The sequence below is a fragment of the Salipaludibacillus sp. CUR1 genome (assembly GCF_021028955.1).
Taxonomy (GTDB): domain Bacteria; phylum Bacillota; class Bacilli; order Bacillales; family Salisediminibacteriaceae; genus Salipaludibacillus.
Map to the genome: position 1 here is coordinate 1 of NZ_JAIWPE010000096.1, position 230,686 is coordinate 230,686.

Annotated in this window: 232 protein-coding genes and 1 pseudogene (1 of these 233 cut by a window edge); 29 read left to right on the forward strand and 204 right to left on the reverse strand. The window is 42.6% G+C overall.

What is annotated here, in order from left to right; all coding sequences use genetic code 11:
- Positions 1-127: 127 nt before the first annotated feature.
- Positions 128-529: a YndM family protein gene (locus tag K8O68_RS18705; RefSeq protein ID WP_230898295.1), complete on the forward strand. Its 402-nt coding sequence runs from the start codon at positions 128-130 to the stop codon at positions 527-529.
- 470 nt (positions 530-999) lie between these two features.
- Here the strand turns inward: K8O68_RS18705 and K8O68_RS18710 are convergent, their stop codons facing one another.
- The gene (locus K8O68_RS18710) at positions 1,000-1,740 is read right to left on the reverse strand and encodes a YheC/YheD family protein (RefSeq protein ID WP_230898296.1); all 741 of its coding nucleotides are present in this window, start codon (positions 1,738-1,740) and stop codon (positions 1,000-1,002) included.
- 638 nt (positions 1,741-2,378) lie between these two features.
- Between K8O68_RS18710 and K8O68_RS18715 the strand changes: the two genes are divergently transcribed.
- From K8O68_RS18715 to K8O68_RS18730, 4 genes are all read left to right on the forward strand, one after another.
- Positions 2,379-3,557 (forward strand): pyridoxal phosphate-dependent aminotransferase, encoded by a 1,179-nt coding sequence (locus K8O68_RS18715; protein WP_370640556.1) that lies wholly within the window; start codon positions 2,379-2,381, stop codon positions 3,555-3,557.
- A gap of 396 nt (positions 3,558-3,953) precedes the next feature.
- Positions 3,954-5,441 (forward strand): S8 family serine peptidase, encoded by a 1,488-nt coding sequence (locus tag K8O68_RS18720; RefSeq protein WP_230898297.1) that lies wholly within the window; start codon positions 3,954-3,956, stop codon positions 5,439-5,441.
- A gap of 266 nt (positions 5,442-5,707) precedes the next feature.
- Positions 5,708-5,956, forward strand: a complete 249-nt coding sequence (locus tag K8O68_RS18725) for a hypothetical protein (protein ID WP_230898298.1) — start codon at positions 5,708-5,710, stop codon at positions 5,954-5,956.
- A 217-nt stretch (positions 5,957-6,173) separates the two neighbouring features.
- Positions 6,174-6,542 carry a hypothetical protein gene (locus tag K8O68_RS18730; RefSeq protein WP_230898299.1) on the forward strand — a complete coding sequence of 123 codons (369 nt, stop codon included), beginning with the start codon at positions 6,174-6,176 and terminating at the stop codon, positions 6,540-6,542.
- 150 nt (positions 6,543-6,692) lie between these two features.
- Here K8O68_RS18730 and K8O68_RS18735 read toward each other — a convergent pair whose 3' ends face one another.
- The 4 genes from K8O68_RS18735 to K8O68_RS18750 all read right to left on the reverse strand — a co-directional run bounded on the left by K8O68_RS18735 (position 6,693) and on the right by K8O68_RS18750 (position 9,343).
- Positions 6,693-7,040, reverse strand: coding sequence for a DUF4181 domain-containing protein (locus K8O68_RS18735; RefSeq protein WP_230898300.1), 348 nt, complete (start codon positions 7,038-7,040; stop codon positions 6,693-6,695).
- Between the two features lie 31 nt (positions 7,041-7,071).
- On the reverse strand, positions 7,072-7,587 hold the full coding sequence (locus tag K8O68_RS18740; RefSeq protein ID WP_230898301.1) for a hypothetical protein: 516 nt from the start codon (positions 7,585-7,587) through the stop codon (positions 7,072-7,074).
- Positions 7,588-8,092: 505 nt separating this feature from the next.
- Entirely contained in the window at positions 8,093-8,725 is a 633-nt protein-coding gene (locus K8O68_RS18745; protein WP_370640557.1) for a pyridoxine/pyridoxamine 5'-phosphate oxidase, read from the reverse strand.
- A gap of 87 nt (positions 8,726-8,812) precedes the next feature.
- Positions 8,813-9,343 carry a methyltransferase family protein gene (locus K8O68_RS18750; protein ID WP_230898302.1) on the reverse strand — a complete coding sequence of 177 codons (531 nt, stop codon included), beginning with the start codon at positions 9,341-9,343 and terminating at the stop codon, positions 8,813-8,815.
- A gap of 168 nt (positions 9,344-9,511) precedes the next feature.
- Between K8O68_RS18750 and K8O68_RS18755 the strand changes: the two genes are divergently transcribed.
- Together K8O68_RS18755 and K8O68_RS18760 are read left to right on the forward strand one after the other, a co-directional pair.
- Complete coding sequence (locus K8O68_RS18755) at positions 9,512-10,108, forward strand: TetR/AcrR family transcriptional regulator (protein ID WP_230898303.1); 597 nt, start codon at positions 9,512-9,514, stop codon at positions 10,106-10,108.
- Between the two features lie 81 nt (positions 10,109-10,189).
- Complete coding sequence (locus K8O68_RS18760) at positions 10,190-10,696, forward strand: DUF421 domain-containing protein (RefSeq protein WP_230898304.1); 507 nt, start codon at positions 10,190-10,192, stop codon at positions 10,694-10,696.
- Between the two features lie 409 nt (positions 10,697-11,105).
- Here K8O68_RS18760 and K8O68_RS18765 read toward each other — a convergent pair whose 3' ends face one another.
- The 7 genes from K8O68_RS18765 to K8O68_RS18795 form a co-directional block, all read right to left on the reverse strand.
- A complete protein-coding gene (locus K8O68_RS18765; RefSeq protein ID WP_230898305.1) occupies positions 11,106-11,561 on the reverse strand; it encodes a DinB family protein in 456 nt (151 codons plus the stop codon).
- A gap of 184 nt (positions 11,562-11,745) precedes the next feature.
- Positions 11,746-12,219 (reverse strand): DinB family protein, encoded by a 474-nt coding sequence (locus K8O68_RS18770; protein WP_230898306.1) that lies wholly within the window; start codon positions 12,217-12,219, stop codon positions 11,746-11,748.
- 145 nt (positions 12,220-12,364) lie between these two features.
- Positions 12,365-14,047, reverse strand: coding sequence for an outer membrane protein assembly factor BamB family protein (locus K8O68_RS18775; RefSeq protein ID WP_230898307.1), 1,683 nt, complete (start codon positions 14,045-14,047; stop codon positions 12,365-12,367).
- A gap of 241 nt (positions 14,048-14,288) precedes the next feature.
- Positions 14,289-15,548: an MFS transporter gene (locus tag K8O68_RS18780; protein ID WP_230898308.1), complete on the reverse strand. Its 1,260-nt coding sequence runs from the start codon at positions 15,546-15,548 to the stop codon at positions 14,289-14,291.
- Positions 15,549-15,796: 248 nt separating this feature from the next.
- Complete coding sequence (locus tag K8O68_RS18785) at positions 15,797-16,516, reverse strand: hypothetical protein (RefSeq protein WP_230898309.1); 720 nt, start codon at positions 16,514-16,516, stop codon at positions 15,797-15,799.
- A 180-nt stretch (positions 16,517-16,696) separates the two neighbouring features.
- Positions 16,697-16,996, reverse strand: a complete 300-nt coding sequence (locus K8O68_RS18790; RefSeq protein ID WP_230898310.1) for a 2Fe-2S iron-sulfur cluster-binding protein — start codon at positions 16,994-16,996, stop codon at positions 16,697-16,699.
- A 1-nt stretch (position 16,997) separates the two neighbouring features.
- Entirely contained in the window at positions 16,998-18,668 is a 1,671-nt protein-coding gene (locus tag K8O68_RS18795) for an L-aspartate oxidase (RefSeq protein ID WP_230898311.1), read from the reverse strand.
- A gap of 180 nt (positions 18,669-18,848) precedes the next feature.
- Between K8O68_RS18795 and K8O68_RS18800 the strand changes: the two genes are divergently transcribed.
- The gene (locus tag K8O68_RS18800; RefSeq protein ID WP_230898312.1) at positions 18,849-19,622 is read left to right on the forward strand and encodes a maleate cis-trans isomerase family protein; all 774 of its coding nucleotides are present in this window, start codon (positions 18,849-18,851) and stop codon (positions 19,620-19,622) included.
- A complete protein-coding gene (locus K8O68_RS18805) occupies positions 19,606-20,337 on the forward strand; it encodes an aspartate/glutamate racemase family protein (RefSeq protein WP_230898313.1) in 732 nt (243 codons plus the stop codon). The genes K8O68_RS18800 and K8O68_RS18805 overlap by 17 nt, the downstream gene beginning before the upstream one ends.
- A gap of 95 nt (positions 20,338-20,432) precedes the next feature.
- Here the strand turns inward: K8O68_RS18805 and K8O68_RS18810 are convergent, their stop codons facing one another.
- A complete protein-coding gene (locus K8O68_RS18810; protein ID WP_230898314.1) occupies positions 20,433-21,206 on the reverse strand; it encodes a 3-hydroxybutyrate dehydrogenase in 774 nt (257 codons plus the stop codon).
- A 60-nt stretch (positions 21,207-21,266) separates the two neighbouring features.
- Positions 21,267-21,548 (reverse strand): SDR family NAD(P)-dependent oxidoreductase, encoded by a 282-nt coding sequence (locus K8O68_RS18815; protein WP_370640558.1) that lies wholly within the window; start codon positions 21,546-21,548, stop codon positions 21,267-21,269.
- A gap of 478 nt (positions 21,549-22,026) precedes the next feature.
- Between K8O68_RS18815 and K8O68_RS18820 the strand changes: the two genes are divergently transcribed.
- Together K8O68_RS18820 and K8O68_RS18825 are read left to right on the forward strand one after the other, a co-directional pair.
- The gene (locus K8O68_RS18820; RefSeq protein ID WP_230898316.1) at positions 22,027-22,578 is read left to right on the forward strand and encodes an RNA polymerase sigma factor; all 552 of its coding nucleotides are present in this window, start codon (positions 22,027-22,029) and stop codon (positions 22,576-22,578) included.
- Positions 22,578-23,999, forward strand: coding sequence for a hypothetical protein (locus K8O68_RS18825; RefSeq protein ID WP_230898317.1), 1,422 nt, complete (start codon positions 22,578-22,580; stop codon positions 23,997-23,999). The genes K8O68_RS18820 and K8O68_RS18825 overlap by 1 nt, the downstream gene beginning before the upstream one ends.
- Before the next feature lie 421 nt (positions 24,000-24,420).
- Here K8O68_RS18825 and K8O68_RS18830 read toward each other — a convergent pair whose 3' ends face one another.
- The 5 genes from K8O68_RS18830 to K8O68_RS18850 form a co-directional block, all read right to left on the reverse strand.
- Positions 24,421-25,869 carry a phospholipase D-like domain-containing protein gene (locus tag K8O68_RS18830; protein ID WP_230898318.1) on the reverse strand — a complete coding sequence of 483 codons (1,449 nt, stop codon included), beginning with the start codon at positions 25,867-25,869 and terminating at the stop codon, positions 24,421-24,423.
- Positions 25,870-25,893: 24 nt separating this feature from the next.
- Positions 25,894-26,628 (reverse strand): GTP pyrophosphokinase, encoded by a 735-nt coding sequence (locus tag K8O68_RS18835; protein WP_230898319.1) that lies wholly within the window; start codon positions 26,626-26,628, stop codon positions 25,894-25,896.
- Positions 26,629-27,078: 450 nt separating this feature from the next.
- A complete protein-coding gene (locus K8O68_RS18840) occupies positions 27,079-28,425 on the reverse strand; it encodes a sensor histidine kinase (RefSeq protein WP_230898320.1) in 1,347 nt (448 codons plus the stop codon).
- Positions 28,425-29,093 carry a response regulator transcription factor gene (locus K8O68_RS18845; RefSeq protein WP_230898321.1) on the reverse strand — a complete coding sequence of 223 codons (669 nt, stop codon included), beginning with the start codon at positions 29,091-29,093 and terminating at the stop codon, positions 28,425-28,427. Before K8O68_RS18845 ends, K8O68_RS18840 begins: the two co-directional genes overlap by 1 nt.
- Before the next feature lie 166 nt (positions 29,094-29,259).
- Positions 29,260-31,938: a YhgE/Pip domain-containing protein gene (locus K8O68_RS18850; protein ID WP_230898322.1), complete on the reverse strand. Its 2,679-nt coding sequence runs from the start codon at positions 31,936-31,938 to the stop codon at positions 29,260-29,262.
- Between the two features lie 259 nt (positions 31,939-32,197).
- Here K8O68_RS18850 and K8O68_RS18855 point away from each other — a divergent pair, with 259 nt between their 5' ends.
- Positions 32,198-32,554 (forward strand): SpoIIAA family protein, encoded by a 357-nt coding sequence (locus K8O68_RS18855; protein ID WP_230898323.1) that lies wholly within the window; start codon positions 32,198-32,200, stop codon positions 32,552-32,554.
- Between the two features lie 125 nt (positions 32,555-32,679).
- On the opposite strand, the gene K8O68_RS18860 is transcribed toward K8O68_RS18855, so the two are convergent.
- The 5 genes from K8O68_RS18860 to K8O68_RS18880 form a co-directional block, all read right to left on the reverse strand.
- Positions 32,680-33,525, reverse strand: a complete 846-nt coding sequence (locus K8O68_RS18860) for an STAS domain-containing protein (protein ID WP_230898324.1) — start codon at positions 33,523-33,525, stop codon at positions 32,680-32,682.
- Between the two features lie 312 nt (positions 33,526-33,837).
- Positions 33,838-34,917 (reverse strand): Ger(x)C family spore germination protein, encoded by a 1,080-nt coding sequence (locus tag K8O68_RS18865; protein WP_230898325.1) that lies wholly within the window; start codon positions 34,915-34,917, stop codon positions 33,838-33,840.
- Positions 34,917-36,002 carry a GerAB/ArcD/ProY family transporter gene (locus K8O68_RS18870; RefSeq protein ID WP_230898326.1) on the reverse strand — a complete coding sequence of 362 codons (1,086 nt, stop codon included), beginning with the start codon at positions 36,000-36,002 and terminating at the stop codon, positions 34,917-34,919. Before K8O68_RS18870 ends, K8O68_RS18865 begins: the two co-directional genes overlap by 1 nt.
- Positions 36,003-36,023: 21 nt before the next feature.
- Complete coding sequence (locus K8O68_RS18875; RefSeq protein WP_230898327.1) at positions 36,024-37,502, reverse strand: spore germination protein; 1,479 nt, start codon at positions 37,500-37,502, stop codon at positions 36,024-36,026.
- Between the two features lie 193 nt (positions 37,503-37,695).
- A complete protein-coding gene (locus tag K8O68_RS18880) occupies positions 37,696-38,283 on the reverse strand; it encodes a class I SAM-dependent methyltransferase (RefSeq protein ID WP_230898328.1) in 588 nt (195 codons plus the stop codon).
- Positions 38,284-38,493: 210 nt separating this feature from the next.
- On the opposite strand from K8O68_RS18880, the gene K8O68_RS18885 reads away from it, so the two are divergent.
- Complete coding sequence (locus tag K8O68_RS18885; protein WP_230898329.1) at positions 38,494-39,189, forward strand: YetF domain-containing protein; 696 nt, start codon at positions 38,494-38,496, stop codon at positions 39,187-39,189.
- A 64-nt stretch (positions 39,190-39,253) separates the two neighbouring features.
- Here K8O68_RS18885 and K8O68_RS18890 read toward each other — a convergent pair whose 3' ends face one another.
- Positions 39,254-40,108, reverse strand: a complete 855-nt coding sequence (locus K8O68_RS18890) for a cytochrome c oxidase assembly protein (protein ID WP_230898330.1) — start codon at positions 40,106-40,108, stop codon at positions 39,254-39,256.
- Positions 40,105-40,611: a DUF2243 domain-containing protein gene (locus K8O68_RS18895; protein WP_230898331.1), complete on the reverse strand. Its 507-nt coding sequence runs from the start codon at positions 40,609-40,611 to the stop codon at positions 40,105-40,107. The genes K8O68_RS18890 and K8O68_RS18895 overlap by 4 nt, the downstream gene beginning before the upstream one ends.
- 249 nt (positions 40,612-40,860) lie before the next feature.
- Between K8O68_RS18895 and K8O68_RS18900 the strand changes: the two genes are divergently transcribed.
- Positions 40,861-41,118 carry a DUF4190 domain-containing protein gene (locus K8O68_RS18900; RefSeq protein ID WP_230898332.1) on the forward strand — a complete coding sequence of 86 codons (258 nt, stop codon included), beginning with the start codon at positions 40,861-40,863 and terminating at the stop codon, positions 41,116-41,118.
- 87 nt (positions 41,119-41,205) lie between these two features.
- Here the strand turns inward: K8O68_RS18900 and K8O68_RS18905 are convergent, their stop codons facing one another.
- Positions 41,206-41,880, reverse strand: coding sequence for a phosphatase PAP2 family protein (locus tag K8O68_RS18905; protein ID WP_230898333.1), 675 nt, complete (start codon positions 41,878-41,880; stop codon positions 41,206-41,208).
- A gap of 286 nt (positions 41,881-42,166) precedes the next feature.
- The gene (locus K8O68_RS18910; protein WP_230898334.1) at positions 42,167-42,835 is read right to left on the reverse strand and encodes a ribonuclease H family protein; all 669 of its coding nucleotides are present in this window, start codon (positions 42,833-42,835) and stop codon (positions 42,167-42,169) included.
- 289 nt (positions 42,836-43,124) lie between these two features.
- On the opposite strand from K8O68_RS18910, the gene K8O68_RS18915 reads away from it, so the two are divergent.
- Positions 43,125-43,403, forward strand: coding sequence for a hypothetical protein (locus K8O68_RS18915; RefSeq protein ID WP_230898335.1), 279 nt, complete (start codon positions 43,125-43,127; stop codon positions 43,401-43,403).
- 56 nt (positions 43,404-43,459) lie between these two features.
- Here the strand turns inward: K8O68_RS18915 and K8O68_RS18920 are convergent, their stop codons facing one another.
- Positions 43,460-43,912, reverse strand: a complete 453-nt coding sequence (locus tag K8O68_RS18920) for a GNAT family N-acetyltransferase (protein ID WP_230898336.1) — start codon at positions 43,910-43,912, stop codon at positions 43,460-43,462.
- A gap of 170 nt (positions 43,913-44,082) precedes the next feature.
- Between K8O68_RS18920 and K8O68_RS18925 the strand changes: the two genes are divergently transcribed.
- Complete coding sequence (locus K8O68_RS18925; RefSeq protein WP_230898337.1) at positions 44,083-45,003, forward strand: S66 peptidase family protein; 921 nt, start codon at positions 44,083-44,085, stop codon at positions 45,001-45,003.
- A 52-nt stretch (positions 45,004-45,055) separates the two neighbouring features.
- On the opposite strand, the gene K8O68_RS18930 is transcribed toward K8O68_RS18925, so the two are convergent.
- The 6 genes from K8O68_RS18930 to K8O68_RS18955 form a co-directional block, all read right to left on the reverse strand.
- Entirely contained in the window at positions 45,056-46,192 is a 1,137-nt protein-coding gene (locus tag K8O68_RS18930; protein ID WP_230898338.1) for a S8 family serine peptidase, read from the reverse strand.
- Between the two features lie 290 nt (positions 46,193-46,482).
- On the reverse strand, positions 46,483-47,094 hold the full coding sequence (locus K8O68_RS18935) for a GNAT family N-acetyltransferase (RefSeq protein WP_230898339.1): 612 nt from the start codon (positions 47,092-47,094) through the stop codon (positions 46,483-46,485).
- A 56-nt stretch (positions 47,095-47,150) separates the two neighbouring features.
- On the reverse strand, positions 47,151-47,684 hold the full coding sequence (locus tag K8O68_RS18940; RefSeq protein WP_230898340.1) for a GNAT family N-acetyltransferase: 534 nt from the start codon (positions 47,682-47,684) through the stop codon (positions 47,151-47,153).
- A 37-nt stretch (positions 47,685-47,721) separates the two neighbouring features.
- On the reverse strand, positions 47,722-48,021 hold the full coding sequence (locus K8O68_RS18945; protein WP_230898341.1) for a hypothetical protein: 300 nt from the start codon (positions 48,019-48,021) through the stop codon (positions 47,722-47,724).
- Between the two features lie 23 nt (positions 48,022-48,044).
- Positions 48,045-48,503 carry an SAM-dependent methyltransferase gene (locus K8O68_RS18950; protein WP_230898342.1) on the reverse strand — a complete coding sequence of 153 codons (459 nt, stop codon included), beginning with the start codon at positions 48,501-48,503 and terminating at the stop codon, positions 48,045-48,047.
- Positions 48,504-48,579: 76 nt separating this feature from the next.
- Entirely contained in the window at positions 48,580-48,978 is a 399-nt protein-coding gene (locus K8O68_RS18955) for a VOC family protein (RefSeq protein WP_230898343.1), read from the reverse strand.
- A gap of 168 nt (positions 48,979-49,146) precedes the next feature.
- On the opposite strand from K8O68_RS18955, the gene K8O68_RS18960 reads away from it, so the two are divergent.
- Entirely contained in the window at positions 49,147-49,857 is a 711-nt protein-coding gene (locus tag K8O68_RS18960; RefSeq protein ID WP_230898344.1) for a GntR family transcriptional regulator, read from the forward strand.
- A gap of 72 nt (positions 49,858-49,929) precedes the next feature.
- Positions 49,930-51,147 (forward strand): M24 family metallopeptidase, encoded by a 1,218-nt coding sequence (locus K8O68_RS18965; RefSeq protein ID WP_230898345.1) that lies wholly within the window; start codon positions 49,930-49,932, stop codon positions 51,145-51,147.
- Between the two features lie 383 nt (positions 51,148-51,530).
- Here K8O68_RS18965 and K8O68_RS18970 read toward each other — a convergent pair whose 3' ends face one another.
- Both K8O68_RS18970 and K8O68_RS18975 read right to left on the reverse strand, forming a co-directional pair.
- Complete coding sequence (locus K8O68_RS18970) at positions 51,531-52,046, reverse strand: GNAT family N-acetyltransferase (protein WP_230898346.1); 516 nt, start codon at positions 52,044-52,046, stop codon at positions 51,531-51,533.
- Between the two features lie 596 nt (positions 52,047-52,642).
- Positions 52,643-52,816 carry a hypothetical protein gene (locus K8O68_RS18975; RefSeq protein ID WP_230898347.1) on the reverse strand — a complete coding sequence of 58 codons (174 nt, stop codon included), beginning with the start codon at positions 52,814-52,816 and terminating at the stop codon, positions 52,643-52,645.
- Positions 52,817-53,019: 203 nt separating this feature from the next.
- Here K8O68_RS18975 and K8O68_RS18980 point away from each other — a divergent pair, with 203 nt between their 5' ends.
- A complete protein-coding gene (locus K8O68_RS18980; RefSeq protein ID WP_230898750.1) occupies positions 53,020-53,910 on the forward strand; it encodes an SDR family oxidoreductase in 891 nt (296 codons plus the stop codon).
- Positions 53,911-54,128: 218 nt separating this feature from the next.
- On the opposite strand, the gene K8O68_RS21675 is transcribed toward K8O68_RS18980, so the two are convergent.
- From K8O68_RS21675 to K8O68_RS18995, 4 genes are all read right to left on the reverse strand, one after another.
- Positions 54,129-54,497: a 4-hydroxyphenylacetate 3-hydroxylase C-terminal domain-containing protein gene (locus K8O68_RS21675; RefSeq protein ID WP_370640547.1), complete on the reverse strand. Its 369-nt coding sequence runs from the start codon at positions 54,495-54,497 to the stop codon at positions 54,129-54,131.
- Positions 54,431-54,865 (reverse strand): 4-hydroxyphenylacetate 3-hydroxylase N-terminal domain-containing protein, encoded by a 435-nt coding sequence (locus tag K8O68_RS21680; RefSeq protein WP_370640548.1) that lies wholly within the window; start codon positions 54,863-54,865, stop codon positions 54,431-54,433. The genes K8O68_RS21675 and K8O68_RS21680 overlap by 67 nt, the downstream gene beginning before the upstream one ends.
- Positions 54,866-54,943: 78 nt before the next feature.
- The gene (locus K8O68_RS18990; RefSeq protein WP_230898348.1) at positions 54,944-55,786 is read right to left on the reverse strand and encodes a manganese catalase; all 843 of its coding nucleotides are present in this window, start codon (positions 55,784-55,786) and stop codon (positions 54,944-54,946) included.
- A gap of 81 nt (positions 55,787-55,867) precedes the next feature.
- Positions 55,868-56,386 carry a GrpB family protein gene (locus K8O68_RS18995; RefSeq protein WP_230898349.1) on the reverse strand — a complete coding sequence of 173 codons (519 nt, stop codon included), beginning with the start codon at positions 56,384-56,386 and terminating at the stop codon, positions 55,868-55,870.
- Between the two features lie 306 nt (positions 56,387-56,692).
- Here K8O68_RS18995 and K8O68_RS19000 point away from each other — a divergent pair, with 306 nt between their 5' ends.
- Together K8O68_RS19000 and K8O68_RS19005 are read left to right on the forward strand one after the other, a co-directional pair.
- Positions 56,693-57,163 (forward strand): GNAT family N-acetyltransferase, encoded by a 471-nt coding sequence (locus K8O68_RS19000; RefSeq protein ID WP_230898350.1) that lies wholly within the window; start codon positions 56,693-56,695, stop codon positions 57,161-57,163.
- A gap of 120 nt (positions 57,164-57,283) precedes the next feature.
- Positions 57,284-58,165: an aminoglycoside 6-adenylyltransferase gene (locus K8O68_RS19005; RefSeq protein ID WP_230898351.1), complete on the forward strand. Its 882-nt coding sequence runs from the start codon at positions 57,284-57,286 to the stop codon at positions 58,163-58,165.
- 58 nt (positions 58,166-58,223) lie between these two features.
- On the opposite strand, the gene K8O68_RS19010 is transcribed toward K8O68_RS19005, so the two are convergent.
- The 7 genes from K8O68_RS19010 to K8O68_RS19040 form a co-directional block, all read right to left on the reverse strand.
- Complete coding sequence (locus K8O68_RS19010) at positions 58,224-58,562, reverse strand: avidin-fold protein (protein WP_230898352.1); 339 nt, start codon at positions 58,560-58,562, stop codon at positions 58,224-58,226.
- A 35-nt stretch (positions 58,563-58,597) separates the two neighbouring features.
- Entirely contained in the window at positions 58,598-59,053 is a 456-nt protein-coding gene (locus tag K8O68_RS19015; protein ID WP_230898353.1) for a DinB family protein, read from the reverse strand.
- A gap of 20 nt (positions 59,054-59,073) precedes the next feature.
- Positions 59,074-59,454: a VOC family protein gene (locus K8O68_RS19020; protein ID WP_230898354.1), complete on the reverse strand. Its 381-nt coding sequence runs from the start codon at positions 59,452-59,454 to the stop codon at positions 59,074-59,076.
- 187 nt (positions 59,455-59,641) lie between these two features.
- Positions 59,642-60,199, reverse strand: coding sequence for a class D sortase (locus K8O68_RS19025; protein WP_230898355.1), 558 nt, complete (start codon positions 60,197-60,199; stop codon positions 59,642-59,644).
- Between the two features lie 195 nt (positions 60,200-60,394).
- Entirely contained in the window at positions 60,395-61,546 is a 1,152-nt protein-coding gene (locus K8O68_RS19030) for a lactate 2-monooxygenase (RefSeq protein WP_230898356.1), read from the reverse strand.
- Positions 61,547-61,656: 110 nt separating this feature from the next.
- Positions 61,657-62,103, reverse strand: coding sequence for a hypothetical protein (locus K8O68_RS19035; RefSeq protein ID WP_230898357.1), 447 nt, complete (start codon positions 62,101-62,103; stop codon positions 61,657-61,659).
- Positions 62,104-62,450: 347 nt separating this feature from the next.
- Positions 62,451-63,302 carry an alpha/beta fold hydrolase gene (locus K8O68_RS19040; RefSeq protein ID WP_230898358.1) on the reverse strand — a complete coding sequence of 284 codons (852 nt, stop codon included), beginning with the start codon at positions 63,300-63,302 and terminating at the stop codon, positions 62,451-62,453.
- 380 nt (positions 63,303-63,682) lie between these two features.
- On the opposite strand from K8O68_RS19040, the gene K8O68_RS19045 reads away from it, so the two are divergent.
- Complete coding sequence (locus tag K8O68_RS19045) at positions 63,683-64,630, forward strand: DUF6612 family protein (RefSeq protein WP_230898359.1); 948 nt, start codon at positions 63,683-63,685, stop codon at positions 64,628-64,630.
- Between the two features lie 154 nt (positions 64,631-64,784).
- On the opposite strand, the pseudogene K8O68_RS19050 reads toward K8O68_RS19045, so the two are convergent.
- From K8O68_RS19050 to K8O68_RS19070, 5 genes and pseudogenes are all read right to left on the reverse strand, one after another.
- Positions 64,785-65,972: pseudogene (locus tag K8O68_RS19050) on the reverse strand (GTP-binding protein).
- Positions 65,973-65,983: 11 nt separating this feature from the next.
- Entirely contained in the window at positions 65,984-66,412 is a 429-nt protein-coding gene (sufU, locus tag K8O68_RS19055) for a Fe-S cluster assembly sulfur transfer protein SufU (RefSeq protein WP_230898751.1), read from the reverse strand.
- 629 nt (positions 66,413-67,041) lie between these two features.
- Entirely contained in the window at positions 67,042-68,220 is a 1,179-nt protein-coding gene (locus tag K8O68_RS19060; RefSeq protein WP_230898360.1) for a GTP-binding protein, read from the reverse strand.
- A gap of 121 nt (positions 68,221-68,341) precedes the next feature.
- Positions 68,342-68,611, reverse strand: a complete 270-nt coding sequence (gene rpsN / locus K8O68_RS19065) for a 30S ribosomal protein S14 (protein WP_093047480.1) — start codon at positions 68,609-68,611, stop codon at positions 68,342-68,344.
- Between the two features lie 22 nt (positions 68,612-68,633).
- Positions 68,634-69,623 carry a CobW family GTP-binding protein gene (locus K8O68_RS19070; RefSeq protein WP_230898361.1) on the reverse strand — a complete coding sequence of 330 codons (990 nt, stop codon included), beginning with the start codon at positions 69,621-69,623 and terminating at the stop codon, positions 68,634-68,636.
- A gap of 280 nt (positions 69,624-69,903) precedes the next feature.
- Between K8O68_RS19070 and K8O68_RS19075 the strand changes: the two genes are divergently transcribed.
- Entirely contained in the window at positions 69,904-70,269 is a 366-nt protein-coding gene (locus K8O68_RS19075; protein ID WP_230898362.1) for a hypothetical protein, read from the forward strand.
- A gap of 36 nt (positions 70,270-70,305) precedes the next feature.
- Here K8O68_RS19075 and K8O68_RS19080 read toward each other — a convergent pair whose 3' ends face one another.
- Together K8O68_RS19080 and dacB are read right to left on the reverse strand one after the other, a co-directional pair.
- Positions 70,306-71,625: a short-chain fatty acid transporter gene (locus K8O68_RS19080; protein WP_230898363.1), complete on the reverse strand. Its 1,320-nt coding sequence runs from the start codon at positions 71,623-71,625 to the stop codon at positions 70,306-70,308.
- Between the two features lie 303 nt (positions 71,626-71,928).
- The gene (gene dacB / locus K8O68_RS19085) at positions 71,929-73,362 is read right to left on the reverse strand and encodes a D-alanyl-D-alanine carboxypeptidase/D-alanyl-D-alanine endopeptidase (protein ID WP_230898364.1); all 1,434 of its coding nucleotides are present in this window, start codon (positions 73,360-73,362) and stop codon (positions 71,929-71,931) included.
- 311 nt (positions 73,363-73,673) lie between these two features.
- On the opposite strand from dacB, the gene K8O68_RS19090 reads away from it, so the two are divergent.
- Positions 73,674-74,105 (forward strand): DUF2621 domain-containing protein, encoded by a 432-nt coding sequence (locus K8O68_RS19090; RefSeq protein ID WP_230898365.1) that lies wholly within the window; start codon positions 73,674-73,676, stop codon positions 74,103-74,105.
- A 26-nt stretch (positions 74,106-74,131) separates the two neighbouring features.
- Here K8O68_RS19090 and K8O68_RS19095 read toward each other — a convergent pair whose 3' ends face one another.
- The 15 genes from K8O68_RS19095 to yneA all read right to left on the reverse strand — a co-directional run bounded on the left by K8O68_RS19095 (position 74,132) and on the right by yneA (position 87,471).
- On the reverse strand, positions 74,132-74,653 hold the full coding sequence (locus tag K8O68_RS19095) for a CcdC family protein (RefSeq protein ID WP_230898366.1): 522 nt from the start codon (positions 74,651-74,653) through the stop codon (positions 74,132-74,134).
- Positions 74,654-74,834: 181 nt separating this feature from the next.
- The gene (locus tag K8O68_RS19100; RefSeq protein WP_230898367.1) at positions 74,835-75,449 is read right to left on the reverse strand and encodes a hypothetical protein; all 615 of its coding nucleotides are present in this window, start codon (positions 75,447-75,449) and stop codon (positions 74,835-74,837) included.
- Position 75,450: 1 nt separating this feature from the next.
- Entirely contained in the window at positions 75,451-75,999 is a 549-nt protein-coding gene (locus K8O68_RS19105; protein ID WP_230898368.1) for a peroxiredoxin family protein, read from the reverse strand.
- 334 nt (positions 76,000-76,333) lie between these two features.
- Positions 76,334-76,540, reverse strand: a complete 207-nt coding sequence (copZ, locus tag K8O68_RS19110) for a copper chaperone CopZ (RefSeq protein ID WP_230898369.1) — start codon at positions 76,538-76,540, stop codon at positions 76,334-76,336.
- 125 nt (positions 76,541-76,665) lie between these two features.
- The gene (locus tag K8O68_RS19115) at positions 76,666-76,989 is read right to left on the reverse strand and encodes a metal-sensing transcriptional repressor (protein ID WP_230898370.1); all 324 of its coding nucleotides are present in this window, start codon (positions 76,987-76,989) and stop codon (positions 76,666-76,668) included.
- A 68-nt stretch (positions 76,990-77,057) separates the two neighbouring features.
- A complete protein-coding gene (locus tag K8O68_RS19120) occupies positions 77,058-77,501 on the reverse strand; it encodes a DUF3284 domain-containing protein (protein ID WP_230898371.1) in 444 nt (147 codons plus the stop codon).
- Between the two features lie 33 nt (positions 77,502-77,534).
- On the reverse strand, positions 77,535-79,328 hold the full coding sequence (locus tag K8O68_RS19125; RefSeq protein ID WP_230898372.1) for an ABC transporter ATP-binding protein: 1,794 nt from the start codon (positions 79,326-79,328) through the stop codon (positions 77,535-77,537).
- Positions 79,325-81,082 carry an ABC transporter transmembrane domain-containing protein gene (locus tag K8O68_RS19130; RefSeq protein ID WP_230898373.1) on the reverse strand — a complete coding sequence of 586 codons (1,758 nt, stop codon included), beginning with the start codon at positions 81,080-81,082 and terminating at the stop codon, positions 79,325-79,327. Before K8O68_RS19130 ends, K8O68_RS19125 begins: the two co-directional genes overlap by 4 nt.
- A 353-nt stretch (positions 81,083-81,435) precedes the next feature.
- Entirely contained in the window at positions 81,436-82,602 is a 1,167-nt protein-coding gene (gene mnmH / locus K8O68_RS19135; RefSeq protein WP_230898374.1) for a tRNA 2-selenouridine(34) synthase MnmH, read from the reverse strand.
- A 229-nt stretch (positions 82,603-82,831) separates the two neighbouring features.
- On the reverse strand, positions 82,832-83,041 hold the full coding sequence (locus K8O68_RS19140; RefSeq protein ID WP_093047495.1) for a YneF family protein: 210 nt from the start codon (positions 83,039-83,041) through the stop codon (positions 82,832-82,834).
- 125 nt (positions 83,042-83,166) lie between these two features.
- A complete protein-coding gene (sirA, locus tag K8O68_RS19145; protein ID WP_230898375.1) occupies positions 83,167-83,616 on the reverse strand; it encodes a sporulation inhibitor of replication protein SirA in 450 nt (149 codons plus the stop codon).
- A gap of 209 nt (positions 83,617-83,825) precedes the next feature.
- A complete protein-coding gene (gene tkt / locus K8O68_RS19150) occupies positions 83,826-85,826 on the reverse strand; it encodes a transketolase (protein ID WP_230898376.1) in 2,001 nt (666 codons plus the stop codon).
- A 235-nt stretch (positions 85,827-86,061) separates the two neighbouring features.
- The gene (locus K8O68_RS19155) at positions 86,062-86,307 is read right to left on the reverse strand and encodes a DUF896 domain-containing protein (RefSeq protein WP_093047498.1); all 246 of its coding nucleotides are present in this window, start codon (positions 86,305-86,307) and stop codon (positions 86,062-86,064) included.
- Positions 86,308-86,509: 202 nt separating this feature from the next.
- On the reverse strand, positions 86,510-87,163 hold the full coding sequence (locus K8O68_RS19160) for a YneB family resolvase-like protein (protein WP_230898377.1): 654 nt from the start codon (positions 87,161-87,163) through the stop codon (positions 86,510-86,512).
- The gene (yneA, locus tag K8O68_RS21510; RefSeq protein ID WP_230898378.1) at positions 87,160-87,471 is read right to left on the reverse strand and encodes a cell division suppressor protein YneA; all 312 of its coding nucleotides are present in this window, start codon (positions 87,469-87,471) and stop codon (positions 87,160-87,162) included. Before yneA ends, K8O68_RS19160 begins: the two co-directional genes overlap by 4 nt.
- Positions 87,472-87,673: 202 nt before the next feature.
- On the opposite strand from yneA, the gene lexA reads away from it, so the two are divergent.
- The 3 genes from lexA (at position 87,674) to K8O68_RS19180 (ending at position 89,958) form a co-directional block, all read left to right on the forward strand.
- A complete protein-coding gene (gene lexA, locus K8O68_RS19170; RefSeq protein ID WP_230898379.1) occupies positions 87,674-88,294 on the forward strand; it encodes a transcriptional repressor LexA in 621 nt (206 codons plus the stop codon).
- A 105-nt stretch (positions 88,295-88,399) separates the two neighbouring features.
- Positions 88,400-89,635: a DNA polymerase IV gene (locus K8O68_RS19175; RefSeq protein ID WP_230898752.1), complete on the forward strand. Its 1,236-nt coding sequence runs from the start codon at positions 88,400-88,402 to the stop codon at positions 89,633-89,635.
- Entirely contained in the window at positions 89,632-89,958 is a 327-nt protein-coding gene (locus tag K8O68_RS19180; protein WP_230898380.1) for a YolD-like family protein, read from the forward strand. The genes K8O68_RS19175 and K8O68_RS19180 overlap by 4 nt, the downstream gene beginning before the upstream one ends.
- Before the next feature lie 107 nt (positions 89,959-90,065).
- Here K8O68_RS19180 and K8O68_RS19185 read toward each other — a convergent pair whose 3' ends face one another.
- The 127 genes from K8O68_RS19185 to smc all read right to left on the reverse strand — a co-directional run bounded on the left by K8O68_RS19185 (position 90,066) and on the right by smc (position 224,712).
- Positions 90,066-90,923: a M14 family zinc carboxypeptidase gene (locus K8O68_RS19185; RefSeq protein ID WP_230898381.1), complete on the reverse strand. Its 858-nt coding sequence runs from the start codon at positions 90,921-90,923 to the stop codon at positions 90,066-90,068.
- A gap of 270 nt (positions 90,924-91,193) precedes the next feature.
- Complete coding sequence (locus tag K8O68_RS19190) at positions 91,194-92,150, reverse strand: sodium-dependent bicarbonate transport family permease (RefSeq protein WP_230898382.1); 957 nt, start codon at positions 92,148-92,150, stop codon at positions 91,194-91,196.
- Between the two features lie 263 nt (positions 92,151-92,413).
- Positions 92,414-92,782 carry a Na-translocating system protein MpsC family protein gene (locus K8O68_RS19195; protein WP_230898383.1) on the reverse strand — a complete coding sequence of 123 codons (369 nt, stop codon included), beginning with the start codon at positions 92,780-92,782 and terminating at the stop codon, positions 92,414-92,416.
- A gap of 223 nt (positions 92,783-93,005) precedes the next feature.
- A complete protein-coding gene (pdxR, locus tag K8O68_RS19200; protein ID WP_230898384.1) occupies positions 93,006-94,421 on the reverse strand; it encodes a MocR-like pyridoxine biosynthesis transcription factor PdxR in 1,416 nt (471 codons plus the stop codon).
- A gap of 20 nt (positions 94,422-94,441) precedes the next feature.
- On the reverse strand, positions 94,442-95,683 hold the full coding sequence (locus K8O68_RS19205; protein WP_230898385.1) for an MFS transporter: 1,242 nt from the start codon (positions 95,681-95,683) through the stop codon (positions 94,442-94,444).
- Between the two features lie 493 nt (positions 95,684-96,176).
- Positions 96,177-97,514 (reverse strand): type I glutamate--ammonia ligase, encoded by a 1,338-nt coding sequence (glnA, locus tag K8O68_RS19210; protein WP_093047509.1) that lies wholly within the window; start codon positions 97,512-97,514, stop codon positions 96,177-96,179.
- Between the two features lie 268 nt (positions 97,515-97,782).
- Positions 97,783-99,054: a methionine gamma-lyase family protein gene (locus tag K8O68_RS19215; RefSeq protein ID WP_370640549.1), complete on the reverse strand. Its 1,272-nt coding sequence runs from the start codon at positions 99,052-99,054 to the stop codon at positions 97,783-97,785.
- 8 nt (positions 99,055-99,062) lie between these two features.
- Positions 99,063-100,313 carry a GTPase HflX gene (gene hflX, locus K8O68_RS19220; protein ID WP_230898754.1) on the reverse strand — a complete coding sequence of 417 codons (1,251 nt, stop codon included), beginning with the start codon at positions 100,311-100,313 and terminating at the stop codon, positions 99,063-99,065.
- Positions 100,314-100,357: 44 nt separating this feature from the next.
- Positions 100,358-101,308: an AAA family ATPase gene (locus K8O68_RS19225; RefSeq protein WP_230898386.1), complete on the reverse strand. Its 951-nt coding sequence runs from the start codon at positions 101,306-101,308 to the stop codon at positions 100,358-100,360.
- A 206-nt stretch (positions 101,309-101,514) separates the two neighbouring features.
- The gene (gene hfq / locus K8O68_RS19230) at positions 101,515-101,751 is read right to left on the reverse strand and encodes an RNA chaperone Hfq (protein WP_230898387.1); all 237 of its coding nucleotides are present in this window, start codon (positions 101,749-101,751) and stop codon (positions 101,515-101,517) included.
- A gap of 51 nt (positions 101,752-101,802) precedes the next feature.
- Positions 101,803-102,732 carry a tRNA (adenosine(37)-N6)-dimethylallyltransferase MiaA gene (gene miaA / locus K8O68_RS19235; protein ID WP_230898388.1) on the reverse strand — a complete coding sequence of 310 codons (930 nt, stop codon included), beginning with the start codon at positions 102,730-102,732 and terminating at the stop codon, positions 101,803-101,805.
- Positions 102,729-103,532 carry a class I SAM-dependent methyltransferase gene (locus K8O68_RS19240; RefSeq protein ID WP_230898389.1) on the reverse strand — a complete coding sequence of 268 codons (804 nt, stop codon included), beginning with the start codon at positions 103,530-103,532 and terminating at the stop codon, positions 102,729-102,731. The genes miaA and K8O68_RS19240 overlap by 4 nt, the downstream gene beginning before the upstream one ends.
- 29 nt (positions 103,533-103,561) lie before the next feature.
- Positions 103,562-105,481, reverse strand: coding sequence for a DNA mismatch repair endonuclease MutL (gene mutL, locus K8O68_RS19245; protein ID WP_230898390.1), 1,920 nt, complete (start codon positions 105,479-105,481; stop codon positions 103,562-103,564).
- 18 nt (positions 105,482-105,499) lie between these two features.
- Positions 105,500-108,139, reverse strand: a complete 2,640-nt coding sequence (gene mutS, locus K8O68_RS19250) for a DNA mismatch repair protein MutS (protein ID WP_230898391.1) — start codon at positions 108,137-108,139, stop codon at positions 105,500-105,502.
- Between the two features lie 227 nt (positions 108,140-108,366).
- The gene (locus K8O68_RS19255) at positions 108,367-108,936 is read right to left on the reverse strand and encodes an outer spore coat protein CotE (protein ID WP_230898392.1); all 570 of its coding nucleotides are present in this window, start codon (positions 108,934-108,936) and stop codon (positions 108,367-108,369) included.
- A gap of 495 nt (positions 108,937-109,431) precedes the next feature.
- Positions 109,432-110,559 carry a M14 family metallopeptidase gene (locus K8O68_RS19260; protein ID WP_230898393.1) on the reverse strand — a complete coding sequence of 376 codons (1,128 nt, stop codon included), beginning with the start codon at positions 110,557-110,559 and terminating at the stop codon, positions 109,432-109,434.
- Positions 110,560-110,695: 136 nt separating this feature from the next.
- Positions 110,696-111,121 (reverse strand): YlbF/YmcA family competence regulator, encoded by a 426-nt coding sequence (locus K8O68_RS19265; RefSeq protein ID WP_230898394.1) that lies wholly within the window; start codon positions 111,119-111,121, stop codon positions 110,696-110,698.
- Between the two features lies 1 nt (position 111,122).
- Positions 111,123-112,667 carry a tRNA (N6-isopentenyl adenosine(37)-C2)-methylthiotransferase MiaB gene (gene miaB, locus K8O68_RS19270; RefSeq protein WP_230898395.1) on the reverse strand — a complete coding sequence of 515 codons (1,545 nt, stop codon included), beginning with the start codon at positions 112,665-112,667 and terminating at the stop codon, positions 111,123-111,125.
- A gap of 192 nt (positions 112,668-112,859) precedes the next feature.
- A complete protein-coding gene (locus tag K8O68_RS19275; protein ID WP_230898396.1) occupies positions 112,860-114,035 on the reverse strand; it encodes a glycine C-acetyltransferase in 1,176 nt (391 codons plus the stop codon).
- Between the two features lie 19 nt (positions 114,036-114,054).
- Complete coding sequence (gene tdh / locus K8O68_RS19280) at positions 114,055-115,095, reverse strand: L-threonine 3-dehydrogenase (protein ID WP_230898397.1); 1,041 nt, start codon at positions 115,093-115,095, stop codon at positions 114,055-114,057.
- Positions 115,096-115,788: 693 nt separating this feature from the next.
- The gene (locus tag K8O68_RS19285) at positions 115,789-116,655 is read right to left on the reverse strand and encodes a 2-oxoacid:ferredoxin oxidoreductase subunit beta (protein ID WP_230898398.1); all 867 of its coding nucleotides are present in this window, start codon (positions 116,653-116,655) and stop codon (positions 115,789-115,791) included.
- On the reverse strand, positions 116,642-118,399 hold the full coding sequence (locus tag K8O68_RS19290; protein WP_230898399.1) for a 2-oxoacid:acceptor oxidoreductase subunit alpha: 1,758 nt from the start codon (positions 118,397-118,399) through the stop codon (positions 116,642-116,644). Before K8O68_RS19290 ends, K8O68_RS19285 begins: the two co-directional genes overlap by 14 nt.
- 409 nt (positions 118,400-118,808) lie before the next feature.
- Positions 118,809-119,069, reverse strand: a complete 261-nt coding sequence (locus K8O68_RS19295) for a stage V sporulation protein S (protein WP_078576472.1) — start codon at positions 119,067-119,069, stop codon at positions 118,809-118,811.
- A 186-nt stretch (positions 119,070-119,255) separates the two neighbouring features.
- Positions 119,256-120,050 (reverse strand): TIGR00282 family metallophosphoesterase, encoded by a 795-nt coding sequence (locus K8O68_RS19300; RefSeq protein ID WP_230898400.1) that lies wholly within the window; start codon positions 120,048-120,050, stop codon positions 119,256-119,258.
- Positions 120,051-120,177: 127 nt separating this feature from the next.
- Positions 120,178-121,740 carry a ribonuclease Y gene (rny, locus tag K8O68_RS19305; RefSeq protein WP_230898401.1) on the reverse strand — a complete coding sequence of 521 codons (1,563 nt, stop codon included), beginning with the start codon at positions 121,738-121,740 and terminating at the stop codon, positions 120,178-120,180.
- 276 nt (positions 121,741-122,016) lie between these two features.
- Positions 122,017-123,072 (reverse strand): recombinase RecA, encoded by a 1,056-nt coding sequence (gene recA, locus K8O68_RS19310; RefSeq protein WP_230898402.1) that lies wholly within the window; start codon positions 123,070-123,072, stop codon positions 122,017-122,019.
- A gap of 205 nt (positions 123,073-123,277) precedes the next feature.
- Entirely contained in the window at positions 123,278-124,861 is a 1,584-nt protein-coding gene (locus K8O68_RS19315) for a DEAD/DEAH box helicase (protein ID WP_230898403.1), read from the reverse strand.
- A 1-nt stretch (position 124,862) separates the two neighbouring features.
- Positions 124,863-126,113: a competence/damage-inducible protein A gene (locus K8O68_RS19320; protein WP_230898404.1), complete on the reverse strand. Its 1,251-nt coding sequence runs from the start codon at positions 126,111-126,113 to the stop codon at positions 124,863-124,865.
- Positions 126,114-126,136: 23 nt separating this feature from the next.
- Positions 126,137-126,715: a CDP-diacylglycerol--glycerol-3-phosphate 3-phosphatidyltransferase gene (gene pgsA, locus K8O68_RS19325; RefSeq protein WP_230898405.1), complete on the reverse strand. Its 579-nt coding sequence runs from the start codon at positions 126,713-126,715 to the stop codon at positions 126,137-126,139.
- A 181-nt stretch (positions 126,716-126,896) separates the two neighbouring features.
- The gene (locus tag K8O68_RS19330) at positions 126,897-127,802 is read right to left on the reverse strand and encodes a helix-turn-helix domain-containing protein (RefSeq protein WP_230898406.1); all 906 of its coding nucleotides are present in this window, start codon (positions 127,800-127,802) and stop codon (positions 126,897-126,899) included.
- Between the two features lie 16 nt (positions 127,803-127,818).
- Positions 127,819-128,592, reverse strand: a complete 774-nt coding sequence (locus K8O68_RS19335; protein ID WP_230898407.1) for a DUF3388 domain-containing protein — start codon at positions 128,590-128,592, stop codon at positions 127,819-127,821.
- 267 nt (positions 128,593-128,859) lie between these two features.
- On the reverse strand, positions 128,860-129,108 hold the full coding sequence (locus tag K8O68_RS19340; RefSeq protein ID WP_093047533.1) for a DUF3243 domain-containing protein: 249 nt from the start codon (positions 129,106-129,108) through the stop codon (positions 128,860-128,862).
- Positions 129,109-129,179: 71 nt separating this feature from the next.
- Positions 129,180-129,917 carry an elongation factor P 5-aminopentanone reductase gene (gene ymfI / locus K8O68_RS19345; protein ID WP_370640550.1) on the reverse strand — a complete coding sequence of 246 codons (738 nt, stop codon included), beginning with the start codon at positions 129,915-129,917 and terminating at the stop codon, positions 129,180-129,182.
- The gene (gene yfmH / locus K8O68_RS19350; protein WP_230898408.1) at positions 129,910-131,214 is read right to left on the reverse strand and encodes an EF-P 5-aminopentanol modification-associated protein YfmH; all 1,305 of its coding nucleotides are present in this window, start codon (positions 131,212-131,214) and stop codon (positions 129,910-129,912) included. Before yfmH ends, ymfI begins: the two co-directional genes overlap by 8 nt.
- On the reverse strand, positions 131,207-132,496 hold the full coding sequence (gene yfmF / locus K8O68_RS19355) for an EF-P 5-aminopentanol modification-associated protein YfmF (protein WP_230898409.1): 1,290 nt from the start codon (positions 132,494-132,496) through the stop codon (positions 131,207-131,209). The genes yfmH and yfmF overlap by 8 nt, the downstream gene beginning before the upstream one ends.
- Before the next feature lie 306 nt (positions 132,497-132,802).
- Positions 132,803-133,525 (reverse strand): GntR family transcriptional regulator, encoded by a 723-nt coding sequence (locus K8O68_RS19360; protein WP_230898410.1) that lies wholly within the window; start codon positions 133,523-133,525, stop codon positions 132,803-132,805.
- A gap of 118 nt (positions 133,526-133,643) precedes the next feature.
- Positions 133,644-136,025, reverse strand: a complete 2,382-nt coding sequence (locus K8O68_RS19365) for a DNA translocase FtsK (protein WP_230898411.1) — start codon at positions 136,023-136,025, stop codon at positions 133,644-133,646.
- Positions 136,026-136,183: 158 nt separating this feature from the next.
- Complete coding sequence (locus K8O68_RS19370; RefSeq protein WP_230898412.1) at positions 136,184-136,390, reverse strand: YlzJ-like family protein; 207 nt, start codon at positions 136,388-136,390, stop codon at positions 136,184-136,186.
- Positions 136,387-137,118 (reverse strand): ClpP family protease, encoded by a 732-nt coding sequence (locus K8O68_RS19375; RefSeq protein ID WP_230898413.1) that lies wholly within the window; start codon positions 137,116-137,118, stop codon positions 136,387-136,389. Before K8O68_RS19375 ends, K8O68_RS19370 begins: the two co-directional genes overlap by 4 nt.
- 148 nt (positions 137,119-137,266) lie before the next feature.
- A complete protein-coding gene (locus K8O68_RS19380; RefSeq protein ID WP_230898414.1) occupies positions 137,267-138,937 on the reverse strand; it encodes a ribonuclease J in 1,671 nt (556 codons plus the stop codon).
- A 152-nt stretch (positions 138,938-139,089) separates the two neighbouring features.
- Positions 139,090-139,953 carry a 4-hydroxy-tetrahydrodipicolinate synthase gene (gene dapA, locus K8O68_RS19385; RefSeq protein ID WP_230898415.1) on the reverse strand — a complete coding sequence of 288 codons (864 nt, stop codon included), beginning with the start codon at positions 139,951-139,953 and terminating at the stop codon, positions 139,090-139,092.
- Positions 139,954-140,079: 126 nt separating this feature from the next.
- Positions 140,080-141,300, reverse strand: a complete 1,221-nt coding sequence (gene dapG, locus K8O68_RS19390; protein WP_230898416.1) for an aspartate kinase — start codon at positions 141,298-141,300, stop codon at positions 140,080-140,082.
- A gap of 34 nt (positions 141,301-141,334) precedes the next feature.
- A complete protein-coding gene (gene asd, locus K8O68_RS19395) occupies positions 141,335-142,381 on the reverse strand; it encodes an aspartate-semialdehyde dehydrogenase (protein ID WP_230898417.1) in 1,047 nt (348 codons plus the stop codon).
- Positions 142,382-142,611: 230 nt separating this feature from the next.
- Positions 142,612-143,205, reverse strand: a complete 594-nt coding sequence (locus K8O68_RS19400) for a dipicolinate synthase subunit B (RefSeq protein ID WP_230898418.1) — start codon at positions 143,203-143,205, stop codon at positions 142,612-142,614.
- Position 143,206: 1 nt separating this feature from the next.
- Positions 143,207-144,109 carry a dipicolinic acid synthetase subunit A gene (gene dpaA / locus K8O68_RS19405; RefSeq protein ID WP_230898419.1) on the reverse strand — a complete coding sequence of 301 codons (903 nt, stop codon included), beginning with the start codon at positions 144,107-144,109 and terminating at the stop codon, positions 143,207-143,209.
- 160 nt (positions 144,110-144,269) lie between these two features.
- On the reverse strand, positions 144,270-144,503 hold the full coding sequence (locus K8O68_RS19410; protein ID WP_230898420.1) for a YlmC/YmxH family sporulation protein: 234 nt from the start codon (positions 144,501-144,503) through the stop codon (positions 144,270-144,272).
- A 64-nt stretch (positions 144,504-144,567) separates the two neighbouring features.
- Positions 144,568-145,812, reverse strand: a complete 1,245-nt coding sequence (locus tag K8O68_RS19415; RefSeq protein WP_230898421.1) for a M16 family metallopeptidase — start codon at positions 145,810-145,812, stop codon at positions 144,568-144,570.
- 22 nt (positions 145,813-145,834) lie between these two features.
- Positions 145,835-146,797: a polysaccharide deacetylase family protein gene (locus K8O68_RS19420; RefSeq protein WP_230898422.1), complete on the reverse strand. Its 963-nt coding sequence runs from the start codon at positions 146,795-146,797 to the stop codon at positions 145,835-145,837.
- 132 nt (positions 146,798-146,929) lie between these two features.
- Positions 146,930-149,029: a polyribonucleotide nucleotidyltransferase gene (pnp, locus tag K8O68_RS19425; RefSeq protein WP_230898423.1), complete on the reverse strand. Its 2,100-nt coding sequence runs from the start codon at positions 149,027-149,029 to the stop codon at positions 146,930-146,932.
- Positions 149,030-149,297: 268 nt separating this feature from the next.
- Positions 149,298-149,567 (reverse strand): 30S ribosomal protein S15, encoded by a 270-nt coding sequence (gene rpsO / locus K8O68_RS19430; protein WP_093047550.1) that lies wholly within the window; start codon positions 149,565-149,567, stop codon positions 149,298-149,300.
- 225 nt (positions 149,568-149,792) lie between these two features.
- Complete coding sequence (locus tag K8O68_RS19435) at positions 149,793-150,722, reverse strand: bifunctional riboflavin kinase/FAD synthetase (RefSeq protein ID WP_230898424.1); 930 nt, start codon at positions 150,720-150,722, stop codon at positions 149,793-149,795.
- Positions 150,723-150,754: 32 nt separating this feature from the next.
- The gene (gene truB / locus K8O68_RS19440; protein WP_230898756.1) at positions 150,755-151,678 is read right to left on the reverse strand and encodes a tRNA pseudouridine(55) synthase TruB; all 924 of its coding nucleotides are present in this window, start codon (positions 151,676-151,678) and stop codon (positions 150,755-150,757) included.
- An 82-nt stretch (positions 151,679-151,760) separates the two neighbouring features.
- Complete coding sequence (gene rbfA, locus K8O68_RS19445) at positions 151,761-152,111, reverse strand: 30S ribosome-binding factor RbfA (protein ID WP_230898425.1); 351 nt, start codon at positions 152,109-152,111, stop codon at positions 151,761-151,763.
- 152 nt (positions 152,112-152,263) lie between these two features.
- Positions 152,264-152,545 (reverse strand): DUF503 domain-containing protein, encoded by a 282-nt coding sequence (locus K8O68_RS19450; protein WP_230898426.1) that lies wholly within the window; start codon positions 152,543-152,545, stop codon positions 152,264-152,266.
- On the reverse strand, positions 152,542-154,704 hold the full coding sequence (infB, locus tag K8O68_RS19455) for a translation initiation factor IF-2 (RefSeq protein WP_230898427.1): 2,163 nt from the start codon (positions 154,702-154,704) through the stop codon (positions 152,542-152,544). The genes K8O68_RS19450 and infB overlap by 4 nt, the downstream gene beginning before the upstream one ends.
- 62 nt (positions 154,705-154,766) lie before the next feature.
- The gene (locus K8O68_RS19460) at positions 154,767-155,069 is read right to left on the reverse strand and encodes a YlxQ family RNA-binding protein (RefSeq protein ID WP_230898428.1); all 303 of its coding nucleotides are present in this window, start codon (positions 155,067-155,069) and stop codon (positions 154,767-154,769) included.
- Positions 155,069-155,344 (reverse strand): RNase P modulator RnpM, encoded by a 276-nt coding sequence (gene rnpM / locus K8O68_RS19465; RefSeq protein ID WP_093047556.1) that lies wholly within the window; start codon positions 155,342-155,344, stop codon positions 155,069-155,071. The genes K8O68_RS19460 and rnpM overlap by 1 nt, the downstream gene beginning before the upstream one ends.
- 12 nt (positions 155,345-155,356) lie before the next feature.
- Positions 155,357-156,535 carry a transcription termination factor NusA gene (gene nusA / locus K8O68_RS19470; RefSeq protein WP_093047557.1) on the reverse strand — a complete coding sequence of 393 codons (1,179 nt, stop codon included), beginning with the start codon at positions 156,533-156,535 and terminating at the stop codon, positions 155,357-155,359.
- A 56-nt stretch (positions 156,536-156,591) separates the two neighbouring features.
- Positions 156,592-157,062 carry a ribosome maturation factor RimP gene (gene rimP / locus K8O68_RS19475; protein ID WP_230898429.1) on the reverse strand — a complete coding sequence of 157 codons (471 nt, stop codon included), beginning with the start codon at positions 157,060-157,062 and terminating at the stop codon, positions 156,592-156,594.
- Between the two features lie 246 nt (positions 157,063-157,308).
- Positions 157,309-161,610: a PolC-type DNA polymerase III gene (locus K8O68_RS19480; protein WP_230898430.1), complete on the reverse strand. Its 4,302-nt coding sequence runs from the start codon at positions 161,608-161,610 to the stop codon at positions 157,309-157,311.
- 88 nt (positions 161,611-161,698) lie between these two features.
- Positions 161,699-163,399, reverse strand: a complete 1,701-nt coding sequence (locus K8O68_RS19485; protein ID WP_230898431.1) for a proline--tRNA ligase — start codon at positions 163,397-163,399, stop codon at positions 161,699-161,701.
- Positions 163,400-163,456: 57 nt separating this feature from the next.
- Positions 163,457-164,716 carry an RIP metalloprotease RseP gene (gene rseP, locus K8O68_RS19490; protein WP_230898432.1) on the reverse strand — a complete coding sequence of 420 codons (1,260 nt, stop codon included), beginning with the start codon at positions 164,714-164,716 and terminating at the stop codon, positions 163,457-163,459.
- A gap of 16 nt (positions 164,717-164,732) precedes the next feature.
- Complete coding sequence (locus tag K8O68_RS19495) at positions 164,733-165,881, reverse strand: 1-deoxy-D-xylulose-5-phosphate reductoisomerase (RefSeq protein WP_230898433.1); 1,149 nt, start codon at positions 165,879-165,881, stop codon at positions 164,733-164,735.
- 33 nt (positions 165,882-165,914) lie between these two features.
- A complete protein-coding gene (locus K8O68_RS19500) occupies positions 165,915-166,706 on the reverse strand; it encodes a phosphatidate cytidylyltransferase (protein ID WP_230898434.1) in 792 nt (263 codons plus the stop codon).
- 16 nt (positions 166,707-166,722) lie between these two features.
- Positions 166,723-167,493: an undecaprenyl pyrophosphate synthase gene (locus K8O68_RS19505; RefSeq protein ID WP_230898435.1), complete on the reverse strand. Its 771-nt coding sequence runs from the start codon at positions 167,491-167,493 to the stop codon at positions 166,723-166,725.
- Positions 167,494-167,779: 286 nt separating this feature from the next.
- Positions 167,780-168,337 carry a ribosome recycling factor gene (gene frr, locus K8O68_RS19510; protein WP_230898436.1) on the reverse strand — a complete coding sequence of 186 codons (558 nt, stop codon included), beginning with the start codon at positions 168,335-168,337 and terminating at the stop codon, positions 167,780-167,782.
- Positions 168,337-169,062, reverse strand: a complete 726-nt coding sequence (pyrH, locus tag K8O68_RS19515; protein WP_093047565.1) for a UMP kinase — start codon at positions 169,060-169,062, stop codon at positions 168,337-168,339. Before pyrH ends, frr begins: the two co-directional genes overlap by 1 nt.
- Before the next feature lie 83 nt (positions 169,063-169,145).
- Positions 169,146-170,030 carry a translation elongation factor Ts gene (gene tsf / locus K8O68_RS19520; RefSeq protein WP_230898437.1) on the reverse strand — a complete coding sequence of 295 codons (885 nt, stop codon included), beginning with the start codon at positions 170,028-170,030 and terminating at the stop codon, positions 169,146-169,148.
- A gap of 105 nt (positions 170,031-170,135) precedes the next feature.
- Positions 170,136-170,834 carry a 30S ribosomal protein S2 gene (gene rpsB, locus K8O68_RS19525; protein WP_230898438.1) on the reverse strand — a complete coding sequence of 233 codons (699 nt, stop codon included), beginning with the start codon at positions 170,832-170,834 and terminating at the stop codon, positions 170,136-170,138.
- 156 nt (positions 170,835-170,990) lie between these two features.
- The gene (locus K8O68_RS19530; RefSeq protein ID WP_230898439.1) at positions 170,991-171,515 is read right to left on the reverse strand and encodes a DUF6115 domain-containing protein; all 525 of its coding nucleotides are present in this window, start codon (positions 171,513-171,515) and stop codon (positions 170,991-170,993) included.
- Between the two features lie 107 nt (positions 171,516-171,622).
- Entirely contained in the window at positions 171,623-172,999 is a 1,377-nt protein-coding gene (locus K8O68_RS19535) for a flagellar assembly protein A (RefSeq protein WP_230898440.1), read from the reverse strand.
- A gap of 95 nt (positions 173,000-173,094) precedes the next feature.
- Positions 173,095-173,853, reverse strand: a complete 759-nt coding sequence (locus K8O68_RS19540; protein ID WP_230898441.1) for a FliA/WhiG family RNA polymerase sigma factor — start codon at positions 173,851-173,853, stop codon at positions 173,095-173,097.
- A gap of 50 nt (positions 173,854-173,903) precedes the next feature.
- On the reverse strand, positions 173,904-174,392 hold the full coding sequence (locus K8O68_RS19545) for a chemotaxis protein CheD (RefSeq protein WP_230898442.1): 489 nt from the start codon (positions 174,390-174,392) through the stop codon (positions 173,904-173,906).
- On the reverse strand, positions 174,385-175,026 hold the full coding sequence (locus tag K8O68_RS19550; RefSeq protein WP_230898443.1) for a chemotaxis protein CheC: 642 nt from the start codon (positions 175,024-175,026) through the stop codon (positions 174,385-174,387). Before K8O68_RS19550 ends, K8O68_RS19545 begins: the two co-directional genes overlap by 8 nt.
- The gene (locus tag K8O68_RS19555; protein ID WP_230898444.1) at positions 175,026-175,502 is read right to left on the reverse strand and encodes a chemotaxis protein CheW; all 477 of its coding nucleotides are present in this window, start codon (positions 175,500-175,502) and stop codon (positions 175,026-175,028) included. The genes K8O68_RS19550 and K8O68_RS19555 overlap by 1 nt, the downstream gene beginning before the upstream one ends.
- Positions 175,503-175,613: 111 nt before the next feature.
- Positions 175,614-177,641, reverse strand: coding sequence for a chemotaxis protein CheA (locus K8O68_RS19560; RefSeq protein ID WP_230898445.1), 2,028 nt, complete (start codon positions 177,639-177,641; stop codon positions 175,614-175,616).
- Between the two features lie 15 nt (positions 177,642-177,656).
- Positions 177,657-178,679 carry a protein-glutamate methylesterase/protein-glutamine glutaminase gene (locus K8O68_RS19565; protein WP_230898757.1) on the reverse strand — a complete coding sequence of 341 codons (1,023 nt, stop codon included), beginning with the start codon at positions 178,677-178,679 and terminating at the stop codon, positions 177,657-177,659.
- Between the two features lie 40 nt (positions 178,680-178,719).
- Positions 178,720-179,607, reverse strand: a complete 888-nt coding sequence (locus tag K8O68_RS19570) for a MinD/ParA family protein (protein WP_230898446.1) — start codon at positions 179,605-179,607, stop codon at positions 178,720-178,722.
- A 7-nt stretch (positions 179,608-179,614) separates the two neighbouring features.
- Positions 179,615-180,727: a flagellar biosynthesis GTPase FlhF gene (gene flhF, locus K8O68_RS19575; RefSeq protein WP_230898447.1), complete on the reverse strand. Its 1,113-nt coding sequence runs from the start codon at positions 180,725-180,727 to the stop codon at positions 179,615-179,617.
- Positions 180,724-182,769 carry a flagellar biosynthesis protein FlhA gene (gene flhA, locus K8O68_RS19580; protein ID WP_230898448.1) on the reverse strand — a complete coding sequence of 682 codons (2,046 nt, stop codon included), beginning with the start codon at positions 182,767-182,769 and terminating at the stop codon, positions 180,724-180,726. Before flhA ends, flhF begins: the two co-directional genes overlap by 4 nt.
- Positions 182,770-182,808: 39 nt before the next feature.
- Positions 182,809-183,888: a flagellar biosynthesis protein FlhB gene (gene flhB, locus K8O68_RS19585; protein ID WP_230898449.1), complete on the reverse strand. Its 1,080-nt coding sequence runs from the start codon at positions 183,886-183,888 to the stop codon at positions 182,809-182,811.
- A gap of 3 nt (positions 183,889-183,891) precedes the next feature.
- Positions 183,892-184,668, reverse strand: a complete 777-nt coding sequence (gene fliR / locus K8O68_RS19590) for a flagellar biosynthetic protein FliR (RefSeq protein WP_093047579.1) — start codon at positions 184,666-184,668, stop codon at positions 183,892-183,894.
- Positions 184,669-184,672: 4 nt separating this feature from the next.
- The gene (gene fliQ, locus K8O68_RS19595) at positions 184,673-184,942 is read right to left on the reverse strand and encodes a flagellar biosynthesis protein FliQ (RefSeq protein WP_093047580.1); all 270 of its coding nucleotides are present in this window, start codon (positions 184,940-184,942) and stop codon (positions 184,673-184,675) included.
- A gap of 12 nt (positions 184,943-184,954) precedes the next feature.
- A complete protein-coding gene (gene fliP, locus K8O68_RS19600) occupies positions 184,955-185,623 on the reverse strand; it encodes a flagellar type III secretion system pore protein FliP (protein WP_370640559.1) in 669 nt (222 codons plus the stop codon).
- Between the two features lie 5 nt (positions 185,624-185,628).
- Entirely contained in the window at positions 185,629-186,303 is a 675-nt protein-coding gene (locus K8O68_RS19605) for a flagellar biosynthetic protein FliO (protein WP_230898451.1), read from the reverse strand.
- Positions 186,304-186,324: 21 nt separating this feature from the next.
- The gene (locus K8O68_RS19610) at positions 186,325-186,687 is read right to left on the reverse strand and encodes a response regulator (RefSeq protein ID WP_230898452.1); all 363 of its coding nucleotides are present in this window, start codon (positions 186,685-186,687) and stop codon (positions 186,325-186,327) included.
- Positions 186,688-186,720: 33 nt separating this feature from the next.
- A complete protein-coding gene (gene fliY / locus K8O68_RS19615; protein WP_230898453.1) occupies positions 186,721-187,950 on the reverse strand; it encodes a flagellar motor switch phosphatase FliY in 1,230 nt (409 codons plus the stop codon).
- Positions 187,943-188,938, reverse strand: coding sequence for a flagellar motor switch protein FliM (fliM, locus tag K8O68_RS19620; RefSeq protein WP_230898454.1), 996 nt, complete (start codon positions 188,936-188,938; stop codon positions 187,943-187,945). The genes fliY and fliM overlap by 8 nt, the downstream gene beginning before the upstream one ends.
- Positions 188,939-188,973: 35 nt before the next feature.
- Positions 188,974-189,405, reverse strand: coding sequence for a flagellar basal body-associated protein FliL (gene fliL, locus K8O68_RS19625; RefSeq protein WP_230898455.1), 432 nt, complete (start codon positions 189,403-189,405; stop codon positions 188,974-188,976).
- Positions 189,406-189,407: 2 nt separating this feature from the next.
- Positions 189,408-189,632, reverse strand: coding sequence for a flagellar FlbD family protein (locus K8O68_RS19630; RefSeq protein WP_230898456.1), 225 nt, complete (start codon positions 189,630-189,632; stop codon positions 189,408-189,410).
- 97 nt (positions 189,633-189,729) lie between these two features.
- The gene (gene flgG, locus K8O68_RS19635) at positions 189,730-190,536 is read right to left on the reverse strand and encodes a flagellar basal body rod protein FlgG (RefSeq protein WP_230898457.1); all 807 of its coding nucleotides are present in this window, start codon (positions 190,534-190,536) and stop codon (positions 189,730-189,732) included.
- Positions 190,537-190,619: 83 nt separating this feature from the next.
- Complete coding sequence (locus tag K8O68_RS19640; protein ID WP_230898458.1) at positions 190,620-191,009, reverse strand: TIGR02530 family flagellar biosynthesis protein; 390 nt, start codon at positions 191,007-191,009, stop codon at positions 190,620-190,622.
- Positions 191,010-191,029: 20 nt separating this feature from the next.
- Positions 191,030-191,500: a flagellar hook assembly protein FlgD gene (gene flgD, locus K8O68_RS19645; protein WP_230898459.1), complete on the reverse strand. Its 471-nt coding sequence runs from the start codon at positions 191,498-191,500 to the stop codon at positions 191,030-191,032.
- Between the two features lie 12 nt (positions 191,501-191,512).
- Positions 191,513-192,817 carry a flagellar hook-length control protein FliK gene (locus K8O68_RS19650; RefSeq protein WP_230898460.1) on the reverse strand — a complete coding sequence of 435 codons (1,305 nt, stop codon included), beginning with the start codon at positions 192,815-192,817 and terminating at the stop codon, positions 191,513-191,515.
- 22 nt (positions 192,818-192,839) lie between these two features.
- Positions 192,840-193,400, reverse strand: a complete 561-nt coding sequence (locus tag K8O68_RS19655) for a MotE family protein (RefSeq protein ID WP_230898461.1) — start codon at positions 193,398-193,400, stop codon at positions 192,840-192,842.
- A gap of 14 nt (positions 193,401-193,414) precedes the next feature.
- Positions 193,415-193,852, reverse strand: coding sequence for a flagellar export protein FliJ (gene fliJ / locus K8O68_RS19660; protein ID WP_230898462.1), 438 nt, complete (start codon positions 193,850-193,852; stop codon positions 193,415-193,417).
- Positions 193,852-195,171: a flagellar protein export ATPase FliI gene (gene fliI / locus K8O68_RS19665; RefSeq protein WP_230898463.1), complete on the reverse strand. Its 1,320-nt coding sequence runs from the start codon at positions 195,169-195,171 to the stop codon at positions 193,852-193,854. The genes fliJ and fliI overlap by 1 nt, the downstream gene beginning before the upstream one ends.
- Positions 195,161-195,964 carry a flagellar assembly protein FliH gene (fliH, locus tag K8O68_RS19670; protein WP_230898464.1) on the reverse strand — a complete coding sequence of 268 codons (804 nt, stop codon included), beginning with the start codon at positions 195,962-195,964 and terminating at the stop codon, positions 195,161-195,163. Before fliH ends, fliI begins: the two co-directional genes overlap by 11 nt.
- Positions 195,957-196,967, reverse strand: a complete 1,011-nt coding sequence (fliG, locus tag K8O68_RS19675; protein WP_230898465.1) for a flagellar motor switch protein FliG — start codon at positions 196,965-196,967, stop codon at positions 195,957-195,959. Before fliG ends, fliH begins: the two co-directional genes overlap by 8 nt.
- A 15-nt stretch (positions 196,968-196,982) precedes the next feature.
- Positions 196,983-198,569 (reverse strand): flagellar basal-body MS-ring/collar protein FliF, encoded by a 1,587-nt coding sequence (fliF, locus tag K8O68_RS19680; protein WP_230898466.1) that lies wholly within the window; start codon positions 198,567-198,569, stop codon positions 196,983-196,985.
- 212 nt (positions 198,570-198,781) lie between these two features.
- Entirely contained in the window at positions 198,782-199,054 is a 273-nt protein-coding gene (gene fliE / locus K8O68_RS19685; RefSeq protein WP_483314044.1) for a flagellar hook-basal body complex protein FliE, read from the reverse strand.
- Positions 199,055-199,111: 57 nt separating this feature from the next.
- Positions 199,112-199,561 carry a flagellar basal body rod protein FlgC gene (gene flgC / locus K8O68_RS19690; RefSeq protein WP_230898468.1) on the reverse strand — a complete coding sequence of 150 codons (450 nt, stop codon included), beginning with the start codon at positions 199,559-199,561 and terminating at the stop codon, positions 199,112-199,114.
- 6 nt (positions 199,562-199,567) lie between these two features.
- A complete protein-coding gene (gene flgB, locus K8O68_RS19695) occupies positions 199,568-199,969 on the reverse strand; it encodes a flagellar basal body rod protein FlgB (RefSeq protein ID WP_230898469.1) in 402 nt (133 codons plus the stop codon).
- A gap of 352 nt (positions 199,970-200,321) precedes the next feature.
- Complete coding sequence (gene codY / locus K8O68_RS19700) at positions 200,322-201,098, reverse strand: GTP-sensing pleiotropic transcriptional regulator CodY (RefSeq protein WP_093047599.1); 777 nt, start codon at positions 201,096-201,098, stop codon at positions 200,322-200,324.
- Between the two features lie 16 nt (positions 201,099-201,114).
- Positions 201,115-202,515 (reverse strand): ATP-dependent protease ATPase subunit HslU, encoded by a 1,401-nt coding sequence (hslU, locus tag K8O68_RS19705; RefSeq protein ID WP_230898470.1) that lies wholly within the window; start codon positions 202,513-202,515, stop codon positions 201,115-201,117.
- Between the two features lie 43 nt (positions 202,516-202,558).
- Positions 202,559-203,107: an ATP-dependent protease subunit HslV gene (gene hslV / locus K8O68_RS19710; RefSeq protein ID WP_230898471.1), complete on the reverse strand. Its 549-nt coding sequence runs from the start codon at positions 203,105-203,107 to the stop codon at positions 202,559-202,561.
- A 30-nt stretch (positions 203,108-203,137) separates the two neighbouring features.
- Entirely contained in the window at positions 203,138-204,034 is an 897-nt protein-coding gene (xerC, locus tag K8O68_RS19715) for a tyrosine recombinase XerC (protein ID WP_230898472.1), read from the reverse strand.
- 181 nt (positions 204,035-204,215) lie between these two features.
- Positions 204,216-206,288 (reverse strand): type I DNA topoisomerase, encoded by a 2,073-nt coding sequence (topA, locus tag K8O68_RS19720; protein WP_230898473.1) that lies wholly within the window; start codon positions 206,286-206,288, stop codon positions 204,216-204,218.
- Positions 206,289-206,559: 271 nt separating this feature from the next.
- Positions 206,560-207,441, reverse strand: coding sequence for a DNA-processing protein DprA (gene dprA / locus K8O68_RS19725; RefSeq protein ID WP_230898474.1), 882 nt, complete (start codon positions 207,439-207,441; stop codon positions 206,560-206,562).
- A 277-nt stretch (positions 207,442-207,718) separates the two neighbouring features.
- On the reverse strand, positions 207,719-208,627 hold the full coding sequence (gene sucD, locus K8O68_RS19730; RefSeq protein ID WP_230898475.1) for a succinate--CoA ligase subunit alpha: 909 nt from the start codon (positions 208,625-208,627) through the stop codon (positions 207,719-207,721).
- 16 nt (positions 208,628-208,643) lie between these two features.
- Positions 208,644-209,807, reverse strand: a complete 1,164-nt coding sequence (sucC, locus tag K8O68_RS19735; RefSeq protein WP_093047605.1) for an ADP-forming succinate--CoA ligase subunit beta — start codon at positions 209,805-209,807, stop codon at positions 208,644-208,646.
- A gap of 528 nt (positions 209,808-210,335) precedes the next feature.
- The gene (locus K8O68_RS19740) at positions 210,336-210,524 is read right to left on the reverse strand and encodes a hypothetical protein (RefSeq protein ID WP_230898476.1); all 189 of its coding nucleotides are present in this window, start codon (positions 210,522-210,524) and stop codon (positions 210,336-210,338) included.
- A gap of 62 nt (positions 210,525-210,586) precedes the next feature.
- Positions 210,587-210,889 (reverse strand): EscU/YscU/HrcU family type III secretion system export apparatus switch protein, encoded by a 303-nt coding sequence (locus K8O68_RS19745; protein WP_230898477.1) that lies wholly within the window; start codon positions 210,887-210,889, stop codon positions 210,587-210,589.
- Positions 210,886-212,631, reverse strand: coding sequence for a hypothetical protein (locus K8O68_RS19750; RefSeq protein ID WP_230898478.1), 1,746 nt, complete (start codon positions 212,629-212,631; stop codon positions 210,886-210,888). Before K8O68_RS19750 ends, K8O68_RS19745 begins: the two co-directional genes overlap by 4 nt.
- 175 nt (positions 212,632-212,806) lie before the next feature.
- A complete protein-coding gene (locus K8O68_RS19755; RefSeq protein WP_230898479.1) occupies positions 212,807-213,577 on the reverse strand; it encodes a ribonuclease HII in 771 nt (256 codons plus the stop codon).
- A 192-nt stretch (positions 213,578-213,769) separates the two neighbouring features.
- Positions 213,770-214,618: a ribosome biogenesis GTPase YlqF gene (gene ylqF, locus K8O68_RS19760; RefSeq protein ID WP_230898480.1), complete on the reverse strand. Its 849-nt coding sequence runs from the start codon at positions 214,616-214,618 to the stop codon at positions 213,770-213,772.
- A 15-nt stretch (positions 214,619-214,633) separates the two neighbouring features.
- Positions 214,634-215,185 carry a signal peptidase I gene (lepB, locus tag K8O68_RS19765; RefSeq protein ID WP_230898481.1) on the reverse strand — a complete coding sequence of 184 codons (552 nt, stop codon included), beginning with the start codon at positions 215,183-215,185 and terminating at the stop codon, positions 214,634-214,636.
- 206 nt (positions 215,186-215,391) lie between these two features.
- Entirely contained in the window at positions 215,392-215,739 is a 348-nt protein-coding gene (gene rplS, locus K8O68_RS19770) for a 50S ribosomal protein L19 (RefSeq protein WP_093047612.1), read from the reverse strand.
- Between the two features lie 123 nt (positions 215,740-215,862).
- Positions 215,863-216,603: a tRNA (guanosine(37)-N1)-methyltransferase TrmD gene (trmD, locus tag K8O68_RS19775; protein ID WP_230898482.1), complete on the reverse strand. Its 741-nt coding sequence runs from the start codon at positions 216,601-216,603 to the stop codon at positions 215,863-215,865.
- Positions 216,603-217,124, reverse strand: a complete 522-nt coding sequence (rimM, locus tag K8O68_RS19780) for a ribosome maturation factor RimM (RefSeq protein WP_230898483.1) — start codon at positions 217,122-217,124, stop codon at positions 216,603-216,605. Before rimM ends, trmD begins: the two co-directional genes overlap by 1 nt.
- On the reverse strand, positions 217,117-217,530 hold the full coding sequence (locus K8O68_RS19785; RefSeq protein ID WP_230898484.1) for a YlqD family protein: 414 nt from the start codon (positions 217,528-217,530) through the stop codon (positions 217,117-217,119). The genes rimM and K8O68_RS19785 overlap by 8 nt, the downstream gene beginning before the upstream one ends.
- A gap of 85 nt (positions 217,531-217,615) precedes the next feature.
- Complete coding sequence (locus K8O68_RS19790) at positions 217,616-217,843, reverse strand: KH domain-containing protein (protein ID WP_093047616.1); 228 nt, start codon at positions 217,841-217,843, stop codon at positions 217,616-217,618.
- 36 nt (positions 217,844-217,879) lie between these two features.
- Positions 217,880-218,152: a 30S ribosomal protein S16 gene (rpsP, locus tag K8O68_RS19795; RefSeq protein WP_230898485.1), complete on the reverse strand. Its 273-nt coding sequence runs from the start codon at positions 218,150-218,152 to the stop codon at positions 217,880-217,882.
- A gap of 157 nt (positions 218,153-218,309) precedes the next feature.
- A complete protein-coding gene (gene ffh / locus K8O68_RS19800) occupies positions 218,310-219,668 on the reverse strand; it encodes a signal recognition particle protein (protein ID WP_093047618.1) in 1,359 nt (452 codons plus the stop codon).
- Positions 219,669-219,680: 12 nt separating this feature from the next.
- On the reverse strand, positions 219,681-220,010 hold the full coding sequence (locus K8O68_RS19805) for a putative DNA-binding protein (protein WP_093047619.1): 330 nt from the start codon (positions 220,008-220,010) through the stop codon (positions 219,681-219,683).
- A gap of 107 nt (positions 220,011-220,117) precedes the next feature.
- The gene (gene ftsY / locus K8O68_RS19810; RefSeq protein ID WP_230898486.1) at positions 220,118-221,116 is read right to left on the reverse strand and encodes a signal recognition particle-docking protein FtsY; all 999 of its coding nucleotides are present in this window, start codon (positions 221,114-221,116) and stop codon (positions 220,118-220,120) included.
- Positions 221,117-221,148: 32 nt separating this feature from the next.
- Positions 221,149-224,712 carry a chromosome segregation protein SMC gene (gene smc / locus K8O68_RS19815; protein ID WP_230898758.1) on the reverse strand — a complete coding sequence of 1,188 codons (3,564 nt, stop codon included), beginning with the start codon at positions 224,710-224,712 and terminating at the stop codon, positions 221,149-221,151.
- A 105-nt stretch (positions 224,713-224,817) separates the two neighbouring features.
- Here smc and K8O68_RS19820 point away from each other — a divergent pair, with 105 nt between their 5' ends.
- Positions 224,818-225,114 (forward strand): DUF1128 domain-containing protein, encoded by a 297-nt coding sequence (locus K8O68_RS19820; RefSeq protein ID WP_370640551.1) that lies wholly within the window; start codon positions 224,818-224,820, stop codon positions 225,112-225,114.
- Positions 225,115-225,253: 139 nt separating this feature from the next.
- Positions 225,254-225,640, forward strand: a complete 387-nt coding sequence (gene kapB, locus K8O68_RS19825) for a kinase-associated lipoprotein KapB (protein ID WP_230898487.1) — start codon at positions 225,254-225,256, stop codon at positions 225,638-225,640.
- A 113-nt stretch (positions 225,641-225,753) separates the two neighbouring features.
- Here the strand turns inward: kapB and rnc are convergent, their stop codons facing one another.
- The 7 genes from rnc to recG form a co-directional block, all read right to left on the reverse strand.
- Positions 225,754-226,518 carry a ribonuclease III gene (gene rnc / locus K8O68_RS19830; protein ID WP_370640552.1) on the reverse strand — a complete coding sequence of 255 codons (765 nt, stop codon included), beginning with the start codon at positions 226,516-226,518 and terminating at the stop codon, positions 225,754-225,756.
- A gap of 142 nt (positions 226,519-226,660) precedes the next feature.
- Positions 226,661-226,894 carry an acyl carrier protein gene (gene acpP, locus K8O68_RS19835; RefSeq protein ID WP_093047624.1) on the reverse strand — a complete coding sequence of 78 codons (234 nt, stop codon included), beginning with the start codon at positions 226,892-226,894 and terminating at the stop codon, positions 226,661-226,663.
- Positions 226,895-226,967: 73 nt separating this feature from the next.
- The gene (gene fabG, locus K8O68_RS19840; RefSeq protein WP_230898488.1) at positions 226,968-227,708 is read right to left on the reverse strand and encodes a 3-oxoacyl-[acyl-carrier-protein] reductase; all 741 of its coding nucleotides are present in this window, start codon (positions 227,706-227,708) and stop codon (positions 226,968-226,970) included.
- Positions 227,709-227,712: 4 nt separating this feature from the next.
- Positions 227,713-228,660: an ACP S-malonyltransferase gene (gene fabD, locus K8O68_RS19845; RefSeq protein ID WP_230898761.1), complete on the reverse strand. Its 948-nt coding sequence runs from the start codon at positions 228,658-228,660 to the stop codon at positions 227,713-227,715.
- Positions 228,660-229,670: a phosphate acyltransferase PlsX gene (gene plsX / locus K8O68_RS19850; RefSeq protein ID WP_230898489.1), complete on the reverse strand. Its 1,011-nt coding sequence runs from the start codon at positions 229,668-229,670 to the stop codon at positions 228,660-228,662. The genes fabD and plsX overlap by 1 nt, the downstream gene beginning before the upstream one ends.
- Positions 229,670-230,245, reverse strand: a complete 576-nt coding sequence (gene fapR / locus K8O68_RS19855; RefSeq protein WP_230898490.1) for a transcription factor FapR — start codon at positions 230,243-230,245, stop codon at positions 229,670-229,672. Before fapR ends, plsX begins: the two co-directional genes overlap by 1 nt.
- 83 nt (positions 230,246-230,328) lie before the next feature.
- A protein-coding gene (recG, locus tag K8O68_RS19860) for an ATP-dependent DNA helicase RecG (protein ID WP_230898491.1) crosses the window boundary here: on the reverse strand, positions 230,329-230,686 show its 3' portion. 1,673 nt of this gene lie beyond the right edge of the window; only the last 358 of its 2,031 coding nucleotides appear in the window; the start codon falls outside the window, past its right edge — the gene reads right to left on this strand; the stop codon is at positions 230,329-230,331.

The window sequence follows — 230,686 nt, forward strand, 5'->3', positions numbered from 1 at the left end:
TAAAAATATATTCCAGTTTCAATATATATCCATATTTATGCGTGAGAATCTTATCTGGTGTTTGTGAAATTGTAAGTATCCGTTAGTATTTAGAAGAAAATTAAACTTTATAGAGGGAGGAGAAAAAATGGAACATGGCAAACCAATTGCAATTAAAGGAGTTACCACACTTGCTGTACTGTATGTGGTGCTTGGTCTTGGCTATCAGGTTTCCTTTGGAATAGTTCTGTTAATGACTGTCGTATTGGGCGCTGTCTCTTATATAGCAGGCGATTTGGCCTTACTTCCTAAAACAAACAATATTATTGCCACCGCATCAGACGCTGTCCTTTCCTTTCTTGTTATATGGCTGATCGGCATGGCGTTTGGCTTGCCTGGAGCTGCACTGGCAGTCCCAGCCCTTATTGCGACAGCAATTCTTGGAGCTTTTGAATTTTACTACCATCTGTATATTGCCAATAAAGAGATTGGAATGAACTCGCCAAGCAACAGCAGCTGGCCAAAAGCGAGCCACCACATAAAAGATTAGAACACCCCGCAATGGAGAGATCCATTGCTTTTTTTGCGGGTTTGAGGAACTGACTATTTCAGGAAGAGGCTTTCCATGGGGCTTGTCTTCATCTGATTCTTCCTTGGCGAAGGTTTGCCAAAATCTTAGGATAAAATATTAAAGGCAATGGAAAATATAAACAAGCAAAATTGACCTTGTGCTGAGCGGCTGAAAAAAATGGGCAATTACTCCATAAGCAAATAGAAACTGTTAATGCGAAGTTCCTTACATTCTTACTGTTTTCTCGGATTTCTTCTCAAAAGTCCTTTAATAGAAAAAACAGAAACTCTCGAGTAATGAGGGTTTTTGTTTTTTATTTTGTCTTTCATTAGGCAGAGAAATTAATTAAATCCTATTATTATCAATTTAGCCCCCGGTTAGTTTAAAAACCTGCCATGGATAGCATACGAAAAGATTGTTATTCCTATCAAATGCAAGGTATGAAGGTCTTATCCGTGGTCGTATTCCAGGACCCTTTCATACATTGCTTTATCTTTTAAAAATAAAAATATATTATTGCTTCCCCTGTAGTTCGCTTCTATAATCCATACTTTCCCACTGTAATCTATCCCCATATCAATACCGAAACGGCGATGGTGCGGATACTTTTTTTGAAGCACGCTGGCAGTCCTGAGTGCAATGGATTTCACTTCTTTCTCGAGGGCTTTTAAATCCTTACTATACAAGGATGATTGTCTAATTGCTTCTTCAAAGGTAAGAACTTTAGCAGCGACATTTGTAGTTACATAATGTCTTGCAGCTACTTTTGCCGCAATTGCGGTCACTGACCATGGACTATTAACATTTTTACGCTGAACCATCACTCTAAAATCAAAAGGGCAATTATTAATTTTTAGAAGGTTTACTTTTTGCTGTATAATATACCGTTTACCCTTCACTTTCAGATATCGGCAAAAATAATTGTATGCACGTTTAGTACCCAGAATCATAACTCTCCTGTTACCTGAATGAAATTCATAAATTCTCTTTCCTCCTCCACCCGCTCTCACATGCACGACTCCTGCTCCCATTTCTCCTACACTTGGCTTTAGGAATACCTCCCTATAACGATTAAGAAATAGCTGGAAAGTTTTATAAGTCAATAATTGTGTAGGCGGGACGGCTTGGGCAAGCCAAGGATCCTTTTTCATCACGTTATATTTAGTCCATTTACCTACTGATACAGCCATTGATTCACCCCCCTTATTAGTATTTATAAAGCTTGAAAAACCTTTCCTGTCAGTTTGAGTACTGGCAGCTAAAAGATATCTTCACCTTTAAGAGTAACCGGGTTGTACTATTAACATATGACTTTTTATTAAAGGAGGCACGGCATGACCACAAAAGAGACAGCAGCTATAATAATTATCCTGTTTTTACATCTGCAGCAACGCACTGCAGAAATCCTTTAATAGTTATATTCTTTAGTATTTTAATCATTAATTTTTTAGTTTAAAGAGAAGAAGCATGCTTACTTTACTCCACAGAACCCCTTGGCTGCCGCTTTTCTTATTATGCTGCAAGCGGGCTAATTACTTTATAATAAATATCTTAATATGGAGCGTGACTAAATGATTTAAAATTAGAATGTGAATTTGGAACATAGTTATTTCAGAACATATTTACAGGATTTTATCATCGAAAATGTTGCCGTTGGGTGGGTTAAATAGAGCTTTCCCATAAAAATCGCTCCTCTCTATCAGCAAAACCTTTTTGAATAAGGCCGTCTTTGTTGGAACTTTTGAAATCATCTGAAGATTACCTTTACAAATTTCCCGCTTATGTCTATTATTATGGACAGATTGCGATGGATCGGAGAGTGAATACAGTGACTCAATTTGAACAATCACAGACTTTAAAACGATTGCCTGAACAATTTTTTGCAAAGCTGGTGAAAAAGACGCAGCAGCTTGAAGCCGAGGGGCATGACGTCATTAACCTCGGTCAGGGAAATCCCGACCTGCCCACCCCGCCCCATATAGTGGATGCGCTGAAGATGGCCGCTTCCAATGGAAACTATCACAAATACTCTCCATTCAGGGGACAGCCTTTTCTGAAAAAGGCTGTGTGTGAGTTTTATAAACGCGAATATGATGTGGATCTTGAGGCGGAGTCAGAAGTCGCTGTTTTATTCGGGGCTAAAACGGGGCTTGTGGAGCTGAGTCAATGTCTCTTAAATCCCGGGGACACAGCGTTGCTGCCGGATCCCGGGTACCCGGATTACATGTCAGGCATTGCCTTAGCTGATGCCAACCCTGCGTTCATGCCGCTGAAACAGGAAAATAACTTCCTCCCTTCATATAAAGACCTGACTAGCAAAGTTTTGGAGCAAGCTAAACTGATGTTCCTGAATTACCCAAATAATCCGACAGCAGGTACAGCTACAAAAGATTTTTTTGATGAGACAGTTTCATTGGCTAAAAAACACCACATCTGTGTCTGCCATGATTTTGCGTACGGCGCACTTGGATTTGACGGTGAAAAGCCAAGAAGTTTTCTCGAGTCAGAAGGGGCTAAAGAGACCGGTATAGAAATTTATACGTTATCGAAAACGTATAATATGGCAGGCTGGCGTGTTGGGTTTGCGGTCGGTAACGCCTCAGTCATTGAAAGTATTAATTTGATTCAGGATCATATGTACGTCAGCCTGTTCGGTGCGGTGCAGGAGGCTGCCGCTACGGCGCTTAAGGGACCGCAGGACGAAGTAAGGAAACTCGCCGCTACTTATGAACGGAGGAGAAACACGCTAATTTCCGGTCTCAAAAAAGCGGGCTGCCGGGATATCCAGTCCCCTAAAGGGACATTTTTTGCCTGGATGCCCGTCCCGGAAGGATTCACTTCTGAAGAATTTGCGAACCTTCTCCTCGAAAAAGCTCATGTGGTAACCGCACCAGGCAATGGATTTGGCACCCATGGCGAAGGGTTTTTGCGCATTGGTCTCGTCCGGCCGGAAGACCGGATTCAGGAAGCATGTGAACGCATTGAAAAGCTTGGCGTGTTCAATTAAGGTCAGGTGGTCATTTATAAAAGCCAACACCCCCTGGGATTTCCTCAGGGGGTTGCTTATGCTTTTTTAATTAAACCATTTTACTTCTAAAGAAAGACACCTTGCCCTTTTTTTCTATTTACCTTTTAAAAAAGATCTCAGTGCTGACCCTTCTATCCCCTGTCTTTTTCTTCTCCTTTTTTAACTATATGGCCTATCTCCTTTTACCTTTTTCCAAAACTTTGTACTTAAAACTAAAATTACAATCCATATCTTTTGTCTTATTTTTCATAATTTTCACATTTTTAGAGGGTTTTTTCCTTAGTGTGACGAAATATTTGCTGTCAAAAGCCTGTGAGGCAGACAGAAAGGAGGATCAATTGAAGCAGTCAACTAAAAAAGAAAAGGGGTTATAAGATGAAGAAAACTTTTTTATGCGCTTTAATGGTACTTCTTTTTATGTCCAGCTTTAACCTGGGTGTTTTAGCAACCAGTGAAGCTGAAGTGACTGAGGACGGCAATCCGCTGTTTATGGTTGTATTTAATTCGCAAAACTTGCCTGAGAATGTGGAGGAAATCGTGGGGAACGCCGGGGGCGAGATTACATATCAAGTGCCTGAGGTTGGCGTAATTGAAGCCACTTCCGATACACCAGGTGAATTTATGAAAGCATTATTAAACCACCGGGCAGTTTTGAGTATTGGTCCGTCTCTTGAGGAACAGCTTGACTTGCCTGATTTTGAACTGGTTGAAAGTGATCTTCAGGAAGCTGGCGGAGAAGCTCCTGTAGAGAATATCTGGGAAGACGGCTGGCAATGGGATATTGAGCAAGTAACGAATAATGGCGCAAGTCATGATTTGGACCGGGAAGGCCGTGAAGATGTCGTCGTCGCGGTTATTGATTCCGGATTTGACTTCAATCACCCTGACCTTGCGGACTTCGTTGATGAAGAAGGCTCTCGTACCTTTGTTCCAGGTACAACTGATTCCTGGGATTTTAACAGCCATGGAACTCACGTAGCCGGAACCATTGGTGCAGAAGGACGAATGAAAGGTGTGGCTCCGGGTGTTACTCTCAGATCGTACAGAGTATTCGGAGCAACTGGCGGCGCGTCTCAAGTGTGGATCACTGACGCTATTATTTCAGCAGCTGATGATGGTGCAGATGTCATTAACATGAGCCTTGGCGGCACACGCCTCCGCGGCCAGTGGTTCTTCACTGATCCAGATACAGGTGAAAAAATCCGAGGCGGAAATTCCGCAGCTGATATTGTCGCTTATAACCGGGCGATCCGATATGCGATTAACAAAGGTGTAACCGTTGTTTCTTCTGCCGGTAACTCTGCACAGGATCTCAGTAACCCGTCCAAAGTGGCAGATTGGCAAAATTCAAGCCGGACTGATGGATGGGAAGCTAAAGGCGCTGTTGTCTTCGTTCCTGCCCAGATTCCTGGAGTGATCACCGTATCAGCGACAGGCGGCGGATTCGGCACAGAGGACCGTCTTGCTTTTTATTCAAACTACGGTAACGGAGCTATTAACCTTGGTGCACCTGGCGGTGACCTCGGACCTGAAGATGGTGAATCTGCCAGTAAATATCTTGTGTTAAGTGCGGTTCCGACATATATGAACTTCGATACAGGACGCGGGCCTGAAGCTGAAGCCTTGTTTGGCCCGGGTTACGGGTGGAAAGGCGGAACATCTATGGCCGCTCCTCAAGTGTCCGGTGCTGCTGCCGCTTATATTGCCCAGCAATATGAAAGAACAGGCGTCAAGCCAAACCCAAGGCAGGTACAGACGCATCTTCAGCAGACAGCTGTTGATACAGGCAAAAAAGGCTACGATGAATATTACGGACACGGTATTGTTAACTCTTACAATGCACTTACAGGTAAGAAAAGATAATTAAAAGGCACAAAAATTAAAGCAGCGCCCACTGGCAAAAATGTACAGCACATTTTTGGACATCCAGTTTACCCGGCGCTGCTTTTTATTTTTTAAAATTCCTGTCTCAAAGGCTATTGTCCTCTATCCTAGTGGACTTACCCATTTTCCCCACGTTCACCTAGTAAAAAATGCTGAATTTCCACATCTATCCTGATATATATACCCTAAGTATGTTTGGTTGTCTTACATATACTATTATATCTTTGAATGGGAGGAGAATTAACATGGGTACACAGAATTTCATAACGTCGTCGTTCGAACCTGAGAGCGAAGACAATCTGTTTAGGGACCAGAGGCTTTTAGATCTGGAAGCTTCTCAAGACGAGTTTAATTACCGTGATACTGCCCCTTCACAGGCAAGAGAAAATAACAGGCGGAACCTTTTTCAGCGAATGTCCACCTGGGTTCGACGCTTGTTTAAGCTGAACCCATCTGTAAAGTCTGCTGCTGAAAGTACACCCACCTACAAGTAAATTTATGAGGTTTTCTCATACCGGTTTTCCTGTATAAGAAGTGACCCAGGCTTAGAAATCATTCATTCTAAGCCGTTTTTTTATGCAGTTATACCTCTACGCATAAATTTTAGATGACCTTCTTTAAAACAGGCTTCTCTACCAGACTGTTTGTCCTCTACAATCTATTTCCTCTTTGCATACGATGTAATATCTAAAGAGAAAGGAGATGACACTTATGAGAACAAGAAGATACTATGTTTGCAGAAAAGCACGCAAAAAAAATAGAGATAAAAAATTTAAAAAAATAAACAAAAAGCTTAATAATATTCAAGGCCAGCTTCAATACCAAACTCAAATTCAGGAACAAATCCAGCAGCAGCTTCAGCAGCAGTTCCAGTGGCAGCAACAATTTCAGTTCCAGTTTCAGTCGCAATTCCAGGAACAAAATGTGACGGTTAATAAAAAGTCGTCCGATAACCTCGTATTAATTTTAATACTAATAATTTTCTTAGGCGGCGGAGGAGGCGACGGTTTTAACAGTGAAAACTCTTTTAAACCTGAAGATTTATCAAATATGCTTGCTTTAATTAATCAATTCAAATAAAACACAATTATAGATTTAAAATAGAGAAGGAACTGTTAAGCTTTCTTTCTCTATTTTTCTAAACTAAGAGAGTAACCAACCAGTTAACAGCTGGTTTAATAGTCCGCTTCACGCCCATCATCCAGGACATGTACACGGCGCTTTCAATCATTATAAAACCAATAAAAATACGAGCGGTGCACTCACATAGACATAAACACCGGCTGTTACGACATATTCCTTAGCGGCAGGCGCGAAATACCACTCTGCGAATGCCTGGCTTAGAAAAGCCAGTGTAAAGACCGGGAGTGCAAAAGCTGGCAGGTTTTCAGTAACGGGAAGTTCCGTTCCAAACACAAGCACCAGAATAATAAGTATAAAAAAAGCCATGCTTCCGTAAGAATAATATCTGCCTTTTGTGTCCTTCAGTTTCTTTTCGTTTGCCGGAACGAGCCATCTTGTCAGAAAAAATTGGACAAGGAGCGCTGACAAGACAACCAGTGAAACAACATTAACCATAGCAGCCTCCTTCTTATTCGCTTTTCTTCATTCAGTGTGCTATTTCCCAGCTGAACTCATAATTATCTTCAAGATCGCCGTCCGAATCAAATAACAAGTTCTGCACCTTTCCTCTACCAGTCACTATAATCAGCTGAGTATCAACAGATTCTCCTTCTTCAAGACCTCCTGTATAAACGTCAAATGGAAAGGCTTCTAAATCCATTCTGCTAATATAAAATTCGCCAGGCGTGGACTCTTCATTATGTAAAATACCAAATGAATGGTAATAAAAATCCCGGTCTATTTCTACCGGGCTCCCCCCTGTGTTTTCTATATTTAACTCTATTAAAGCCACTTGGCCTGTCGATGTTACCTGCGGCAGCCCCTCATTTTTATCTATCTGATTTTCTTCAGTGCCTATTTGGATATTTTCAGGGGTGATTTCAAGGTTTTCCGTAGCGGCTGTTTCTCCCCAGGTCAGCTCCCCTGTGTTTCCTGTAAGCTGACAGCCTGATAGTACCACTGAAAAAGATAATAAACTAACTAATCTTAGTAACTGTTTCATATATTCCCCGCCTTTTTAGTCATACTTGCTTTTTCTCATTTTCCGAATGGTCTAGATAGCCTGCCTACCATTCTCTCATATAAGTTTTTACGGGACAGGTCAGTCAAAGTTTCAGGAAAGTCTTAATATACTTTTTTACAAAAGCTTGGCAAAAGATTACTATTGAATGATCCGCCCCCTTTTCTGTACAGCTGTTGACCTGCTCAATATTTGACATGTCTCTTTCTTTTTAAGTGTTTTCAGTCTCAGCCTACAGTCTAACATTATTTTCCACTAAACAAAAAAACGACCTGCTCCTTCCAGATCGTCGTTAGCCAAAACCGGAAGCTCTTTATTCCGTCTGGCTTACAGATTTTTCATATAATTTTTTAAGACCGCCGCTAACTCCGTAGGCTAACCATTTATTCACACGTATTTTTTCATAGTAATTTTCCAAATTGGAAGTCAAATAAAGTTTTAAATACCCTTAATCAGCAGTGAGTTTCAACCCGTAATAGCATTAATTTTAAGGCCACAACAAACTTTTTATCCATTTACCGCCTTCTAATTTATACTTTAATCTAATATGTTTCCTGTCTTCCTGTGCTTGCCAAAATTCCACTTCTTTTGCTGCTGCTCTGTATAACGTCCAGGGCGGAAAGACTAAATCAGGGTGCTCATCTATTCTATTAAGCTGTTTTTCTACAGCCTCGTCAACTTCATGCAAGTCTTCTAAAATTGAACTTTGTTTGCCTATTAAAGCAATGGCCCGTGGTACCTTTCCTCTGTCTAAAAAGTCTCCAGCACTTAAATTTTTGCCCATATCACATGCTTTTCCCCGTATTCTCACCTGCCTGCCAACTAATGACCAATAAAAAGTTAAGGCAACATGAGGGTTAATCTCAAGATGTTCACCCTTATTGCTATTGGAACTTGAGGCGAAGTACCAGCCCTCTTCGTCAATATCCTTTAAGATAAGTACTCGCGCATCCGGAAAGCCGTTAGCATCTATTGTGGAAAGCGTCATGGTATGAGGTTCATTTACGCCCCGGTTAAGTGCTGAATCAAACCATTCTATGAAAAGGTCATGAGGATCTACCGGTGCTTCTGTAATATTAAACGTTGGAAGAGGCCCTGCAAGTGTTTTGCTTTCCTTAATTTTTTTCTGACTTCCTTCATCTCAAACCTCCTGTTCCATAAAATCCAGTTCTTCTTCAAAGTCCTTATTTTTCTTTTATTTAACTGATCACTTTTCTTCAGGATTCCATGGCGTTCGTCTCGGCACCATTCTCGGTACATTTCTTTTGTATTCAGCATAGTCCTCACCAAATTTTTTATGGAGATGAGGTTCTTCTCCAAAAATGAAATAAGAATAATTGACCACGGTGAAAGATACAAACCATAAAACTAGCGGCCATGAACCAAAAATGAGCACTTCACCGAGTAAAATTAAGACGACTCCGCTTATCATCGGGTTACGAGAATATTGATAAGGTCCGCTGACTACCAGTTTATTGGGAGGGTTCCAGGGTGCCAATGTTCCATTTCCCTTTTTGGCAAACTGAAAGACAGTAACTATAACCAGTAAAATTCCGGCAATCAGTACCAGGAAACCAGCTGAAAATACTAGAAAAAAGACAGGACTGATTAATCCCCAGCCCAAAGTATTGTTAAAGAAAAACAATACTAGTGAAGGAATAACGACCGTTACATTAAAAGGCAAAAGTAAGATTGATATGAGATGTGAAACCAATGACGCTGGTTGTTTATTTTCCACTAAAAATCACCTCCTTGTCAGATTAATCAACACCCTGTTGATTATCTTCCTGTTATTAATTATAATAAAGCTCCCTTCGATTTCAATAAACAATATGTTAAGGCATGTTGATTACTGAACAGACTGTATGAAAGTGTTGAGAAAATCCGAAACAGGAGGTTATTAAAAATGGAAATGAAAAAAGACCGCAGAGTGTTACGGACAAAAACAAAAATACGTGATACATTCGCAAAATTGATTGACCAGAAAGGGTTAGACCGAGTGACTGTAAAAGATGTAACAGACCATGCAGATATTAACCGCGGGACATTTTACTTGCATTACCAGGATAAATACGATTTGCTTGAGCAAAGCGAGGACGACCTTCTGGAAGGTATTAAACGTATTGCGAAGGAGCTTGATACGGTTAATATGAAAAAGTGGGACAGCCGGCGCGAGCCTCATCCGGCTGCTGAAAAATACTTTTCTTATTTAAAAGAACACTCAGTTTTTGTTAAAGCGGTGTTAGGGCCTAAAGGTGACCCCGGGTTCCAAAATAAGCTGAAGAACTTAATCGCAACCCAGATTAAAATGAGATTAACCGATCTCTCTAAGGAAAAACTGCCTATTCCATCAGATTATTTAATTGCATATGTGGTATCTGCTCATTTAGGTGTCGTACAGCATTGGTTTGAAGGCGGTTTGAAAGAATCTCCAGAAGAAATGGCAGACATGCTTTCTAATATGAATTTTTACGGACCATTAGCCGCTGGAGGATTAAAATAGTTTTGTTTCCTTTAACAGTTTTCACCCCTTCAATTTGTGGAAAGAAAACTTATAGGTACTGATTTAAGGAGGCAACGAGCTATGATGTTTGATGATTGGAGCGGAGTGATCAGGGTTATACTCATAGGTGTAATGGTTTACCCTGCTGTTATTATTATGTTAAGAATCTCAGGAAAACGGACACTTTCCACCATGAATATGTTCGATCTGGTTATCACGGTAGCCCTTGGTTCTACGGTAGCCACCATTATATTATCTCCTGATGTGGCCTTTGCGGAAGGCGCAGCCGCGCTTGCACTCCTCATATTACTGCAATTTCTGGTAACATGGTTTGAAGTGCGTTCAAAAGCGTTTACTTCTCTAATCAAAGGGGAACCGCAATTGCTTTTTTACGAAGGAAAGTACATGGACACAACGTTAAAAAAGGAACGGCTCAAAACAGACGAAGTGAGGCAGGCTGTCAGATCAGAAGGGATTCTTTCAATGGACGAGGTAGAAGCAGTTGTCCTTGAAACAAATGGTTCATTTTCAGTCATAAAGAAAGAAAATGCTGCCGGAGAAAGCTCCTTAAAAGATTTACGAGACTGAAATAATACGATGAGGTCCTTTTAAAGTGAGGAGGCTGTTTAGTTACCGGCAGCTAACTGCAAAAGTTAAAAGAATAGTAATCATAAAGAAAGCCGAACAAAATTTTCAAATTTTGTTCGGCTGTTCTTTTTGAGAAAAGGAGTGATTTCAGTCCGCCAGGCGGTGGCTTGCCAAGGGGCTTGTCTTCAGCTAAATTCAACTCAGCCTGGAGCTTCGTTGAATTGGATCTTCAGACTGCGCTTAATCCCTGTGGCGTCGCCGCCTTCTGTCCTTCAATCAAAAAAGCTGAGGGTATTTAAAAATTGGTAAAACTAAAAGTGACCCACCTTATAAAATGTTTGATCAATTACAAACTTGTCTTTATTTTTGTACCAGCTTCTTTTAATTAAGTTAAATCGATATAATTACCTTAAGTTTTTATAAATAATGGCAGGTCTGTATGCCCCATTTCACGGACATAAACAAACAAATTCCCTTTATGATGGATTTCATGCACAACTGCGATTTCCAGCACTTTTTCAGCCGGCAAGCTTGAGCCAATTATGTCGGTCAGATCGATCATGTCATTCAAACTGTCTTCAGATAACGACTCAATTAGTTTGACTGCTTCATCCGTATATTTATCTGCCAGTTTGCTTAAATCATCTTCTTCACTTTTCTCATGAATAGGTTCCGGAGCCTGCTTTGCAGCTGATGCGGCAAACATATGAAACGTCGTCAGCATATGAATGACAAGCTCTTTTGCGGACATCGATGTCGGGGCCGGTTTATAATCGAAATGCTCAGGCTCAATCTTATCAATCAATTCGTTCGTCACTTTCCGGTGAGACAAAAAATAATTTTTCAGGCTGGCGCTTTTACTCATGGAATCCCCCTTACTAAAAGTTAGTTTACTGACTTTTACGCTAAAGCAAAATCTTCCATGAGTCAAGCGGTGGGTTTTCGTGCATCAGCCGGAAGCTTCTGGTGTCACTGTAGCTCACAGGCTGGCGGCCGGTCTTAAATGAGAGCTTTAATCTATTTACAATAGTTCAAGCGCTCCCCTCCCTTTATTCTTTAAGAGAGGGAATCGTTTCAGTGATCTGAGCAAAGTGGTGCCGGTCATGCTCAGCCAATCCGTGTAAGTAGTCATATAGCGTAAGGGTCGTCTGACCAATTGAAAATGGCTGGTCCCATAAGCGGTCCGGCAGTTCTTTTACTGCATTTAAAAAATCTTTGCGAGTCGAGATAAACTTTTCGATAGTGGTTTGCTGAGGCTCTTGTCTGCTGAGAGCTGCTGACCGGCTGTTTGTTTCATTGCTGCCAGGTCCTTTCGGAAGCTTATCTTCGGAAAAAAGGTATGGCAAACGGTTAATCATGACAAACTCGTCCCAAGGCTTAAAGTGTCCTATTATTTCAGCAATAGTCCATTTGTCTTCGGCAATGGGCGTGCGCCACTCTTTTTCACTTAATTGGCTCAATGAGGAGACAAAACCGATCGCTTTTAAGTGGTGCTCGATAATTTCTTCTTTTCCCTTTTTCATTTAATCACCTCTTAACTATATTATTTTATTTTTTGAAAACTGGCCAGGGAAAGATTCGTATTATTTACTGTACAAATGATAGATAAAATTGACACTATGAAAGATGTTCTTTATGTATTTATTTATGGAACGTCGACAGGGACTGCTACTTAATTTTCACTTGATGGATCTTCCCGCTTCTGCTTGCAAACACTATCCTATCATTATAAACAGCTGGCGAAGCTTCGATATTACGGCCAAAGTTTTTTGAATCCAGTACTTCTCCTGTTAAACCATTAAGAATGTGAAGATTGCCTCCAAAGTCTGCCTGAATGAGGAAGCCATCCCCGTTCTCATTATAAACGTCTACAGGCGAGCTCCAGGCATAATCGTCCATCTCCCATCTCCATACTTCTTCCCCCGTTTCACTGTCAAGAGCAACCATAATTCCCTCGTATAACCCCTGATGACGTGCAACTGTGTAGATAATCAGCCCATCCATACTTTCCTTCCCCAGCACCGGAGTAGCTAACACTCCGCCTACCACTCCAGGATAATAATAAGCAAAATGACTTTTTTGCCATACCACTTCTCCTGTAATTCCGTTAATTTTACGAAGGTACGCATCTCCGTTTTCACCTTGTATATCCACTTCTGTTCCTGTGTAGAGAAACGGCACATCATCAATTATTTCCAAAACGATGGTAGAGTCTGTATCATCTAAGGGAGGAAGCGCCCATATAGGTTTATTATCTGCAAGGTTAACCGCCAGAATCGATCCTCCGTTATCCGCAAAATACGCAATATTTTTGTACACAGCTACAGAATTTTCAATACCCTGGTAGTCGTTCCCTTCAATTTCATACCGCATTTTTTGCTCCTCTGGGGATACCGAAATACTCCCTTCAACTTTGTCAAAGACTGTATTTAATTTAATGTTGTAAAAAATTCCGTTTTCCCCGCCAGTTATGAGCGTATCGGTTTCTCTGTTAATTAATGCTGAACCATCAAAAGCTCCCCATTCACGGTAAGCATACTCATCTCTTCCATCAATATGGTGGAGCAGTTCACCATCCAGAAGGCTGAAGATATTAAAGCCGAAATTATCCTCTCCTTTTTTATCATCAGACCGGGGGACGCCGTCCCCTTGGTATAAAAGCGGGTATCCTCTGCTGTCCACAGATACACTGCCTTTAATGGGATTCTGAACTCTGATCGGTTCTCTTGACTGCTTGCCTGATTCAAGATCAAAGAAATAAATATTCCCATCAAGAGAGCCTTGGATTATTTCAACGAAGTTTTCCTTCTCTTTGAATTCTTCTTTTATATTCATTACCTTTCTTATCTCTTCGTCCCATTTAATAATTGCAGGCTGGCCAGTCCAGCCTGCTCCTCCTCCCCAATCTTCATTATGTCCGGTAGTAAAGCTCCATTGCTCTTCAAGGACCATCTTTGAGGAGGAACTGATGCTTCCAAAAGAAGGACGATCACGCCAGTGCCCTCCCCTGAATGTTAGTACGCCTTCTAAATCAGTATAATTTTCAGGAAACATTACCTGATCTGGTTCTGCAAACACATTATCTTTTTCTAACTCAAATTCAATATGGTCTTGGAAATAGTTTTCGACCACAATTGGTTCATACTTATCACTTTGTCCCGTGGGTACACGCTCTGCTTTATCTTCGCTGGAATTGTTTCCGCTAAGTTCTTTTTCTTCTTTCTCAATCTCTTCTCCCATATTTCTTTGATTCTCTGTTTCCTCTTCAGAAATAGTAAGCTGGTTGACATTATTACAGGCAGAAAGGGATAAAATCACTGCACACGCTGCTGGAAGCCATAATTTTAACAAAAATATCATCCTTACTAATTAATTCCCCACCAATATATCACATAAAATTTGAAAAAATTGTCATAAATTCTGCTCCCATATGAAGTCTGCAAACCTAAAAAAAGATCCTCAACAATTTAATTGAGAATCTTAATTTTAAAAACCAGCTATTTAAAAATGTTTTCTGTACTATTAAGACAATATTGCAAGTTGAATAATTAGTTGTGGTCAAGTTTTCCCAGAGACTGGGGCCCCGCCAGTATCATCTGGTCTTTTCATATTCCTTTTCTTCTTTTTCACGTTCTTCACGTTCCCTGGCTTCTTCTTTTCTTTTCTGCTGGCGGTAGCCGTAGGTGGTATTTAATACGGTTTCTTCACTTTCCAGCCCCGCACCAAGTGCCCCTATAATTGTTGCAAAAGAAGCACCCAGCCATGCCAGTAAAACATAGTTGCCGAAGTTCACTGAAGTAATTAATTCCTCTTCCATTAAAGAAGGTGGAATTAACAGAGAGACGGCTGCTAAAAACATCACGAATAAACTGACATAATAAAAGATGACACCAACAAACAGCGTAAAAAAGGTCGCAATATTATATCGCCTGACAATAAATTTAGAATTTGCTTTATGAGGAGATTCCCATAAATCATGGGCGAGGATCACCCAGGTCACCATAGCAAGAATAGACGTTACCATGACCGCGAGAAATCGCCATATCACATACTCATCACTCAGCATCCAAAGAGTCGGAAAAATAAGAGCATAGGCCCCTGTGGCGAAAGCGACGGCCAGTACACTTTTAAAAGAAGGAAAAATCGTCCACGGCCGGTTAGCAAGCACCATGCCGGAAATTAACCTGATACTTCCGCTCACTTTTGAATTGACAAGGTATCGCACATCTATTTCCTCATCCGAATCATCAGAGAAGGTGACTCTTTTAATAGGAGAAAGAAGCTCGGTCAGGCGCCGGCTCATTAACTGGCGCGATCCTTTCTTATTAACCTCATCATCGTCCTTGCTCGTCTCTTCCGTTTTTCTTTCCTGCCGCTCCCGGGCTTCATCAGAACTCCCGTGATACATTTCATCAACCATCTGTATAATCGCTTCACGGACCCTTTTTTTCATAGGTGTAGAACCGAGTGATGGAAGTGATATTACCGCCATATTACTTTTTACGTTAACATCGGCTACAACCAGCAGCCTGTCCTGAAAGATAGGTAGGTCAGTTACACAAATCGCGAAATCCCAGCCTTGCTGTGTTTTACTTTCTTCAGTCTTTTCCAAAATTTGTTTCGATTCCCCCGCCACCCCGGTCAAAGGGTCGGTCACTGAATCGATTTTCCAATGGACACGGTCATCTACGAAACGGGACAGCAGGTCAGGGAGGTCATCACCCACTTTATGGACGATTTCTTCAGGCAGCTCAGGTGCCGGAACAAGCCCCACTACTTTCGTTTGTTTGCCACGCCCACTCTCATGGTCTTCATCGTACGTCTGGCGGTGACTATCTTGATTCGAACTCATAATTACCTCCTGCAGCCTATTATTGTTTAGCATATCTAAGTATTTAGTGGAAATCAGTGTTGTCATGACTAGCAAGCAAGAGTCTTCGACATTTTTCTTTACCCGGTTTCCAGCCCTTCCACTCCTTTTTTTGCTAAATTAATAAAGTTATATAAGCTTTCCTCTAAGGCTCGCAAACCTGGCATGTAAATGACCCTTTTTCTTATCTCCAATCAGTTAGTAAAGGTTCTGTAAATGAAACTGAAAATCTACCATTCCAGTAAAAATTTTAATAACAGCACAACGATAGAGTAACTCACAGAGCCGAACGCGAAAGATGGAAAATGCGTATTTTTGGCGAGCGGCACTTCAAACCTCATCACATTTAAAATCATCGCTCCCGAAATAAATGCGAAAACGATCGATAACGCCAATGGCGTCAATTGCAAAAACATGCCGAAAAGCCATCCTGCAATAATTCCTAAAACAAGGACAAACCGGCCGTATCTGTTGTACCGCTTATTATCTTTTAACCATAAATCGTGGGCCACCGCCACAAAGTGCATCCCTATAGCTACCGAGTAAAAAGCGGCCTGGACGCCTTCCACTTCAGAAGATATAACAATATAGGCGACCAGCATATTGTAAATACTGAAAAAAGAAAGCTGAACCCAGAAAAATGTCCCTTCCTTTTTTCCTTCTTCCGTCCTCCGGTAATAACTGGCTGCATTTTGAATAGCGAAAAAAATGAGCATGCCAATTAGCCCGAAAACGTAAAGTTCGGATTCCATGGTGAGCGCTTCTTCTCCAAAATCAGCCTGTTCTTCGTGCAGAGCGGGCAAAATATACATAAACACGTAAGAAGCAGCCACACCGGCAGAAAAGGAGAGCCATTTATTCCTTTTCATTCGTGAGCGAGGGAGAATTTTATTCGTCATTAAATGGATAATTATAAAAAGCAGTCCTGTTATAAATGCACCGGGTGTCACCGGGCTCCCCCCTTACTTACATCTTTTTTTCTCTCTGTTACCCCGTACCCTTAGTTATGCGTAAGTAACCTGGCAGTCGAGCGAACGGCCAAATCCCCCCCTGAAATATCTAAAACAAAAAAAGCCTCCTTGCTTACGCGAAGCAAGAGACATTTTTTTGGAATAAAAGACGCTTGAACTTCACACCTCTTTCACCAAATCTCTGATCGTATGGCCCTTCGGCAAAGGGGCGAGCGTTAAATAGCCCTCTTCACCTGGCTTGGCCCTTGCCATGCAGCTTAACCCGGGTTTTCCGTTAATCATCATCATACACGTCGCACATAACCCCGTCCGGCATGAAAAACGGTAGGCAATAGCGGGATCATGATGCCGGTAGATTTCCTCTATAATATTTAAAACCGTCATATCCGTTGAATAAGCGACTTCAAAGAATGACATTTCGCAGTTATCGCGCTCAATTTTCACTTGAATGACAGACATATTACCGATCTCCTTTAAAAGGCTGTCTTTGACAGACAAACCGGTCATCCAGATAAGTTACACTCGTATGATATGGCTTAGTCTCAAGCCCCGGATAGTCCTCATTATAATGGGCGCCTCTGCTTTCAGTTCTGTGCATTGCTGCTTCAACGATTGCTTTAGCGGTGCGGACCATATGGCGGCTCTCTATAAAATCAATGACTTCTCTCGAATAAGGTTTTAACGAAGGTGCCTTAGCCTCTTTTAATAGGACGTCTACTTTTTCGAGCTTTTCCCTGGCCTGATGAAGGCCTTTATCCGAACGAACCACTCCGGCTCCTTCGTCCATCACTGACTGTATCTTTCTTTTTATATCATAAGGACTTACGCCGTTTTTTCCCCTGACTGGAGAATCGCCCGTTAATTTCTGTAACCATTCGCTGACGTATCCGTTTAGGGACGTGGAAAAACGATTCTCCCTCTCAGCTGATTCATTTGCGGCAGCCTGCCCCGCCCGCGCTCCAAACACAAGGCACTCCGAAAGGGCATTGTTTCCGAGACGGTTGCCTCCGTGCAGCCCGCCTGCCGTTTCTCCTGTAACGTACAGACCCGGCACGGAAGAGGCGCCATTCCCATCGATTTGAACTCCTCCCATGATAAAGTGAGCCGCAGGACCGACTTCCGCACGATCCGTAGTTAAATCGACTCCCCTATCCATGCACATTTCATATTCGTGAGGAAAGTCGCTTTTAACTCTACTTGTTGTATGTGTCACGTCCATAAACACTGCCCCATTTTCTGTACCACGGCCCTGGCCCACTTCAGAAGCCATAGCAAGAGACAGTTTATCTCTCGTTGTATTTTCGAGCGTCCAAGGTTCATAATCTGCCATAAAGCGGTGCCCGTCCTTGTTATAGAGCCTGGAATAATGATAAAAGCTGATACAGAAGCCTGCAACAGACTGAGGGGCTTTTAAACTGACCGGATAAAACTGTACCTGTTCCATATCTTTAAGAGCGGCGCCTGCTCCCAGCCCGAGTGAAAACCCGTCTCCTGTCGCTTGGACAGGGTTACTCGTTACCGGATAAAGCTGGCCCATTCCGCCGGTAGCAAGAATAACCGTTTTAGCGTGAATGATAGACAGTTTATTCTCCGTTAAATCAAAGACGAGCGCTCCTGTGACTCTTTCAGACGACGTGAGCAGTTCCAGAGTAATAACATCGCTCCATGTTTTGAGGTTATCTTTAAGAGACCGTGCTTTTTTTAATAACGTCTGGAGGATCCCAAGTCCGGTTTTGCCTTTTCTCGCGCTGACCGAGCGTGAGATGGAATGTCCGGCAGTTGAAAAGACTGCCACTTCTTTCTTTTCATCGACATCCAGTTTTAACCCCCAGGCGATCAGCTCGTTAATTCTTTCAGAAATCTCCCCCGCTAAGATTTTTGCGAGTTCCGGATCACTGAGTCCCCTGCCGCTCTCTTCAATATCTTTTAAGTAAGTTTCCTCACTGTCTCCGTTAAGGGACCATTCACCTAAACTGGCAATCTGCACTGCCCCCACGGTCGAGCCGCTTTTCCCGACAGCCCCTTTATCAATCACGAGCACCTTTTGGCCTGACCGGGCGGCATAAACACTTGCTGAAAGGCCCGCGGCACCTGATCCTATGATTAAAACGTCAGTATTTATGATATCCATTGACGGACACTCATTTCTTTATAAATTTATTCCTATCTCCAAGAAAATTTTACGGTCTTATCTTGGCATGTTTTTAATAGAATGTAAAATCACCATGTGATTGGTGATAGAGCTAATGAGAGGCTGCGTTGTATATGAAAAGTAAGGAATGCTTAATTTTATTAAAGGAGAAATATGAGTATGTCTAAAAACCATCAATCTGTTAAAGTGGGGTTTCTTTATCCGGGCTTTGCCGCCGAAGATGACTTTCCGCAAATAGGGCAAATGGTCACTCCCCGAGTAGATGTGGAGCTTGTCCATACGACATTCATCGAAGACGCACACACAGTGGAAGCGTTAAGCGAAATGGGAAGCGTTAAGCGCATTAACGAAGGAACAAAAGAGTTAGCTGGTAAAAATTTAGATGCGGTGCTGTGGACTTCCACCAGTGCCAGCTTTGTTCTCGGTCTGGAAGGGATTAAAGAACAAGTCGCCGCCATGGAAAACGCTTTAAAGGTCCCTGCTTCAACGACCGCCTTAGCTTTTATCCATGCCGCACAAACTCTTAACGCGAAGCGGGTTGCCATCGCAGCCACCTACCCTGACGACATAGCAGTCATTTTTAAGAATTTCCTTGAAAATTTTCAGATTGAAGTCGTTCAGTACGCCAGCAAGAATATTATTACCGCGGCAGAGGTAGGCACGCTGCAAAAAGAAGAGGTGCTTCAATTCGCAGCAGACAACAGCCGGTCCGATATTGATGCTTTGTTAATTCCCGATACAGCTTTACATTCTGTTCAGTGGCTGGAAGATATTGAAACTGCCATTAAGAGACCGGTGATTACGGCAAACCAGGCCAGCTTCTGGGAAGCGCTCCGTCTCACAGGCAGGTTCACACCCCAGAAAGGAATAGGTACGTTATTTACACTAAAACCACTGGAACCAGGAGGACACACAGGTGATTTTAAGAGCTAACAAAGGCCAGGTCAGCTACGGTGTCTCAATCGGCATTATATTAATTGATACATTCACCCCCTTTATTCCGGGAGATGTTGGCAACGCTACGACTTACAGCTTTCCTGTCAGGTTTCAAACGGTGAAAGGCTTAACGTTCGATAAACTGTTAAATAAAGACCGGTCAATGCTGGAACCATTGATTGAAGCAGGGCAGGATCTCGTCAATGAAGGTGTTAAAGCTGTGACCGGGGACTGCGGCTATTTAGCGATGTATCAGGAAGCACTGGCTGACACACTAAAAGTCCCCGTCTTTATGTCCAGTCTGCTTCAGCTTCCCTTTATGTCCCATATGCTTAAAAAAGGCGAGAAAATCGGCATAATTTGCAGCAAAGCAGATTATTTTGACGAAAAGATACTGGAAGGGCTCGGAATAAACTCTCATGTTTCTCTCTGTGTCCGCGGCCTTGAAGGTCAGGAAAACTTCAGAAAAGCTGCACATGATGAAATCGGTATTATTGCACCTGACTTAATTGAACAGGAAGTAGTTTCGGTAGCCAGGCAACTCACTGAAGACGAACCCGCTGTAAAACTGCTTCTTTTGGAATGCAGCAGCCTTCCGCCATACGCCGCCGCAGTCCAGCAGGCCGTGCAGCTGCCTGTCTTCGATTACGTGACCATGATTAACTACGTCCATTCAACTCTTGTGCAGACACGGTTTAAGGGGTTTATGTGATTTCTTTACGAGTATTACACGCCCAGGAAGAGGTCGTCAACGACTAAGAGGAGTGGGAGGAGGCTGCCTTTTGGCAAGCCTCTTTATAAATATTCTTACTGGGCTGTATAACCGCCGTCAAGAACCACAGCCTGCCCTGTAATACCTTTTGCTTTATCGTCTGCAAGATAAAGGGCATAGTCAGCAATTTCCTGAACGGCCAGCAGACGTTTCTGAGGCACAAGCGGGTAGAGAACTTCTTCCTTCACTTTTTCTACCGGTACATTCCGGGTTTTTGCAAGATCTTCAAACTGTCCTCGCACGAGCGGCGTATCAACATAACCAGGGCAGATGGCGTTAACAGTGATATTGTGTTCTGCTGTCTCCAATGCCGCCACTTTTGTGAGACCGATGACACCGTGCTTCGCGCTGTTATACGCCGCTTTTCCGGCAAAGCCGATCACCCCGTTAATGGAAGCCATGTTAATAACACGGCCGCCGCCCTGTTTTTTCATGACCGGAAGTGCATGTTTCATCGCTATAAATGGTGCGACCTGCATAACTTTAATCATAAATTCAAATTTTTCAGTCGGGAATTCTTCAATCGGTGAAACGTGCTGAAGACCTGCATTGTTAAAAAGAACGTCCAGTCTTCCGTAAGTTTCAACCGTTTTAATGATTGCCTTCTTAATATCTTCTTCGCTCGTCACATCAACTTTAAGTCCGAGACAGTCGTAACCTTCTTTTTTCAGATTTTCAGTTACTTCGTTAATCTTTTCTTCGTTAATATCTGTGAAAACGACTTTTGAGCCTTCTTTCAGGAATGCTTCCCCTATTTGATAACCGATTCCGCTTGCTGCCCCTGTAATAAATGTTACTTTGTTATTCATATAAACCCCTCTTCTTATATAATTTATAGTTATACCTGATCTCTAAGACTTCAGAGATTTTCAGTTTTCCATTCCGACGATGCTGGATACACCCATGCCGCCGATGCATAAAGGGGCAAGGCCGTAGCGTGACTTTCTGCGCAGTGTCACAAGGCCCCTCGTTGGGAGTACTTTTCCTTCAATACCAGCCTTATTAAAGAGCACATCTACTTTACCAAAAGCTTCAACAGTTTTTTCTATGCAGTTTTTAACCTGAGCTTCATTTCCTGCATCCATGGCAACTGTTTTTAGTCTAATTCCGATCCTACCTGATCTAATGCTTCCTGATCTAGATCTACTAATCTAACCTTTGCTTCGTCATTTGAAAAAGTTTAACTGCTTCCTTGCCAATGCCTCCGGCAGCCCCAGTAATTACAACAACTTTTTTAAAAATTCCATGGAAAAAACCTCCTTAATTGATATAAGAAAACCATTTCACTAATATCATACCTTTGTTTTGAATATTCAAACTATTTTTAAAGTGGTTTCAGAGTTTATTTACCCAAAGTGAGAAAATAATCTTCCTTTCTTCAGCAGACATTTTGATTGAACTGATAGAATCCGAACACCTTTATAAGCAGCCTGTTCACTTGGCCTTTTAGACTGAAGACCCGAAGAAGCAGCTGCTTAGTGTGAGAGGCTGCAACTTAAGCTGACAGAAGGCCCATGTTTTTTCCTCTATCATTTCATTTACTATTAAATTTTAAAATTCTCTTTTTCGAGCACCTTTTTCTATTTTTGTCCGTCTATACTTATGAAAGAAGAACAGGAGGGTCAATTGATGACAGATGAGGAACTTATACATAAAATTCTTTCGGGAGATCAGCATGCAATCCATGAACTGCACGAACGTTATGTTGATCGTATATTTAACTACATTTACATCCAGACGAACAGCTATCATGATACCGAGGAATTATTGCAGGATGTATTTCTTAAAGCTGCAAATCGTCTCGACCGTTTTAAAGGACATGCCTCCTTTAAAACATGGATTTTTAAAATTTCAAGAAATGTAGTAATTGATTATTACCGAAAACGAAAAAAAGAGCAGAGATCACTTACGATGGATCAAGACACCATGGAAGGAATTGCAGGCGAGTATGAAGCTGCAGAAACAACCGTTCTACGCAATATACATATGAATGAAATTTTCGAGTCGATTGACAGGCTTCCCGAGACCTATCGAATGATTCTTCACCTGAGGTTTGTTGAAGATTTTTCTATAACAGAGACGGCAGAAATTATGGGTAAAACTGCTCTCTCAATCAAATCAGCACAACGCCGGGCACGCCTGGCTTTACATGAACAACTTAACCTGGAGGTGAGCAATTAATGACTAAGCGTCAAACCAGTAGAGATGAGCTCATTCAACTCATGAAAAAAAGGAACCAAATTAAACCGTCTGAAGAAGCCAGACAAAAAAGTCTGCAGGCTTTTCGAAATGGGTTAAACCAAAACATTTCAAAAGGTAAAAATAAACAAAAGCTGACTAACCGCCAGCGTATTATAGGATCAGCAATGACTGTATCGGCTGCAGGTATTGCCGCTCTTATCCTACTGAACTATGATTTTATGCCGGGAGAAATGCCTCTCGATTCAGGAAACGGAGAAAGTTCTGAACAAGAATCACGTACTCCCTTGAACAATGAAGAGAGAGAAGAAACTGGAAATCTTAATTTGGACGAGATAAAAGAAAACCCTCAAGTTTTAGAAAGGGTGCTAAACAGGAAGTCAATTGATATCGAAGATTTAAATGAGATGGATATATACTCTATCTATAACGGGAATTTATCGGTTTCACTGCCTGACGGGTGGTCTGTAAATGAAGATTATACAGAGGATGTGCATTCAATTATTTTCACTGGGCCTGATTCAGAAGAAATGTCCCTCTACTTATATGAGAACGACCTGAATGAAAATCTGTATGAGCAACAATTAGATGACATTCTATCTGACATGTCTATGACAGAGGCAACAACTGTTTCTCCTGATTATATCGAAAACTTTGAGATTCTAAGGTTTCATGAAGAGTTTCCGTTTGATTACGAAAAAACTGAAATGTACAGTTTTATAGATGAGGAAACTGGGCGTTTTAAAGAACTTTATCTGTCTGAATTATTTGGCCACCCGATGATCTACACGATGAACGTTCCTCTGAACGATGAAGAGAGCTGGCCTCTATCCTGGGTCTTCTTTTCTCAAATGTTCGTCTCAAAGCCTTTTACAGTGGATGGCTCTGAAGGGGAAATACAGTCAGAGTACGAGCGCCCAACAGAAAAAACAGTTATTTTATCTATAGGAGCTCGCATGTTTGAAGAATTTGAGATTGAACTTTATGACATCGGCGAATTAGGCCTGACCAGTTACCGCCCGATTGGAACAGAAGTTGAACGCGTTGAGCATGACCAGTTTGTTGAATGGCGTTTCACAGACACTGATGTCTCCAAAAACAGCTTTTATTCATTTGGCAAATTAAACGAAGGATTCCCGGTTGATCAAGGGAAGGAGATAATGTTTGAGGCTTTTGAAATTGATCTCGCTTATCATGAAGATCTTGGCGGCGGAAGTCAGTATCATTTTTCCTACTACAGTGGCAGGGGAAATGACTTTTACGATGGATATATAGAATTTTTGGAAATAGACAATGAATGGTATTATAAGCATGCTCATTCAGACAGAGAAGATAATAATGGGGTCCTGTTTAATGTTTGGTTGGATTTATTTATAGACCATCTTGAATGGGAGAAAAGATAAAGATAAAGATGAAAATCGATTTAACGGATAGCCAGGGATTAACCTTGCTATCCGTTATTTTATGGCTGAGTGGAAAAAGCTTTAGCAACATCGCTGCAGGGGGGCCGCTCCTTTTGACAAATTATGATAATATGAGGTTTGTATAAATTTATTTGGCTGGGCTGAGGAAAACTATGACACTATTTGAGAAATTATATACCCTTATTATTTTTTCAGCAGTCATTATAGGGATTAGTTTAGGGCAATCAGAAATTATGAGTGAGCATGCCGAAAGCTTCATTGTTCCCCTGTTAACCGCTATGCTTTACATTACTTTTTTACAAATTCCTATTGAAGAAATTAAGAGAGCTTTTAGAAATCTCAGTTTTACCTACACGTCGGTTTTTATAAACTTTCTTTGGATGAAGATTACTCTCACTTGTTAAAGCAAATACACGAAATATTTCGTAAAAAGCGACAAAATTCCTGTTAGTACTGATTTACCAAAAGAAGGCTCTTCTTTTTCCACATAAGAGTTATTAATGTAATCCCCTTTATCTGAAACCTGCAGGCTTTGATAAGTGATATAATTGTCGACTTTGTCTATGACTAAGTCAGCTAACTCACGGCTATCGACTACGAGCATAACCTCAGTGCTCAGGTATGTGCTTCTCGGGTCCAGATTAAACGACCCTACCGCAGTTATTCTTTCGTCAAAGATGAATGTTTTTGCGTGCAACGATTCTGATGTTTCCTGAAATTCAAAAACCGAAATACCCGCCTCTGTCATCTCTTCCCTAAAATGGGCATAACCTGAGTATGCCAGGATATTCGGAGTAGCCGCGAGAGAATTTGTCAACAGAGCAATATCAGAGGCCTCAATCTCCTCTTCATTTATATAAGTCATCATCCGGTCGTCAGGAATGAGATAAGGACTTTGGATAACGATGGATTCTGAGGCATTTTCCATTAAAGCGGCCAGGTCCCTCCATACCCTAGGGTCCTTATTAAGCCGTTCTATCGGATTGTGTATGAAGGTTACTTTATTAACGGGCAATGATTTTGCCAGCCAGTCGATCTCGCGGTTAAATTTCCAGTCATACGTTACCCGAAGCGAAGAAGCCTGCTTTCTTATTGCATTAACCGTCTCCTCTCCCGACTTTTTCTGCCGTTTAGAAAGGTCGGCAACAGGTTTTTTGGAAAAATGATGCTCCCAGAGTTCATTAAAATAAGCAGTCATTTCTGGAAGAACACTGCTGCTATCACTGTCACCAACTGTATTAATCACCAGGAGATCCCTGTCATTAGAAGCTCCTTCGTAACCTTCCGGGCTGAAATATTTATCTCCTATATTCCTCCCGCCAACCAGTCCTTTTTTGTTATCCACGATCATCATTTTATCGTGAAGCCTGTTATTCCAAGTCCAAGGGCGCACAGCATCAAATGGCTCATAAAATTTAAGCTTTATATTCGGATGAGCCGTTAAGGCATAAGTCATTTCTTTTAAATCGCCTCGTAAATTATGAAACAAGCCGTCCAGCAAAATACGGACCTCTACCCCACGGTCCGCAGCCTCCACTAGTGCGCTGAGTAAAAAATCTGCTGACAGGCCGTCGTGCAGCGTAAAATAAGACAGATCGATCGATTCATCAGCATTTTCAATAAGGTGGATACGTCCCAAACCTGATTCTTCTCTGTCTTCCAACAGCACTACTCTGTCATTTGCATGTCCATTTCCATAGAAGCGGTCAGGATCTGAGCTGCTAACATTGCCGTCAGCCGGCTCGTTGAACTGAAACAGGAGCGCCCCTGTGAGGAAGGCATACACCACGTACAAACCTGCCAGACCTGACAGCGCACCAGTAATTTTTTTACCTTTTTCAGGCCCCATCTCCCAATCTCCTTTCTGTATATACTATCTTGCTGCATTAATATAGGAAGACAGGAATTCTCTTGGAAGACGAAACCTTTCATTATTAGCTATAAGATCACTGTTGCTGTCGTTGTCTTTATACTCATTTATCTCTTTGTGAATCCTTTCCATCTTAATATCAAGATGGGCTGCCGTTTCTGCTGCTTCCTTTAATTCCTGAAGAATAGCAGGCGGCGCGTCTTTATTGTATTTATAATAAATTTTGTGTTCGAGGCTTGCCCAGAAATCCATGGCAATGGTGCGGATTTGGACTTCGACATATACGTCAAGCACTCTGTCTGACATAAAGACAGGAATCTCAAGAATTAAATGAAGGCTTTGATAACCATTAGGTTTAGGATGAGCGATATAATCTTTTTTTTCCACCACGTGAATATCTTTTTGCCGTTCGAGCATGTCGCTTATCTCATAAATATCTGACAGAAAGGCACACGATATTCTTACACCTGCAATATCCTGAATGTTTTCCCTGATTGATGGAATTGTCAGGTCACACCCTTTCCTCCAGACTTTGTTCATAATACTTTCCGGTGTCTTAATTCGTGATTTCACATGTTCTATCGGATTATAATCATGAATGTAATGAAACTCCTGCTGTAAAATATCTATTTTAGTATTTAACTCATCCAAAGCAAACTGGTACGTCATCATAAACCGCGTTAATTCCTTTTTAACAGCTTTCAGCTTCCTCATATTTATAGGGGCTGCTGTTTCCATATCCTTCTCCTCCTCAGTCATTCCTGCTTTATACTCGGGTTCAAATCTTCTATAAGTTTTCTTTATCCTCTTTACGCCGTACACAAAAGTCTGCGTGTATGCCCTGGCTCCTCAGCAAATTTACAATTTCCCTGACAGACTTTTTTCTTGGAGAGACCTCCGACTCAGAAGAACGAGGGTTTCCTGGCAATTCGCTTGTCCTCCTGTCCGTCTTCGATAGGCTCATTTGTGTTGACACCTCTTCCCGTCGATTTTGTATAATTTCTTTCTCCCTTTATATTTTATAAAAGGTTTATGAACTCACTGTGAACTGGTGAAAAGGCGTATACTGTAAAAAATCAGTCTGCCGACAAACCTGCAGAAGCTGTCATACGTCTTAATTTTTGATTCTAATAAGAATAATTTTTTAAAGAGAAAAACGTCCTGCCAGGCTGGGCAGGACGCATCTATTTACTCTCTATTAAACGGAATTTCCACCGAAAAAACAGACCCTTTTTCCTTTTCACTGGAGACATTAATTCCACAGTTATGAATGGTTAAAATCTTCTTCACAATTGATAAGCCTAATCCGTTTCCGTCAGTGGAACTGCTTCTTGCTTTATCCACTTTATAAAATTTGTCAAAAAGATGAGGGAAAGCTTCTTCAGGTATTCCTTTCCCGTTATCTTTAATACTTACCTGAATATGGCTGCTTTGTTTTCTAAGGGTGACAGTAATGATTTCTCCTTGAGGAGAGTATTTAATCGCATTAGTTAACAGGTTTACCCATACTTGGCTGAATAAATCTTCATCTGCTGTTACTTCCGCCGGTTCAAGATCCAATTCCACTGTCAGCTGCCGCTTTTTCCATAAAGGCTCTGTTGCCAGTACGGCGCGTCTCACCTGTTCGTCAAGCCGGTAATTAACAGGTTTAAACGGATACTGGTCTGATTCAAGCGACGCCAGCTGCAAAAGATTCTCGCTCAGCCGAGAAAGTCTTTCTGTTTCTTTATATATAATATCAAGATATTCTTTCTGGTTTTTTTCCGGCACAATATCGTCCCGGATTGCTTTCGTAAAACCTCTGATTGACGTAAGGGGCGACTGGAACTCGTGGGAGACACTGCTTACAAAATCATCTCTCATTTGATCTATTTGCTCCACTTCAGCGGCCATATGGTTAAAGCTCCTTATAAGCTCACCCACTTCGTCTTTGTTGTCTTTGTTCTTGACCCTGATGGAAAAGTTTCCTGTGGCCATTTCTTTAGCTGCTGCCGTTAACCTTTTTATTGGATCAACGACATACCGGGAAGCCAGAAAGATTAACAGACTTCCAACAATAAGAACAATTAGAAGAGCTATTAGAATGACGTTCCTGATCGCTTCGCCTTCCGCTTCATAATCCATATGAACAAAGAGGGCAAACGAGTCATCACCTATTTCTACCGGCATCCCCCCTACCCTGGCTTGGCTCTCATGGTATACGACCGGTGAAACCGCGCTCCCTGTGATTACTTCCTGGTAGGCCCCTTCACTGACAGGAAAAGAGGGCTCCTCAGAAAGCGGTTCCCCTTCTTCATTTACGATCATCACTTCAAAATGAAATTCTTTTAGTGTCTCTATCATGTCATCAATATTCTGAGCCTCAGTCATCTCCACGACCCCTGCAACTCCCCGGGTGACATTTGTAATTTCTTCTTCAAAAAGCACTTCCCGCTGAAAAAACAAGGATGTAATCATATATGAAACTAATAAACTTATTAAGACGACACTAATAAAGGTCGCAACTATCCGCAAATACAGGCTTTTTTTAATCATCAGTTTTCCTCCAGCCGGTATCCTAAGCCTCTGACGGTCGTTATCGTTAATTCAGGAAAAGGGGTCATCTGCTCCCTTAACCTTTTAATATGGACGTCTACTGTTCTTTCATCACCTTCATAGTCGTACCCCCATATTTTCTCGATCAGCTGGGCACGCGTGAAAATTTTTCCGGGAGAACCGGCGAGCGTAAAGAGCAGCTCACATTCTTTCCGTTTCAGCTGGACGGTCCCGTGCGCCGATGCCACGGTCAGGCGCTCTACATCTATAGTTACATCTCCTATTTTCACAAGGTTCTCCAGGTTAATATTATAGCGTTTCAAAAGGGCTTTCACACGCAGGTTCAACTCAACCGGATCAAACGGCTTAACTAAATAATCGTCCGTTCCAGCATTAAAGCCCTTTACTTTATCCTGGGATTCGCCTTTCGCTGTCACCATAAGGATAGGAATATTTAAGAACGATCGGATATCTTCGGTTAACTCAATACCATCTAAATGAGGCATCATTACGTCAATAATCGCCAGATCGATCTTTTCCGCAGAGACCAGATCCAGTGCCTCTTGCCCATCTTCCGCTTCAATCACATTAAACTGGCTGTTTTCAAGATACAACCTCATCAGTTTTCTGATATGCGGATCGTCATCAGCAATTAGTATAGTAGTCATTATTACGTCCCCTGCCTTTCTATTATCTCGTTTATGCGGTGGGTCGGCTGATTTTCTGTTCCTGAGACTGGGGTTGGTGCGACACCAGTTGCACCAACCATACCATCCCCATTACTTTTTATAATATCACCTGTAGTATTAAACGGGAATTGTCTTCCTGTCTGTTCTATTCTACGAGGCGGCTGGATTTGGATTTAGCGTATGTCCTTTCAATTCTGGAGGCAAGCACGGGTTTTAAAAGAAGTCCTACAGCGAGGGTTAATACCCAGAAGCCTGACAGAATGATAACGTTTTTCCATACGAGAGCCGGTATAATCCCTCCTGCTGCTTCTCTCAGCAGGTTAATAGCGTAAGTGAAGGGCAAATAAGGATTGATCTGCTGGAAGAATGGCGGAGCGACTTCAATTGGGAATGTCCCTCCTCCGCCGGACAGCTGCAGCACAAGAAGCACAATAGCCAAAGCCTTGCCAATGTTGCCCAAAATGGAGGCCAGTGTATAAACCATTGTCATAAAAACAACGGCTATGATAACTGAAAATAAAACAAATAAGTATGGGCTGTCTGCATACACGCCAAGAAGAGTGAGATTTCCTATGCTTACAATTAACCCTTGGAGAACGCCCATGATTAAAAACAAAATCATTCTTCCAAGATAAATTGAGCGAAGAGTAAATTCCGGACGGCGATCCACTGTGTGTAAATTGGTGCTGATCAAATTAGATAACAGCAAAGCGCCAACCCAAAGACTTAAGGTCGTGTAAAAAGGCGCATTGGCCGATCCGTAATTAGGTATTGGAAAAAGCTCTTCTTCCACTAAATTTACAGGGTTTGCGAAAAAATCAGTTTCTTCATCAAGATCATTCCGCAGAACTGAAATAATTTCATTCAGTCGGTCCTCTTCTTCTATGTCACGTATTTGATCCGCCACTTCTCCTAAATTTTCTTCCATTTCAGGTAGCTCGCTGCGGGAAAATTCAGCGAGCTCGTTTACTGCTTCCTCCACTTGCGGCATATTTTCTTCTAATAATTCGGCCAGCCTCCGGTAGTCTTCTTTTACTTTAGGCAAGTCATCCCGTATGAAATCGGCCGTCTCATATATTTTTGCTTCAATGCCTGGCAGATCCTCACGGACAAAGGCGGCTGCTGATTCAATTGCCTCTGTAATAAGCGGGAGTGTGTCCTGAATTTGCTGAGTTATATTCTTAATGCTTTCTTCCAATTCAGGAAGCCGTTCAATTTGTTCTTCAATACTTTCTTCTCCACTAACAGCTATTTTTTCTGCATTTTCAAGCGTTTCTTCTACTGTTTGTAAAGCTTTATAATTTTCTTCGAAAGAGTTGCCGGCGTTCACCAGACCGGATCTGAGGTTCTGGATGGCTTGATCTGTCTGATCGGCCCCTTCTCCCATTAAATAATCGTGAAGGCCGCCTGCCATTTGTTCAGTTTCTGAAGCGGTTGACTGCAGGGACTCTATTAGGTCCTTTCCTGGAGTTTGACCAGATTCAATCGTCGTTAACGCGCCCTGAAGTTCCTTTTGAAATGTTTGAAGCTGCTCTTTTACCTTCGTTAACTGGTTAATAACTTCAAGCAGTTCCTCATCCCCGGAATAGTCATGAATTGAGCTGTACATATCTATGGCGTTATCAAGAACGTCTATATGATTTGCAAGCTGTTCATCTAATTCTTTCAGCACGTCCTTTGCATTATCTTCCTCCTCATTGTCTATAAACATATTCAGAGTATTTTCTGCAGAAGCAGCTGTCTGACTCGCGAACAGCGCCTGCTGGGCGACTGTCTCACTGACTTTTTCAGACGAACCTTCAACTTCATCTATAAAAACCATGAGAGCTTCTGAATAGTCTTCAATTGAGTCAGCTCTTTCTTCGACTTCCGGCAGCATTTCCTGGGCATTCTCAATCGTTACTTGAGCTTCCCTGGCGCCGTCGAGAGCTTCTTCAAGCAGATCTGCAATGTCTGCAAACCGGTTGTTTAACTCGTCAACCTCCGCCACTGCTTTTTCAATGTCTGGAATGGTTTCTTCCAATTGAAGCACGCCTTCGCCCAGTTCATTGATTTCGGGCAGGCGGCTTTCAAGCAGGAGAATTTGTTCCGTTCCTTCATCAATCTGGGGACTAAGGCTCCTTAATTCCAGAAACTGATTTATATGGTTATCAATTTCCCCCCAATTTTCATCAAACGCCACCACTTGATCTGCAAATTCGTTTACAGCAGGAAAATGGGACTCAAGGTCATAAACTGTTTGTTTAATTCTGCGGAATGTAGGAAGTTCTTCTTCCAGTTTAAGCCCGAGCCTGTCAAACTCCTGAAATAAAGACTTTGAGGTTTCTTCAATAAATTGCTCATTAATCTCTTTTACGATCGCAGATGCGCCTGCGGACGTCATTTTAGGAGCTATGGCATTCACTTTTTCATTGACCTGGTAATGAACTTGCGCCGAGTCCGGTTCTCCTTTAACCACGCTTGAGAGATCTTCAGAAAATGAGCTGCTTATATAGATACTTGCGTAATAGTCTCCGTATTCCACCCCTTTTTCAGCTTCCTCCCTTTCAACAAAAGACCAGCCGAAGTTATCATTATTTTGAAGATTCTCTGTCAGTTCTTCCCCTACGTTGATGAATTCTCCATCAACATAAGCGCCTTTATCTTCATTGACCACCGCCACCTGAACTCCTTCCGTATTGGCATAAGGATCCCAGGAGGCACTTAAGTTGAACCAGGCGTATAAAGACGGCAGAATTGCCAGTCCTATAAGAAGAATGCCTACGAGAGGCACTCGTTTAATATTCAATAAATCCTGTTTAAATATCTTCCATACGTGTGTCATTGTCTTCCCCCATAATTGTCTTCTTTACATTACCGGTTGTAACTGGCGAACCGGTAATTGCCGGCTCTGTCATCAGCACTGTAAAAGACTAACATGGAAGTATGAACTGAAAATGAACTGAGAAAAATTTTATGGCGGTGTATTCAGCTTTTTTCGCTATTTTTCGACAAAAGGGAAATTTAGGGCTTTTAAAATTTTTTAATGGGGGTAATGGTACTCATATAATAGGGTTAAAAAACTACTAACCGGGGTGAAACTTATGATTAGAGAATTATCTGTCAGCGAGGGTAATTTTATTGCATTCGAAGTTACTGAGAATGTTTCAGAAGAAGAATTTGGAGATGCCTCTGATAAAATGAAAGAATTAATAGGGAAATACGGAAAGATCAGGTTAATGGTCCGGTTCCCTGAACTTCCTATTCAAGATGTCAGCAGTATAAACAACCGTTTTAAGTTTATAAAAAATAACTTTAATGATATTGAAAAATATGCGGTAGTGACTGATAAAAATATATTTAATATTGCAGCCGCTATCGTAGATACTGCAAGTGAGACCGATGTCCAGCGGTTTTCTGCAGATGATTTGGAAAAAGCTGTTAAGTGGGTCAAATCGTAAAATTTCAAGAATAAATTAAATAGCGGTGGTTTTTAAGCCGCTTTTATTTATTCTTTTACTTAATTAAGGGAAAAGAAAAAGACCAGCGAAAGCTGATCTAAAGGGAGATAAATATTTAAAAACGTCTATTTAAAAGTAAACTCTCTCAATTGGATGGCTTCAGCAAGGGAGGGTTTAATGGTCACCTCTTCAAACATTATACCTAACTGGACAGTAGATCTGGCTAATTCAGGCCTCATTCCGGAAAGAGTGGTTGTCACGCCGATTAGCTTAAGGGCCCGTATAAGGTGCATCAGTTCTTCTGCCACTATTTCGTCTATTGTTACTACACCGGATAAATCGAGCAGCAGGTAATTCACGCGCTGCTTCGAGCACTGGTCAATTGTTTTATCCAGAATAATTTTTGAGCGGAAGGAATCGATATTTCCGACTAAAGGAAGCAATGCGACCTGAGGGCTTAAAGAAATAACTGGTGAGCTCAGTTCCATAATGACTTCCTCTTGTGCTTCTATTCTTTGTTTAGCGTACCTAGTATGTTCCTCAACAAACCTTACCGCTATTTCTCTAAACCAATCGCCTATAACTCTATACCAGTTAATGACCTCTTTGACTGCATAGTCATTCTTTACCAAATCAACGTATTGATCCAGTAAATTAAAGTATTGTTCTTCTGTTCTGTTAAATTCATTAAGAATCAAATGCAAAGGCGTATTTAAATGTTCTTCATCTTTTGCTATTTCATCAATCCACTCTTTGAGGCTGTTTTCAAAAGTGTTTATTTCACTGTTGAATACGGCAAAAAAACGTCTGTGAAAATCATTATTCTGCCTTTTCAAGTTGTTAATTACTTCTGAATCCGGTGAGGAATAAATCCCTTCTGGCGCACTAATTTTAACAGAGTTATACCATTCTTCAGTTAACTGATCTGTATGTTCCATTAAATAATCATACAATTTCTCATTCTGATACATGAAAACCTCCCTCTGTAAATGCCAATATGTTTACCAATTTAATACATTTTTTTAAATATACTAATTTATTTACCTGATTTCTATATTTTGCAGTCTTTTTTTGAGTTTTCCCCTCCGCTCTAAAACCTCTTCCTTGTAAACTCAAAACCTATTACCACAAGTTTACCATAACATTCATACGGTCTAATGTTAAATATTTCTATCTTTTTTATGGGAAAAAATGAGTTTTCAAGTAATCAAACTTACATAACAGCAAAGTAAAGAGAATAAAAAAACTCATTAGTTTGATTCTTAAGAAAATGAAATTCTATTTTAATCACTGACTCCCCCGTGTGTAATTATCGTATCGACATTGACGTGCACCTTCACATTGGGGTACTGGTCTGTCCACTTTTGTTCATCCCAGCCTCTAGTCCGTGTTTTAACTTGAAAACCTAAACCGACCGGGTCTGTCTCTAAATCCTGGAACTTTTTAATCAACTTAGAAATTTCTACTGTGAGCTCTTCCTCCAACAGGTGGTTAATTTCATTAATTTTCTTCTGATCCAGCGGTATTCCGGAATATTCATTCACGTACCCTTTAGTACGGAGATTCAGTGTAATCTCCGGCATCCCTTTCCGCATCTCAACCTGGTAACTGGACTGGGCACTTAAATTTCTGATAGAGGCAAATTCCTTGTCAGGAAGGGCCACTTCGTAAGTACCCCCCTGAAAGTTTTCAATTAACATTTTAAATATTATTGACTCTTCCAGCGAAAGAGCAGAAACCATCTTGTCATTTTTAAAGATTGCAACCCCTGTCACTTGGACCTGATCATTAACTTTCTTCAAATAAGGCAGATAAGTTTCCATCCCTTCCTGATATAAACGATAAACAAATACATGCATATTGCTTTTTGGAATATTATGATTATTAATATTCTGTTCAATAAGCTCAGACAAGTACTTTGAGATTTCCGGCTGGAGGGAGGGCTGGTTTTCCAAAAGCTGATTTGTGGATCCTTCAAACACCCCTAAATAAAGACGTTGCCCCACTAATGGATCACGGTAAAACGTATCACCCTGCTCGATTATCCCTTTTTTTGCCATCTCATTATTAAACAGAACAACAGCCAATTTGCTGTTATTAATTAACTTCGGTGATTTACTGTCCATTTCAGCCCGTATGTTTTTAGCTGTTCGGCCAACTGCCGTAATTGTTTCACTGGTTACACCTTCACCTGAGTTATTTCCATTATCACCTTTATAGATCGGCACACTTACAGTAGCCCTAAAATTTAACTCGTCAACATAATCAATTCCTGTTGCATGTATCAGTAACAGTTCGTCCACTATTTCCTGCTGGACACAGGCACTGGTTAAAAACGTGAGCAGAATAACGAGTTTTTTCATTAGGAGCTTCCTTTCTTTCTAATAGATTGAATCAGCCAGAGAATTGGAATGTATATATAAGTAAAGTAAAAACCAATCTCAGCAGTGACAGTATTCATCCGGTCAATTGCTTCACGAGTTTGAAAAATGACACTTAAACTAAACACTATGAGAAGAAGGACGATTAACGTTTGCTTCTGATTAAAAGAGAATAATAAACGAAACCCTCTGCTGGATACCCATAGAGCTAAACAGACGCCTGATAATATAACTGCTCCCCATGCAGGTATAGCCAGATATTCAAAACGTTCAATAAAAGGAAGCTCAATGATTTGCCACATTGTGAAGAGAGGCCAGACCGTTTTTTGCAATTGACCCGGACTGTAAAATACAAATGCCGCCAATACTACAAACAAATAAACGACGAGAGTGAATACATTTCCTCCAATCGCCCACTTAACCGCTTTATCAGGTTTTTTAATAAACGGATAATAAATAAAAAGCATTTTAACTCCTAAAAATCCAAGAACCATAGTTTTAGCTGAAGTAAGATATTCCGAAATTGAGTGATCCAGAAGAGGAAGTAAATTTCGGACTTCTATATATTCCAATGGACCGATTAAGCTGCTGAAGGCAAGGAAAGAAATGATCACTGCAAAAATACTAAGCCCGGTCACCACCCTGAAACCTTTTATAACGGCATAATACGCTAAAATACAATAAGCCAAAGTAATAGACCAAGTTGAAAGATCCGGGAATATCCATATTTGGATGACTTCAGTATATGTACGAAGAATAACTAACGAAAACGAAAAAAGATACAGAAACATCAGGAAAGATATAAAACCTCCAATCCATTTCCCAAAAGTATTCCTGTGTATTTCTATAATATCTCCCCCCCCTCTTTTCAAAATAATAAAGACAAGCCAAATGATTACTGACGTAGAAATCCCGGTTATAATCACGGCAAGCCAGCTGTCAAACCCTGCTTCGTCAGCTAAGTAACGGGGAAAGCCAAACACCCCGACTCCTACCTGCATGCCTGGAATAAGAAAAAACAAAAAAAAGGGGGATACTTTTGATCGTTCCGGTATGAGATTAGCCACTACTGTCCCCCCTTTTCTTGACTAGTCATCAATATCGCGCGTTTTTCTCGCTTGCTGCTTATTAAAACGCTTAGGATTATCAGGACGCATGTGGACCGGCCGCTGGGATTGCCTACTAAAAGGCAGTCTGATTACTGAATCTTTCATGTCTTGTAAACGCAGAGGATAAAGCGGTTCAAGATAAGGCCTCCCAAGTGAAGTCAAACCCAGGAGGTGAACGAGCAGAAAACCAATACCGATAAATATGCCCACTAAACCCCATAGCTGGGCAGCAAATAAAAATGGAAAACGGAGCAGCCTGATCGTATTCCCTATCCGGTAGATAGGTGTTGTAAAAGAGGCTAAAGCAGAAAGAGCCACTATAATTAAAAGCACATTACTGGTTAATCCTGCTTCAACCGCTGCTGTTCCGATAACAATACCGCCTACAATCCCGATCGTCTGGCCAACTTTAGAAGGCAGGCGTGCTCCTGCTTCCCGTAAAAGCTCAATTGTTAATTCCAGAAATACCGCCTCAATGATTGGAGGAAACGGAATAGCGTCACGTGACTGAACGAGAGTATCCAGCAGATCTCTTGGTATCAGTGGTGTATGATAGGTTAGCACAGCTACATAAATGGCTGTTGCAAAAATGGAAAATGCCACACTAAACACTCTGATTACTCTTAATATTGATGAAATAATCCAGTTGGAAAAGTAATCGTCAAATGCAGAAAAAAATTCCAGAAAAGTAGTCGGACCTATAATTGCTGTGGGAGATCCGTCTACAAGTACGGCGACTTTGCCTTCGGTCAAAGAAGCAGCCGTCCTGTCTGGTCGTTCAGTATCAAGCAGTTGAGGAAACGGAGATTTGGAATTATCTTCGATTAACTGGTTAATATAAGAGCTGTCATCAATATGGTCAAACTCTATATCTTCAACTCTTTGTTTGATGGTATTTACATTTTCTTCGTCTGCAATCCCATCCAAATAAAGTACAGCCACCCGTGTCTTGGATAACGAACCAACCTCAATTTCACTATTTATCAGGTTTTTGACTGGAAGGCGTTTTCTAATAAGGTAAATATTTGTGTCAATATCTTCAATAAAACCTTCTTTTGGACCGATTACACTAAACTCCACTTCAGGAACAGTGACATCTCTATGTTTTTGTTCTTTCACTGGAATAAGCAAACATTCATCCGTCCCGCCTTGAAGATTGAGACCAAGAAAACCTGTAAGCAGCTTTTCTTCTACCTTCTTCACATCCTTAACGATTAATGCTTCTATAAAAGGGATGGCCTCTGTTATTTCTTTTAAACTAGAGTTTTCTGCTTTTCTCAAACAAGGGAGAAGTTCTTTTTTAAAGACTGTTTGGTCTGTGAGAGAACTATAGTAAAAAAGGTTAAAAGGTTTACCTGCTATAGTAAAGGCTTGCAAATGGAAGTCCCTGGAAGCTTTTAGGGTTTCTAAAAGAGAGGTAAGTGTGACAGGTGAATGGTTGAAATTATCCGGCTTCATATCAGTCCCTCATTTAGCAATAACTTGTAGAAGTATTATTTGTTAGGAGCCGTTGGAATATACTATTTTTAGCTATAAAAAAACTTGGCATACCGCCAAGTTTCAATTAGAAAATTTAACAAAAGGCTAATTAACCAGCCTTTAAATTATAGGTTACGGCCCGTTTTTCACATTATTAGCACAGTATATTTACTCAATTTTTAGCCTGAACAGCTAAAAACAGACCGCTGTTATATTTCTTAACCTGCTCAACAGTCATGCCTGATTTTTTTATGTTAGCAAGTGTATTACGGTCTAAATGGCAACCGTCACACATTCGTTTCCATACCGGAGTTACCCATTTCTGCATCTTTGCTGCTGTGGGCCGGTCGAGGCGGACATGTTCAAATACCAGCAGAGTTCCATCAGTTTTCAACACTCTGCGTAACTCTTTTAAAGCTATGTCAGGATGAGGGATGGTGCAAAAAACTAACGTTCCAACAATCATATCAAAGCTATCATCTGAGAAGGGCAATTTTTGAGCATCTGCCTGAATAGCTTCAATAGGCACCTGTGCAGCCTTTATTCGTTTTTTAGATTTACGGAGCATTACAGAATTAGGTTCAACTGCTGTGACAGCTTCTGCTTTTGTATAATAAGGAAAATTAAGTCCGGTACCCGAACCAATTTCAAGTACTTTCCCCTCTGCTTTTTGGATTAAAGATTGCCGAATAGAACGAAACTTTATTCTCTCCAGAGGAGCCATCAATGCATCATAAAGCTCAGGGATCACTTTACCCACATTCTCCCCCCTTTCATTGCCTGCTCTCTTATTGATTATTCTAACCTGCATTAGTTACTCTTTCATCGCCATTTATGGCCTCTGGCTATTACCTCCCCGCCCTGAATAAATATCACTAATACACGTTATACTAATAACCCGCTTCTGCTGTAAGTGAATATATATGGTAAATAATGGGGGGTCTGACCCCTTTTTGAGGTGGCTGCTTATATGGATACTTCTGAACTTATATTAAGGATAGCGTTCAGTTTTCTAGTTTTATTTGTGATGACCCGAATTACGGGAAGAAAAGAAATAAGCCAGATGACGTTTTTTAATTTTGCCTCTGCTATTGCTATTGGTTCTATCTCCGCAAACCTTGTCGTTAATGCTAACTTCAGTATTCAACACGGTTTTATAGCTTTGTTAGGCTGGACTATTTTAACACTTGTTATGGATCTTATTGATATAAAATCAAAAGAAGGAAGAAAAGTGGTCACAGGTGATCCTGTTATTGTGATTAAAGAAGGTAAAATAGTCGACAAAGAATTAAAGAATCAGAGGCTCGACTTGGACGCTTTAAACTCCATGCTGCGCCAGCAAAGAATTTTTTCTCTAGCTGAGGTGGATTATGCGATACTTGAACCTAACGGGAAATTATCAGTTCTGCCACGGGATTATAAATTGCCTTTAACAAAACAGGATATGAATATTACAGGCCCGCAGAAAGTCTTCCCTCTGCCAACCGAAGTGATTTCTGACGGACTGGTCATAAAGAAAAACTTAGAAAAACTGAAACTTGACATCGACTGGCTAAAACAACAGCTGGATCAAGCAGGCATTCATTCCTTTTCAGATGTTTTCTATGCTCAAGTTCAAACTGACGGCTCTTTATTTATAGATCCCCAGGATAAAAAAAATAAATAATATGGCAGACAAAAAGGCTGAGCAACAGCCTTTTTGTCTGGGAATAAATGGGGGGTCTGTCCCCTTAATCAGCCGCAGGGGTAAACTGGCCTGCGGATGTCTTTTGGGACATTTTGCCTCGGGGACGGGCGGCACGGTACCATTGGAGACAGAGCATGAAAATAATGAAGACGTCAACTGCATCACCGCCGTAAAACATCAGCTGCCCTCCTGCTTCTGCTTCTGGCCTGGGCACGCCTGCAGGCGGGTTAGCATAAATGAACTTGGATAGTATCTGATGCCCGGCGAGTGCGAGTACGAGCACAATTGCCCTATACAAATAAGCAGTCCTGTGAGGCATAGGATCAATTGAGATCATCGACGCTGTAAATACATACCCCGCTAAAAAGACGTGCATATGAATAAACAAGTGAAGCAGCACATCATCGTGCATGGCTGCATACAACTCAGTAGTGTAGAGGATCCAAAGACCCCCAATGTTAAGAAGTGAGGCGACGGCAGGGTCAGTGACGATACGTGCTGGCAAACTTTTTAATACTTTCGTCAGGCGCCGGCCCCACTTAACAGGCATTGCCCGCAATAACAGTCTTACTGGTGCAGCCAGCACCATTAATAATGGAGCAAGCATTCCCAGCAGCAAGTGTCCCAGCATATGAACAGTAAAATTGGCATGAGCCCATTCAGCGAGCGGACCAATTACGGCTGCAAGTGCGCACCCTGCTCCTATTGTAAATAATACCATCCTGTAACCCTGCCACGATTTCCCTTTCCTTTTTGCTGCGGCTGCAGCAAAGAGGTAAATGACTAAAGCAATCACAAACGGGAAAGCGAGAATAAGCTGGGGCCCAAGTCCGGCAACATCAAAAAAAGCCGTAGAATGAGAATGGCCATGCGGTTGAGAGTGGTTTAATACGATCATGATCTTCCCTCTTCCCGCTTAACACTTTTCTGTGCCCGTCTAAGTAAGTATATTCCAGCCAGAATCATAATGACTGCTGCTGTATTCCATATAATGTCATAAACGATTAAATTCTCAACATAACGAATTTGGTGGATTCTGAACACTTTATGCTGGATAAGCCCGTCGTACAGTTGAAAAATTCCGGCACCGAGAAGCACAGCGCCCCACCACCTTGTAAGCCACACGGCTCGCCGCCGGCGTAAATCGGCAAACATAAAGAGCCCGCCAATTGTCGCAAACCAGCTGAACGCATGGAAAAGGCCGTCGGAGATTAATCCAACATCCGTAGTTGCTCTGTCATAGAAATGATGCCACCGGAGCAGCTGATGGAAAACCATCTCATCAATAAACGCAATCATCCCAAGTCCGAACAGGAAACCGGACCAAAAGTTCCGCCGTGAATATTTGAGCCGGTTAGGCTCATTTGCGCTTCCCGCTTCCAGTTTTGTATCCGCCTCCATTTTATTCCTCCTTTTATATACCTGCATGAGTTTATTAACTAATAAGCACTTCCCGCTGTTCCTGTATTATAAACAGGCAATTCCACAAAAAGGATCAGTACCCAAACATAGGTATATCTAAGTCTTGCCAATCTTTAACCAAAAACACTTAAAACCATAAAATTCAATTGAAAACCTGTGCTTTATCTAATATTCCCCGGTTAAAAAACAAGTAGCAGTGGAAAGAGGTATATAGGAAAGAGGTGCCTCATGAAAGAATATAAGAACTTAAAAGCAGTCACATCGATGGTAACAGGGGTTTTATCCATTATTCTTTTTTTACTCCCGTTAGTGGGCCTGGTGCTGGCTGTTTCAGGAGTTGGACTTGGTATTTTAGGTTTAAAAGAAATTAAACAGACTGGAGAACCGGGAAGGGGTTTTGCAATTACGGGTATCATTTGCGGAGGAATAGGCTTACTGATTCCCGCTATATTAGGAGTGCTGGCTTTTTACATGCTGGCAGGGTAGAGCTGGAGAATTCCGGCTAGTTTGCTATAGGATTCATTCATAAAAAGACGAACTGTAAAACCACAGTTCGTCTTTTCTCTATATTATTTAAATACTACTTGTACTCTTTACAGGCAGTTTCTTCTCACCCCATACCCTGAAAGTGAATAGGCATACGTTCAGCCAGGCAATTGAAATAATTGCTGCGGCCAAAATATCCGATGGGAAATGAGCGCCTGTGATAATCCGGCTCAATGCCACTAAAATAATTAATCCCCCGAAAACAGCTGCCGCTGATACTTTTGCCGTGTTATTTTCCAACTGGCGGTATGCCAGATAAATTAAAAAAGAAAATAATATGACACTCCTCATCGCGTGGCCGCTCGGGAAACTGTAGGACGGTATTTCAAGGGAATAACCGAAAAACTCAATGACGCTGCTCTCACCAGGTCTTTCCCTTTGAAATAAAATCTTAAGTATAAAATTCAGCGCGACTCCGCCTCCGGTCAAGACGATTAAAAAGACAGCATGGTTCCACATTTTCTTATAAAGGAAATAAACACCGACAATGCCCGTCAAAATTAAAATGGCTTCTCCGGAGCCTATAACAGTAATTATTTCCATAAAAGACACGACTACGGACGGCACACCTTCCGTAAGCCATGAAATAAGTGTTTCATCTAAAAAAACGAGCTGATTAAATAAAGATAAAACTGAAATGACTGCAAATAAGATTAAACAGCTAAAAGCAATAGATATATTTTTCTTATTAATATCCTCCATGGTACGTCACTCTTCCTTTTGTAAAATACTCTCGTTGTGCATTTCCTTTTAGTAAATTTTTAATTTAACAACCTATAAAAAGAATTAAACCTTTAAGTTCAATCACAAATTTACACTGAAATTCCAGATTACTTAATTTTTTATCACCTTTCAATCAAACTTTTTACCTGACTTTGTCTCACTTGCCAGAGATTCCGGCTGAAGCGAATTCCGTCTTTTACCTAATTAAACCAAAAAAAGACAGGAGCATCAAACTGCTACTGCCCGGATGGCTGATTCTCTATCATTATTTTTCTACCTGAGGCCTTTCAGCGTTACTCGCAATTTCTATTTCCTGAAGGGCCTGTGATGCCAGATGGTCCGCTTCACGGTTTTTTTTACGTGAAATTAAACGATATTCCGGGGTAATGCCTAACTGCTCCATCTTATCCTCAATACGGTCTGCCCACTTATTCAGTTCCGGTTCCATGCAAGGCCATTCCCCGCTCAGCTGGTTCAGAACCACTCTTGAATCACCTTTAAATATGACCGGAAGATGATGGACCCCTAACTGCTCTAACTCTTGTAAGGAAAGATAAAGAGCTGCATATTCAGCCTCGTTATTAGTATCAAGTTCTCCGGCTAGCCGGTTTTTTCTAAGGCGGAATGATTTGCCGTTTTGTTCATAATAAATCGCACAGCCCAGTCCTGACTGCTTCGTTCCCTGATCAAACCCTCCGTCAAAATAAACCGTAAGATGGTGCGGTTCTGTTTCTATTTCTGCAAGAAATTTTCTGAGTTCTTTAAGTGACCACGTATGACCGCGCGTGTCTGAAAAGGCGATATTTCTTAACCTGCCTGTCCTTTCCAAATCATCAGCTATTATGAGGGCCTGCTCTGCTCTCATAGTATCTGAGAAAAAAACAGTTTGTACCCCTTTAGGTGTTTTATAAGTCATTTCTAATGTCACATTCATTTATAGACCTCCTCTGAAACAAGAAAGTTCCGTTTATCACTCTGTTAATTGTAACCCGGAGTCCTATTTCCATTGTTCCCTTTCTAATCTGTATCCACTCTCTTTTTTAATATTAGGCTTTCATAGCCTGGTTAACAGACCAGGGATAAATACCTGTAGTTTATGACTATAGCATGTGAAATAAGCAACACCTTACATACAAAAAAGTAAACAAAGTCCCGTTCTGCTCGATAAAAAGTTAAGGTAAAATAAAACTTCAGCAGATCACCTAATAAATGGAGGTATGTATATGAAAAAAATAGTGTCAGGTTTAATAGTTGTTGGATTGCTCTCTGTTGCAGGAGGGGTAAACGCTCACGAACATTACATCGAAACACCAAACGGGAAACATATTATAATCTCAGAAGAGCCGGAGCACGTTCATGAGGATCATCATCCGATTCACTATAAACTCCATATAGGTCCATCTTCAGAAAATAGAGCGATTAAAGTAGCTGCTGCGTTTCTAAACGAAGACGGCCAATATGTTGATGCTGACGGCAACTTGCTAAACGTCGTTAACAGGTAGCCCTCTTTGTATCTTCAACCTCCCCCTTGTTATGCCAAAATCCAAGGGGGGGTTCCTTACAACTTCATCGATAACCGGATCATATCTTTGCATACAATACCGTTTTCCACTATTTCTTCTGAATAATTCTCTGTAAAGAAACCTTTCTCTATTTTACTAATTCTAAAACCGCATTTCTGATAAAGGGCTAATTGTCCGATACTAGAATTCCCTGTGCCTATCTCGATGGTAGTGAATCCTCTTTTTCGAGCTTCCTCAATGGCGTGCTTGACTAGTTTTTTCCCTATTCCTTTGCCCTGATACTTTGGAGAGACAGCAATATTTTTAATTTCTGCACTATCATATTTTAAAGGAAGCAACACGTATACCCCAATCACCTCTCTGTTTTTCTCCGCCACAAAACAGGCCCCTTTCTCCAAATACTCCTCAACAAGCACCCTGGAAGGATCAGCCGTTAACAGCAGCGCCATGGGCGGATTTTCAACGCTGGCCAGTTTTCTCACTATCATTTGATTGATCTCCTTTATCTGTCTTATTTACTTCCGGCGCGTTCACTGGACTTCAATCCAACATAAAGTATTTTCATAATTGGCAAATAAAAAAAAATACCTTTCATATGATTTTAATTAAAACGTGCCCTTGTTTAACTAATTTAGAACCGTAAAAGGGGAGATATTTCATGGCAACAAGACCACCAATCCTCCAAGCCGGAGATACAATTGGATTAGTGACACCCGGAAGCCCGCTGGATGCGGATATTATTAACGCCAGAGTCCAGACATTGAATGAGCTCGGTTTTAATGTCGTTTTCGGAAGGCATGTCTATTCGTTTGAAGGAATAACCGCAGCGCCTGCCGAACAGAGAGCCGAAGATATGATGAGCATGTTTGCCGATCCAGACGTGAAACTGATCCTGCCGACAAGAGGAGGGACTGGCGTTCAAAGCCTCCTCCCTTTCCTCGACTATGACTTTATTAGAGCCAATCCTAAAATAGTAACGGGTTACAGCGATCTGACTGTTCTGCTTAATATTTTATACCAATTCAGCGATTTAATAACGTTTCACAGTCTCATGCTGATTGATTTCAGGCCAGATACACCTGCATATAACTTTGATCAGTTTTATGAAGCGGTTTCTACTATCTTGTCGCCGAGAGCTATACTCAATCCGCCTCCTTTACAGTTAAGCAGCCTTGTTCCGGGGAATGTGACAGGTCCAATAGTCGGTGGAAACTTGACCAGTTTTGTAAATACACTGGGGACCCCTTTGGAAATTGACACGAGGGATAAAATTCTATTCTTGGAAGAAATCAATTCTCCTACGACGACCATTTACCGCTATTTAACTCAATTATTAATGGCCGGCAAGTTCGAGGACTGTGAAGGGATTATAATGGGAGAATGTACAAATTGCCTTGTGTCTTACGGAACAACGTATGCAGATTTAATTAATGAACTGCTCGTTCCATTAGGAAAACCTCTCATGGTTAATCTGGCCACTGGACACGGTTTTTATAAAGCAGCTATTCCGATAGGGGCCTCAGTTAACCTGAACACGATCGACAATACGCTGACAGTTCTTGAACCAACTGTCTCCTGATAGTTATATGTATGGACCGGTGTATTGCCGGTCCTGTTCATCTGCGTGGGTTTTAAATCAGCCGTGCTGCATTGGAAGCATCTAATAATCCGAAAGAAGGAACCCTGTCAGACGTCGAATCAGTAATACTGCGGGCTGACTTCTGAATGGCCCGAATAATAGCTGCATTGGATGCGTTCGGATTAACAGCTTTCAGCATAACAGCAGTACCGCTTACTAATGGAGCAGCCATAGATGTCCCATGCATAGAATCATAGTGCCGTTTAATCCCTCGTATAGAATAAGTTGGTGTCGTTGATAAGATTGCCGTTCCCGGGGCGGAGATACCCGGGGATGAAGACTGGTTCGAAAACGATGCCAGACTGTTTCGTCTATCAGTCGCGCTTACGGATAATACATAATTATAGCCGGCCGGGTAATGGGGAGTGTCTAACCCGTCATTTCCAGTGGCCGCCACGAGTAAAATCCCTTTTTTATAAGCTCTTTCAACTGCCAGTTGCTCTGCTCTGTTAAATTCAGGCCCGCCGAAACTCATATTAATGACATCTGCTTTTTTATCAATAGCATAACAAATTCCTACAATCATAGACTCTGAAGTAAACCAGCCATCGCCCATTTTAACCGGGATAATCATAGCAGTGTTAAAGCTTGCTCCTGCTATACCAGTCTCGTTATCTGTCAGAGCTGCGGCAATTCCCGCAACATGTGTCCCATGGCCAGCTTTGTCAGTAATATCATCAGGTTGCCCGGGCCCCACGTTTACCCCATCCGTTATTTTAGATGCCAAATCAGGATGTTCAGGATCGATGCCGGTATCAAGGATCGCAATTTTCCTGTTCGGCCTTAAATGTTTTACCCTGTTGAAGGCCCCTCCCGGATTAATCCTCTGCAGCCCCCATTGATTAATGACACCATCATTTTTTGTGTTGACGCCCTTGGAATAATAAGGGTCGTTTGGAATGTATGTCGGTTTTCTTATATAATTATACTCAACGAAATCGACTTCCTCACGTTCTGAATACACCTGATTGAATTTTTCCTCTTCCCCTTCAGGAACATTGACGATATCGATACTTACTTCAGAGAGTGTTTTAAGGCAGTTAGTGCCAACCTGTTTATGAATATCCTCCTTTGATACGCCTTTTGCATTTTTCTTAAAGCATATTAATAGTTTCCCTGGTTCCCTCATTGCTTCATCCCACCCTTTTTCTTTTTTACAGCTTATTCAAAGGGAAGAAATGAAGAAACGGCGTATCTATCAGGTTATTAGCGTAAATAAAGAGAGTTTCCCTAAAAACACTCTACAGGTTAATTCATTTAATAGGGAACGCTCTATTGTAAAGAAAAAAGGGCATGTTAGAAAAGTATCTTCAGAAGAGGTGGTGTTTACATAATAATATTATTGAAAACAAAAAGGGCCCGATGAAATAAGTTTACATAATATTGTTATCGTAACTAAGGAATGAAACCAAACCATAGTTAATCCTTTTTCATCGCCCATATTTTAAGAGGATGGCTCTCTCCATTTTCGACTGTGACTGTTTCACACACTCGAAAGCCTAATTTCTTATATAGTGGTAACGTCTTATCATTCATCGTTTCCAAGTAATAGGCCGCTTGGCTGCCTTCTCTTTCTGCTTCTTTAAATTTCGCCTCAATCAGCTTGCTTCCTGTGCCTTTCCCCCTGGCTCCTGTATCTACTCCTATCATGAATAAATACCAGTGAGGCTCTGGCACGTGCTTAGCTTCCAATTGATCCAGCACTCTCATCACTTTCAGGAATCTTTTATAACCTCTGAACCCTAACAAAAATGGCACAGCTAGTGAACCTGACATGATCTTTTTTCCATATTTCAAACCTGTGCTGCCGGGAGGAAGCCAGCAGGCGACCCCATTAAAGTTATCATCTGTTTCAACTGTATGAAATGACCTGCAGTAACGGACAACCTTTAAAATTAATTTTGGGAGTTTTCTTTTGCGTTCTTTATTATCCGGAATAAGGTATATCATTAACGGGTCATTGTAAAAAGCTCTGCTCAACACCTCGGCAGCATGCTTCGTTTGATTTCGTTTAAGCCTGGTGGCTCCCATTTCCAAAAACCTCCTCCGTTATCTTTTTTAAAAATTTCAATTTAAATCACCGGGTTCTACTCTTCTCTTATTAACCCGAACACATAGCAGTCGACATGTTTGTCATACAATTTTTCCGCGCTTTTTAAGCAGCCTTCTTTTTTAAACCCGAGCCTCTCTGGAATCGCGGCACTTTTATAGTTTTCTACTGCCGTACGGATTTCAATTCTCTTTAGCTTTAAGTCAGTGAAACAATAATTGACGACTGCTCGACAAGCCTCCGTCATTAAACCTTTACCCTCATATTTTTCCCCTAGCCAGTACCCGACAGACGTCGACTGATTAGCCCAGTCAATCCGATGTAAACCTATGACTCCTGCCAACTCTCCTTTATACCAGATCCCTGCCTGAAAGACGTTAGTCTGGCTGAATTGCTTTAATGACACTTTAATAAATTCCCTTGAATCGTCTGCTGTTTTAATGAAATCCACCCAGGGAAGCCACTGACGAAGGGAATGTCTTGAGTGATCCGTCAAACGGTAAAGTTCTTCAGCATGCCTTGGCTCCAGCAAACGTAATTCTGTATTATTATTAAGCTCATATTTAAACATATGTATCTCCTTTATTTTTTACTGTAAAGTTCCTGGCTTAATCAAAGCGCTGGGTGTCAATGCCGTCAATAATCTCTTCCATTTCTATCATGAAATTTAACTGAAGAGGTCCAGGTAGCGCTTCCTGAATCTGTGACACTTCTTCCATACTTTCTAATTCATCCAAGGTTCGGGGCGGGTGATCAAGACTGTGGTACCAGCGTTTAAATTCCCGGGCAAACTCATAAAAATTAGCTTCAAACCTTTCAGCCGCTTCCTCTCCTTCATCCCCTTCTGTCTCCTGCATCCTTTGCCAGTCTTCAAGGATAACAGCTAACGCTTCGTTGACTTTTTTCATTGGTGGCCTCCTCAGCAAACTGCTTATTTCCAGTAATTTTTCATAATCTCGTTTGTCCATGCTGGTTGTTCTATTGGCCCTGCCGGCAAAAATTCTTTCATGACAGGCTTTATATCTAAAACCGGTGTGCCGTTAATACAGTCAAGACCGCTTACGACTAACTCCCTGCCTTCTTTTTTTAATAACTTAACTGATGCCAGCCCTAACTGATTCGGTCTGTTTTTCCCCCGCTGGGCAAAAATGCCTGCCTTCGGAAGAGTTATATCATTTCTTGGATGTCTGGCTCCTGTGATCAGTTTGTCTTTCTCTACCTTATGAAAGTAATAGATAATTTCCAAATGAGAGAATGATTCAATGTCATTTAAAGATTCTTCCGGAAGTGATTGATCAATGACTATTCTTGAAAGCACTTCTCCCCAAAAATCATCTTCCACCTGATGCCTTTTATTATAAGCAAAACCAACGGGGTTTAATGTAATCATTCCTACTCCCCTTCCTCTCCAGATAGTTTCACAATTTTCCGTGAGCGGCAATACCTCCGGAATAATTATTTTGGCTTTAATTATCAGGGTCAACCTGGGTTGCTACAGACCATATGTTTCCTGCAAAATCTTTAAAGGTTCCCCTTTTGTCAGGGTCCCCGTCTTTTTTAACAGGGGATTCTATAGCCTGGCATCCTGATGCAATGGCTTGATTGTATGTTTTATCAACATCACTTACATATACATGCAGCAAATGCGTATTAGGCGGGAACTGTTCAGAAGAATCGCCAAGCATAATAATCGAGTCATCAATAACTACCTCAGCATGCATCACTGAGCCATCTGGCATGTCAAACCTTCTTAAAGTTTCTGCTTTAAAAATATCCTCTAACAAATCGATTATTTCCTGCGCGCCATTCACCACTAAATAAGGTGAGACAGAATTATAGCCTTCAGGTTTATACAATTGTTTCATTACAATCTCCTTCCGCTAACCATTCTAAATTGGCCCGCTGGATATTTTTTAACCAGTATGTATTTCTACGCTCTTTCTCCTTATTCCTTTTTTACTTGCAGTCTTCTTTTCATTCCTCCCGCTCACGATTACAATGAGAAATAAAGAGTTAATAAGGGAGCAGTTCATATGTCCAAAAATCAAAGAAAGTTGCCTTTGTATGTGCAAATTAAAAATAAATTAGTGACTAACATTAAAGAAGAGGTTTGGAAACCGGGGGATCCAATTCCTTCAGAAAGCCAGCTTATGGAACAATTTAATGTCAGCCGTACGACTATAAGACAAGCTATTCGGGATCTCGCCCAAACGGGAATAGTGGAGACCAGGAGAGGGATGCCGGCACGAATTCGCCAGGCACCGGCAGAGGACTTCGCTAACCCCGGTGTCATCCATCATGAGTCAGGGAATGACATGGGCGTAACCGTTTTGAGGGCGGAGTTGACAAACACGCATTTTTTAGCCAAAGCAAACTTAGAGCTGGATGATTCAGAAGAAGTATATTATCTGGAAAGGATCAGGCTTGCTGATGGAAAGCCTATAGCCTACCAGCAGTTATTTGTACCGGAATATATCAGAGAGCTAATAAAACCTTCAGAGTCAGAGACCTTCGATATATTCCCCTCGTTAGGAAAGCACGGGGTCAATTTTTCAACGATTAAAGAAAACGTCTCTGCAGCAAACACTGGCAGATATGAAGCTGATCTTTTAGGAATCATCCCCGGGGAAGCACTGATAGATATATCCAGAACGACAATCGGTACAGATGGATGTCCGATTGAATACAGCCGGACACGATACAAACCTGAATCCTTTAATTACCGGGTGGAAATTGGCAGGTAACCCACGAAACTTATTGCAATAAGATTTAACTTATTGTAATATGTTCACCAAATAAACAGAGAGAGGAGAAAAATGTTGAGTAAACTTTCAAGTATCAGGCATGACAAAACTCAAATTGATCTTGTGCGCATGCGCCAGTACCGACTGGGAAGAGTCCGTGAGCAGCTGAAAAACTTAGGTTATGGAGGAATAGTCATTTTTGATCCTGTGAACCTCCGTTACGCTACCGGGAGCCGGAACATGCAAGTATTTATGCTGAGAAATCCGGCTCGCTATGCCTTTATCCCTGTTGAAGGTCCAATTACTTTATTTGACTTTCCTAACTGTGAACACTTGTCTGAAGGCCTTGAAACTATTGATGAAGTAAGACCGGCGATCACGTTGACTTATGTCGCTTCAGGAGACTCCCTGCAGGACAATGCTAAAGAATGGGCCCGTGAAATCGCTGACCTTATGAGGACACACGCCGGGGAAAACAACAGGCTTGCAGTTGATTACATTCCTGCTGCCGGGGCTATTGAACTGAGTAAAGAAGGCATCGAGTTATTTGATGGGCAAGAACCAATTGAACACGCTCGAAGTATTAAAAATAAGCAGGAATTAGAAGCAATGAAAATTTCTGTACGGACTGCCGAAGAAGGCATGATAAGAATGCAGCAGGCTTTAAAACCTGGAATTACTGAAAACGAGCTCTGGTCACATTTACACCAGACGAATATTATCCAAGGCGGAGACTATATTGAGACGCGGCTTCTCAGTTCAGGCAGCCGTACTAACCCTTGGTTTCAGGAATGCAGTGATAAAGTTATACAAGATGGGGAGTTAGTAGCGTTTGATACGGACATGAATGGGCCGTTTGGCTATTTCACTGATATAAGCCGGACGTTTTATTGCGGAGACGGCGAACCGTCGGATGAGCAGAAGCGCCTTTATCAAACAGCATATGAACAAATCCAATATAACATTGAACTCCTTAAGCCGGGAATGACGTTCCGGGAGTATTCAGAAAAAAGCTGGAAAATTCCCAGTGAATACTTTGCTAACCGCTATTTCACAGTCGCTCACGGAACAGGGCTTAGCGGAGAATACCCTTATATCGTCTACCCGCAAGACTTTGAAGAAAAAGGCTACGATGGCGTCATAGAGGAAAATATGGTTCTCTCTGTGGAAAGCTATATAGGCGCTTCAGGTGGTAAGGAAGGCGTTAAACTGGAAGAACAGCTTCTAGTGACAAAAGATGGGGTAGAAAATTTTTCTGACTTTCCGTTTGAATCAAAACTTCTGAAATAAAACGATGGACGTTTAACAAAGGAAAGGTGTGGGCTCTTAAACTGGGGGATGAACCAGAGTAGACGTTATTTTCGTTTTATCACCTACTCGGGAGCCTTAGCCGTGACTGAGTGGATCTTATATTCGTTTTATCGCCCTCTCGGTAATGGCTTATCTTGCTGAGTGGGTCATATCCGATTTTTATCGCCTGCTCACTTCCCGTGCTGCCTTCTGAGTGGACCTTATTTTCGGTTTATTACCCACTTACTTGTCTCCTTTGCATAAGTAAGTTGCTTTTCAATAAAGGCACTTCCCGAAAATAGTAATAATCGGTGCTTTCATTTTCCAGTACCTTATTAGCACCGGTAAGACCCTATTTAAAAATTACCTGAACCCCTTTTTTATTAATCGTCGCCGGGCCAAATATAGTGAATAAACTGCAACTTCTGTCCATTCATCTCAAATATCTTTTCATCTGTTGACATGAGCTTGAAACCGTTTCTTTCCAGAATCTTTTGAGATCCTATATTGTCAGTTGTCGTCTTTGCTTTAATTTTTTCAATCCCTTTGTCATTCATCATATTAAGAAATAACCCCAGTGCCTTAGTGGCAATTCCTTTTCCAGACTGTGCTTGTCCTATTCTGTAACCAAGATATCCAATAGTGGACTGTTCACTTATATCTGCAAGGTTTATTCGCCCTAAAATAGAACCACGGGCATCTTTAATAAGATAATAATAAGAAACACCTTTCGAATGTTCCTCTAGTAACGAGGTATGCCGCTTAATATATGTCTCAAATTCATAGTAATCGTCTCCCCTGCCTGGAATCATAGTTTCAAAATAAGCCCTGTTTACGCACTCAAATTCATATAATTTTTCAGCATCTGACTGTTTTAGTTTTTCAATCGCAATGTTCATACTGATAGCCTCACTTCAGTTTTTTCAGTGTTTAAAGTGCCTTAACTCCCCTGGTGCTCTGATTTACTCCAATATCAGTCTCTTACTACTTCTATGGCACGTAATATAAGCTTCTTACCATCCCCCCTGATTTTTTGCCGCTGAAAAAGTCAGTAAATTGTGATGATTTTAGTTTATCACACACGGTGAAAAAGATATTAAAGCATTCAGCTAAAAAAACGAGCCGCTATCAGCTCGTTTGATCCTGGGAAAGCAATGTGGTGGAGTATTTTAGGAGCAGGCCACCGTCTTCAAGGTTGGTAAGCTTCTCTTTTTACCTTTCACACCGAACACCTGTTATCTCGGGCATTTGTCTCTTTTTACCTTTCGGCCGCCTCAACCACTTCTTCTGGCATTTGCACCGCCTTCTTTTTACCTTTTACTCCTATCACCTTTCCGTTGGGGCATTTAAACCTTCCTGTCGCGCTAACCTCTCCGTATTTACCCGCCTTCTTTTTTCCTTCCCCACGCTCACACCTTTAGACTAATACCCTTGGTGTAACCCGCTCTTCTCCTTTTGGCCTCTCGCCGCAGTTGTACCTTTCCCCCTCAGCTCATTACAATACAGGATAGTACTGGTCATACCGGGGATTAGCATAATAAGGCGGGCGGGGTCCAATTAAAGGCATTTCCCAAGTAAAAGGATTATCATTATAAAGCATATCTACTGTTTCTTCTGATTCATTTAATAACAGCAGCCTGACTTCCGGACTGTAAGTCTCTTCTGGCAAATTAATCCTCTCCTTTTTTCAAATCATTCATTATACGTTATTCACTCTCTTTCTATTTGCGCCCGTCTCCCCTAGCCTTTTTACATCAGGCAGGCACAGACGTGAGCCTCAGCCCATAGGCTATGTAAGAGTTTGATAAGGAGGGACAGAACGTGAAGCAAGATGATAAACACAGCCAGCCGGATTCAGGCAGGCCTTATCCTATGTACCCTAACTATGGAAGAATTACGAAGTATGAAGATATTCCCCTCAGTGTTCCGGAACAGCGGCAGCTTCGCCAGCCGGGCTTCGAGCGTCTGATGGTTCCGCGCCCCATTATCGAAAACCCCCACTATAAAGGGAGCGGAAAACTGGCTGGCAAAACAGCGTTAATTACCGGTGGTGACAGCGGTATAGGGGCGGCAGCGGCCATTGCCTTCGCCAAGGAAGGCGCTGATGTCGCCATTGCCTACCTTGATGAGCATGAGGATGCGGAAAGAACGAAGAACCGGATCGAAGAACTTGGCCAGAAAGCTCTCCTGATGCCAGGTGATCTGCGGGAAAAAGAACAAGCTGTTGGAATTGTAAAAGAAACGGTAGACAAATTTGGCCAGCTGGACATTTTATGTAATCACGTCGGTATTCAGTTTCAGCAGTTGAGTCTGCTTGATATTACCGATGAGCAGTTTGATGATACGTTTAAAGTAAATATTTACTCGCACTTTTACACGACCCGGGCTGCTCTTCCACACATGGAAACCGGCAGTTCAATTATCAATACCGCGTCAGTCGTCCCTTATGCAGGCGAAAAACAAATGATCGATTACACTGCCACTAAAGCAGCAAACGTCGGTTTTACGCGGGCTCTCGCTAACAATGTTATCGACCAGGGGATTCGGGTAAATGCCATCGCTCCCGGCCGCACATGGACACCTCTAATTCCGGCAAGCTTTTCAGAAGATCAGGTAGCCGTTTTCGGAGCCTTTAATCCGATGGAACGGATGGCCCAGCCGTTTGAAATGGCACCTACTTTCGTTTATCTTGCTTCAGATGACTCCCGCTTTGTTACCGGTCAGACGCTCCACGTAAATGGCGGCGAATGGGTTTCATCTTAATATGAGCTTCAGAGGGGCCACTTATCAAGACACACAGTCTGGCACCCTCTTTTTCCTACAACAGCATTACTTTACATAATATTATTATTGTTAATAATTATGCATTTTTCTGATAAATTATGGTAATTAAGATTTATGAGATAAAAAATCACCTGAAAATGATTTTTTTACCATGGGAAAGCTTATCTTCCATAATAAAGCAAAGTTTTACTAATAGTTTAATCACGTAAAAAGTCTTTTTCTATACGATCCATCAGTTTTTTACGTTCATATATTCCGTACAAATCATCTGACAAACGAACAGGGTCTCCGAAAAAGTAGCGTTCATATAACACTTGTCTTGAACCGAAGGCGCTCATACACGTATCCCATGCCAGCCGGAAAAGCTTCACACGGTCTTTCGCATTTTTGGTAAAGGATTGTAAATATTGGGTTAACTCCTTGTTAATATCTGAATTAAAGTCTTTTTCCGTTGGAATAGAGATCAGGCCGCTTGCTCCGAGAAGCTGAAGAATTTCTATCATCCTCGGGTATACCCGCGGGAAGGTTTGAATAGCTGCCAATAAAGGTTCCTTTTTAGGCAGCATATATCCATGTTGTTTCTTACAAGGGAAATCAGCACTGTATTCATATAATCAGGACTTCTCCCCATCATGCCTGCATTTGTTTTAGCCCATTCCTGAATCATCATACGCCGTTTTTTAAGGTGCTTCTTTTTAGCAGGAAGTAAAAAGGACAGACCAATCTGTTCACCAGTCTCAGGAGAAGTGTAGGTCATTTTGTTCTTTAAAGACTGATCATGCTGGAGATCATAAAGTTTTGCCTGGCTGGCCATTACTCCTTTAAATGCAGGATGGACCGACAGAGGGCCTTCAACTTTTTCTCCATTTATCCAGATCTCATTGTTTAATCCATCAATTCTCTTTAAGTAGTGTTTTCCATCAATAGCACCCAAGGTTATTCACCTCTATAATAAATTTTAATTGCGGTTTGCCGTTAAAAAAACCCACTCAAGTGAATGGGTCTCTCTCGATTACTCTTCTTTTTTCTTCGGGCGGATCCACGGCGGGGTATTGAAAATATAGTCAGGTGCCGGGGACAGTTTTGGCTTATCCCCGTAAGCCACCCCCTGAGGATAATATTTGAATTCCCCAAGTCCATCTATACTCCTGCCTGATGCCCACCTTCCTCTTCTGCTTTCCTCTCCTTCTGATAAATTGTAAAAGTCATATGCGACTTCCTGTTTTTCAAGCTCTCTTGGGAATGTGCTCGGTACGACGATATTTTCCTGAGCCTCCAGTTCGGCTATTGCCGCCTTCCACATGTTCTGATGCATTGTGTCCCGTGCAATTAGAAATGAAAGCATATCTTTTACAGCGGGATCATTTGTCGCCTTATATAACCTTGTTACCTGAAGGCGGCCTTGTGATTCGGCATTCAGGTTCGCCCTGAAATCAGCAAGCAGATTTCCGCTCGCAATAATATAATCAGCTGTCCAGCTGTTGCCGTTAATATCTGCAGGCATCGCACCCAGCCCTGCCACTATCGCGTGCTGCGGATTCATTCCTCCAAGAACTGCACCAACAACAGGATCCTTAGCCGCTGTTTCCTGGTCGCCTACCGGTGCATTATCAAGGAGCCTCGCAATCATTGTTGCCAGCATTTCGACGTGTGCCAGTTCCTCTGTCCCCACATCCATTAATAAATCTCTATACTTTGCGTCTGCCCGGCTGTTCCACCCTTGAAATAAATATTGAAGAGAAACTGAGATTTCCCCGAACTGGCCACCTAACGCTTCCTGGAGCTGCCTGGCAAAAATCGGATCAGGCCTGCTTGGCTTCGCGTGATACTGAAGTTCTTTCATATGGAAAAACACCGGCTTATCCCTCCCCTGTTGAATCGCACTCCCTTAATCATTTTATAAATAGAGGAGGTTGGCCTATTCCGAAATCCGCATTTATTTTTTCACAGCCCACTCGTTTGCTTTCTCGGCTAACCCGGAAACAAACTCCTTCTTTCCTGCCTGATACTTATGATGGTCGTGAGGAAACTGCTTAGCTAATGTCACTTTTAAATCTCCGTATTTTTTTGCTTCCTCAGGATGTGCGGATAAATAGTCCCTGAAAGCGAGGTGGGAGTCTATTTGGTCATTTCCTTTCTTAAAAATGTGGACATGATGGCTTCGGTTATCATTTCCTTTTTGGAAAAATCTGCGTCCGGGAATACCATACTCTCCTTTCGGCTCATACCCCGCTTCACGCATTTGTTCATTATAAACGTCCACCTTTCTTAGATCCTTAACGCCAATTAAAATATCGATGACCGGTTTAGCATAACCGATGGCAGGGACGGAGGTGCTTCCAATGTGGTGAATCTCTTCTATTTCGTCTTTAAAAATCTTTTTCATCACTTTTGTCTCTTTTAAAAATAGCGTGTTCCATTCTTCTGACCACGCTTGGATATTGGTTTTTCTCACCTTGCGTCTCTCCTTTCAAGTAAAACAAACGGTTTATTACAGTTTCTAAAGGAAATTGCATTCCTTTGCAGAACACTATTACGAAGGGAACTAAACTAATTTTTGACCGGACAAAGGTTCAAACTTTTCATACTGCTTTTTAGCTGTCCTCTGTTCTTTTCAGTCTTATCAACTATCATGGTTAATTTTAGAAATTTAAAGTCGTACCAGCATGGTTTTTTTCAAAAATCGGCGAAAAGTACGCAGCTTCGGGAAAGGCGTTTTAATGCCCTGTCATCTGCAAACCCATTTAAGGAGGGAAAATAATTGCCTATCAGAATGGCCGAACCTAAAGATATCAAACAATTAGTGAAAATGAGGTGGGACTTTACACTTGAAACGTCTCACAGCCCTTCCGTGATTAAAGAAGCATCCTACTGTCAATTTGAAAATGAATGTGAAGACTTTCTAATAAAAGCGCTGGAAAGCCGCCAATGGGCCATCTGGGTAGCGGAGTCGGAGGGCCAAATCATTTCTCATATTTACATAGAATTAGTAGAAAAAGTGCCACGACCTGGAAGAATCACCCATCCTTTTGCTTTTATGACAAACGTGTATACGCTGCCTGATTATAGAGGAGAAGGTGTCGGAAGCCAGCTGCTTTCCTGTGTTAATGACTGGGCAAAGCAAAACCGTTACGAGTTTATTATCGTTTGGCCGAGTGAAGAGAGTATTCCTTATTATAAGAAAAATGGCTACAGTCATGCCGCAGAACCAATGGAATATGTTCCGCTTTAAAAATTGGAAAAGTAAGTTTAAATAGCAAATAATTAGGAGAAGAGCAGGCTACTCGTCTATTGCCTGCCTTTTCTTTATGATCCGCAATTTTATAAAAAATACTGTATACGGAGGTACCGTATGAGAACTGAAAAAGAAATGTATCACTTAATTTTAAGAACAGCTGAGGAAGATGACCGCATCCGTGCAGTTTACATGAATGGCTCACGGACAAATCCTGCTGCCCCCTCCGATATTTTCCAGGATTATGACATAGTGTATGTCGTGAAAGAAACTGACTCTTTTATTCAAAATAAAAAATGGCTAAACGTGTTCGGTGACCTGCTGATGCTCCAGGAACCTGACAGGAACGACCTACTTACAGGCCTTCAAAGGAATGTTGACCGGTCTTACGGCTATTTGATGCTTTTTAAAGATGGTAACAGGATAGATCTTCAGCTTCAGACGCTGGAAGTAATGAGGGAAGAATACGCGAAGGACAAACTGACTGTGCCATTACTGGACAAGGATAACTGCCTTCCGTCAATTCCTTCACCTTCTGACCGGGATTATCATGTGAAAATACCGGATGAAGCTCATTTTAACAGCTGCGCAAATAATTTCTGGTGGTGCCTGCAAAATGTGGCAAAAGGAATTTGGCGGGATGAATTACCCTATGCCAAAAATATGTTTGAAAATGTTATTAGGCCGTGCCTCGATGGCATGGTTTCCTGGTGGATAGGAATCACTAATGGCTTTAACATATCAACGGGTAAAATGGGAAAATATTTTAAGAATTATCTTCCTGCCGCTTATTGGAACAGATATATAGCTACTTATTCAGATGGTAATTATGAGCGGTTTTGGACCTCCATTTTTGAAGCTTGCGGCCTTTTCCGCCTGCTTGCACAGGATGTTGCTGATCATTTCGAATATACTTACCCGAGTGCCGATGACAGACACATGACAGCCTACCTGAAACAAGTCAGAAACTTACCTGAGGATTCACAACAGATATTTTAACATGGGGGGATTTAGTTAAAGGGATCGGTAAACTGCCTCCGATCCCCCTGACCTTTATCTAAATTTCCTCTACTATTGACTCGCCTTCCGTCTGTTCCTGGTCAAGCCATTTCCACTTTTCGTGCAACCTGACTCTACCATCACTTAAAATTTCGGGTACTGAATAACATTCCCCACCCCTCAACTCATTATCAGTATTCACGTGATTGTATCTGAACGTTATAGAACCATCCTTTTGGACAATCCCAATTAACCTGCCTTCTGTAATTTCTCCCCCTGAATATTCAGCAGTAAGAATATTTTTATTTTGTCTGTAATGGAAGTAAGTGGAGGACGAGACTTCTCCGTTTTCTGAGTTTGACTGCGAAACAAATGTCCTGCTGTTATAATTAATCATGGAATCACCTTTCTTGAAAGTTTAGAATGGATTACTTAATTATCTATTTTTAGTTTCTTTTGAATTTGTTTAAGATGGTGCGTGTCATGTTTAACAAAGATCTTTATAAAACTTTCCCCTGAAAACTGCCGCTTTCCTTTTCCGATCGTAAATTTTACGTCTTTTCCAAGTCGGGAAAGATTGTCAGCCAATTCTTTTCTCGTGTTAATAAATAAGTCAATAATAAAGTGCGGAGAGTAGTCTGTTACAGATAATATTGCTTGCTGGTTATGCTGATCGTGGTCAGGAAAGGGAGGCAACACAGCACCTGTCGACATTTCAGGGACCATTTCTTCCAGATTAAATTTATCCCAGTAATAGAGATGTGCCACAATGTCCCTGATTGACCACTTCCCTTCTTCAACAGGTTCCATAAGCAGTGAACTATGTATTTCTTTTAATTGTGACACCTTATCTATAGTTTTTTCGAAATCGAGCAGCGTTTTACTCATAGTTACCTCCTCAAAATAAGTTAAAGATTCTCATAAATTTCTATAAGGGCGCCATCAGGGTCTCTGAAATGGGCTACTTTGATTCCCCATGCAGCCTGTGCTACAGGTTTAGTGACGAACGTGACTTTTTCTTTAAGTTCGTTATATTTATCCTCCACACTTTTCACTTTAAAAATGAGGGCCGTCCTGTCTATGTGCGGGTCGTCGAGAGAAAAGCCGGTCCCCGCTGCTTCAGCCATTTGCTTCCGTTCAAATAACCCTAATGAGACAGTCCCTACTCTGAATTGACCATATAACGAATTTTCATCTCCCCACGACACTTCAAACCCTAAAACATCCCTGTAGAACAGAAAACATTCCTTATAATTATCTGTCAGAAGTCGCGTATGAGTCAGTTCCAAGACGATCAACTCTCCCTTCAACTAAGATACACTCATTATAACAGAACAGGCGTTCCGCATGAATGAAAATTCTAATAATTCTTTTATAAAAAAACAGCCCCCGCTAAGGAGCTTGTTTTTTATTTGTATTCTGATGAGCATCCTGTTTTACCTTTTTAATTACCCAGGTGCTTTTAGTGTGTTTGATTTATTCACTTGTCTCTACCAGTGAGCCCTGCATAATATATCTGTCAGGGGCGGGGCCAATAAAGTCGAAGGGGTAACAAGTAGTAAGAGTAAGGGTTGGTTCCTCTTTTTCGACAATAACGGTGCGGTCTTCCGCATCGGTAATCCAGATATCTTCAATTTCGTATGTGTACGCCACTCCTGAATAAGTCACTGTCATTGTGTCACCAATTTCAAGGTCTCCCATTTCCGTAAACACTGTATCACGGTGGCCGCTAAGTACTGTATGTCCGCCTTGATCGGGAGCCGTCGTCCACTGGCTGACATGCATCCCGACACCCTGGTCCAGACTTTCATCCTCTGTTCCCCAGTACGTCAGATACTTTTTCCCAGTTTCAGGTATCACCAGATCGGCGACATAGTCTCCTGCAGAAAGGTCCCCTTCTTTTACTTGGGAAGGAGGATCAGTCTCTGCATCAATCGCAACAACACCCTCCGTCCCGCTCCACCATTGATAGAAAAACCAGCCGGAAAAAGCAAGGGCAAGAACCATTGTCGTTTTTAACAGTAGATTAATCATTTTCCAAACACTCCTAAATAAGGACTAATCGTTTTATTTCGGCACTTAAGCGTTTCCAGATTAATAGCTTAATTCTATCATATGGAAAACGTGTTTGCCTATTTGTCTATCGGCAGGCTCCTCTTTTCCCAATATATTATTAAAGGGTGCCCACTGCGGCACCCTTTTTTCAGGAAGTTTTAAAGGAGTAGAGCATTACACTCTCTTAAGGGCTTTCGATCTGAGCTCCTGAATGGATGAGCGGCCTGAGAGACCCATCGTCAAATCAAAATCGGCAAGGAGATTTCTCAGCACCTGTTTAACCCCGTCCTCACCTGCAAGAGCCAGTCCATACATGTAAGGCCGCCCCACTAGAACTGCTGAAGCACCAAGAGCCAAAGCTTTAACCATATCGGATCCTCTTCGGATGCCGCTGTCCATTAGCACGGGGACTTTCCCATCCACCGCTTCAGCTATTTCAGGGAGGACATCAATTGCCGGCACAACACTTCCTACTTGTCTTGCTCCGTGGTTACTGACAATAATTCCGTCCATTCCATGCTCTAAAGCCTGTTTAGCGTCGTCAGGATGGAGAATTCCTTTTAACACGATCGGAAGTGTTGTCTGTGATTTTAGAAACTCCAGGTCCTCCCACGTTAAAGAAGGATCGCCGAAAATACCTGCCCACAGCTTTATAGCTTCTTTCATATCCTCTTCCGGCGGTTTTTCAAGACGGGAACGGAACACCGGATCGTGCAAATAGTTTCCTATTCCTTCTCCTTGCAGAAAAGGCAGGTAAGTATTTTCTATATCTTTTTCACGCCAGCCCAGCATCGTGGTGTCGAGGGTCACAACAATGGCCTTATACCCGGCAGCCTCCGCTCGTTTAACCATGCTTGCTGCAATTTCCCTGTCCTTGCTCCAATAAAGCTGGAACCAGTGATTATCCGTTTCTGCAGCTTCCATCGTTTTTTCCAGCGGAGAAGTTGCCGCTGTGCTGGAGATAAACGGAATACCCATTTCAGAAGCGGCTCTGATACTTGCAAGCTCTCCTTCAGGATGAATAATTGACTGGACGCCAATTGGGGCACACAGTAACGGGAAAGGAATCCTGCTTCCAAACAGCTCAACACTTAAATCTCTTTCAGAAGTATCCCGCAACATACGCGGCACAATCTCATACTTTTCAAAAGCGAAAGTGTTTCTCCGCGCATCAGTTGGAGAGCCGGCAGAGGCAGCTACATAATAATACGCTTTTTCCTCCAGCTTCTTTTTTGCTTCCAATTCCAGTTCTTCAAAAGACACAGGGATAATGTTCTCTTCCATATGCTGGTACACTTTTAACTGTACATCGTTTCCAAAACCCATTCGTTCACTTCCCCTCTTCCAAATAATAGAACTTTCTGTCAACTCTATCACCATATATTGGAATATTCAAGACTATTTTAAAAGATGGATTTTTTGAAAAGAGCGGGGAATTATAAGAACCTGAGCCTACGCAACAAGAATATATAGGACAGAGTCAATATTATGCCGGACAAATAGACCAGGGAAGTATATAATAAATTCCAGTTATTAAGATAAATGACTTTGCCTAATGTCAAAGCGGTAAACTCAAGTAATATAGCCCCGCTTACAGAAAAAATTAATAAGAGCCAGTCATTTACGAGATTATTTATCTTAAAATAAACAAATAAACAAGCCAGACAAGGAAAATATCCAATGTTAATTGGAAGTGTTGCCCATGAGGCATTTTCAAGAAAAGGAGTCACCATCCAAAAAACTTCCTGCCCCAAGTCATTGATTAAAAAGGCCAGCGCAATTCCAAAAGGGACAAACAATAAGACTATTTTCGGGGCTCGTTTATATAGATAAATGATTATGACCCAGGGGATTACAGTTCCTAAAATAATATTTACTAACATGTTTCGCCTCACTCCTTTAGGTTTAGCATAAACATAAAGAAGCGGAATTATTTATTAAAGCAGCGGGTTGAGGGAATAAATGAGATTGGAGCTTTGCTGGGGGGGAGGGCTCCTGAGCCGCCTTCGCTTGCTCACTCTGACTCTCGTTTACTCTCTTTTTCTTCCTGATACATCTGTTGGTGCTACACTCGTTGCACCTACCGGACTTTCAACACTCCCTTCCTCACTCATACTCTCGCTTACTCTCTTTTTCTTCCTGATACGTTTGTCGGTGCTACACGCGTTGCACCTACCAACTTGCCTGCACTCTTTCCTGCCAAACGAAAAAAGGCCCGTCTAACGGACCTTTACTTAAGAAAATCGAGTATGTGGCGGTTTACGATGTCTGGCTGTTCGTGGTTTACCCAGTGGGTGGCTTCTCCTACAAAGACGAGATCGCCGTCAGTTAGGAAATCGAGACTGGTCTTAGCGGTTTCCGTACTGAGGAACTGGTCGCCGATCCCCCATATGATCTTAGTCTTTACGCTTATTTTATCCTTTGGAATGTCGGCATACCAGATAGCCCGGTACCAGTTGAGCATAGCTTCGAGACTGCCTGTTTGCGACCATGCTTCCGTGTATCTTTCAAGATCGGTCGCTGAAAACGTCCCTGGCTGGCTTGAAGCCTTAAGAGCTTCGCACATTTGTTTATAGCCGTCTGTGGCAAAGAGGGATTCCGGTACTTTTGGAATCTGGAAAAATAACATATATGAACTTTTAAGCCACTGTGGCGGGTAGCGGCGCATTGTTTTCTCCATCGCTCCGGGATGGGGAATATTTATGGCAATCAGTTTATCGACGTATTCCGGTTTGGTGGCGGTCAAATACCAGGCGACCGCCCCGCCCCAGTCGTGCCCGGCAATGACGGCTTTGTTTTTTCCGAATGCTTCTATAATTCCGGTGATATCATCGCGAAGTTTGTCAATTGTATAATTCTTTACTCCTTTAGGTTTCTCACTCAAATTATAGCCTCGCTGATCCGGCACGACTACTCTGTAACCAGCATTTACAAGCGGTTCAATTTGATTTTTCCAGCCGTACCAGAATTCCGGAAATCCGTGCAGCAAGACTGCAAGCGGTCCGTCTTCAGGCCCTGCTACAGCGGTATGCAGGGTGATACCATTTGTGTCCACAAACTGAAAATCGATATCTACAGTCATTTGCAACCTCTCCTTATCCCTATTGTGCCTTTTTCTTCTTTAAAAATTAGAAAATGTCCTGTCAGAAAGCTCCTTCCCCTTTATGTTGGTTGTAAACCCCAGTTCCATTAGCGCTTTACCGCATACCATTTCCCCGAACATCCCATACCATCTCATTTGTTTATTTTCAGGCTCAGGACAAACTTCCACAGAAAAAATTTAATTTTCTTTTTAATGGCTCTTCACAAGTCTCCTGCTCGACATAAGAATTGGTAAAAACCATATTTTTTCCAAAAATATGTTTATTAAGCAACCAAGTAAGGAATATACTAGTAGATTTCCAAAAGGAGGGCCGCAAGTCTTTTTTTTCCAAAATTAAATCTTAGACAGGAGTGATCAGTTTGGTAAAGAAGAAGAAATTAACTGGAATGTCTGCATTATATTTATCAGTATTATTAATTGGTGCTAACAGTGTGGTGGCTGACGATGAGATGACAGCCGGGGATGTTCTGGACCGTTCGAACGAAGCGATGGACAGTCTAGAGAGCTTTTCAAGCACTACTGAACTTTATCAGCTTATCTCTGATGAGGTAACTGGAGAAATGGAATTCAATTCTGAAATAGAACAGGATGTCATTGTCGATCCTTTCAAAATGCGCCAGGTGACAACAACGATTATGCCGGATGGCGAGACTGAGACATTAACTTCCTATATGTCTGAAGAAGGTTATTTTATGGAAGATCACGATGGCGGCTGGATAAAAGTTGCGGATGGAACCGATATTATGGATGCCATGACCTATCATCCAAATGATCAGGTAGAAGAATTAGAAGGTTATTATGAGGATCTGACCCTTTCAAAAGAAGATAACTATTATGTCATTACATATGACGGAGACGGCGAGGAACTGACGGCAATCATGGAACAGGCAATGAGTGATTTAAGCGACGAAGATATGGATATGATGGAAGGAATGATGGGCGATATCCAAGTCAATGATTTCTCTTATGAGCTCTTCATAGATATGGACACCTATTATTTATCCAATATGAACCTTCATCTTGATATGGATATTGCGGCAGAAGGTGAGTCTGCCAGTATTGAACAGATGATGGAAATGTCCTTCCATAATTTTGACGGGGTAGAAGATTTCGATATTCCGGAAGAAGCTCTTGAAGACGCACAAGATGTAGAAGAAATTATTGAAGAAGAATTAGAAGAGGCAGAAGAAGGCGGAGAACTTCCTGAGACGGCAACAAATAATCCGATGATGGCTGCCGGTGCCCTGGCACTTGCTCTTGCAGCTGGCGGAATGTTAGTCGTACGCCGCCGCACACACAACGTCTAAAGTAATGAACGGGAGACAGCTGATGCTGTCTCCCTTGATTTTTTAATCTTGCTCTGTTACAAGTATACAGTTAACTATTCTTCTCTTACAAAGTAAGCAGAGGCCAGCAGGTGACTGGCAAACCCTCTTTTGAGAGTGATCCTTTTTACGAGTTTTAATTTTTAACTTTTTCTTCAACAAACGGGTTTGGAAGAGAGCTCCAGTCTGAATCAAATTCCTCAGGTGTCAGCAGACAATTATCAAGTTGAGCTTCAATTTCTTTAGGATCCATCCTTACTCCGATCAATGCAAATTCCGTTTTTCTGTCTCCGAATTCCAGATCCCACTCTTCCTTTAACTTGCTATTCGTTTTTAAGTACTGCATTTGTTCGTGTTCAGGCAGTTCAGCTACCCAATAAGCTACTGGGTTAATTGATATCGAAGGACCGGCTTGAGAAAACATCAATGCATAATGGTTATGAGTAGCGCACCAGATAATCCCTTTCGCTCTTACTATTTCTTTAGGCATATCATTTACCCATTGAGCCAGCCTTTCTGAACTGAACGGCAGCCTCCTTCTGTAGACAAAGCTTGATATTCCGTACTCTTCAGTCTCAGGTGTATGTTCTCCGGCTGCCAGCTCTTTAATTCATCCTGCGGAACTGCTTGCTTTTTCAAAATCAAACCTGCTGCGGTTTAGCAGATCAACTGTATCTATTTGGCCGTATGTGGTTTGAATGAACTCGGCATCTGGCTGGAGTTTTCTGAGAACTTTTTCTAATTCTATTAGTTTCTGTTTTGAAATCATATCTGTTTTGTTAATCACAAGCATATTGCAAAACTCAATCTGATCAATAAGCAAATCGACGACTTCACGGTTATCATCTTCTCCAGCTGCCTGGGCACGGTCGATCAGAGACTCTCCGGAAGAGTAATCTTTCCAGAATCTGTAAGCATCGACCACCGTCACCATATTATTCAAGTAGCAAAATTGGGTTAAATCGATGCCTGTCTCCTCATCAATGTAAGAAAATGTCTGAGCGACAGGCACAGGTTCACTAATTCCTGTCGATTCAATGACGATATGATCAATATTCCCTTTTTTCACAAGTGTTTCTACTTCTTGAAGCAAGTCTTCTCTTAGCGTACAGCAAATGCATCCATTTGACATTTCGACCAGCTTTTCATCAGTACGTTTAAAACCACCTTGTTCAACCAGATCCGCGTCTACATTGATTTCACTCATGTCATTAACAATGACCGCAACCCGATAGTCCTCTCTGTTCGCTAGTATATGATTTAAAATGGTTGTTTTACCCGCTCCTAAATAGCCGCTTAATACTGTCACAGGCACCTTTGTCATCTATCATTCTCCTAACTTTCAGTATCGTTTAGAATAGCTTTGTCCAAAGCTTGCCAAGGCATGAGCGCACAATTATGGCGGGCCCTCAATTTGTGGACACCTTCTAATGAAAGGGCGTCACCTAAATCGATGGAATCGTCAGGACGCTCTCCGCTTCGAATTAGTTTCTCCATTGCTTCCCGCTTTTCGTGAATTTCTTTTTTCGTTTTCCCGCGCACCAGTTCCGTCATGATAGAACAGGAAGCCATGCTGATGCTGCATCCTTCCCCTATAAAACTTATATCTTCAATTTTTCCGTACTCGTCAATTTTCCAGTACAGGGTCATCACATCTCCACAGGTGGGATTTTTATAATGGGTATGTTCGCCTTCCAGTTCACGGTTGTTCCGTTTATTCTTTGCATGCTCCATAATGAGCTGGCGGTAAAGGTCCTGAAGCATCATTTAACCTCCTTCTCATTTCTTTTTGTCAAAACAGTAATGAATAAATAGAGCTGAGTGCATGGAGAACACTCAGCTTCTATTTTCAACTTTAAGGGGACCAAACAAGGGGGATGGTACGCCCTTAATTCAGTTGGCAGACGGCTTTCATGTCAAATTTTTCAGGAGGTTCGAGGTATGAATCATTGACACCAAGCACTGGTGATGAGTAAGCCGTCAGTAAAACTCATATCAAATCGTAATTATTACGATTTATACTGTGATAATATCGTAATTATTACGATTTGTCAAAAAGAAAATTTAAAATTATAACGACCTTCACCTGCTGGCTAAGATAAGACCAATGGGAAGCGTCTATCTGGCGCCCTACAATCATTAGTTTTATAAAGAGGCCGGACAAAACTAAAGATATGCCTGTGGTGTAAGCCTTCGCCAAGAGTGAACCGGCAGATTAAAAGGACAAGCCCCTGGGCAAGCGTTCGTCTGGCGGGCTGAAATTACTGCTATTACTATTTACCAAAGCTAATTTTGTTAAGTACAAAAGCTAAAAACCGAACAAAAATCATAAGATTTGTTCGGCTTTCTTTATGATTACTATTCTTTTGTCTCAGCTTCGGAACATATGCCGTTTAGGCAAACTCTGGAAGCGGGTCATGGATTGCCTGCCAGTCTCCAGTCATTTCTTCCTCTGTTAACAGACATTTGTCCAGTTCTTCTTCAACTTTTTTTTGATTCAGCTTTATCCCTATGAATACAAGCTCGGTCATTCGGTCTCCAAATGAAGGGTCCCAGCGTTCTTTAAGGTCCGGGTCTTCATTCATAAGACGCAGCCTCTCCTCCTCCGGATATACGGCTACCCACTCGCCAGCAGCTTCAATCATCAGAGACGATCCGGCCTGTGACAGAAGCCCTGCCGTATTATTTCTCGAAGCAAGCCAGAAGAATCCTTTCGCACGCACAATTTCCGACGGCCAATTCTCCAGCCAGGCCATCCACCGTTCCGGATGGAAAGGCCTTTTTCTTTTATAAACAAAGGAGCTGATGCCGTATTCCTCTGTTTCTGGGATATGTTCTTCGTTTAGTTCCTTAATCCATCCTGCACCCTGGCTTACTTTCTCAAAATTAAAGGCCTCTGTATTGATGACTTTATTTAATGGGACATGGGAGTATACTGTTTCTATAATTTGAGCATCTCCATTAAGTTTTCTTAAGAGGCCTCTTAACTTTTCCAATTCACCTGTTTTTACAAGGTCAGTTTTATTAAGAAGAATTACATTGGCAAACTCTATTTGATCAATTAATAAATCAACTACTTCTCTCAAGTCTTCTTCATCGTCTGTCTGTTTACGGTCCAAAAGGCTTTCGCCTGAGCCGTAATCATCCCAGAAACGATTCGCGTCTACTACGGTTACCATCGTATCCAGTTTACAAAGTTCAGGTAAGTTAATACCGAGTTCTTCATCCATGTATGTGAATGACTGGGCGACAGGGATAGGTTCAGAAATTCCTGTTGATTCAATCACTATATAATCAATGTCTCCAGCCTGCACGAGTTTTTCCACTTCAATTATAAGGTCTTCCCTCAATGTGCAGCAGATACACCCGTTTTGCATTTGAACCAGCTTTTCATCCGTCCGTGAAAAGCCTCCCTGTTTGATCATCGACGCATCGATATTCACTTCACTCATGTCGTTCACGATGACAGCAACTTTCATGTTCTCCCTGTTTTGGAGAATATGGTTTAATAACGTCGTTTTCCCTGAACCTAAGTAGCCGCTTAACACTGTAACGGGTATTTTTCTGTTCATTTGGACACTCCTTAGTTCTTTTTCTTTTCACTCATAAAGACAGCTGAGTGCAATTACACTCAGCTGTCTTTTATATTAAGGGGGGGGAACACACTTTAGCAGGTGATTCGTCTATCCGCTATTACCAGCTTGATTTTTTAACGCCCGGCAGCTGGCCATTATGTGCCAGTTCGCGGAATTTGATACGGGAAAGTTCAAATTTACGCATATAACCCCGCGGACGTCCGCTGACTTTACAGCGGTTATTTAATCGTGTAGGAGAAGAGTTGCGGGGAAGTTTTGCCAATGCAGCATAGTCCCCTTTCTCTTTAAGCTCGCGTCTTTTTTCAGCGTATTGTTCTACCATTCGTTCACGTTTAAGCTGGCGTGCCACCATTGATTTTTTTGCCATTAATTTATACCTCCTAATATTTTCATTCTGTTAAACAAGCTTCAAATTCTCTTTGAAACAAATCTTGATCAAGCCCTTTACCTATAATTACAAATTGGCTTTTACGCTCCTCGTCTGCCGTCCAAGGTGCTCCTGCTTTCCCGGCAAACAGCATATGAATGCCTTGAAAAATAATACGTTTATTAAATCCATCAACATTCAGAATGCCTTTATACCTGTACATTTGCTCACCTTTATTATCTACAAGATCCCCGAACCACTTTTCAAACTCTTTTATATCCACTGCCTTTTGGCTTTGCAGCACAATGGACGATATCTCATGGTCGTGGTGGTGATGGTGAGAATGATCCATAAATCCAGGTTCAATCCTCAGTTTTTCTTCAATATCAAATGTAAATTGATTGAGCAGTTCTGCTGCACTGACTTCCCCATCACTCGTAACGTGTACTGGGGCTGCAGGATTAAAACTCGCAAGCATGCCTTTTACTTTAGCGCGTCTCTCACTGTTTACTAAGCCAGCCTTATTTAAAACAAATTTATCAGCAAAAGCAGCCTGTTTACGGACTTCTTCATGCTCTTGTACCTGCTTTAAAAAATGGTAACTGTCAATGACTGTGACGACCGTATCGAGATGGTAAATCTCTGAAAGCTCAGGATCGACCAAAAAAGACTGTACAACAGGAGCAGGTTCCGCAAGCCCTGACGTTTCGATCAGGACCCGGTCAAAAGGCTCATGCCCCTGTTCTTCCACCGCCTGTATAAGTGCATACAGCGTATTTATTAAATCCGTTCTTATTTTACAGCACAAACAGCCGTTATTTAATTCGAAAATCTCTTCTTGTGCGCCAATGACCAGCTGCTGGTCGATGCCTGCATCCCCAAATTCATTGACAATCACTGCTATGCGTTCCTCTTGCTTATCAGCTAAAATGGCATTCAGCAGCGTAGTCTTACCGGAACCGAGAAACCCAGTTAATATAGAGACGGGTATGCGAGGTGCTTGAAAGCTCATATATACCACCTGCCAATTACATAAACCGTAATTTTTACGATTTGTATTGTGATCATATCGTAATAATTACGGTTTGTCAAAGGGTAAATTCAGACAAGGAAGCAGCTGTTTCCCTTAAGGTGAGAAAACTGGAAATAATTTTCCCTGATCTGCCTGGCTTCTTTTGTTTTTTTAAAAAAATAGTTATCTCACTCTTTACTTTTTTGTATCTAATATGATTAAATGATTAATAAATCGAAACGATTACGATTATTGCCTTTTTTTGAGAGGAGACATTAGTATGACCCATCAACGGTATGAATTTGCCCGCCGTAAATGCATTGCCAGCTTGCCGGAAAACGTTAAACGCCTGTTTCAATTTGTAGAATCTAAAGAGTTAACTCTGGCTGATGAGGCATTGTCTGAGAATCATTATATCCAGCTGCTTCAACAGCATTCACCGGTGCTGGAAGCTGCCGACAAATTTAAAATGGAGCCGGCTGAGGTTTATACAGCCGTTCAACGAATTGAACGGTATTTAGAAGACCATGCCGCTTCTTATGAAAAAAAGCTGAAATTCTTCGATATGACCGAAGAACTCCAGCTTCATGGTTTATGCCAGTGCAATGATAATGTTAAATATTATTATTTTTACGATAACAATTAAAGGCTCAGAGGCTTCTTCCCTCTGAGCCTTTAACAGTTAAAGAAGCATGAGCCCCAAGCCTATGACCACTCCGCTTAAGACGAGTACCCACACACAGAAGCCCATAATATCCCGCGCATTTAAACCGGCGATGGCTAAAGCCGGAAGCGCCCAGAACGGCTGAATCATATTTGTCCACGCGTCTCCCCACGCCACTGCCATGGCGGTTCTGGCTGCACTGACACCGAGCTCCTGTCCGGCAGAAAGCATAATTGGCGCCTGAACTGCCCACTGTCCGCCCCCTGAAGGCACAAAGAAATTGACGATTCCAGCGCTTATAAAAGCAAATAGAGGGAAGGTGAACTCGTTAGAGACCGAAACAAACCACTCTGAAAACTGGACGACTAATCCGGATGCGACCATCATTCCCATAATTCCCGCGTAAAAAGGAAATTGAATAATAATCCCCCCAGCATTCTTCACCGCCGCTGAAACACTTGCTAAGTAGTTTCTCGGTGTCATATGGAACAGAATTCCAAGGAAAAGGAAAATAAAGTTCACAATGTTCAGGTTTAAGTCAAACCCGTTGGTTATCAGATAATATAAAATAAATGCTAATCCGAGAAAGCCGGTAATCATGGATAAGATGACACTGTTTTCCATTCTTTCCGCAGGCGTCTGCCCGCTCTTCGGTTTTGTTTCGCCCATTTCAGCAGAATCAACAAGTAATTTTGGATCCACATGCACCGCGTCTTTCGAATTTATCATCAGCCAGTTCAGTATAGGCACAGAAACAAACAAGGCAGCTACGATAATTAAATTAAACGGAGCAAAAATTGTATCGCCTGTTGAAACGAGCCCAATAATATCTTCAGAGAAATGGCCATCTGTCGCTATTGTCAACGGAATTGAGCCTGCCAATCCGCCGTGCCAGACGATAAATCCACTGTAAGCGCTTGCAATCAGCAGCCGGTAATCCACATTAGTAACACGCTTAGCCAGTTCTTTAGCGAACAGGGCGCCAATGACGAGCCCGAATCCCCAGTTTATCCAGCTCGCAGTGAGCCCAACGAGAGTGACCAGGACAATCGCCTGACCGGGGGTTCCGGCAAGCGCCGCTATCTTTTGCAGCCCCTTTTTAAAGACAGCACTGCTTGCAAGCACATAGCCGGTTACCAGTACGAGGACCATTTGCATAGCAAACGCCAGTAAGTCCCAGAACCCTTCGCCCCAATAGGCCACCATTTCCACCGGGCTGCTCGGAGTGAGAGCCAGGCCCATTAGAAAGACAACAAGTGTGAGTATAATTACAAATAAAAACGGATCAGGCAAAAAACGCTGCATTAACTTTGTTGATAAATTTGTAAGCGTTTTCAAATAAGTTTCTCCCCTTTCTTTTTTTGAAAATCCAAAGGCCCGTATATCAATTTTACTTTCTTTAAAACTCAAAAAGACCATGGAATTTTCACATTTCTGAATATTCTATACAGAGATTATTATAATTTAATAACCTAAATGGTCAAGGGCGCTGTGGAGGGATGCTCCGGCAGCAGGGACGTATTTACTTTGATTTATAGCGAATACCTTCGAAAAATGTCGATTTGATCAAATCTAAACTCACCGCTTAAAAAACAACAACCTCCGGTAAGATTCCCCACCGGAGGCCATGACTGATTCTGGCTATTCTTCCTGTTCCCTGGAAAACTCAGCAAGTCTTTCGGCAATTTCATCTTCCAGGTGTTTCGGATGGCTGCCGGTATAGTTGTTTATAATGATAGAGAAGATCAGTTCTTCTTCATCTGCCGTAGTCACATACCCTGATAATGACGTTTTAGAAGTGACAGTTCCTGTCTTCGCCTGCACGTTCCCTTCTGCGGCAGTACCGCTCATGCGGTTTCTTAATGTTCCGCCTGTCATGCGGTCAGAGGCTCCCGCCACCGGAAGAGAGCTGTAATAAATGTCGTACCAGTCTTCCTGCTGCACGTGCCGGAGAAGTTTAGTCATCTCTTCTGTCGGTATTTTATTTAAATGGGACATTCCTGAACCGTCCCGCAGCTGTATAGCAGATGTGTTAAGCCCGGCTCCCTCAAGGTAATCTTCTATTACAGCAAGTCCGGCATTCCAGCTTCCTTCACCGTTGATTTCTTTCCCCATTGTTTTCGTTAAAATTTCAGCAATACTGTTGTTACTCAGCTTCATAAATGGGTCGAACAGCTCGGACAGCGGCAAGGATTCCCGCTCAGCAAGCGTCATCGCCCCCTCTGGTGTTTCACCTAGAGTGAGCTCCCCTTGGACTTTAACTCCGTGCTCCTCAAGGGACTGATGGAAAAGACTTTGCGCGAGCTCAGTCGGTTCCCAGATGGCTATCCAGTTCCGCCATCTATTTCCGTCTGTCGGAATCGTTCCTTCCACAAAAATATTGTTGTTGCCGTGTTCACGCCCCCAGTTTACCGTTCGCGGGCCGCCGGCTTCTATTGTATCTACATCGTTAAGAATAGTCACATAGTCAGTGTCAGGGTAAACGGTGGCTGTCGTCTCATCCCCTGCTTCATCACCGGGATGAACTTCCACTATCACTGAACCAGCGTCATAATCTTCATCAGGTGACACTGTCAGGGCAGAAACCTGGGCAGCCGTATGGCGGCGCTGGTTAAACCATGACATATCGAGAGACAGTCGCATATCATCAAAGAAAGTATCATCTGCTACGAGGTCGCCCTGAATCACTTTAATCCCCTGTCCAGCGATCTCCTGAGCCAGGTCATCATAATCTTCAGGAAGCATTGTCGGGTCGCCGGTTCCTTTCAAATAAAGATCACTATGTAACACTTTCCCGGAAAGCCTTCCGTCACTGTACACCCCTGTTGTAAACGTGTAATCCGGTCCCAATACATCGAGAGCCGCCGCACCGGTTAAAAGTTTTTGCCCTGAGGCTGGAACGACACTGGTATCACTGTTATAAGAGAACACATCGTCATCTGACTCCGCCGACCTGACGTGCACAGACGGCAAAGCGTGGTCAAGGTCATCGTTTTGAATAATTTCCAGCAGATCTGAGCGTAATTCCTGTTCAGCCGTTAACTCGGAATCTGCCCCGGCACCGAACTGGATCATGGCGGCCACGCCCATCACACTTAAAAGGCTGACCCCGCTTATGAATCTCTTTTTCTTTAAAATCTTAACCCACTCCTTTTTATTTTTCTAATAATTCTCACTACTTAATCATATTGGACTTTAGGTCTCTTTTCATGGGTCGAACGCTTACTGTTCTAAACGGTTCACAGGACTTATAGAGGGGTTTGAAATCCTACTTTTCTATAAACCGTACGTTTCCTTTCACCCCTGTTTACAAAAATAAGCTAAGTCTTTTCAGAACAGTGGAAATGTCGTAAAATAATAATCGGACAGAAAGAGGTGGTAAGGTTATGGGCAATGATATTTTTATGTGGTTTATATTTCTGTGGTCCGTGTTTATTTTTGTACTCATCGCCATTGGCGGTTATTTTATGTTCCGCAAGTTTTTGAAAAAGATGCCGAAAGAGGATGGAAAATCAATTTTGGACTGGCAGGATTATTATATTAATGAAACGCTCCATTTATGGACAGACGACCAGAAAAAGTTTTTAAATGAGCTGGTGGAGCCGGTTCCTGAAATTTTCCGTGATGTGGCAAAAGGGAAAATAGCCGGAAAGATCGGCGAGCTTGCACTCGAGGAAAAAGCCGGGGAAATGCATGAGGAACTGATTATTAAAGGATATATTCTCGCTACCCCGAAACGTGATCACAAATTTCTGAGAAAAAAGCTTGCAGAAAAAAACATTGATGCAGAACCTTATGAAGCCTATTTTAATCAATAAAAAAGCCCGGCACCTTCCGTAACGGATTAAGGTGCCGGGTTTTGCATCTGTAATGGCCATTTGGAGTCTGCTGACGCCTGGCGGGCTTTCAGCTGACGCTCCACTTCTTTAAACTTAATATACATGGCAATGCGCCATGGCAAAATCATGCCGAATGCGAGGATAAAGAACATACCGGCAAGTACTTCGTATTCGAAATAAATCCCGAAAGTCATTTTAAAAGCGATTCTCAGTCCCAGCAGTCCAAGCAGAATAAAAGGGAATGCTTTGGAGCGCTTCATATAAATTTCTCTGCCGCGTATTTCAAACGATGACGTTTTAATAAGAATAATAGAAAAAAGCAGGCCAACCGTAAAGGCTTCAATCACTTCAAGACCAGTGATTTCCCTGACCGGCGGATAGAGGAACATAAGAAAGCCGGTAGACATGGCGAGAGGCGGAATCAGTATTTTCCTTACTGAAGCCGGCCGTTTCATCGCTTTCATACGGACAAATATTGCAAACAAAGCCATACAGACAGCTAAAATTGTAAATAAGATGGCGTACATTGGAATTACCCCCTGACAATTACATGCCGTCTTAAATGAAGTGCGGCCCTTAAAAACCCCTTTAGATAGATGCAGCCTCACGCTTTCCTTCCGCAGACGTTGTGCAGACCTTCAAGCTGATCAGTACCCCCTCTATCAAACATATGACTAACAGAGCCTTTGAAAAATTAGTACAAGTTTATTATACATGAAATGGCATCATAAGTAAGTACACAGCCACAATAGAAATAATAAAATACACACTTTTTCCGGTAACCGCTTCTTTCTTAAAAAAGACAAGAGCGCCAAGAAAGGACAGGAAATAAAGCCATGCATAATAAAAATTTACCGGGTGGACCGTCACGCCTTCAAGACTGAAACCTGTATTAAACGGCGAAACTGCGCCGTACTGACGGACAAAAATGTTAAAAAATATGAGTGAAATGAGCACACCTCCCAGGAGCGCTTCCCATATATCTGCAGGCCACTGCTTGCGGAAAAAATAAATGATGATAATCAGGAAAGCTGCAGCCATTGCGGCAGGCACTGCCCACGGGCCTCCTGAAAAATAGATTATATTTCTTAAGTCCGACAGGAGTGACGGCTGAAGCACAAACGGCCAGAATTTAAATACAGCCACGCCTGCTATAACAGCGATCGTCATTTTATCCATTATTTCCTCCTGCTGCTCTGTCCCTTTCCACTTTAAATAGCGGGAGACAGCGAAAAAACCTGTCATAAGCGCAAGCAGCAGGAATAAAAGTTCCACTGATAAAGTTAACGGTCCAATCGACCATGTCGTTAGCGGATGAAACATATTATGAATCCTCCCCCTGTCTCAGTGCCTGAATTTCCCTCTCTAATTCAGCATAAGTCAAAGCCCCTGTTTTCCTGTACGTAATGACGCCGTCTTTATTAATAAAGACGGTGGCAGGCACCGGCGGTACGTAATACCTTTCTGAGACGCTTCCGTTTTCATCAATGATATTTGTAAAGGTCAGGCTGTTTCTCGAAATAAATTGTTCAGCTTCAGAAAGCCGATCCTGGTGGGACGCATTGATTCCGATCAGAGCCACTCCATCGCCGTACTCCTGATGGGCCTTTTCGATTGCTTCACTTGAAGCCTGGCAATAAGGGCACCATGAAGTCCAGAAATAGAGGACGACACCTTTCTCCCCCTTGGCCTCAGCAAGAGCAAAGGACTGATCATCAAATGTCTGCGCTTCAAAATCCGGGGCGTCATGGCCTGGCTGAGCATAAGATAAAGGCCCCTCTCTGCCTTCCTCAAATAGCTGCTGTTCCTGCCCCATCCATAAAAATAAGACGGCAGACACAGCCATTAAGCCAAAAACCACTCTTTTTACCACTAGCATATAATCACCTATTTTCAAAATTTACAGTATACACGTACAGGTATATTCCTTCCGTATCATACCACACATAGGTGTAAAGAATAAATTATTTTATCCTGTCCCCACACTCGACCGGTCCGTGCTCAAGGCGTGAGTTTACTGGCGCCGGTCATATAAAAAAAACTGCCCCTCAACGGGAGCAGCCTGCTTAACTGTAAAGGTTTCCTGAGACGAAGCAAGTACCTTGCTTGCTTGTCCAGGGCCAAGGCCGTTTGGTCTTCTTCTCCCAAGCTTTTAACAAGCCGGAGCCTCGGTCAACTGGCGCCTTGCCTTGGTATACAGATTTACTTTATACGACGTCGTACCCTTGATCTTCAATTTCTTCTTTAAGAGTGGCAAGGTTCACCTGGCTGTCCTCGTATTCAACGGTTACATTATTGGCATCCAGGTTCACTTCTGCTTTTGCCACCCCGTCCACTTTATTTAAAGCGCCTTCTACAGCCTGTTTGCAATGGTTGCATGTCATTCCTTCTACTTGGATGGTTTCTTTTTTCATAGTGACTCTCTCCTTTAAATTTAGTAATTAAGGTGATGCCTGGTGTCAGGCGAATAAACGGCAAGATACAGCTTTTTGAGCACCGTGGAGCGCCGCTGCTGCGGCGCTGGAGGCACTTCAGGCAGTCAGGATTTTGAAAACTGCTGGATCACTTTCATCAGTTCGTTGATGGTTTCTTCTCCCTCACCCTGTTTGACAGCATTCGTTACACAGCCCCGGGTATGGTCTTCAAGAAGCGTATACCCTACTTTTTTGAGAGCTGCGTTGACAGCCGATACCTGGACGAGAATATCGACGCAGTACCGGTCTTCCTCGATCATTTTCTGAATGCCTCTTACTTGGCCTTCAACACGCTTTAACCGCTGAATCAGCAGTTTTTTGTCTTCTTCAGACCGCATTTTAGCCGGAGATTTTTCGGGTGTCAGAGGAATCGTTAATTTTTCATCCATACATTTCACCTCTACCGTTTGTTACTTATACCGTACCCCTGGAGCGTATAGAAGTCAATAATGTTCACTCAATGTTCACCTTCTATAAATTTTTTGAGGTAGATTAAATGGTCTTTCTCTTCCCTGATCAGCATTCGCGTCACAATTGGTTTAGTCAGTTTCAGAATAAGCTTCTCCGGTATGACCGTCCCCTCAAAAGTAATTTCCGTCCATCCGTCCTGGACTTCCTTAAAACTGTACCGGTAGTTTACTTTCATGCCGTTTGCCTGGCTTGTTAAACCGTATATTTCAAAAGGCTGATACTCGGTGATTTCTACGTCCGTACCGACTTTACGGTTTGACAGCTGGCGGTATTCCCTGTACTTGGCCCCCGGCTCCTTTACTTTGTCATTAAGCCTCTCTACTTTTGTAACACTTACAAACATATCTTTTGCCTTTTCAGGATCGGCTACTTGCTCAAAAACTTCTTTTGCTGGTGCTTCTATTAATACTTTTTCAAAAATATCCGCCATGGCCAAAACCCCCTTTATCTAAATCGCTGGTCCTTACTCTGAAACGGCCAGTTTTTCTGCACCTTGCTGCAGAAGATACATTTTTTCATACAAGCCTTTTTGAGCTAATAGTTCTTCGTGTTTTCCTTGTTCAACAATTCTTCCCTGGTGAAGGACAAGGATATGGTCGGCATTTTTAATAGTTGACAGACGATGGGCAATCGCTATTGTCGTTCTGCCGCGCCTCATTTTTTCCAGTGCTTTCTGGATTTCTGTTTCTGTTTCTGTGTCCACGCTTGCGGTAGCTTCATCAAGGACAAGTATTTTCGGCTCTTTAGCCATCGTCCTGGCGAAAGACAGCAGCTGTCTCTGCCCGCTTGAAAATGTGGCTCCCCTCTCTCCTACCGGATGGCCGTAACCTTTCGGGAGCGCTCTGATAAACGGGTCAGCATGAACAAATTCAGCTGCTTCTTTGACCTTGCTGTCACTGATGTCCGAGTCAAAAAGACGGATGTTATGCGTAACGTCTCCTACGAAAAGAAAAGGATCCTGAAGCACGAGCCCCATTTTAGAGCGCAGTTCCTCATTGCTGAATTCTTCTACCGGTATGCCATCGATAAGTATTTCACCGTGTTCCACCGTATAAAAGCGCATCAATAAATTAATAATTGAACTTTTACCGCTGCCCGTGTGGCCGACAAGAGCCAGTGTGTCACCTTCATTTACTTTAAAGCTGATATTCTTTAATACATCCTGTCTGCCGTCGTAAGAAAACGTCACATTTCTAAACTCAATTTCGCCTTTTGTAATCTTCGGGTCCGCTGTCCCATTTTTAGCCGGTGCATATTCGTCGTGATCCATAAGACGGAACACTCTTCCCGCTGAAATCATCGCCTGCTGGAAAATTGAGAGCCGCTGCATAATCTGGTTTACCGGCTCAAAAAAACGGTCCAGGTAATTAACGAAGGCATAGAGCACACCGATTTCAACCGGACTGTTTAAGGACGTGATTCCGAAAAAAGTTAAGACGAGTACCAGCGCCATAATGGAAATAAAATCGACCGCAGGACGCAGCAGCAGGCCGTCAAGCTTCATGCTCTTATACCATGCATTATGATGGGCTTCATTAATTTTTTTGAATTCCCTGTTCATGCGCCGTTCCTGTCGAAACAGCTGTATTATTGCCATTCCCTGAATTGACTCATTTAAACGAGCGTTTAATTCACTCAGTTTTTCACTCATTTCGGCGTAATATGCCGAACTGAATTTCCTGTACAAATGCATAATAATATAAATCATCGGCAGTAACACGAGACAAAACAGGGCGAGCTGGACGTTCAAATAAAACATAGCTGCAAAGACACCGATAAGGAAAACAATATTCTGCAGGAAAGTTGCCAGTACACTGACATACAGCTCTTTCACCTGTTCCGTATCATTTGTAATTCTTGATACGAGCCCTCCTGTCGGGAACTGGTCAAAAAATGACAGGCCGAGCTGCTCTACCTTTTCAAATATATCAATCCTCAGTTTTTGTATAATCTTAAGAGCTGTCTTTTGAAACAACAGCGACTGGGTGTAATTCATTACCGCGGCAGACAAATGAAGAAGCACGTAGCCGGCTCCAAGAAAAATAAGCGGCTGGAGATCAAACACTCCAGGTGTTAAATAGTCATCGATAAATATTTTGATAAGAATCGGCCCTAATATTTCTGCCCCTGTCCCGCCTACGAGAAGAACCATAGCCACGCTCAGTATTTTCCAATGGCTTTTCGCATAAGCAAGCAGCCTTTTAAACACCGGCCTCTGCGGCAACGGGGTTAGTAAATGTTTGTGGCGCTCAATCAAGACGGTTCACCCCCTTTTTTGACTAAGGACTCAAGCTGCTGATGATCATACATTTTCCGGTACCAGCGGTTGTTCGCCATTAACTCCTCATGGGTGCCGTGTTCACTGATTGTCCCGTTGTCCATCACTATAATCTGGTCAGCATGTTTAATTGCACTCAGCCTGTGAGCGGTAATAAAAGTTGTTTTTCCGGCACGCAGTTCTCTTAAATGATGCAATATCTGTTCTTCCGTTTTCGCATCCACTGCTGACAACGAATCATCCAGCACAAGGACTTCCGGGTCAGCAAGCAGAGCGCGGGCAATAGAAATCCGCTGCTTTTGCCCTCCCGACAGGGTGACGCCCCGTTCTCCTACGACAGTTTCATATCCATCATCGAAGTGAAGAATATCATCGTGAATGGCAGCAAGCCGGGCCGCTTCCATAATTTCCGCATAAGACGCGTCGGGCTTTGCGAAACTGATATTATCAGCAATGGTAGCTGAAAAGAGAAAGTGGTCCTGCGGCACATACCCAACCGTCGTTCTGAGCGCATCGAGCGTATAACGGTGAATCGGCTTCTGTTCAAACAGAATCGTCCCTTCATCAATATCAAAGTCCCTCATTAAAGAACGGACAAGAGTTGTTTTACCGCTCCCCGTCCTGCCGGCAATTCCCAGTGTCTCTCCACGTGATATATGTAAATCGATATTTTGTAAAGCCGGGGCTTCTTCCTGCTCATATGAAAAACGGCCGATCCGGAAAGTGATCTCGCCTTCCGGGGGATTCTGGTCTGCATCCGGTTCATCGACGATCTCCTGTTTGACCGCCAGCAGACTGGAGATGCGGTCATAGGAAGCCCGCCCCCGTTCAACGATGTTAAACAGCCAGCCAAATGCCAGCATCGGCCAAATCAGCAGCCCTAAATACACCGTGAAACTCGTCAGCTGGCCGATTGTAATATCGCCTGCAACAACAAACATTGAGCCGAAAACGATGGATAAAAAGAAAGAAAATCCGACGATAAGTGAAATGGTCGGATCAAACAGCGCATCCACTTTAGCCACTTCAATGTTTTTATTGACCACATTGTCCGACTCTTTTCTGAATGAGTCCGCATCTTCTTTTTCATATCCGAACGTTTTAATTACTTTCACTCCGGACATGCTTTCCTGCACCTTATCGTTTAATGAGGAAAATGCTGCCTGGGCTTTTGAAAACCGTTTATGGAGCATCGATCCGTATTTGCTTGTGGCCAGAGCCATAAACGGCATTGGGATCAGCGCAATAAGTGTTAATTCCCAGCTGATCGTAACAGCCATGGTTAAAATAACAAATCCACCCATAGTCAATGAATCGACAAGCGTCAGGACTCCGGCTCCTGCTGTCTGCTCCACTGCGCGGATATCATTTGTCGCATGAGCCATTAAATCACCTGTCCGCCGTTTTTGAAAAAACGAGGACGTCATTTTTGAGAAATGTCCGTAAAGCTGGTTCCGCAGCAGCCGGGCCAGCCGAATCGCCGAGCCGAAGATTAAAATGCGCCAAATATAGCGGAACACATACACGGTAATCGCAAGGCCAAATAAAATGAGCATCCACTGCCACAGAATCTCCTCTGTTAATGTCGCCATAGAAATATGGTCAACAATGACCCCGACGATGTAAGGCGGGAGCAGGGAGAGGACCGATACGATCGCCAGGATAGCAATCCCTCCCCCGTAGCGCCATTTTTCCTGCTTGAAATACCACATTAAATCAATAAATACTTTCATAGAGTGGCACACCCCGTTTTTTCCATTTATATGTAATCTTGTTTTTATCTTGAATACGTGGCAATTAGGCTGATACGCCATCCATCTACTCGCTTTCCTCGGGCGAACCGCAAGCCTCCTCGTTCCTCCGTCTCTGCGGGGTCTTGCCAGGCTCGCTGTTCCCGCAGGAGTCTCGCAGATTCCTGTCATATCAACGGTATTATCATCTTATCAGATTTAAGTAATCGCCTGACCTTTGTTTAATTACCAGTCTTTAAGAAATAGTAATGAATGGTTTATTTTACCATATGCTCTAATCCATTTTACCATAGAGGCCGTAGCCACAGTGATAAGTTATTTAAATACGAAGCTAGTCACAGCAGACGGTCAATTTCATGCTCAATCGCCGGGAGGATACTTTCGTCATCCAATGGAGCAAGCTCGACAGTTCTTACTTCCTGCCTGTTTACATAGCCGTTTTGTTTGTGAGTGTAACGGCGGTCATAATAGTGCTGCAGCAACAGCTCAAACAGACGCTCGTAATTCCCGGTCTCCAAAGCCTCTTCCGCAGATGGTTTTATTTGGTCGGGAAGCCTGCGCCATATTTTATTAAGGGCCATACGAATGTCATTTTGATAAGTGAAGGGCTGGTAATCGGCCATCAGATGCCTGATTCGCCGGTCCATCCGGTCTCTAATTTCTATAAAACTCCCGTGTTCTTTTGCGCTAATAATAAAAGGCGGCACGGTAATGCGGCCGATCCGTTTGCTCTCCGCCTCAATGATAAAGGTATGGTTTTTTGCAGCGCACTGCTGGAGTTCCTGCACGAGTTCGAACTCAAATTGTTTCTGGGTTTTTGGCGTCAGGCCTATATGGCCGAAGACTGATCCGCGGTGGTCAGCCAGTCCTTCGAGATCCAGGACAGGATAGCCTTGTTCTTTCAGCTGCCTGAGCCATGCTGTTTTTCCTGTGCCGGTTAACCCGCCCAGCACAATTGTCTTCCACGTTAAGGCTGAAAAGCTGTCAAGGCGGCTCAAGACATGCTGGCGGACCGCTCTCATCCCGCCTTTTAACTGCCGGACAGGCATTTTCATGGACAGCATCGTTCCGACAAAAGCTCCGCTTCTCATGCCTCCTCTTGCACAAGTCACCACAGGCGTTTTCCCCTTATGCTGTTTGAGCAGGCTCGTCCACTCGTCATAAAATGCCGGAAGCTTTCGGGCATAAATCTCCATGCCTGTTTTTTTAGCTTTGGCCCGGCTTTCCTGCTTGTAAATAGTCCCTATCAGCTTTCGCTCTTCATTTGAGAATAACGGCAGACTGATACTGCCGGGTAGATGAAACTCTTTGTATTCTTCAGGGGATCTGACATCAATGATGAATTGTCTGCTCTCATCTATCTCTTCATATGTAATGGCTGGAAAGGAGTAGCTTTCCATAAGTATCACCTTTTTTCTTAATGTTCTGCCGAGCTTTGTAGAACTGCAGGCAGATGTGCCGGTGCGGACTTGACGCGCCTGCAGAGGTGCGCGTCCGTTCAAGCACCGCTATTCCCATTATACCTTTTTTAGCTGTATGATTTCAGGAAAATCAACTGGACGGCGAGAGATAGGAAAGACGAGAAGGATTTGGAGAGTTAACCGTGAAATTAAAGAAACCGGGTTTGCCGGCAAGCTCTGGCGAAAGCTGTGAAATTTATTTAACTTTAATTCTTTGAGAGAGTTCCTTTAAGTATAAAAAAACACTCCTTAAACCAGGAGTGTTTCGGTCTTATTTTTGGTTTTGCATGGCTTTCATCATTTGATTAATCTTCTTCTGCGATGGATTCATGCCCATTTGCATCATCATCACTCGCAGCATTTTTTCATTGATTGGCGGATTTTTCTTCATGTAATTCATCATGTACTGTCTAGCGATAAAGAACCCGATTGCGATCCCTGCTAACAGAGCGATGACACCGATTAAAATATTAACCCACATCGGCGTTGACCCTCCTTCTTTTATCTCTGGATTTCAGTTAGTAAAAACTTGTATTATGAACCCTATTTATTATACCTTAATGGTTTGTACAATAAAAGGGCTGAAGGAGAATTAGTCATAATTCGCTACTTGTCCTGCATGAAATTGACTACCCGGATCGGTTTGAGCCAGCCGTACTTATTTTCTTCGTAATTAATCGCCAAAAAATATGACTGGCAGCTTCTAAGCACTTCAAAGAAGCGTGTTTCCGCATCTATGGCACCTTCAGCCGTCAAAATCATTTTTTCCGGATGCATCTTTAATTTCGCATAGCTGTTTTCTCTGCGGTCATACAGTGTATGTTCATATTTACTATAACTGTAAGCTTTATTATGGAAAAAGAACTGGTGGATATAATGATCCAGGTTTTCCCGGGAGTAAGGTTTTGTAATGTATTCTATCTGATTCGTTGTAATGGCTTTTAGCACACCTTGTGAACAGTTGTTTTCTTTAAACAGATGAAAAAGCTTTTTTTCCATGCCATGATACATATGAGCAACTTCTTCTTCAATCAGTACAATTTCATAGTTTCTCATCCTGCTCACCTCTCCTCTGCTCCTTATTCCTTTTATTATAAAAGACAGTCAAGAGGAGAATTGTCAAAACCTGTCCCATAAAAGTGACTTATTTTGTCTAAAAAACTTCCAGCATATGGGGGGTCTGACCCCTTTGTGAATTTTCACAAATAAAAAGGCGCCGCAAAAGGGCGATCCTTTTGCGGCGCGGCGGCTTGTTACAGCCGGTTTTATTTTTGTTCCAACAGCTGTTTAAAGCGTGTTACGACGTTTTCAACTGTAAAGCCGTACTCTTTAATGATACGGTCTCCCGGTGCTGAGGCACCGAAGGTATCAATACCTAATACAGAGCCTTCGCTTCCTGTATAACGGTCCCATCCAAGAGTCGCAGCCATTTCAATTCCTAAGCGGTGCTTGAGGTGGCTTGGCAGGACAGACTCTTTATATTCTGCTGACTGTTGCTCGAAACGGTCCCAGCTAGGCATGCTGACAACTGATACGTAGATGCCTTCTTTCTCAAGCGCCTGCTGTGCGTCAACTGCAAGAGCCACTTCAGACCCTGTAGCAAGAAGAAGGCCGTTAGCTTCGCCATTTGCTTCTGACACAACGTAAGCCCCTTTTCTTACCCCTTCGTCTGCTTTTTCTTTTGTTGACGGCAGCGTCGGAAGGCCTTGACGTGTGAGCACAAGAACAGTCGGCTGATCTGTGCTTTCCACGGCTGTTTTCCAGGCAGCAGTTACTTCGTTGCCATCAGCAGGACGGACAACAGACAATCCAGGGATCGCTCTTAATCCCGCAAGCTGTTCAACAGGCTCGTGCGTCGGCCCGTCTTCACCTACAGCAATGCTGTCATGGGTAAACACATAAGTGACCGGCTGTTTCATCAGTGAAGACAACCTTAACGCCGGGCGTAAATAGTCTGAGAACACAAAGAATGTTGCCGCGTAAGGTTTTATACCGCCGTGGAGCGCCATTCCATTAACTGCTGCGGCCATAGCAAACTCACGTACGCCAAACCACACGTTTCGCCCTGCATAATTATCGCGGGAGAAATCTTCCTCGTCGTTAAGCATTGTTTTGTTGGAAGAAGCGAGGTCCGCTGAGCCCCCGAATAAACTTGGCACCTTCTGAGCAATCGCGTTTAGTACTTCACCGCCTGTAGCTCTTGTTGCCGCTTTGTCTCCTTCTTCATAAACAGGAAGCTCCTTATCCCAGCCTTCAGGAAGTTCGCCTTTAATAGCTGTTTCAAGCTGATTGCCAAGCTCCGGATAAGCTTTTTTATATTCTTCAAATTTCTTATTCCATTCGTCTTCTTTCTTTTGCCCTTCTTCGGCAAGCTTCTTGTAGTTTTCTCTTACTTCATCAGGGACATAGAAGTCTTCTTCGAAAGTCCACTTATAAGCTTCCTTCGTCAATTTTACTTCGTCTTCTCCAAGAGGCGCACCGTGGGAAGCTGATTTACCGCTTTTGTTTGGAGCACCATAGCCGATAACCGTTTTGACTTCCACAAGGGTCGGGCGGTCATCTGCTTTTGCTGATTCAATTGCATTTGTGATTTCATCAAGGTCGTTTCCGTCCTCTACTCTGATCACCTGCCAGCCGTAAGCTTTGAAACGGTCTTCTACACTTTCAGAGAAAGACTGGTGAAGATCGCCATCGAGTGAAATGTCGTTGGAATCATAAAAAACAATTAATTTGCCCAGCTTTAAATGTCCGGCAAGCGAAGCGGCTTCTGCGGAAACCCCTTCCATCAAGTCGCCGTCACCGCAAATGCTGTATGTATAATGATCTACTACATTAAAGTCATCGCGGTTAAAAGTCGCTCCTAAGCGGGCTTCAGCCATCGCAAAACCGACTGCCATAGCTACACCTTGTCCTAATGGCCCTGTTGTTGCTTCCACTCCAGGTGTATGCCCGAATTCAGGGTGCCCAGGTGTGCGGCTTCCCCACTGTCTGAAGCTTTTCAGATCTTCCATAGTCACGTCATAGCCGTGCAGGTGGAGCAAGCTGTATAACAGCATAGATCCGTGGCCGGCAGAAAGGATGAACCGGTCTCTGTTAAACCAGTCAGGATTAGAAGGGTTATGATCCATATACTGTGAAAACAGTTTATACGCCAAAGGCGCTGTTCCCATAACCATTCCCGGGTGGCCGGATTGTGCTTTTTCAATACTGTCAATCGCTAATGTTCTTATCGTATTAATCGATAAATTGTCAATATTTGTTGACATAAAAAATCAGCCTCTTTTCTCTTGGTTTGTGTTTACCCTTACTCTACTACATATAATATACCTTTTGAAGAGGTTAGACAACCTCCCCAAACAGAGAAAGTGATCTTCTGAACAAGCTATTTAATAAGTGGTAATTGCTGGGGGGGCTGCCCCCCCAGCAATTACCAAACTAAAAAGGCAGCAAAACGGGGGTCCGTTTTGCTGCCTTTCCAATCGCCTTCCACCCTGGGGCGCCTTAATGCAGGGGCCCCTGGGTGCCTCGGGTCTTTTTCTCATGCTTTAATTTATCCGGTGTGACGTCATTTCCTTCTTCATCGACAACTTTCACAGAGGTTAACTGGTTCTTAAATGACTGCCGCACGTTTTTCAAGTATTCCTGCCGCAAGTCCTTCTGTTCTTTTTGTTCCTTAAGACTGAGTCCTTCGCTTTTTGATTTTCTGGCAAGCTCATTAATCCTCTGAATTTTATCTTTACTAAGCAATTGAATTCCTCCAGTTGTTGCTTTTTGCTCCATACATCTTAATAAACTTTAAAGGAGGTTTCAAGTCATCTGCTTCTTATGTAAATATTTTTTGACTACACAGATATTTACCTGGCCGTTTTCCGCGTGCCCCAGACTGCCAGCCCCAATGATACCCTTCCGCTTTTCCAGTTTCATCCGCTCTCCCCCGCTAAAGGAAGCCTCACTCTGATCCGGCACTTTTCCGCTGGTGCTCCTGGTACCTCCGGTGAGCCGTTGCTTTTGAGATGGAATATCCGAATCCACGCAGCATGGCTGCCACTTCATGAAAAGTCAAGCCGCTTTCTTTCAGTTTAATAATCTCCTCAATTGGAACTTCTTTCCGTTTCCTGCCGCCGGCATTTTCGGCGTCCTTCAAGTTCTTATATGGCGAATACCCCTCTTCCACCGCCCGTTTCATGCCCCGTTTAATTTTGGCATTATGAAGTTTGCGCTGGTACTCTTCTACAATTGCGACGATATCAAGCACCATGGAATCTGTTTCGGAGAGGGCGAGTTCGCCGTCATCTTTTAATGAATAGATCGTTACATTCATCTTCTGCAGCTGGTGGATTAAAGCCATTTTAGCGTTACCTCTTCCCAGTCTTGTCTCATCCTGGATGAGGAGGGCATCTATTTGGCTGTTTTTGCATATATCCAATACAGTAAGTATACCGTCACGATCAGCCTCATACCCGCTTGCCTGCTCTTCAATAACAGCTTCGATAGTAATATTCCATTCTTTTGCTGCAGCAGTCAGTTCTGCTTTTTGCCGTTCAATTGACGTTTGCTGTGTTTCTTTCTCTGTGCTGACTCTTGTGTAAATTAACCCTCTCACTCTGTGGCAACACCTTTCAGTTCTCCAGGAACAGCCAGTTTCTGTCCAGGGAAAATCTCTTCATCTTCTAAATTATTGGCTGATTTAATCCAGACAATCGCTTCCTCAATAGTTAAATCCATTTCCTCAGTGGCGGATCTCGCAATTCCCCACAGTGATTCCCCTTCTGACACTGTCCACTGGGAATCAATATAAAAATCTTCTGCCTGCTTCTCGTCTTCTGAAAATAACGTCCAGGAAAATAATATAACAGATAATAACAAAATCAGAATCGATCCATCAACATAGTTTTTAAGAAGTTTGTACATTTTTTGAGCACCTCACATAAGAATGTTTGTTCTCTTTTTTACTGTAATCGGAACAGGCGTTCGTGTCAAGAGAAAAAAGAGAACGTTCGTTTGCGCAACTTGTGTTCTCATGGTATAATGTTCCTGTCACTACTTATATTGATTTAAACTATGTTGGACAAGCATGAAATAGAACAGTATTAACTTTAAAGAGGTGTTTCACATGTCAAAACTGTCTTCACGGCAGCAAGCGATCCTGGAATTTATAAGATCAGAAGTAAAAGATAAAGGTTATCCGCCGTCAGTCAGAGAAATTGGTGAAGCTGTAGGGCTTGCTTCCAGTTCCACGGTACACGGTCATTTATCACGGCTTGAGAAAAAAGGGTACATCCGCCGTGACCCTACTAAACCCCGTGCTATTGAAGTCATCGGCCTTGAAGAGTCTTCCTCGGTCTCTGAAACACCTTCTCTTCACATCCCTCTTATCGGGAAGGTTACAGCCGGACAGCCTATAACTGCCATTGAGAATGTGGAAGAATACCTGCCGATGCCTGCCAGCTTTGTGCAGGATGAGCATTCATTTATCCTCGAAATTTTGGGTGATTCGATGATTGAAGCGGGGATTTTTGATGGGGACTATGTTGTCGTCAGACAGCAGAATTATGCTAATAACGGCGATATTGTCGTAGCGATGACCGAAGATGATGAAGCGACGGTTAAACGGTTTTTCAAAGAAGAAAACCACATTCGCCTTCAACCGGAAAATGCCACGCTTGAACCGATCCTTTTAAATAATGTCCATATTCTGGGCAAAGTTATCGGGGTCTTCAGAACTATTCATTAATTAAACGGGTCCTGGACCCGTTTTTTCTTTTTTCTGGAAAACGAACAAACGTTCTTGTTTTTCCTTCCCTCTTTATGTATTCTTATTATTAAGGAGGGAGAACACATCATGAAGAAAGTCATTTTTTTAGTTGATATGCAATCCTTTTTTGCTTCAGTTGAAAAAGCAAAACACATGCGGAATTTAAACCGCCCCCTCGTTGTGTCAGGCGACCCGGAACGGCGCTCAGGCGTCATTTTAGCAGCCTGCCCATTAGCCAAACAAGCCGGTATTAAAAACGGTGAGAGGTTATGGGAAGCTGAACAGAAATGCCCGGGCCTGGTCACTGTTCCTCCGCACATGCAAGAGTACATCGACAATTCCATGGCTATTACTGAAATTCTGGAAAGTGTCACCGATTTAGTAGAACCGTACAGCATTGACGAACAGTTTATGGACGTCACCCATTCACAATCGCTTTTCGGTTCTCCGGAGGATATTGCAAAACATATTCAGCATGAAATTAACTCAAAGCTCCAGGTCCGTGCCAGAGTGGGCATTGGAGAAAACAAAGTCCTGGCAAAAATGGCGTGTGACAACTTCGCCAAAAAAAAGAAAGATGGTATTTTTCATTTAAAAAAAGAAGAAATTGAAACAGTTTTATGGCCGCGGCCGATTGAAGACCTCTTCCGGGCAGGCGGAAGAATGTCCAATCATTTGCGGCGACGGGCGATCCGCACCATAGGGGATCTCGCCCGCACAGATGTGAATAAAATTAAGAAAGAGTGGGGCATCCACGGCCAGGTGCTCTGGATGAACGCCCACGGGGTAGATTACTCCCCCGTCTCCCTGACATCCACAAACGGGCAGAAAGGGATTGGAAACGGTATGACCCTGCCGCGGGATTATCATAAGGAATCAGAAATAAAAGTAGTTCTGCTGGAACTTTGTGAAGAAGTCTGCCGCCGCACAAGGCACGCCCGGGTCATGGGCCAGACGGTGACTCTGGGGATTTCAGGGGCAAGTTATGAAATAAGAACAGGTTTTCACCGTCAATTGACCATGCCTGAACCGACCAATATTACGATGGAGGTTTACCGGTACGCCTGCCAGCTTCTGGATACCTTTTGGGACAGAGAACCGATCCGCCGACTGCACGTGTCGCTTACCGGCCTTGTCAGTGATGAAGCGGTTCAGCTGAACTTATTTGAGCCCGCCCGCGACTACACCATCCAGTTAGGCTACGAAACAGACAAGATCATCAGCAAATACGGTAAAACATCTCTCATCCGTGCGGCTTCCCTTCTGCCTGCGAGCCAGGTAAAAGAACGGGCTGCTAAAATAGGAGGGCATTACAAATGAGCGATTATTTAAAACGCGGCAACCTCATGTGGGAAGGCAGCCGGATGATGCTGCCCGAACATCTCCAGGCGCTGCGCGAACGGAAAAACAAAGTGAGAGAAGACCCGCCGCCTGCCCTCACTGAGGAGGAACTCACGGAATTTGGCCTTATTGCCCACGATTCGCTCCACCACACGCTCGAGGTCAAAATTATCTACTGGCGGGACGGATTTGACCATGAAACAGCAGGGATTATCGACCGGATAGACGGCTACGCCAGCCGTTTTAAAATCGAAAACAAGTGGATAGAAGTAAAAGAATTAAAACGTATTGAACGCCTTTAACCCTCCCGTATGAAATCACATACCCCCCCCTCAGCTTGAGGGGGGGTTATGTCCGATATTTACCCAGCCAGGTCCTCTCTTAAGCCCTGCTGCACGGCCGAACCTCTCTAAGAAGGGTTATGGGTGTAAAAATAATCGCTTGCCGCTTTAAAGAAAAAGTAAACCGTCGCCATGCCCGCCTTCATAATCTCCTCATCTGACAGGATGCGGACCACCCCGTCCCCGAAATCAACAGGACGGTACATTTCTGAAATAATAGATAAGGTTTCAGGGGTATAAGGATTTTCAGTGGCGCTCATATATCTTCTTGACAGCCCTTTACGTGCCTCATTAGTGGAGCTGTCCCACGTCCCAACAGACTGACCCGTATAGGAAGAAAGAGAGTCTGCAATAAAGTCTCTGACATGAAGGTTCGAATCGTGCATATTTCCGACTACAAGGTCAGGCTGGCTCTGGCCTCCGTCTTCTCTGGTGGCCATTAAATGACAGTCAAGGTAAGCAAATGGTTTTAATTTTTCAACCGCATTTTGTATATTCCGCGATTCCACCTGCGAAAAATCTTGAAAATCCCTGTTTACATCCACTCCGTTGGCATTTTTTCTTCCCTTTAATTCACTGTACGGCTCCGCCTCGTCATATCCCCACGGATTTCCGACGGGAAGATAGGCAATATGGAAATCAGTGAGAAGCTTGTCCCTGAATTCCTTATCCGGAAACGTATCGTCCCGCAGCTGTTCCATAAATCGAAGCGTATACTGGGCCGCCTGCCATTCTGTCCCGTGCAGGGACGCGGACACAAAAATAACCGGTTTTGTTTTATTTCCCATTTCCACCAGGTACATATTATATTTTCCGCTTGAATCTTCACCTATCACAGAGACGTCTTTAAAACGTGAGAGTCTCGCCTCTACTTCACTGTAAGGCTCGTATGCCAAGCTTCCTTCAAGCTCGTAGCGTAATGCCATTTAAAAACCTCCTCTCAGAATACAACTAAGCTCACTCGCAAACTAGAAGTCTCAAATGAGTAAGCTTACGGGCATAGTGCGAGGCACCAGTCCCTGCCAAGATCCTGCGACTTTTCTTATCACCATCTGTAAAATTAAAAATACCCTGAAACACAGTGTGAAAAACACTTCATTTCCATAATTACCACTATTACCCATATAGCGCAACACAGCCGCCAAATAAAAAAATGCGCCCCTATCAGAAACAAGTGCGCACTTTTTCTATAGTCTTTAACCCGCCACGAGCTGAATGAATAGCGGTATGCCAACAATCAGGTTAAAAGGGAAGGTGACGGCCAGAGCCATCGTTAAGTAAAAGGACGGCTTTACATCAGGTACTGAAGCCTGAAGCATGGCCGGTGCTGCAATGTAAGAGCCGCTTGCCGCAAGAGCCATAAACAACACGGTGCCTCCTTCAGAAAAACCGGCCGCTTGAGCCATCATATACCCGATGACGGCCCCGATGACAGGGAAGACAATCCCCGCAGCAATAAGGCCCCAGCCGTATTCTTTAATCACGCCGAGCTGCTGTCCAACCTTTAATCCTAATCCAAGCAAAAACAACAGCAGTACGCCCGGAAACAGATCAACAAAAAATGGCTTCAGCATGGCAGCATCAGGTGTAAAATATCCTGCCACTAACCCCGCAATCAGCAGCAAAATACTTTTTGACATCAAACTGTCGAGCATCACCTGGGTCGCCCCGGCTTTAGGCACAATGCCAAACACAGGGGATTTAAAGTGCTGATAAATCATTAAAGCTACTACAAGACCGGGAATTTCCAAAAGAACGACAAGCGTTGTCATATACGGCTCATAGCCAATCCCCATCTGATCAAGCTGGGCGGTAGCCGCGGCAAAAGTGACTAATGAGACTGACCCGAATGTCGCAGCCATAGCAACCCGTTCCTCAAACGTAAATTTAAACAGCACCCCAATAAAATACCCCACAATCGGCAAAATAAGCCCTAAAATAAGTACTGCGGCGAGCGGCGCCACCACTTCATCAATACGGACCTCTGCCAGGCCCATTCCCCCTTTTATACCGATTGCCAATAATAAATACATATTCAGTCCAATAGACAAACCATCAGGCATTTTCAGATTAGACTTTCCAACTGCCGCAAGAATCCCGACAATAAACAGAATGACCGGGGGACTTGTGAACACATACAACAAGCTTTCCATAGAGATAACCTCCTAAATGATAGTTTATTTGTAAAGGTTTTCACTCATCAAAAAAAGCGCACACTCAAAAGAGTGTACGCTGTGTGTGCATGGCTTACTTTTTGTAAAAAGTCTTCCATATCACCAACAATCGCATTGGATTATGATGAGAGGCTCCATTCATTCATCCGGCGGCTCAATCTCCAAAAATGGCTCTTGAACTGCCCTGAGCGAACGTTTCCTCTTTTATTATTATGCATGAAAGTGAGTAAGTCAACAAAAATTTAAGCGTTGTCTGTATAATCCCATGGTTTATTAAACTTCAGCACAATAAGCCGCTCCCCTGTTTTTGTGCTGATATCAGTGTGCAGCGAGATCAGTTCCAAACTAAACACCTCGTGAACCATCTCTTCAAGCTGTTTCCGCCCGGATTCCACAAGGTCGTTTCTGAATTTCTTAATCTGATCCCTTCCTGAAATTGATTCAGCCATATGATACTCTGCCGGTGTCAAAACACCTGCGAGTGTTATAAGAGCCATATCCCGGATCAACTCACATTTACATGACAGTGATCCCCTGCCCAAATACTCCTTCTCCCATTGAGTAATCTTCACACTTAACGCCATTTCCAGCTGGCCCTTCGTCTTCTTCACATCTCTCAGCTCGCTCTCTCTATAAGTATGTAATAAAATTACTCGATATTACGAAGTCCGTCAATCGGAATTTATGCCAGTTTCATCCTGCCTTCCAACAGTAAAAAATACTTATAAATTAACCGTGCCCATTAAAGTTCCCGTGTTATCTGGCACTGGCCTCGCTCACAAATAGAGGGACTACCCCTAATTGTTCAAATTATATGAGACAGAGATGAAATAATCAGTTAAACCACGCCTCGCTTAAAGCTTTAATGCCCGGATTAATCTCCTGTTCACGTAGACCGCCAAATCCAAGTATGAATGTCGGCTGTTCAAAAAGATTGTTTGCCGGATCATACCACATGTGAGAGGTGCCGGACACGTTAATGCTGTGGTTTGCGGCAATTCTCACCAGCTCATTTTCATCACGTGCGTCATTAATCTGAATAACGACATGCAGTCCTGTTTTTTCTCCCAACACCCTCGCCTTTGAACCCATGTAAGCCTGAATGGCCTCAACCATCCTGTCCCGTTTCTTACGGTACACTTTCCGCATACGAAGCAGGTGTCTGTCCCAATGCCCTTCCTTCATAAACAGTTCGATCGTTTTTTGATGAATTAATGATGCCGTTTGCTGATAAAGATAAAAAGACTCGTTGTATCTTTGAATAAGTGCCTTCGGAAGTACCATGTACCCGACTCGTAAGGATGGCAATAAAGATTTAAAAAATGTCCCCATATAAATCACTCGCCCTGCACGATCTAATCCTTGTAAAGAAGGGATAGTAGTCCCGCTGTACCGAAGTTCACTTAATATATCATCTTCAATAATATAGGCGCCTGATTGTCGGGCCCATTCCAGAAGACCAATCCTTTTTTGAATAGGTAATGTCATCCCGAGGGGATATTGATGAGACGGGGAGACAAACACCAGATCAGGATTCATGTCCTTTACCACGCTCACATTCAAACCGTCTGCTTCCAAAGGAACAGGCTCCAGGCTGTAACCAGCGTCTTCGAAAACTTTGGCCATCAGATGATAGCCAGGCTCCTCCATTCCAACAGTGCCCTTTTTCATGCCGATAATGTGTAATAACAGTATCATTAAATATTGTGAATTAGCCCCAATTATAATCTGATCTTCAGAGCAGTTAACGCCCCTGGAATGATGTAAATACGTTTTCAATTCATGCCGCAGTCCAGCATCTCCCTGAGTTGAACCGTGCTGAAACACATAATCCGGACAGTCGTTTAACACCTTGGCCGTTATTTTTCTCCAGACACTTAATGGAAAGTGGTCTTCATCAATTTTATTATCATTAAAATCTATATCATAATGCTGTGTTTCTAATCGTAGGAAATCGTCTTCGGGTGAATAAGCCTCTGTCAACCTTTTAAAAAAATGCGTATCAATGGCTTGAACAAAGTACCCGCTTTTAGGCCGGCTTTCCAGATAGCCTTCTGATATCAGCTGGTCGTAAGCTGATTCAATGGTAATTTTGTTGACACCGAGCTGTTTTGAAAGTGACCTGATGGAAGGCAGACGAGTATGTGAAGGGATATGGCCTGATTCAATCTCTTTCTTAATATAGTTATACAGCTGAATATATTTCGGAGTGTTTACCGTATCGTCGAATTGGTATGTGAGCTCCAGCATTATCCAGCACCTCCCTTTCTTTATACAGCTTTCTCACGAATTAAAGGTTCTCTTGTGAGTATAAAGCCTGCCAGACCAATCAGTACTAATGCGAACCACAGCACCACAAATGCCACATGCGGCCCTGCCATCCCTATGATCATACCAGCGAGCAAGCTTGACCCTGATTCCCCTACAAACGCTACCGTTGACCACACACTAAAGACTTTACCTAACCTGTTTTCAGGTGTGAAACGCTGAATCATCAAAACCATAGGCAAATCATTCATTGCCTCCGCGATTCCTGCGATTAGGGCAAAAATGAGGGCTAAAGCCAGCCACGGGGATAAACCGACCAAAGCAATAGCGCTTCCCCACAAGGCCCAGCCTGTATATATATATTGAGTATAAGACTTCATTTTAATTTTCCCTAGCCATACAGCTCCAATGATGTTCCCCACTCCGAAAGTCGCCAATATAATTCCGAACCCTTCAGGCCCCATCTCCCAAACAGTATCTGAAACAATAGGTAATCCTATCCGTTCGATCCCGGTTTGAAATAACAGAACAGCACCAAACAGCATGATTGTCCAAAACAGCGGCTTAATTGTTTTCATAAATATAAAGGTTTCTTTAATATCTTTATACACGCTGACTGGTTTATCCGGCTGAACAGCCACCCTGATTCTTAAAGGGAAAATTAACAGGGCTGACATAAGGACCAGCAGGAGAAAAACGACATACACGCTCATCGCAGAATACTGGGCTATTAGAACCCCGCCAAGAGCGGGTGAAATTGTTTTACTCAGCTGGGACAAAATCTGGAATACTGAGTTCCCCGCCGACCAGTATTCAGACGGCAGAACCTGTGGCACTAAAGACCGGATAGCAGGATTGTAAAAACACCTTAAACTTACCACTCCAAAAGCAGAGAAAGCCACATGCCAAACCGTCAGCAAATCACTCATATATAAAATAGGCACCCCTGTTAATATGAGTGCTGATACGAGATTACTGATAACGATTATTTTCTTTTTATTAAGATGATCGGCATAAACGCCGCCAATCAGGCCAAATATGAGATACGGTGACGAGGCTCCTAATATCATGCCCCCTGCTATGAATGCCGACTGTTCCAATCCTTTTGTCATATCGTAAACGAGCCAGAAAAACCCTACCTGGAACATCATAAACCCGAAATTCGCAAATGTATTTACCAGTAAGACGAGAAGATACCGTTTTTGGCTAAGTAAATCTTTGTATGCTATACGCGGCTCTTGCATATTTTTCACACCCCTTAAAATAGTCATCTTCATTGTAAAAAGATGCTGACATGTTTATAAGGGTTAAACCACGCATTTTTAACAGGGTCAGATAAGGAAGGGGGGCAATTAGGACCCAACTTATAAATATTTTAATTTTTGACACGGGAACAAAAAAGGGTCAGGGATAAAACTAAAGACAAGTTTATAAAAGACGAAGAATAATTTTATCAGACAGGTGGCGTACTTTTAGTTTTACCAGTTATTCAATTGCCTCAGCTTTTTTGATTGAAGGACAGAAGGCGGCGACGCCGCAGGGAGTAAGCGCAGTCTGAAGATCCAATTCAACGAAGCTCCAGGCTGAGTTGAATTTAGCTGAAGACAAGCCCCTGGGCAAGCGTCCGCCTGGCGGACTGAAATTACTGCTTTTCTCAAAAAAAACAGTAAGAACAAAGCTGTTCATAAAGATATACTATAACAAAACCCCCGCCAGCAATGACGGGGGTTAATCTTATTAATAAGTTTGCATGTACTGCTCGCGCTCCCATGGGTGCACTTGCGTACGGAACATATCCCACTCGATTTCTTTTGCTTCAATGAAGTGTTCGAGGGCGTGCTCGCCAAGGGATTGTGTAATGATTTCATTTTTAGCCAGTGCATCGATGGCTTCTTTAAGAGTTGCCGGTAAAGCTTCGATTCCTTCAGCTTTTCGCTCCTGAAGATCCATCGCATAAATGTTGCGGTCTGTTTCAGGCGGCGGTGTCATCTTGTTGCGGATACCGTCAAGGCCTGCGGCAAGCATCGCTGCCATCGCAAGGTACGGGTTCGCTGCCGGGTCCGGGCTTCGGACTTCGATACGCGTACTGATTCCGCGGGAAGACGGAATACGTACAAGCGGTGAACGGTTACGCATGGACCATGCAATATAACAAGGTGCTTCATAACCAGGCACAAGACGCTTATAAGAGTTGACAGTCGGGTTTGTTATAGCTGTGTAAGCATCCGCATGCTTTAATGTTCCGGCAAGGAACTGCATCGCTGTTTCACTCAGCTGGCTTTCAGTGTTTTCGTCATAGAACGCGTTATCTTTAGGGCTGCGGAACAATGACATGTTCGCGTGCATCCCGCTTCCGTTAACGCCGAATAATGGTTTAGGCATGAAAGTGGCGTGCAAGCCGTGTTTACGGGCGATTGTTTTAACAACCAGCTTAAACGTCTGGATGTTGTCACACGTCGTTACTGCGTCAGCATATTTAAAGTCAATTTCGTGCTGGCCTGGTGCCACCTCGTGGTGGGAAGCTTCAATTTCGAATCCCATATCCTCAAGCTCAAGCACGATATCGCGGCGGCAGTTTTCACCAAGGTCCGTTGGCGCAAGGTCAAAGTATCCGCCTTTATCATTTAATTCAAGTGTCGGCTCTCCCCGCTCGTCATTTTTAAACAGGAAGAATTCCGGTTCAGGGCCGATATTGAAGTCGGAGAACCCGAGGTCCTTTGCTTCTTGAAGAACTTTTTTCAACACGCCGCGCGGATCACCTTGGAAAGGTGTGCCGTCCGGATTGTATACATCACAGATCAATCTGGCAACCTTGCCTTTTTCAGGGGTCCAAGGGAAAATAACCCAAGTATCAAGGTCTGGATATAAGTACATGTCTGACTCTTCAATACGGACGAAGCCTTCAATTGAAGATCCGTCAAACATCATTAAGTTATCCAATGCTTTAGTTAACTGGTCGACAGGAATTTCCACGTTTTTAATGATTCCCATTAAGTCCGTAAACTGCAACCTGATAAACCTTACATTCTCTTCATCTGCCATGCGTAAAATGTCTTCTTTAGAATACTTACTCATTCGTATAGTCTCCTCCTTCAAATTATGTGCTGCTTCTACTGGAGCAACAAATCTGTTACCCGCCTCAGATCGTTATCCGAAGAATTAATCTTCTATGAAAATATTGAAGATTCGAATTCTTCGTTATTTAACGATAAACATATGATATCTAAGATTTAAACACTTATGTTCTATCTTGTCAGATTTTCTGACAGGGAAATTTTCTGACAAAGAAAAGAGAGCAGGCTATATAGCAACTACCCTCTTTGTTAAAAGTATAACCTGGAAATTAATCTTTTAGTAAATTTTCCTGGTAAATTTGAATCACTGCATCCGTTACAGCAATTTTAATATGCTCAAATGTCAGGCCGCCCTGCACGTAGGCGGTATATGGAGGCCTGATAGGCCCGTCCGCTGAGAGTTCAATGCTCGCCCCCTGAATGAACGTTCCGGCTGCCATAATGACATCATCTTCATAGCCGGGCATATAGCTTGGATGGGGTTTGACGTGTGCATCTACCGGCGAGGCCCCTTGAATTGCCTGGCAAAAAGAAATCATAGCCTCTTTGTTAGGGAACGAAACGGCTTGAATTAAGTCTGTTCTCTTCTCGTCCCAGCGAGGCTCAGTGACCATTCCTGCTTCACTTAAAAACCTCGAAGTAAACATCGCTCCTTTTAAAGCTTCATTAACAACATGAGGGGCCAGGAAGAATCCCTGATACATATCGAGCAGTGTATTTAAACTCGCTCCCCCTTCAAGCCCAATCCCGGGTGCGGTAAGCCTGCTGCCGCATTGGTCAATTAACTTCTTTCTGCCTGCAATGTAGCCTCCTGTCTTGGCGATCCCTCCTCCGGGATTTTTTATAAGCGACCCTGCAGCCAGGTCGGCGCCGGCGTCAGTCGGTTCTTTCACCTCGACAAATTCTCCGTAACAGTTATCTACAAAAACAATGACCTCAGGGGAAATACTTTTAACAAACTCAATCATTTCCTCAATTTGCTTTACTGTAAAAGAAGGCCGGTTTTCGTAGCCTTTTGATCTCTGGATGCCGATTACCTTCGTTTTTGCCGACAGTTGCTGACGAATGGCCTCCTTATCAATCTCGTTATCTTTTAAAGGAATTTCTTTGTAATCAACCCCGAAGTCGATCAAGGAACCAGAGCCTTTTTCGCCCCGCACGCCGATCACTTCTTCGAGCGTATCATACGGTTTGCCGGTGATGTACATCAGTTCGTCTCCCGGTCTCAGCACCCCGAAGAGAGCTGTACTGATCGCATGAGTCCCCGAGACGATCTGGGGCCGCACAATTGCTGCTTCCGTCCCGAAAACCTGGGCGTACACCTTTTCAAGCGTCTCTCTCCCCGTGTCGTCGTAGCCGTAGCCAGTTGAGGACTGAAAATGAAATTCAGAGACACCATGTTCTTTAAATGCTTTTAATACTTTACGCTGGTTTTCCTCACAGACTTGTCCTCTTTCAAAGAAGGCGTCCTGAAGATTTTTTAACGTCTGATCTGCTAAAACTTTTAACTCTTTTTCTGTCATTGTATGTGTGTGAGTCATAACTGGATTTACGTGTCCTTTCTTTTCTGTAATTCATGATAGATGGCTGAATCGGCAGGTGCATAGCCTCGTACAGCATACTGTTCGGTGCTTTCATTAAAGGTCTGCTCTGTGACTATCGTCTCGCCTTTCAGCCTGTGCAGCCATTTACCTTCATACGCATCCAGGTAAATGATATACGGGGAAAACTGCTCTTCCATCACTGTCTCAATTTTGTCTCTCAGTTTTTCAAGATCGCTGTCATTATACGCGCTGATCAGTGTGGAAGGCCCATGGCCGCTTGCAAAAAAGTCCCCTTTAATCTGGTCGCGTTTATTATAAACAGTCAAAGACGGAATCTGGTGGGCGTCTAAATCTTCCAGTAATTTAATAACCGTTTTTTCATGGTTTATAAAATCCGGATTCGCCGCGTCAACTACGTGGAGGATCAAATCTGCTTCTTTGACCTCTTCCAGAGTCGAACGGAAAGCAGCGATGAGAGTGGTAGGCAGCTGCTGGATAAAACCGACCGTATCAGTCATCAGCACTTCAATCCCAGAAGGCAGTTTTAACTTTTTAGTTGTCGGATCCAGAGTGGCAAACAGCTGGTCTTCCACGTAAACATCCGAATCGGATAATTTATGAAGCAGAGTGGATTTCCCCGCATTTGTATATCCTACGAGGGAAATCTGGAAAGCCTGGTTCTTCTTTCTCCTGTCCCTGTACCGTTCACGATGTGAAACGATCTGGGCAAGCTGATTCCTCAATTCATCCATTCGGGACCGGATATGACGCTGGTCAATTTCCAGTTGGGTTTCCCCGGGCCCCCTGGTGCCTATACCTCCTCCGAGCCGGGACAGAACATGCCCCTGCCCGCGAAGTCTGGGCAGAAGATAACTTAACTGCGCCAGTTCCACCTGCAATTTCCCTTCTCTTGAGCGCGCCCGCTTAGCGAATATGTCCAGTATAAGCTGAGTACGGTCAATAACAGGCATATCAAGCTGGTTCGTTAAATTACGCAGCTGCGACGGTGACAATTCATCGTTAAATACGACCAGGTCTATTTCTTTTTCTTCAATTAAACTTTTTAACTCGTCTACTTTTCCCCGGCCAATATAGGTAGCAGAGTGAGGGTGGTCAAGGCTTTGAAACATCTGGGCTTTCACGCTGCCGCCCGCCGTCTTCGTCAAAGCTTCCAATTCTTCCATTCTATATAAAAAATCTTCTTCTTTGGCCGTTTTAAGCCTCACCCCTACAAGTAAGACTGATTCCTGATTAATTTTCACCTGATTATCGATTAGTCTTCACCTTCCTTTACTCCCGATTATTCCAGCAGTATTTTTTTAAACGCTTTTGAGAAATCCGATTTAACAAGTGTCGTAAGCGCTTCTTTATGGTAGTCGCCCTGGTGAAGGAGACGGACCGCCTGCATCCGGACCGCCTTCTCCAGCAGGTTCCGGATAAACCGTCCATTGCTGAAACGGCCCTGTTCATAATCTTTTGCCACAACTAAAAGTTCATTCACATAGGACACCGAATCCTTATCAATCACGTAATCGCGCTGGGCAGCCATCGATTTTAACATCTCTATCAGTTCAGTTGTTGAGTAATTTGGAAAGGTCACGATCATTGGAAATCTCGACGGTAAACCTGGGTTCAGCTGAAGAAACCGGTCCATTTCATCCGGATATCCGGCAAGAATTAAAACAAAATTATGCTGTTTATCTTCCATTATTTTAACAAGTGTATCGATCGCTTCTTTTCCAAAATCCTTTTCGCCGCCTCGGGCCAGCGAATACGCTTCATCTACAAACAGAATGCCTCCCATCGCCTTGTTGACGAGTTCACGTGTTTTCTGGGCCGTGTGGCCGATATATTCCCCCACAAGATCAGCTCTGTCTACTTCAAGGAGATGACCTTTCTCAAGGACATTCATGTCTTTTAGCATTTTAGCAATCAGGCGTGCGACCGTCGTTTTCCCGGTTCCCGGATTCCCTTTGAAAACCATATGAAGTGCCTGTTTACCTGTTTTCAGACCTCTCTGCTCCCTGATTTTATTTAAATAAAGCCATGCATACATTTCATGAACAAAGGATTTCATCATATCCAGGCCGACATACTGGTCAAATTCTTTCATGATGTCACTGTATTCTTTATGCTGGACAAAAGGAGAGGTCTCCATTTGCTGATAGCCATACTCACTTTCGTCCTTATTATCCGATCTGATTACTACATTGATCTGGCCGCGTTTTTTCATTCTGGCTGACTGTGCCAACGAAGTCACCACCTTCAGTAATATAGTGGATCCATCTCTGCTACCACTACTATACGCAAAAACTGTGAATACGTGACAAAGGCCCAGCGCAGATGTCAGATACGGCATAAAAGAAGACGAAATGAAAGTGATGGGTGCTCCTGTATTATAAAGCTTTTTTAACTTTCTGAAAGTATAAAAGAGCCCGGCGGTTATGCCGGACCCGTTTATTGCTTATTTTCCTGATTAAGCTGGACATTTCTCTGAGGGGAAAAGGTTGAAATCGCATGTTTATAAACAAGCTGTTGTTTTCCATCTGTATCAAGAATAACGGTGAAATTATCAAAGCTTTTTACATACCCCCTAAGCTGAAAGCCATTAAGTAAAAAGACAGTTACAGGGATGCTTTCTTTTCTTAATTGGTTTAAAAACTGATCTTGCATGTTCACTGATTGTTGTTTCATTGTCAGCAGGCCTCCTCTTTCTCTTCTCGCATTATTACCTATATTCTATATTTATAACAACTTTCCCTCTAAAAAATGATCAATTTCTTTTAACTTTTCTTCCCTGTCTTCTGTCATATCAAACCAGTCAATAGCCATTTTATTACGGAACCACGTTAATTGCCTCTTTGCAAAACGTCTGGAATTTTTCTTTAAAAGTTCGATGGCATCCGCTTTAGAAAGGGTCCCTTCGATATATTGAACTATTTCTTTGTAGCCGATTGCCTGCATGGACTGGCACCTCGAATATCCTTTTTCTGCCAGTTCTCGCACTTCGTCAATCAGCCCGGCTTCAATCATCAGATCCACTCTCTGGTTGATCCGTTCATAAAGAAGCTCTCTATCCATTGTCAGCCCGATGACCACAGTGCCGTAAGGACTTGCAGCCTGTTCAGTCCCTTTTTCTCTTAACGGTTTACCGGTCAGCCTGTAAACTTCCAAAGCTCTGATGACCCGGCGGCGGTTGTTTGGGTGCAGTTCCCTGTAACTGACTGGATCAACTTCTTTCAGCCGGTTATGAAGCGCTTCGTTGCCGTTCTCTTCTGCAAAAGCTTCCAATTCACTGCGGAAAGCAGGATCCTCGCTTGCATCGGTAAACTGGTAATCATAAATGACCGCATTAACGTAAAGGCCGGTGCCGCCGACGAGAAACGGGACTTTTCTTTTTTTATGTATGGATGCTATGCAATTTTTGGCTTCGTTTTGAAAATCAGCCACAGAAAAAGTTTCATCAGGTTTTTTTATATTCACCATATGATGAGGGATGCTTCTCATTTCTTTTTCGGTTATTTTAGCTGTGCCGATATCCATTCCGCGGTACACCTGCATGGAATCACCGCTTATAATTTCACCGTTGAACGTTTCGGCCAGACGGATGCTTAAGTCTGTTTTTCCGACGGCAGTCGGGCCGACAATTACTACTAAAGGTTTCTTTTTAGTCATTTTATTTCACTCTTTTCTGTTTCTATCACACCAAAATGATAGGTGGCTGACGGGCGGATTTGAACGTTAAAACCGAACTCTTCAAACCTTTGGCTCCGGAAATGGTCTTTTAAAACAATCCGTTTTCGCGCCACCCGCATTGCTTCCTCTATGACAGAACCCGTCAGAGTTTCTTTGCTTGCAAATGAACGTACCGGCTGAAATCCGTTTGACTGTTTAACTGTTTCTTCAAACATCGGATCAAAATAAATGACGTCAGCACTGTTGTCCGGCTGGTTTCTCAGCCACTCCCCATGGTGGGCATTAACTGCTTCAATCCGTTTCATAGCCTCATTGAGAGGCTGAAAAGAGGACTGATAGGACAGCAGCCCTTCTTTAACTATAGTGGCGATTACAGAAGAAGATTCAAGGCCGGTGACTTTCCCTTTTTCACCGACAGCCAGACTTGCAAGCTGGGCATCTGAAGCAAGGCCAAGGGTGGCATCTACAACTGTGTCTCCGGGCTGGAGCCTGCACGCGTCTGTTAAAGGGTCTTCACCGTACCTGCAGAAGTGCTTCGCCCGGAACATTGCTCCGTTCGGATGAAAAAAGAAAGGAGGAGAGCCGGCGCCCTTATGCACTTCAATACGCTCCCTGGATACAATAAAGACAGGCGCGCCATATTCTTCAATCATTCTTTTTAATGACCGTTTGTTTCTTCTTGCAAAAGGGAGCCCCCACTTCCCTGCCAGCTGGTGAGCTTTCAATAGTGCAGGGGGCGAAGGACGGCCGGGAGTCGTCACGATTCCGTATTCAATCATGTGTCGTCCTCACCTTCTTATCATTTTTTCTAACTCATTACTCTTTTAAACATCCGTTCGATGTCATAAGTGGAGTAGTGAACGAGAATTGGGCGTCCGTGGGGACACGTAAACGGATCCTCGCACGTTCTGAGCGTCTCGAGAAGCTGAAACATTTCGTCTGTCGTTAAATGGCGGTTTGCTTTAATAGCCGCCTTGCATGACATGAGAATTGCTGCTTCTTCTCTGATTTTCCCTATGTTAATCGTCCGCTCGTTTTTTAATTGCTCAAGTATATCTGAAATTGTTTCCTCTTCATGCCCCTCCGGGAACCAGACAGGGCAGGAACGGACCATATAGGTGTTGGATCCAAAGGATTCCAGGAACAAGCCTGCTTGCTCCAGCGTCTTCCTATGCTCCGTTACAAGAGACGCCTCCTGTGCGGTAAAATCAAACGTGATAGGAACAATAAGATCCTGAAGACGCCGGTCCTCCGATGCCAGCTTATCCCGGAAATATTCATATTTAATGCGCTCCTGTGCGGCATGCTGGTCAATCATATATAATCCTTGTTCATTTTGTGCCAGAATATACGTCCCATGCAGCTGGCCAATCGGATAAAGAACAGGGACCCGCTCTCCTTGACCGCCGGACACGTCTTCCTCCGGTTCTTGCTGCCCGTCGGTTAAAGGCTGGTCCGCTTCCTCCTCTATCTTCTTCTCATCCGTTAACGGCGCCAACCCGGCTTTCAGACTGTTGTCCGCATCATCACCAGCTTGCTCTTTAACCTGGGGAACAGATTCACGGACGGAGGAAGGTTCACCTGAATCAACCGGCCTCTCTTTATAAACTTTGCCTGATGGTTCTTCCGTTCTGGCAGATGGCTTTTCCTCGGACGGAGCTGCTTCGTGTTCAAAGTTAAAAACCATCTGTTCCGGTTTCTCACGCTTAACAGGCGTTTTTTCTGAAACTTCCGGAATGAGCCGGACCTGCTTAAATGCGTCTTTTATCATTGCCGTGACAAGTTCCTGAAGTTTGCCTTCCTTACTGATCCTCACTTCCAGCTTGGAGGGGTGGACATTGACATCCACTAAGAGCGGATTCATCTCAATATGAAGGACGACAAGCGGGAACTTGCCAATCGGCAGGAGCGTATGGTACCCTTCCTGGATCGCTCTGACAAGGGCATAATTTTTAACGAAACGACCGTTGATGATCGTAGACATATACGACCGGTTCGAACGGGTAACTTCAGGCTTCGCAACATAGCCGGTAATTTTAAAATCAAGTGACTCAGATTCTGTTTTAATTATTTTACGGGCTACTGACGTTCCGTAAATAGACGCAATCACACGGGTCACATCACCATTTCCGGCAGTCTGTAAAACCGTTTTGCGGTTATGGGTGAGGATGAACGATTTTTCAGGGTGGGATAAAGCCATCCGGTTCATTACATCGGAAATATGCCCTAATTCCGTGTGAATCGTCTTTAAATACTTCAGCCTCGCCGGTGTATTGTAAAACAAATCAGTAATTCTGATTTCCGTACCTTTTCTCGGAGAAGCCGATTTCCTTTCTTTAATATGGCCGCCTTCCACGTACAGTTCATGCCCCTCATGGCTTCCTGAACTTGTCTTTAAGGTCAGCTTGGAGACAGAAGCGATACTCGGTAAAGCTTCTCCGCGGAAACCAAGCGTTTTAATGCGAAATAAATCCTGGTCATATTTAATTTTACTTGTGGCATGCCGGTCAAAGGCCGTTTCAAGATCATCTTCTTCAATACCGTCACCGTCATCAAGCACCCGGATTGAAGCAAGTCCGCCCTCTTCCACATCCACCCGGATCGTTGTGCTGTTTGCATCGATTGCGTTTTCTACTAATTCTTTTACAACGGAAGCGGGGCGCTCGACCACTTCTCCGGCAGCAATTTTATTCGAAAGATGTTCATTCAGCTGAAAGATCTTCGCCATTCTGCCACCTCCTTGCTGTTAATTATTCAGCTTCCTTTGCAGTTTATCCAGCAATTGTATCGCTTCAATCGGCGTAATGTGAAGCAGGTTTGCTGAGGAAAGCTGGGAAAGAACCTTCTCCTGGCTTTTATTTAACTGGCGGGATGCTCCCTGTGCCTCCGCCTCTTCCGGAAACAGGCTCAGCTGCTGCGGGCCCGCTTCTTCCTTCCCGAAAAAAGACGTCCGCTCCTGCCCGGATTGAAGGCTTTCTTCCGCCACTCTGTTTTTATGTTCTTTCAAATCGGATTGTTCCTGCTCAAATTCTTTTAAAATGGCCTTAGCCCTGCTGATCAGCTTATCAGGAAGTTCAGCCAGCTCAGCCACATAAATGCCGTAACTTCGGTCAGCTGCGCCGTCAATCACTTTATGGAGAAAAACAACCGATCCATCTTCTTCCTTTGCGGAGACATGGACATTTTTTAACCTGTCCAGTTTATTCTCAAGGCTCGTCAATTCATGGTAGTGTGTCGAAAACAGCGTTTTGGCGCCGATTTCATCATGAATATATTCAATAATTGCCTGAGCAAGCGACATTCCGTCGTAAGTGGACGTCCCCCTGCCAATCTCGTCAAGAAGAATAAGACTGTTCCTCGTAGACTTTGAAACAGCGTGTTTAGTTTCAAGCATTTCTACCATGAACGTACTTTGACCATGGGCGAGATCGTCAGCTGCCCCTATTCTGGTAAAAATCTGGTCAAAAACAGGCAGAACGGCTTCACTGGCAGGAACATAGCTTCCTGTCTGAGCCATAATGGAAATCAGCGCAAGCTGTCTCATATAAGTACTCTTACCTGCCATGTTCGGCCCTGTGATCAGCAGAAGTTCACGGTCGTCTTTTAATAGAATATCGTTTGACACGTAGTCTCCTTCATCAATCATTTTCTCAACTACAGGATGCCGCCCGTCACGGATGTCGACTTCCCCTTCCGCCTTCAGTTCCGGTTTAACGTAGCGGTTCCGTTCCGCTACTTCGGCGAAACTCTGCAGCACATCAAAGGCACTGATCACATTAGCTAGCTGCTGAAGCGGACGGATAAACGCTTTAACCTGCTCCCTTATTTTCATGAATAGCTCATACTCCAGCTTTTCGCTTTTCTCTTCTGCTTCCAGGATCAGCGCTTCTTTTTCCTTCAGTTCTTCAGTAATAAACCGTTCGGCATTTGTAAGGGTCTGCTTCCGTTCATATCTTCCTTCAGGAAGCTGCGGAAGATTAGGTTTGGTCACTTCAATATAATACCCGAATACTTTGTTGAAACCTACTTTTAGCGAGCGGATACCCGTTATTTCTTTTTCCTGCTTCTCAAGAGCAGCAATCCACGCTTTACCGTTTCTCATCGCATTCCGGTAGTCATCGAGCTGTTCTGAATAACCGTCTTTTATAAGACCGCCTTCCGTAATACTTACAGGACAATCTTCCTCAATGCTTTCTTCCAGCAGTCTTCTCAGTTCCTGGCAGTCCCCTGTGCCCTCCATAAGGGAATTTCCAAACGAGCTCTCAAGACTTTTTACCGTCTCAAAGATATCAGGCACTTTTTCAAGCGATTTTTTCAGCTGGATTAAATCGCGTCCGTTAACATTTCCAAACGCCACCCGGCCTGATAAACGCTCCAGATCATAAACGCCCTGAAGCTGTTCCTGCAGAGCCTCCCGTTCGAAAAAACGGTCGATCAGAGCACCGACAAGTTCGTGCCTTTTTTCAACAGTCTGTCTGTTTAAAAGAGGCCGTTCAATCCACTGCTTAAGCATTCTTCCTCCCATGGCCGTTTCTGTCCGGTCCAGCACCCAGAGGAGAGAGCCCTGTTTTTTCTTTTCTCTTAACGTTTCAACTAATTCCAGATTGCGCTTTGAATGGACATCCATCGACATATATTCCTGAGGAAGGTAAAAAACAGCTGGCCTCAGATGATCCAGCGAACGTTTCGTTGTTTGCTTAAGATACCGGATTAATTGGTAACAGGTTTCTTTTATTTTTCCATCTGATAACCCGTCCACTAAAGCGGCTGCTTCTTTCACAGGCTCTGTATGGTCTTCAAAAGACAACGTCACGTTGAGCCGCCTTTCAAGCAGCTGTTGCTTTTCTTCGGAAAAAGTTGACGGGACAATGACTTCCCGCGGCCTGTACCCGGCCATTTCGTTAATTAATTCTTCAAAATCAGCCAGCGTAGTGACCATCAATTCTCCTGTAGACATATCAGCGCCTGCAAGGCCGAATTCATTTCCTTCAAAAGGAGTAACAGACAGGAGGTAGTTATTTTCTTTTTCCTGCAGGGCATACCCTTCCATAACTGTCCCCGGCGTGATAATTTGCACGACTTCCCTCTTTACAACTCCTTTTGCTTGCGCAGGGTCTTCTGTCTGTTCACAAATGGCTACTTTGAAGCCTTTTTCTATAAGCTGTGAAATATATTGGTCTGAGGAATGATAAGGCACGCCGCACATCGGAATACGGTCATCGCCCTTTCCTCTGGCGGTTAAAGTAATTTCCAGTTCTTTAGCGGCTTTTTTCGCATCTTCATAAAACAATTCATAAAAATCTCCAAGCCGAAAAAATAAAAAGGCATCTTCATACTGTGCCTTAATTCTTAAGTATTGTTCCATCATTGGTGTGACTGCTGCCATATGTATCATCCTTAATTGATTAAGTTCTTTATAAATACGGATTAATTATAACATAACCGTTTAAAGGATTTAACGGAAGCATTCTGGAAAGGTGCGGTTAAAGTCATACGGTGTGGAGCCAGCCTCCACAAGGTTCCAATACCTTAAAATTCATGCTGAAAAAGTCTGCGAACACAGGAAAAGAGCCCCCATCAAATCGGGACTCTTTATCATCTCAGTTTTTTACACTACTCTTCTAATTCTCCCGCCAAGAAGTTGGTATCCAGATCTTCAAATTCCTCTTCATCGATCGTGTCATCCCAGGCTTCTTCGTCCCACTCATCTACGGAAGCGTTTGGATTTACCTGAACAGTCATTTTTGTCTCACCAATCACTTCTACTGCAAATTCTTTTTCTACCTGCACCTCAACATCCCTGTCATTAGACGCAATTAGTGCCTCTAATGTATTTGGCTGCTGGGTCGCCCTGGAAATAACTTCAAGATCTTCTGAAAGAACATCACTGTCCTGCATAACCAGAGGGACTACTTCCGTATAGGAAACGGTCTCTGTAGCTACATTGGTTTTCGTATTTCCTGAATACGAATACCAGATATTGCAGTCATAAGTGCCGTTTATTTCAACGGCGTCACCCTTTTTGGCAGAGGTGTATTTGTGGTTAATAAGCCAACAGCCTAAAATACTCGTCGGCTTTTCCGCAGGGGTAATTGTATGCTTTGTTTCTGAAAACTTCCGCCCTTTGCCACATACAGCCTTTGTTATAATCTGTCTGTAATGCACATCTTTCTCTGATGACATCTTTTTCCCTCCTCACACAATAATGAGCCACTAACTTTTCGTACTATGAATTAGATACAGTCCAATTACCACAGCATGCAGATAAATGGCTCATGTGCCATCGTGTATTTGCACACCTACTCGTATCATGAGTTCAATTATTTATATGTGGCTTATTCCAAAAACATGCTCAAATTTAAATGGTTTAAAATTAAAAGAGGGTGGGACAAAAGAATAGCGACCATAAAAAATCCTAAGAAATCTCTTATTAGATTTCTTAGGATTGCCGCTTTTGTACTTATAGAGGATTGAGTATGCGAAAATAAAAGCAGTGATTTCAGTCAGTAGGATGGTCTAAAAAGCTTTCCTTAATTTTCCGGTTCACTCCCGGCGAGGGCTTACCCCAGGGCTTGTCTTCAGCTAAATTCAACTCAGCTTGGAGCTTCGTTGAATTGGATCTTCAGACTGCGCCTGACCTCTGGGTGTCCTCGCCTTCCTAAAAAAATTTAGGGCTGGTCATTTGGACAGTTCTATATTTTCGCTGGACAGGATGGCTTCTATGCCTGTCCTCCCTTTATCTACGACCTTCTTCCGCCATTCTTTTCTATCAGGATAAAAAAGCCTCCTGAAATCTCTTTTAATTTCCTTTTCATCTTCTCTTTCTAAAATACCATTAAAATAAAGCTGATTTTCATTAATCATTGTCTGTGTACAAAAAACGAGGTCATTAAGAGTCTCCCCGATGGTACCGAATTCAAATAGGCATGCCACTGTTCTTTTTTGAGGAAAGTTTTCTCTGACAGACTCCTGCAAATATAAGTTTGACTCACCATAAACATTGCCATCATCGCTTTTTACTACTTGTTTATAAGAAAGCTCTTTTTGCAGCTCCTCTTCACTCCTTTTATCTGACTTTGTAAATATTAATGTCAGGTCATCTTTCGGGCCGCCTCCGGAATGGATATCAATATGAACAGGATGGCTGTACGCCTTTATCCAATCAAAATACCTGCTTTTAAACTTTTGTGCCGGTTCGTCAAAACCGTTTCCTCCGTAATAAATCCCTCTATTATACTTATACTGGCCAGGGGGGCCATCCTTCAGCATTGCCAGCTCTTCATGGGTAAAGGCTTCAGTTAAAGCGTCATTTAATTCCCTCTTATGTGTGCTTAAGTTTTCAATACGTGAATCCGGAAGAAAGATTTCTTTTTTACGGTCAAATGTTTCATCCACACTCCCTGCTGTTTTCTCCCAGTCTCTAATATAGTTCCTGTTTAAATCTATATTATTTTCAGTCACTCTTCTAAAATGCCTCATTCCCCACGGGTTTACCGCATGCACGAGCCGCAGCCCCTTAGTTTCAGGATTCATTAATGGCATATATTCTTGAATAAAAAGCTGTAAAAACGCGCTTCCTGTATATCCTTCAATGCCGTGCTCACCTGTCGTAATAATAATCAGTTCCTGCTTTTCCGACAAAGCATCAGCAACGATAATATCAGTTGTATTATCGTCTTCTTCACTTCCTGTGTAATATGTCTCAAGCCTGGCATTAGACCAGTATGTCTCAATTTCTTTCAGCGACTTACGGAACTTTGACCGCGCCTCTTCAAATGTGCTGCTAAAAAATTGCTCACTTCCCATTCAGTAACGCCCCTTTTCATATCTGTTTAAAAGAGGTATTTCACGTCAGTTTCCATTTAAAACATCTGCTGCGGACAGGAATCTGGAAAAATGATTAAAAAAATCGCACCGGCAATTGCGGTACGATTAATAATGATTATGAACAGCCGTTATTGAACGGGCTTTTTGTCGTTGTGCCCTGCAGCAAATCGCCGCCCGTTGATTCAATAATTTTATTTGTGACTGTATTTGAAATCGTGTTGCTGACCATCTGAAGGAGCTGGTTTACTTCAGTCTGCGATTGTTTAAATTCCCTTACTAAAGGAATCTCGTCCAATTCATCCTGAAGCGCGTCAATTTTAGCTTCTGTTGCTTTTAAAGCTTCTGACTTCTGGTAATGTTTCAAATTAACAGCTTCTTTTTGAAGCAATTTAATCTTGCCGATAATTTCCTGGACTCGCAAATTTTCATTTATTTGTCCTTCAGCTCTTTTAAAGAAGTCCACTTCTTCCGTTTCGGCAATCATAGACGCCAGTTCCCGAGCTTTATCTGTAATCTCTTTTTTAGTATACAACTCACTCATGTTATTTCACCTCTGCCGTTTCTGTAACTTCACCGTCTAAAGACCAGGTTTTTGCCTCTGTAATTTTAACATTAATTAATTCACCGATCGATGTTTTCGGCCCTCTGAAGTTAACAAGTTTATTTGTTCTGGTACGCCCCATTAATACATCAGGGTTTTTCTTACTTTCACCTTCAACTAATACTTCAACTACTTTTCCTTCATATGCCTTATTTTTTCTGGCTGAAATATCGTTCACAACAGCGTTCAGGCGCTGGAGACGGTCTTTTTTAACATCCATTGGGACATTGTCTTCCATCTTGGCGGCCGGAGTGCCTTCACGAGGCGAATAAATATACGTGTACGCGCTGTCGTAGTCCATTTCTTTCATGAGAGTAAGTGTGTCCTGGAACTGCTCTTCCGTTTCATTCGGGAAGCCGACAATAATATCAGTAGTAAATGACGCGTGTGGCATCGCCTTCTTAATTTTTTCTGCCAACTCAACGTACTGCTCTCTCGTATATTTACGAGCCATCAGTTTAAGCACCTCGCTGTTTCCGCTTTGGACGGGCAAATGAATATGCTCAACGAGGTTGCCTCCTTTAGCAAGCACTTCAATAAGATGATCATCAAAGTCGCGCGGATGGCTGGTCGTAAACCGGACACGAGGAATGTCAATTTTACGGATTTCGTCCATTAAGTCTCCCAGTCCGTAGTCCATATCGGCGAGATCCTTACCATAAGCGTTAACGTTCTGGCCAAGAAGTGTAATTTCTTTATATCCATTGCGTGCTAAATGGCGTACTTCTTCAATAATATCTTCAGGACGACGGCTCCGCTCTTTCCCTCTTGTATAAGGTACAATACAGTACGTGCAGAACTTATCGCAGCCGTACATAATATTAACCCACCCCTGGAAATGTCCTTTACGGGCGCGAGGCATATTTTCAATAATATCTCCCTCTTTAGACCACACTTCAACAACCATTTCCTTGTTAAAAATGGCATTTTTCAGCAGTTCAGGAAGACGGTGAATATTATGAGTACCGAAAATGAGATCGACATGCTGGTGCTTTTGAAGAATCCGGTTAACGACAGACTCTTCCTGTGACATACAACCACATACACCAACAATAAGACCCGGGTTATCACGTTTCATAGGCTTCAGGTTGCCGATCTCGCCAAACACTTTATTTTCAGCGTTTTCACGGATCGCACAGGTATTTAATAAAATAACATCTGCTTCCTCAGTGAGTGAAGTGGATTCAAAACCCATCTGGAGAAGAATGCCAGCCATATTTTCTGAATCGTGTTCGTTCATTTGGCAGCCGTAAGTCCTGATTAAGAACTTTTTACCTTTGCCGATGCCCTGCATATCTTCAGGGATCTCAAAGTCATAATGGACTGACACGTCTTCTTTTCCGCGTTTTTTAGCCTGCTTTAAGTCAGGCGGAATATAGGTGGTCTGGAAGTACTGGGAGTAGTCCTTTTTCTGGCCGGATTTTTTGTCCGCAGAAGAAGTTCCCTCCATCGCTTGCGTCTGCTCCTTGCGTTGTTCTTCATTCATATATTAATCAATCTCCTTTATATTATTTCTCACAACCTATAATTATAAATGGTTTAAGACCTTTATACAACTGTGATTACAGGATAAAAGAAAGAGGTCATCCTTAAAAAAACATCCGGACAATATTTTACGAATATTGTCCGGATGACTTTCAAGTGAGTATTTTTTAATTCAGCCACTTTTGTTCCCGTATTAAATAATACCAAGCTCTTTACCGGCTTTTTCAAATGCTTTCAATGCTTCGTCCAGCAGTGCTTTCGTATGGTCCGCAGTAACGATCGTTCTTACACGCGCTTTCCCCTTTGGCACTGTCGGGAAGGCTATACCTTGGGCAAAGACACCGTATTCCAGCAGCTTATCAGACAGCTGGTGAGCTTTTGCCCCGTCTCCAATGACAACCGGAGTAATAGGGGTGTCACTTTTTCCTGTATCAAAACCGAGTTTCTCCAACCCTGCCTTAAAGTATTTTGTATTATCCCATAAACGGTCAATACGCTCAGGTTCTTCAAGCAGCACATCAATTGCTTTGGAACAAGCCGCTGTGACTGCCGGCGGGTGGGAAGTACTGAATAAGAATGGACGTCCCTTATGAATGAGGTAATCCCTGACTGCCTGAGTACTGGCAATATAACCGCCCAGCACCCCGATCGCTTTACTTAATGTCCCTACCTGAATGTGCACACGGCCGTTCAAATCGAAGTGGTCAACGGTTCCGCGGCCATTTCGCCCTAGTACACCGCTTGCATGGGCATCATCCACCATTACGAGAGCATCATATTTTTCACACAGCTCCACAATTTCAGGAAGAGGCGCGATATTTCCATCCATAGAGAAAACGCCGTCAGTCACTACAAGACGTTTTCTGTAATCCTGAGTTTCTTTTAAAGCATCTTCCAGGCTTTTCATATCCACATGTTTGTAAATTTTCCGGCCGGCTTTAGTAAGCCTGATGCCGTCAATAATGGAAGCGTGGTTTAATTCGTCGGAGATAACGACATCTTCTTTCGTTAAAATAGAAGAGAGAATTGCCTGATTAGCAGTAAAACCGGACTGTAAAACAAGTGTAGCTTCAGTATGTTTAAATTCAGCTAATTTTTTTTCAAATTCCTCATGCATAGAAAACGTCCCGGCTATTGTTCTTACTGATCCGGTTCCTGCACCATACTGGTCAACTGCCCGGACAGCCTCAAGCTTCATTTTCGGATGGGTGGTCAAACCAAGATAGTTATTGGAAGAGAGCTGAATGACCTCTTTCCCGCCAATTTTAACTTTTGCCCCCTGATCAGACTGTAGCGGAACAAGTGACCTGAATACGCCGTCCTCTTTCATTCCTTGTAATTCTTCTTCTAAATATTCGAAACCTTTCATATAACTGATTCCTCCTTGTCTATGGATGTAGTACTACTTTCCCGCACTTACCTTCAATCATTAAATCAAAACCTTTTTCAAAGTCTTCCAATGGAAAATGATGGGTGATCATTGGTTTCAAATCAACCTGGCCCGAACCGAGAAGACCGGAAACCTGCTGCCACGTTTCATACATTTTTCTGCCTGTGATCCCTTGAACAGTAATACCTTTAAATACAATATCATTAGTGACATCGATTTCGACCGGTTTAACAGGAAGACTGAGTATTGAAACTCTGCCCCCGTTTGTAACCATTTTAAAACCCTGGTCCATAGCAATAGGATGTCCGCTCATTTCGCAGACGACATCCACGCCATTATTTTCCGTCAGTTTACGGACAACTTCAAGCGGATTTTCCACACCGGAATTAACTGTACGGGTGGCTCCCATTTTTTCTGCCAAGTCAAGCCGGTAATTATTCAAATCAAACGCAATGACCTGCGAAGCACCAGCTGCTTTTGCGACCCCTACTGCCATAATTCCTATTGGCCCGCATCCAATGACTGCCACAGTCTTTCCAGTAACATCGCCTTCTAAAACAGTATGGACAGCGTTTCCAAATGGCTCCTGGACGCTCGCTTCTTCGAAAGAAAGCTCCCTGTCATTCTTCCACAAGTTTTCAGCCGGCAGCGCCACATACTCAGCGAAGCATCCATCACGGTCCACCCCGATAATTTCTGTGTTAGCGCATATATGCGCCTGGCCGGTCAGACATTGCGGACAATGGCCGCATACGATATGAGTCTCCGCAGAAACATGGTCTCCTACTTCGACATTATTGACCAGTTTACCTTTCTCTACCACAATTCCTGCAAATTCGTGCCCAAAAACATACGGAGGTTTGACACGGCTCTCTGACCATTCATCCCACGTATAAATGTGAACATCTGTGCCGCAAATAGAAGTTGCTTTTACCTGGATAAGGACTTCCAGGTCACCGATTTCCGGGACAGGCACTTCTTTTAAAATAGCCCCCGGGGCCCTTTGTTCTTTTACAATCGCTTTCATTTTACCCCTCATTATTAATCCACCCCTTTATTACCTCTCATTTAGACCGTTAAAACTGTAAACGAAAATCATTTCGGCAAATCACTGTCTTTATTCTAGCATGATGCTATGTCCACGTAAATAAAACTGTCTACCTCACAAGGACAAATGATTCTTCAGGAAAATTTATTGTAAAAAAAATTATTTAGTGAAACCTGAAGCTGATGAGTGTACGATAAAAACGAAAAAAAAGCTTCCTGAGAAGCTTGCAAGAGAGGTAAGCTGGGATAAAACTAATTAAATCCAGGATACCCGAACAATGAATTCACAATAGACTATAAGATGAGATCCATTAATGCACTCGCTTGCCGCAGGTATCTCTTCAGCTTCTCGGTAAAATTCGCCTGGGGGATCCTGAACTTTCACACGGATGTGGGAACTTCAGCGTTTTTACAGGAGGAGAAGGGGTTAGCCGAAGATCCCTGCGATGATGTTGCACTTATGCCTGTGGTATAAGCCTTCGCCGGAAGTGAACCGGCAGATTAAAAGTACAAGCCCCTGGGCAAGCGTCCGCCTGGCGGACTGAAATCACTCCTTTTCTCAAAAAGAACAGCCGAACAAAATTCGAAAATTTTGTCCGGCTTTCTTTATAATTACTATTCTTTTGTCCGAGCTACGCTGTACAGTTAAAATACTCAATTAAAAGGGCTTCGTGATGCCTCCTGTTTACATGAATTCTGCAGTGAGTTTATCAAATTGCTCTTTTTCAAGATTAATATCCTGTGTCGAAAGAGCTTCTTCTTTAAATCCATTCACTAAAGCCTCATATGAAGGTTTATCTTTATCCTGATAAATCAGGCCTGTCACTAAACCGTCATGCTCCATGAGCGTATTCATTGCCTGCATGCGGCTGGATGGATTGTAATCCTCAATTGTTGAAAGGGAAGTAAGGTTCTCTTTAAACCAGTCATACGTATTGACTTTGTTAAACGTGACGCAAGGACTGAATACGTTAATTAATGAGAAACCTTTATGTTCAATACCTTTTTCAATAAGTGAAGTCAATTCTTTTAAATCACTTGAAAAACTTTGTGCTACGAAACTGGCACCTGCTGTGAGAGCCATTTCCATAACATTTAAGGAAGACTCGATTGAACCTGCCGGCGTACTCTTTGTTTTGAAGCCCATTTCACTTCGCGGGGATGTCTGCCCTTTAGTCAGGCCGTAAATCTGATTATCCATAACAATGTAAGTCACATCGATGTTTCGCCGGATTGCATGTACCGTATGGCCCATCCCGATTGCAAAGCCGTCTCCGTCACCACCTGAGGCAATAACAGTGAGTTCACGGTTTGCCATCTTGACTCCCTGCGCGATCGGCAGGGCACGACCATGAATGCCGTGCAAGCCATAAGAGTTAATATACCCGGAAATCCGCCCGGAACAGCCAATACCGGAAACGACTGCAAGCTCTTCAGGAACTACTCCTGCGTTGGCAGCTGCCCTCTGAATTGCTGCCTGTACAGAGAAGTCTCCGCAGCCTGGACACCAGTTTGGTTTAACATTATTTCTAAAATCTTTAAAGGTTGCCATATGCGAACAGCTCCTTGCATTCGTGATGGATTTCTGAAGGTAAAAACGGGTTTCCGTCATACTTGAGAATTGATTCAACTTTTTCTACATTTGTATTCATTTTCAGTAATTGGGCGATTTGACCAGTTGCGTTGTTTTCCACCACAACCACTTTTTTAGCTTTATTAATCATGGACTGAAGTTCTTCAGCCGGGAACGGGTGCAGAAGCCTGATATGGCCGTGGTTAACTTTCACACCGTCTTCCTCAAGGCGGGGCAATACTTCCTCAATAGTGCCTTTTGTTGAGTTAACCCCGATAATAAGCATATCTGCTTCCTCGTGCTGTTCATTCTTAAGCACAGGTTCAGGGAACCGGTCCACAAGGTTCTCAAGCTTTTTCATCCGTTTATCCATTTGAGCTTTTCGGTTTTCAGGACTTTCTGATGGTTTGCCCTGTTCATTATGTTCAACCCCGGTAACATGGTGCAGTCCGTGTTTCATGCCTGGAATAACACGCTTGGAAACGCCGTCCTCTGTCACTTCATACCGTTTGAAGTATGTTCCTTTGTCAAGCTCAGGCAGGTCTTCATTAATATCCAGCTTTCCTCTTCGAATTTTAACTCTGTCAAAGTCCAGCGGATTAACCGTCTGTTTTCCTAATGAGAGGGCCAAATCTGTTATGAGAATGACAGGCACCTGGTACTCTTCCGCAATGTTAAACGCCTCTACTGCGTCATAAAATGCTTCCTCTACACTTGAAGGAGCCATAACAACTTTAGGAATCTCACCGTGAGTACCATAAATCATAGCAAATATGTCTGATTGCTCCTGTTTTGTCGGCAGGCCGGTACTTGGTCCTCCCCGCTGGGTATCAACAATGACAAGCGGTGTTTCAGTAATGCCGCTCAGACCGATCGCTTCCATCATCAGTGAAAGACCAGGGCCGGCGGAAGCTGTCAGTGATCGCACTCCGGCATAATTGGCACCGATAGCCATCGTACACGCTGCAATTTCATCTTCTGTCTGTATAACAGTCCCACCGTACTCAGGAAGTTTTTTAATTAAATATTCCATTATTTCTGAAGCAGGGGTAATTGGATAAGCTGGCATAAATCTTGCTCCTCCTGCAAGAGCTCCAAGAGCAATAGCATCGTTTCCGATCATAAACAACCGGTGGTTTCCATCAGCTTTTTCGAGCTGGAAATCTCCAACACTGCCGGCTGATTCTTTCTCAAAATACTTCCTTCCCGCTTCAATGGCATCCATATTTTTTAAGACTACTGCTTCGCCTTTTTTAGAGAAAATCTGTTCGACGACAGATTTAAAGATATCTGACTGCAGACCTAAGAGTGAAGCTGAAGCTCCTACGGCTACCATGTTTTTCATAAGAGATGTCCCTAATTCCGTGGCAATTTCAGTGAACGGCACAGAAAATAATTTAGCCTGGGAACCTTCCGGCAATTTCGGGCCAAATTTGCTGTCGCCGATTACAACGCCTCCAGCAGAGAGCTCATGGTGATTGACGTCAATAGTTTCCTGGTCGAACGCGACTAATATATCTAAATCATCAGAGATCGAATTCGTTTGAAAGGTGCTCACACGTATTTTATTATTTGTGTGCCCCCCTTTAATTCGTGAAGAGAAGTGCCTGTACCCGTATAAGTAATAGCCTTGGCGATTCAAAGCCATTGAGAATATTTCCCCGGTACTTTCAATACCTTCACCTTGCTGTCCCCCAACTTTCCATGAAAGTTGTTTTATCATTATCGCTACACCCCTTTTTGATTTCACAATGCCACTTTCTTTACAACCTGACTGCAACTCTGCTGTGTGTGAATGTGAATACATTCATATAAGATTCTTTGTTTATGTAACTGCTAGTATGTCACTTGAATGGTTGAACGTGTATGAAACACCTCGACTTTCAAGACACTACCCGCATCTCTTATTTTAAAGGAAAAATCATGTGAAAAGGTCCTTCATAAGAACCGGAAGTGTTGCCCCGCAATTAAGTAAGCGTTTTCACTGCCTTTTTCCTATCCTCCTTTATATTGTAACATAACTTTCACATTTACTTAAAGCACGAAAATTCTTATATTTTCGGCTGGAGAGCTTCCGGGTAAATTGTTTACAAAAAAAACTGCTTAACAGCAGTCTGTTAAGCAGCCAATTATCATCTTGGTTCAATGATCAGTTTAATAGCAGTTCTTTCATCACCATCAATTTGAATATCTGTAAAGGCAGGAATGCAAATTAAGTCGATACCGCTTGGAGCCACGAAACCTCTCGCAATGGCAACAGCTTTGATAGACTGATTGAGAGCACCTGCTCCAATCGCCTGAATCTCGGCAGATCCTCTTTCTCGAATTACTCCCGCTAATGCTCCGGCTACAGAATTTGGATTGGATTTTGCTGAAACTTTTAATACTTCCATTTCAGTACCTCCTCAAGGTTGTAGGTTTAAAAGTGGATTGCTCTACCAGTTAGGAAATAACTACGCGGTGTTTGTCAGTTATTTATTATCTTTCATAATATAACTGATTAGGATAAAAATGACTTATATAATCCTTACCTCTTTTTGTATATATTCAAAACATGGAAATATATACTTTTTTTCAATTTAATCGAAAAAAGGTCTGTCTTCGTTAATTGAAATTCTTTTAATATCACTTGCACGGCCGGTTTGATTATCTGCTTTAATAAATACTCCGTTAAATTGTTCCCTTCCTTTAGTTACTTCAAACCTTGCGGGTAAACTTGTCAGAAATCTCTGAATAACGACATCGCGTTCGACACCGAGAATACCATCGTATGGCCCTGTCATCCCGGCATCGGTAATATAGGCTGTCCCATCCGGCAAAATACGTTCATCTGCTGTTTGAACATGAGTATGGGTCCCTACTACCGCCGAAACCTTTCCATCCAGGTACCAGCCCATAGCCAGTTTTTCACTGGTTGCTTCCGCGTGAAAATCCAGAAATATTAAAGATGTTTCTTTTTTCACTTCCGCTAAGATCTCGTCAATTTTTTTAAACGGACAATCGATGGCTGGCAAAAACGTCCTTCCCTGCGCGTTAATCACCGCTATTTTCTGATTGCCTGCTTTATGGATGACATAGCCTTTACCAGGGGTGCCTTCAGGAAAGTTAGCCGGCCGTATAAGACGGTGAGCATCATCAATAAATTCAAAAATTTCTTTTTTATCCCACGTGTGGTTCCCCATCGTTACGATATCTGCTCCTGCCTGAAGAATCTCATTATAAATTTTGTTCGTTAATCCTTTGCCTCCGGCTGCATTTTCTCCGTTTACAATCGTTATATCCGGACGGTATTTCCCTTTAAGCTTAGGTAAATATTCATTTAATGCCTGTCTTCCATTGGAACCGACAATATCCCCAATAAATAAAATATTCATTATTATAAACTCCTTCAATAGTGTTAATGCTGTAAGGTCTCAATTAAAAAGGCTCCCCTATCAGTATTTTGGTAACTGATAACGTTTAAACGTCATTAAAGAAAAATAAAGTGGTATAGTTACCACTTTATTTCGCATACTCGACTGCCCTTGTTTCACGAATGACTGTCACTTTAATGTGACCCGGGTAGTCAAGTTCATCTTCAATTTTTTTAGTAATATCCCTTGCAAGCCTGTAAGAATCTTCGTCTGTAATAAAATCAGGTTTAACCATGATACGAACTTCCCGTCCGGCCTGTATCGCGTATGTTTTCTCAACGCCTTCAAAGGATTCAGAGATTTCTTCAAGTTTCTCCAGACGTTTAATATATGTTTCCAATGTTTCCCGTCTGGCTCCTGGTCTGGCAGCAGATAAAGCGTCAGCTGCAGCCACCAAGGTAGCAATCACTGATGTTGCTTCTGTATCCCCATGATGTGATGCAATACTGTTTATGACAACTGGATGTTCTTTATACTTGGTTCCTAGTTCGACACCTATTTCCACGTGACTGCCTTCCACTTCATGGTCAATCGCTTTACCGATATCGTGAAGAAGACCGGCGCGGCGGGCAAGCTGAACATCTTCCCCTAATTCAGCAGCCATGATTCCGCTTAAGTGAGCCACTTCCATAGAATGTTTAAGCACATTCTGGCCGTAACTTGTACGGAATTTTAAACGTCCTAAAATTTTGATTAAATCAGGATGCAAATTGTGAATTCCCATTTCAAATGTCGTTTGTTCCCCGTATTCACGTATCAGTTCATCAACTTCTCTTCTCGACTTATCCACCGTTTCTTCAATACGTGCCGGGTGAATTCTCCCGTCCTGGACAAGTTTTTCAAGAGTTGTTTTAGCAATTTCCCTTCGAATAGGGTCAAACCCTGAAAGAATAACCGCTTCAGGCGTATCATCAATAATGAGATCAATACCGGTCAGCGTCTCCAACGCACGGATGTTCCGGCCTTCTCTCCCAATAATACGGCCTTTCATTTCATCATTAGGCAAGTTTACTACTGAAACAGTGGTTTCAGCTATGTGATCCGCTGCACACCTTTGGATAGACAATGAAAGAATTTCTTTTGCTTTCTTATCGGCTTCTTCTTTCGCTTTTGTGATAGCATCCTTTACGAGAACAGCCTTTTCATGGGTTAATTCATTTTCAACAGTCTTCATAATAATATCTTTCGCTTCATCTCTGGAAAACCCGGAAATTCTCTCTAACTCTTGCTGCTGCTGGTTCATTAATTCCTCGACTTTGCTATTCATCTCGTCGATTTCATGCTGACGTTTTGACAATTGCTCTTCACGCTTTTCAAGAGTCTCTTCCTTTTTGTCCAACGTTTCACTTTTTCGATCTAATATTTCTTCTTTTTGAACCAACCGGTTCTCCTGTTTCTGAATATCGTTTCGACGATCACGGACTTCTTTCTCAGCATCCATGCGCAATTTATGAGCTTCATCTTTTGCTTCAAGGATAGCTTCTTTCTTACTTGCTTCCGCTTCTCGCTTAGCATCTTCAACAGTTTGACGGGCAAGCGTCTCTGCACTTGAGATTTTCGCTTCAGCGATAGATTTTCGAACGAAGTATCCAATCAGGATACCGATTGCTACAGTGAATAGCAAAATGAGGATTTGTAAGATCAGATCCAAGACTGATTCACCTCCTCATGCTATTTCTTTGGTAAAACTGGTTTCAGTGTTCATAATTCTTAAGTAAATAAAGCATATTATACATCCAGCACGACGTAAAAATATACAGTCGTTTAATGCAGTATTCTCACTAATTGTATGACTCATCATTAATAATGTCAAGCATTGGCAAGGGAGTCTCCCCCCTTTTTTCACAAGCATTTAGGCCTGTATGCCAGAAAAAAATGCTTCCAGAAAGTAAAAAACCCAAAAGGATTCCTTTTGGGTTTTGGGACATTATTTTAAGTCGAGGGAAAGATTGTCGTCATCTTCCTCGGGAGCATCAGGCGCCGGAACATCCTGAGGTGTTACCAGGCCGTGGTATTCCCGGATACGAAGTTCAATCTCATTCATAACCTCTTCGTTTTCTTTAAGGTATTGCTTCGCATTTTCTCTTCCCTGACCCATACGTTCGCTATTGTATGAGTACCAGGCACCACTTTTCTGTACGACATCCAGGTCAGAACCAATATCAAGAATCGACCCTTCTTTAGAAATACCTTCACCGTACATAATATCCACTTCAGCTGTTCTGAACGGAGGAGCTACTTTGTTTTTCACTACTTTAAGTTTAGTTTTATTTCCGATCATATCGTTTCCTTGTTTCAATGTTTCAGCACGACGCACTTCAAGTCTTACTGAAGAGTAGAACTTAAGCGCACGGCCGCCCGGGGTAGTTTCAGGGTTACCGAACATCACCCCTACTTTTTCACGAATCTGGTTAATGAACACAGCTATAGTCTTAGATTTGCTCACAGCACCTGACAACTTACGCAGCGCCTGGGACATAAGACGAGCCTGAAGGCCGACGTGGCTGTCTCCCATTTCCCCTTCAATTTCCGCTTTAGGAACAAGAGCAGCTACTGAGTCAACGATTACTATATCGACTGCCCCGCTTCGTACAAGAGCTTCGGCAATTTCAAGCGCCTGCTCTCCTGTATCCGGCTGCGATAAAAGAAGTTCATCAATATTTACACCAAGTTTCTGTGCATACACCGGGTCAAGCGCGTGTTCTGCATCAATAAACGCTGCTTGTCCGCCATTGCGCTGGACTTCCGCAATAGCATGGAGTGCTACCGTTGTTTTACCTGAAGATTCAGGACCGTATATTTCAATGACCCGACCGCGTGGATAGCCACCCACTCCAAGTGCAATATCTAAAGCAAGCGCACCGCTTGAAACAGTAGAGACACGCTGCTCAGCCTGTTCACCCAACTTCATAATAGAACCTTTTCCAAATTGCTTCTCAATTTGTTTTAGAGCCATATCCAATGCTTGTTTCCGATCTGACATATTCCGCTCTCTCCTTTATATATATAATCAATCATTACAGTAAGCCAAAACTGTAATCTCTCTGTTTCTGTAATGACATTGCAAACATTCGTTCGCTTTTTATTATAAACGGAAAAATCCGCCTTGTCAAAAGAAATGTAGAAGGCGGATTTAAACACCGGCATGATAAGCATGTCCCACCTTTTCTATAAGAAAAGGGAATGGTTTATTTTCTTTTTGGACGAGGTTTCGCAGGCTCAAGGTTAATTCTCGCACCGCTCACTCTCGCGTATTTTAACCCTTCATATACGAACGGAGCCACTTCTTCAGGCACTTCCATAAACGTAAAGTTCTCAAAAATATCAATCTTCCCGATAGACTTTGGATTGACACCGATCAGTCTGGATACTTCATCGACTAGTTTCTTAGGTGTGAGGTCGACGTTCCGGCCCACATTAATGAAGAAACGTGTCATGCCTTTCTGAGCGCCTGTTTCTCCAAAGTCGTAGCCGTCATCATTTAAATCGTCTCTCGTATAGAAGGCAAGTTTCATTAAGGAGGTGACGACTTTCTCAGGAGAGTACTGATCAAGAAGGTCAGCTACAAGGGAATCATATAAACTTCCTTCTTCGTCATCATTTTCGATGAGATCAATTATCTGCCCTTTCCACACGTGCTGCTGTTTCTCAACTACTTCCTCGACGGAAGGCAGACTTTGAGCTGGGATTGTCATTTTAATCTCTGCCTCAATTGAACGCAGATGTTTCATTTCTCTCGGCGTTACCAGGGTTAAAGCAATACCGTCCCTGCCAGCACGGCCGGTCCGGCCAATTCTGTGGACGTAGCTTTCCGGGTCCTGAGGGATGTCATAGTTGATTACATGGCTGACATTTTGAACGTCAATACCCCTTGCAGCCACATCAGTAGCAATTAAAAATTCAACCGATGAATCACGGAATTTCTTCATTACCAAATCTCTCTGGGACTGAGTCAGGTCTCCATGGAGTCCATCAGCCATGTACCCGCGTGCCTGGAGTGCTTCTGTAAGTTCTGCCACTCCTTTTTTGGTCCGGCAAAAAATAATTCCGAGTTCAATCGTTTCACTGTCAATGACCCGGCATAAAGAATCAAGTTTGTTCTTTTCGAGTACTTTATAGTAAACCTGGTTGATAGAAGGGGCTGTGACTTCCCCTTTGCTGATCGTCACCTGTTTAGGCTGCTTCATATACTTATTTGACAGCTTCCGTATTGGAGGCGGCATGGTTGCAGAGAACAGTAAAGTCTGTCGCTCACGGTTGACCTGATGAAGAATCTTTTCTATGTCTTCAATAAAGCCCATATCGAGCATTTCATCTGCTTCATCCAGAATAAGTGTATGGACGTTTTGAAGCTTAAGAGTGCGGCGGTTCAAATGGTCAAGAATTCTTCCAGGCGTTCCGACTACAATATCGACCCCGCGCTTAAGTGACTTAATTTGCTGTCCTATGGATTGTCCGCCGTAAACAGGCAATGTTTTCACATTTTTAAACCTCGAAAGTTTTTGCAGTTCTCCGGCTACTTGAATAGCCAGCTCTCTCGTCGGAGTTAAGATAAGCGATTGAACATGTGAATCTTCTGTGATGTGCTCCAGCAAAGGAATACCGAAAGCGGCTGTTTTTCCTGTTCCTGTCTGTGCCTGCCCGATCACATCATGCCTTTGTAAAATTTCAGGAATGACTTTTTCCTGAATGGGAGAGGGCGCTTCAAACCCCATTTCTGTAATCGCCCGTTTTAATTGATCAGATATTTGAAAATCTTCAAATTTCATCATTCTATTCATCCACCTTTTCCTTGCTTAAATTGCGTAATAAATAGTACATTCCATATTTGACTGCTCGCTCACGAATATTTTCACGGCTTCCTGCCAATTGAATTTTATATGCTCTACTCCATTTCCCCGTCGCCAGACCGATAAACACCGTTCCCGGTTCATGGCCCTCCAGAGGGTCAGGTCCTGCAACGCCGGTAAAGCTTATACCTAATTCACTGTTCAATTTATTTCGTACATTCCCGGCAAGCTGCTCAGCACAAATCGCACTCACAGCCCCGTGCTGTTCGAGAACTTCACTTGACAGCCCAAGTTCTGCTTCCTTTACTGCATTACTATAACATATAATGGCTCCCCTAAAAACAGCGGATGAGCCAGGAAGGTCTGTGAGCGCAGAGGAAAACTGGCCGCCGGTCAGACTCTCAGCTGCTGCCACCGTTAACTTCCGTTTTCTAAGTTGATCGAGCAGAAGCCGGGCCAGATTACTTTCACCTTCCCCGTAATAAAAATCCTCTGTCCGTTCCAGAATCCTGGCTTTTAATTCCTCAAGCTTGTTTTCATTTTCACTAATATCCGACCCTTTAACTGTTAAACGGAGAGTCACTTCCCCTCCGGAAGCCAGGGGAGCGATTGTAGGATTAGTCTGCTTTTCGATCAAATCATCCACTTTTTCTGCCAGCTGGGATTCCCCAATATCGAAAAAGCGGAGTACTTTAGACTGGATTTGCTCTTTAATTTTAATTTCATTAAGTAAATATGGCTGGGTATAATTTTCAAACATAGGAATGAGTTCGTTTGGGGGGCCCGGAAGTAAAATAATTTTTCTTTTATTCTTCTCAAGAACCATGCCGCAAGCTAATCCATGGTCATTCGGCAATATAGTGGAGTCTTTAAGGACGAGTGCCTGTTTTCGGTTGTTTGCCGTCATTACCCGCTGCCTTCTGGCAAAAAATGCTTGAATGCGTTCTTCTGTTTCAGCATCATAAACAAGCCCAGTACCAGTGACCTTAGCAATCACTTCTTTTGTAAGGTCATCTTTTGTCGGTCCAAGCCCTCCTGTAAAAATTAATAAATCAGACCGTTTAATCCCTGCTTCCACGACATTAAACAAGCGGTCAGGGTTATCGCCTACAACGATATGGTGGTACACGTTAATCCCCATTTTAGACAGCTCTTTAGATAAATATGTCGCATTGGAGTTCTGGATCTGGCCCAGCAGCAGCTCAGACCCAACAGCAATAATTTCAGCATTCATGTTTTTTCACCCTTCCAGAACAGTTACATTGATTTGTTCAGGACGTGTTTATTTTTTATGAAATAATCTACCCCGGAAAAAATCGTTAAAATAACTGCCACATAAATCATAATAGTTGCAAAAGGAATTGAAAGAAGCTCGAAAAAGATATTGTGCAGCAAAATGGCTGAAGCAGCTACTATTTGGCTGACAGTTTTCCATTTACCCCAGATGCTTGCTGCAATCACTTCTCCATCTCCGGATGCCACAAGCCGCAGCCCTGTCACGGCAAATTCCCTGCTTAAAATGACCACAGCTGCCCAGGCAGGAAACATATCAAGCCCTGTAAGAGAAACGAAAGCCGCTGTAATTAACAGTTTATCCGCTAATGGATCCAGAAATTTCCCCATATTGGTAACAAGTTTATGTTTTCTTGCATAGTAGCCGTCAAGCCAGTCTGTCGCAGCAGCAACAATAAAGATAACAGCTGCTGCCAAATGGTGGACAGGTATATCAGCACCCAGGATGCTCCACTGTCCCCAGTTAAAAGGGATTAAAAGAAAAATCATAAATAATGGGATTAAAATTATACGGGAGATGGTGATTTGGTTTGGAATATTCACGATGATCCTCCTGTCTTATTCAGGTTTTCATTCCATATGTAAGAAACCTACTCAATTTTATCAAAAAGAAACGCACATTGCTAATACTAGCAGCAACAATCTTAATTTAATAACACTTATCAATGAAGACAACCATTAAAGAACGGCAGCCCTGTAAATTCAGAGCTGCCGGTTTGCGGCCTTATGATTCTTCATGCTGGATAATGACATACTGGCGGTGGTCATTACTTTCATACTCTAATAACTCTCCGTTCACGTAAATCTCTGCCGTCCGCGAGTTTCCCATATTAAACGTAATTTCGGATTCACCCGTCACATCTACTGAAAACTCATCCCCATCTGTATGGGACTGCTGATGCAGTTCTTCTCCATCAGAATCAGTAATCATAAGCCAGCTGTCACCTGAAAATTCCATGGAGATTTCAAAATCATCCGTCCCGCTCAGGGAATACGTATATGTATTACCTGAGCTTTCCTGGAAAGTCAGCGATTGTTCGTCTTCTTCATTTGCTTCTTGCTCATTTGCCTCTTCTTCATTGCCTTCGTTAGGCTCATCGTTATTATCCTCACCGTCAGTGTTATCCAGGTCAGCTTCATTATTGCCGTTGTTTTCATTATTCACATCATTATCTGTAATTTCTATTTGCGGGGAGCCTTGCTGGTCTTCTCTCGGAACGCCGGCTGAATTGTCAGTATCCCCCTGTCTGAATAGCCAGATTGCCAAACCAATTGCAATAATAAACAACACAGCAACAAGAGTTGGAAGGAGCGAACCGGCCTTTGATTTATTAGCCACCGCTTTTGTTTTGGACCGGTTCACCCGGGGCGGAAGTTCTACAGGCTCTCTTTTCGGTTGCGGAAGTTCATCTCTGTGTTCTTCGAAGATCATGTCAGGATTAAGCCCTACAGCTTCAGAATAGCTTTTTACGAACGCCCGGCCGTAAAATTCCCCCGGCAGTCTGGAAAAATCCCCTTCTTCAATTGCTGTTAAGTAACGTTTCTGTATTTTAGTCAATTTCTGCAGTTCGTCAAGGGAATAACCCTTTTCTTCTCTTGCTGTTTTTAATCTAGTTCCCAATTCAGACAATCTTAACACCTACCAACTAACTGATATCAAATGATGAGAAGCCGGATTCTACAGCGTCATATGTAATTTCTTCACCCTCATCACTTCGGAGTTCTATAATATAATCAAAGTCATCCAATGTATATTCTGTTTCTCTTACAAAAATGTCAGGGTGTTCCACTACTTTTGTAGCCGGAAGCCTCATCATCTCTGATACAAGCATTTGATGACGCTCAGATGCTCTCATCGTCGATACAATTCCGTCAATAATGTAAATGTGGTCTTCAGACATTTCATCGTCTGCCAGCTGACTCCTGATGGTCTGCCGGAGCAGAGTAGAAGATAAAAAGGACCAGCGCTTGTTTGCACATACACTTGCCGCAACGACAGATTCTGTTTTGCCGACACGGGGCATGCCCCTGATGCCTACAAGCCTGTGGCCGTCTTTCATAAATAATTCAGCCATAAAATCAACTAATACACCTAACTCGTCACGGACAAACCGGAAGGTCTTCTTCTCGTCCTCGTCCCTTTCGATGTATCTTCCGTGCCTGATCGCCAGCCGGTCCCGTAATTTTGGTTCTCTGATTTTCCTGAGAGTGATTACATCCATCGTTTCCATTATATAACGGAGACGCATAATCGCTTCATCACTTGCACTTTTAATTAACATTCCGCGGCGCCTGTGCTCAACACCGTTTATAGTAACAATATTTATTCTCAGCATTCCCAGCAGGGATGCAATTTCTCCTAATAGGCCAGGTCTGTTTTCATGGATTTGGTATTCCATGTACCATTCTTTCTGCTCCATTGGACAACTCCTCCCTCTCGGTTCGAATCCGTTTGCCCACTTATATGTTTCTGTTAACATCATAATTGATTTTTTTGTTCATTAAAAGACATTTGTTACAAAATAGAAGAAAACCCTACGTTTTTTGATGTTTTCAGTTCTTTCTGATCATAAAGCCAGTCAATATGTATAAAAAACTGTATCACATTGGATACAGTCGGTCTTCCTGGCTCTTCGTTTTCAGCGCCAAGATAAAAAGCATCGTCTGAGCGACGATACTTTTTTAAATTATTTGCTTTGGACTAGTTTAACCATCATGTTTGCAATGGCGTGCTGTTCTTCTTCTGAAGCGACATGCCATAAGTCAGCCAGCACTTGCTCCTGTTCGTTTTTCGGTTTAACTTCATCTGCTAAATATTCGCCTACCTGATAAGCCACTTCAGAGATCGTTTGCTGATCCATTCCGTCTGATTGACCTTGCTCTAATCTTTGACTCAAAAACTCTTTCCACTGCTGCCAATTGTCCAGTACTGACATTTGTCATTCCTCCTTGTAATAACTTTCATCACTAGCATTTCACAAGCAAGGAATATTATTCACCGGTTTTTTCAGCAATGCCACGCACCGTTCACGGAAAGAATTTGCCCGTTAATATAAGACGCTTCATCTGAAGCCAGAAAAGCAGCAGCACTGGCCACTTCCTCCGGCAGCCCTAACCGTCCTGCCGGAATTTCCTGTTTCAGTCCATGCAGATCCTCTTCTGTATAACAGGCCAGCATCCCGGTTTCTATAGCGCCCGGCGCCACCCCGTTAACCTGTATTCCACTTGGGGCCACTTCCTTTGCAAGAGCTTTTACAAAAGAATTCTGGCCGCCCTTTATCATGGAATAAGTCACTTCACAGGCAGCTCCTGTCAGCCCCCATATAGAAGTAATCATTATTATTTTACCTTTCTTTTTTGAAATCATTGAAGGCAAAACTAATTTTGTCAGTAAAGAAGGCGCTGTAAGACCGGCAGAGATCCGGGATGTCAAATTATCCATCGTTTCGTCCTGGAACAGCCGTGTATCAGCGGTGCCTGAATTATGGATAAGGACGTCCGGTGACGAGTTAAGACTTAAAAGCTTAGCTTCTGTTTCCGGAAGATCAGTAAAATCAGCCTGAAAGAGGACAGCCTGAAGACCGTATTTTTCTTCAATTTCACTCTTCAGACGATCTGCAGCCTGTTTATTCCGGCAGTAATGCAAAATGACATTATATCCGGCAGAAGCCATTTTCAGACTGATGGCTCTGCCGATTCCACCGCTTGCTCCCGTAATAAAAGCTTCAGGAGCCGGTTTATTCACTAGTCCGCTCTCCTTCGGGGATAATAAGGCACTGGGATAACTGAGAGTCGACGGCAAAATGGTTTTCCATTGTCTCAGTCAGTTCTTCAGCAGTCAGCGACTCCAGCACCGGGATGACCTCAAATAAATCCATGTCATTAAACAGGTAACGGGTAAACTGGTTGGCAATAAATTCAGGAGAATTCATAGCTTTCAGGAAGTAGCCAATTTTCTTTTTGCGAATTCGGTCAACCGCTTTCTGATCCAGCTCTTGGTTAGTAAACTTAATAATCATTTCCCGGACTCTTTCAGCTAAAGCTTCAGGATTGCTTGAATCTCCGCCTATTACGGAAAAACCAAAGCCGTATTCAGCCGTATAGTCAAAACTGAACGAATCATCAATTAACCCCTCTTCGTAAAGAGTCTGGTAATTTTCTGAACTTTGGCCAAACATCATTTCAAGCACCAGCTGCAGAGACAATTCATGACGAAGAAGGTCTTCTCCTTGTTTATCAGGCTCCTTCTCTTTTATGCCGACGAGACATTTGCCTGTATTAACCGCCATAGGGATAACTTTTTTCTTTTCAGCAACCTCTGCAGGCTCTTCAGGGGTGATCCTGTTAATGTCTTCAGGCGCTGCGAATTTTTTACTCTCCTGATTCTGGCGGACCTGTTTAATTAATTTTTCAGGTTCTACATTTCCGACTATAAATAAGACCATATTACTTGGATGGTAAAATGTATGGTAACACGTATATAAAAGGTCTTTAGTCGTCTTGTTTATTGATTCCACTGTGCCTGCAATATCAATTGCCACCGGATGTTTTTTAAACATGCTTTTTAACAGGCCGAAGAAATTCTGCCAGTCAGGATTATCTTCGTACATCTTTATTTCCTGCTCAATAATACCTTTCTCTTTATCCACTGAATCTTTAGTAAAATACGGTTTTTGTACAAAGTCTACGAGTGTTTCAAGGTTTTTTTCAATCTCCGACGTACTTGAGAATAAATAAGCCGTCCTTGTGAAGCTCGTAAAAGCGTTAGCAGAAGCGCCTTGTTTACTGAATTGCTGAAATACATCGCCTTCTTCATCTTCAAACAGTTTATGCTCTAAAAAATGAGCGATCCCGTCAGGCACTCTTACCGGCTCCTGTTCTCCGATAGGAGTAAAGTAATTATCAATAGACCCGTATTTCGTTGTAAACGTAGCGAAAGTTTTATTAAAGCCCTTCTTCGGAAGCACGTATACTTGAAGACCGTTAGACAGCGTCTCCAAATACAAAGTTTCCTGAATTTGCTCAAACGTCGTTTTATTCATTTGAGAGAGCCTCCCTTCCTTTAAGGAAATAAATCGTATCCAGTTGAATTTTACCGGCGACTTTCACAATATCTTCTTTTGTCACCTTATCAATTCTGTCTATCCATTCTTCAAGCGGGATCTTGTTAGAGGATACTTGGTTATGATACTCGAGCTCAATTCTTCCTCTCGGAACATCCATCGTTTCCAGAATCTGATTTTTATAAACTGCTTTCGTCTGCTGTAAATCATCTTCAGTAAACTTGCCTTCTTTCATCTCTTCCATCTGTTTAAAAATAATGTCGGTCGCCTTCTCATAGTTGGCTGACTGGATTCCTGACATGACAATTAAAAGACCTTTAAAGCTCTCAACTCTCGATGCAGCGTAATAGGCAAGGCTCGCCTTCTCTCTCACATTTATAAACAGTTTAGAATGTGAAAACCCTCCAAACAGCCCGTTAAAAAGCTGCAGGGCAAAATAATCGTCATCTCCATATACGACTTGGGTGCGGTATCCGATATGAAGTTTCCCTTGCTGGACGGATTGCTCGTCGACTACTTCGTTAGCTTTTTCCTTAAGAGCTGGCGTGGAACCGGCAGGAGCCGGCCCTGAATGATCTTTCGTCTGGTTCTGAGGAAAATATGTGCTGATTAAATTCTTAACGTGATCAACGTCCACATCGCCCATCACGTAAATATCAAGCTGATCTTCCTGCAGTGCCTGTTTATAGTATTCGTAAAGGTTTTCCTCATTTAAATTGTCCAGATCATCTTCCTGCCCAAAAACATGAATGCCGAAAGGCTCTTCTTTACACATTTCCTCAGTCAGCCTTTTATTGGCAAACCTCATTTTGTCATCGTAAATAGAAGCAATTTTTTGTTTATGCGAACGTTTTTCCTCGGCTACAATTTTCGGGTCAAACTTGTTGTTAGACTGTTTAGGGTTAAGCAAGACAGAAGAGAGCAGTTTAAGGCCTTTTTCCATCAGAGGCGTCTGGTCTTTCAGAAATTTCTCATTCGCTATATCCATGCGGAAAGAAATAATATGCCTCTCCCCTTTTTTAGTCACATCAGTCGTCAGGGAAGCCCCGTACAGCTCATCCAGCGCGCTTCGGATCTGCTGCCGGTTCGCGTAATCTGCCGTGCCATTTTGCAGCACATTCGGAAGCAGAGCCCGTTTTGAAGCTGTCTCTTTAATTAAAGGAGCATTCATCTGAATAATAAATGTATTGGTTTTAAATGTAGCAGTCGGAATGATGTGCACACCCGCCGCTCCCAGTTTAAAATTTTTCGTCTGTTCCATTTTATTCCCTCCTCTTATTATTCATAATATACCTAAAATAACGTTGATTATGTTATGCCATTTCCCTGTAAATTTTACTTAACTGGAGAACGTATAGCAAATATTACCTCAGGAATATAAAACTTAAAGCTGCAATAGAAGCGAAAGAGTTACGTTTTATAAAATCGATAGGCAGAATAATGAGTTAAGTATGGCGGGAGCAAGCAGCCACCCGTGCAAGGAGCACATTAAGAAGCAAGTTAAATCAGCGGTTACAATTAACTTCCATGAAGAAAAAAATCTTCAAGAGAGGGGGCTCTTGAAGATTTAATACACTCTTTTTCTCAATACGTGGAATTTAAACTTATCCGCTCTGAAATAATTAATTGAATAAAGCACAGGCCGCTCCTGCTCATCGAAATGCATCTGTTTTAAAACCAGGAGTGCGGTTTCCGGTTCACAATCAAGTATTTCAGATACTCTTTCGTGATAGCCGATCGGCTCAATTTGTGTCATAGCATAGGCTATCGATATACCCGATTTTTCAAGCTGGTCAAAAAGTGACTGTTCTTCATGGGACACATAGTCCGGCAAGCAGTTTTTAGGAATTTTATCCAGACAGTAAACAACTGGTTCGCTATCGGCTGTCCTGACACGTTCAATTACAATCATTTCCTGTAATTCCTCGTCCTGAAAACGCTTCTGGTCTTCGTCTGTTGGTTTCTCAATAGATGAAGATAAATAGTTCGTCCCCGGTTCTTTATTCCCCCGCTTTATCATATCTGTGACACTGAACAGTTCTTCTATACCGGAAGAAAAAAGCGGTTTCGTGTTAATAAAGGTCCCTACCCCGTGCCTTCTTATAATTACACTTTCATCTTCAAGCATTCTCAGTGCTTCACGTAATGTCGCTCTGCTTACCCCAAGCTGTTTCGACAGCTGGAATTCAGAAGGCAGTCTTTCTCCTGCTTCGTAGACTCCCTGCTCAATATCTGATTTAATTTTATCAATGACTTGTAAATAAAGCGGCCGCTGATCCGATTTTATCATCTAAACTCCCCCTGCAAAACAAGTTGTCACTATAACTATAGTAAACATACCATGAATTTAGTCGTCAGACTACGTTTTCTTAAACGTTTTCATCAATTTAAATGAAATTGTCCTGTATTTAAGACGATTCGTTCGTCAGCTGATCGTCTTCTTTACCAACTAAAACCTCTCGCGGCTTGCTTCCTTCATAAGGCCCGACCACACCTCTTACTTCCATTTCGTCGATTAATCTGGCTGCCCTGGCATACCCGATACGAAACCTGCGCTGAAGCATAGAGACTGAAGCCGTCTGCATTTCTGTAATTAACTGGACGGCATCGTAATAAAGGTCATCATCTACTTCGCCGCTTACTTTATCCTGCTCGCCTTCCTGAGGCATCATCTCTTCTGCGTACTGAGCCTTTTGCTGCTCCACACAGTGCATGACAATTCTCTCGACTTCTTCGTCAGATAAAAATGCCCCTTGAATTCGTGTCGCCTTTGAGGCTCCTACAGGCATAAACAGCATATCTCCTTTACCTAACAGCTTTTCTGCTCCATTGCCATCTAAAATCGTTCTGGAATCAGTAGAACTGGATACCCCGAAGGCAATCCGTGAAGGTATATTCGCTTTAATTACACCTGTAATGACATCTACTGACGGTCTCTGGGTGGCAATGATCAGATGGATTCCCGCTGCACGGGCCATTTGCGCCAGTCTTGTAATTGCATCTTCCACTTCAGAAGAAGCAACCATCATTAAATCGGCCAATTCGTCTACGATCACGACAATAAACGGTAAAGGTGAGTAGGCTTCTGCTTCGTCTCTCTTTTCGTTTTCTTTTTTAATGTAACTGTTATAGCCTTCTATATTCCGTGTACCTGAAGCCGCAAAAAGTTCGTAGCGGCGTTCCATTTCATTTACTACTTTTTTGAGCGCCTGTGCCGCTTTTTTAGGTTCAGTTACGACAGGCGACAATAAATGAGGAATGCCGTTATACACATTAAGTTCAACCATTTTAGGATCAATCATCATTAACTTTACTTCATGAGGTTTGCTTCTCATAAGCAGACTTATAATGATGCCATTAATACACACACTTTTTCCGCTGCCTGTTGCCCCGGCAACAAGCAAGTGGGGCATTTTATTAAGCTCCGCCACCACTGCCTCACCCGATATATCCCTGCCTAAAGCAATCGCCAGCTGGTTCTGTTTTTCTTTCATAACAGGTGAATCGAGTACTTCTCTTAAAGTCACCAGAGAAACTTCCTGGTTAGGCACTTCAATGCCGATAGCAGACTTTCCGGGAATAGGAGCTTCCATCCGGATATCTTTAGCAGCGAGAGCTAAAGCTAAATCGTCTGTGAGATTCACAATCTTGCTTACTTTTACTCCTGTACTCGGATAAACTTCATATTTAGTGACTGAAGGCCCCAGGTGCACTTTTGTCACTTTAGCGTCAACCCCGAAACTTTCCAGTGTCCTTTCAAGCTTTCTCGCATTTTTGGAAAGCATGGAATGTTCTTTAGACTGACTCGCTTTAGCAGGGTTTTGAAGCAGGTCCATACCGGGCAGTTCATAATCTGCATTCTCAGTTTCGCTTACTACCAGGGAGGTTGTCTGCTGCTCCTCTGCTGGTTTTGTCTCTTTGCTGTCAGGCTTTGCAGAAGGTGTGGCGTAAACCTTTTCCTTATCGTCTTTTTCGCTTTCTACTGGTGCCACATCAATATACTCTGCTTCTTCCTCACTGCTTTTATCGTACGCCGTCTTAGTAAAATCATAAATGATCGGTTCATCTGTCGTCAGCTCCCTCTCCTGGGGAGCACTTTCATTTAATGCTTGCTTATGTTTACGGGCTTCTTTTCTCTTTTCAGACTGGTCTTTTACATTTTTAAACAATGCCTTGACCGAATCCGCTGTTTTGTCTTTAACCGCAGCCGCGAGCGTCACAGGTCCCCGGCTGTTGTTTCTCACAAAATCAATAAATGATCTGCCGGTAATCAGCATCAGGGAAGCTATAATCAACCCAATCGCAAACACTACTGTTCCCCCGGACGAAAACAGAACATGGCTGACAGAGTAGGCGACAGCACCGGTCATTCCCCCGCCAAGGTCCTCTGTTACGGCTGTTCCCTGCAGCTGCTGCCAGTATAAATCCCATGTATTTCTAATGACTGACCGGTCAATAAATTCAACTCTGTCACCCAGTTCCCTGAATAACTGCACATGGCTTAACAGAGTTAAAGAAAAAATAAATAAATAAATGCCTATAAACCTTCTTGTCCACAGCGCTGGAAGCTTCCTTTTCAGCATAATATAAAGGGAAAATATAAAAAGAGCCACCGTAAGAAGGATATGCCAGCTTCCTAAAAAGAACCTGAACAGCTCAACGAGCCCTTCCCCTACTATCCCTAACCGGGCAAAAGTCACAATCGACACTATAAATAAAAATAGCCCTGTTAATTCGTATGTTAATTGCGTCCGCCATTTTTTAGACTTTTTCCTTCGGGCTTTTGCCAATACAACCACCTCTAATCTCATTCTTATTCTCTATGTACATGGAAGAAGCAGCCGACGAGTCGGCTGCTGATCCGGTTTTTAACGAACGCTTGTTTCATTAATTATAGCATAGAGTTAAGATTTATTACTAGAAGAGGATGAAATTAACACAGTTAATTTCATGGTTTGTATTTTTGCCCGGGCGTGTATTCAGGGTTCAGGTACATATTAGGGTCAGTCGCCAGCAGCCGGCAGATAATATACTCTTCGCCGTTTTTTTCACACATCAGTTGACCGCCGGGAATTTCCAGCATTTCATAAGAAGTAAAATCCTGTTCATCAGGAGGGAAAACGGTGTGTGAGCTTTGATAAGTGTATAAGATCACTGCACAACCTCCTCAGGTTCATCCTTTTTGTTTTCGTCAATAAGCTCATTTAATTTTTTAATCGCTTGCCCTAATCCGCCCACTTCTTTAATAAGCCCCTTCTCAACTGCTTCAGAGCCTATTACGTTTGTTCCAATGTCACGTGTAAGGTTGCCTTTAGAGAGCATCAGGTCTTTTAATTCTTCTTCTGTTATTGCTGAATGATTGACAACAAAACGGACGACGCGGTCCTGCATTTTATCCAGATATTCAAAACTTTGCGGAACCCCGATCACTAGACCAGTCAGCCGGACAGGATGAATAGTCATTGTCGCACTTTCTGCAATAAAAGAATAGGTACCTGATACGGCAATAGGAACACCGATTGAATGGCCTCCTCCAAGTACAAGTGTGACAGTCGGCTTAGACATGGAAGCGACCATTTCAGCGAGAGCCAGACCGGCTTCTACATCTCCCCCCACTGTATTGAGAATAAGAAGAAGGCCTTCAATATTAGGATTTTGTTCTGCAGCTACGAGCTGGGGGATGACATGCTCATATTTAGTTGTTTTATTCTGGGGCGGCAGTTGCATATGCCCCTCTATTTGACCGATAATTGTCAGGACGTGAATGTTGCTCGCTTCCATCTGGGGGACATTGGTCTGTCCCAGCTGCTGAATTTTATCAAGTATTCCTCCGCTTTTATCCTGCTCAGGCGGTTTTTGAGGCTGTTCCTGATCATACGTCATGTTTATCTCCTCCCTTTTCTGTTAGTATGTTAGAGATATTGCGCTTTCATACAAAAAAAGCCTGAACTTCCTGGCTGGCAGCAGAGAAACAAAAAGCCCTATCAGCCTGTCCACCAGGCTGATAGGGCAAAAAATGGTTATTATTTATTTAAGCTTCCATAATAATCGGCATAATCATAGGCCGGCGTTTTGTTTTTTCATATAAGAAACGGCTTAACTGGTCGCGTACCTGGCTTTTCATTTGGGACCATTCCGTCTGCTTTTGTTCCATTGACTGATGGAGGGTATCAGTGACCAGTTTTTCAGCCTGTTTAATAAGCGCTTCAGATTCCCTCACATATACAAAACCTCTGGAAATAATATCAGGTCCGGAGAGAATTTCACTGTGCTTTTTATTTAAAGTAACTACGACAACCAGTATCCCGTCTTTTGAAAGTAAACGTCTGTCTCTTAAAACAATGTTTCCGACATCTCCTACACCAAGCCCGTCTATTAGCACATGGCCTGAAGGCATTTTATTGGCCCTTTTTCCTTTACGCTTTGTAAATTCAGCCACTTCACCTTTTTCCAGCAGGAAGATCTTACTGTCATCAATTCCGACAGACCTTGCCAGATGCCTGTGTGCGTACTGCATGCGGAATTCTCCGCTCACCGGAATAAAATGCTGGGGCTTCACAAGATTAAGCATCAATTTTAATTCTTCCTGGCTGGCATGGCCGGAAACGTGTATCTTTTTCGTTTTTCCATAAATGACGTTTGCACCTGTTCTGGAAAGCAAGTCCACCATTTGAGACACGGCTTTTTCATTGCCGGGGTTTGGCATAGCCGCGATGAGAATCCTGTCATGTTTTTCGATTTTGACCAGTGGATGGGAACCTTTCGCCATTTTAGCCAGACAGCTCATCGGCTCACCCTGGCTTCCGGTTGTTAACACAACTAATTGATCCCGGCTATGTTTTTTTATATCTTCTTTTGGAATAAACACATTATTATTGTCCAGTAAATAACCCATTTCCAATGCAATCGAGACAGCTCTTTCAATATCCTTTCCTACTACAGCTACTTTTCTTTCCTCATTCTCAGCTGCGTTAAGGACTTGCTGAATTCTGTGAATGTGAGTTGAGTAGACTGTGACAATTATGCAGGCATCCGCTTCGTGAAAAGCATCTTTCACACCCTCTGCTACAATTGAATCGGACGGTGTGTTACCGGGAATCTCTGCATTATGGCTGTCAGAAAGGAGACACAGAACACCTTTGTCCCCAATCTCTGTCAGTTTCCCCATTTCTGTCGGACGTCCATCTACTGGGTTTTGGTCAAATTTAAAGTCGCCAGTATAAACAATCGGCCCCTGTGACGTATGAACTATTACACCAAGGGAGTCAGGAATACTGTGGTTTGTTGCAAAGAAACTTAAAGGTGTTTTTCCAACTTTCACTTTAGAGTCAGAATGGATTTCTTTCAATTCAGGTTTCTTTTTAACTTTAACCTCTTTAAACTTATCCCTTACTAATGCCAAAGTAAATTTAGTCCCGTAAACCGGCACGTTTAAATCCCTTAATATATAAGGAACAGCCCCAATATGATCCTCATGGCCGTGAGTTAATACAATTCCTTTTACCCGGTCTTTGTTTTCTACAAGATAGGTGATATCAGGAATAACGATATCTACCCCTAACATATCATCTTCAGGATGCATACATCCGGCATCTATAATTAAAATGTCTTCGTCCAGTTCAAGAACGTACATATTTTTCCCAATTTCATCGAGTCCTCCAAGGGCAAATATGCGTATTTTTTCAGTTTGTTGATTCGACAATGGTAAATCCTCCTAAAATATTCTATTTCGATCAGACCTCTGTTCATTAGTATAACTTATTATTGTTTTTAACTACAAGTCACAAAAGCGCCCCACAGGTTTTAAGTTAGAAAAAAAAGCCGTATGCCCTAAGCATACAGCTTTTGTTTGCATTAATTTAAAGCGTTATTAAGCACCGAACGTTCCTCTGGAGTAAGCGGGATCAGCGGAAGCCGGACACCGCCCACATCAAGGCCTTTAATCTGTAAAGCTGTTTTTACAGGTGAAGGATTTGGGGCAATAAACATGCTTTTCATAATTGGCAGCAAGCTCTGGTGAATGGAGGAAGCTGTTTTAATATCTCCCTTTTTCCATGCCTGAACCATTTTCTGCATATCTTTGCCTATGATATGGCTTGAAACGGAAACTACTCCGTCACCGCCAATGGCCATGAATGGAAGAGTCAGGCTGTCATCCCCGCTGAATACCTGAAAATCATCGGGTGTATTGGTAATAATTTCTGTCACCTGATCCAAATCTCCGCTTGCTTCTTTTACTGAAGTGATATTAGGAATTTTCGAAAGAGCAATGACTGTTTCCGGCAGAATATTGACTACACAACGGCCAGGAATGTTATAGAGCATAACAGGGAGAGAAGTTTTTTCAGCGATGGTTTTAAAATGCTCGTATATCCCTCTCTGGGAAGGTTTATTATAATACGGAGTTACAAGCATGATGCCGTCAACTCCCGACTTTTCAGCTTTAACCGTCAATTCTGCAGTCGCGTACGTATCATTCATCCCGGTCCCTGCAATTACTGGGATTCTGCCGGCTGCAGCTTTGACTGTGTGTTCATATAAAGCGGATTTTTCTTCCATGCTTAATGTTGCCGATTCACCGGTGGTGCCTCCTACTACAACCCCTTCAGTCCCGTTGTCAATCAGGTAATCCATCAGTCTGTTTATTTTTTGAAAATCAATATTCCCTTTGGAATCAAAAGGGGTTACCATGGCTGTTAAAACATTACCCAATGCCATAACCTTCCACTCTCCTTATACTTCTTTTTCTTTATGGAGCTTTTTTTGCTGATATTCCCTCCACCCCATTGCTCTTCCAGAAAGAGTAACGACGAAGGGGGAATAACAATTTTACCGCAAGATATTTTAATAAAGGTTTTCTTTTAAAAACTTTTCATGAAGAGCATTGACTGCTTCAACCATATCCTCTTCTTTAACTAATACCCATATAGTGGTATGTGAATCAGCCGATTGCAGTATTTGGATGTGACGGTCAGTTAAAGCTTCTACAATCTTTGAGGTTATGCCTGGCACCCCGGTCATGCCTGCTCCTACAGCAGATACTTTCGCACAATTTCTTAATATTTCAGGATTAAAATTCATTTCTTTTAAAAGGGCTTCTGCCTTATCGGTCAAGTGATCAGGAACAGTGTAAACCACACCAAAAGGATTAATATTTATAAAATCCACTGATATTTCCGCGTTAGCCATTGTCTTAAACACTTTAGCCTGCAGGTCATATTCCCCTTCGTCAGCAAACACTTTTATCTGCGAGACATCCTTTACATGGGCAATTCCGGTGATCAGCCGTTCATCCAAATCTTTTCCAAGAACGGATGAGGTCGTGCTTGTAATTAATGTGCCTGTTCCCCCGTCTGCCACCGATCTTATCCTTATCGGAACTTTAGCCTGCATAGCCACTTCGACTGCACGGGGATGGATGACTTTAGCTCCCTGATAAGCCAGATTGCATATCTCATTGTAAGTAACTACATTAATTGGCTGAGCGTCTTTTACAATTCGCGGGTCGGCGGTCATGACACCGGCAACATCTGTAAAAATATCCACCGCTTCTGCCTGCAGTGCCGCCCCTAAAGCAGTTGCTGACGTATCTGAACCACCGCGTCCAAGTGTGGCAGTTGTTCCTTTGGCTGTTTCCCCCTGAAACCCGGTGACCACCACCGCGTCATAAGTCTCAAGGGCAGAAAGAAGCCCATCAACCTTCATTTCGGTAATTTTTGCATTCGTATAATCTTCGGTCGTCCTGAACCCTGCCTGGGCGCCTGTCATCGCCAGTGTCTTTACTCCTTTTTGCTGAAGAATAGATGAGAAGACGACTGACGAAATCGTTTCTCCGCACGATAACAGCAAATCCTGCTCGCGGTTAGAAACCGAAGGGGTAACCCCTCCGATTAAACTAAGCAGCGTATCTGTGGCGTAAGGATCCCCGGCTCTTCCCATGGCTGAAACAACTATGACCGTTTTATATCCTTCCCGCAGCGCTTCCAGAACGTGCTGGGAAGATCTTTCACGCATTTCTTCGGTTTGTAAAGAGGTTCCGCCGAATTTTTGGACTAAAATCTTCATATCTTTATCCCTCTGTCTTTTTCGATTAATAAATTTATTTTAGTAAACCTAATTTAATTAAAGAGAAAGCAATTTGAACTGAGTTAAGCGCCGCACCTTTTAATAAGTTATCAGCTACGACCCACAGGTGAAAACCATTTTCACGGTCCAGGTCCTGACGGATTCTTCCTACAAAAATATCATCTTTTCCTTTACACTCGGAAGCTAGCGGGTAAACCTGGTTAGCCGGATCATCTTCAAGTGTCACACCTGGCGCTTCTTTCATTAGATTGCGTATCCCTTCAACATCCAGGCCGTCTTTCTCTACTTCAATATACACTGATTCAGAGTGTCCTGTTTCTACTGGCAGACGCACGCAAGTAGCTGCTACTTCAAGTGATTCATCATTCATTATTTTTTTCGTTTCGTTAATCATTTTCATTTCCTCAAACGTGTAGCCGTTGTCCTGAAAGACATCAATTTGAGGAACAGCATTAAATGCAATTTGGAAATGCTTCTTATCTCCTGAAACAGGAAGTACTTCAGGATTAATTTCCTCCCCGTCCATGATTTGGCGGGATTGCTCATACATCTCATCAATTGCCGCTGCGCCTGCGCCTGAAACAGCCTGGTATGTAGATACGACTATTCGCTTCAATCCATGTGATTTTCGCAAAGGCTCGAGTGCTGCAACCATCTGAATCGTTGAGCAGTTAGGATTGCTGATTATTCCGTTATGATTTTTAAGGTGGTCTTCATTTACTTCCGGAACGACGAGCGGAACGTCTTTATCCATACGGAATGCACTCGTATTATCTACGACAATTGCGCCTCTTTTTACTGCTTCAGGAGCTAGCGCTTTTGAAATAGAGCCGCCTGCACTGAATAAAGCTAACTGAATGCCATCAAATGATTCCGGTTTAGCTTCCTGTACAGTCAGTTCTTCTCCCTTAAAGTTTATTTTTTTACCAGCTGACCGTTTTGAAGAGAGAAGAGTTAAAGAAGCAATTGGAAAATCCATTTTCTCCAGGGTTTTAAGCATTTGTTCACCTACCGCCCCTGTCGCTCCTAATACTGCTACATGATAACCTTGTTGTGTCATTATTTTAAATCCCCTTTCGAAATTTTAGAAAAGCTTACCGTCAAATTCCGGCTGACTAATAGTTTTTTTCTTATACTTTTATTCTTTTAAAAAAAATGAACTTTACCAGCGTATAAGAAAATGCCTTCTTATATAATTATATACAACATAGCCGCCGCCGTTAAGGGGGTACCTTAACGACGACTTTTGTCACTAAGTCCTTATTTTAACAATAAGACCTCATAATTGCATTAATTTTTATACCTCTCAATTAGTACCGGCTGCAATTGACGGCCATTTATCGCTTCTTCTACAGTCTCAGGAATTCTCGACATATCAGCAACAAGGGAGTTTGGTTTTTTGAATGGATGATCCTGCCCTAAAGGAACGAAATAAATATTTTTAGCGGCCATCAGTTTCATTATGTTTACACCATTCAGTCCAAGAGCATCATTTGTGGATACAGCAACCACGACCGGTCTGCCTGTTCTCATGGTTGCTTTAGCTCCCATTAATACAGGGGAATCTGTCAGCGCATTTGCCAGCTTACTTGTGGAATTACCTGTCATAGGAGCAACCACCATACAATCAAGGGGGTATTTAGGCCCGAACGGCTCGGCTTTTACAATAGTGTCTACAATCGGTTCAGGGGTAGTTTCGGTTATTTCTTTCAGCCATGAGTCACTCGTTCCAAATTTAGTATCTGTGCTTTGAACGGTATAAGAAACAAATGGAGTTACTTTTGCCCCTAAAGACACCAGTTTTTTCATTGCCGGCATGACTTCTTCATACGTACAGTGAGACCCGGTCAAACCAAATCCAATATGTTTTCCTTTTAAAGACATTTTATCTTTTGCCTCCTTTTTGTTCTTGCCACTGTTCTTCTAAAAGAGAAGATAAAAGGTTCGCAAGCTGGATCCCTGCTGTTTTGGGAGCTACTAAGCCTGGTAAGCCAGGAGTCAGGATGGCATGGATTCCACGCTTTTTGGCAAATTCAAAATTTGTTCCTCCCGGTTTAGATGCTATATCGACAATCAAAGCGTGAGTTGGCATTTTAGCGATTACTTCAGCTGTAAGAACTTCAGCTGGAATAGTATTTATAACAACATCTGCCTTAGCTGCTCTGCTGCCAAGCTCCGACAGCAAAACCGGTTCCATCCCCATCGTATAAGCTCTGGCTAACAATTCGGATTCCCTTGCAGCTACAGAGACGTCAGCTCCAAGCTGGGAAAATGTTTTACCAATGGTCTGCCCGACTCTGCCGAACCCTGTGATGAGAACTTTTGCTTTATGCACAGTGACATTGGTGTTCTGTATGACAAGCATCAAAGCGCCTTCCGCCGTAGGAATAGAATTGTATATTGCGAGATCATCCCTGTTCATAAGTTCAACCAGCTCTTTTCCTGCATGGCTGGCCATTTGTGATAATGTCTTATTAGAGATACCGGTATATATACGGGTATGTGCAGGCGTCTCAGCCAGCCAGCTTTCTTTAAAAAACTGCTGCTTCCCTGCAAACACACTGTCGATTTCGCGTTTGGGACTTATGCCATTAACAGGTAAAATCAGCGCGTCGAGTTTATCAGCCCTGACCGTATCAAATGTTGTTTTCTCAACTCCCAAAAATCCGTTATCCAGCTGTTCGTAGCCTATTAAATGAATTGAAGCATCTAATTTAGACAGTTTGCGAATGACTTCAATTTGCCGCAGATCTCCTCCAATAATTGCAATTTGCATTCCAGTTAACACTTGATTCTCCCCTTTCTGGTACTGGTAAATGGAAAGGGAAATAAGAGCCTTGCGAAACGCTCAACACATTTTATGTAAGAAATACCGTTTGGTGATTTGTACACAAAGAAAAGCCCGCTGTAAGCATAAGCTTATAGCGGGCATAGGTTTACTATTTTATTTAAGATACTTCGATAATAATCATGTCGGTACCGATTTTTTTAATCTGATTCCAGTGCACGGTGACTTCTTTTTCTCTTTTCCCAAGGCCGAACCATTTTAAAGTAGGAATAACAAAAGCTTCAATCTTTCCGCTTTTCTCATCAATCATCAGATCTGTCTGGCCGAGCACGCCAAGCCGTTCTCCTTTTTGATAATCAATAATTTCTTTCTGGCTGATCTCACTTAACCGCATTCGTCAACCACCCACCCTTCAGTTTACTACAAGCTTATGCGGGGCTGAGGGGCTTATATTCTATTTACTGCTGTAAAGATTGCGGCAGCCTGCCATCAGGGCTGATGAGAGTCAGTGAAAAGTCCTTCGATAATATATCTTCACTCGTATTCATAATTTCTTCCATCGTAACCTGATCAATTGACCTTACTATTTCATCAAGTGATTTATGTCTGCCCAGAAGAAGTTCATTTTTCCCGTTCCTGCTCATCCGGCTGTTTGTACTTTCAAGCCCGAGCATTAAGCCGCCTTTCAATTGCTCTTTCCCATTATGAAGTTCTTTGTTTGTTAGACCGTTCTGCCGGATCTCTTTTAACGTATTCATAATCACTTCAAACGTCTGTTCAAGCTGCTCCTGTGCTGAACCGGAATAAATAGTCAGCATACCGGAATCTTTAAAGGCCGAATGGTAGGAAAATACTGAGTAAGCGAGTCCCCTGTTCTCCCTTATTTCCTGAAACAGGCGGCTGCTCATGCTTCCGCCCAAGGCGTTATTTAATAGTATGAGTGAATAAATGCGTTCATCACTAACTCTGTAACCATCAAAGCCAAGGCATAAATGCGCTTGTTCAGTATCTTTTTGGCGGACCAGCTTTTCCGGTAAAAAGGATGGTTTTTCCAGATTCACAGAGCTCTCCGTTTTCTTTTTCAATGGAGCGAACAATTCCTCAATATAGTCTATATAACTTTCATCCACATTTCCACATACAGAGATAACGACATTTTCGGCATGGTAATATTGATTCATATAGGAAAATAAATCTTCTGAAGAAAATGAATCCAATGTCTGCTCTGTTCCTAGGATCGGGTAACCAAGCGGATGTTCACCGTAACTTGCTTTACTCAATAAATCGTGTACGAGATCATCAGGCGTATCTTCATACATTTTGATTTCTTCAAGCACGACACCTTTCTCTTTTTCCAATTCTTTCTTTTCAAAGGTAGAATTAAAATACATATCAGCCAGTACATCCACCGCATACTTCGCGTGCGTATCCAGCACCTTGGCGTAATAGCATGTATATTCTTTTGAAGTTAAGGCATTGACATGGCCGCCGATAGAATCAAAAGATTCAGCAATATCCTGGGCCGTGCGCGTTTTAGTCCCTTTAAAAAACATATGCTCAATAAAATGGGACATGCCGTTCTCTTCTTTTTTCTCAAATCGCGATCCTGTGCCAATCCATATCCCGACAGATACTGATCTGACATTGTGGTTAGGTTCAAAGACGATCCGAAGACCATTCTTGCTGTTAATACGTTTAATCACAATAGATCCTCCTACTGATTGGTTATTCAGATAATCTTTTCTCACTTAAGACATCTGATAATTTACCAAGTTTTAGTCCTTTTTTCTGAATGCCCGTAATCATTGTTTCGAGGCCTTCTTTGGTGGAAGAGGTAGGATGCATAAGAATCAGAGAGCCAGGTTCTGTTTTTCTCACTATCCGGTCAGCCATACTGGCTGGATCCGGCTTCTTCCAATCCACAGTATCCACCGTCCATAAAACGGTATACATTCCATGTTCCCTTGCAACCTTTACAACCTCATCCCTATAGCTTCCGCTGGGCGGTGCAAACCACTGGGGAGTCACATTAAGTGCTGCGTTTATAACTTCATTCGTTCTCCGTATTTCATCGTGAATGCGTTCGCGTGAAAGCTGCTGCATATTTGGGTGAGAATAAGCATGGTTGCCAATTTCATGGCCTTCCTCTTTTATCATCATAGCAAGATTTGGATTGTTTTTCACCCATGAACCGTCTAAAAAGAAAGTTGCCTTCACATCATATTTTTTAAACGTTTTTAACATATCCGGCAAATACTCATTTCCCCATGCCACATTCACCATCATACCAGCCATTGGTTTGCCGGAATTTCCTTTATAGACGGGCGCAGGCGGCAGATCTTTTAAAGTGACTTCCGGAGGTGTTTCTTCAAACGTCAGCAGACCTTCCTGAAAGGCGCCCGCAGGCTTCATCTTATCATATGATTTCTGTACATCAATTCTTTTTCCGTTAAGTCCGGGAATCGCTTTCCAGACCGGGTCTATCACTGCATCAACAGCAGGCTGGTCATATTCCTGCCGTTTACGGATTATTTCCATATAAAGAGGGTCTTCTTCTTTTAATACTTGTTCGGCCTTCCCTGTTATTTCTTTGATGTAGCTTCCAGTCACCGGATTCTGTAAAGTAGAGAAGGTCATAAACAGCAACAGTAGCAAAGTCCCTGATTGAACGAACGCTTTCTTCAGCATTTTAATCACCCCAATAAAAAATATGTTTCTATTGGACAAGGTAGAACTGAAGAAAGTTGTAATTCAAAAACAAGCAACGGCTTAAAAAATCCGGCAAAAAAAGCTGCCAGCTACTGACAGCTTTTAAATAAATTATTTAGATTCACTGTTTTCAGGCAGCACTGCTTTACGGGACAAGTTAACGCGTCCCTGATTATCGATTTCAGTCACTTTTACAAGCACTTCATCACCGATGGAAACGACGTCTTCAACCTTTCCTACCCGCTCTTTCGCAAGCTGGGAGATATGGACAAGCCCGTCTTTGCCTTTGAAGATTTCCACAAAAGCACCGAATTTTTCAATTCGTTTAACTTTACCGAGGTAAGTCTGGCCGACTTCCACTTCACGGACAAGATCTTCAATAATTTGTTTAGCTTTATTATTCATCTCTTGTTCGGAAGAAGAAATATAAACCATGCCGTCCTGCTCAATATCAATTTTAACTCCTGTGTCATCAATAATCTGATTAATGGTCTTTCCGCTTGGTCCAATAACATCGCGGATTTTATCAGGGTGAATCTTCATCGTTAAAATCTTCGGCGCGTACTGACTGAGTTCTTCACGAGGCTCAGGAATAGCTGACAGCATATTCTCGAGAATCTGCATTCTGCCTTCCTGCGCCTGTTCTAAAGCTTCTTGCAGCACATTTTTATCAATACCTTCTATTTTGATATCCATTTGAAGAGCTGTGACCCCTTTTGAAGTCCCGGCGACTTTGAAATCCATATCGCCAAGTGCATCTTCCATACCTTGGATATCTGTTAAAACGGCAACCTTATCTTCATGTTTTACTAACCCCATAGCAATCCCTGCAACAGGAGAAGAAATCGGCACTCCGGCTGCCATCATAGCTAAAGTGCTTGCACATATACTCGCCTGAGAGGTTGACCCGTTGGATTCCAGCACTTCTGAAACGAGGCGGATTGTATAAGGGAATTCCTGTTCAGATGGAATCACTTTCTCCAATGCCCTCTCACCGAGAGCTCCGTGTCCGATTTCTCTTCGGCCAGGTCCTCTGATCGGGCCTGTCTCCCCTACACTGAATAACGGGAAGTTATAGTGGTGCATAAATCGTTTAGATTCTTCAATTCCTAAGCCGTCAAGTACCTGCACGTCTCCTAATGCCCCTAGCGTACACACAGAAAGAGCCTGTGTCTGTCCGCGGGTAAAGAGGCCGGATCCGTGTGTCCGCTGCAAGATATCAATTTCTGAAGCAAGCGGGCGGATTTCATTCACTTTTCTTCCATCAGGTCTGATATTATCCTGTGTAATGAGTTTACGGACGGTCTCTTTTAATAATTTATCGAGAATTTCTTTCACATCTTTTGTGCGGTCTTCCTCTTCCTCAGCATACCCTTCGAGAACGTTATCATAGACTTCTTTGATCGCTTCTTCACGGGCATGTTTCTCTACCACGGTAGCAGCTTTAACAAGGTCAGCCTCTGCCTTGCCGCGGATTTCTGATTCAAGTTCTTTATCAGTAGTTACCAGTTGGACTTCCATTTTAGTTTTTCCGACTTTTTCAATAATCTCTTCCTGGAAAGAAACTAATTTCTTAATTTCTTCATGGCCGTACATAATGGCATCAAGCATGATTTCTTCAGGGACTTCGTCAGCGCCTGCTTCCACCATGTTAATTGCGTCTTTAGTACCGGCAACTATTAAGTTAATATCGCTTTTTTCCATTTGGTCTGTTGTCGGATTAATTAAAAATTCGCCATCCACTCTTCCAACAGTCACTCCGGCAATCGGGCCTCCAAATGGAATATCTGATATGCAAAGAGCAATAGATGACCCTACCATTGCAGTCATCTCCGGTGAGCAGTTCTGGTCATTACTCATTACCATGCTGATCACTTGAACGTCATTTCGGAACCCGTCAGGGAACAACGGACGGATCGGTCTGTCAATCAGTCTGCTCGTTAAGACAGCGTGGTCACTCGGACGGCCCTCACGTTTAATAAATCCGCCCGGAATTTTACCCGCGGCATATAAGCGTTCCTCATAGTTCACTGTTAACGGAAAGAAAGGTAAATCTTTCGGCTCTTTTGATCCTGTAGCAGTAGATAAGACGGAGGTGTCACCATAACGTATCATGGCTGCTCCGTTTGCCTGTTTAGCAAATTGGCCTACTTCAACCGTAAGTGTACGGCCGGCCCATTCCATAGAAAAAACCTGTTTTTCTTGACTCATATTTGACTTGACTCCTCTCAGCGTAATAATAATATCAAAAGCCTTTGTATTATTGTTAACTTTGTTTTTATGTACTAAACATGGTGTATATTAAGTGAAGGTAACAATTATAAGCATTTTTAACATTTAAAAGAAAATCTATCCATTGATAAACCCTGACTTTTATATCATATCAAAAAAATATATGTAACGAAACACTATATTACCTGTCAGAGAGCACCTCTATTTAATCCATAAGAAAAAGCGGGAGAATCTCCCGCTTTGGCTATTATCGACGAAGACCAAGCTTATCGACAACTTGACGGTAACGAGTAACGTCTTTATTACGTAAGTAAGTAAGCAAGTTACGACGTTGACCGACCATTTTTAAAAGACCACGGCGTGAATGGTGATCCTTCTTGTGTGTACGCAAATGATCATTTAGCGTATTGATTTGCTCAGTAAGGATAGCTACCTGTACTTCAGGAGAACCTGTGTCGTTCTCATGAGTTTTAAACTGGTCAATAATTTCATTTTTACGTTCTTGAGTTAATGCCATCCTGTTCCACCTCCTTTATCTTAATCCCCAATTGCTGAGCAGACGTCGGTGACTCGTGCTGCCAAGCATCGGTTCATAGCAATACTAATCATACTAGTTAAAAGAAGAGATTTCAAGTTTTTCATAAAAAATTTAATTTATTATAGCAGTCTTTCTAAAAAAATGAGACGCTTGCGTGCAGAAAACAAAGCTTTTTGCTGCAATATAAGAAAATCAGCAGCTGATTTAAAAGAAGCTGCGGGCCTCTGCTATATCTTTATTAATCTGTGCGATTAAGGCCTCTGCGCCATCAAACTTAATTTCTCCCCGAATCCGCCCAAGAAAAACGACTTCAACTTTCTCATCGTATAAATTCTTTTCTGTATCAAGAAGATGGACTTCTATCGTTTGTTTGGCAGTCTCATCATGAAAAGTAGGCTTAGAACCAATATTGCACACACCGGAATACATCTTTCCGTTCACCTTAAAGGTAACAGCATATACGCCGGCAGCAGGAATTTCCTTTTGTGCATCAGTGGAAACATTGGCAGTAGGAAAACCGATCGTACGTCCGCGTTTTTCTCCATGTTCCACTACTCCGGTTATCTTATAATTCCTGCCTAAATAGCTGTTTACTTTGTCTATTTCACCTTTGGCCATTGCCTCACGGATGGAAGTGGAACTGATTTTCCCTTCCTGGCCAGCTACTTTTTCCACTGTTGTCTGCGTGATTAAATTTCTTGAATGGAAAGGCATTGTTTCCATTGTCCCTTTTCCCAGTCTGCCGTAAGAATAATCGAAACCAGCGACCACGTGTTTAACATTTAAATCAATTAAGTAGTCGTCCACAAATTGCTGGGGGGATAATTCTGAAAAGCGGGAAGTAAATTCTACAATAAATAAGTAATCCACACCTGTCTTTTCTATCAGCTTTTCTTTTTCCTCCAGAGGGGAGAGATAGCGGACAGGGTATCCGCCATTCTTCCCCAAGACTTCTTTAGGATGAGGGAAGAAAGTCATGACCGCAGAATAAATATGTTCATCGGCAGCTTTTTTTACAGCCGTTTCTATCACTTTCCGATGCCCTAAATGAACACCGTCAAAAAAGCCTAAAGCAGTCACTGTCGGCGGAAGGTTCACCGGGCGATGAGGATGTTTTAAGTGAATAATTTCCAAAGGAGCCACCTCATTTTTCCCAAAAAATAGTATTAATCATGAATGGTCCGGATCATCTTTTCCGGTTTCATCATGCCGTTTCTTTTCTCGTCTTTTTTATACAGAGCAAGAACACGGCCTTCTTGATTATATATAGCAAAGATGGTTTCGTCCATAGAAAAAGTTTGTTCAGGAACTGGTAAAATAGCTCCCTGCAGCACCTTGTTTTCAATTTCCCGGCTGATTGTAATGGAAGAAAACCTTTCCAGTGCCCGTTCTACAGGGATAAGCAGGTCTTTTGCTTTTCCTTCAGCTGATGCGTGATCAAGCTCGTCAAGAGTGATACAATCTTCTCCAACAAAAGGACCGGAAGCTTCTCTGACTAAATGGGACATGTGAGACGGGTAACCGAGTTTTTCACCGATCTGCACGGATAATGTACGGATATAAGTTCCTTTACTGCATTTGGCACGGAATTGAAACGACACTGTCCCGTTATTATTTACCCTGGGCGCACTTAGAAGATTCAAATCATATATAGTCACTTGCCTTGACGGACGGTCGACCGTTTTTCCTTCTCTGGCGTATTCATAAAGTTTTTTTCCTTTTACTTTAACAGCAGAATACATAGGCGGCGTCTGTTCCAAAGCGCCTGTCAATTGCTTAAATACACTGTAGATTTCATTTTCGGTGATCGTACGGTCTACAGGCGATTTGTCAACCACCTCACCCCCTGCATCCTCAGTTGTGGTCGAAAACCCTAACGTAACTTCACCTTTGTATGTCTTATGATCAGCTGTCAGATATTCTACTATTTTAGTGGCTTTTCCTAAACAGACCGGCAGGACCCCTTCCACATCGGGATCGAGGGTACCTGTATGACCTGCTTTTTTAGTATTGAACCTTTTCCCGACTTCCTTAACTGCTGAAAACGAAGTCATGCCTTTCGGTTTCCATAATGGAAAAACACCCATTATTTCATTTTTCATTTGTATCTTCCGCCTCCATATGTACAAACAGAAAAGGGGATAGAAAGTCCTCCTCTATCCCCTTTTCATTTTATTTTTCGTCTTCGTTAAGTTTCCGAAGCAGCTGGTCGATCCGGTTGCCCCGTTCAATACTTTCATCAAATGTAAAGGCCAGTTCCGGGGTTTTCCGAAGCTGAATTCTTTTGCCGATTTCAGAACGGATAAAACCTTTGGCTTTTTCCAAAGCATCCAGCGTTTTTTTTCTGTCTTCATCTTCCCCATACACGGTGATAAAGGCTGTGGCCTGCTGTAAATCTCCGGTAACATCTACAGCAGTAACAGTCACAAATCCTACCCTGGGATCCTTCAGTTCACGCTGGATAATATCAGTTAATTCTTTTTTAATTTGTTCTCCGACGCGATTGGCACGAACTTTACTCATTGTACGCCACTCCTATCTCAAAAGGTCATTTCATACTTCAGGCTCTAATATAGAGAAAGAGTATTACTGGCTTTATAAAAAACCGGCCTGACTTTTAAATGATCTTAAATTATCACTTACCTGGCTGGTTCAGTCAGAACGCAGCACTGCCCTTACAGCCATTCCCACGTAATTTTAGTGATTTCCAAGTCATTGTAAGTTTCCAGGATGGATATGGCTTTTTGTAACTCTTTTTCGGCCTGTTTTTTTTCTGCACTTACAGACACAATAGCCCATTCTGTCCGCTGCCAAACATCCTGATAGTTTATTTCAGCAATGGAAACGTTCAGCCGCTGTTTCAGTCTCGCGGCCACACTTTTAGTGACCGAACGTTTCTGTTTTAATGACTGAGCATTATAAATCATTGCTTCAATAATCAGTGACCCGATGCTCACCGCTTAATTTCCTCCATCACATATGCTTCGATGGTGTCTCCTTCTTTCACGTCATTGAAGTTTTCAAGGGTTATTCCGCACTCATAGTTTTTAGCTACTTCTTTTACATCGTCTTTAAAACGTTTTAAGTCACGGAGCCCGCCTTCAAATATGACGACACCATCACGGATAAGTCTTACGGAAGAATCGCGGGTAATTTTACCCTCTGTGACATAAGAACCGGCAATTGAACCGATTTTAGACACTTTAAATACTTGACGGACTTCTGCCTGGCCAATCACTTTTTCTTCATATTCCGGATCCAGCATTCCTTTCATAGCTGCCTCTACTTCTTCAATCGCATCATAAATGACGCGGTGTAAACGCACCTCTACTTTTTCCACATCTGCTGTGCGTTTCGCGTTAACATCCGGGCGAACATTAAAGCCGATCACAATGGCATTCGACGCAGAAGCCAGGATAATATCAGATTCAGCAATTGCTCCGACTCCGGTATGGATGATGTTTACTTTTACACCTTCAACTTCTATTTTTTCCAGAGACCCTTTCATTGCCTCGGCAGAACCTTGAACATCTGCTTTTACAATGACATTAATTTCTTTAATTTCTCCTTGCTGAATTTGATTAAATAAATCATCCAGACTGACTCGGGAACTTTCTTTACGGTCCGCTTCGCGCTGTTTCGTGGCACGTGCTTCACCAATTTGACGGGCTTTCTTCTCATCTTTAAACACACGGAATTGATCTCCGGCCTGCGGCACAGCGTTAAGGCCCGTGATCTCAACCGGCATTGACGGCCCAGCGGTTTTCACACGTCTTCCCAGGTCGTTTACCATAGCCCGGACTTTACCAAACGCGTTACCTACCACAATCGGATCTCCGACATTCAGTGTACCTGCCTGTACAAGCAGTGTTGCAACAGGTCCGCGTCCACGGTCTAATTCAGCTTCAACAACTGTTCCCATAGCTTCTTTGTCCGGATTGGCTTTTAATTCTTCTACTTCAGATACGAGCAGGATCATTTCAAGCAGGTCATCAATTCCCGTACCATTCAGGGCAGATACGTTCACGAAAATTGTCTCTCCACCCCATGCTTCAGCCACTAACTCATGCTCAGTTAATTCCTGCATCACACGGTCTGGATTTGATCCTTCTTTGTCAATTTTGTTAACTGCAACGATAATAGGCACTCCGGCAGCTTTAGCATGGTTAATGGCTTCCACTGTCTGAGGCATAACCCCGTCATCAGCCGCAACAACCAGGATTGTAATATCTGTTACTTGAGCCCCGCGCGCACGCATCGTAGTAAAAGCAGCGTGTCCAGGTGTATCAAGGAAAGTAATTTTCTTACCGTTTTCTTCAACTTGGTAGGCACCAATATGCTGGGTAATACCTCCAGCCTCACCGGCTGTTACCTTCGTATGACGAATGCTGTCCAGCAAAGTAGTTTTCCCGTGGTCAACGTGCCCCATAATCGTTACTACAGGGGAGCGCTCCTGAAGCTTTTCAGGATCGTCATCTTCAATAATGGACTCAAATTCTGTCTCATCAACGATCACTTCTTCTTCCACTTCTACACCGAACTCCTCGGCAAGAATATCAATTGTATCCTTATCAAGTTCCTGATTAATTGTGGCCATTACACCCAGGAACATAAGCTTTTTAATTAGTTCCGACGGCTCTTTATTCAGCTTGTCTGCAAACTCTCCAACTGTAATAGGTGCAGAGTAAGTAACTTTGGACGGCATTTCTTTTTTACCGCCGTTATTTTTGCCAGGCTGCTGACGGTTTTGCTGCTGGTGGTTTTTATTCTGATTTTTATTACGCTTGTTTTTATTCTTATCTTTTTTACCAGGCCTGTTTTTAGGGTCATCTTCCTTGGATGTGCGTTTTCTCGGTTTTTCTTTTGAAGGCTGATCGTCATTCCCTTGTCCGGAATGCTGATTGGAAGCCCCCTGGTTTTTCTGTTTATTGTCATTACCGGCTTTTTTGCTGTTTTCTGCCGTTCCCTGGGAGCCGTCCAGCTTTTTAATAGTCGCTTCATTGATGACGCTCATGTGGTTGGCTACTTCTATTCCCATATTTTTCAGACGATTAATAATCTCTTTACTCGTCGTATTTTTCTCTTTGGCATATTCATAGATCCGCATTTTACTCATATACATACCTCCTGTATTCACGCCAGCACTTATTCCTTAAAAACTTGCTGCTGTATGAATATCTACTCAATCTTTGAGCGAAATTTATTTGCAAAACCTTTGTCCTGTACCGCTACCGCTACCCGCTCCGCTTTACCAATTGCCTGGCCGATTACAAAACGGTTTTCAAAAATTATATAAGGAATATTATAATAGGTGCATTTATCAGTAATCTTTTTTTTCGTATTGTCTGAAGCATCTGAGGCAACGATAACTAAATGGACTTTATTATTTTGAATTGATTTTACGACCAGTTCCTCCCCGGTCACGAGTTTACCTGCTCTTTGCATTAATCCGAGGAGCTGTCTCCATCCTTTATCACTCATTAAAGAGACCCTCTTTGATGAAAGTGAAGAAGACTGTCGTATAACGTTTCAGGAACTTCAGCTTTTAGATGTCTCGCTAAACTGTTCTTCTTTTTTGCTTCATTAATTACTTGCGCGTCGTTTGAGATGTATGCGCCCCGGCCTGATTTTTTTGAAGTCGGATCGATAAATACTTCCCCTTCAGGCGAACGCACCACTCGGATGAGCTCTTTTTTAGGTCTCATTTCCTGAGTTACGACGCACTTTCGAAGGGGAGTTTTCTTCTTTCCTGCCATCCTTCCCCCTCCTTATCTTTCTTCTCCGTCTTTTTTATAAAAATCTTCATTTTGGGGTACTGCGTCCTGATCGAACTCTTCCCATTCAGTTTCCCCGCCAAAGTCTTCCCAGCCTGTCTCCTCTTCAGCCGGGCCGTCAGGATTGTAAATCCCAAGCTCTTCAGCATCTGTCTGGCTTTTTATATCAATTTTCCAGCCTGTTAGTTTAGCTGCTAAACGGGCATTTTGTCCCCGTTTTCCAATCGCAAGTGATAACTGGTAATCAGGTACAACTACTTGAGTCATTTTCTCTTCTTCATTAACCGTCACCTGTAAAACCTTGGAAGGGCTCAAAGCGTTAGCCACGTAAACTTTAGGGTCTTCAGACCAGCGTACTATATCAATTTTTTCCCCTTTTAACTCATTAACAATTGTCTGGACTCTCTGCCCTTTCGGCCCCACACAGGAACCTACTGGATCCACATCCGGATCTTCGGCGTGGACAGAAATTTTAGAGCGCTCCCCCGCTTCACGCGAGACAGATTTCACTTCAACTGTACCATCATAAATCTCAGGGACTTCCAGCTCGAAAAGGCGTTTTAAAAGACCGGGGTGAGACCGGGAAATCATAATCTGTGGTCCTTTAGTCGTTTTTTCGACTTTTGTAATAAATGCTTTAATACGGTCGTTATGACGGTAAGTTTCATTCGGCATTTGTTCGCCGATCGGCATTAAAGCTTCCACTCTCCCTAAATCTACATAAATAAAGCGGTGATCCTGCCGCTGGACAATCCCAGTCATAATATCTTCTTCCCTGTCTATAAAATCGGAATAGATAATGCCGCGTTCTGCCTCTCTGACTCTCTGTGTGACTACCTGCTTGGCAGTCTGTGCAGCAATCCGCCCGAAATCCCGGGGAGTGACTTCAATTTCCACCACGTCATCCACCTCATATAGAGGGTTGATGCCTTTTGCTTCTTCAAGTGAAATTTCAAGTCTGGCGTCAAACACCTCTTCTACTACTTCTTTTCTGGCGAAAACTCTGATAACGCCCGATTCACGATCAATATCCACCCGGACATTCTGAGCTGAATTAAAGTTCCGCTTATAACCGGTAATCAAAGCTTGTTCAATCGCTTCGAGTATAATTTCCTTGTCAATTCCTTTATCCTTTTCAATGGTTGCTAATGCTTCCATAAATTCACTGTTCATGGAACTCACTTCCCCCTTTCGTTAATAAAAGCCCTGCTGACAAACCTTTAAGAAAGCTAAAATACAACAGCTAAACGGGCTTTAGCCACTTTATCGTAAGGCACCGACACAGGAACGGTCCTCGTTTTATCTTTTGTTTCTATGACGAGAGTCGTACCATCAAACTGTGCCAGCATTCCTTCAAATGCTTTATCGCCGTTAATCGGTGCATAGGTTGTCACATAAACATTTTTCCCGACTGCATTTTCAATGTCTTTTTCCTTTTTGAGAGGCCGTTCTGCCCCGGGAGAGGACACTTCCAAATAATAAGCCTGTTCAATAGGGTCATGCTCATCAAGGGATTCGCTTAATCGTTCACTGACTGCTGTACAGTCATCGAGATCCACACCGTTATCGCCGTCTATATAGACGCGTAAAAACCAGTTTTTGCCTTCTTTCTCAAACTCTACATCCACCAGCTCTAAAGAGAGCTCTTCCACTATCGGGTGTGCAAGCTGTTCCACTTTACTCTGTATACCGCCTGACATACCTTCAACCTCCTTTTCTGCAAAAAGCTTCATCCTATTACTTGCATTTTCACTGTTTTTTTATACAAAACCAGCCGTAATTACCGGCGTTTCCTAGTAATGGAAAATCATTTAGTGCAAAAGAAAGAGTGGGTTTCCCCACTCTTTCTGCCGCTGCTATACCTGTGTCCTTCATTAATATAACACAATCAAATAGGGGTTGCAAACCGCCCCCTGTAGAGGCCATCTCTATTCTCATACAGATATTTAGAATAATGAAAGCTGATTGGAATCAGGCATGCCTTCGAGACACCCATGATCGTCCAGGTTTTCCAGGACAGTTTTTGAGATTTTACTTCTCTCTCTCAGGTCTTCTTTAGACAGGAATTCGCCTGCTTCCTTTGCTTTCTCAATATTTATAGCTGCGTTCGTTCCCACGCCTGACAGAGCATTAAAAGGAGGAATCAGTGAGTCCCCGTCTACCAGAAATTCAGAAGCTTTTGAACGGTACAGGTCTACTTTCTTAAATGATAATCCTCTTTCGCACATTTCTAGGGCAAGCTCCAGAACGGTAACAAGACTTTTTTCTTTTGGAGTCGCATCAAGCCCTTTACTGTATATTTCCTCAATCCTTTTTCGGATAGTGGCTGAGCCCCGGCACATCGTTTCAAGTTCAAAGTCATCTGCCCTTACAGTGAAGTAAGCTGCATAAAACAAGATAGGATGATGAACTTTAAAATACGCAATGCGGATGGCCATCAGCACATAGGCCGCAGCGTGGGCTTTAGGGAACATGTATTTGATTTTAAGGCAGGAGCCGATATACCAGTCAGGAACACCGTGCTTTTTCATTTCCTCAATCCATTCCTCCTGCAGTCCCCGCCCTTTACGAACAAATTCCATAATTTTAAACGCCAGAGAATGCTCGACACCTTTATAAATCAGATAAACCATAATATCATCACGGCAGCCAATCACGTCTTTCAGCACACATGTGCCGTCAGCTATAAGATCAGCTGCGTTATTAAGCCAAACATCAGACCCGTGGGACAAACCGGAAATCTGAACCAGTTCACTGAAAGTCGTTGGTTTTGTTTCCTCAAGCATCTGCCGGACAAAGCGGGTACCAAATTCCGGAATCCCGTATGTGCCTGTCTTACACATAATCTGATCTTCTGTTACCCCTAATGCTTCAGTCCCTCCAAAAAGCTTAAACACTTCAGGGTCATCGACTGGAATATCTTTCGGATCCATGCCGCTTAAATCCTGCAGCATACGGATCACTGTCGGGTCATCATGCCCCAGAATATCCAGTTTCAATAAATTATCGTGGATGGAATGGAAATCAAAGTGCGTCGTTTTCCATTCTGATTCTCTGTCATCGGCAGGAAATTGAATCGGTGAGAAATCATATATATCCAAATGGTCAGGAACGACAATAATCCCTCCAGGGTGCTGCCCGGTTGTTCGTTTAACCCCGGTGCATCCTGAAACGAGCCGGTCAATTTCTGCGCCTCTCAATTGCACCTGCTCATCGCTTTCATACCCTTTGACAAACCCATATGCTGTTTTCTCAGCCACCGTACCAATCGTTCCGGCCCGGTACACGTACTCTTCCCCGAATAATTCTTTTGTATAATTATGGGCGACAGGCTGATAATCACCTGAGAAGTTTAAGTCAATATCCGGGACCTTATCTCCCTTAAAGCCAAGAAACGTTTCGAAAGGAATGTCGTGGCCATCTTTACTGTATTCTTCTCCGCATTTTTCGCATGCTTTATCAGGCAAGTCAAACCCTGAACCGACGCTCCCATCATCAAAGAAATAGGAATGGTTGCAAGCTGGGCAAACATAATGAGGCGGGAGCGGGTTAACCTCCGTAATTTCCATCATGGTGGCTACGAAACTTGAACCTACCGACCCACGGGACCCTACTAAATATCCGTCTTCGAGAGATTTTTTTACAAGTTTCTGCGAGATTAAGTAAATAACAGAGAAGCCATTGCTGATAATACTTGTCAGCTCTTTTTCAAGCCTGTCAATAACATTCTGCGGCAAATCGTCCCCGTAAATACTTTTTGCCCTTGTATAGCATATGTCTCTGATTTCCTGATCTGCCCCTTCGATGTGAGGGGTATATAAGTCATCTGGTACCGGTTTTATTTCCTCAATTTCATCTGCGATAGCGCGGGTATTAGATACCACGATTTCTTTCGCCTTATCTTCAGGTAAAAAACTGAAACATTCGAGCATTTCGTCTGTCGTTCGGAAATGAACCTGAGGAAGCGTCTGTTTATTTAAAGGGTTTGCCCCTCCCTGGGAAGCGATCAGGATTTTTCTGTAAATATGGTCTTCAGGATGAAGGTAATGGACATTGCCTGCAGCCACGACCTTTTTACCTAACTTTTCGCCAATTTGAATGACGTTTTTAATCATATCTTTTAAAGCTAGTTCGTCTCTTACAATCTCTTTCTCTATTAAATGATAATAGTTGGAAGGCGGCTGTACTTCTAAATAATCATAAAAAGCTGCCGTCTCTTCTACTTCTTCCGGCGATTTCTGCATAATCGCCTCAAACACTTCCCCTTTATCACATCCGGACCCTATAATAAGACCTTCCCTGTGCCTGATTAATTCAGAGCGGGGGATCCGCGGTACACGGTAAAAGTAATTAATATGTGATAAAGATATAAGTTTATAAAGGTTTTTCAGTCCTTCTTTAGTTTTAGCAAAAATAGTGCAGTGCGTTGGACGCTGTTTTTTATAATCATCTGAAGTCGCCTGTTCATTCAGCTGTTTGTGGGAAACTATGTCTTTTTCAATAGCGTCTTTCACCATTTTCCAAAGCAAATGACCGGTTGCTTCTGCATCATATATGGCTCTGTGGTGAGACACTAATTCAATATTAAACTTTTTACAGAGTGTATTTAGACGATGGTTTTTAAACGATGGATAAAGCAGCCGTCCAAGCTCCAGGGTGTCAATTACAGGGTTAGGCACTTTTTCGTACCCCATTTTCTGATAACCGGCATTTAAAAATGCCATATCGAAACTGGCGTTATGGGCAACGAGTATATCGTCTCCCATCCATTTATGAAACTTTTCGAGTACCTCCTCAACTTCCGGCGCTGTCTCTACCATATCGTCTGTGATCCCTGTTAATTCGATAATGGTGGGGCTCAGTTTCTCATGCGGGTTGGCAAATGATTCAAATTTATCAATAACCTCCCCATCCTTCACTTTTACAGCTGCTAATTCTATGATCGTATTATAGACAGCAGAGAGACCGGTCGTTTCAACATCAAATACCACATAGGTTTCGTCTGCCAGCCCGCGGTTTGCCGGGTTATAAGCAATAGGAACTCCATCATTCACCAGGTTGGCTTCTACCCCGTATAAAATCTTTACCCCGTGTTTGCTTCCTGCTCCATACGCTTCCGGAAAAGATTGCAAAACTGAATGATCTGTAAGTGCAATTGCGTGATGGCCCCATTTTTTTGCTTGTTCCACATATGCACTCATAGAAGTAACCGCGTCCATCTGACTCATGGGAGAATGAAGGTGCAGTTCCACCCGTTTTTCATCTTCGGGGGCTGTATCCTGTTTTTCGACAGGCGTTATTTGCTGGAAATCTTTAGCCATCATGACAAGGTCCCTTATGAACGTATCCATTTGAACGGTTCCGCGTACTTTCAGCCACATGCCTTTACCGACCGATTCAAAAACGGGAACGTCTTCCTTATCATTGGAAAACATTTTGACGGTTATCGAATCCGTATAGTCTGTGATCTTAAATGTAAGGAGAGTCCGGCCGCTCTTAAGCTCTTTTGTCTCTGCATGAAAGACGTATCCTTGTACAGTTATACGCCGTTCTTCTTCAACAATATTTTTTATCGGCTGGCTGTCATCCTTGATTGCTACCCCCATGGAAACTTTTACATTGTGCTGCATATCTTTTGCTTTTTCTTCTTGTTTTTGTTTCTCCAACATCGCTTCTACCACTTTATTGTGGTCTTCTTCTTTTTTCTGCTCGGCAAACTTTTCCATTGCTTCCTTTGATTCTTTAATTTCTGTCTGCAAATGTAAGGTGCCGAATCCTGTCTCATTACAGACTTCCTTTAAAGGTTCAGAGACTCTTCTCTGTACCATTTCGGCTTCTGTCTCATTAAGAACCGCAAGAATCAGTTTCTGCCCATCAATGACAGGTGTCTGTTCCTGAAGGCGGTGAATCAGTCCGTTAGTTGAAGCTCTTAATTTCTCAACAAAAAAAGGCCAGTAAGCAGGCAAATGCTTATTTAAATTAACTTCACTTTCATAAGCTAATAAAATGTCCACTTCAGCTATATGCTCAAGCCCCTGGATTATTCTGGAGCGGAATAACTCGAATACCTGGAAAGGAAGCATTTCCGGTAATACAAACTGGAACCGCCACTTTTTAGCTTTTGTATAGACTTCAAGTTTTTTTATGTAGGCACCTTGCAGATAACCGGAAATTAAATCATCAGGCATAACTACCTGTTCCATTAACAGCTGGAATCTTTCCTGCCTGATTTTTATTTCTTCATTCATGTCTTACCTCCTAACGCAATCACGGAACTTAACAAACAGCAGAGGCTGCCTCTTCAGAAGAATGATTCTGAGCAGGCAACCTCTCTTATTAACCTAAATATTTCTCTATTGTTTCCATCAGCTCGTCTGTATGGACTTCCAATACGTCTCCTGTTTTTCTGATCTTCACTTCAACGATTCCCTCATCTGCCTTTTTCCCGACAGTGATCCGGAGAGGAAGGCCAAATAAATCAGCGTCTTTGAATTTGACACCCGGGCGCTCCGGCCTGTCATCATATAGAACCTCATATCGTTTACTTTGTATTTTTTCATAGAGTGAGTCTGCCAGCTCACGCTGAGCGTCCTGCTTAATATTAACTGGAACGAGGTGAACATGGAATGGAGCAACACTTAAAGGCCAAACAATCCCGTCCTCATCATGATGTTCCTCTATAATGGCAGCTACTGTTCTTGAAACTCCTATTCCGTAAGAGCCCATGACCATTGGTTTGGATTTTCCCTGATCATCCAGAAAAGCCGCTCCCAGCGCTTCACTGTATCTGGTCCCTAATTTAAATACATGGCCGACTTCGATGCCCTCTTTAAATTTAATTGTCCCTTTTCCATCCGGTGATGGGTCGCCTTCTTTAATATTCCTTAAATCTGTGTAAGCTTCTGCTTTAAAATCCCGGCCGGGGTTCACGTTTTTCAAATGCTTGTCCTTTTCGTTTGCTCCGCAGACTGCATTTACCATCGCCTCTACAGCTGTATCTGCAATAATTTTAACCTTTTTATCAGCATCAACAGGACCAAGATAGCCTGACTCTGCCTTTAACCATTGCTTCGTTTCTTCTTCAGTCGCAAGCTCTGCCTGAACCGCATCAAAGTAATGTTTAATTTTCACATCGTTCACTTCATGGTCCCCCCGCACTAACACAAGGACCGGCTCTTCATCAACTATAAACAGCATGGATTTAATACATCGGGTATGATCTGTACCCAGGTAGGCTGCCACGTCTTCAATCGTCTTCTGGCCTGGAGTTGAAACAGTTTCCATATCTGCAGGTGCTTCCTCCGGTTTTTCATACTGGACCTTTACAGGTGCTATTTCGATATTTGCTGCAAAATCAGATTCATCCGAGTAAGCGATCGTATCTTCTCCAATATTGGAAAGCACCATAAACTCATGAGTGTCTTTCCCGCCCATCGCGCCGGAGTCAGCTACAACTGCCCTGAAATTTAAGTCGCAGCGGGAGAACACTTTCGTGTAAGCATCGTACATTTTTTGATAACTTTCGTCCAGTCCCTCAAAATCTGTATCAAAAGAATAAGCGTCTTTCATCAGGAATTCTCTGCCTCTGAGCACTCCAAAACGCGGTCTGCGTTCATCCCGGAATTTGGTCTGTATCTGGTAAAGCGTCATTGGCAGTTTTTTATATGATCTGATGTCATCCCGCACAATCGAGGTAATCACTTCTTCGTGTGTAGGACCGAGCGCAAACTCACGTTCATGTCGGTCTTTCAGTCTCATCAGTTCAGGTCCGTAAGCCTCCCACCGGCCGGACTCCTGCCATAATTCAGCAGGCTGGATTGATGGCATGAACATTTCCTGTGCGCCGGCAGCGTTCATTTCTTCCCGAATGAGAGATTCGACTTTTTGCAGCACTTTAAAACCGAGTGGCAAAAAAGAGTAAACTCCCGATGTGCTCTGCCGGATTAACCCTGCTCTAAGCATTAATTGATGACTTTTAACTTCTGCGTCACTTGGAATATCCCGTAATGTTGGTGCTAAATACGTACTTTGTCTCAATGTAAAGCCACCTCAACCTTCAGTAAAATAAAGTGATAACTAACTGTTTTCAACAGTCTACATAAAGAATTTATTTATATCGTTCCACGTTACAACAAGCATCAGAAGCATAAGCAAGGCAAATCCGACAAAATGGACTAACCCTTCTTTTTGCGGGTCAATCGGTTTCCCTCTTACAGCTTCCAAACCAATAAAGATTAACCGTCCTCCATCAAGTGCAGGCAACGGAAGCAGATTGATGATCCCAAGATTAACACTTAGAATGGCAGCCCACTGGAATAAAACAAGAATTCCCATTGCCGCAACTTCTCCTGTGTAATTATAAATCCCTACCGGACCAGCTAAATGATCCAGGCTGAATTGGCCGGTAATAAGCATTCCAAGCGCCTCGAAAATCAGCACTGTATATTCGTAAGTTTGAGTAAACCCGAATAGAATGGCTCCGCCGAAGTTTCTTTCCATTGGCGCAGTAACGCCTATCACTCCCAGTTCTTCCTCTTCAGGGCCTTCTCTTTCCTGGGTAGTCATACTCACATCAAACAGTTCACCTTCACGCTCCACTTCAAATTGAAGGGTTTCATTCGGGTTTGCCTGTATAATAGACGTCATCTCTTCCCACGTATCAACAAACTGGCCGTCAATCGAAACAATTCTGTCCCCGCTTTCAAGGCCAGCTTCGATAGCTGCACCATCATCAGTCACATCGCCAACTACCGGTTCATCAACCGGCATTCCGGCAATCATCGCATAGGCCATCAGCACAACAACGGCTAAAACAAAATTCATTAATGGGCCGGCAAAAATAGCTGCTGCTCTTTGCCCTACAGTTTTAGAGCCAAACTGTCTATCGTAAGGAGCAATCTGAGTTGCCTGCTCATCGTACACATATTCTCCTTTTTCATCTATGTGATAAGTTGTTAAACCTTCATTATCATCCACATAGCCCTGCACGATAAGATCGTGCTCTAAATCGATTTTTTCAACCTGAATAATTTTACAATCAGGATGTTTCGATTTGTTATTTATAATCAGCCGGTTTACTTTTCCTGAACCATTGAATAACAACCCGATTTCATAACCCGGTTTAATGTGAACCATTTCCGGGTCTTCTCCCGCCATCCTTACAAATCCGCCAAGCGGCAGAAGACGGATCGTATATACGGTTTCATTCTTTTTAAATGAGAATATCTTAGGGCCAAAACCAATAGCAAACTCCCGGCAGAGAATCCCTGCCCGTTTCGCAAAAATTAAATGGCCCCATTCGTGAATAAATACTAGTAAACCAAAAATAACAATGACTGCTATTAAGGTATTCATCCTTCTAACACACCCTTTAATTTAAATAGGTTAGTACACTGGACCGGGCAGCTTTATCAGCCGAAAGAACTTCTTCCAGAGACGGATTGCTTATTGGGGTGTGGCTGTCCAATGCCTTTTCCACGAAAGTTTCAATATCAAGAAATGAAATTTTCCCTTCAAGAAAAAGTGAGACAGCTACCTCGTTTGCAGCATTCAATACTGCAGGCGCAGTACCTCCGGCTCTGCCTGCTTCGAATGCCATCTTCAGACATCTGAAACGGTCGTAGTCCATTTTTTCAAAATGGAGTGCTCCAACTTCCCATAATTTTAACCTGTCTCCACCCTTCAAATCAAGCCTGTCAGGTTCTGACAGTGCATACTGAATAGGAACCCTCATATCTGGCGTTCCGAGGTGGGCTAGTATACTACCGTCAATATATTCAACCATCGAATGAATAATACTTTCTTTATGAAGCAAAACGTCAATTTTTTCATAAGGCATGTTAAACAGCCATTTTGCTTCAATGACTTCGAGGCCTTTATTCATCATTGTTGCCGAATCAATGGTAATTTTAGCCCCCATATTCCAGTTTGGGTGCTTAAGGGCGTCTTTGACGGTCACATTTTCTAAATCTTTTCTGGAAAGGTCGCGGAAACTTCCGCCAGAAGCAGTCAATATTAATTTTGAGACTTCTTTTTCAGAATCACCGTGGAGGCACTGGTCAATTGCCGAATGCTCACTGTCGACCGGGATAAGTTTCACACCGTGTTTTCTGCTCATTTCTGTTACAATGTGTCCTGCTGTAACTAATGTTTCTTTGTTAGCGATAGCAATGTTCTTGCCTGCTTCTATCGCTTTTAAGGTCGGCTCAAGGCCGATCCTGCCCATAACTGCGTTTACCAGCATATCAGCATCTCCATAAACAGCTGCTTCAACCAGTCCTTCCTGTCCGGAGAGGACTGGGGCAGTATAAGTCATTTCCTTTTTGACTTTCTCAGCAATATCATCGGAAGACACACTTATTAAAGCAGGTTTAAATTCTTCAATCTGCTGGATCCCTTCCTCGAAGTTTCTGCCAAAACTGAGAGTTTCCAATTTAAACTTTTCAGGATGTGAACGAATCACATCAAGCGTTTGAATGCCTATTGATCCTGTCGATCCAATAAGGTTAATTTTCTTCATGTCAATCTCCTTACAATAACTTTAAAGTCTTATTTATAAAAATCCTAATAAGTAGATAACAGGCATGACAAAAATCAGACTGTCAAACCTGTCGAGAATACCGCCGTGCCCTGGCAATACCTGTCCTGAATCTTTGACCGCATAATGGCGTTTAAACGCTGATTCCACTAGATCCCCCAGCTGCCCTGTCAGAGAGACTACGAGCATAAACAGAAGGGTAATGCTCCATGAGGCAAATACCGGGATAAACAGTGTGTACACTCCTCCTATTATCAGGGCTAACAACGTCCCGCCGAGAGAACCTTCGATTGTTTTTTTAGGGCTGATTTCCGGCCAGAGTTTATGTTTCCCGAAACTGCGGCCTGCGAAATACGCACCTGAGTCCGTGGCCCATACTAATATCAGAATAAAGAAAATCATCGCAAGGCCGTTTTCTAAAAAGCGGGCATACATAAAATAATGGAACCCTAATCCCACATAGGCCGACGCAAGAATAACAAAGCCCGCTTCGTCAAAGGTGAATTTATTTTTAGTAATGACAGTTAAAGCCAGTAAAACGATAATCAAAAGTAAAAACAGTTCCAGTCTCTCCAAGTGAATCCAGTGGAAAGAAACCATATTTTCAGGCAGGAGCAAAAGCCACATAAACACCATTCCTGAGAGTCCTTTTACAGATAAAGGGGTAATTCTTTTCATCTTTAACAATTCATGCATTGCGATCGTCGCCAGGGCAATCATAAGGAGGGCAAATGGAAGACTTCCAATAACAATTAATGTAATAAATGCTGCTCCTGCTATGACTCCTGTTATAATCCGCTGTTTCAAACTTGCCTCATCCTCTCTATACGCCGCCATACCTTCTTTGTCGTTTTTGATAAACCCGGATGGCTTCCTCGAAATGCTCCTCTTTAAAGTCCGGCCACAAAACTTCTGTAAACCAGAATTCAGAGTAGGCAAGCTGCCAGAGCATAAAATTACTCAGCCTGAGTTCCCCGCTAGTTCTAATAAGCAGATCGGGATCATCTAAATCAGCTGTCATTAAGTATCTTGAAAAAGTTGAGTCGTTTAAGTCTTCTATAGCCATCTTGCCACCCTCTACATCTTTGATGACAGACTTTATTCCATCTATAATCTCAGAACGGCTCCCATAATTTAAAGCAAAATTTAAAACGAGCCCGTCGTTATGTTTTGTTTCTTCAATCGCCTTCTCCACTGCCCGTTTTGTATATTGAGGAAGATTTTCTTTCTCACCGGTTACCCTGACTACCACATTTTCTTCTATAAGGGTCGGCAGTTCGACATTTAAAAAACGTTCGGGTAAACGCATCAGAAAATCTACTTCTGTTTTAGGCCTTTTCCAGTTTTCAGTGGAAAAAGCATATAACGTTAATATATTTACCCCTAACCGATTAGAATACTTCACGATTTTACGGATTACATTCATGCCCTCCCGGTGTCCTGCCACCCTGGGCAATCCCCTTTTTTTAGCCCACCGGCCATTTCCATCCATAATAATAGCTATGTGCTTCGGGATATTCTCTGCAGAAAGCTCCTGGTAAGAGTGTGTGTCACTCTGTATGCTTTTTTTCTGCTTTTTCAACTTATTTAGCATTATTCTTCCCCCAGCATTGACCTTCTCCCGGACGCTAAAGCCCGAGTCTATGTAGATCATCTTTTAATTCTCTTATCCTTTTTATTCTATCACGAACAGTGTCTATGTATAAGAGATATTATAAATTGCTTTCTCTCTAACGTTTAAGCTCTTTTAAAGGCGAGTGTTGAATTCTAACCAAATACAGCATTTGCATTCCAGCAGGCCAGTGACCAGCGGTGTTTTCTCAAAGTATAAAAGACCCCCTGTATAAAAGAGGGTCTTTTATATAATACAATTTTTAAGCTTATACTTCCCTGATGTCTGCCTCTTTGTTTTTCGCGATTTCATCAATGGATTTAATAGTGGAATCTGTCAGTTTCTGAACATTATCCTGGGAGCGCCGAAGCTCGTCTTCAGTCATATCTCCGTCTTTCTGCATTTTCTTTAATTCATCATTGGCATCCCGGCGAACATTCCTTACCGCCACTTTTGCATCTTCTGAGTAACGGCCAACAAGCTTAACCAGCTCGTTTCTCCGCTCTTCAGTTAATGCAGGTATAGTTATGCGGATAATATTTCCGTCATTGGAAGGTGTCAATCCAAGGTCTGCTTTTTGAATGGCTTTTTCAATGTCTGAAATGGATGACTTGTCAAAAGGCTGAACAAGCAGCATTCTTCCTTCAGGCACTGTGACTGACGCTAATTGGTTTAACGGAGTCATCATACCGTAGTATTCCACCTGGACCTTATCCAGAAGAGAAGGGTTTGCCCGTCCGGCTCTTAATGTTGATAGTTCTCTCGTAAATGATTCCACTGACTTGTTCATTTTAAGTTCAGCATTTTTAAGTACTTCTTGAGACATTATTCTTTCCCCCTTATTATTGTTCCAATGTCGTCGCCCGTTACTGCTCTTTTAATGTTGCCATTTTCAGAGATGGAGAATACGATGAGCGGAATATTATTATCCATACAGAGTGATGAAGCTGTTGAATCCATTACGGCCAGTCCATCTTTCAGTAAATCCAAATACGTTAGCTGCTGGTATTTTTGTGCATTTACATCAACAGATGGGTCAGCGCTGTAAACGCCGTCCACTTTATTTTTAGCCATTAGAATGACGTCCGCTTCAATTTCAGCAGCTCTGAGGGCAGCTGTAGTATCTGTAGAAAAATAAGGATTTCCTGTACCCGCAGCAAAAATAACTACTCTCTTTTTTTCCAAATGGCGGATGGCTCGTCGTCGTATGTATGGCTCTGCCACTTGTCTCATTTCAATGGAGGTTTGTACTCGCGTCTGTACACCGATATTTTCCAAACTATCCTGAAGTGCCAGGGAGTTCATTACTGTAGCAAGCATGCCCATATAATCAGCTGTTGCTCTGTCCATCCCTTTAGCGCTGCCTGCCATACCACGCCAGATATTCCCGCCGCCGACAATAATAGCCACTTCCACATCAAGGGCAATAATTTCTTTAATCTGCTCGGCGTATGATTGAATCATCGTCGGATCAATTCCGTAACCCTGCTCTCCGGCCAGAGCTTCTCCACTTAATTTTAACACAATGCGATTGTATTTTGGCTCCTCCATAGTACCCTCCATATCTATAAATTAATGCCTCTTTTCCCCTGATTTCCGGAAAAAGGGAGACAGAATGTCCCCCTCCGGAAATATTACTTTTTAACTTGAGACATTACTTCTTCAGCAAAGTTATCTTCGCGCTTCTCAATACCTTCTCCTACCTCAAAACGGTAGAAAGTTTTTACTTTTCCGCCTTTAGAAGCAACGTACTTGCCTACTTTCTGATCTCCGTCTTTAACGAAAGCCTGCTCATTTAAGCATACCTCTTCAAAGAACTTTCCAAGACGGCCTTCAACCATTTTTTCAACAATATTCTCAGGCTTTCCTTCACTCATAGCCTGCTGTTTAAGTACTTCACGCTCACGGTTTACTTCTTCTTCAGCCACTTCATCACGGCTTACATATTTAGGGTTAAGAGCTGCAGCGTGCATAGCTACATCTTTAGCTGCCTGCTCGTCTGTTGTTCCTTCAAGAACTGAAAGAACACCAATACGTCCTCCCATATGGATGTATGAGCCAAAGACTTCGTTCTCCCCGCCTTCAACAACAGCAAAACGGCGAAGGGAAAGTTTTTCACCAATTTTAGCAATCTGATTAGTAATGAAGTCCTGAAGTGTCTCACCTTCACCTTCAAAAGACTGCTCAAGTGCTTCTTCTACTGTAGAAGGATTATTGTTCAGGATGTGGCGCGCTACGTCATCAACCATTTTAATAAAGTTTTCGTTTTTAGAAACGAAGTCAGTTTCTGAGTTAATTTCTACTAATACCGCACGGTTTCCTTCTGTTACAATATGGGCAAGACCTTCAGCTGCGACACGGTCAGCTTTTTTAGCTGCTTTAGCAATGCCTTTTTCACGAAGGAAATCAATTGCTTTTTCCATATCACCGTCTGTTTCTGACAGTGCTTTTTTACAATCCATCATACCCGCACCAGTTTTTTCACGTAATTCTTTTACCTGTTTAGCTGAAATAGCCATGGGAATTCCTCCTTGAGTTAAGTCAGATTAAATTTTACAAGCGTTCTTTTCTAAAAAAAAGAGTGATAAAGGGTCCAGCCCTCTATCACCCTTTGGACAAACAATTTAAGCAGTTGTCTCTTCACCCTGGTTGGCTTCGATAATAGCATCTGCCATTTTTGCTGTTAATAAACGTACTGCACGGATTGCATCATCGTTACCCGGAATGACATAGTCAATCTCATCAGGATCACAGTTTGTGTCTACAATACCGACAATAGGGATGTTTAATTTATGTGCTTCCGCAACAGCGATGCGCTCTTTGCGAGGATCGATGATAAATAAAGCATCCGGAAGACGGTCCATCTCTTTAATTCCACCTAGGAACTTTTCAAGACGGTCCATTTCTTTTTTAAGAAGTACAACTTCTTTTTTAGGAAGAACATCGAATGTTCCGTCCTCTTGCATAGTTTCCAGCTGGACAAGACGGGCAATACGCTTACGAATAGTATCAAAGTTCGTAAGAGTTCCACCTAACCAACGCTGGTTGATAAAGTACATGCCGCAACGCTCAGCTTCCTCTTTAACAGAGTCCTGCGCCTGCTTTTTTGTACCAACGAAAAGCATTGTACCGCCTTGCGCCGCTAAGTCACGGACAAAGTTAAATGCTTCTTCTACTTTCTTGACCGTTTTTTGCAGGTCAATAATGTAAATACCGTTTCTTTCTGTGAAGATGTAGCGATCCATCTTAGGGTTCCAACGACGAGTCTGGTGTCCGAAATGAACCCCTGCTTCTAATAACTGTTTCATGGAAATCACTGCCACTTCACTCACCTCCTCTGGTTTTTTATCCTCCGCTTACATCATTTTTTAACAAGACTCCTGCTGGAGCACCTTTGCTAAAATCCATAAGCGTGTGTGTTTTAACACCGAAAGATAATATATCACATCCAGGCTTTAATGACAAGCGATGCAGGGAAATTATTTGTAAAATTTGAGAAGAAGCTCCACTTCTCCCGCTCCCATCTCGAGCTGTTTTGCTATCTCATCTTTAGAATATCCTTGTTTACTTAATGAAAGAACTTTGGAAGTACTGGATGGCTTTAAGGACTCTTCCTCTTTTTCCATGCCAGGAACAGGCGGGGTGTACCTGCTGTATTTTTCAGGCATTTCACTGCCGGTTTCCCGTACACTATCCGGAGTCCTCTTTCCCTCCGCCTCTTTATTTATTTGAGCCGGACTGGGCCCCTCCGGCCGGGCATCCTCCGCAGCCTCATTCTTAAACACCTGGTTCCTTTCAGCAACAGGCAATTCAGATATCCTCTTTGCAAGTTTCTCATTATTTTCCTTCATTTCAGCAGTATATGAAAGAAGTAAATCCTCTATTTCTTTCACTGTCTTCTCCTTATCTAACGGTTTCTGGTTTTCAATCCGCTGATAAAGGATCACAATGACAAAAAAACTGACCAAATGTAACAAAAGACTTATAAACACTAAATATATCATATGTAACTCCCTTTACCTCAAGGCATTAATTTAACCGGCCGAAGGTATGACACCCATCCTGAATTAAGGCTAACAGCTGGAGACAAATAGTTGATCTTTGTACAGAGTTAAAGAGCCTCAAATTTTATTTCACTGCGTTCTTTTCTGAATTGCACATGCTGGTGGGCAGTTGTAATTTTCTTCACGTACTTTCCAAAGTGCAAGTCAGTGTTCGGGTAAACAGACTGGTATATACGTACTTTTGTATCTGTCTCGCCATCAAAGATTTCCTGAAAGTCGAGCAGCTGGTCTTTCGCTTCATTTAATTTCTCGTTCGCCTGAATAAGGGAATTTCTGACTCGCAGCAGCATCACTTTTTCTTTAGGTGAAAGCGTAGAGCCTTTCCCTTTTTCCTTCAGTCTTTTAAGCAGCTTAGCAAGCTTTTGACATTCCTCTTGAGAATCATTTAATTGTTTTTTATACTTTTTCTCAGCAGCTGTCATCTTCGCACTTGTGCCGAGGTACAACGCAGTAGGCGTACTCATATGGTTGCCTACTTCATTTACTTCAATGCCTTTACCTGAGGAAACAGACCCGCCTACAATATTTCCCCGGCCTTCTTTACAGAAAACGAATCCCCTGGCATCAACCCGGCTGTGGAGAATAGAAGTGGTTATATGGACGTCACCACCCGCTTCGATCGTTGCCTGGTTTAAAAAGGAGGTTCTCACATCTCCTTTGACTTTAATAAGCCCGGCATTTTGTGCCACTACTCCCTGGTGAATGAATACAGAACCTTCAGACTGGATATCGGCCGCTTCGACCGACCCGTAAATACGGATATCCCCTATGGCCTTAATGGAAAATCCTGAGGGCACATTCCCTCTGACCACCACGTTTCCGACAAAATCGATATTTCCGGTTTTCATATTAAGGTCTCCGTTTACTTCATAAACGGGATAGACATGAATCACTTTCGGGGCCACAGATAGTTGGCCATTAATAGAAGAAATAATTTCCGATCCTTCAATCCGGGTGTTTTTCCCTGGACGCAGTTTTATGTCGCGGGGCTTTTTAGCTTTTATCGTTTTCCCATAGACTGTGAGGCCATTTGTTCCCGGCTCAGCTTCTATTTTTCGGCCTATCACCGCCCCTGCCTTAACTTGAGGAATATCTATAACTTTTTTCAGATTCACTTCTCCATCGCTTTTTTCATTCAGCTGAGCCGCCCTGTCAGCAGTCTCATCCAAAAGAGACCATATATAAGCATCCCTGCCATGAACCGGCTCTTTTCCTCTTGCTGCTACAACCGGCAGACTGATTTTCCCGGCTGCAAACTTATGTAACTCATCATCTAATATCCCGTAAGTTATTCCATGCTCTGATATAAAATCACTTAATGAATCAGCCTTTATCTCTTCCATCAGCGGCTGACGCTCTTTAAGCACAGCGAGGAGGTGATCCTCACTAACCTCCACTTCCAGTAAATCATGCAAATCCCCCATCTTGACCCCTCCTGATTGCTTAAACTTTTTACGGTAATAAGTACGGAGAATTGGTGAACACAGCTCTCAGCCAGCCAGGAACACTTACCCTCTCTCTATTTTAATTTTTGCTGCAGCTTGAATATTGTTTTAGAATGGATTTGTGAAATTCTTGAGGTGGATAAACCAAGAACTTCTCCAATCTCTGTTAATGTAAATTCTTCAAAATAAAATAATGTGATAACTAATTGCTCATTACGGGTTAATGTTTTTAATACTTCAGCCAGCTCCTCAATATCTGCTTTTTTACCAAGCCTCTCATCAGGAGTGAGTGTGCGGTGATCCACTATGGTTGAAGAGTACGTATCCTTATTTTCAGTATCCTGTGCTGGCTCATCTATAGACAGTACATTTGAAAAGAAAGTCTCGTTCATCGTGTGGATGATTTCCTCTTCCTTTAACCCTGTTTCATCCGCAACTTCCTTCGGCGAAACGAATCTGCCATACTTTTGCTCCAGAGATTCTGCTGCTTGTTCAATTTTTTTTGATTTATCACGAAGGGACCGGGGAAGCCAGTCTTCCTGTCTCAATCCGTCAATTATAGCTCCCCTGATACGGAAGGAAGCATATGTATCGAATTTAAGTTCCCGGGCAGGGTCAAATTTCTCCAATGCATCATATAGCCCTAACAAGCCGTGGCTTCTCAGGTCATCCGCCTGAACACTACGCGGTAAATTCGCACTGATTCTCTGAACATGGTAATCTACCAGATATAAATAAGCTTCAACGAGATAGTCTCCTGCAGAAGGGGCCCTTTCAGTTACCCACCGTTCCCACTCTGTTTGGAGATATTTTTTTTCTTTGACTCGGGGCATAGGGATCCTCCTCCTGAACATTCACTTTGTTAACGCTGTGCATTTTTTGCCTATACTTGAACAAGACCTTTACTGACAGTACGTATTTCAAGTATGGATGTCGCCGGGTTAAATTCTATTGTCCGTCCCATGTTTCCGCCTACATCCTCAAATAGTACCGGGATATTCAACCTGCAAAGTATTTCCTTTACCGCTTCCACGTTTCTTGGCCCAATTCGCATGGATTCATTTTTAGACGAGAATTTGAACATTTGTGCCCCGCCTGCAATTTTAGCTTTCAATAAGCAGCTGGAAACGCCCTCTTTACCTAAAAGCTGTATAAGATCATTAATTGCGGTATCTGCATATTTTGCCCTGTTTAAAACGCCTGCCCTTGCGCAGGAAGAATCAGGAAGCATAATATGAGCCAAACCGGAGACCTTGGCTTTTTCGTTATAAAGGATAATTCCAACACAGGAGCCGAGACCTGAAGTCCGTATAATCTGAGGTGACTTAGCAACTTTCAGCTCAGCCATCCCGACTTTGATTAAATTATTCATTTTGATGGACTCCAAAAGCATTTAAAATTTTATCTAACGATGGAGGGTCCGGCAAAAGAAAGAAATGACCTTTAAAAGAAACAGCAGGACCAGTACCCTTCTCGTTAATTTCGGTATTAATAACAATCGCATGGTCGCCTGCCTCGGACATTTCAATCAGGCCAAAGGATAAAATGGCCGTAATCATATCTACCGCAATTGCTGGAGGTGTCGGCTGCATATTCAGGTGGGTGAAATCAGCTAATGCAGACAGGTAAGAACCGGCCAGAATGTTTCCGGCTTCGTTAAGAGCGGATATTCCCATCTCGTTTAATGAATCTCCCATAAAATCGATTGAAAGGTCCCCTGTCAGCCGTTGAGCCAGTCTGTTCGCTTCCTTGACAGGAAGTATAAAAAACATATTGCCGGGCGCTTCGCCTTCAATACGAAGGAAAACAGCTGCGACAATGGTTTCATCGCCGCCTGTATATTCCCCTATTTCATTGAAAGGAATTACTTTGACACCCGGCACTTTCATCTCAATTGTCTTATTCAGCATCTGGGATAACGCGGCTGCTGCATGTCCCGCTCCTATATTGCCTGCCTCTTTTAGAATATCTAAATGCTGGGATCGGACCTTGCTTAAATCTCTCATTATACCTGTCCTTCAATCTCTTTCATTTCATCCATTTCTTCAGAATTGAGCACTTTGTCCAGATTTAATAAAATTAGAAGCCTTTTTTCCAGTTTTGCAACTCCCCGTATATACTCTGCTTCAAGTCCGCCTACCACTTGAGGCGGCGGTTCAACGGCGCTTCTTGGAATATCTATGACATCGTTTGCTGCATCAACTACCAGTCCTACATCCATCTTTTCAACTGTAACAATAATGACACGGGTAGTGTCAGAATGATCAAGGCCTTCTATATTAAAACGTTTTCTTAAATCTATAATGGGAGTTACCACACCTCTAAGATTAATGACACCTTCTACAAAATCAGGCGTGCTTGGCACTCGCGTAATATGCTGCACTCTTTCTATAGACTTTACCTGTTCTACTTCTACTCCATATTCCTCATCTTTCAGCTGGAATACTATTACTTTTATATCGTCCAAACTGCTTTCACTCATACAATTACCTCCCTGTTCCAGTCAATTTTTGGTTTAATAATGCGTTCAATGCGCAGAACGAGTGTGAGAACTAAATTCCGCTGAGAAGCAGATTATTTAAAATAAATTGGATTACTTAATTAACGCATTGCAATCTATAATTAATGCAACTTGCCCATTTCCCAGAATGGTCGCACCTGAGATAGCAAACGTGCCAGATAAATACTCTCCAAGAGACTTAAGAACAATTTCCTGCTGGCCTATAAAAGAATTAACTACCAAGGCAGCCATCTTTTCGCCTTTACGGACAATAATGACAGAACAATGGTCATCTTCTTCTATGGATGCTGGAACATCGAAAAAGTCAGTTAAGTTGATAAGCGGGACCACGCTTCCCCGAAAGTCAATGACTTTCTGATTATGAGCTGACATAATCTCTTCTTTTTTTATAATCGCTGTCTCAATAATTGAAGATAAAGGTACGGCATAAACTTCTTTCTGTACTTCCACAAGCATCACCGAAATAATTGATAAAGTCAGAGGAAGCTGAATTGAAAAAACGGTTCCTTCATTAAGCCTGGAGTTTACACTGACATTCCCGCCCAAAGATTCAATTTTACTTTTTACTACATCAAGGCCCACTCCGCGCCCCGAAATGTCGGAGATCTTATCTGCTGTACTCAGTCCGCTGGAAAAAAGGAGCTCGTACACTTGGCGGTCAGTTAATCCGGCCCCACTTTCTTCTGAGATGACTTCACGGGAAATCGCTTTTTCTAATACTTTGTCCCGGTCGATCCCCGCACCGTTATCTGCCACTTCAATGAAAACATGATTACCGCTGTGGTAAGCCTTTAAAGTAATCTGGCCTGTATCAGTTTTTCCTGACTTTCTTCGCTGTTCAGGCTCCTCGATACCGTGATCGAGGGAATTCCTGAGTAAATGAACAAGCGGGTCACCTATCTCATCTATAACCGTTCTGTCCAGTTCAGTTTCTGCACCGATAATCTCCAAATTGACTTTTTTATTTAACTCTTTCGCCAAGGTGCGGACCATTCTGGGAAACCGGTTAAATACCTGCTCAACCGGAACCATTCTCATGTTCAGAATAATCGTTTGCAGGTCACCCGAAATCCGGGTCATATGTTCAACTGTTTCAGTTAATTCGCTGCTTTTTAAATCCCGCGAAATCTGTTCAAGCCTGCCTCTGTCAATAACCAATTCTTCAAAAAGATTCATCAAGCTGTCGAGCCGGTCAATATTCACTCTGATTGTTTTATTTGCCGCAGGCGCTGCCTTGTCTTCTTTACTAACAGGCTTATTCAGATCCTCTGGATCGTGTCCTTGATCACTTAGTATGTCTGTTTGTTCCCGGCTTTCCGGGATCCCGCTTTCATCCTGGGACGGATGTTCTTTTTCCTCCACAGGTGAGAGGAGGACTTTATCAATCTCTGATACTTTCATTATTCTTGCTTCTACTTCTTCTTCCGATTCTTTAGTCACAAGTGTTACAGTAAAACTGAGATCAAAGTTTTCTGCCTCCAGCTGGTCGACTGGCGGGAGGCATTTAATAACTTCTCCAATTTGCTCTAATACTTCGAAAACCATAAAAACACGGGCTGCTTTCAAAATAACATCTTCTCTTAATACCACTTCCAGCTGAAACGCATTGAACCCCTGCTCTTTCGATTGAGCAAGCACAGTAAGCTCAAAATCATCAAAAGCATACATCTCTTTACTTGCTTCGACGTTTTCCACTGTCACTGCTGCTTCTTCGAATAACTCGCCTTTTTCAATTTGCGCAAGCTTATCCTGTACCCTGGTGACGTCCCTTTTTCCTTCTCCCCCACCTGAAATGTCAGAGACCATGGCTTCAAGGTCATCGATCGCTTCAAAAATGACATCTATTAAACGGGTATCAGCTTCAAACTTCCTGTTCCTTATCCCATCGAGGACATTTTCCATATGATGGGTAAGGTTAGCCAGATCTTCATAACCCATTGTGGCTGCCATACCTTTAAGTGTATGAGCAGACCGGAAAATTTCATTAACAAGTGATAACTCCTCCGGGGTGTTTTCCAATTTTAAAATGTTGTCGTTTAGAGCTTGCAAATGTTCTGTGCTTTCATCAATAAACATGTCTAAATACTGGTTTCTTTCCAAATAAAATCCCTCCTGTCAGCTGTGTTTTATTAGTGAAGCGGCAATGGCATCTATGTCTTTCACTTCATCAACCAGGTTCGTTTCTATGGCTGCTTTAGGCATTCCAAATACCACTGCTGTAGACTCTGATTCAGCTATGGCTGCTGTTTTGACTGACTTTTTCAAATGAAGTAAACCGTTTTTGCCGTCTTGCCCCATCCCTGTCATGAGGACAGCAATTACTTTGTCTAACTTTACGGCAGATAGGGAAGTGAACATCACATCAACAGAAGGCCGGTGGCCATTCACCGATGGAGACTGATCTAAATGTATTGCGACTGAAGTCCCTACTCTTCTTACTTTTAAATGGTATCCTCCTGGAGCAATATAGGCAACACCTTTTTTTATAATTTCTCCGTTTTCCGCCTCTTTCACCTTTATATGAGATAGTGCATCAAGTCTTTCGCTCAATGATTTAGTAAACCCCTCAGGCATGTGCTGAACGACTAAAACAGGGTGGGGAAATGTTGCGGGCAGCAGCGGGAGAACTTTTTGGAGGGCTTTAGGCCCGCCTGTTGAAGTACCTATGACCACCATACCGGATACACAAGACTTTAGATCTATTTTTGGTGTTTTAACAGAAGGAACCAAATGATCAGAGGCAATTTTTCCTGCCGGACTCTGTGTTAATTTAGTCACCTTTACTGAAGAGGCAAGGCGGATTTTATCTATTAATTCCTTTTCGACTTTATGTATATCCAGCGAAATGGAGCCTGACGGTTTAGAAATAAAATCAAAAGCCCCGTATTCCATAGCTTTTATAGTTGTATCTGCACCTTCTTTAGTAACACTTGAAATCATAATTACCGGTTTTGGATGCTCAGCCATTATTTCTTTTAATGCTTCAATCCCTGACATCACCGGCATCTCTACATCCATTGTGATGACATCCGGGTTCAGCTGTTTAACTTTTTCGACAGCATCTTTTCCATTACGTGCTTTATCAAGGACGTAAATATCAGGCTGGTTATTCAGCATCTCTGAAATCATTTTTCTCATAAAGGCTGAATCGTCGACTACGAGAACGCTGGTCACCCCCTCACCCCCTCTGTTTTTTTATAAATGTTTTTAATTTTGCCAGAAAGGAGCGGACTGATGTGCCATCATCTTCTCTGCTGAAAGTGCCTTGAGCTAAGTAAGTCCGGGCTGACTGATTTACAGAATAAGACGTCCGTGAGGAGGGAGCAGACAAAACAAAAGGAAGCTGTTCTCTTACTGCTTTCCAGACAATTTTATCCTCTGGCACATAAGCTAACATTTTAATTTCCTTTCCCAGAAACCGCTTAGTAACTTCTCCCAGATTCCTTGATGTCTTCTCTCCGTCTTCTCTAGACTGAACTCTGTTAACAACCATATAAACTGGAAGAGCGGGAGCGTTTAAATGGACAAATTTAATCATTCCGTAGGCATCTGTTACAGAAGTAGGTTCAGGGGTGGTTATAAGAAACAATTCATGGGCAGACAGTAAAAAATGACGGCTGTTGCTGTTTAAACCAGCTCCCATATCAAAGAAAATATAATCAAATTCCGATTCCAGAGACTCTATTTGCCTGCAGAAGAACTCTGTTTTATCAAAATCCATTTCAAATAATTCTTCAAGGCCGCTGCCGCCTGAAATATAAGAAAGGCCCTCTGGTCCTTTTTCAATAACTGACCAGATGGATAATTCATGATTAACCATATCCGCAATGGAATAGCAGGACGTGCGGCCTAGCAGGATATCTATATTGCCCATTCCCACATCCAGATCAATTATTAGTGATTTTTTACCTGCTTTTTGAAGACTTAAGGAAAAGTTAAGCGTAAACGTAGACTTGCCTACTCCGCCTTTTCCGCTGGCCACGGCAATTATTTTTGAAGGCAGTTTTTGGCTTTCGTACAAGGACCGGCTCATTTTAGTTCGTAAAACGTCTGCTTGATCGCTCACCAGCCACTCATCTCCTTAACAGCCTTTCAATCACCCTTTCAGGAACCGCTTCTTCTATATCATCTGGAACATTTTGCCCCGTAGTCAGATAACTTGCCCCTGTCTGGCAATCAGCCATAATATTAATCAGCGCCCCCAGCGTGTCTGTTTCGTCCAGTTTGGAAAAAATCAGTTTATCCACCGCGATCAGCTGGAATTGTTCGAGAATCTTTTTCATATCTCTGTATTTTGATGTCATGGCGAGAACTAAATGTGTTTCCATGTCCTTATTAAAGTCTATAATCTTATTTAATTGGTCCACGTATAACGGATTTCGGAAATTCCTTCCTGCTGAATCGACTAAAATAAGGTCGTAATCGTTAAAGTGCTCAAGCGCCTTATTAAAATCACTGGCCGAATAAGCTACCTCTAAAGGCACATCAAGTATTTTGGCATACGTTTTCAACTGTTCGATCGCTGCAATCCTAAACGTATCCGTCGTAATAAAAGCCACCTTTTTATTGTCTTTGAGCACCGCTTTAGCAGCCATTTTAGCGAGTGTTGTCGTTTTGCCTACCCCAGTAGGCCCCACTACATTTAAATATTTTTTTTCGTATTTAAAACTCCCAAATCCTTCCTCAGGGAGTAAAGATAATAGTTCCTCACTGACCCACTTGTCGAGCTGTTCCCTGGTTTTGTTATCCCCTTCATGCCTGTACCATTTTTCTAACAGCTTTTTCATTATTTTCAACCTGTAAAAGTCCTCGACTTCCTGGTCAATAAACAGTTGGTTGTATTCTTCAAGCTGCGGAGGATAATCTTCTGCTGGTGGTTTTATTTTACCTACCATTGATTTAAGCTCTTCAATTTCCCTTGAAATACTGAGCGTTTGAGCGTCATTATCGCTTTTTTCACCGGGCACCGTTGCTGGTTTAGCAGCTGGTCTTTTGAACGGCCGGGAGGTGTTTATTTCCGGATCAATAGCAGCTGTCACTTCCATGTTCTTTTTAGTGAAAAAACCGAGAAAACCTCCCGCCTCCACCTGCTTAGAATTTAATATGACAGCGTTCTGGCCTAGTTCAGCACGTATTTTTTCCATTACCTCTGCCATGTCTTTTCCTGTGAATTTTTTTACTTTCATCTGCCATTCACCACCCCTACGCTTTGAACTTCTATATGAGGCTCAAGTTCGTTATAAGACAAAACAGGCACCTGTGGCATATACCTTTCAATTAAATGGCGGATATACATACGGACAGCCGGCGAACACAGCAGAACGGGCATATGCCCGGATTCCTGCATCCTTTCAACCTCAGTCATCATTGACTCTATGATCGTCTGGGTGTGATCAGGGTCTAAATTCAGAAAGGCTCCATGTTCTGTCTGTTGTACGGCATCTGCCACCATTTTTTCAACAGCGCCGCTGACAGTCACCACAAATAACGGCTCTCCGTCTTCGGCATACTGCCTGGAAAGCTGTCTCGCCAGCGCCTGCCGCACATACTCTGTCATTAAATCTGTATCTTTTGTCATCTGGCCGTAGTCAGCAAGGGTCTCAAAAATAACAGGAAGATTTTTAATAGAAACCTTTTCTTTTAATAAGTTGTTTAAAACTTTCTGAATGTCCCCGATAGATAATGGACTCGGAGTCACCTCTTCAACGAGAGTCGGGTACGTTTCATTTAAGTGATCGATCAGCTGTTTAGTCTCCTGGCGGCCGAGCAGTTCATGTGCATGACGTTTTATCACTTCTGTTAAATGAGTAGAGACTACGGAAGGAGGATCAACCACAGTATAGCCTGATAATTCAGCCTGTTCTTTCAATTCTTCTGAAATCCAGAGAGCAGGCAGCCCGAAAGCAGGCTCAACTGTTTCAATTCCTGTTATATTTTCATCATCCACTCCAGGACTCATGGCCATAAAGTGGTCAAGCAGAAGCTCCCCTTTTGCCACTTCATTACCTTTAATTTTAATCGAATATTCATTAGGCTGAAGCTGGATGTTATCCCTTATACGTATCACAGGAACAATCATCCCCATTTCAATTGCAAGCTGCCGGCGAATCATAACCACCCGGTCCAGCAGGTCGCCGCCCTGGTTAGCATCAGCGAGAGGAATAAGGCCGTATCCAAACTCGAACTCTATAGGATCAATCTGCAGAAGGTTAACGACGCTTTCCGGTGATTTAATATCCTCTTCTTCTCCTGTACTTTCCTCGGCCTCCGGCTCATTCAATTCCATCATATTATTATCGTTTCTTCCCAGGAGAAATCCGCCAACTCCAAGCGCCGCGGCTACGGTAGACGTCACCATAGGTTCAATCGGGGTAAAAAAACCGAGAGCGGCGATAGTTCCGCCTGCTACATAGAGCATTTTAGGATAAGCCAGCAATTGCTTTGTGATGTCATGCCCCAAGTTACCTTCAGAGGCTGCCCGCGTGACGACAATCCCGGTTGCTGTGGAAATGAGCAGCGCCGGTATCTGGCTTACCAGCCCGTCACCTACCGTTAATAATGTATATTTATTAGCCGCTTCACCTAACGGAAGGCCTTCCTGTACCATACCGATGACGAGTCCAAAAATAATATTAATGATTACGATAACAATACCGGCAATGGCATCTCCTTTAACAAATTTGCTTGCCCCGTCCATGGAACCGTAAAAATCAGCTTCCTGTTCAATTTTTTTCCGTCGTTCTTTTGCTTCTGTATCTGAAATCATCCCAGCATTTAAATCAGCATCAATACTCATCTGTTTCCCCGGCATAGCATCCAGTGTAAAGCGCGCGCCTACCTCTGATACTCGTTCGGCACCTTTAGTAATAACTACAAATTGAATGACAACTAAAATAATAAACACTACAAACCCGACGAGTGCATTACCCCCCACAACAAACTGTCCAAACGTTTCTATAACGTTCCCTGCATCGCCCTGGTTTCCAAGAATGGCCCTTGTCGTAGAAACGTTTAAACCTAAACGGAATAAAGTAACCAGCAAGAGGAGAGTAGGAAAAATAGAAAACTGCAACGGTTCTTTTGTATTCATTGAAACTAAGATAATAATAAGCGCAAATGATATATTAATAATAATCAGAAAATCAATCATCCCTGTTGGCAGCGGAATAATTAACATAATGACTATTAAAATAACTGATAATAAAATGCTGAAATCTTTTAGTGGCATTTGCGCTTCTCTCCTTTTATATAACCGTGCAGCACTTTCTTAAATTTTCTGCTGGATACGGTAAACGTAAGCCAATACTTCGGCTACCGCTTTAAACATCTCTTCAGGGACCTGGTCTCCTATGTCTGCCTGTGAATACAACGCCCTGGCCAGAGGGCGGTTTTCCACAGTCATAACGTCATTATTTTTTGCAACATTAATGACTTTTAAAGCAATATAGTCCACCCCTTTTGCGATAACTACAGGAGCGTCCATACTTGTCTCATCGTATTTGAGGGCGACAGCATAATGAGTAGGGTTTGTTATGACCACATCTGCCTGTGGAACTTCCTGCATCATCCGGCTCATTGCCATCTGCCGTTGCTTTTCTTTTATTTTTGATTTAATCAGCGGGTCTCCTTCTGTCTTTTTGTGCTCATCTTTCACATCCTGTTTTGACATTTTAATATTTTTTTCGTGATCATACTTCTGGTACATATAATCCAATATAGCGAGAAAGATCAGAAGCAAGGCTACTCCCAGCCCCATTATGACTATTAAATTGCCAATCAGGCTCATCCCGTCTTCAACCGGAAACAACCCAAGCTTTAAAAGGTCCTCCAAAAAGAACCAGAGCACTCCTCCGGTCACCATACCGACAAGTGAGATTTTCAACATTGACTTCAGAAATTCGACCAGCGCCCTGATTGAAAAAATACGTTTAAATCCTTTAATCGGATCAATTTTGCTCAGCTTCATTTTCACAGCTTCAGGAGCAAACAGAAAGCCGACTTGCAGGTAGTTGCTGAAAATACCTGCCAATGCGGTTACGAGCATCACCGGCGCTACAGCTACAGCAGCCTGGTAAGAAAACTCCACCAGCATTGACCGAACATTTTCTTCAGAAAGTTCCATTAATAAATAATCGCTAAAAGTATACTGGAGTATTTCCAGCATCTGTCCAACAACAAAAGAACCGATAAACCAGAAAAACAGAAAAACAAATAATAGTATAAATGCGGTATTCACGTCTGTGCTTTTAGCAACCTGACCTTTATTTCTTGATTCTTTTCTTTTTTTAGGAGTGGCTTTCTCCGTTTTTTCCTGTGCAAAGTATTGAAGATCAAGGGTAAGATACATCCCTTACACCCCTCCGTAAAGCTCCATTAATGTTCTCATTGCTAACGTCAGTGTTTCCACCAGGTTTTGGACGAGAATAAAAAACGGGGCCATAGTAAGAACCATAACAATTAGGCCAAGAAAGATTTTTAACGGCAGGCCGACTACAAATACGTTTACCTGCGGAACTGTTCTTGCGATCATTCCAAGTGCAACATCTACAAGAAAAATGGACCCGACAATCGGCATAGACATTTGAAAAGCGATGATGAACATCGTATTAAAACTCACGATGATATGTTCGATTACAGCGTACTCTCCAAAAGGGAGAAACAATTGGTCGAGCGGAACAAACTGATAGCTGTAATAGACCCCATCCAAAAGCAGATGATGAGCATTCGACGCCAGAATAAATAATAGTGAAAAAGTATACAGGTAACTTCCGATTAAAGGTGACTGTGCACCCGTCTGGGGGTCAATGACATTGGCAATCATAAATCCGAGTTTTAAATCTATTAATCCCCCGGCAACCTGAATAGCGTAGAGAAGAATAGTCGCAATCAGGCCTACTGTCAGGCCAACTAAAGCTTCTTTTATTATTAAAAGAAAAAATTCATAATTCACTTCAAAAACAGGCCAGTCTCCAGTAAAAAAGATAATCCAGGACATAAAAACCGCCATTCCGATTTTTAATTGTCCCGGGATATTCTGGTAGGAAAAGAAAGGAAGCGTCATAAAAAAAGCTGACAAACGTACAAGGATCAGCATGTAAGCCGGAAACCATTCAAAAATTTCTGCCATAACCTTACCCTACAAACTGGTGCAAATTGCTGAATATCTCTTCAGCCAAGGCAATGGCCTGAGTCAGCATCCAAGGCCCGAAGACGATCAGTGCAATGAGTACCCCTGCAATTTTCGGTATAAAAGCGAGTGTCTGTTCCTGAATCTGTGTGGTAGCCTGAAAAATACTGACGGCCAGGCCAATAGCCAAAGCTGTTATTAATAATGGCCCTGCGATTAGTAATACTGTGAAAACTCCTTGTTCTGCCCATGAGATGACCATTTCCGGACTCATAATGCTCCTCCTTTAAAAACTGAATAATAATGAACGGACTACGAGATGCCAGCCGTCAACCATAACAAATAACAACACTTTAAACGGCAGTGCAATCATAACCGGCGGGAGCATCATCATTCCCATAGACATAAGCACACTGGCTACAACCATATCAATTACTAAAAAGGGCACAAATATCATAAAACCTATTTGGAATGCCGTTTTTAATTCACTAATAGCAAAAGCAGGTACAAGAGAGGTTAAGGGAATGTCATCCAGTGACTCAGGCCTCTCCTGTCCGGCATATCCCATAAACAGCGCTAAGTCTTTTTCTCTTGTATGCTCGGCCATAAAAGCTTTCATAGGTGCTGCCGCTTCCTCAAAAGCCTCTTCCTGCGTGAGTTCCCCGTCAAACAGAGGCTGCAGGGCATTATCATTTACATCGGAAAAAACCGGCGCCATGATGAAGAATGTTAAAAAAAGAGCCAGCCCAATCAATACCTGGTTTGGCGGCATTTGCTGCGTCGCTAAACCTGACCTTACAAAAGACAGAACAATGACAATGCGTGTAAAACTGGTCATTAAAATTAAAATAGCGGGAGCCAAAGATAAAACGGTCAATAAAATCAATAATTGAATAGTTGCTGTAAGATTTGCGGGATCCTCGCTGAAAATGTCTAATGCCGGTATTTCAATCATTGCGATCATCGTTCTTTCTCCTCTAATACAGAATGAACCTTAGTTTGAGTTTTTTTCACTTCAGTCATCTCCCTGTCAAGGAGACTGTGAAATGGGGAGCTGTCGTTTATCCGGCTGTCTTTCTTCTGTTTAAGCCACCCGGTTAATTTTGAAGCAGACTGGTCGAATAAATCCTGCGGCGACTCGTTTTTTTCCATAAGAGCCTTTATTTCAGCAGGGTCGTCAATCTCTTTAAGTAAATTAACAGAGTCTCCTACACCCACTACTAAAAGACGGTCTCCTACTTTGACGAGCTGCACAGACCTGTTTGTGCCCACTCCGATCCCTCCCACAGACTGGACCGTTGAATGGCTGCTGAAATTGCGCGCTCTTTTATTAATAAATTTAAGTAAAGCGTAAATTCCAAATAGCACGGCGCCAAGAGCCAAAAGAAGCTGCAGCATTATAAAGAACAAATTAGGTGAGTGAGCTCCGGCTCCTGCCTCATTTTCATTATTTTCTTCCTCTGAAAAGGTGCCGGCCGGCTCAGTATCATCTGTGCTGTTTTGGTTCTCATTCTCATAAAGGTCTAAAAATTCGCTCACATTCCGGTCTTCTTCTCCGAAATCGCCTGTTTCTTCAGCTGCTGTTCCTGCTGGTATAAGAAGAAATAGAATGATAGCCCATACAATCTTTTTCAATCCAGTCACTCCCCGAAAACTCTACCCCAATGTTTTATTAATTGCTTCTAACACACGTTCAGCCTGAAAAGGCTTGACTATAAAATCTTTAGCACCTGCCTGTATAGCATCAATAACCATCGCCTGCTGGCCCATGGCTGAGCACATAATTACTTTGGCATCAGCATCCATATTTCTAATTTCTTTCAAAGAGGTTATACCATCCATTTCCGGCATCGTAATGTCCATCGTCACTAAATCGGGGGAATGTTCCTTATACAGCTCTATCGCCTGCTGGCCGTCTGCTGCTTCAGCCACTACTTCAAAATCATTCTTTGTCAATATATCTTTAATCATCATGCGCATAAATGCTGCATCGTCCACTATCAGTACTTTTGTTGCCATTCTGTAATTTCCTCCTTCGTTTCAATCGAACTTTTAATTTTTCAAATTGCTTATACGTTCTTTCTGGCTGACGATATCGGTGACTCTTACGCCGAAGTTTTCGTCAATCACCACGACTTCTCCTTTAGCTATCAGCCTCTGATTCACTAAGATATCAACCGGTTCACCTGCCAGCTTGTCCAGTTCCACAATAGATCCCGGAGCAAGTTCCAGTATTTCTTTAATCGACCGTTTCGTCCGCCCCAGCTCTACTGTCACCTCAAGCGGAATGTCGAGAAGCATATCAAGATTTTTTGCTTCCTGCTCATTTAAAGCCGGTTTTTCAAAATTTGAAAAAGCAGCAGGCTGGATATTCGCTGTCCGCTCAGGCTGATTAGGACCGGAAGACACATGCTGAGGTTCCTGCCTTGGCACGGATTCTTCCCGAATCTGCTGCTGGCGGGAGGAAGATGTCTCATTTGAAGTTCCGTGCTCTGATTTTTCTCCTTTATGTATGGCTTGCTCTACCTGAACAGGTTCCGTTTGTGAAGAACCTGCTTCGTCCGTCTGCTCATCAGGATTCATCAGCTGTTCAACCATTGATTTAGCAAAAGAGACGCTTAGCAACTGCATGATCTTGGAATCTATTAAGTTTCCAACTTTCAAGTTAAATGAAATTTGGACGAGAACCTCTTCATCAGGAAGTTTAACCTTGTTAGGGTTTTCCGGAAGATCCAGTAAATCTATTCCTGGCGGCGATATATCGACTTTCTTGTTAAAAATAGTCGACATGGAAGTTGAGGCCGAGCCCATCATTTGATTCATAGCTTCCTGAACAGCACTTATTTCCATATCCCCAAGGTCTCCACTCGCATTAGTGCCGTCATTCCCAAGCATTAAATCGGCTATCACCGCTGCATCAGACGTTTTTATGACGAGTAGATTTAACCCTTCAAATCCTGCTGTATACTGTACAGATACTGCTACATGGGGTTTAGGAAACTGATGATGGAGGGCTTCCTGTTTAATGACTGACACTTCCGGAGTCGTCACATCCACCTTCTGGTTTAACAGGGTCGAGAGCGCTGTGGCGGAACTCCCGAAAGAAATATTTCCGATTTCCCCTAACGCATCCTGTTCAATTCCTGATAAGTAATTTTCTATTTGCAGACTGCTGTCTGTATCTTCTGTTTTATTGGCGGGCTGGTCATTTAATGAATTGCTGTTATCCATGCCGTTTAAAAGGGCATTTATTTCTTCCTGGGAAAGCATATCGTCATTCATCGACAGTCCCCTCCTCTTCTATGATATCTGTAATTTGTACCGCAGCATGATTTTTCATTTTTCCTGGCTGGACTTTATATTTAGCTTCATTTCCAACACGGGCTAAAAGGGATTCTTCTATTAACTGGTCGAGTTCTATAATGTCGCCCGGAGCTAAGTGCAGAAACTCTTCAATTGAAATTCGGGATTTTCCTAATTCCACTATAAAATCCACAGGAGCTTTCTTCAGGTTAAACTCCAGTGATTCCAGTTCTCCCGGCTCGCGGTCTTTCTGAATCGTCTGCATCCACAGATGGGCAGATAATTTAGGCAATAGAGGTTCAATGACGACATGCGGCAGACAAATATTAATCATTCCGGATGATTCTCCGATAGTTGTAGAAAGAGAAATGACAACCACAGTTTCATTCGGTGAAACAAGCTGGAGAAATTGCGGGTTGACTTCCATGTCATCCATCACAGGGTCTAATTCTTCTACAGATAACCACGCTTCCCGAAACGTATCCATCGTCCGCTGAAACAGCTGGGACATTATTTTTGTTTCTATTTCCGTTAGATTTTCCACTTTATTGTAAGCTTCGCCTCTTCCGCCAAGCATACGGTCCAGCATCGCATACGCGATGTTCGGGTTGACTTCCATAACAAACCTGCCGTCAAGAGGAGCAGGTTCAAATACGTTTAATATAGTCATTTTGGGGACAGACCTGATAAATTCTTCATATGGCAGCTGATCTACAGAAGCCACAGTTATTTGCACAAATGTCCTCAGCTGAGCGGATAATTGTGTGGTCAGCAGTCTTGCGTAATTTTCATGGATCCGTGTCAAACTCCGGACCTGGTCTTTCGAAAAACGCAGTGCCCGTTTAAAATCATACGATCTTATTTTTTTTGCTGTTTCTTCTTTCTTCAGCTCATCTGCATCCATCTCACCGGTGGAAAGTGCTGACAGCAATGCATCAATTTCCCCTTGTGATAGTACATCAGCCATTTAACGTCACCTCTATTCAACTGCTGCCAGTTACTTTATTGAATGACTCTTTGATTCATATATACTTCAATCACCTGGCCATCCTGCATAATTTCGTTTACCCGGCTTCTGATTTGATCTTCCAGTCTCTGAATACCTTCTGAACCTTGAAAATCCCTGTCAGTCATATCAGAGAGTTCCTGGATGATAATGTTTTCCACCTGGAAGTTGCGTTTCTCCATCTCACTTTTAGCATCATTATTCTCCAGTTCAATTACAAATTGCGTACGGATAATATGATTTGATGATAAATTCGTTGTAATTTGTTCTGTCTCTACTGACCTTTCAAGTACCTGGTCAATTGTCGGTTCACCCACTGCTTCTGTCTCCTGAAAAAATTGAGTAAATAAAACGACAGAAAGAAGACCTAATAGAGATAACGCAGCAAGAATAATGAGCATAATATTGACTAAACGGTTTGCAAACATAATTATATCTCCTCTTTCCGGCTTTCCTGCGCTTTTAAGAAAGGGATCAAACCAATTCGCTTGTAAAAATGTTCAATCCGGGTTGCCACTTCCTGTTCGGTTTCCTTTACTACGAGCTTTTTGCCGTTCGTTAAGGTGATCGTTGTGTCAGGAAAAGCTTGAATTTGCTCAATATAGATTGCATTAAGGGTGAAAGACTGATTATTCAGGCGTGTTAAAGTTACCATTAGTTATCTCGAGCGTCACTTTTGCAAGCGGGGCTCTTACCTCCCTTTTATTTAAGCGGCCAGGGCTTAGCGTGCTCTTACGCTAAGCCAGGCCTGTCTATCGTTTTAAGTTGACAAGCTCCTGAAGTATCTCATCTGAGGTTGTGATCATACGGGTATTGGCCTGAAAACCACGCTGAGAGACTATCATCTCTGCAAACTCTTCAGACAGGTCTACATTTGACATTTCAAGGGTAGAGCTTACGATTCCGCCTCTCCCTTCAATTCCAGGTGCTCCGCCATTTGGTTCTCCTGAGTTAGGAGTGACCGCAAAAAGGTTATTCCCGGCTTTTGATAACCCCCCCGGATTGGAAAAGGTAGCGATTTGAATCTGGCCTAATTCTACAGGTGGTTCACCATCCGACGGGATCCCAAGTACTTCACCTGAGGGGGAAATAGTATAGCTTTCATACCCTGCGTCATTTGGAATTATGATTGGCTGGCCATCTAAACCACTCAGGTAGTAGCCATCAGCGTTAACCATCGTTCCTCCCTCATCAAGGTAAAAATTCCCTGCCCTCGTAAAGAAATCATTTCCTGACCCGTCGTTAACGACAAAATAGCCGTCTCCTGAAATAGCCAAATCCAGATCTCTTCCGGTAGACTGAAGAGAGCCTTGAGTGGTAATCGTGTCAACAGAGGAGAGGCCTCCGCCTAAACCTACCTGCTGAGGGTTGGTACCGCCTCTTCCTCCTGCTACAGGGGTGCTTGCCCCGGCGAGCTGCTGGCTGACTAAATCGTTAAAGGTTGCCCGCCCTTTTTTGTAACCGTACGTATTTACGTTTGCTATATTGTTTCCAATCACATCAAGTTTGGTTTGAAAATTTTTCATACCGCCTATACCTGAATATAAAGATCGAATCATATTGTTCGTTCTCCTTTCGCCCTTGTCTGTTAATTAGCTGCTTCAGTCGGTCCGCAGCATACGGCTCCCTTACGGTCCGGCCGTTAGTCATTTACAATAATCGCTCCATTAATATTCGTAAAAACTTGTGAGGCTGCTTCTTCACGGTGCATGGCAGTTATGACTGTCCCATTTTCGGCACTAATCACAAAAGCCGCTTCATTTGTCAATACAAGTGAATCCTTAATTCCTTTTTGTTTCGCTTCTTTTATTTTTTGCCCTATTTCACCCCACGTGTCACTGGCCAGTTTAATATCCCGGTCGATTAATCTCTTTTCTGCATGTTTACTTATTTTCAGTTCCTGCTGTTTTTCAATATTGTTTTCAAGCAGGTTTTTGAAATTCGGGCTGCCGGATTTTCCAGTTTCAGTTTTTTTCACCGGCGGCTTTGGTAAAGGGTGCTGCAGGTGATGGGGCATGATTTTCATACTCATGGAAATCACCTTCTTTACATTTAGTCACGATTCGAAACCGACACTAAAGCTCCTGTCTGAACTTTAGTCGTTCCGTCTATAACGAGCTGGGCCTGCCCGTCCTTAAAAACAACTGAAGTCACCGTCCCTGTCAGTATTTCTGATTTTTTTGGATTCCCCTGCTCATCTTTAGAAATGATTTTTTCCCATTCAATTTTCTTGCCTATCAAGTCACTATGGGAAACAAAATCACTTTTCCGGTGCAAATCCATAAATTTCTGGAGGTTTTCATTCATATTAGTCATTTGTTCCAGGCTGGAAAACTGGGCCATTTGAGCAATAAACTCTTTATCTTCCATTGGATTTAATGGATCCTGATTTTGCAGCTGTGTTAAAAGCAGTTTTAAGAAAGCATCTTTATCAAGATTGGGGCTGCCTGTCCCTTTATCTTTTTTGTTTTGAATATGGTCGTGATAATAAAGACTTTCTGTAGCCTGGATCATAGCCGGCATTCACTCCACTCTTTAAACTTCTGTATCAAATGTCGCTTCTAAGAAATCGGAGAAATCTTCAGTTTCCTGTTCCTCATCATCTTCAGAAGAGCCGCTTTTTTGTTTCTCGTCATACCTGTCTTTCCCTGTGCCTTCCCTTTCAGCGTCTTTTAAAGACTGCTGTGTGTGCTGTTGAGTAATTTCAATTTTATCCACTTGAATATTCTGGGCTTGAAAGGCATGTCGAAGCTGTGTCATTTGGCCTTCTATAAGGTCTCTCGCTGTTTTTGTAGTCGTCATAAGCGTGGCCGTTATAACTCCATTAACCTGCTGAATAGTAACATCCATTCGCCCTAACGAAGCAGGGTGAAGTTTTAAGCTTAGTTGCTGCACACCATTGGAAAGCTGCTGAAACGTACTGCGCCCTAATAGATTATGAAACTGACGGATGACCTGCTCCTGTGATGCCCGGCCGGCTTCATTGTCTCCCTGGAGCATAGCCGTATGCTGGAACCTGGCTAATTGGCTGTTCGCTGTATCAGGCATTAATACTGGCACCTGCATCGTTTTTATTGGATTGGCTGGCTCTTTTTGATCTGCAGCAGCTGTATGTGTTACGTATGGCAGTTCCAATGCACGTACCGGATTTTCCGCTTGTTTTTTCTCTTGAAAAGGATTCGTTATTAAGCCGTTGTTCTCTAATTTTGTCCGGGACAAAAGCTTACCCAGCTGGTCAGCCAATTGGCTGAAAGCATTATTTTTTTCACTTAGTTTCATATCAGGGAAATATGCTTCTGTAAGTTGCGTAACAAAATGGAGAGCTTTGTCCCTGTTCCATTCTGTCTCCAACTGCTCTTTGTATGTAAATGCTGAGATAATAGCGAGCAGGTTAGCTGAAGTGCCTTCATCTTTCAAATCCTCTGTTAAACCTTCTAAAGATATGCGACGCTCAAAAAGAAGCTTAAAGTCTTCTGCCCATTGATCAGGTAAGCTGTTCAAGAGCTGTTTAATTTCCTTGTTTTCGAGCATTTCCTCTGAAATAAAACTGTCCTCCAGAGGCAGTTGCTCTATCACCTTTAATATTTCGTTTATGTCATTTGCGAGAGTCGCTGCTGGTTCCTTTAATTCACGGCAAGCAATAAGCGTTGGCGGGGCGTCATTTTTTTCCGTTTCCTTCAGGTACTCAATGTCCTGGTTTTCTTCTTCAGAAATAGAAGTCAGCAGTTCCAAAAATTCCTTTTCCAGCCCTTCTTTTTCTCGAGTTTCGGGTTGAATACTCCCGTCATGAAAGACATTTGCTAATTGCACTATTGGTTTAAGCAGCGGCATTTCATTCATTTAGTCACCCCCCTTCAAGGGTTTAATTGGAAATCTCACTTAAGAGCTGTGCAGCAGATTCCGGTTCCACTCTGCTGAGTATATCCGCCCGGTTATTCACCCGCATCATTCGCAAATAAGTCACAGCTTCTTCCTCGGGCAATTCACTGATAATATCAGCTGCTTTAGAAGCTGTCATGCCTTCCAGAGTTTTCACGATGTCGGTAAGGTCTGCTGTCACTTCTTCTATATCCTGAGATGCAATCTCATCTGTCTGCAGAGTAAGCAGCTCTTCTTCAAGGTCAGCCACCTCTTTTTCTTTTTCCTCAAGGCGGCTTTCCAATTGCCCAATTTGCTGCACATAGGACTCATTTTCATGCTCGAGTTGAGCAAGCTTTTCTTCTTCCCGCAGCTCTTCTTCCTGTTCACTTTCAGTAAAAGGCAGAAACGCGGCTGTCTTCTGAAAAGTTTCTCCTATATTAAAACCAAGGTAATAGAGTAAAACTACCGCTAAAATTATCGCAAAAGCAGCTGGAATGATAATGACCATAAAAAAAACCTGAAACTTATTTTGAGATTTTTCTGTTTGCTTATTCTCACTCATAGCATCACCTGATTTCATCGCCTGAGAAACTGTTGAACAGAAACGTCATCAAGGAATTTCGATTCTTGGCGCTTTTCTTCTTGCAAGAATTCACCCTGCTTAATTTCTTTCATCTTTTCGTATTTTTTCAGATCGATAGATTTATACATCAAATATTTTTCTTTTTCGTTCATATTCTTTCTGGCATGATGAGTACTTAACTGCAACCTGTCAATTTCGCTTTGAAGATAACTGATAGTTTTCTCATTGAACTGGATCGCAGAAATAGATAATCCTTCAGTCAATTTCCTTTCAATCTCTTCCATTAATTCTTCTTTTCTTTTTAAGAACTCATAGAGTTGTGCAGCTGTCTTTTTAAACTCTTTAACAGATTCCGAATAAGCCCGTTCCGCATCTCCTTTTTCGTGATCTTTAAGTTCCATCACTTTTTGAAGAGTAAAATGAAAACTCATCAGTTTCCTCCTTTGCCAAACTGCTCCATCATTAAGTTTGTTGTCTGGTGGAAATCATGGGTGTCGTTTAGCCCCTGTTTAAGAAAGTCTAAAATGCCAGGATATCTTTTCATCGCCTCATCAACTTCTTTATTTGTCCCTTTTTTGTAGGCGCCAATAGTTATTAAATCTTCTGACTCACTGTATACGGCGAGCATATTCCTCATATAATCGGCTGTTTCTCTGTGGGAAACAGAGACAAGGTCGTTCATTACCCGGCTGATGCTTGTAAGGACATTGATGGCCGGGAACTGGCCCTTGTTGGCAAGTTTCCTGTCGAGGACGAGATGCCCGTCAAGAATCCCTCTCACACTGTCGGCGATCGGTTCATTCATGTCGTCTCCGTCAACAAGAACCGTATAGAAAGCAGTAATGGAGCCATTTTCATTCATTCCGCTCCTTTCGAGCAGGCGGGGCAGAAGAGCAAAGACTGACGGTGTATACCCTTTAGTAGTGGGAGGTTCGCCGATTGCCAAGCCTACCTCTCTCTGAGCCATTGCTACTCTCGTGACAGAATCCATCATGAGAGTGACATTCAGCCCTTGATCACGGAAATATTCACTGATTGCGGTAGCCGTCATCGCTCCTTTTATCCTCATTAATGCTGGCTGGTCGGAGGTGGCGACGACGACTATCGTATTTTTTAAACCGTCTGAGCCAAGGTCACGTTCTATAAAATCCCTTACTTCTCTTCCTCGCTCCCCGATTAGAGCAATCACATTCAAATCAGCATCTGAATTTTTTGCAATCATGGCCATTAACGTACTTTTTCCAACTCCGCTACCCGCAAAAATCCCCATTCGCTGCCCTTTCCCGACAGTAAATAATCCGTCAATTGCTTTGACCCCCAAGCTTAAAGGCTCTTTTATTCTAGGCCGTTTCAATGGGTTTGGGGGAGGATTATCTGTTGAAAAAGCCTGCAGTCCTTCTTTCAGTCCTGCCTCGTCAAAAGGACGACCTAAACTGTCCACCACACTGCCGATCATCCCTGCCCCTACTTTTATCTGTAGCGAATGGTTTTGACTTTCGACTAAACTTCCAGGGGCTATCTCATCAACTCTGTCATAAGGCATAAGAAGAACATTCTGTTCCCGGAAGCCCACGACTTCAGCAAGAATTGCTCTTTTTTGACCATTCCCTACGATAATTGAACACAGATCACCGACTGATGTCTGAGGGCCTTTTGACTCAATCATCAGGCCGACAACCTGGGTAACTTTTCCATAATGCTTATATGGAGATATGGAGTGGATGTGAGATAGCAATCGCTCAATGCTCATTGGCTGCTCCTTCTTTCAGCTTTTCAAAAAGTATTCTTTTCATTTCCCTCAGCTGGCTGTCCACTGACGCATCAATCTGCCCATAAGGTGTTTCTATCACACAGCCCATTTTCTCCAATGAGCTGTCTGGAAAAATGAGTAACTCCCTCGTGTGCAGAGCTATACCTTCAAGCTCTTTCTTATGCTGGAGGGTGGCTTCATACCATTCAGGATGAACATAAATCTTAACTTCTTCTTGTTCACGCACTTCCGTGACCGCTTCTTTAATAAAATTTCCCCAGGCGGCTTCATCATTGCCTACAGTATGGGAAATGATTTTTTCTGCCAGATTAATCGCAAAGTTCAGCATGACAGGCTCTGATTCAGCAAGCTTCCTGCAGTAATCTTCTTTTGCATTAAGGACAACTTGCCGGGCTTCTGAAATATAGGATTCGTACTCTGCTTTCGCTTTTTCAGCCCCTTCAAGATAGCCTTGATTAAACCCTTCTTCTGCAGTCTGTCTGTAAAGATTCTCAGATTCTTCCTGGATTCTGTTCTTTTCCTCATGCATTGCCTTATGCCACTCGTCTTTTTGTATCTCCAGTTCTTTTTTTAACCGTTCAAGCTCATCTTTTTCATTAGAAACAATTTCCAGCTGTTCTTTATAGTGAAAATGTTGCTCAGCTGATTGATTAGCCGTTGTATTATTAGCTACACTTCTTTTTTCGTGAATAAATGGTGAAATTTCACGAATCCGGATCGTTTTGCCGGATTTCCCCCCATTTGCAGAGGAGGATTTAATAATTTTAGACAATAATATCATCCCCTCCACCGCGGGCGATGACAATTTCGCCTGCTTCTTCAAGTCGGCGGATCACAGCTACGATTCTCGTCTGTGCTTCTTCAACATCTTTCAGGCGGACAGGCCCCATAAATTCCATTTCTTCCTTAAATGTTTCTGACATACGCTGAGACATATTATTAAAGAGAATTTCTTTCACTTCGTCACTTGCTACTTTTAATGCAAGCTGCAGGTCTTCATTTTCGACATCCCTGATGACACGCTGAATAGAACGGTTGTCCAGCGTCACAATATCTTCAAACACAAACATTCTCTTCTTTATTTCTTCTGCCAGTTCAGGATCCTGGATTTCGAGAGAATCGAGAATCGTTCTCTCAGTACTCCGGTCCACACTGTTTAAGACTTCCACCACAGACTCGATCCCGCCAGCCTGTGTATAATCCTGTGTGACTGTGGCAGAGAGTTTTCTTTCAAGTATACTCTCCACTTCATTAACGATTTCAGGAGAGGTGCTGTCCATCAGGGCAATCCTCTTAGCGACATCAGCCTGTACTTCCTGAGATAACGAAGATAAAATCTGGCCAGACTGCTCACTGTCCAGATAGGACAAGACAAGCGCAATGGTCTGAGGGTGTTCATTTTGTATAAAATTAAAGATTTGTCCAGCTTCGGCCTTTCTTGCAAAATCAAACGGCCTGACTTGCAGAGTAGAAGTCAGCCTGTTAATTATCTCCATCGCTTCATCGGCTCCCAGGGCTTTTTCCAATACATCTTTTGCATATCCGATTCCGCCCTGTGTGATATATTCCTGAGCAACCGCGAGCTGATGAAACTGATTAATAATCTCTTCTTTTGTATCCTGTTCAACTTTTTTTACGCTGGCAATTTCCAAAGTCAGCTTTTCAATCTCTTCTTCGGACAGATGTTTATAAACTCTTGCAGAGACATCCGGACCTAAAGAGATTAATAAAATGGCGGCCTTTTCTTTGCCAGTCAGTCCTTTTCGTTTCGCCACTCTTTGTTCCTCCTTTTAGTCCTCTGACAGCCACGTACGAACGAGTTTGGAAAATTCTTCAGGTTTATCTTTAGCTAATTTTTCCAGTTGTTGCCGGCGGGCTCTTTCTTCTGTATCCGGCTCTTCATCAATAGGTGGAAAATCATACCTGGACTGTTTACTGATAGAAAATTCCTCTGTTTCGTCGGTACTGTTCCGCTTACGCAATAACAGAACACCAAGGATTATAACTGCGAGTGCCAGTGCGCCTGCAATGTAATACCAATAAGGCGTATTTGAAACAGGCTCTTCAAATTCCACTTTTCCAAAGAAAGGCTGAGAAGAGACATAAATCCTGCTTTCAATTTCATCATTGTCCCAATCAGCTGTTAACTCTGCATCAATTGAGGTTCTGACTACCTGCCCTAAAATTTGCTGAATATCATTAAGTCTGTCTTGCGGAAGAGAAGCCGGATCTTCAGGGTCAGGGGGCTCTACCATCACCTGTATACCTATATCCCTGATTTTGTAAGGACTTTTTACGATCTCCCTGGAAATCCGGTTCACTTCATTATTTATTCGTTCTTCAATACGCTCATAATCTCCCTGGCCGCCTGCACCTGCTCCAGGATATCCAGGTATATCAGTTTCACCTGTTCCTGCCACACCGCCTTCTGCCATCTCTTCACCTTCGTATGTTTCAGTAATTCTTTCCACACTAACGGCAAGGCCTTCCATTGTTTCATCATCTGCCGGTTCTATTAATTCTTCATGCCTGTTCTCCTGAGTGAAATCGAGATCCGTAGAAATGGATACAAGCACCTTATCAGGACCTACCATCGTCCCAAGCATTTGCTGCAAATCCCGTTGAATGTCCCGTTCAATATCTTTTTGGATCTTCCGCTGCTGTTCGTAAACGGATAGAGCAGAATCCCCCATGGAAGGCTGTTCCTGCAACTCCAAATACCTGGACATCTGGTCCATAATTACAATATTTTCAATTGGCAAATTAGGAACACTCCGCGAGATCAAATGGTACATTGATCTGATTTGATTCTCATCCAGCGAAACTCCAGCTTGTAAATTTAAAAGTACAGAGGCGGTTGCTTCATCCGGTTCATCACCAAGCCAAATGCTTTCTTCTGGCATCGTTATCATAACCTGGGAATTTTGGACGCCATCTACATTTCTGATTAAATCTTCCAATGAAGTTTGAATGGCTGCTCTTTCAAGAAGCTGGAATTCACTGTCTGTTGTCCCGAACCCCATATTATCTCTGAATGTAGAATAATCTATTCTGCCCGTCTGGGGAATGCCTTCTGCAGCCAGGCTCACTTTTAACTCATTTACCATCCCCTCGGGAACTGAGATAGAGGTGCCGTCACTGCTGATTTCATTAGACACCCCCCGGCTGTCAAGCGTTGCTTTAATTTCCCCTGTTTCCTGAACCGTCAAATTTGAATATAAAGGAACATAATTTGTACGGGAGCCCGTCCAGGTAAATAACAGGAGCAAGACTAAGAATAAAGCGATTGAGGCAGTAAGCAATCCCTTCTGTTTCTTTGTTCTCGATTGCCAAAATTCAGTTGTTTTCGTCTTATATTCCATCAGTTTTTCGTTCATGTTTCCTCCCACACTGCCTGTACATTTAATGGACAACCCGTTAAATGACGTTATCCGGTTCATTTTTATTTATGTATTAAAATATCTCGTCAAATTGCCAATAAATATGGTTAGACCCCCAAAAAAACTCCGCCCTCCTCGAATGACATAACACAAGGAGGCTTTTATAGAACTGAAGAGGGTGGATCTGTTTTTTTTACAAACGAGAAAGTTTATACTTGCATTCTCATAATTTCCTGGTAGGCCTCTATTGCTTTATTACGTACTTCAGTAGCTGTCTGTAACGTGACAGAGGCTTTTTCAGCTGTGATCATAACGTCGTGCAGATCAACTTGTTCCCCTCGGGCGACTTTCTCTGTCATAACCTGGGAAGCAGTTTGAGCCTGATTAATATCTGTGATCGCTGTATTTAACCACGACTTAAACGTCTGCTGAGCTTCATGGGGAGTCACTTTCCCTGTCATTCCCTGCGACTGAGGCTGCATGATTGTATTTATGTGCTGAGTTCCGTTTATTTCCATCATTTCCTCCTGAATTGCGTCTTATCTGCCTATCTCTAAAGCTTTTAGTAATAAATTTTTATGGGCATCCACTGCCGTCACATTAGCCTCATAAGATCTGGTGGCACTCATTAAATCCACCATTTCTTTTAACGGATCAACATTAGGCAGTTCTACATAACCATCTTCGTTTGCATCAGGGTGACCAGGCTGGTAAACCTGCCTGAACGGTGTCTGATCTTCAATAATTCGTCCGATTTTTACACCTTGCCCTATTTCTTCATTTCCGCTCACAGCCTTGTGAAGGTGTGACTTAAAACCTGACGAGTTATTAGGCTGCATTGTTACCATTTTTCTCCTGTAAGGCTCCCACTCGCCATCTACCATTCGTCCTCTCGTTGAATCTGCATTGGACATATTTCCCGATACGACATCCATACGGAGACGCTGTGCTGTTAAAGCAGAAGAAGAAACGTTGAATCCGTGAAACATAAGCTGTTACCTCCCTTGTCCAAGAACTGTCCTGACACTATTGAACCGGCCATTCAATCTGTCTATCAGGGTGTTATAATATATCTGATTTTTGGCTAATTCACTCATCTCATGGTCAATGTCAACATTATTACCGTTATGATTGAACACAGTATTATTCCGGGTTACAACAGCGGCTGAATCGTCAGAGGGCCTCCCTCCAAATTCGAGGTGCCGTCTATCGGTCTTCAATGCTTCCAGCTGCCCTTCCTGAGCACGGTTTAATTCATGGGAAAACACTGTCTTTTTAGCTTTATAGTTCGGTGTATCTGCATTAGCGATATTCTGGGAGATCGTGTTTTGTCTTGTCATCGAAGAGGACAGAGCAGTTTCCAATAATTGAGTCGTAGGGTTTTGAAGCAAATCCATTCCTATTCCCCCTTTTTCTAAAAAATAAACTATACAACTTATAACCTCTGCCTTAAGTGCTACTGCCGAGATTTATTGTATATAAAAAACCAACTTTTGTCTAACATTCTCAGAAATTGTCTTAATTTAGCTAAGAAAGACCTAATCAGTCAAATATTATATCCTTCCAAAAGACACAAATATATAAAGCGACGTAATGCGACAAATATTTCATGAAAGCTAACAATTGCACTTTACCACATTTCCACATATTTCTACGTACGTTTCTCAAACTTTTTTGTGAAAACCTAAAAAAAGAAGACTAATGAACCATTAGTCTTCTTTTTAAAGTAGTTAAATTGTTGATCGTTAATTAGTGTTTATGCTTTTCCAGTTCCACAAGGAATTTATTGTTTAACACTTTGATATAAGTGCCTTTCATACCTAATGATCTGGACTCAATGACACCGGCACTTTCAAGTTTTCTCAGAGCATTGACGATCACTGAGCGGGTAATTCCTACTCTGTCTGCTATTTTACTCGCCACAAGCAGCCCTTCATTTCCTTCTAATTCTTCGAAAATATGATCCACTGCTTCCAATTCACTGTAGGATAATGAACTGATAGCCATCTGAACAACTGCCTTGCTTCTTGCCTCTTGTTCGATCTCTTCAGCTTTTTCATGAAGAATCTCCATACCTACTACAGTTGCCCCGTATTCAGCAAGAATAAGATCATCGTTATCAAATGATTCATCCAGCCTTGCCAGAATTAACGTGCCTAAACGCTGTCCTCCTCCTTGCACAGGTACCACTGTCGTGAGGCCATTGGCAAAAAGGTCTTTATTCTCAACCGGGAAAGCTGTAAATTCACTGTTTATATCCAGGTTGGAGGACGTTTCTTCGATCTTAAACAACCCTGATGTATATTCTTCAGGAAACTGTCTCTCCTCAAGCATTTGCTGCATTCGGGAATTTTCAATTTCCTGTTTAATTGAATAACCGAGTAATTTCCCGCGGCGGCTGACGATAAAAATATTTGCTTCGATGACATCTCTTAATGTAACAGCCATATCTTTAAAATTAACTGACTGGCCCGCACTTTTCTGCAGTAATTCATTAATTTTCCTTGTTTTAGTTAATAGGTCCATCATACTTCCTCCTGTGTTATAAAATATATTGGCTCAAGTCGCGATTTTTCGCTACATCCTGCAATTTTTCTTCTACATATTCAGGTGTTATCGTTATTTCTTCCATTGTTATTTCAGAAGCTTCAAACGATAAATCTTCCAGTAATTTTTCTAAAATGGTGTGGAGCCTTCGTGCACCGATGTTCTCAGTTTCATCATTCACTTCTGTGGCAATTTCTGCGATCCTGCGAATAGCATCGTCAGAAAATTTCAATTTTATTCCTTCAACTTCCAATAAAGCCTGGTATTGCTTGGCAAGAGCATGTTTCGGTTCTACAAGTATTCTCACAAAGTCCTCTACAGTCAGGCTGTTAAGTTCAACTCGAATCGGAAACCTCCCTTGCAATTCAGGGATCAGATCAGATGGTTTGGAAAAGTGAAACGCACCCGCGGCGACGAAAAGCATATGATCGGTTTTGACAGGCCCGTATTTAGTCATCACTGTAGAACCTTCCACTATCGGCAGGATGTCCCTCTGAACCCCTTCTCTAGATACATCGGCAGATTGCTGCTGATTTTTACCTGCTACTTTATCAATTTCGTCAATGAAGATTATTCCCAATTGTTCGGCTTTTGAAACAGCTTCCTGCGTTACCTCATCCATATCAATGAGTTTCTGGGCTTCATCCTCGGTCAGTACTTTCCTCGCTTCTTTCACAGGAAGCTTTCGGCGTTTTTTTCTTTTAGGCATCATATTCCCCAGCATGTCCTGCATATTCATACCCATCTGTTCCATCCCGGACCCCTGGAACATATCGGTGAAATTCGCCTGCTGTTCATCTACTTCAATCGTGACTTCCTCGTTTTCCAACTCTCCGGCTGCCAACTTTTGACTGACTTGCCTTCGTTTGTCTCTAATCGAACTGTCCTGGCTATTCTCTTCTTCCTCCTGGTCAGTTTCGCCCTGGTTCCCTTGGAAAAGCATTTCAAATGGATTGCGGTAGGCAGTTTCTTTCTTTTGGGAAGGCACGAGTAATTCGACAAGACGGTAATTAGCATTCTGTTCTGCACGTTCCTTCACTTTGGACATTCTTTCTTCTTTAACAATCCTGATGGCTGTTTCAATTAAGTCCCTGACCATCGACTCCACGTCACGGCCTACGTAACCTACTTCAGTAAATTTAGTAGCCTCTACTTTAACAAAGGGAGCCCCTACTAATTTAGCAAGCCTTCTGGCAATTTCAGTTTTACCTACACCGGTAGGCCCGATCATTAAAATATTTTTTGGGGTAATTTCATCTCTTAAAGCATCATCCAGCAAACTGCGCCGATATCTGTTCCTTAATGCAACAGCTACTGACTTTTTTGCTTTAGTCTGACCGACAATTGACTGATCCAGCCTTTCAACAATTTGTTTAGGGGTTAACAATGAACTCATTTACATCCCTCACTTATTCGCTCATCTTTTAGTAAAATATCTTTTAATCCTCTGATAATTCTTCGACAATAATCTGGTGATTCGTGTACACACAAATATCAGCCGCGGTTTTCAGGCTTGCTTCAGCAATTTCTTTTGCCCCTAAATGGGGCGCGTGTTCTTTCAAAGCACGTCCGGCAGATAACGCATAATTCCCCCCGGACCCTATGGCTAGAATACCATCATCCGGCTCTATAACTTCCCCTGTCCCGGCAATCAGGTACAGGTTTGTTCGGTCCATCACAATAAGCATTGCTTCCAGTTTACGGAGCACTCTGTCACTTCGCCAGTCTTTAGCCAGTTCAACAGCTGCCCGCTGGAGATTTCCTCCGTATTCTTCAAGCTTCGTTTCAAATTTCTCATACAGCGTAAATGCGTCAGCCACCGAGCCGGCAAAACCGGCAATAACTTTCCCCCTGTAAAGTCTACGAACTTTCCTGGCAGAATGTTTCATAACCACCGCATTTCCAAAGGTGACCTGCCCGTCACCTGCGATAGCAGACTTACCATTATGCTGTACAGCAAATATTGTGGTCCCTTTAATCTGATCCATTTGTTCACCTTCTTTATTAACAGTTGTAGGTCACGCCCTCGGATGGGCATTTCTGTAAACTTCCCGCAAACGGTCTTTTGTAACATGCGTGTATATTTGTGTGGCAGAAAGATCACTGTGACCGAGAAGTTCCTGGACAGTCCTTAAATCAGCTCCCTCATTTAATAAATGCGTAGCAAATGTGTGACGGAGCACATGAGGGCTTATACGTGACGAGACGGCTGCATCATCAACCAGTTTATTTAATATTTTCCTTATACTCCGATCGTTTAAACAACGCCCGCGGTAACTGAGAAAAATGGCCTGGGCAGGTTCTTTAGCAGCCTTTAACAGCTTTGGCCTGCTTTCAGTAAGATAAACGTGCAAAGCATCCATGGCATAACTGCCGATCGGCACATATCTTTCTTTTCTTCCTTTCCCTCTAACCAGAATCGTGCCCAGTTCTTTATCATAATCAGCCAGGTTTAATCCAGTGCATTCGCTCACTCTGATCCCTGTTCCGTAAAGAACCTCTACTAACGCGCGATTTCTGATGCCAAGGGGTGTCGTCGTATCAATTGAATCAAAAATAGACTGCATTTCATTCTCATAAAAAAAAGATGGCAGGCGTTTTTCAATTTTAGGTGTCGTTACCATCTGGAAAGGATTATCCTTCACCAAACCTTCCCTTGTAAGAAATGACCAGAATGACCTTAACGATGAAAGTTTTCTAGCTACCGTTGTCCGGGCATAGGAGGAGGAATGAAGTTCAGTTAAATACTCTCTGATATCTGCATACGAAACAGCAGCGATTGATTTTCTCAAATGCTGCTCTGAAAACTCACAGAAATCATGCAGGTCTTTTTTATAATTTTTAATCGTGTGAACCGATGCGCGTTTTTCAATTTGCAAGTATTCTGTAAACAATCTGATCCATTGGTCGATCATTGGTCTTCACCTTTTTATTCAACTTTAAGAGCTACTAAATCTTATCACAGTTTAGTAGCTCTTTCAATAAACTTTACTCTTTTTTCATACAATTCTGAATTGTTGCCAATATACATCCAATTTTTTAGGCCAGGTAATGTTTTATGCCAGCAGATTTATTTTTAGAGCGCGAAAAACCTGCCTAATTTCTTTCTTCTTTATAGTCGCACTCAGTACACTGCACGTGAATGCCTTTTTTGGATTTTTTCTCCACAAGAAGATTTTCACATTTCGGGCACGGGCGGGCGATTGGTTTATCCCAGGAGATAAAATCACATTCAGGATAGCGGTCACACCCGTAAAACAGCCGCCTCTTTTTACTTTTACGTTCGACGATATTGCCTTCTTTACACTTTGGACAGTTGACACCAATTTCTTTCATTATGGCCTTTGTATTACGGCAATTAGGAAAATTAGAACAAGCCATAAACTTACCGTAACGTCCCATTTTAAACACCATTTCATGGCCGCACTTCTCGCAGTCTTCCCCTGCCGGTTCGTCTTTAATTTCCACTTCTTCCATTTCTTCTTCAGCGGTTTTCAGACGTTTTTCAAAATCATTGTAGAACCGGTCGATAATTTGAACCCAGTCCTGCTCGCCTTCTTCAACGGAATCAAGGCTCGATTCCATTTCCGCAGTAAATTCCACATTAAGTATCTCCGGAAAAAATTCTTCAATTAATTCCAGTACAATCTCACCCAGTTCTGTCGGTATAAAACGTTTGTCTTCGAGAGCAACGTAACCGCGCCGCTGAATAGTATCCAAAGTAGGTGCATAAGTGGAAGGGCGGCCTATACCGAGCTCTTCCATCGTTCTTACCAGCCTGGCCTCTGTGTAGCGCGGAGGCGGCTGTGTGAAGTGCTGGTTAGGTTCTATTTTTTCGGATATTGTGCTGTCTCCCTCTTCCATGGCAGGCAGAAGACGGTCCTTTTCTTCTTTACCTTCATCGTTTCCTTCAATGTAAACTTTCATAAAACCGGCAAATTTAAGTTTAGAGCCGTTGGCACGGAACATGACGCCATTATTGGTCAGGTCGACGGCCATCGTATCCATAACAGCAGGTGCCATCTGGCTGGCAACCATTCGCTCCCATATCAGCTTATACAGTCTGTACTGGTCTCTGCTTAAATAGGATTTTACAGCTTTAGGGTCTTTCATAACTGACGTCGGTCTTACAGCTTCATGCGCATCCTGAGAATTGGAGCTTTGTTTGGATTTGGATTTGGATGTATTATGGTACTCCTTGCCGTAATGGGTTTCGATATAATCTTTCGCTTCATTCTTGGCAGTATCAGAAAGGCGCGTGGAATCTGTTCTCATATATGTGATCAGACCTACAGTTCCGGATTTACCAAGGTCAATCCCTTCATAAAGCTGCTGTGCCAGCATCATTGTCTTTTTAGCTCTGAAGTTGAGTTTCCTTGCTGCTTCCTGCTGAAGAGATGAAGTCGTAAAAGGGACAACCGGATTTCGTTTCCGCTCTGTCTTTTTTACTTTATCAATTTCAAACGTTTGTCCTTTAATTTGTTTAAGTACCTGATCAACATCCTCTTTCGTCTTTAAGTCTGTTTTCTTGCCATTTACAGACATAAACTTAGCTTCGAACGGCTGATCATCTTTTTTCATTTTAGCTGTAACAGACCAGTATTCTTCGGGTTTAAATGCTTTAATTTCATTTTCCCTGTCAATGATCATTTTAACAGCAACAGATTGAACACGCCCTGCACTGAGCCCTTTCTTAACTTTCTTCCACAGTAACGGACTGATGTTATAACCTACCAGCCGGTCAAGCACACGGCGGGCCTGCTGTGCGTCCACTAAATTTGTATTAATGGTTCTTGGGTGTTTAAACGAATCTTTAATTGCCTGTTTCGTAATTTCATTAAATACAACACGGCATTCAGAATTTTTATCAATATTTAAACTGTCTGCCAAATGCCAGGCTATTGCTTCCCCTTCTCTGTCGGGGTCAGCCGCCAGATATACTTTTTTAGCTTTTTTAGCTGCTTGTTTTAATTCTTTCAAAATCGGGCCTTTCCCGCGAATAGTTATATACTTAGGTCTATAGTTTTGTTCCACGTCTACTCCCATCTGACTTTTCGGCAGGTCAATCACATGACCCATTGACGCTTTAACGGAATATTTTTTACCTAAATATTTTCCAATTGTTTTTGCTTTAGCGGGAGATTCCACGATTACTAAGTAATCGGACATACTACCGTTCATCCCCTTCATGAGGTAAATTAAATCTTCCCTATTATTAAACACTATTTTGTGGTTTGTCAAACATTCTTTTTATTCGCACACTTTTGGTATTTAATGTTAAATGTTTTTCAATGATCTGTAAAGCCCGTCTAACAGGGGGTTTTTACTTAATTGATTTTATTATCACATTTCTGCTTTTTTAATATAAAAAGTTTTTTAATTAGTTTGAAAGCACTTTCTACAGAATAACATAAGAATGAACAGAATACATACTGAGTGCTTAAATATACTCGTCTAAAATATCTTCAGGTTTAAGGATCGGTTTAGCTCCTTGCTGAATTAAGTAATTCGTTCCGGCAGATTCAGAGTTGGAGATTCTCCCAGGCAGAGCAAATACATCTCTTCCTTGCTGGATTGCGCAATCCGCCGTAATCAGTGATCCGCTTTTTTGTTTTGCTTCTATTATAAATGAGGCTTGAGACAAACCGCTGATTATTCTGTTACGGGCCGGGAACTGCCATCTGTTTGGTTTAACGTAGGGAGGATACTCCGTAAGAATTAACTGATTTTTTTCAAGTGTTTCTTTCAAGGTTTTTAAACTGGAGGGGTATAAATGATCGACCCCGTATGCTAACACCGCGATAGTCAAGCCATTTTCCTTCAAAGCAAGATCGTGGGCCATTGAATCAATACCTAATGCCATCCCGCTTACAATGGTTAAAGGATATTTAATAACTTTTGTGAGCACAGAAGCCATTTCATTTATTGCATACTGGGAAGGATGCCTCGTTCCTATTACGCTGAGGCGTAAAGACGGGTGGAGAATGCGTGGGTCTCCCTTATAATAGAGAATCCAGGGCGGATCGTATATTTCTTTTAACAGGAAGGGGTATTTGGGATCATTAATATCTAAATAGCCGATGCCCTTTTCGTAAAATTCATGTTTTAAATAATTTACTTGCACATTTGTTAAATTATCATATACCTCTGCTGCGAACTTACCTGTTTTTGGGAAAAGCCTTAAAAATTCTGTTTTGCCCATTTTATAAACGGCTTCTAAAGAAGCGTCTCTGTCTAAACACTTTTTTACGAGAGAATAACTACCGAAAGAAGAATAGTGGAGATGGAGGAGACGGTCAGAAAGACTTTGAGGAATAAACAAAAAGCATGTTCCTTTCTATATTTAGTTTTAAGTAAACTCAAATGGTTTTTATTGCTTGATGTTTTATAAGAGGTTTTAAAATGAATGCGAATTTAAACACTTATGTGGTGATTGGAGCGGAAGGTGTTCTGGAACAAAAATCAGCAGTAAAGTTTAACACATAGATCAATAGAGGGAAATATAAAGAAAAAATAATGAAGGAAAATGCAAAGAGGAAAGGTAGAAGAAAGTCTCAAAAGGTCCGTGCCTTTTGAGACTTCTTAAATCATTTAACTATTTAAACTTCGTGTGTCACACATTTCTCAAGCAAGTCATTCTCTTTTAGAGCGGAAATTAGTGTTTCACCCATGACGGCAGGTGTTTCAGCTACTTTTACGCCTGCTGCATTTAATGTTTTGATCTTTTCATCCGCCGTACCTTTACCTCCGGAGATGATAGCGCCGGCATGGCCCATACGCTTTCCTGGAGGTGCTGTCTGTCCGCCGATAAAGCCGACAACAGGCTTGGTCATATTCTCTTTAATCCAGTCAGCAGCTTCCTCTTCAGCCGTACCTCCGATTTCACCAATCATGATGACTGCATATGTGTCCGGATCTTCATTAAATTGCTTTAATACATCAATAAAATCTGTGCCGTTAACAGGGTCACCGCCGATTCCTACTGCTGTGGACTGGCCGATTCCTTTTGTTGACAGCTGATGTACAGCCTCATAAGTGAGGGTACCGGAACGGGAGACTACCCCGACGTGGCCTTTCTTATGGATATACCCAGGCATAATACCGATTTTACATTCTTCCGGTGTAATGACTCCCGGGCAGTTAGGACCGACAAGACGGGTCTTTTTCCCTTCCATGTACCGCTTTACTTTAATCATATCAACGACAGGAATACCTTCTGTAATAGTAATTACAAGATCTACTCCTGCATCCGTTGCTTCCATAATCGCATCGGCTGCAAACGGTGGCGGAACATAGATTACTGAAGCATTCGCGCCTGTTTTCGCCACAGCTTCAGAAACAGTGTCAAATACAGGAATGCCTTCTACTTCTGTTCCACCTTTTCCAGGTGTGACGCCGCCTACAATTTTAGTGCCATATTCAACAGCTTGTTTTGTATGGAATAAACCCGTTGCGCCGGTAATTCCCTGAACAATGACTTTCGTATCTTTATTGATCAAGATGCTCATTCATATCCCGCCTTTCTTACGCTTTTACAAGTGAAACGATTTTTTCTGCTCCGTCAGCCATAGAATCAGCAGCAGTAATATTTAAACCGGATTCTTCAAGAATTTGTTTGCCCAGTTCCACATTTGTTCCTTCAAGGCGGACAACCAGAGGAATCTCCAGGCCGACTTGTTTAGTTGCTGCTACAACACCATCTGCTATTACGTCGCACTTCATAATTCCACCAAAGATATTCACGTAAATCCCTTTAACGTTTTTGTCAGATAAAATAATCTTAAATGCTTCAGTAACTTTTTCTTTTGTGGCGCCGCCCCCAACATCGAGGAAGTTTGCCGGATCACCTTTGTAATGCTTAATGATATCCATTGTAGACATAGCGAGTCCTGCGCCATTAACCATACAACCGATATTTCCGTCAAGGGAAATATAACTTAAGTCATACTTAGATGCTTCAATTTCCTTTGGATCCTCTTCATCAAGGTCACGGTATTCGATGATGTCTTTCTGTCTGAACAGAGCATTGGAATCGAAGTTCAGCTTGGCGTCAAGAGCCATAACTTTCCCGTCTCCAGTTGTTACAAGCGGGTTAATTTCCGCAATAGAGCAGTCTTTGTCGGCAAAAACTTTGTACAGCCCCATCATAAATTTAACAGCTTCTTTTAATAAGTCTTTTGGAATATTGATATTGAATGCCAGTCTTCTTGCCTGGTATGGCATTAACCCGGTAACAGGATCGATCACTTCTTTAAAAATTTTCTCAGGTGTCTCAGCTGCTACTTCTTCAATTTCCGTTCCTCCCTCTTCAGAAGCCATCATTACAATACGGGAGGTCGCGCGGTCTACAACAAGGCCTACGTAATATTCCTGTTTAATATCGCAGCCTTCTTCAATTAATAAACGTTTCACTTCTTTTCCTTCAGGGCCAGTCTGATGAGTGACAAGCGTCTTGCCTAAAATCTCATCAGCGTATGTACGAACCTCATCCAGGTTCTTTGCCACCTTTACTCCTCCGGCCTTTCCCCGACCACCTGCGTGGATTTGGGCCTTGACAACGTTTACATCTGTCCCTAAAGATTTAGCTGCTTCTACAGCTTCATCAACTGAATAAGCAACCTTTCCATTGGGGACAGCAACGCCGTATTTTCTCAATAACTCTTTACCTTGATACTCATGGATATTCATAGCCATCCTCCTTACTGAGTCAAAATGATATCATTTTACCGCGCAGACATGTTCGCTACGCATTTCACAAACCCTTTTATTAGAATACAAAATCTAGTAAAAGGAAAGTGAGAAAGACAGTTTTTATTTCCTTCGTCTTTTCACACAATATCTATTTTACTATACATTCCGACAATTTTGTGAATATTACACGTAAAAATTTAAATTTAATGTTAAAAACTCTGAATATATAAATATAACAACTAAAAGGTTCCGGTAATTTCATATTTTTCCAGACATAATTACCACCTGAATGCGTGATAGCAGGGGGTGATTTGCCATCCATTTACTCGCTTTCCCCGGGCGAACCGCGAGCGTATTTTTGCGAATGAGGAGACTGAAGCGTTGCCCTCAGAAAGCGTCCGCCAGTAACGGATTCGAGTGATTACCTCAACTAACCAATAAATTAAAGTCTATAGAATATATAAAAATCATTTATTTCATCACAAATTCAGGTTACCAGAAAAAACCTGTATACAGGCACAGGTTTTACCGGCGGCGCTCCTTTTTATCTTTACTCTTTTTCTTAAAGAGAAGTTTGGTTAATAAATGGATATCCGCTTGCTTTTTCAACTGGTCCTGAGAGTAAAAAATACCGAACTCGTGTGCAATCTCTTCTCTGTAATGATCCAGATACTTGTCTATTTCAGGTACAATTAACGGCGATTGTTTTTTCATATGCCATGACCTCCTTACAGAGTAGGATGACCAGTTAACGTCTTTCTCATGCGCCAGCCTTATTACTTATCTGTCTTTTCACGATCTACATAATATATAAAGGCAAACACTTCAGCCACCACTTCATATAAACTTTCAGGAATTCGCTCATTTATTTCCAGTTGGGATAATAGAGCAACAAGAGAAGGGTCTTCCTGAACAGGTATACCGTTTTCTTCGGCCCGTTTAATAATTTCTTCAGCTGTATACCCTTTTCCTTTCGCTTTAATCTTCGGCGCTGAATCCTCTCTTTCATTGTATCCCATGGCTACAGCTCGTTTCTGCTTAAGCCTTGTGTGACCCGTTTTATAAAAGTCGTCAGTCATATTTTAATATCCACCCCATTGTACCCGTACTCCAATGAATTAACATGCATAGCAGGAGTGCTCCTGTTCCCCTCTTTTTCTTTAGCCTTTTCCCATTTGATTACCGAGAGCTGATAATTATAAGATGCAAGCTTTTCTTTCAGTAATGGGAACCAGACGGTTTGTATCGAGGCTGGTTTTGAGCTTTCGTTATATACCGTTAAGGTCATGATCCTGTTTTGTATTTGTACATCAATTAAAGTATCCCTCAACGTTTCCAATTCTAAATAAAACAGGATACGGCAGTGGGAATCGTCCACTGTTCCGTCATTCTTTTCTCTTCCTTGCCACTGCAAGGTCAAATCCGTATATTTTCCGGACAATTTAACAGGTATCTGAAACACAGTATGCTGAACAGGCCCTTGCTGGTCTGAAGAGAGAAGCTGATAAGCAGTGAGGCGCTGAAGCAGAAAATCCGCCTGCTCGCGGATCCCCTGCGGAAGACCGTGGCTCTGATTGAGAAACTGTATTAATTTGGCTTTTAAAGTATTTAAACGCAGTTTTTCTTGATGGAGCTGCCCACTTCTTATATTATTTTCATGCTGCAGGCCGAGCTGGTCCAAAAACGCTTTTAAAGGATAGGGCGTTTTCCCTTCTTTCATTAGCATACCATTGCCTGAATGATTATCCCGGATTAACTGCCAGATGCCTTTTGTGCTGTCTTCAGGCTCAGAAGCCAGCCACTGGGACAGACTGGCGATAATAGAGCCGGCGGAAGCCTGAGGATTTATTAAAGTAAGAAGCTGGATGACAGACTGGAGCGGAGCGCCTCTCAGTGAATCAGTCAAGTAGGAAAACAAAAGTTTAGGATCCATATTTTTCAGAGGCAAAGCTGTTTGGCGGCTTTTCAATAAATCAGGCCATAATTCACCAGACATATTTTCATTTGCAGGATTGAAAACTGTGTCTTTAAAAGAGGTGAAAAACCGTATGGAAGAATCTATGCTGTTAATTAAACCAGTTTTTTTTAAAACCTTAAAAGCCGCTTCCCGAAACTCTTCATCCTTGCCAGTTAAATGCTTAAAAATAACAAAAATATCAAGTTTTTCAAAGCCGCTAAAACGCCCGGATATATTTGCAAGAATGTGTTGCAGGTGCTGTGCCCTGCTATCCGGTAATTTCTCCAAGGCTGAGGCGAGCTGAACCATCGTCTCTCCTGTTGATTTTCCTGATTGAACGGAAGCCAATGCTTTAAAGGCTGTTCTGGTCAGCGGATATCCCCTTTGGATCATCATAGTGATAAGGTTCAAAGAATCATTTGAAGCTAAGGCAGACTCCTTAACTAACTGCGCCCCTTGCAATATATTGCTTCTGGTAAATGGCAAATTGACCCTGATGAGTTCCCGTATAATTTTTTCGTGAAGACCGTCTGTCGGAAGACCAAGCTGCTTCAGCACTGCGGGAACGTTTGTAACAGCAGCGGGGCTGCTGCCCGGCCTGTTCACAGGTACACTTTCCAGGACTTTTAATTGAGGGACCTTTTCACCTGATATTACTCTAAACCAGTATTTCTCACCTTTTTCAAGTCGTGCCTCGAGACGGGCTGATAAATTCATTGTCCCCATTTGAAGGCGGGCCAGCTGTCCAGGGTACAGTTCACTAATTCTCCCTTGGAAAACCTGCCCCTCTCTTAAGTTAAGGGTTTTAGCCTGTCCTGTATCCATTCCGCGAATTAAATTATCCAGCATTGCTGCAGCAATCATAGATGTTCTCCTCCCGGGAACCTTTTATATCGTAAAAGCTTTAGTTAATCTGCCGGTCTTCGAACACGGCGAGGTCAGCTAATAGCAAAAGCGACTCTCGAGCATAATGCCAAACATGATTTTGCCGGGAGGTCTTTTTATTCAGTAAACAGCCAATATTAACAAAGCCATTGACTTAAGCATAGGATTTAACCGGCGCAAAACTTCGACGATGCTCCTCAAGTATTCCGTGTTCTTCTATTGCTTCCAAATGGGCCCGGGTCCCGTAGCCTGCATGTTTATCAAACTGGTACATCGGATACTGCTTATGTAATTTATCCATATAGCGGTCTCTGGTCACTTTGGCAATGATAGAACTTGCTGCAATAGAAACGGATCTGGAATCTCCTTTAATTAGACTTTTCTGAGCAATATCTAAAGGAAGTTCCATAGCATCAATCAGCAAATAGTCTGGAGAGTCTTCAGAAATCTGCTTCACAGCCCGTATCATAGCCTGTTTAGAGGCTTGATAAATATTAAGCTCATCAATCTCCTGTGCTGAAACTATCCCCACTCCCACTGCTTCTGCCTTTCTCATAATTTCATCATAAAAATATTCCCGTTTCGTCTTAGTCAGCTTTTTAGAATCTGTCAATCCGAGCAGTCTGCAGTCTGAAGGAAGAACAACGCAGGAAGCAATAACAGGACCTGCCAGAGGGCCGCGCCCTACTTCATCTATTCCAGCTATTCGTAAATACCCCTTATTCCACGCTTCTTTTTCAAAGGAACTCATTTCAGTATAATGAGATTCGAGTTTCTCCCTTTCCACTTGCTGTTTTTCCCATCGCGCAATTAATCCCTTAACTCCTTTTCGCTCATCTTTATGTAATTCTTCCAGGAATGGATCATTTTCATCCTGAAGAGTTTCGAGTTTGCATTTAATCTCGGCAATTGTTTTTTTCTTCATTACCATCTTTCCTTTCTTAGTTTATCGGTTCATTTAATCCGTTTTTTAAATAATTTAGTTCTTAAATAATGCTTCTTTTAAAGACTGTGCTTATCCTCCGGGTATTCTCGCCTTCGTTCAACAGGAATGTTTACATAGCTTGCGTTTCACGACTGAATAAAATAAAAGATACGCTGTTAGTCGCGTATCTCTCTATTCCTGAGGGCGCTCAAGACTTATGTGCCCGAGTTTTCCCTGGCGGAAATCCCTGAATATAATTTCAGCTGTTTTATCGTAATCAACCAGGCCTCCGGAGACGAGGCATCCTCTGCGCTTGCCAATTTCATCGAATAAATCAGCGACATCCTCAGATAACTCCTTTAAATTAAACCGTGCTTTAAGCCGCTCAGGATACTCCTCGGTTAAATAATTTAATAAAAAAACCGAAGTTTCCTGAAAGTCGAAAATCTCTTCTTTAATTGCACCGGTAAGAGCGAGCCTGAAACCTACATCCTGATCTTCGAATTTAGGCCATAATATTCCCGGAGTATCGAGCAGTTCCATTTCCTTGCCCACTTTAATCCATTGCTGGCTTTTAGTCACTCCCGGCTTATCGCCAATTTTAGTAATTTTCTTATTGGCCAGGCGATTAATCACAGTGGATTTGCCTACATTTGGAATACCCAGAATCAGCGCGCGTAACGCTCTTGGATGGATTCCTTTAGCGTGGAACTTGTCCAGCAGAGGTTTGGCCAGTTCTCTTACCTTCCCAGGAACCTGATTGATTCCCTTTCCTCTTTGAGAGTCCACTACCAGGGTCGCCCAGTTTCTTTTTTCGAAGAAATGGACCCATTCCTTAGTAACAGCAGGATCTGCTAAATCAGACTTATTCAGCAGGATAAGCCGCGGTTTATTAGCAGTCAGTTCATCAACCATAGGGTTCCTGGAGGAAACAGGAATTCGCGCATCTACAATTTCAATTACTACATCAATAAGCTTAAGTTTTTCCTGAACCTCTCTTTTAGCTTTCGCCATATGTCCAGGATACCATTGTATGGCCATATTAAATCATTCCTCCTAATCAACAAGCCGGACTTCCTGCACAGGCCAGAAAACAAAGTTGGCTTTTCCGACTACTTCATCATAAGGTATAACACCTATGTGGCGGCTGTCTTTACTGTGCTGCCGGTTATCCCCCAGTACAAATACATGCCCTTCAGGTACTGTGTCATAGCCGGTAACCTCAGAAAGAGTGAAATCTCCGGTAAACGGCATCTGATCTGCTTCCTGTTTATAGTCTTCTAAATAAGGTTCTTCCACCGGCTCGTCATTAATATATAACATATCTTCTTCATATCTAATCTGGTCTCCAGGCAGACCAATTACCCGTTTAATATAGTCTTTATTTTGGGGGGCATGAAATACAATAATATCAAACCTGTCCGGCTCTGAAATATTATAGCCGATTTTATTAACAATCATCCGGTCATTATGTTCCAGGGTCGGCATCATAGACTGACCGTCCACTACAATCGGCGCAAAGAAAAAATACCTGATCACTACGGCCAGAATTAAGGCCACAGCAACGGCTTTTACCCATTCCCACGATTCAGATTTTGCCATTTCCATCCATCCTTTTATTGGAGTACAAATTATTAACAGCACAGATAAACAAGAGGTCAGGAACCTCCAATAGTTATATTAAAAAGAATTCAGCCTCTTTTATTTAATCATCCATATATTTTACCATATTTTAATAAAAGTGTGTTTAATAAATGTATAAGTAAATGAAGGCATGAAAAAAGGAGCTTGAAAACAAGCTCCTTTCATAACAGTTATCTTGCACGTTCTTTAATACGAGCTGCTTTACCGCGCAATGCACGCAAGTAGTAAAGCTTGGCACGGCGTACTTTACCACGACGAGATACTTCGATCTTATCGATACGTGGCGAATGTACTGGGAATGTACGTTCCACACCCACACCGCTGGATATCTTACGAACAGTGAATGTTTCACTGATCCCGCTTCCGCGGCGCTTGATTACCACACCTTCGAATACCTGGATACGCTCACGAGTACCCTCTACAACTTTAACGTGTACACGCAATGTATCTCCGGCGCGGAATTCTGGAAGATCAGTTTTCAATTGCTCTTTAGTAATATCACGAATAATTTGTTCCATCTTCTGTTCGCCTCCTTCCCTGCAGGTCTTCATGTCTCACAAAAGGGACAGCGGAACACCTTGATCTGGCTAAAGCCACAAAAAACATAATACCACACCGTTAATGAAAACTCAACCGCTTTTTCACTCTGATTCCAATTCATTTAAATATTTTTGATCTTCTTCCGTTAAGTCAAGTTTCTTTAACATATCTTTTCGTCTCTCATAAGTACGTTTCAAGGATTGCTGCCGGCGCCAGGTTTCAATCTTTTTATGATGCCCCGAAAGAAGGATATCAGGCACACGCAGCCCCCTGAAATCAGCCGGCCTTGTATAATGAGGATATTCAAGAAGCCCTGTGCTGTGCGAGTCAGTTACAGCTGACTGCTCGTTCCCGAGGGAACCAGGCAGAAGACGTGTTACACTGTCCGCAATAACCATTGCTCCAATTTCTCCTCCGGTTAAAACATAATCACCGATAGATATTTCATCAGTAATCAAATGCTCACGGATTCTTTCATCGTAACCTTCATAATGGCCGCAAATTAGTATCAGCTGCTCTTCTTTCGAAAGTTCCTCCGCTTTTTTCTGCGTATAGGGTTCCCCTTGAGGGCAAAGAAGAATGACTCGGGGAGGTTTTCTTAAAGAATCCGCTCCTTTTTTCAGATCCTCCACTGCGTCGAAAACAGGCTGGGGAGTTAGAACCATCCCGCCCCCTCCCCCGTAAGGATAGTCATCCACCCTGTTATGTCTGTCTTCGGTATAATCTCTGAAATTAACCACGTCATAAGTTACAACGTTTTTTTCCTGTGCCTGTTTTAATATGGAGTGGGAGAATAATCCTTGGAACATTTCCGGAAACAAGGTTAAAATCGAGATTTTCATCAGTCTAACAGCCCTTCCATCGGGGTAATAATTATCTTTTGGTCGTTCAATTTAATCTCTTTCACTACGTCATCAATATAAGGAATAAGCACCTCTTTACCTTTATCTTCAGGCTGGACGACCCATACATCATTTGCTCCGGGTGATAAAATTTCTTTCACTGTCCCTACAAGCTCGCCCTCTTCTGTCTCGACAGAGAGGCCAATAATCTCATGATAATAAAACTCTCCCTCACCTAAATGATCATCAAGCTGAGAGGTATGCACCTGAAGAAGCGACCCTTTATAAGTCTCCACAAGATTAACATTTTCCATATCTTCAAATGAAACCAAATCAAACTGTTTATGCTGGCGCCATGAGCGGACAGTGACCGGAAGACGGTCATTGCCATCTTTCAGGATATAAAGCACATTCCCCGCCTTATAACGCTGTTCCGGAAAGTCGGTTTTAGAAATTATCCGCACTTCTCCATGAATACCGTGAGTATTAACAATCTTACCCACATTCAGCCAATCAGTCATCCTGCATGCCTCCGTACCGGAGCTCGTAAACCACCCCGTCTTTAATGACAATTTCTGTCCCTTTCATTATTTCTTCCCAATTGTCTCCTTCTTCCACTTGCTCAATCATTTGAATCGTGCCTTCTCTTAGCTCAGCACCAAGATCCAGCTCGTCCAGCTGATCCAGTTTTAATTCTAACTGACGGAGCCTGTCTTTTCTCCGGGCTACTTCTTTATTAAAACTTTCCTTTAATGATTTCTGGTAACTTGCACTCTGATTTTCTTTCATTTTCTTATGTAGGACAAATTCTAATTGCTTTAACTCTTTTGTAATCTGATACTGGCGGGATAAAAATTGTTCCTTCAGTTTGTCCCGGCTCTCTTCGGTTAATATTTGTTTTACGACAACTTTTTTAATAATTTCCAAAATAGGACACCTCCAAGTATTCCTTTTATTGTACCATATCATACATATATATACGGAAAAAAAGGGAGAGGTCCCCCTCACCCTTTTAACCGATTTCCAACTGAATTCGTTTGTTCTGATTTGCTCCGGCAGCGTTAACTACTGAACGGATAGCTTTAGCAATCCGTCCCTGCTTGCCGATCACTTTCCCCATATCGTCCTCGTGCACTTCCAGCTTCAGCGTGAGTGAACGGTCATTTTCCACTTCAGTTACACGGACATCATCGGGGTGATCTACAAGCGCTTTAGCAATCGATTCAACCAATTCTTTCATGTCACTCACCTTCTTGGATTATTTCCACACGAAGGACTATTTTGCGTTCTTCGCGTTGTGAAGTTGTTCCATTAAGCCAACGTTTGAGAACAAGTTACGAACAGTATCGGATGGCTTAGCTCCATCTAACATCCATTTTAACGCTTTTTCTTGATCAACGTTAAATTCTACAGGATTTTTTAATGGATTATAAGTTCCTAGTTCTTCAATAAAACGACCATCACGCGGCGCACGGGAATCCGCTACAACCACACGATAGAACGGAGATTTCTTTGCTCCCATTCGCTTTAAACGAATTTTAACTGCCATGTGTTTCACCTCCATAAATCTTTCACACAATTAATTATACTATCATAAAAGGATCCAGGGATCAACCCCAGTAAAGTAAAAAAACTTTACACCATAGATTGAGCTCCCACTGTACTAATGCATATGAGCTTGCACAGATTTGGGATGGGTAATCAGGTTACATAAACGGAAACTTCATGCCGCCAAGCCCGCCTTTTTTCTTACCTTTACCCTTTTGCATACCGGACATCTGTTTCATCATTTTTTTCATTTCATGGAATTGCTTAATAAGACGGTTAACCTCTTGAATAGAGGTGCCGCTGCCTTTAGCGATCCGTTTTCTCCGGCTTGCATTTAAAAGAGATGGATCATCCCTCTCTGCTTTTGTCATTGATTTGACAATCGCTTCAATATGCCCGATCTGCTTCTCATCCACTTGAACATTTTTTAAACCTTTCATCTTACCTGCTCCAGGCATCATATCGAGGAGCTCGTCAAGCGGCCCCATATTGCGCACCTGGGATAGCTGTTCAAGGAAATCATCGAAGGTCAGATCATTGGTCCTCATTTTACGTTCTAACTCTTTGGCTCTTTCCTCATCCACATTCGTCTGGGCTTTTTCAATAAGCGTCAGTACGTCGCCCATACCTAAAATTCTTGAAGCCATCCGTTCGGGATGAAAAGGCTCTAACGCATCGATTTTTTCTCCCATACCTGCAAACTTAATCGGCGTGTCAGTGACTGATTTGACAGAAATAGCGGCACCGCCGCGGGTATCTCCGTCAAGCTTGGTGAGGACGACCCCACTTATACCGAGGCGCTCATTGAAACTTTGAGCTACATTAACTGCGTCCTGACCAGTCATAGCATCAACGACAAGGAGAATTTCCTCAGGGGATGTTACTTCCTTAATTTCATCAAGTTCCCCCATAAGTTCTTCGTCTACATGCAGCCGCCCGGCTGTATCAATCAGTACATAATCGTGATGTTCTTCTTTAGCTTTAGCAAGTGCCTGTTTAGCAATTTCCACCGGGCTCACCTGGTCCCCTAAAGAAAACACAGGCATATCAAGCTGCTTACCTAATGTTTCAAGCTGCTTAATCGCAGCAGGCCGGTAAATATCTGCCGCTACCATTAAAGGGTTACGGTTGTGCTTTTTCCTTAAGTGGTTAGCCAGCTTTCCGGTAGTTGTTGTTTTACCTGCCCCTTGAAGGCCCACCATCATAACAACGGTCGGCGGCTTCTGAGCGACCGCAATTTTACTCTGCTCTCCGCCCATAAGCTTGGTCAGTTCTTCATTTACTACTTTAATAACCTGCTGGCCCGGGGTCAGGCTGTCAAGTACTTCCTGGCCGATTGCCCGTTCTTTTACATCTGCTATAAATTTTTTTACTACTTTAAAGTTCACATCTGCCTCTAAAAGGGCAAGACGGACTTCACGCATCATTTCTTTAACGTCCTGCTCAGACACTTTCCCTTTACCGCGGATCTTCTTGAGTGTTCCTTGCAGTCGTTCTGCTAAGCCTTCAAATGCCATTTTGTTTGCCCCCTATTCCAGTTTCTCGAGAGATTCAACGATCTGGATTATACGAGTGGGACTTTCTTTCTCGCGAATCATTACTTTTAATTCCTCTATATAGCTTAGGCGCTTTTCATAGCGGGAAAAGAGCTGTAACTTTTCCTCATACTCTTCTAATAAGGCTTCCGTGCGTTTTATATTGTCATAAACTGCCTGTCGGCTTACATCAAAGTGTTCGGAAATTTCTCCAAGCGACCAGTCATCCAAATAATACATTCGCATATACTGATTCTGCTTGCTGGTCAACAGCGCCTGATAGAAGTCATACAGGTAGTTCATACGGATTGTTTTTTCAATCACGAAGCCCACCGCCTTGTTAAGGTAATTGCCTTTACAATTTGTAATGATACAAGAGGAGATGTCCCCTGTCAAGTTTTTATCTTGTCATCCAAGCGGGCACGTCCGCTTCAGTCTTCAGCCGCTTCATCAGCTTCTTTAAGCACCTCTGAAAACAACCCATGGACATATTGTTCGGCTCTGAATTCCTGAAGATCATCCATGCCTTCTCCCAGACCAACCAGTTTAACTGGAATATCCAGTTCGTTCCTGATCGCAAGAACAATACCTCCCTTGGCTGTCCCATCCAGTTTCGTCAATACGATACCTGAGACGTCAGTAGCCTGGCCGAATGTTTTAGCCTGGCTCATCGCATTTTGTCCTGTTGTGGCATCAAGTACCAACAGCACCTCATGAGGAGCATCCGGTATTTCTCTTGTTAACACCCGTTTGACTTTTTCAAGTTCTTTCATAAGATTGACCTTGTTTTGCAGACGCCCCGCTGTATCGCAAAGCAGAACATCCGCTTTCTTAGATTTAGCCGATTGAACAGCATCAAACATCACAGCAGCCGGATCAGAACCTGCCTGCTGTTTTATTACATCGACTCCTACACGCTCTCCCCATACTTCCAGCTGCTCAATGGCCCCTGCACGGAAAGTGTCCCCTGCAGCCATCAGCACATTTTTCCCTTCCTGTTTAAACTGATGGGCGAGCTTCCCTATTGTCGTCGTTTTCCCAACCCCGTTGACACCTACAAACAGAATGACCGTCAATTCATTCTCTTTTATGTTGAGTTTCGATTCTTCCTCTGACTTCTGCAGAAGTTCTGCCAGCTTCTCGGAGATTACAGGCTGTATGTCTCTTGCATCCTTTATATTCCTTCGGCGTGCTTCATCCTTCAACTCATCAATAAGTGTCATAACCGTGTGGACTCCCACATCTGCTGAGATCAGAATATCTTCCAATTCTTCGAAAAATTCTTCATCCACAGTGCGGTAGTCTTTCACCAGCTCGTTCATCGCTCCGACAAACGAGTCCCTTGTTTTCGACAGGCCATCTTTAAACTTTTCGGTTACTGAATCAGTCTGGTCAGTAATTCTTTCTTTTAATTTTTTAAAAAAGCTCATTTGCACTCCTCCATTATTTTATGGTCAGTTTATCATCCGATAAGTTCCTTTGTTTCTTCAAGCCGGACAGAGACTAAGTTAGATACACCGGATTCCTGCATAGTTACGCCGTAAAGAACATCTGCTTCTTCCATAGTCCCTTTTCTGTGAGTAACAACAATAAACTGGGTCTCTTCACTGAAATCTTTTAAATATTGCGCGAAACGGGCTACATTGGCCTCATCCAGCGCCGCTTCAACTTCATCAAGGACACAAAATGGCACCGGACGTACCTTTAAAATGGAAAATAACAGAGCGATGGCTGTTAAAGCTCTTTCTCCTCCTGAAAGAAGAGCAAGATTTTGCAGTTTTTTACCAGGGGGCTGAGCGACTATATCCACCCCGGTCTGTAAAAGATCATCGGGGTTGGTCAGTTCAAGGCTCGCATTGCCTCCGCCGAACAGTTCAGCAAAAACTCCCTTAAAGTGACCTTGGATCTGGTTGAACGTTTCCCTGAAACGCCTTGTCATTTCATCATCCATCTCAGAAATAACCTGGTGCAGAGTAGCTTTTGCTTCTTCGAGGTCTGTTCTCTGCTCCGTTAAAAAATCATACCGTTCTTTCACCCGTTCAAACTCTTCAATGGCGCCTACATTAACAGTCCCCAGCTCTTCTATAGCCATTTTAATAAGCTTAACCTGGTTTTTCGCATCCTCCAGCTCACCCGTAAGTGTATAATTCCCGCTGGCTGCTTCAAAGCTCATTTCATACTCTTCCTGTAATTTATTTAACCTGGTGTCTAATTCGACATCCAGCCGGTTTACTAACACTTCTTTCTCGTGCAATGTCTGAGAAATAAATTTAAGCTGCCGTTTTTGCTCTTTTAATTCCTGTTCTGTATCATCATGCGTCTGCTGAAGGTTCAGCCTTTCCGACCTTCGCTTGGAAATTAACTGGATGGTTTTTTCTTTTTCTGCTTTTCGCTTCTCAATCTGGTCTTCAATGGTTGAGGCGTCAACTGTCTGGTCAGAAAGCTCCTTTTCAAGCTGGTTATACTCGGTATCTTTATCTATTATCTCCTGCGAGACACTCTGAAGTTCCCCTTTTAAACGGCGGTAGTTTTCTTCAGTATAAGACTTTTGTTCGTCCTCTTTTGCAAACTTTATTTTAATTTCGGTTAATTCTGCTCTTAAGCCTTCCCGCTCAGACTGGTCCTTTTTCTGCCGGCTGGCAAGCTCTTCTATTTCACTGTTTAATTCTTCAACCTTTTCTTCAGATGCTTTAATTGAAACGGTAAGCTCTTCAACCCGCTGCTGCCTTTCTTCCATTTCTCTTTTATAATCTTCGTATTCCAGGTCATACACTTCCAGCCGCTCATTCAGGTTTTCTTCGGCTAACTGCAGTTTATTAAGCTCAGCTTTCTTGATTTGTTCAATTCTTCTGGCTTCTTCCCCGCTTTCAGTAAGCTGTTTCATTTGCTGTTTAAGTGAAGCAGCCGTTTCTTTAAGCACGGAGACCTCTTTTTGCAAACCGTCTGTCTGAGATTCTATAGTATTTAATTTATCTGCCACTCTCTCCAGTTCCTGCTGGCGTCCAAGAATTTGGCTTTGTTTTTGTTTAATGCTGCCGCCTGTCATAGCACCGCCGGGATTAACAATATCCCCGTCTAAGGTCACTACTCTGAACCTGTAGTTCAGCTTGCCGGCAATCTTCTGAGCAGATTTAATTTCTTCCGCAAGAACCACATTCCCTAAAAGGTGTCTCACTACGTCTCTGTACTCAGGTTCGTACGCCACTAATTCGCTGGCAATCCCTAAACACCCTTCCACCGCTTCAGCACGGTAAAGATCCTGAGGCGGAATCGACCGGGGTTTTACCACATTCACAGGAAGAAAAGTTGCCCGTCCAAGACGCCTTTCCTTCAGAAACTGAATTGCTTTCCGGCCTGTAGGTTCATCTTCCACAATGACGTGCTGCTGGGCCGCCCCCAGCGCAATCTCCATCGCTGTCTGATACTTAGGATCGACTTCAATCATTTCCGCCACTGCCCCGCGAATTCCTTTAAAAGTTCTGTCCCGTTCTTTCAGAATTTCCTTTACTCCCTGAAAAAAGCCGGCATAGTCATTTTGCATATCTTCAAGAATCTCTTTTCGAGACTGAAGCTGCTGAAGATGCCGAAGCCCCTCGTAGAGCAGTTTTTCTTTTTTTTCATATTCACTTTGTTTCTTTTCACTTTCCTGATTAACCTTTTGATATTGATGGAGCAGATAATCGATTGTTTCTTTCTCAGCTTCCCATTCTTTTTCGGCATTCAGCCGTTCGCTAAGAATTCGTTTTCTTTTAACAAGGAGCTCCTGATTGTCTTTTTCGAGACGCTGGCGTTTCTGCTCATTTCTGGCTGCCTGGTCTTTTAAATAGTTCATTTCATTTGTCTTTGATGCTTTTTCATTCAGCCATTCTATGTAATCAGATTTGAGCTGCTCTAACCGTTCTTCAGAGCCTTCTTCCAGGTCGCTGAGTCTCATCTCAAGTTCCTGCTGCTGTTTGCTTGTCTCGGCTGCTTTTAATTTCCGCTCATCCAGCAATTTTCTCTGCTTTTCAAGTTCGGTATTCAGCTTATTTTTTTTCTCTTTTAACTGAGCGATCTCTTGTAAAAACTGCTCTTTATTTTGCGCAAAATTTTTACGCCGCTCTTTCCAGACCTCTTTTTGGCCCTCTTGTTTTTCAAGATCCTCACTTGTAGTCAGAAGAAAGTTCTGCAGATCATCTATGGAATCATCGATTGTCTGCATATCAGCGCGGAACCGCTGAAGTTTTGCTTCCCCGCTTTTAACCAGGGACTGGAATTTTCCTTCTTCACCTTCGAGCTTTTCCCATGCTTCTTTTCCTTCGGTCCATTCCTTATGAAGCATCTCTATTTCTTTAACCAGGACACCCACTTCAATATTTTTAAGGTCCCGCTTTTTCTCAAGGTACTCTCTCGCTACGGAAGCCTGTTCTCTTAACGGCTCAACCTGCGTTTCCAATTCATGCAGTATGTCTTTCACACGGTTTAAATTATCCTGTGTATCCTGCAGTTTTTTTTCTGACTTCTGTTTTCGGTTTTTATATTTCAATACTCCAGCCGCTTCTTCAAATATCATACGCCTTTCTTCCGATTTGCTGCTCAGAATTTCTTCGACGCGGCCTTGTCCGATAATAGAAAAAGCCTCTTTTCCAAGGCCTGAGTCCATAAATAAGTCTACAATATCTTTTAATCTGCACGATTGTTTATTTATAAGATACTCGCTGTCCCCTGAACGGTAAACTCGCCTTGTAACAGCCACTTCACTATAATCTATCGCCAAGTGCTGATCTTCGTTATCCAATATCAGAGAAATCTCTGCCATATTTAACGGTGCTCTGCTGTCACTTCCGGAAAAGATGACATCCTCCATTCTAGACCCGCGGAGATTTTTTGCCGACTGTTCTCCTAATACCCATCTGATAGCATCTGATATGTTACTCTTCCCGCTTCCATTCGGTCCTACCACGGCAGTAACACCCGGGACAAAATCAATGGATAATCGTTCAGCAAACGATTTAAACCCCACAAGTTCCAACCTTTTCAGGAACAATGTCATTCACCTCAATTTCCTTATTCTCAAGCCTGCCTGAAACAGACCTTAACTTGTTTATTTTATCATAAAATAAGAGTGAGATTAAACGATATTAAGGCAGTTATGGTCTTTTTCACAGTTCATGTTAAAATAGACAAGACAAATAAACTGGAAAGGGTGTTATCATTGGCAAACAATGAAAAAAATAGAGAAGAGCTTTCAGCAATGATTGAAAATATTAAAACTAAATTACAAGTAGTAAATGGCGCAGCTATAAAGCCTGAACATTTCTCACTAAAAAAGTATGATGATATTGAAGAAATTCATGCGATGGTGATGAAAAAAGATAATTTCAGTGTGAGCGAACTGGATGCTATTGTATCTGAACTCGGTTCAATGCGTGACCAGTCGGATAATTAAATCATAAGATTACCGCCAGGCTCTGGCGGTAATCTTATATTATTTTCTTTGAAAATTCTTTAAGTTGCTGCATTCAGCTATACTTGAAGACGCCATGCTGACAAACTATTACAGAGATTTCAGAAAGGAAGATTCGTATATGGAAAACAAATTGGCAGAAGGTCAGATTGTTACAGGTATCTATAAAACAGGAAAATATACAGGAGAAATTATTTCAGTAAACGAGGCACGGTCTACAGCGGTAGTTAAAGTACTTGCAGTTAATAAGCACCCGGTCCAAGGGGATCTTCATAATCCCGGCTCAACTAACGTACCTTTATTCCACGAGAGAAAAGCCTTAAGTTATAATGAAAAAACAAATATTCCGCTCGCTTATATTAAACCATATACCGGATCGGTCCCCGAGTATGACTCTTCTTTAAAAACAGCGGTGGAAAAGCAGAAAAAAGAGCTTGAGGAGGAAGGAAGCGCCTGGGCGAAAAAAGCACTGGAGACTCTGGAAGAAGTTGCGAAGGATTACTATTAAACATTAAAACAGGGAAGGCAGATTTTTAATCTGCCTTCCCTGTTTTAAACTGAAATAAGACGGTCCCGTCTACTTCAAGGGTTTAAGAGAGTCACTTCCCGATTCTTTCTGAATTACTTGGAATTAAGCTTTTCAAGCGCTTTTTGGGCCGCCATCTGTTCTGCTTCTTTTTTGGATTTTCCCGTCCCTATACCGAGCTGCTGCTTATCCAGAGTAACCTCCGACACAAATTCCCGGGCATGAGCAGGACCTTTTTCTTCAATTATTTTATAATGCACCTGTCCCTGGCTTTCACGCTGGATAAGTTCCTGCAGCTGGCTTTTAAAGTCCATCATATGAGAAAAAGAGCCATTATGGATTTTCGGGTAGACATAATCTTTCAGAAATCCGTATACAGCATCCATACCAAGGTCCAGATAAAGGGCACCTATAAAAGCTTCAAATACATCTGCGAGAAGTGCAGGCCTTCTGCGCCCGCCCGTCATCTCTTCACCTTTTCCAAGCAGGACATAATCACCAAATTTCAACTCGTCAGCTATCTTAGCGAGAGATGGTTCGCATACGATCGCAGCTCTGAGTTTGGTCATCTCACCTTCGCTCATATGATCAAAGAGCTTATATAAGTACTGGGAGATGGCCAATTCCAAAACTGCATCGCCTAAAAACTCAAGCCGTTCATTGTCGTCATACGGGCGGATACGGTGTTCATTTACATAAGAAGAGTGGGTGAAAGCTTGAATAAACAAGTCTTCATTTTTGAAGTTAATGTGAATATCGTCTAAAAATTTTCGGTATTTTATTTTTTGAGCGTTCGTCATTTGCATTTTCTTTGCCTGACGTTTCATTCCCCTTCTATGGATCTTTCTTGACTGTTGCATGAGAACCCCCATCACTTGTCTCATTTAGTTTTTAAATCCCAAGTTCCTTTTGAAAGGAACTTGGGAGACTGTCTGTTTTTCTAATAAAGATAAAAAGCTGGTTGCTGCCAGACAGGCAGTGATCAGCTGGCATCAAGCATGCTTATTGATGACGCTCTATGTAATCGATCACGTCACCGACCGTTGCGATTTTTTCAGCATCTTCGTCGGAAATTTCTAAGTCGAACTCGTCCTCAAGTTCCATAACAAGCTCAACCACATCTAAAGAGTCAGCTCCAAGGTCATCCTTGAAAGTAGCTTCTTTTTTGACCTCTGATTCATCTACACCGAGGCGTTCGGACACGATTTTTGCAATTCTGTCTTGAATTGTTGCCATTTTACTTCACCTCCTCTCAGTAATTATAGGATAAACAAGTAAAAAATACTAGTTCGTTTTTGGTCTGTAAAAGCTACGGCATGACCATGCCGCCATCTACATGTAAGGTTTGCCCTGTCATATATGAAGCTGCATCACTAGCTAAAAATGATACGACGCGTGCGACATCTTCTGGTTTGCCAAGTTCTCCTAAAGGAATTTGCTTAAGGAGCTCTTCTTTTGTCTCTTCCTGAAGCTTGTCAGTCATCTCAGTTTGGATAAATCCAGGGGCAATAGCGTTCGCCCGGATATTCCGGTTAGCCAGCTCGCGGGCTAATGATTTAGTCAAGCCGATTACGCCTGCTTTACTTGCTACATAATTGGCCTGTCCTGCATTCCCGAGAACGCCTACGACAGAAGAGATATTAATAATTCTGCCATAACGCTGTTTCATCATTGTACGGGATACCGCTTTAGCACAATTAAATACTCCTTTAAGGTTCGTATCAATGACAGCGTCAAAGTCCTCTTCTTTCATCCTCATAATTAAGGTGTCTCTCGTAATTCCGGCATTATTAACGAGAATCTCAATTGAGCCAAAAGCCTCTGACACAGTCTTCACCATGTCTTGCACACTTTTTGAATCTGCCACGTCTGCCTGGACAGTTAAAGCTTCCACACCGAAACTTCGGCATTCTTCCGCTACCTGTTCAGCTTTGTCTTTACTTCCTGAATAATTCACCGCCACGTTGACTCCCTGCTGAGCAAGTTCAATACAAATGGCTTTGCCAATTCCCCGTGATCCACCGGTAACGAGGGCATGTTGTCCTTTCATGGGGTCACTCTCCTTTATTTTCAAAATGTGTTAATGCTTTTTCCAATGTTTCTTTATCATATACCGGCAGCACAGCCGCCCTTCTTGATACCTTTTTTACGAGTCCGCTTAATACCTTACCGGGTCCTGCTTCGATAAACGTATCGACTCCTTCGTTTACCAGGTACCTGATCGTGTCCTCCCAAAGCACAGGAGAATAAATCTGCCTGATTAACGCATCCGGAATCTGGCCTGCATTTTCAAAAGGTTCAGCTGTCACATTAGCAATTACCTGTAAGTCAGGTTGACTGAAGGTGATATCATTCAGGACAGTTTTCATTTTTTCCGATGCGGGCTCCATCAGCTCAGAGTGAAAAGGCCCGCTGACTGATAATAACATAGCCCTTTTAGCTCCTTCTGATTTGGCAAGCTCTACCGCTCGTTCCACACCTTCAGCAGTGCCGGAAATGACTATCTGGCCAGGAGAATTAAAGTTAGCAGGCTGTACAGATCCTGCTTCTTCAGTTGCCCGGTCAGTCACTTTCTGAAGAGTTTCCCGCTCCATCCCTAAAATAGCGGCCATCGTACCTTTGCCTTTAGGAACGGCCTCTTCCATAAACTGCCCTCTTTTCCTAACAGCTTTTACGGCTTCCTGAAAATCCATACTGTTCCCTGCCACAAGAGCAGAGTATTCGCCAAGGCTGTGGCCTGCTGCATATTCTGCGGTAATGTTTTTTTCTTTAAGCAGTTCCCAAATGGCAGTACTGACAGTCAGCAAAGCAGGCTGAGTATTTTCTGTTTTTTTCAGCTCATCTTCACTGCCTGTAAAGATCAGCTCACTTAGTTTTTCGCCGAGAGCTTCATCTGCTTTCAGAAAAACTGATTCGCACACTGGGTATGCCTCAGCAAGTTCTCTTCCCATACCGGCTTGCTGCGAGCCCTGTCCCGGAAATAATAAAGCTGTTTTAGACATCATTCTTCTCCTCTCGATGCAGGCATTTGTTCAAGTTCCTGCTTTATCGTGCTGATTACTTTTTCTTCATGCATTAATTTAGCTTGTTTAACAGCGCTAAAAAAAGCATGTTCATCTGAAGAGCCGTGAGCTTTAACAACCGGGGCCTGCAAACCGAATAAACCGGCGCCCCCGTATTCAGAATAATCCATTTTTTGTTTAACCCGTTTGAATGACGGCTTAAGCACGCCGGCAGCAAGTTTATTTTTAAAAGAAGACGTTAGTTCATCTTTCAGGATCGAAAATAGCGAAATGGCCGTTCCTTCAATTGTTTTTAAAACAAGGTTGCCGGAAAATCCATCACATACCACAACATCGGCGGCCCCATCCAAAAGATCTCTCGCTTCTACATTTCCAATGAAATTCATATTGCTGTCCTGAAGGAGCGAATAGACTTCCTTTGTCAGCTCAGTTCCTTTCCCAGCTTCAGACCCCACGTTCAAAAGGCCTATCCGGGGATTGTTTAAGCCGCGGACTTTCCGCATATATACGTCCCCCATTAACGCGTACTGTACAAGATGGGAAGGTTTCGCATCCATATTTGCACCGACATCAAGAAGTAGAAAACCTTCTCCTCCAAGTGTAGGGAGCATCGGGGACAATGCCGGACGCTCGATACCGGACGTTCGGCCGACCACCAGAAGGCCTGCTGTCATAAGAGCTCCGGTGTTACCGGCTGAGACCGCAGCGTCAGCTTTCCCTTCTTTTACTTGCTGCACCGTCAGCACCATAGACGAATCTTTTTTTCTTCTAACCGCTTTGACCGGGGCATCTTCTGCATCTATCACAACTTCAGTATGGATAATCTCAAAACGGCGGGAGTCCATCCCTTCCACAAGAGGTTCGATTTTCTTTTTATCCCCCACAAATATAATATGTAAATCACGAGAGGCATCGAGTGCTTTTCTGCATCCGTTCACCACACTCTCCGGCGCATGGTCGCCGCCCATCGCATCTATTGCAAGCCTCATTAATCCGCTTCCTCCCCTGTATTAATTTCTTCTCTGAACATTGAGAAAGTACCTTTAAATACCAGAACCTGTTCAACATAACTTTGTACTTCCACTATGGTTCTGGTGTCGTTAATCTTAGTCACTTTCGCTTTAGCTACAACTCTCTCTCCAACTTTGACCTGGCTTTTGAAAGACACGGCCGCCGAGGCAGTCAAAGCAAGTTCATCGTTTATCACAGCAACTGCAAGAGAATTTGCCTGGGCGAATAAATGATGGCCTCTCGCAATACCTGTTCTTGAGAATACATGTTCATTTTTTATATCAAGAATTGAAATAGCATGTTTATCAAGCTCCAGATCAATCACTTCACCGATAACTTCTTCGATAGGAAGTGCTTTGACTGTGTCATACTGCTGTTTAGCTACATGTTTAATTCTCTCTCTGACTTCCGGAATATTTAATTCAAGTCTGTCCAGCCTGATTGTCTGAACGCTTACTTTAAATTCTTCAGCCAGAGTGTCATCCGTAATAAAAGGGTTTTCCTCAATTTTTTCCTTCAGCAAAGGCTGGCGCTGTCTTTTTGACAGTTTCATAATTAATCACATCCACACTCATATGACTAGGTACTAATAGTAGTATATAGGTCCAAAAGTATGTTTTCAACCGCAATTTGCACCTAATCGAATTTTGATTCGCGGAAGGCACCCTGTTTTCGAAGCGTTTCCCGCAGACTCCTGTAATCCTCACTTGTCCAGAAAGCACTTGATTGGACTAACTTAGCAGCATCTTGTCTTGCGACTTCCAGTACTCTGTAATCCTCTATAAGGTCTGCTACTTTAAATTCGGGCAACCCGCTCTGTTTAACACCGAAGAAATCACCGGGTCCTCTTAACTCCAAATCACGCTGGGATAATTCAAACCCGTCGTTTGTCTCAGTCATAATACTCATTCGTTCTTTTCCCACATCTGTTTTTGGATCTGCAAGTAAAATACAAAAGGCTTGAGCATCTCCCCTGCCAACCCTGCCCCTGAGC

Coding starts and splice junctions, on each gene's coding strand:
- K8O68_RS18705 (WP_230898295.1), top strand. CDS start 128: ATGGAACATGGCAAACCAATTGCAATTAAAGGAGTTACCACACTTGCT.
- K8O68_RS18710 (WP_230898296.1), bottom strand. CDS start 1,740: ATGGCTGTATCAGTAGGTAAATGGACTAAATATAACGTGATGAAAAAG.
- K8O68_RS18720 (WP_230898297.1), top strand. CDS start 3,954: ATGAAGAAAACTTTTTTATGCGCTTTAATGGTACTTCTTTTTATGTCC.
- K8O68_RS18725 (WP_230898298.1), top strand. CDS start 5,708: ATGGGTACACAGAATTTCATAACGTCGTCGTTCGAACCTGAGAGCGAA.
- K8O68_RS18730 (WP_230898299.1), top strand. CDS start 6,174: ATGAGAACAAGAAGATACTATGTTTGCAGAAAAGCACGCAAAAAAAAT.
- K8O68_RS18735 (WP_230898300.1), bottom strand. CDS start 7,040: ATGGTTAATGTTGTTTCACTGGTTGTCTTGTCAGCGCTCCTTGTCCAA.
- K8O68_RS18740 (WP_230898301.1), bottom strand. CDS start 7,587: ATGAAACAGTTACTAAGATTAGTTAGTTTATTATCTTTTTCAGTGGTA.
- K8O68_RS18755 (WP_230898303.1), top strand. CDS start 9,512: ATGGAAATGAAAAAAGACCGCAGAGTGTTACGGACAAAAACAAAAATA.
- K8O68_RS18760 (WP_230898304.1), top strand. CDS start 10,190: ATGATGTTTGATGATTGGAGCGGAGTGATCAGGGTTATACTCATAGGT.
- K8O68_RS18765 (WP_230898305.1), bottom strand. CDS start 11,561: ATGAGTAAAAGCGCCAGCCTGAAAAATTATTTTTTGTCTCACCGGAAA.
- K8O68_RS18770 (WP_230898306.1), bottom strand. CDS start 12,219: ATGAAAAAGGGAAAAGAAGAAATTATCGAGCACCACTTAAAAGCGATC.
- K8O68_RS18780 (WP_230898308.1), bottom strand. CDS start 15,548: ATGAGTTCGAATCAAGATAGTCACCGCCAGACGTACGATGAAGACCAT.
- K8O68_RS18790 (WP_230898310.1), bottom strand. CDS start 16,996: ATGTCTGTCATTCAAGTGAAAATTGAGCGCGATAACTGCGAAATGTCA.
- K8O68_RS18795 (WP_230898311.1), bottom strand. CDS start 18,668: ATGGATATCATAAATACTGACGTTTTAATCATAGGATCAGGTGCCGCG.
- K8O68_RS18800 (WP_230898312.1), top strand. CDS start 18,849: ATGTCTAAAAACCATCAATCTGTTAAAGTGGGGTTTCTTTATCCGGGC.
- K8O68_RS18810 (WP_230898314.1), bottom strand. CDS start 21,206: ATGAATAACAAAGTAACATTTATTACAGGGGCAGCAAGCGGAATCGGT.
- K8O68_RS18820 (WP_230898316.1), top strand. CDS start 22,027: ATGACAGATGAGGAACTTATACATAAAATTCTTTCGGGAGATCAGCAT.
- K8O68_RS18825 (WP_230898317.1), top strand. CDS start 22,578: ATGACTAAGCGTCAAACCAGTAGAGATGAGCTCATTCAACTCATGAAA.
- K8O68_RS18830 (WP_230898318.1), bottom strand. CDS start 25,869: ATGGGGCCTGAAAAAGGTAAAAAAATTACTGGTGCGCTGTCAGGTCTG.
- K8O68_RS18835 (WP_230898319.1), bottom strand. CDS start 26,628: ATGGAAACAGCAGCCCCTATAAATATGAGGAAGCTGAAAGCTGTTAAA.
- K8O68_RS18840 (WP_230898320.1), bottom strand. CDS start 28,425: ATGATTAAAAAAAGCCTGTATTTGCGGATAGTTGCGACCTTTATTAGT.
- K8O68_RS18845 (WP_230898321.1), bottom strand. CDS start 29,093: ATGACTACTATACTAATTGCTGATGACGATCCGCATATCAGAAAACTG.
- K8O68_RS18850 (WP_230898322.1), bottom strand. CDS start 31,938: ATGACACACGTATGGAAGATATTTAAACAGGATTTATTGAATATTAAA.
- K8O68_RS18855 (WP_230898323.1), top strand. CDS start 32,198: ATGATTAGAGAATTATCTGTCAGCGAGGGTAATTTTATTGCATTCGAA.
- K8O68_RS18860 (WP_230898324.1), bottom strand. CDS start 33,525: ATGTATCAGAATGAGAAATTGTATGATTATTTAATGGAACATACAGAT.
- K8O68_RS18865 (WP_230898325.1), bottom strand. CDS start 34,917: ATGAAAAAACTCGTTATTCTGCTCACGTTTTTAACCAGTGCCTGTGTC.
- K8O68_RS18875 (WP_230898327.1), bottom strand. CDS start 37,502: ATGAAGCCGGATAATTTCAACCATTCACCTGTCACACTTACCTCTCTT.
- K8O68_RS18885 (WP_230898329.1), top strand. CDS start 38,494: ATGGATACTTCTGAACTTATATTAAGGATAGCGTTCAGTTTTCTAGTT.
- K8O68_RS18890 (WP_230898330.1), bottom strand. CDS start 40,108: ATGATCGTATTAAACCACTCTCAACCGCATGGCCATTCTCATTCTACG.
- K8O68_RS18895 (WP_230898331.1), bottom strand. CDS start 40,611: ATGGAGGCGGATACAAAACTGGAAGCGGGAAGCGCAAATGAGCCTAAC.
- K8O68_RS18900 (WP_230898332.1), top strand. CDS start 40,861: ATGAAAGAATATAAGAACTTAAAAGCAGTCACATCGATGGTAACAGGG.
- K8O68_RS18905 (WP_230898333.1), bottom strand. CDS start 41,880: ATGGAGGATATTAATAAGAAAAATATATCTATTGCTTTTAGCTGTTTA.
- K8O68_RS18910 (WP_230898334.1), bottom strand. CDS start 42,835: ATGAATGTGACATTAGAAATGACTTATAAAACACCTAAAGGGGTACAA.
- K8O68_RS18915 (WP_230898335.1), top strand. CDS start 43,125: ATGAAAAAAATAGTGTCAGGTTTAATAGTTGTTGGATTGCTCTCTGTT.
- K8O68_RS18920 (WP_230898336.1), bottom strand. CDS start 43,912: ATGATAGTGAGAAAACTGGCCAGCGTTGAAAATCCGCCCATGGCGCTG.
- K8O68_RS18925 (WP_230898337.1), top strand. CDS start 44,083: ATGGCAACAAGACCACCAATCCTCCAAGCCGGAGATACAATTGGATTA.
- K8O68_RS18930 (WP_230898338.1), bottom strand. CDS start 46,192: ATGAGGGAACCAGGGAAACTATTAATATGCTTTAAGAAAAATGCAAAA.
- K8O68_RS18935 (WP_230898339.1), bottom strand. CDS start 47,094: ATGGGAGCCACCAGGCTTAAACGAAATCAAACGAAGCATGCTGCCGAG.
- K8O68_RS18940 (WP_230898340.1), bottom strand. CDS start 47,684: ATGTTTAAATATGAGCTTAATAATAATACAGAATTACGTTTGCTGGAG.
- K8O68_RS18945 (WP_230898341.1), bottom strand. CDS start 48,021: ATGAAAAAAGTCAACGAAGCGTTAGCTGTTATCCTTGAAGACTGGCAA.
- K8O68_RS18950 (WP_230898342.1), bottom strand. CDS start 48,503: ATGATTACATTAAACCCCGTTGGTTTTGCTTATAATAAAAGGCATCAG.
- K8O68_RS18955 (WP_230898343.1), bottom strand. CDS start 48,978: ATGAAACAATTGTATAAACCTGAAGGCTATAATTCTGTCTCACCTTAT.
- K8O68_RS18960 (WP_230898344.1), top strand. CDS start 49,147: ATGTCCAAAAATCAAAGAAAGTTGCCTTTGTATGTGCAAATTAAAAAT.
- K8O68_RS18965 (WP_230898345.1), top strand. CDS start 49,930: ATGTTGAGTAAACTTTCAAGTATCAGGCATGACAAAACTCAAATTGAT.
- K8O68_RS18970 (WP_230898346.1), bottom strand. CDS start 52,046: ATGAACATTGCGATTGAAAAACTAAAACAGTCAGATGCTGAAAAATTA.
- K8O68_RS18980 (WP_230898750.1), top strand. CDS start 53,020: ATGTACCCTAACTATGGAAGAATTACGAAGTATGAAGATATTCCCCTC.
- K8O68_RS21675 (WP_370640547.1), bottom strand. CDS start 54,497: ATGCTGCCTAAAAAGGAACCTTTATTGGCAGCTATTCAAACCTTCCCG.
- K8O68_RS19005 (WP_230898351.1), top strand. CDS start 57,284: ATGAGAACTGAAAAAGAAATGTATCACTTAATTTTAAGAACAGCTGAG.
- K8O68_RS19010 (WP_230898352.1), bottom strand. CDS start 58,562: ATGATTAATTATAACAGCAGGACATTTGTTTCGCAGTCAAACTCAGAA.
- K8O68_RS19015 (WP_230898353.1), bottom strand. CDS start 59,053: ATGAGTAAAACGCTGCTCGATTTCGAAAAAACTATAGATAAGGTGTCA.
- K8O68_RS19025 (WP_230898355.1), bottom strand. CDS start 60,199: ATGATTAATCTACTGTTAAAAACGACAATGGTTCTTGCCCTTGCTTTT.
- K8O68_RS19030 (WP_230898356.1), bottom strand. CDS start 61,546: ATGGGTTTTGGAAACGATGTACAGTTAAAAGTGTACCAGCATATGGAA.
- K8O68_RS19035 (WP_230898357.1), bottom strand. CDS start 62,103: ATGTTAGTAAATATTATTTTAGGAACTGTAATCCCCTGGGTCATAATC.
- K8O68_RS19040 (WP_230898358.1), bottom strand. CDS start 63,302: ATGACTGTAGATATCGATTTTCAGTTTGTGGACACAAATGGTATCACC.
- sufU (WP_230898751.1), bottom strand. CDS start 66,412: ATGCTTCAGGACCTTTACCGCCAGCTCATTATGGAGCATGCAAAGAAT.
- K8O68_RS19060 (WP_230898360.1), bottom strand. CDS start 68,220: ATGAACAGAAAAATACCCGTTACAGTGTTAAGCGGCTACTTAGGTTCA.
- rpsN (WP_093047480.1), bottom strand. CDS start 68,611: ATGGCAAAAAAATCAATGGTGGCACGCCAGCTTAAACGTGAACGAATG.
- K8O68_RS19070 (WP_230898361.1), bottom strand. CDS start 69,623: ATGAGCTTTCAAGCACCTCGCATACCCGTCTCTATATTAACTGGGTTT.
- K8O68_RS19075 (WP_230898362.1), top strand. CDS start 69,904: ATGACCCATCAACGGTATGAATTTGCCCGCCGTAAATGCATTGCCAGC.
- dacB (WP_230898364.1), bottom strand. CDS start 73,362: ATGATCCAGTTCGGTGCCGGGGCAGATTCCGAGTTAACGGCTGAACAG.
- K8O68_RS19090 (WP_230898365.1), top strand. CDS start 73,674: ATGGGCAATGATATTTTTATGTGGTTTATATTTCTGTGGTCCGTGTTT.
- K8O68_RS19095 (WP_230898366.1), bottom strand. CDS start 74,653: ATGTACGCCATCTTATTTACAATTTTAGCTGTCTGTATGGCTTTGTTT.
- K8O68_RS19100 (WP_230898367.1), bottom strand. CDS start 75,449: ATGTTTCATCCGCTAACGACATGGTCGATTGGACCGTTAACTTTATCA.
- copZ (WP_230898369.1), bottom strand. CDS start 76,540: ATGAAAAAAGAAACCATCCAAGTAGAAGGAATGACATGCAACCATTGC.
- K8O68_RS19115 (WP_230898370.1), bottom strand. CDS start 76,989: ATGGATGAAAAATTAACGATTCCTCTGACACCCGAAAAATCTCCGGCT.
- K8O68_RS19120 (WP_230898371.1), bottom strand. CDS start 77,501: ATGGCGGATATTTTTGAAAAAGTATTAATAGAAGCACCAGCAAAAGAA.
- K8O68_RS19130 (WP_230898373.1), bottom strand. CDS start 81,082: ATGAAAGTATTTATTGATTTAATGTGGTATTTCAAGCAGGAAAAATGG.
- K8O68_RS19140 (WP_093047495.1), bottom strand. CDS start 83,041: ATGTGGGTTAATATTTTAATCGGTGTCATCGCTCTGTTAGCAGGGATC.
- sirA (WP_230898375.1), bottom strand. CDS start 83,616: ATGAGAAACTATGAAATTGTACTGATTGAAGAAGAAGTTGCTCATATG.
- tkt (WP_230898376.1), bottom strand. CDS start 85,826: ATGTCAACAAATATTGACAATTTATCGATTAATACGATAAGAACATTA.
- yneA (WP_230898378.1), bottom strand. CDS start 87,471: ATGTACAAACTTCTTAAAAACTATGTTGATGGATCGATTCTGATTTTG.
- lexA (WP_230898379.1), top strand. CDS start 87,674: ATGTCAAAACTGTCTTCACGGCAGCAAGCGATCCTGGAATTTATAAGA.
- K8O68_RS19180 (WP_230898380.1), top strand. CDS start 89,632: ATGAGCGATTATTTAAAACGCGGCAACCTCATGTGGGAAGGCAGCCGG.
- K8O68_RS19185 (WP_230898381.1), bottom strand. CDS start 90,923: ATGGCATTACGCTACGAGCTTGAAGGAAGCTTGGCATACGAGCCTTAC.
- K8O68_RS19190 (WP_230898382.1), bottom strand. CDS start 92,150: ATGGAAAGCTTGTTGTATGTGTTCACAAGTCCCCCGGTCATTCTGTTT.
- pdxR (WP_230898384.1), bottom strand. CDS start 94,421: ATGCTGGAGCTCACATACCAATTCGACGATACGGTAAACACTCCGAAA.
- K8O68_RS19205 (WP_230898385.1), bottom strand. CDS start 95,683: ATGCAAGAGCCGCGTATAGCATACAAAGATTTACTTAGCCAAAAACGG.
- glnA (WP_093047509.1), bottom strand. CDS start 97,514: ATGAGTAAGTATTCTAAAGAAGACATTTTACGCATGGCAGATGAAGAG.
- K8O68_RS19215 (WP_370640549.1), bottom strand. CDS start 99,054: ATGACTCACACACATACAATGACAGAAAAAGAGTTAAAAGTTTTAGCA.
- hfq (WP_230898387.1), bottom strand. CDS start 101,751: ATGAAACAACAATCAGTGAACATGCAAGATCAGTTTTTAAACCAATTA.
- miaA (WP_230898388.1), bottom strand. CDS start 102,732: ATGACTAAAAAGAAACCTTTAGTAGTAATTGTCGGCCCGACTGCCGTC.
- K8O68_RS19240 (WP_230898389.1), bottom strand. CDS start 103,532: ATGATTGAATACGGAATCGTGACGACTCCCGGCCGTCCTTCGCCCCCT.
- mutL (WP_230898390.1), bottom strand. CDS start 105,481: ATGGCGAAGATCTTTCAGCTGAATGAACATCTTTCGAATAAAATTGCT.
- mutS (WP_230898391.1), bottom strand. CDS start 108,139: ATGGCAGCAGTCACACCAATGATGGAACAATACTTAAGAATTAAGGCA.
- K8O68_RS19255 (WP_230898392.1), bottom strand. CDS start 108,936: ATGTCATCAGAGAAAGATGTGCATTACAGACAGATTATAACAAAGGCT.
- K8O68_RS19260 (WP_230898393.1), bottom strand. CDS start 110,559: ATGGGAAGTGAGCAATTTTTTAGCAGCACATTTGAAGAGGCGCGGTCA.
- K8O68_RS19265 (WP_230898394.1), bottom strand. CDS start 111,121: ATGAGTGAGTTGTATACTAAAAAAGAGATTACAGATAAAGCTCGGGAA.
- miaB (WP_230898395.1), bottom strand. CDS start 112,667: ATGAATGAAGAACAACGCAAGGAGCAGACGCAAGCGATGGAGGGAACT.
- K8O68_RS19275 (WP_230898396.1), bottom strand. CDS start 114,035: ATGAAAGGTTTCGAATATTTAGAAGAAGAATTACAAGGAATGAAAGAG.
- tdh (WP_230898397.1), bottom strand. CDS start 115,095: ATGAGGGGTAAAATGAAAGCGATTGTAAAAGAACAAAGGGCCCCGGGG.
- K8O68_RS19285 (WP_230898398.1), bottom strand. CDS start 116,655: ATGGCAACCTTTAAAGATTTTAGAAATAATGTTAAACCAAACTGGTGT.
- K8O68_RS19290 (WP_230898399.1), bottom strand. CDS start 118,399: ATGATAAAACAACTTTCATGGAAAGTTGGGGGACAGCAAGGTGAAGGT.
- K8O68_RS19295 (WP_078576472.1), bottom strand. CDS start 119,069: ATGGAAGTATTAAAAGTTTCAGCAAAATCCAATCCAAATTCTGTAGCC.
- K8O68_RS19300 (WP_230898400.1), bottom strand. CDS start 120,050: ATGAATATTTTATTTATTGGGGATATTGTCGGTTCCAATGGAAGACAG.
- recA (WP_230898402.1), bottom strand. CDS start 123,072: ATGTCAGATCGGAAACAAGCATTGGATATGGCTCTAAAACAAATTGAG.
- K8O68_RS19315 (WP_230898403.1), bottom strand. CDS start 124,861: ATGATGAAATTTGAAGATTTTCAAATATCTGATCAATTAAAACGGGCG.
- K8O68_RS19320 (WP_230898404.1), bottom strand. CDS start 126,113: ATGAATGCTGAAATTATTGCTGTTGGGTCTGAGCTGCTGCTGGGCCAG.
- K8O68_RS19335 (WP_230898407.1), bottom strand. CDS start 128,592: ATGGAGCAGAAAGAATGGTACATGGAATACCAAATCCATGAAAACAGA.
- K8O68_RS19340 (WP_093047533.1), bottom strand. CDS start 129,108: ATGTCAGTACTGGACAATTGGCAGCAGTGGAAAGAGTTTTTGAGTCAA.
- yfmH (WP_230898408.1), bottom strand. CDS start 131,214: ATGAATAAAACGACGTTTGAGCAAATTCAGGAAACTTTGTATTTGGAG.
- yfmF (WP_230898409.1), bottom strand. CDS start 132,496: ATGGAACAGACGAAAAATTTTAAACTGGGAGCGGCGGGTGTGCACATC.
- K8O68_RS19360 (WP_230898410.1), bottom strand. CDS start 133,525: ATGATAAAATCGGATCAGCGGCCGCTTTATTTACAAGTCATTGATAAA.
- K8O68_RS19375 (WP_230898413.1), bottom strand. CDS start 137,118: ATGACGTATGATCAGGAACAGCCTCAAAAACCGCCTGAGCAGGATAAA.
- dapA (WP_230898415.1), bottom strand. CDS start 139,953: ATGGCATTGGGTAATGTTTTAACAGCCATGGTAACCCCTTTTGATTCC.
- dapG (WP_230898416.1), bottom strand. CDS start 141,300: ATGAAGATTTTAGTCCAAAAATTCGGCGGAACCTCTTTACAAACCGAA.
- asd (WP_230898417.1), bottom strand. CDS start 142,381: ATGACACAACAAGGTTATCATGTAGCAGTATTAGGAGCGACAGGGGCG.
- K8O68_RS19400 (WP_230898418.1), bottom strand. CDS start 143,205: ATGTCTTTAAAAGGAAAACATATTGGATTTGGTTTGACCGGGTCTCAC.
- K8O68_RS19410 (WP_230898420.1), bottom strand. CDS start 144,503: ATGCGGTTAAGTGAGATCAGCCAGAAAGAAATTATTGATTATCAAAAA.
- K8O68_RS19420 (WP_230898422.1), bottom strand. CDS start 146,797: ATGCTGAAGAAAGCGTTCGTTCAATCAGGGACTTTGCTACTGTTGCTG.
- pnp (WP_230898423.1), bottom strand. CDS start 149,029: ATGAGTCAAGAAAAACAGGTTTTTTCTATGGAATGGGCCGGCCGTACA.
- rpsO (WP_093047550.1), bottom strand. CDS start 149,567: ATGGCATTAACTCAAGAACGTAAAAATGAAATTATTGACCAGTTTAAA.
- rbfA (WP_230898425.1), bottom strand. CDS start 152,111: ATGAGTAAAGTTCGTGCCAATCGCGTCGGAGAACAAATTAAAAAAGAA.
- infB (WP_230898427.1), bottom strand. CDS start 154,704: ATGAGTAAAATGCGGATCTATGAATATGCCAAAGAGAAAAATACGACG.
- K8O68_RS19460 (WP_230898428.1), bottom strand. CDS start 155,069: ATGAGTGATAAAGGATGGAGACAGCTCCTCGGATTAATGCAAAGAGCA.
- rnpM (WP_093047556.1), bottom strand. CDS start 155,344: ATGGCAGGAAAGAAGAAAACTCCCCTTCGAAAGTGCGTCGTAACTCAG.
- nusA (WP_093047557.1), bottom strand. CDS start 156,535: ATGAACAGTGAATTTATGGAAGCATTAGCAACCATTGAAAAGGATAAA.
- rimP (WP_230898429.1), bottom strand. CDS start 157,062: ATGTCAGGCGGTATACAGAGTAAAGTGGAACAGCTTGCACACCCGATA.
- K8O68_RS19480 (WP_230898430.1), bottom strand. CDS start 161,610: ATGAATGAAGAAATAAAAATCAGGCAGGAAAGATTCCAGCTGTTAATG.
- rseP (WP_230898432.1), bottom strand. CDS start 164,716: ATGAATACCTTAATAGCAGTCATTGTTATTTTTGGTTTACTAGTATTT.
- K8O68_RS19495 (WP_230898433.1), bottom strand. CDS start 165,881: ATGAAGAAAATTAACCTTATTGGATCGACAGGATCAATAGGCATTCAA.
- K8O68_RS19505 (WP_230898435.1), bottom strand. CDS start 167,493: ATGCTAAATAAGTTGAAAAAGCAGAAAAAAAGCATACAGAGTGACACA.
- frr (WP_230898436.1), bottom strand. CDS start 168,337: ATGTCTCAAGAAGTACTTAAAAATGCTGAACTTAAAATGAACAAGTCA.
- pyrH (WP_093047565.1), bottom strand. CDS start 169,062: ATGGAGGAGCCAAAATACAATCGCATTGTGTTAAAATTAAGTGGAGAA.
- tsf (WP_230898437.1), bottom strand. CDS start 170,030: ATGGCTATTTCAGCTAAACAGGTAAAAGAATTACGTGAAAAAACTGGT.
- K8O68_RS19530 (WP_230898439.1), bottom strand. CDS start 171,515: ATGATATATTTAGTGTTTATAAGTCTTTTGTTACATTTGGTCAGTTTT.
- K8O68_RS19535 (WP_230898440.1), bottom strand. CDS start 172,999: ATGGGGGATTTGCATGATTTACTGGAAGTGGAGGTTAGTGAGGATCAC.
- K8O68_RS19540 (WP_230898441.1), bottom strand. CDS start 173,853: ATGCCCCGAGTCAAAGAAAAAAAATATCTCCAAACAGAGTGGGAACGG.
- K8O68_RS19545 (WP_230898442.1), bottom strand. CDS start 174,392: ATGAATAATTTAATCAAAGTCGGGATGGCTGAGCTGAAAGTTGCTAAG.
- K8O68_RS19550 (WP_230898443.1), bottom strand. CDS start 175,026: ATGAGAGATTTAAGCAAGGTCCGATCCCAGCATTTAGATATTCTAAAA.
- K8O68_RS19555 (WP_230898444.1), bottom strand. CDS start 175,502: ATGAGTGAAAGCAGTTTGGACGATATAAAAGTAATAGTATTCCAGCTG.
- K8O68_RS19565 (WP_230898757.1), bottom strand. CDS start 178,679: ATGAGAAAAATGATTTCAGAGATGCTGAATAACCAGCCTGATATTTAC.
- flhF (WP_230898447.1), bottom strand. CDS start 180,727: ATGAAAGTAAAAAAATTCACAGGAAAAGACATGGCAGAGGTAATGGAA.
- flhA (WP_230898448.1), bottom strand. CDS start 182,769: ATGCCACTAAAAGATTTCAGCATTTTATTATCAGTTATTTTAATAGTC.
- flhB (WP_230898449.1), bottom strand. CDS start 183,888: ATGTATCTTACCCTTGATCTTCAATACTTTGCACAGGAAAAAACGGAG.
- fliR (WP_093047579.1), bottom strand. CDS start 184,668: ATGGCAGAAATTTTTGAATGGTTTCCGGCTTACATGCTGATCCTTGTA.
- fliQ (WP_093047580.1), bottom strand. CDS start 184,942: ATGAGTCCGGAAATGGTCATCTCATGGGCAGAACAAGGAGTTTTCACA.
- fliP (WP_370640559.1), bottom strand. CDS start 185,623: ATGATTGAAATACCGGCATTAGACATTTTCAGCGAGGATCCCGCAAAT.
- K8O68_RS19610 (WP_230898452.1), bottom strand. CDS start 186,687: ATGGCAACAAAAGTACTGATAGTGGACGATGCAGCATTTATGCGCATG.
- fliY (WP_230898453.1), bottom strand. CDS start 187,950: ATGAATGACGATATGCTTTCCCAGGAAGAAATAAATGCCCTTTTAAAC.
- fliM (WP_230898454.1), bottom strand. CDS start 188,938: ATGGCTGATGTACTATCACAAGGGGAAATTGATGCATTGCTGTCAGCA.
- fliL (WP_230898455.1), bottom strand. CDS start 189,405: ATGTTTGCAAACCGTTTAGTCAATATTATGCTCATTATTCTTGCTGCG.
- K8O68_RS19630 (WP_230898456.1), bottom strand. CDS start 189,632: ATGGTAACTTTAACACGCCTGAATAATCAGTCTTTCACCCTTAATGCA.
- flgG (WP_230898457.1), bottom strand. CDS start 190,536: ATGATTCGATCTTTATATTCAGGTATAGGCGGTATGAAAAATTTTCAA.
- K8O68_RS19640 (WP_230898458.1), bottom strand. CDS start 191,009: ATGAGTATGAAAATCATGCCCCATCACCTGCAGCACCCTTTACCAAAG.
- flgD (WP_230898459.1), bottom strand. CDS start 191,500: ATGCCGGCTATGATCCAGGCTACAGAAAGTCTTTATTATCACGACCAT.
- K8O68_RS19650 (WP_230898460.1), bottom strand. CDS start 192,817: ATGAATGAAATGCCGCTGCTTAAACCAATAGTGCAATTAGCAAATGTC.
- K8O68_RS19655 (WP_230898461.1), bottom strand. CDS start 193,400: ATGAGTGAGAATAAGCAAACAGAAAAATCTCAAAATAAGTTTCAGGTT.
- fliJ (WP_230898462.1), bottom strand. CDS start 193,852: ATGAGTTTTCATTTTACTCTTCAAAAAGTGATGGAACTTAAAGATCAC.
- fliI (WP_230898463.1), bottom strand. CDS start 195,171: ATGAGCATTGAGCGATTGCTATCTCACATCCACTCCATATCTCCATAT.
- fliF (WP_230898466.1), bottom strand. CDS start 198,569: ATGAACGAAAAACTGATGGAATATAAGACGAAAACAACTGAATTTTGG.
- fliE (WP_483314044.1), bottom strand. CDS start 199,054: ATGCAGCCTCAGTCGCAGGGAATGACAGGGAAAGTGACTCCCCATGAA.
- flgC (WP_230898468.1), bottom strand. CDS start 199,561: ATGTTTCACGGATTCAACGTTTCTTCTTCTGCTTTAACAGCACAGCGT.
- flgB (WP_230898469.1), bottom strand. CDS start 199,969: ATGGATTTGCTTCAAAACCCTACGACTCAATTATTGGAAACTGCTCTG.
- codY (WP_093047599.1), bottom strand. CDS start 201,098: ATGGACCTATTAACTAAAACAAGGAAAATTAATGAATTACTGCAGAAA.
- hslU (WP_230898470.1), bottom strand. CDS start 202,515: ATGAGTTCATTGTTAACCCCTAAACAAATTGTTGAAAGGCTGGATCAG.
- hslV (WP_230898471.1), bottom strand. CDS start 203,107: ATGGATCAGATTAAAGGGACCACAATATTTGCTGTACAGCATAATGGT.
- xerC (WP_230898472.1), bottom strand. CDS start 204,034: ATGATCGACCAATGGATCAGATTGTTTACAGAATACTTGCAAATTGAA.
- topA (WP_230898473.1), bottom strand. CDS start 206,288: ATGTCCGATTACTTAGTAATCGTGGAATCTCCCGCTAAAGCAAAAACA.
- sucD (WP_230898475.1), bottom strand. CDS start 208,627: ATGAGCATCTTGATCAATAAAGATACGAAAGTCATTGTTCAGGGAATT.
- sucC (WP_093047605.1), bottom strand. CDS start 209,807: ATGAATATCCATGAGTATCAAGGTAAAGAGTTATTGAGAAAATACGGC.
- K8O68_RS19740 (WP_230898476.1), bottom strand. CDS start 210,524: ATGAAAAAACAATCGCCGTTAATTGTACCTGAAATAGACAAGTATCTG.
- K8O68_RS19745 (WP_230898477.1), bottom strand. CDS start 210,889: ATGACTGACGACTTTTATAAAACGGGTCACACAAGGCTTAAGCAGAAA.
- K8O68_RS19750 (WP_230898478.1), bottom strand. CDS start 212,631: ATGATTGCTGCAGCAATGCTGGATAATTTAATTCGCGGAATGGATACA.
- K8O68_RS19755 (WP_230898479.1), bottom strand. CDS start 213,577: ATGAAGAAAAAAACAATTGCCGAGATTAAATGCAAACTCGAAACTCTT.
- ylqF (WP_230898480.1), bottom strand. CDS start 214,618: ATGGCCATACAATGGTATCCTGGACATATGGCGAAAGCTAAAAGAGAG.
- lepB (WP_230898481.1), bottom strand. CDS start 215,185: ATGGAAATGGCAAAATCTGAATCGTGGGAATGGGTAAAAGCCGTTGCT.
- rplS (WP_093047612.1), bottom strand. CDS start 215,739: ATGGAACAAATTATTCGTGATATTACTAAAGAGCAATTGAAAACTGAT.
- trmD (WP_230898482.1), bottom strand. CDS start 216,603: ATGAAAATCTCGATTTTAACCTTGTTTCCGGAAATGTTCCAAGGATTA.
- rimM (WP_230898483.1), bottom strand. CDS start 217,124: ATGACTGATTGGCTGAATGTGGGTAAGATTGTTAATACTCACGGTATT.
- K8O68_RS19790 (WP_093047616.1), bottom strand. CDS start 217,843: ATGAAAGAATTGGTTGAATCGATTGCTAAAGCGCTTGTAGATCACCCC.
- rpsP (WP_230898485.1), bottom strand. CDS start 218,152: ATGGCAGTTAAAATTCGTTTAAAGCGAATGGGAGCAAAGAAATCTCCG.
- ffh (WP_093047618.1), bottom strand. CDS start 219,668: ATGGCATTTGAAGGCTTAGCAGAACGACTGCAAGGAACACTCAAGAAG.
- ftsY (WP_230898486.1), bottom strand. CDS start 221,116: ATGAGCTTTTTTAAAAAATTAAAAGAAAGAATTACTGACCAGACTGAT.
- K8O68_RS19820 (WP_370640551.1), top strand. CDS start 224,818: ATGGTCTTTTTCACAGTTCATGTTAAAATAGACAAGACAAATAAACTG.
- kapB (WP_230898487.1), top strand. CDS start 225,254: ATGGAAAACAAATTGGCAGAAGGTCAGATTGTTACAGGTATCTATAAA.
- rnc (WP_370640552.1), bottom strand. CDS start 226,518: ATGCAACAGTCAAGAAAGATCCATAGAAGGGGAATGAAACGTCAGGCA.
- acpP (WP_093047624.1), bottom strand. CDS start 226,894: ATGGCAACAATTCAAGACAGAATTGCAAAAATCGTGTCCGAACGCCTC.
- fabG (WP_230898488.1), bottom strand. CDS start 227,708: ATGAAAGGACAACATGCCCTCGTTACCGGTGGATCACGGGGAATTGGC.
- fabD (WP_230898761.1), bottom strand. CDS start 228,660: ATGTCTAAAACAGCTTTATTATTTCCGGGACAGGGCTCGCAGCAAGCC.
- plsX (WP_230898489.1), bottom strand. CDS start 229,670: ATGAGGCTTGCAATAGATGCGATGGGCGGCGACCATGCGCCGGAGAGT.
- fapR (WP_230898490.1), bottom strand. CDS start 230,245: ATGAAACTGTCAAAAAGACAGCGCCAGCCTTTGCTGAAGGAAAAAATT.